The 229,384-nt window shown below is 55.1% G+C and carries 208 protein-coding genes, 2 tRNA genes, 1 other RNA gene, 8 pseudogenes and 1 riboswitch (2 of these 220 only partly in view); of the genes and pseudogenes, 109 read left to right on the top strand and 110 right to left on the bottom strand.

Features of this window, described 5'->3' with window-relative positions:
- The 6 genes from KOSB73_RS26880 to KOSB73_RS26855 form a co-directional block, all read right to left on the bottom strand.
- Nucleotides 1-288 carry the 5' portion of an ElaB/YgaM/YqjD family protein gene (locus tag KOSB73_RS26880; RefSeq protein WP_004125506.1) on the bottom strand. It extends 18 nt beyond the left edge of the window, so only the first 288 of its 306 coding nucleotides appear in the window; its start codon is at nt 286-288; its stop codon lies off the left edge, out of view.
- Between the two features lie 46 nt (nt 289-334).
- Nucleotides 335-703 (bottom strand): DUF1090 domain-containing protein, encoded by a 369-nt coding sequence (locus tag KOSB73_RS26875; RefSeq protein WP_004125504.1) that lies wholly within the window; start codon nt 701-703, stop codon nt 335-337.
- A 150-nt stretch (nt 704-853) separates the two neighbouring features.
- Nucleotides 854-1,231 (bottom strand): EnvZ/OmpR regulon moderator MzrA, encoded by a 378-nt coding sequence (gene mzrA, locus KOSB73_RS26870; RefSeq protein ID WP_162626098.1) that lies wholly within the window; start codon nt 1,229-1,231, stop codon nt 854-856.
- Between the two features lie 8 nt (nt 1,232-1,239).
- Nucleotides 1,240-1,902: a DedA family general envelope maintenance protein YqjA gene (gene yqjA, locus KOSB73_RS26865; RefSeq protein ID WP_004125499.1), complete on the bottom strand. Its 663-nt coding sequence runs from the start codon at nt 1,900-1,902 to the stop codon at nt 1,240-1,242.
- Nucleotides 1,903-2,240: 338 nt separating this feature from the next.
- A complete protein-coding gene (exuR, locus tag KOSB73_RS26860; protein WP_004135908.1) occupies nt 2,241-3,017 on the bottom strand; it encodes a transcriptional regulator ExuR in 777 nt (258 codons plus the stop codon).
- Nucleotides 3,018-3,144: 127 nt separating this feature from the next.
- The gene (locus KOSB73_RS26855; RefSeq protein ID WP_004135911.1) at nt 3,145-4,446 is read right to left on the bottom strand and encodes an MFS transporter; all 1,302 of its coding nucleotides are present in this window, start codon (nt 4,444-4,446) and stop codon (nt 3,145-3,147) included.
- Between the two features lie 482 nt (nt 4,447-4,928).
- Here KOSB73_RS26855 and uxaC point away from each other — a divergent pair, with 482 nt between their 5' ends.
- The 3 genes from uxaC (at nt 4,929) to KOSB73_RS26840 (ending at nt 8,496) form a co-directional block, all read left to right on the top strand.
- Entirely contained in the window at nt 4,929-6,341 is a 1,413-nt protein-coding gene (gene uxaC, locus KOSB73_RS26850) for a glucuronate isomerase (protein WP_004135913.1), read from the top strand.
- 18 nt (nt 6,342-6,359) lie between these two features.
- Nucleotides 6,360-7,847, top strand: a complete 1,488-nt coding sequence (locus KOSB73_RS26845) for a UxaA family hydrolase (protein WP_098141281.1) — start codon at nt 6,360-6,362, stop codon at nt 7,845-7,847.
- A 94-nt stretch (nt 7,848-7,941) separates the two neighbouring features.
- Nucleotides 7,942-8,496: a YgjV family protein gene (locus tag KOSB73_RS26840; RefSeq protein WP_004135916.1), complete on the top strand. Its 555-nt coding sequence runs from the start codon at nt 7,942-7,944 to the stop codon at nt 8,494-8,496.
- Nucleotides 8,497-8,511: 15 nt separating this feature from the next.
- Here the strand turns inward: KOSB73_RS26840 and sstT are convergent, their stop codons facing one another.
- The 6 genes from sstT to KOSB73_RS26810 all read right to left on the bottom strand — a co-directional run bounded on the left by sstT (nt 8,512) and on the right by KOSB73_RS26810 (nt 15,511).
- Nucleotides 8,512-9,759, bottom strand: a complete 1,248-nt coding sequence (gene sstT / locus KOSB73_RS26835; protein WP_098141279.1) for a serine/threonine transporter SstT — start codon at nt 9,757-9,759, stop codon at nt 8,512-8,514.
- Between the two features lie 254 nt (nt 9,760-10,013).
- Nucleotides 10,014-10,982 (bottom strand): TerC family protein, encoded by a 969-nt coding sequence (locus KOSB73_RS26830; RefSeq protein ID WP_024358714.1) that lies wholly within the window; start codon nt 10,980-10,982, stop codon nt 10,014-10,016.
- A 250-nt stretch (nt 10,983-11,232) separates the two neighbouring features.
- The gene (locus tag KOSB73_RS26825) at nt 11,233-12,222 is read right to left on the bottom strand and encodes a Gfo/Idh/MocA family protein (protein ID WP_024358713.1); all 990 of its coding nucleotides are present in this window, start codon (nt 12,220-12,222) and stop codon (nt 11,233-11,235) included.
- Between the two features lie 69 nt (nt 12,223-12,291).
- Nucleotides 12,292-12,795, bottom strand: a complete 504-nt coding sequence (locus KOSB73_RS26820; RefSeq protein ID WP_004135921.1) for a M48 metallopeptidase family protein — start codon at nt 12,793-12,795, stop codon at nt 12,292-12,294.
- A gap of 77 nt (nt 12,796-12,872) precedes the next feature.
- Nucleotides 12,873-14,516, bottom strand: a complete 1,644-nt coding sequence (locus KOSB73_RS26815) for a glycoside hydrolase family 43 protein (protein ID WP_098141277.1) — start codon at nt 14,514-14,516, stop codon at nt 12,873-12,875.
- A gap of 128 nt (nt 14,517-14,644) precedes the next feature.
- A complete protein-coding gene (locus tag KOSB73_RS26810) occupies nt 14,645-15,511 on the bottom strand; it encodes an AraC family transcriptional regulator (protein ID WP_049100223.1) in 867 nt (288 codons plus the stop codon).
- Nucleotides 15,512-15,617: 106 nt separating this feature from the next.
- Between KOSB73_RS26810 and KOSB73_RS26805 the strand changes: the two genes are divergently transcribed.
- Both KOSB73_RS26805 and rlmG read left to right on the top strand, forming a co-directional pair.
- On the top strand, nt 15,618-16,961 hold the full coding sequence (locus KOSB73_RS26805) for a glycoside-pentoside-hexuronide (GPH):cation symporter (protein ID WP_064343247.1): 1,344 nt from the start codon (nt 15,618-15,620) through the stop codon (nt 16,959-16,961).
- Between the two features lie 104 nt (nt 16,962-17,065).
- Nucleotides 17,066-18,196 (top strand): 23S rRNA (guanine(1835)-N(2))-methyltransferase RlmG, encoded by a 1,131-nt coding sequence (gene rlmG, locus KOSB73_RS26800; protein WP_004135930.1) that lies wholly within the window; start codon nt 17,066-17,068, stop codon nt 18,194-18,196.
- A gap of 74 nt (nt 18,197-18,270) precedes the next feature.
- Here rlmG and KOSB73_RS26795 read toward each other — a convergent pair whose 3' ends face one another.
- From KOSB73_RS26795 to lsrR, 3 genes are all read right to left on the bottom strand, one after another.
- Complete coding sequence (locus tag KOSB73_RS26795; protein WP_064343246.1) at nt 18,271-20,292, bottom strand: NADPH-dependent 2,4-dienoyl-CoA reductase; 2,022 nt, start codon at nt 20,290-20,292, stop codon at nt 18,271-18,273.
- Nucleotides 20,293-20,511: 219 nt separating this feature from the next.
- Nucleotides 20,512-22,104, bottom strand: a complete 1,593-nt coding sequence (gene lsrK, locus KOSB73_RS26790; RefSeq protein ID WP_098141275.1) for an autoinducer-2 kinase — start codon at nt 22,102-22,104, stop codon at nt 20,512-20,514.
- A 37-nt stretch (nt 22,105-22,141) separates the two neighbouring features.
- Nucleotides 22,142-23,113 carry a transcriptional regulator LsrR gene (gene lsrR / locus KOSB73_RS26785; protein WP_024358708.1) on the bottom strand — a complete coding sequence of 324 codons (972 nt, stop codon included), beginning with the start codon at nt 23,111-23,113 and terminating at the stop codon, nt 22,142-22,144.
- Nucleotides 23,114-23,332: 219 nt separating this feature from the next.
- Between lsrR and lsrA the strand changes: the two genes are divergently transcribed.
- The 6 genes from lsrA to lsrG are packed head-to-tail and all read left to right on the top strand — an operon-like array spanning nt 23,333 to nt 29,039.
- Entirely contained in the window at nt 23,333-24,820 is a 1,488-nt protein-coding gene (gene lsrA, locus KOSB73_RS26780) for an autoinducer 2 ABC transporter ATP-binding protein LsrA (RefSeq protein WP_098141273.1), read from the top strand.
- The gene (gene lsrC / locus KOSB73_RS26775; RefSeq protein ID WP_098141271.1) at nt 24,817-25,851 is read left to right on the top strand and encodes an autoinducer 2 ABC transporter permease LsrC; all 1,035 of its coding nucleotides are present in this window, start codon (nt 24,817-24,819) and stop codon (nt 25,849-25,851) included. Before lsrA ends, lsrC begins: the two co-directional genes overlap by 4 nt.
- Nucleotides 25,852-26,844 carry an autoinducer 2 ABC transporter permease LsrD gene (gene lsrD, locus KOSB73_RS26770; protein ID WP_014226923.1) on the top strand — a complete coding sequence of 331 codons (993 nt, stop codon included), beginning with the start codon at nt 25,852-25,854 and terminating at the stop codon, nt 26,842-26,844.
- 1 nt (nt 26,845) lies between these two features.
- Nucleotides 26,846-27,847, top strand: a complete 1,002-nt coding sequence (lsrB, locus tag KOSB73_RS26765; RefSeq protein WP_098141269.1) for an autoinducer 2 ABC transporter substrate-binding protein LsrB — start codon at nt 26,846-26,848, stop codon at nt 27,845-27,847.
- A gap of 11 nt (nt 27,848-27,858) precedes the next feature.
- Entirely contained in the window at nt 27,859-28,746 is an 888-nt protein-coding gene (gene lsrF, locus KOSB73_RS26760) for a 3-hydroxy-5-phosphonooxypentane-2,4-dione thiolase (protein WP_098141267.1), read from the top strand.
- Complete coding sequence (gene lsrG / locus KOSB73_RS26755) at nt 28,743-29,039, top strand: (4S)-4-hydroxy-5-phosphonooxypentane-2,3-dione isomerase (protein ID WP_004135945.1); 297 nt, start codon at nt 28,743-28,745, stop codon at nt 29,037-29,039. Before lsrF ends, lsrG begins: the two co-directional genes overlap by 4 nt.
- Nucleotides 29,040-29,113: 74 nt before the next feature.
- Here lsrG and ygjG read toward each other — a convergent pair whose 3' ends face one another.
- Together ygjG and KOSB73_RS26740 are read right to left on the bottom strand one after the other, a co-directional pair.
- Nucleotides 29,114-30,493, bottom strand: a complete 1,380-nt coding sequence (gene ygjG, locus KOSB73_RS26750; protein ID WP_049089047.1) for a putrescine aminotransferase — start codon at nt 30,491-30,493, stop codon at nt 29,114-29,116.
- A gap of 240 nt (nt 30,494-30,733) precedes the next feature.
- Complete coding sequence (locus tag KOSB73_RS26740) at nt 30,734-31,288, bottom strand: PadR family transcriptional regulator (protein ID WP_049100228.1); 555 nt, start codon at nt 31,286-31,288, stop codon at nt 30,734-30,736.
- A 235-nt stretch (nt 31,289-31,523) separates the two neighbouring features.
- Between KOSB73_RS26740 and KOSB73_RS26735 the strand changes: the two genes are divergently transcribed.
- Entirely contained in the window at nt 31,524-32,297 is a 774-nt protein-coding gene (locus KOSB73_RS26735; protein WP_004135955.1) for a siderophore-interacting protein, read from the top strand.
- Nucleotides 32,298-32,457: 160 nt separating this feature from the next.
- Here KOSB73_RS26735 and KOSB73_RS26730 read toward each other — a convergent pair whose 3' ends face one another.
- The 4 genes from KOSB73_RS26730 to dhaK form a co-directional block, all read right to left on the bottom strand.
- Nucleotides 32,458-34,107, bottom strand: a complete 1,650-nt coding sequence (locus KOSB73_RS26730) for a glycerone kinase (RefSeq protein WP_098141265.1) — start codon at nt 34,105-34,107, stop codon at nt 32,458-32,460.
- Nucleotides 34,108-34,173: 66 nt separating this feature from the next.
- Complete coding sequence (gene dhaM / locus KOSB73_RS26725; protein ID WP_098141263.1) at nt 34,174-35,589, bottom strand: dihydroxyacetone kinase phosphoryl donor subunit DhaM; 1,416 nt, start codon at nt 35,587-35,589, stop codon at nt 34,174-34,176.
- A 10-nt stretch (nt 35,590-35,599) separates the two neighbouring features.
- Nucleotides 35,600-36,232 carry a dihydroxyacetone kinase subunit DhaL gene (gene dhaL / locus KOSB73_RS26720; protein WP_024358699.1) on the bottom strand — a complete coding sequence of 211 codons (633 nt, stop codon included), beginning with the start codon at nt 36,230-36,232 and terminating at the stop codon, nt 35,600-35,602.
- A gap of 10 nt (nt 36,233-36,242) precedes the next feature.
- Nucleotides 36,243-37,313 carry a dihydroxyacetone kinase subunit DhaK gene (gene dhaK / locus KOSB73_RS26715; RefSeq protein ID WP_049089049.1) on the bottom strand — a complete coding sequence of 357 codons (1,071 nt, stop codon included), beginning with the start codon at nt 37,311-37,313 and terminating at the stop codon, nt 36,243-36,245.
- 596 nt (nt 37,314-37,909) lie between these two features.
- On the opposite strand from dhaK, the gene KOSB73_RS26705 reads away from it, so the two are divergent.
- From KOSB73_RS26705 to KOSB73_RS26695, 3 genes are all read left to right on the top strand, one after another.
- A complete protein-coding gene (locus KOSB73_RS26705; protein ID WP_024358697.1) occupies nt 37,910-39,007 on the top strand; it encodes a glycerol dehydrogenase in 1,098 nt (365 codons plus the stop codon).
- A 105-nt stretch (nt 39,008-39,112) separates the two neighbouring features.
- Complete coding sequence (gene dhaR, locus KOSB73_RS26700) at nt 39,113-41,026, top strand: dihydroxyacetone kinase operon transcriptional regulator DhaR (RefSeq protein WP_024358696.1); 1,914 nt, start codon at nt 39,113-39,115, stop codon at nt 41,024-41,026.
- A 137-nt stretch (nt 41,027-41,163) separates the two neighbouring features.
- Complete coding sequence (locus tag KOSB73_RS26695) at nt 41,164-41,487, top strand: DUF1889 family protein (protein ID WP_071830695.1); 324 nt, start codon at nt 41,164-41,166, stop codon at nt 41,485-41,487.
- Between the two features lie 85 nt (nt 41,488-41,572).
- Here the strand turns inward: KOSB73_RS26695 and KOSB73_RS26690 are convergent.
- A tRNA-Ile gene (locus KOSB73_RS26690) sits at nt 41,573-41,648 on the bottom strand.
- 124 nt (nt 41,649-41,772) lie between these two features.
- Here KOSB73_RS26690 and mug point away from each other — a divergent pair.
- Complete coding sequence (mug, locus tag KOSB73_RS26685; RefSeq protein ID WP_098141261.1) at nt 41,773-42,279, top strand: G/U mismatch-specific DNA glycosylase; 507 nt, start codon at nt 41,773-41,775, stop codon at nt 42,277-42,279.
- 40 nt (nt 42,280-42,319) lie between these two features.
- On the opposite strand, the gene KOSB73_RS26680 is transcribed toward mug, so the two are convergent.
- From KOSB73_RS26680 to rpsU, 4 genes are all read right to left on the bottom strand, one after another.
- Entirely contained in the window at nt 42,320-42,982 is a 663-nt protein-coding gene (locus KOSB73_RS26680; RefSeq protein WP_024358694.1) for a TetR/AcrR family transcriptional regulator, read from the bottom strand.
- A 242-nt stretch (nt 42,983-43,224) separates the two neighbouring features.
- Nucleotides 43,225-45,069: an RNA polymerase sigma factor RpoD gene (rpoD, locus tag KOSB73_RS26675; RefSeq protein ID WP_004125383.1), complete on the bottom strand. Its 1,845-nt coding sequence runs from the start codon at nt 45,067-45,069 to the stop codon at nt 43,225-43,227.
- Between the two features lie 273 nt (nt 45,070-45,342).
- Nucleotides 45,343-47,088, bottom strand: coding sequence for a DNA primase (gene dnaG / locus KOSB73_RS26670; protein WP_004872393.1), 1,746 nt, complete (start codon nt 47,086-47,088; stop codon nt 45,343-45,345).
- Nucleotides 47,089-47,321: 233 nt separating this feature from the next.
- On the bottom strand, nt 47,322-47,537 hold the full coding sequence (gene rpsU / locus KOSB73_RS26665; RefSeq protein ID WP_001144069.1) for a 30S ribosomal protein S21: 216 nt from the start codon (nt 47,535-47,537) through the stop codon (nt 47,322-47,324).
- Nucleotides 47,538-47,774: 237 nt separating this feature from the next.
- Between rpsU and tsaD the strand changes: the two genes are divergently transcribed.
- The gene (tsaD, locus tag KOSB73_RS26655; RefSeq protein ID WP_004872392.1) at nt 47,775-48,788 is read left to right on the top strand and encodes a tRNA (adenosine(37)-N6)-threonylcarbamoyltransferase complex transferase subunit TsaD; all 1,014 of its coding nucleotides are present in this window, start codon (nt 47,775-47,777) and stop codon (nt 48,786-48,788) included.
- 46 nt (nt 48,789-48,834) lie between these two features.
- Here tsaD and KOSB73_RS26650 read toward each other — a convergent pair whose 3' ends face one another.
- The 8 genes from KOSB73_RS26650 to KOSB73_RS26615 all read right to left on the bottom strand — a co-directional run bounded on the left by KOSB73_RS26650 (nt 48,835) and on the right by KOSB73_RS26615 (nt 55,537).
- Entirely contained in the window at nt 48,835-50,442 is a 1,608-nt protein-coding gene (locus KOSB73_RS26650) for a purine-cytosine permease family protein (RefSeq protein WP_024358693.1), read from the bottom strand.
- Nucleotides 50,443-50,593: 151 nt separating this feature from the next.
- Nucleotides 50,594-51,211: an urease accessory protein UreG gene (ureG, locus tag KOSB73_RS26645; protein ID WP_004105899.1), complete on the bottom strand. Its 618-nt coding sequence runs from the start codon at nt 51,209-51,211 to the stop codon at nt 50,594-50,596.
- 8 nt (nt 51,212-51,219) lie between these two features.
- On the bottom strand, nt 51,220-51,894 hold the full coding sequence (locus KOSB73_RS26640) for an urease accessory protein UreF (protein WP_024358692.1): 675 nt from the start codon (nt 51,892-51,894) through the stop codon (nt 51,220-51,222).
- Entirely contained in the window at nt 51,895-52,365 is a 471-nt protein-coding gene (ureE, locus tag KOSB73_RS26635; RefSeq protein WP_049089051.1) for an urease accessory protein UreE, read from the bottom strand.
- A gap of 9 nt (nt 52,366-52,374) precedes the next feature.
- A complete protein-coding gene (gene ureC / locus KOSB73_RS26630) occupies nt 52,375-54,078 on the bottom strand; it encodes an urease subunit alpha (protein ID WP_024358691.1) in 1,704 nt (567 codons plus the stop codon).
- Nucleotides 54,071-54,391, bottom strand: a complete 321-nt coding sequence (locus KOSB73_RS26625; protein WP_004135711.1) for an urease subunit beta — start codon at nt 54,389-54,391, stop codon at nt 54,071-54,073. The genes ureC and KOSB73_RS26625 overlap by 8 nt, the downstream gene beginning before the upstream one ends.
- Before the next feature lie 9 nt (nt 54,392-54,400).
- Nucleotides 54,401-54,703: an urease subunit gamma gene (locus tag KOSB73_RS26620; RefSeq protein WP_004125356.1), complete on the bottom strand. Its 303-nt coding sequence runs from the start codon at nt 54,701-54,703 to the stop codon at nt 54,401-54,403.
- A 9-nt stretch (nt 54,704-54,712) separates the two neighbouring features.
- The gene (locus KOSB73_RS26615; protein ID WP_024358690.1) at nt 54,713-55,537 is read right to left on the bottom strand and encodes an urease accessory protein UreD; all 825 of its coding nucleotides are present in this window, start codon (nt 55,535-55,537) and stop codon (nt 54,713-54,715) included.
- Between KOSB73_RS26615 and KOSB73_RS31260 the strand changes: the two are divergent.
- Nucleotides 55,527-55,610, top strand: a pseudogene (locus tag KOSB73_RS31260) (short-chain dehydrogenase); the annotation flags it as partial. The gene KOSB73_RS26615 and the pseudogene KOSB73_RS31260 overlap by 11 nt on opposite strands.
- Nucleotides 55,611-55,795: 185 nt before the next feature.
- Here KOSB73_RS31260 and plsY read toward each other — a convergent pair.
- Complete coding sequence (gene plsY / locus KOSB73_RS26605; protein WP_004125351.1) at nt 55,796-56,416, bottom strand: glycerol-3-phosphate 1-O-acyltransferase PlsY; 621 nt, start codon at nt 56,414-56,416, stop codon at nt 55,796-55,798.
- Nucleotides 56,417-56,628: 212 nt separating this feature from the next.
- Here plsY and folB point away from each other — a divergent pair, with 212 nt between their 5' ends.
- Both folB and bacA read left to right on the top strand, forming a co-directional pair.
- Nucleotides 56,629-57,012 (top strand): bifunctional dihydroneopterin aldolase/7,8-dihydroneopterin epimerase, encoded by a 384-nt coding sequence (gene folB / locus KOSB73_RS26600; RefSeq protein ID WP_004135716.1) that lies wholly within the window; start codon nt 56,629-56,631, stop codon nt 57,010-57,012.
- Between the two features lie 203 nt (nt 57,013-57,215).
- Nucleotides 57,216-58,037, top strand: a complete 822-nt coding sequence (gene bacA, locus KOSB73_RS26595; protein WP_004135718.1) for an undecaprenyl-diphosphate phosphatase — start codon at nt 57,216-57,218, stop codon at nt 58,035-58,037.
- A 10-nt stretch (nt 58,038-58,047) separates the two neighbouring features.
- Here the strand turns inward: bacA and KOSB73_RS26590 are convergent, their stop codons facing one another.
- Nucleotides 58,048-59,289: a multifunctional CCA addition/repair protein gene (locus tag KOSB73_RS26590; RefSeq protein WP_024358688.1), complete on the bottom strand. Its 1,242-nt coding sequence runs from the start codon at nt 59,287-59,289 to the stop codon at nt 58,048-58,050.
- A gap of 60 nt (nt 59,290-59,349) precedes the next feature.
- Nucleotides 59,350-59,970 (bottom strand): TIGR04211 family SH3 domain-containing protein, encoded by a 621-nt coding sequence (locus KOSB73_RS26585; protein WP_004125329.1) that lies wholly within the window; start codon nt 59,968-59,970, stop codon nt 59,350-59,352.
- 214 nt (nt 59,971-60,184) lie between these two features.
- Here KOSB73_RS26585 and KOSB73_RS26580 point away from each other — a divergent pair, with 214 nt between their 5' ends.
- Genes KOSB73_RS26580 through hldE form a run of 3 tightly spaced genes read left to right on the top strand, consistent with a single transcriptional unit; the run spans nt 60,185 to nt 65,833 of the window.
- Nucleotides 60,185-61,483 (top strand): CYTH domain-containing protein, encoded by a 1,299-nt coding sequence (locus KOSB73_RS26580; RefSeq protein WP_049087450.1) that lies wholly within the window; start codon nt 60,185-60,187, stop codon nt 61,481-61,483.
- 23 nt (nt 61,484-61,506) lie between these two features.
- Nucleotides 61,507-64,341 carry a bifunctional [glutamate--ammonia ligase]-adenylyl-L-tyrosine phosphorylase/[glutamate--ammonia-ligase] adenylyltransferase gene (gene glnE, locus KOSB73_RS26575; protein WP_098141259.1) on the top strand — a complete coding sequence of 945 codons (2,835 nt, stop codon included), beginning with the start codon at nt 61,507-61,509 and terminating at the stop codon, nt 64,339-64,341.
- A 58-nt stretch (nt 64,342-64,399) separates the two neighbouring features.
- Nucleotides 64,400-65,833 carry a bifunctional D-glycero-beta-D-manno-heptose-7-phosphate kinase/D-glycero-beta-D-manno-heptose 1-phosphate adenylyltransferase HldE gene (gene hldE, locus KOSB73_RS26570; protein WP_004125323.1) on the top strand — a complete coding sequence of 478 codons (1,434 nt, stop codon included), beginning with the start codon at nt 64,400-64,402 and terminating at the stop codon, nt 65,831-65,833.
- 141 nt (nt 65,834-65,974) lie between these two features.
- On the opposite strand, the pseudogene KOSB73_RS30975 reads toward hldE, so the two are convergent.
- Nucleotides 65,975-66,115, bottom strand: a pseudogene (locus tag KOSB73_RS30975) (hypothetical protein); the annotation flags it as partial.
- On the opposite strand from KOSB73_RS30975, the gene glgS reads away from it, so the two are divergent.
- A complete protein-coding gene (gene glgS / locus KOSB73_RS26565) occupies nt 66,107-66,316 on the top strand; it encodes a cell surface composition regulator GlgS (protein WP_004135725.1) in 210 nt (69 codons plus the stop codon). The pseudogene KOSB73_RS30975 and the gene glgS sit on opposite strands and share 9 nt — an antisense overlap.
- A 54-nt stretch (nt 66,317-66,370) precedes the next feature.
- Here the strand turns inward: glgS and ubiK are convergent, their stop codons facing one another.
- Nucleotides 66,371-66,652 carry a ubiquinone biosynthesis accessory factor UbiK gene (ubiK, locus tag KOSB73_RS26560; protein ID WP_049089054.1) on the bottom strand — a complete coding sequence of 94 codons (282 nt, stop codon included), beginning with the start codon at nt 66,650-66,652 and terminating at the stop codon, nt 66,371-66,373.
- A gap of 120 nt (nt 66,653-66,772) precedes the next feature.
- Nucleotides 66,773-66,924: riboswitch (FMN riboswitch) on the top strand.
- Between the two features lie 106 nt (nt 66,925-67,030).
- On the opposite strand from ubiK, the gene ribB reads away from it, so the two are divergent.
- Entirely contained in the window at nt 67,031-67,684 is a 654-nt protein-coding gene (gene ribB / locus KOSB73_RS26555; protein ID WP_004125315.1) for a 3,4-dihydroxy-2-butanone-4-phosphate synthase, read from the top strand.
- A gap of 74 nt (nt 67,685-67,758) precedes the next feature.
- On the opposite strand, the gene KOSB73_RS26550 is transcribed toward ribB, so the two are convergent.
- The 4 genes from KOSB73_RS26550 to KOSB73_RS26535 form a co-directional block, all read right to left on the bottom strand.
- Complete coding sequence (locus KOSB73_RS26550; RefSeq protein WP_049089055.1) at nt 67,759-68,811, bottom strand: pilus assembly protein; 1,053 nt, start codon at nt 68,809-68,811, stop codon at nt 67,759-67,761.
- 2 nt (nt 68,812-68,813) lie between these two features.
- Complete coding sequence (locus KOSB73_RS26545) at nt 68,814-69,548, bottom strand: fimbrial biogenesis chaperone (RefSeq protein WP_098141257.1); 735 nt, start codon at nt 69,546-69,548, stop codon at nt 68,814-68,816.
- A 15-nt stretch (nt 69,549-69,563) separates the two neighbouring features.
- On the bottom strand, nt 69,564-72,092 hold the full coding sequence (locus KOSB73_RS26540; RefSeq protein WP_077265774.1) for a fimbria/pilus outer membrane usher protein: 2,529 nt from the start codon (nt 72,090-72,092) through the stop codon (nt 69,564-69,566).
- A gap of 87 nt (nt 72,093-72,179) precedes the next feature.
- Nucleotides 72,180-72,752: a fimbrial-like protein gene (locus tag KOSB73_RS26535; protein WP_004135738.1), complete on the bottom strand. Its 573-nt coding sequence runs from the start codon at nt 72,750-72,752 to the stop codon at nt 72,180-72,182.
- Nucleotides 72,753-73,899: 1,147 nt separating this feature from the next.
- Here KOSB73_RS26535 and ygiD point away from each other — a divergent pair.
- Nucleotides 73,900-74,691, top strand: coding sequence for a 4,5-DOPA-extradiol-dioxygenase (ygiD, locus tag KOSB73_RS26530; protein ID WP_098141255.1), 792 nt, complete (start codon nt 73,900-73,902; stop codon nt 74,689-74,691).
- A 46-nt stretch (nt 74,692-74,737) separates the two neighbouring features.
- Here the strand turns inward: ygiD and KOSB73_RS26525 are convergent, their stop codons facing one another.
- The 3 genes from KOSB73_RS26525 to tolC form a co-directional block, all read right to left on the bottom strand.
- A complete protein-coding gene (locus tag KOSB73_RS26525) occupies nt 74,738-75,898 on the bottom strand; it encodes a glutathionylspermidine synthase family protein (protein WP_098141253.1) in 1,161 nt (386 codons plus the stop codon).
- Nucleotides 75,899-75,903: 5 nt separating this feature from the next.
- Nucleotides 75,904-76,572, bottom strand: a complete 669-nt coding sequence (locus KOSB73_RS26520) for a DUF1190 family protein (protein WP_004135743.1) — start codon at nt 76,570-76,572, stop codon at nt 75,904-75,906.
- Nucleotides 76,573-76,741: 169 nt separating this feature from the next.
- On the bottom strand, nt 76,742-78,190 hold the full coding sequence (tolC, locus tag KOSB73_RS26515; RefSeq protein ID WP_024358679.1) for an outer membrane channel protein TolC: 1,449 nt from the start codon (nt 78,188-78,190) through the stop codon (nt 76,742-76,744).
- 195 nt (nt 78,191-78,385) lie between these two features.
- On the opposite strand from tolC, the gene nudF reads away from it, so the two are divergent.
- Genes nudF through parE form a run of 5 tightly spaced genes read left to right on the top strand, consistent with a single transcriptional unit; the run spans nt 78,386 to nt 82,790 of the window.
- Entirely contained in the window at nt 78,386-79,018 is a 633-nt protein-coding gene (gene nudF / locus KOSB73_RS26510; RefSeq protein WP_098141251.1) for an ADP-ribose diphosphatase, read from the top strand.
- Nucleotides 79,015-79,437: a DUF1249 family protein gene (locus tag KOSB73_RS26505; protein ID WP_004125296.1), complete on the top strand. Its 423-nt coding sequence runs from the start codon at nt 79,015-79,017 to the stop codon at nt 79,435-79,437. Before nudF ends, KOSB73_RS26505 begins: the two co-directional genes overlap by 4 nt.
- Before the next feature lie 24 nt (nt 79,438-79,461).
- Nucleotides 79,462-80,289, top strand: a complete 828-nt coding sequence (gene cpdA, locus KOSB73_RS26500; RefSeq protein ID WP_004135749.1) for a 3',5'-cyclic-AMP phosphodiesterase — start codon at nt 79,462-79,464, stop codon at nt 80,287-80,289.
- The gene (gene yqiA / locus KOSB73_RS26495; RefSeq protein ID WP_024358677.1) at nt 80,289-80,864 is read left to right on the top strand and encodes an esterase YqiA; all 576 of its coding nucleotides are present in this window, start codon (nt 80,289-80,291) and stop codon (nt 80,862-80,864) included. Before cpdA ends, yqiA begins: the two co-directional genes overlap by 1 nt.
- Nucleotides 80,865-80,894: 30 nt before the next feature.
- Nucleotides 80,895-82,790, top strand: coding sequence for a DNA topoisomerase IV subunit B (gene parE, locus KOSB73_RS26490; protein WP_024358676.1), 1,896 nt, complete (start codon nt 80,895-80,897; stop codon nt 82,788-82,790).
- Nucleotides 82,791-82,840: 50 nt separating this feature from the next.
- On the opposite strand, the gene KOSB73_RS26485 is transcribed toward parE, so the two are convergent.
- The gene (locus KOSB73_RS26485; RefSeq protein WP_024358675.1) at nt 82,841-83,692 is read right to left on the bottom strand and encodes a helix-turn-helix transcriptional regulator; all 852 of its coding nucleotides are present in this window, start codon (nt 83,690-83,692) and stop codon (nt 82,841-82,843) included.
- A gap of 162 nt (nt 83,693-83,854) precedes the next feature.
- Here KOSB73_RS26485 and KOSB73_RS26480 point away from each other — a divergent pair, with 162 nt between their 5' ends.
- The 3 genes from KOSB73_RS26480 to KOSB73_RS26470 all read left to right on the top strand — a co-directional run bounded on the left by KOSB73_RS26480 (nt 83,855) and on the right by KOSB73_RS26470 (nt 88,226).
- A complete protein-coding gene (locus KOSB73_RS26480; protein WP_098066875.1) occupies nt 83,855-85,678 on the top strand; it encodes a DUF2264 domain-containing protein in 1,824 nt (607 codons plus the stop codon).
- 65 nt (nt 85,679-85,743) lie between these two features.
- Complete coding sequence (locus tag KOSB73_RS26475; RefSeq protein ID WP_049132077.1) at nt 85,744-87,012, top strand: oligosaccharide MFS transporter; 1,269 nt, start codon at nt 85,744-85,746, stop codon at nt 87,010-87,012.
- Between the two features lie 23 nt (nt 87,013-87,035).
- Nucleotides 87,036-88,226, top strand: coding sequence for a glycoside hydrolase family 88 protein (locus KOSB73_RS26470; protein WP_004135758.1), 1,191 nt, complete (start codon nt 87,036-87,038; stop codon nt 88,224-88,226).
- Nucleotides 88,227-88,270: 44 nt separating this feature from the next.
- Here KOSB73_RS26470 and KOSB73_RS26465 read toward each other — a convergent pair whose 3' ends face one another.
- The 4 genes from KOSB73_RS26465 to qseB all read right to left on the bottom strand — a co-directional run bounded on the left by KOSB73_RS26465 (nt 88,271) and on the right by qseB (nt 91,369).
- Complete coding sequence (locus KOSB73_RS26465; RefSeq protein WP_004135759.1) at nt 88,271-88,585, bottom strand: putative quinol monooxygenase; 315 nt, start codon at nt 88,583-88,585, stop codon at nt 88,271-88,273.
- Between the two features lie 90 nt (nt 88,586-88,675).
- Nucleotides 88,676-89,257, bottom strand: a complete 582-nt coding sequence (locus KOSB73_RS26460; protein WP_004125278.1) for an NAD(P)H-dependent oxidoreductase — start codon at nt 89,255-89,257, stop codon at nt 88,676-88,678.
- A 106-nt stretch (nt 89,258-89,363) separates the two neighbouring features.
- Nucleotides 89,364-90,713 (bottom strand): quorum sensing histidine kinase QseC, encoded by a 1,350-nt coding sequence (qseC, locus tag KOSB73_RS26455; protein ID WP_049087439.1) that lies wholly within the window; start codon nt 90,711-90,713, stop codon nt 89,364-89,366.
- On the bottom strand, nt 90,710-91,369 hold the full coding sequence (qseB, locus tag KOSB73_RS26450) for a quorum sensing response regulator transcription factor QseB (protein ID WP_004135762.1): 660 nt from the start codon (nt 91,367-91,369) through the stop codon (nt 90,710-90,712). Before qseB ends, qseC begins: the two co-directional genes overlap by 4 nt.
- A gap of 151 nt (nt 91,370-91,520) precedes the next feature.
- Between qseB and KOSB73_RS26445 the strand changes: the two genes are divergently transcribed.
- The 5 genes and pseudogenes from KOSB73_RS26445 to KOSB73_RS26425 form a co-directional block, all read left to right on the top strand.
- Nucleotides 91,521-91,928: a YgiW/YdeI family stress tolerance OB fold protein gene (locus KOSB73_RS26445; RefSeq protein WP_004135770.1), complete on the top strand. Its 408-nt coding sequence runs from the start codon at nt 91,521-91,523 to the stop codon at nt 91,926-91,928.
- 152 nt (nt 91,929-92,080) lie between these two features.
- Entirely contained in the window at nt 92,081-94,339 is a 2,259-nt protein-coding gene (parC, locus tag KOSB73_RS26440; protein ID WP_004135773.1) for a DNA topoisomerase IV subunit A, read from the top strand.
- A 191-nt stretch (nt 94,340-94,530) separates the two neighbouring features.
- On the top strand, nt 94,531-95,268 hold the full coding sequence (plsC, locus tag KOSB73_RS26435) for a 1-acylglycerol-3-phosphate O-acyltransferase (protein WP_004125254.1): 738 nt from the start codon (nt 94,531-94,533) through the stop codon (nt 95,266-95,268).
- 84 nt (nt 95,269-95,352) lie between these two features.
- Entirely contained in the window at nt 95,353-96,765 is a 1,413-nt protein-coding gene (gene ftsP, locus KOSB73_RS26430; protein WP_004125252.1) for a cell division protein FtsP, read from the top strand.
- Nucleotides 96,766-96,795: 30 nt separating this feature from the next.
- Nucleotides 96,796-99,036 (top strand): annotated as a pseudogene (locus KOSB73_RS26425) (YgiQ family radical SAM protein); the annotation flags it as partial.
- A 127-nt stretch (nt 99,037-99,163) separates the two neighbouring features.
- On the opposite strand, the gene dkgA reads toward KOSB73_RS26425, so the two are convergent.
- Nucleotides 99,164-99,991: a 2,5-didehydrogluconate reductase DkgA gene (dkgA, locus tag KOSB73_RS26420; RefSeq protein WP_098141249.1), complete on the bottom strand. Its 828-nt coding sequence runs from the start codon at nt 99,989-99,991 to the stop codon at nt 99,164-99,166.
- Between the two features lie 132 nt (nt 99,992-100,123).
- Complete coding sequence (yqhD, locus tag KOSB73_RS26415) at nt 100,124-101,287, bottom strand: alcohol dehydrogenase (protein WP_024358672.1); 1,164 nt, start codon at nt 101,285-101,287, stop codon at nt 100,124-100,126.
- A 196-nt stretch (nt 101,288-101,483) separates the two neighbouring features.
- Between yqhD and KOSB73_RS26405 the strand changes: the two genes are divergently transcribed.
- The gene (locus KOSB73_RS26405) at nt 101,484-102,383 is read left to right on the top strand and encodes an AraC family transcriptional regulator (protein WP_004115613.1); all 900 of its coding nucleotides are present in this window, start codon (nt 101,484-101,486) and stop codon (nt 102,381-102,383) included.
- 31 nt (nt 102,384-102,414) lie between these two features.
- Here the strand turns inward: KOSB73_RS26405 and yghB are convergent, their stop codons facing one another.
- Both yghB and metC read right to left on the bottom strand, forming a co-directional pair.
- On the bottom strand, nt 102,415-103,074 hold the full coding sequence (gene yghB / locus KOSB73_RS26400; protein ID WP_004125241.1) for a DedA family general envelope maintenance protein YghB: 660 nt from the start codon (nt 103,072-103,074) through the stop codon (nt 102,415-102,417).
- Nucleotides 103,075-103,206: 132 nt separating this feature from the next.
- On the bottom strand, nt 103,207-104,394 hold the full coding sequence (gene metC / locus KOSB73_RS26395) for a cystathionine beta-lyase (protein WP_004125240.1): 1,188 nt from the start codon (nt 104,392-104,394) through the stop codon (nt 103,207-103,209).
- Nucleotides 104,395-104,645: 251 nt separating this feature from the next.
- Between metC and exbB the strand changes: the two genes are divergently transcribed.
- The 5 genes from exbB to KOSB73_RS26365 all read left to right on the top strand — a co-directional run bounded on the left by exbB (nt 104,646) and on the right by KOSB73_RS26365 (nt 107,828).
- A complete protein-coding gene (gene exbB, locus KOSB73_RS26385; protein ID WP_004125237.1) occupies nt 104,646-105,377 on the top strand; it encodes a tol-pal system-associated acyl-CoA thioesterase in 732 nt (243 codons plus the stop codon).
- A 6-nt stretch (nt 105,378-105,383) separates the two neighbouring features.
- Nucleotides 105,384-105,809: a TonB system transport protein ExbD gene (gene exbD / locus KOSB73_RS26380; protein WP_004135785.1), complete on the top strand. Its 426-nt coding sequence runs from the start codon at nt 105,384-105,386 to the stop codon at nt 105,807-105,809.
- A 144-nt stretch (nt 105,810-105,953) separates the two neighbouring features.
- On the top strand, nt 105,954-106,448 hold the full coding sequence (locus KOSB73_RS26375; RefSeq protein ID WP_004105804.1) for a TIGR00645 family protein: 495 nt from the start codon (nt 105,954-105,956) through the stop codon (nt 106,446-106,448).
- A gap of 121 nt (nt 106,449-106,569) precedes the next feature.
- Nucleotides 106,570-107,457, top strand: coding sequence for a YghX family hydrolase (gene yghX, locus KOSB73_RS26370; RefSeq protein ID WP_064411354.1), 888 nt, complete (start codon nt 106,570-106,572; stop codon nt 107,455-107,457).
- 83 nt (nt 107,458-107,540) lie between these two features.
- Nucleotides 107,541-107,828 carry a DUF2623 family protein gene (locus tag KOSB73_RS26365; protein WP_098141247.1) on the top strand — a complete coding sequence of 96 codons (288 nt, stop codon included), beginning with the start codon at nt 107,541-107,543 and terminating at the stop codon, nt 107,826-107,828.
- 35 nt (nt 107,829-107,863) lie between these two features.
- Here KOSB73_RS26365 and yghU read toward each other — a convergent pair whose 3' ends face one another.
- Nucleotides 107,864-108,730 carry a glutathione-dependent disulfide-bond oxidoreductase gene (gene yghU, locus KOSB73_RS26360; protein WP_098141245.1) on the bottom strand — a complete coding sequence of 289 codons (867 nt, stop codon included), beginning with the start codon at nt 108,728-108,730 and terminating at the stop codon, nt 107,864-107,866.
- Between the two features lie 60 nt (nt 108,731-108,790).
- The gene (locus tag KOSB73_RS26355) at nt 108,791-109,351 is read right to left on the bottom strand and encodes a DsbA family protein (protein WP_004135790.1); all 561 of its coding nucleotides are present in this window, start codon (nt 109,349-109,351) and stop codon (nt 108,791-108,793) included.
- Between KOSB73_RS26355 and KOSB73_RS31430 the strand changes: the two genes are divergently transcribed.
- From KOSB73_RS31430 to KOSB73_RS26340, 3 genes are all read left to right on the top strand, one after another.
- The gene (locus KOSB73_RS31430; protein ID WP_305955183.1) at nt 109,334-109,480 is read left to right on the top strand and encodes a hypothetical protein; all 147 of its coding nucleotides are present in this window, start codon (nt 109,334-109,336) and stop codon (nt 109,478-109,480) included. The two genes, KOSB73_RS26355 and KOSB73_RS31430, sit on opposite strands and share 18 nt — an antisense overlap.
- Before the next feature lie 76 nt (nt 109,481-109,556).
- Nucleotides 109,557-111,428, top strand: coding sequence for a bifunctional glutathionylspermidine amidase/synthase (gene gss / locus KOSB73_RS26350; protein WP_004135792.1), 1,872 nt, complete (start codon nt 109,557-109,559; stop codon nt 111,426-111,428).
- 265 nt (nt 111,429-111,693) lie between these two features.
- The gene (locus tag KOSB73_RS26340; protein WP_004135794.1) at nt 111,694-112,875 is read left to right on the top strand and encodes an aminotransferase-like domain-containing protein; all 1,182 of its coding nucleotides are present in this window, start codon (nt 111,694-111,696) and stop codon (nt 112,873-112,875) included.
- A gap of 334 nt (nt 112,876-113,209) precedes the next feature.
- Here KOSB73_RS26340 and KOSB73_RS26335 read toward each other — a convergent pair whose 3' ends face one another.
- The 3 genes from KOSB73_RS26335 to KOSB73_RS26325 form a co-directional block, all read right to left on the bottom strand.
- Nucleotides 113,210-113,398, bottom strand: coding sequence for a hypothetical protein (locus tag KOSB73_RS26335; protein WP_004135795.1), 189 nt, complete (start codon nt 113,396-113,398; stop codon nt 113,210-113,212).
- A 181-nt stretch (nt 113,399-113,579) separates the two neighbouring features.
- Entirely contained in the window at nt 113,580-113,918 is a 339-nt protein-coding gene (locus KOSB73_RS26330) for a hypothetical protein (RefSeq protein WP_004135798.1), read from the bottom strand.
- Between the two features lie 104 nt (nt 113,919-114,022).
- Nucleotides 114,023-114,625, bottom strand: a complete 603-nt coding sequence (locus tag KOSB73_RS26325) for a short chain dehydrogenase (protein ID WP_004135806.1) — start codon at nt 114,623-114,625, stop codon at nt 114,023-114,025.
- A gap of 98 nt (nt 114,626-114,723) precedes the next feature.
- On the opposite strand from KOSB73_RS26325, the gene KOSB73_RS26320 reads away from it, so the two are divergent.
- On the top strand, nt 114,724-115,623 hold the full coding sequence (locus tag KOSB73_RS26320; protein ID WP_004135809.1) for a LysR family transcriptional regulator: 900 nt from the start codon (nt 114,724-114,726) through the stop codon (nt 115,621-115,623).
- Nucleotides 115,624-115,702: 79 nt separating this feature from the next.
- Here the strand turns inward: KOSB73_RS26320 and KOSB73_RS26315 are convergent, their stop codons facing one another.
- Both KOSB73_RS26315 and KOSB73_RS26310 read right to left on the bottom strand, forming a co-directional pair.
- Entirely contained in the window at nt 115,703-116,848 is a 1,146-nt protein-coding gene (locus KOSB73_RS26315; RefSeq protein ID WP_004135810.1) for a trans-sulfuration enzyme family protein, read from the bottom strand.
- A 10-nt stretch (nt 116,849-116,858) separates the two neighbouring features.
- A complete protein-coding gene (locus KOSB73_RS26310; protein WP_004135812.1) occupies nt 116,859-118,229 on the bottom strand; it encodes a pyridoxal-phosphate dependent enzyme in 1,371 nt (456 codons plus the stop codon).
- 545 nt (nt 118,230-118,774) lie between these two features.
- Here KOSB73_RS26310 and KOSB73_RS26300 point away from each other — a divergent pair.
- From KOSB73_RS26300 to KOSB73_RS30970, 15 genes and pseudogenes are all read left to right on the top strand, one after another.
- The gene (locus KOSB73_RS26300; RefSeq protein ID WP_049085001.1) at nt 118,775-120,163 is read left to right on the top strand and encodes an SLC13 family permease; all 1,389 of its coding nucleotides are present in this window, start codon (nt 118,775-118,777) and stop codon (nt 120,161-120,163) included.
- Between the two features lie 642 nt (nt 120,164-120,805).
- Nucleotides 120,806-122,302 (top strand): DUF3375 domain-containing protein, encoded by a 1,497-nt coding sequence (locus tag KOSB73_RS26295; protein ID WP_098141243.1) that lies wholly within the window; start codon nt 120,806-120,808, stop codon nt 122,300-122,302.
- 5 nt (nt 122,303-122,307) lie between these two features.
- Nucleotides 122,308-123,057 (top strand): DUF4194 domain-containing protein, encoded by a 750-nt coding sequence (locus KOSB73_RS26290; RefSeq protein ID WP_207762618.1) that lies wholly within the window; start codon nt 122,308-122,310, stop codon nt 123,055-123,057.
- A pseudogene (locus KOSB73_RS31425) lies at nt 123,054-123,257 on the top strand (ATP-binding protein); the annotation flags it as partial. The gene KOSB73_RS26290 and the pseudogene KOSB73_RS31425, both read left to right, overlap by 4 nt.
- A gap of 1,740 nt (nt 123,258-124,997) precedes the next feature.
- A complete protein-coding gene (locus tag KOSB73_RS31420) occupies nt 124,998-126,344 on the top strand; it encodes an SbcC/MukB-like Walker B domain-containing protein (RefSeq protein ID WP_322597319.1) in 1,347 nt (448 codons plus the stop codon).
- Between the two features lies 1 nt (nt 126,345).
- A complete protein-coding gene (locus KOSB73_RS26280; protein WP_098141239.1) occupies nt 126,346-127,494 on the top strand; it encodes a DUF3322 domain-containing protein in 1,149 nt (382 codons plus the stop codon).
- A 153-nt stretch (nt 127,495-127,647) separates the two neighbouring features.
- A pseudogene (locus KOSB73_RS26275) lies at nt 127,648-127,926 on the top strand (transposase); the annotation flags it as partial.
- A gap of 527 nt (nt 127,927-128,453) precedes the next feature.
- On the top strand, nt 128,454-128,663 hold the full coding sequence (locus KOSB73_RS26265) for a hypothetical protein (protein ID WP_415824416.1): 210 nt from the start codon (nt 128,454-128,456) through the stop codon (nt 128,661-128,663).
- 886 nt (nt 128,664-129,549) lie between these two features.
- Complete coding sequence (locus tag KOSB73_RS26260; RefSeq protein ID WP_098141235.1) at nt 129,550-130,155, top strand: hypothetical protein; 606 nt, start codon at nt 129,550-129,552, stop codon at nt 130,153-130,155.
- A gap of 147 nt (nt 130,156-130,302) precedes the next feature.
- The gene (locus KOSB73_RS26255; protein ID WP_098141234.1) at nt 130,303-131,010 is read left to right on the top strand and encodes a fimbria/pilus periplasmic chaperone; all 708 of its coding nucleotides are present in this window, start codon (nt 130,303-130,305) and stop codon (nt 131,008-131,010) included.
- A 128-nt stretch (nt 131,011-131,138) separates the two neighbouring features.
- On the top strand, nt 131,139-133,886 hold the full coding sequence (locus KOSB73_RS26250) for a fimbria/pilus outer membrane usher protein (RefSeq protein ID WP_241185105.1): 2,748 nt from the start codon (nt 131,139-131,141) through the stop codon (nt 133,884-133,886).
- A gap of 106 nt (nt 133,887-133,992) precedes the next feature.
- A complete protein-coding gene (locus tag KOSB73_RS26245) occupies nt 133,993-134,559 on the top strand; it encodes a fimbrial protein (protein ID WP_165775036.1) in 567 nt (188 codons plus the stop codon).
- Nucleotides 134,560-134,819: 260 nt separating this feature from the next.
- A complete protein-coding gene (locus KOSB73_RS30745; protein ID WP_133116584.1) occupies nt 134,820-135,755 on the top strand; it encodes a hypothetical protein in 936 nt (311 codons plus the stop codon).
- 265 nt (nt 135,756-136,020) lie between these two features.
- On the top strand, nt 136,021-136,407 hold the full coding sequence (locus KOSB73_RS26240) for a PerC family transcriptional regulator (RefSeq protein WP_098141230.1): 387 nt from the start codon (nt 136,021-136,023) through the stop codon (nt 136,405-136,407).
- Between the two features lie 99 nt (nt 136,408-136,506).
- A pseudogene (locus KOSB73_RS30970) lies at nt 136,507-136,708 on the top strand (hypothetical protein); the annotation flags it as partial.
- Nucleotides 136,709-136,772: 64 nt separating this feature from the next.
- Here the strand turns inward: KOSB73_RS30970 and KOSB73_RS26235 are convergent.
- The 3 genes and pseudogenes from KOSB73_RS26235 to tnpB all read right to left on the bottom strand — a co-directional run.
- Nucleotides 136,773-136,967, bottom strand: coding sequence for a hypothetical protein (locus KOSB73_RS26235; RefSeq protein ID WP_098141228.1), 195 nt, complete (start codon nt 136,965-136,967; stop codon nt 136,773-136,775).
- 15 nt (nt 136,968-136,982) lie between these two features.
- Nucleotides 136,983-137,291, bottom strand: a pseudogene (locus KOSB73_RS31255) (IS66 family transposase); the annotation flags it as partial.
- Between the two features lie 284 nt (nt 137,292-137,575).
- Nucleotides 137,576-137,752: pseudogene (tnpB, locus tag KOSB73_RS31250) on the bottom strand (IS66 family insertion sequence element accessory protein TnpB); the annotation flags it as partial.
- Nucleotides 137,753-138,307: 555 nt separating this feature from the next.
- Between tnpB and KOSB73_RS26220 the strand changes: the two are divergent.
- From KOSB73_RS26220 to KOSB73_RS26190, 7 genes are all read left to right on the top strand, one after another.
- Nucleotides 138,308-138,940 carry a hypothetical protein gene (locus KOSB73_RS26220; RefSeq protein WP_098141222.1) on the top strand — a complete coding sequence of 211 codons (633 nt, stop codon included), beginning with the start codon at nt 138,308-138,310 and terminating at the stop codon, nt 138,938-138,940.
- A 141-nt stretch (nt 138,941-139,081) separates the two neighbouring features.
- Nucleotides 139,082-139,657 (top strand): fimbrial protein, encoded by a 576-nt coding sequence (locus KOSB73_RS26215; RefSeq protein WP_098141220.1) that lies wholly within the window; start codon nt 139,082-139,084, stop codon nt 139,655-139,657.
- A gap of 230 nt (nt 139,658-139,887) precedes the next feature.
- Nucleotides 139,888-142,398: a fimbria/pilus outer membrane usher protein gene (locus tag KOSB73_RS26210; RefSeq protein WP_165775034.1), complete on the top strand. Its 2,511-nt coding sequence runs from the start codon at nt 139,888-139,890 to the stop codon at nt 142,396-142,398.
- Between the two features lie 98 nt (nt 142,399-142,496).
- A complete protein-coding gene (locus tag KOSB73_RS26205; RefSeq protein WP_098141216.1) occupies nt 142,497-143,240 on the top strand; it encodes a fimbrial biogenesis chaperone in 744 nt (247 codons plus the stop codon).
- Nucleotides 143,237-144,499 (top strand): fimbrial protein, encoded by a 1,263-nt coding sequence (locus tag KOSB73_RS26200; RefSeq protein ID WP_098141214.1) that lies wholly within the window; start codon nt 143,237-143,239, stop codon nt 144,497-144,499. The genes KOSB73_RS26205 and KOSB73_RS26200 overlap by 4 nt, the downstream gene beginning before the upstream one ends.
- A 243-nt stretch (nt 144,500-144,742) precedes the next feature.
- A complete protein-coding gene (locus KOSB73_RS26195) occupies nt 144,743-145,987 on the top strand; it encodes a fimbrial protein (protein ID WP_098141212.1) in 1,245 nt (414 codons plus the stop codon).
- Nucleotides 145,988-146,033: 46 nt separating this feature from the next.
- On the top strand, nt 146,034-146,657 hold the full coding sequence (locus KOSB73_RS26190) for a hypothetical protein (protein ID WP_098141210.1): 624 nt from the start codon (nt 146,034-146,036) through the stop codon (nt 146,655-146,657).
- Between the two features lie 362 nt (nt 146,658-147,019).
- Here KOSB73_RS26190 and KOSB73_RS26185 read toward each other — a convergent pair whose 3' ends face one another.
- Both KOSB73_RS26185 and KOSB73_RS26180 read right to left on the bottom strand, forming a co-directional pair.
- Nucleotides 147,020-148,432, bottom strand: a complete 1,413-nt coding sequence (locus KOSB73_RS26185) for a GGDEF domain-containing protein (RefSeq protein ID WP_133116582.1) — start codon at nt 148,430-148,432, stop codon at nt 147,020-147,022.
- A 632-nt stretch (nt 148,433-149,064) separates the two neighbouring features.
- Entirely contained in the window at nt 149,065-149,655 is a 591-nt protein-coding gene (locus tag KOSB73_RS26180) for a hypothetical protein (protein ID WP_098141207.1), read from the bottom strand.
- A 539-nt stretch (nt 149,656-150,194) separates the two neighbouring features.
- Here KOSB73_RS26180 and KOSB73_RS26175 point away from each other — a divergent pair.
- Together KOSB73_RS26175 and KOSB73_RS26170 are read left to right on the top strand one after the other, a co-directional pair.
- Nucleotides 150,195-151,418 carry a phosphoadenosine phosphosulfate reductase gene (locus KOSB73_RS26175; protein ID WP_098141205.1) on the top strand — a complete coding sequence of 408 codons (1,224 nt, stop codon included), beginning with the start codon at nt 150,195-150,197 and terminating at the stop codon, nt 151,416-151,418.
- Between the two features lie 2 nt (nt 151,419-151,420).
- Nucleotides 151,421-152,044, top strand: a complete 624-nt coding sequence (locus tag KOSB73_RS26170; RefSeq protein WP_098141203.1) for an IbrB-like domain-containing protein — start codon at nt 151,421-151,423, stop codon at nt 152,042-152,044.
- Between the two features lie 132 nt (nt 152,045-152,176).
- On the opposite strand, the gene KOSB73_RS26165 is transcribed toward KOSB73_RS26170, so the two are convergent.
- Together KOSB73_RS26165 and KOSB73_RS26160 are read right to left on the bottom strand one after the other, a co-directional pair.
- Nucleotides 152,177-152,650: a hypothetical protein gene (locus tag KOSB73_RS26165; protein WP_098141201.1), complete on the bottom strand. Its 474-nt coding sequence runs from the start codon at nt 152,648-152,650 to the stop codon at nt 152,177-152,179.
- Nucleotides 152,650-153,441 (bottom strand): winged helix-turn-helix domain-containing protein, encoded by a 792-nt coding sequence (locus KOSB73_RS26160; RefSeq protein WP_098141199.1) that lies wholly within the window; start codon nt 153,439-153,441, stop codon nt 152,650-152,652. The genes KOSB73_RS26165 and KOSB73_RS26160 overlap by 1 nt, the downstream gene beginning before the upstream one ends.
- 467 nt (nt 153,442-153,908) lie before the next feature.
- On the opposite strand from KOSB73_RS26160, the gene KOSB73_RS26155 reads away from it, so the two are divergent.
- From KOSB73_RS26155 to KOSB73_RS26140, 4 genes are all read left to right on the top strand, one after another.
- Nucleotides 153,909-154,571, top strand: a complete 663-nt coding sequence (locus KOSB73_RS26155; RefSeq protein WP_098141198.1) for a response regulator transcription factor — start codon at nt 153,909-153,911, stop codon at nt 154,569-154,571.
- A 642-nt stretch (nt 154,572-155,213) separates the two neighbouring features.
- Nucleotides 155,214-156,698, top strand: coding sequence for a UvrD-helicase domain-containing protein (locus tag KOSB73_RS26150; protein WP_098141197.1), 1,485 nt, complete (start codon nt 155,214-155,216; stop codon nt 156,696-156,698).
- A complete protein-coding gene (locus tag KOSB73_RS26145; protein WP_098141195.1) occupies nt 156,692-158,275 on the top strand; it encodes a TraI domain-containing protein in 1,584 nt (527 codons plus the stop codon). Before KOSB73_RS26150 ends, KOSB73_RS26145 begins: the two co-directional genes overlap by 7 nt.
- A 60-nt stretch (nt 158,276-158,335) precedes the next feature.
- Nucleotides 158,336-159,346, top strand: coding sequence for a tyrosine-type recombinase/integrase (locus KOSB73_RS26140; RefSeq protein ID WP_098141283.1), 1,011 nt, complete (start codon nt 158,336-158,338; stop codon nt 159,344-159,346).
- A 196-nt stretch (nt 159,347-159,542) separates the two neighbouring features.
- Here the strand turns inward: KOSB73_RS26140 and KOSB73_RS26135 are convergent.
- A tRNA-Phe gene (locus tag KOSB73_RS26135) sits at nt 159,543-159,618 on the bottom strand.
- Between the two features lie 105 nt (nt 159,619-159,723).
- On the bottom strand, nt 159,724-160,440 hold the full coding sequence (locus tag KOSB73_RS26130; RefSeq protein WP_004135818.1) for a DUF554 domain-containing protein: 717 nt from the start codon (nt 160,438-160,440) through the stop codon (nt 159,724-159,726).
- A gap of 437 nt (nt 160,441-160,877) precedes the next feature.
- Between KOSB73_RS26130 and KOSB73_RS26120 the strand changes: the two genes are divergently transcribed.
- Nucleotides 160,878-163,016: an ornithine decarboxylase gene (locus KOSB73_RS26120; RefSeq protein ID WP_098141193.1), complete on the top strand. Its 2,139-nt coding sequence runs from the start codon at nt 160,878-160,880 to the stop codon at nt 163,014-163,016.
- Between the two features lie 67 nt (nt 163,017-163,083).
- Here KOSB73_RS26120 and KOSB73_RS26115 read toward each other — a convergent pair whose 3' ends face one another.
- The 4 genes from KOSB73_RS26115 to mutY form a co-directional block, all read right to left on the bottom strand.
- Nucleotides 163,084-164,340, bottom strand: coding sequence for a nucleoside permease (locus KOSB73_RS26115; protein ID WP_004135823.1), 1,257 nt, complete (start codon nt 164,338-164,340; stop codon nt 163,084-163,086).
- A gap of 193 nt (nt 164,341-164,533) precedes the next feature.
- Nucleotides 164,534-165,616, bottom strand: a complete 1,083-nt coding sequence (gene mltC / locus KOSB73_RS26110; RefSeq protein WP_004135825.1) for a membrane-bound lytic murein transglycosylase MltC — start codon at nt 165,614-165,616, stop codon at nt 164,534-164,536.
- A gap of 50 nt (nt 165,617-165,666) precedes the next feature.
- Complete coding sequence (locus KOSB73_RS26105; protein WP_004105744.1) at nt 165,667-165,942, bottom strand: oxidative damage protection protein; 276 nt, start codon at nt 165,940-165,942, stop codon at nt 165,667-165,669.
- Nucleotides 165,943-165,969: 27 nt separating this feature from the next.
- Nucleotides 165,970-167,028, bottom strand: a complete 1,059-nt coding sequence (gene mutY / locus KOSB73_RS26100) for an A/G-specific adenine glycosylase (RefSeq protein ID WP_024358655.1) — start codon at nt 167,026-167,028, stop codon at nt 165,970-165,972.
- Between the two features lie 137 nt (nt 167,029-167,165).
- Here mutY and trmB point away from each other — a divergent pair, with 137 nt between their 5' ends.
- The 3 genes from trmB to KOSB73_RS26085 are packed head-to-tail and all read left to right on the top strand — an operon-like array spanning nt 167,166 to nt 168,981.
- Nucleotides 167,166-167,885 carry a tRNA (guanosine(46)-N7)-methyltransferase TrmB gene (gene trmB / locus KOSB73_RS26095; protein ID WP_004125186.1) on the top strand — a complete coding sequence of 240 codons (720 nt, stop codon included), beginning with the start codon at nt 167,166-167,168 and terminating at the stop codon, nt 167,883-167,885.
- Nucleotides 167,885-168,211, top strand: a complete 327-nt coding sequence (locus KOSB73_RS26090) for a YggL family protein (RefSeq protein ID WP_024358654.1) — start codon at nt 167,885-167,887, stop codon at nt 168,209-168,211. Before trmB ends, KOSB73_RS26090 begins: the two co-directional genes overlap by 1 nt.
- 50 nt (nt 168,212-168,261) lie before the next feature.
- Nucleotides 168,262-168,981: a YggN family protein gene (locus KOSB73_RS26085; RefSeq protein ID WP_024358653.1), complete on the top strand. Its 720-nt coding sequence runs from the start codon at nt 168,262-168,264 to the stop codon at nt 168,979-168,981.
- 48 nt (nt 168,982-169,029) lie between these two features.
- On the opposite strand, the gene KOSB73_RS26080 is transcribed toward KOSB73_RS26085, so the two are convergent.
- The 8 genes from KOSB73_RS26080 to KOSB73_RS26045 form a co-directional block, all read right to left on the bottom strand.
- Entirely contained in the window at nt 169,030-170,331 is a 1,302-nt protein-coding gene (locus tag KOSB73_RS26080; protein ID WP_004135833.1) for a TRAP transporter large permease, read from the bottom strand.
- Nucleotides 170,331-170,834, bottom strand: a complete 504-nt coding sequence (locus KOSB73_RS26075) for a TRAP transporter small permease (RefSeq protein WP_004135834.1) — start codon at nt 170,832-170,834, stop codon at nt 170,331-170,333. Before KOSB73_RS26075 ends, KOSB73_RS26080 begins: the two co-directional genes overlap by 1 nt.
- A gap of 46 nt (nt 170,835-170,880) precedes the next feature.
- Nucleotides 170,881-171,867 (bottom strand): TRAP transporter substrate-binding protein, encoded by a 987-nt coding sequence (locus KOSB73_RS26070; RefSeq protein ID WP_049099832.1) that lies wholly within the window; start codon nt 171,865-171,867, stop codon nt 170,881-170,883.
- Between the two features lie 304 nt (nt 171,868-172,171).
- Complete coding sequence (hemW, locus tag KOSB73_RS26065; RefSeq protein ID WP_004135839.1) at nt 172,172-173,308, bottom strand: radical SAM family heme chaperone HemW; 1,137 nt, start codon at nt 173,306-173,308, stop codon at nt 172,172-172,174.
- Nucleotides 173,301-173,894, bottom strand: coding sequence for an XTP/dITP diphosphatase (locus tag KOSB73_RS26060; RefSeq protein ID WP_024358651.1), 594 nt, complete (start codon nt 173,892-173,894; stop codon nt 173,301-173,303). Before KOSB73_RS26060 ends, hemW begins: the two co-directional genes overlap by 8 nt.
- 12 nt (nt 173,895-173,906) lie before the next feature.
- Nucleotides 173,907-174,197 carry a DUF167 family protein YggU gene (gene yggU, locus KOSB73_RS26055; protein WP_004125173.1) on the bottom strand — a complete coding sequence of 97 codons (291 nt, stop codon included), beginning with the start codon at nt 174,195-174,197 and terminating at the stop codon, nt 173,907-173,909.
- Nucleotides 174,194-174,760 (bottom strand): YggT family protein, encoded by a 567-nt coding sequence (locus tag KOSB73_RS26050; RefSeq protein WP_004135843.1) that lies wholly within the window; start codon nt 174,758-174,760, stop codon nt 174,194-174,196. The genes yggU and KOSB73_RS26050 overlap by 4 nt, the downstream gene beginning before the upstream one ends.
- A gap of 8 nt (nt 174,761-174,768) precedes the next feature.
- The gene (locus tag KOSB73_RS26045; RefSeq protein WP_004125172.1) at nt 174,769-175,482 is read right to left on the bottom strand and encodes a YggS family pyridoxal phosphate-dependent enzyme; all 714 of its coding nucleotides are present in this window, start codon (nt 175,480-175,482) and stop codon (nt 174,769-174,771) included.
- 16 nt (nt 175,483-175,498) lie between these two features.
- On the opposite strand from KOSB73_RS26045, the gene KOSB73_RS26040 reads away from it, so the two are divergent.
- Both KOSB73_RS26040 and KOSB73_RS26035 read left to right on the top strand, forming a co-directional pair.
- Nucleotides 175,499-176,479 carry a type IV pilus twitching motility protein PilT gene (locus KOSB73_RS26040; RefSeq protein ID WP_004135845.1) on the top strand — a complete coding sequence of 327 codons (981 nt, stop codon included), beginning with the start codon at nt 175,499-175,501 and terminating at the stop codon, nt 176,477-176,479.
- A gap of 347 nt (nt 176,480-176,826) precedes the next feature.
- Nucleotides 176,827-177,480 carry a LuxR C-terminal-related transcriptional regulator gene (locus tag KOSB73_RS26035; protein WP_004135847.1) on the top strand — a complete coding sequence of 218 codons (654 nt, stop codon included), beginning with the start codon at nt 176,827-176,829 and terminating at the stop codon, nt 177,478-177,480.
- Between the two features lie 55 nt (nt 177,481-177,535).
- Here the strand turns inward: KOSB73_RS26035 and ruvX are convergent, their stop codons facing one another.
- The 9 genes from ruvX to KOSB73_RS30965 all read right to left on the bottom strand — a co-directional run bounded on the left by ruvX (nt 177,536) and on the right by KOSB73_RS30965 (nt 185,265).
- A complete protein-coding gene (gene ruvX, locus KOSB73_RS26030; RefSeq protein WP_024358650.1) occupies nt 177,536-177,952 on the bottom strand; it encodes a Holliday junction resolvase RuvX in 417 nt (138 codons plus the stop codon).
- Entirely contained in the window at nt 177,952-178,515 is a 564-nt protein-coding gene (locus KOSB73_RS26025) for a YqgE/AlgH family protein (protein ID WP_004135851.1), read from the bottom strand. Before KOSB73_RS26025 ends, ruvX begins: the two co-directional genes overlap by 1 nt.
- Nucleotides 178,516-178,691: 176 nt before the next feature.
- A complete protein-coding gene (gene gshB / locus KOSB73_RS26020; RefSeq protein WP_004135852.1) occupies nt 178,692-179,639 on the bottom strand; it encodes a glutathione synthase in 948 nt (315 codons plus the stop codon).
- A gap of 20 nt (nt 179,640-179,659) precedes the next feature.
- On the bottom strand, nt 179,660-180,391 hold the full coding sequence (gene rsmE / locus KOSB73_RS26015; protein WP_024358647.1) for a 16S rRNA (uracil(1498)-N(3))-methyltransferase: 732 nt from the start codon (nt 180,389-180,391) through the stop codon (nt 179,660-179,662).
- Between the two features lie 90 nt (nt 180,392-180,481).
- Nucleotides 180,482-181,189 (bottom strand): deoxyribonuclease I, encoded by a 708-nt coding sequence (gene endA, locus KOSB73_RS26010; RefSeq protein WP_024358646.1) that lies wholly within the window; start codon nt 181,187-181,189, stop codon nt 180,482-180,484.
- Between the two features lie 94 nt (nt 181,190-181,283).
- The gene (locus tag KOSB73_RS26005; RefSeq protein WP_004135858.1) at nt 181,284-181,784 is read right to left on the bottom strand and encodes a SprT family zinc-dependent metalloprotease; all 501 of its coding nucleotides are present in this window, start codon (nt 181,782-181,784) and stop codon (nt 181,284-181,286) included.
- A 75-nt stretch (nt 181,785-181,859) separates the two neighbouring features.
- Entirely contained in the window at nt 181,860-183,254 is a 1,395-nt protein-coding gene (locus tag KOSB73_RS26000) for a sugar porter family MFS transporter (RefSeq protein WP_098141191.1), read from the bottom strand.
- A gap of 379 nt (nt 183,255-183,633) precedes the next feature.
- On the bottom strand, nt 183,634-184,788 hold the full coding sequence (gene metK / locus KOSB73_RS25995; RefSeq protein ID WP_004125136.1) for a methionine adenosyltransferase: 1,155 nt from the start codon (nt 184,786-184,788) through the stop codon (nt 183,634-183,636).
- A gap of 141 nt (nt 184,789-184,929) precedes the next feature.
- Nucleotides 184,930-185,265 carry a hypothetical protein gene (locus KOSB73_RS30965; RefSeq protein ID WP_138110033.1) on the bottom strand — a complete coding sequence of 112 codons (336 nt, stop codon included), beginning with the start codon at nt 185,263-185,265 and terminating at the stop codon, nt 184,930-184,932.
- Here KOSB73_RS30965 and KOSB73_RS31555 point away from each other — a divergent pair.
- The 4 genes from KOSB73_RS31555 (at nt 185,256) to speB (ending at nt 188,739) form a co-directional block, all read left to right on the top strand.
- The gene (locus tag KOSB73_RS31555) at nt 185,256-185,405 is read left to right on the top strand and encodes a hypothetical protein (protein WP_227637570.1); all 150 of its coding nucleotides are present in this window, start codon (nt 185,256-185,258) and stop codon (nt 185,403-185,405) included. The genes KOSB73_RS30965 and KOSB73_RS31555 overlap by 10 nt on opposite strands.
- An 85-nt stretch (nt 185,406-185,490) precedes the next feature.
- Complete coding sequence (gene yqgB, locus KOSB73_RS25980) at nt 185,491-185,622, top strand: acid stress response protein YqgB (RefSeq protein WP_075210876.1); 132 nt, start codon at nt 185,491-185,493, stop codon at nt 185,620-185,622.
- Nucleotides 185,623-185,630: 8 nt separating this feature from the next.
- Nucleotides 185,631-187,607 (top strand): biosynthetic arginine decarboxylase, encoded by a 1,977-nt coding sequence (speA, locus tag KOSB73_RS25975; RefSeq protein WP_024358645.1) that lies wholly within the window; start codon nt 185,631-185,633, stop codon nt 187,605-187,607.
- Nucleotides 187,608-187,818: 211 nt separating this feature from the next.
- Nucleotides 187,819-188,739 carry an agmatinase gene (speB, locus tag KOSB73_RS25970; protein WP_004105690.1) on the top strand — a complete coding sequence of 307 codons (921 nt, stop codon included), beginning with the start codon at nt 187,819-187,821 and terminating at the stop codon, nt 188,737-188,739.
- A gap of 133 nt (nt 188,740-188,872) precedes the next feature.
- Here speB and loiP read toward each other — a convergent pair whose 3' ends face one another.
- On the bottom strand, nt 188,873-189,631 hold the full coding sequence (gene loiP, locus KOSB73_RS25965) for a metalloprotease LoiP (protein WP_004133548.1): 759 nt from the start codon (nt 189,629-189,631) through the stop codon (nt 188,873-188,875).
- Between the two features lie 278 nt (nt 189,632-189,909).
- On the opposite strand from loiP, the gene tkt reads away from it, so the two are divergent.
- Nucleotides 189,910-191,901, top strand: coding sequence for a transketolase (gene tkt, locus KOSB73_RS25960; protein WP_049099827.1), 1,992 nt, complete (start codon nt 189,910-189,912; stop codon nt 191,899-191,901).
- A gap of 154 nt (nt 191,902-192,055) precedes the next feature.
- On the opposite strand, the gene KOSB73_RS25955 is transcribed toward tkt, so the two are convergent.
- Genes KOSB73_RS25955 through KOSB73_RS25935 form a run of 5 tightly spaced genes read right to left on the bottom strand, consistent with a single transcriptional unit; the run spans nt 192,056 to nt 195,107 of the window.
- A complete protein-coding gene (locus KOSB73_RS25955; protein ID WP_049090232.1) occupies nt 192,056-192,712 on the bottom strand; it encodes an ABC transporter ATP-binding protein in 657 nt (218 codons plus the stop codon).
- The gene (locus KOSB73_RS25950; RefSeq protein WP_098141189.1) at nt 192,706-193,383 is read right to left on the bottom strand and encodes an ABC transporter ATP-binding protein; all 678 of its coding nucleotides are present in this window, start codon (nt 193,381-193,383) and stop codon (nt 192,706-192,708) included. The genes KOSB73_RS25955 and KOSB73_RS25950 overlap by 7 nt, the downstream gene beginning before the upstream one ends.
- Nucleotides 193,371-194,078, bottom strand: a complete 708-nt coding sequence (locus KOSB73_RS25945; protein ID WP_004133554.1) for an energy-coupling factor transporter transmembrane component T — start codon at nt 194,076-194,078, stop codon at nt 193,371-193,373. The genes KOSB73_RS25950 and KOSB73_RS25945 overlap by 13 nt, the downstream gene beginning before the upstream one ends.
- Nucleotides 194,079-194,657: an ECF transporter S component gene (locus tag KOSB73_RS25940; protein WP_004133556.1), complete on the bottom strand. Its 579-nt coding sequence runs from the start codon at nt 194,655-194,657 to the stop codon at nt 194,079-194,081.
- A gap of 24 nt (nt 194,658-194,681) precedes the next feature.
- Nucleotides 194,682-195,107 carry a PPC domain-containing DNA-binding protein gene (locus KOSB73_RS25935; protein WP_024358639.1) on the bottom strand — a complete coding sequence of 142 codons (426 nt, stop codon included), beginning with the start codon at nt 195,105-195,107 and terminating at the stop codon, nt 194,682-194,684.
- Between the two features lie 377 nt (nt 195,108-195,484).
- On the opposite strand from KOSB73_RS25935, the gene epd reads away from it, so the two are divergent.
- The 7 genes from epd to srsR all read left to right on the top strand — a co-directional run bounded on the left by epd (nt 195,485) and on the right by srsR (nt 202,603).
- Entirely contained in the window at nt 195,485-196,504 is a 1,020-nt protein-coding gene (gene epd, locus KOSB73_RS25930) for an erythrose-4-phosphate dehydrogenase (protein ID WP_098141187.1), read from the top strand.
- A 51-nt stretch (nt 196,505-196,555) separates the two neighbouring features.
- Nucleotides 196,556-197,719 carry a phosphoglycerate kinase gene (pgk, locus tag KOSB73_RS25925; RefSeq protein ID WP_004125049.1) on the top strand — a complete coding sequence of 388 codons (1,164 nt, stop codon included), beginning with the start codon at nt 196,556-196,558 and terminating at the stop codon, nt 197,717-197,719.
- A gap of 97 nt (nt 197,720-197,816) precedes the next feature.
- Nucleotides 197,817-198,896, top strand: a complete 1,080-nt coding sequence (gene fbaA, locus KOSB73_RS25920; RefSeq protein ID WP_004125043.1) for a class II fructose-bisphosphate aldolase — start codon at nt 197,817-197,819, stop codon at nt 198,894-198,896.
- A 188-nt stretch (nt 198,897-199,084) separates the two neighbouring features.
- A complete protein-coding gene (locus KOSB73_RS25915) occupies nt 199,085-199,942 on the top strand; it encodes a small-conductance mechanosensitive channel MscS (protein ID WP_024358637.1) in 858 nt (285 codons plus the stop codon).
- 149 nt (nt 199,943-200,091) lie between these two features.
- Nucleotides 200,092-200,727 carry an arginine exporter ArgO gene (gene argO, locus KOSB73_RS25910; RefSeq protein WP_098141185.1) on the top strand — a complete coding sequence of 212 codons (636 nt, stop codon included), beginning with the start codon at nt 200,092-200,094 and terminating at the stop codon, nt 200,725-200,727.
- Between the two features lie 90 nt (nt 200,728-200,817).
- Nucleotides 200,818-201,585, top strand: a complete 768-nt coding sequence (locus tag KOSB73_RS25905) for an oxidative stress defense protein (protein ID WP_004133562.1) — start codon at nt 200,818-200,820, stop codon at nt 201,583-201,585.
- Nucleotides 201,586-201,706: 121 nt separating this feature from the next.
- Nucleotides 201,707-202,603 (top strand): LysR family transcriptional regulator SrsR, encoded by an 897-nt coding sequence (gene srsR / locus KOSB73_RS25900; RefSeq protein ID WP_004133564.1) that lies wholly within the window; start codon nt 201,707-201,709, stop codon nt 202,601-202,603.
- Here srsR and KOSB73_RS25895 read toward each other — a convergent pair.
- The 5 genes from KOSB73_RS25895 to argP all read right to left on the bottom strand — a co-directional run bounded on the left by KOSB73_RS25895 (nt 202,600) and on the right by argP (nt 209,111).
- A complete protein-coding gene (locus KOSB73_RS25895; protein ID WP_004133565.1) occupies nt 202,600-204,066 on the bottom strand; it encodes an acetyl-CoA hydrolase/transferase family protein in 1,467 nt (488 codons plus the stop codon). The genes srsR and KOSB73_RS25895 overlap by 4 nt on opposite strands.
- A gap of 24 nt (nt 204,067-204,090) precedes the next feature.
- A complete protein-coding gene (scpB, locus tag KOSB73_RS25890; protein WP_004133567.1) occupies nt 204,091-204,876 on the bottom strand; it encodes a methylmalonyl-CoA decarboxylase in 786 nt (261 codons plus the stop codon).
- A gap of 10 nt (nt 204,877-204,886) precedes the next feature.
- Nucleotides 204,887-205,882, bottom strand: coding sequence for a methylmalonyl Co-A mutase-associated GTPase MeaB (gene meaB / locus KOSB73_RS25885; RefSeq protein ID WP_049087332.1), 996 nt, complete (start codon nt 205,880-205,882; stop codon nt 204,887-204,889).
- Entirely contained in the window at nt 205,875-208,019 is a 2,145-nt protein-coding gene (gene scpA / locus KOSB73_RS25880; RefSeq protein WP_004133570.1) for a methylmalonyl-CoA mutase, read from the bottom strand. The genes meaB and scpA overlap by 8 nt, the downstream gene beginning before the upstream one ends.
- Before the next feature lie 198 nt (nt 208,020-208,217).
- Entirely contained in the window at nt 208,218-209,111 is an 894-nt protein-coding gene (gene argP, locus KOSB73_RS25875; RefSeq protein ID WP_004105608.1) for a DNA-binding transcriptional regulator ArgP, read from the bottom strand.
- A 169-nt stretch (nt 209,112-209,280) separates the two neighbouring features.
- Here argP and rpiA point away from each other — a divergent pair, with 169 nt between their 5' ends.
- Both rpiA and serA read left to right on the top strand, forming a co-directional pair.
- Complete coding sequence (rpiA, locus tag KOSB73_RS25870) at nt 209,281-209,940, top strand: ribose-5-phosphate isomerase RpiA (protein ID WP_004125006.1); 660 nt, start codon at nt 209,281-209,283, stop codon at nt 209,938-209,940.
- A gap of 269 nt (nt 209,941-210,209) precedes the next feature.
- Nucleotides 210,210-211,442, top strand: coding sequence for a phosphoglycerate dehydrogenase (serA, locus tag KOSB73_RS25865; protein ID WP_004133574.1), 1,233 nt, complete (start codon nt 210,210-210,212; stop codon nt 211,440-211,442).
- A 376-nt stretch (nt 211,443-211,818) separates the two neighbouring features.
- Here serA and KOSB73_RS25860 read toward each other — a convergent pair whose 3' ends face one another.
- The 3 genes from KOSB73_RS25860 to zapA all read right to left on the bottom strand — a co-directional run bounded on the left by KOSB73_RS25860 (nt 211,819) and on the right by zapA (nt 213,072).
- Entirely contained in the window at nt 211,819-212,415 is a 597-nt protein-coding gene (locus KOSB73_RS25860; protein ID WP_049131292.1) for a 5-formyltetrahydrofolate cyclo-ligase, read from the bottom strand.
- A 102-nt stretch (nt 212,416-212,517) separates the two neighbouring features.
- Nucleotides 212,518-212,701: non-coding RNA, 6S RNA (ssrS, locus tag KOSB73_RS25855), on the bottom strand.
- A 41-nt stretch (nt 212,702-212,742) separates the two neighbouring features.
- Nucleotides 212,743-213,072 carry a cell division protein ZapA gene (gene zapA / locus KOSB73_RS25850; protein WP_004105598.1) on the bottom strand — a complete coding sequence of 110 codons (330 nt, stop codon included), beginning with the start codon at nt 213,070-213,072 and terminating at the stop codon, nt 212,743-212,745.
- A gap of 165 nt (nt 213,073-213,237) precedes the next feature.
- Between zapA and KOSB73_RS25845 the strand changes: the two genes are divergently transcribed.
- From KOSB73_RS25845 to KOSB73_RS25810, 8 genes are all read left to right on the top strand, one after another.
- Complete coding sequence (locus tag KOSB73_RS25845; protein ID WP_004133578.1) at nt 213,238-213,816, top strand: YecA/YgfB family protein; 579 nt, start codon at nt 213,238-213,240, stop codon at nt 213,814-213,816.
- A gap of 28 nt (nt 213,817-213,844) precedes the next feature.
- Nucleotides 213,845-215,161 carry a Xaa-Pro aminopeptidase gene (gene pepP, locus KOSB73_RS25840; protein ID WP_049087333.1) on the top strand — a complete coding sequence of 439 codons (1,317 nt, stop codon included), beginning with the start codon at nt 213,845-213,847 and terminating at the stop codon, nt 215,159-215,161.
- Nucleotides 215,158-216,336: a 2-octaprenyl-6-methoxyphenyl hydroxylase gene (gene ubiH, locus KOSB73_RS25835; RefSeq protein WP_049087334.1), complete on the top strand. Its 1,179-nt coding sequence runs from the start codon at nt 215,158-215,160 to the stop codon at nt 216,334-216,336. Before pepP ends, ubiH begins: the two co-directional genes overlap by 4 nt.
- A 10-nt stretch (nt 216,337-216,346) precedes the next feature.
- Nucleotides 216,347-217,549, top strand: coding sequence for an FAD-dependent 2-octaprenylphenol hydroxylase (gene ubiI, locus KOSB73_RS25830; protein WP_004133582.1), 1,203 nt, complete (start codon nt 216,347-216,349; stop codon nt 217,547-217,549).
- A gap of 420 nt (nt 217,550-217,969) precedes the next feature.
- Nucleotides 217,970-219,064, top strand: a complete 1,095-nt coding sequence (gene gcvT, locus KOSB73_RS25825) for a glycine cleavage system aminomethyltransferase GcvT (RefSeq protein WP_049087335.1) — start codon at nt 217,970-217,972, stop codon at nt 219,062-219,064.
- 22 nt (nt 219,065-219,086) lie between these two features.
- A complete protein-coding gene (gcvH, locus tag KOSB73_RS25820; RefSeq protein WP_024358626.1) occupies nt 219,087-219,476 on the top strand; it encodes a glycine cleavage system protein GcvH in 390 nt (129 codons plus the stop codon).
- A gap of 144 nt (nt 219,477-219,620) precedes the next feature.
- Entirely contained in the window at nt 219,621-222,494 is a 2,874-nt protein-coding gene (gene gcvP / locus KOSB73_RS25815) for an aminomethyl-transferring glycine dehydrogenase (protein ID WP_004133588.1), read from the top strand.
- Between the two features lie 60 nt (nt 222,495-222,554).
- Nucleotides 222,555-223,298 carry an SDR family oxidoreductase gene (locus tag KOSB73_RS25810; protein WP_004133590.1) on the top strand — a complete coding sequence of 248 codons (744 nt, stop codon included), beginning with the start codon at nt 222,555-222,557 and terminating at the stop codon, nt 223,296-223,298.
- Between the two features lie 186 nt (nt 223,299-223,484).
- Here the strand turns inward: KOSB73_RS25810 and KOSB73_RS25805 are convergent, their stop codons facing one another.
- From KOSB73_RS25805 to KOSB73_RS25795, 3 genes are all read right to left on the bottom strand, one after another.
- Nucleotides 223,485-223,976, bottom strand: coding sequence for a protein disulfide oxidoreductase (locus tag KOSB73_RS25805; RefSeq protein WP_049087336.1), 492 nt, complete (start codon nt 223,974-223,976; stop codon nt 223,485-223,487).
- A gap of 190 nt (nt 223,977-224,166) precedes the next feature.
- The gene (locus KOSB73_RS25800; RefSeq protein WP_004133593.1) at nt 224,167-225,600 is read right to left on the bottom strand and encodes a 6-phospho-beta-glucosidase; all 1,434 of its coding nucleotides are present in this window, start codon (nt 225,598-225,600) and stop codon (nt 224,167-224,169) included.
- Between the two features lie 121 nt (nt 225,601-225,721).
- Nucleotides 225,722-226,450 (bottom strand): MurR/RpiR family transcriptional regulator, encoded by a 729-nt coding sequence (locus KOSB73_RS25795; protein ID WP_024358621.1) that lies wholly within the window; start codon nt 226,448-226,450, stop codon nt 225,722-225,724.
- 50 nt (nt 226,451-226,500) lie between these two features.
- Here KOSB73_RS25795 and yqfB point away from each other — a divergent pair, with 50 nt between their 5' ends.
- The gene (gene yqfB / locus KOSB73_RS25790; protein ID WP_004133599.1) at nt 226,501-226,812 is read left to right on the top strand and encodes a N(4)-acetylcytidine aminohydrolase; all 312 of its coding nucleotides are present in this window, start codon (nt 226,501-226,503) and stop codon (nt 226,810-226,812) included.
- Nucleotides 226,813-226,974: 162 nt separating this feature from the next.
- Entirely contained in the window at nt 226,975-227,634 is a 660-nt protein-coding gene (gene trhA / locus KOSB73_RS25785) for a PAQR family membrane homeostasis protein TrhA (RefSeq protein WP_004124978.1), read from the top strand.
- 126 nt (nt 227,635-227,760) lie between these two features.
- Here trhA and ygfZ read toward each other — a convergent pair whose 3' ends face one another.
- Entirely contained in the window at nt 227,761-228,744 is a 984-nt protein-coding gene (gene ygfZ, locus KOSB73_RS25780; protein WP_049087337.1) for a tRNA-modifying protein YgfZ, read from the bottom strand.
- 243 nt (nt 228,745-228,987) lie between these two features.
- Here ygfZ and sdhE point away from each other — a divergent pair, with 243 nt between their 5' ends.
- Together sdhE and KOSB73_RS25770 are read left to right on the top strand one after the other, a co-directional pair.
- Complete coding sequence (sdhE, locus tag KOSB73_RS25775; RefSeq protein ID WP_004105561.1) at nt 228,988-229,254, top strand: FAD assembly factor SdhE; 267 nt, start codon at nt 228,988-228,990, stop codon at nt 229,252-229,254.
- A protein-coding gene (locus tag KOSB73_RS25770) for a protein YgfX (protein ID WP_004134421.1) crosses the window boundary here: on the top strand, nt 229,235-229,384 show its start. 261 nt of this gene lie beyond the right edge of the window; only the first 150 of its 411 coding nucleotides appear in the window; its start codon is at nt 229,235-229,237; the stop codon falls past the right edge of the window. The genes sdhE and KOSB73_RS25770 overlap by 20 nt, the downstream gene beginning before the upstream one ends.

Raw genomic sequence — 229,384 nt, 5'->3', positions numbered from 1 at the left:
GACACCCAGCACCAGCCCGACGGCAGCACCAATTCCTACGCCGGTCCACGGGTTTTCACGGACGTATTCATCCGCACGCGCAGCGGTTTCGCGCGTTTGCTTCACAATGGCGTCGCTGGTTTCACCCAGGCGAACGCGGCTCTCTTTCAGCGCGCTTTCGGCTTTACTACGCAGTTTACCAATCTCTTCTTTCGACTTATCCGTGGAGGAGTTCAGCACTTCTTCCAGGGTATCAGCCAGCGTTTTCAGTTCCGCACGCAGGTCTTCTGCAACGTTATCTTTAGCCATGTTTTATCTCCTGTGAAAGTGGTCCATATTGGTCTTGCTTAATCGATTAGTACTCGCGAGACTGTAGCGCTTTCAGCTCTTGCTGCGCTTCATCAAGTTTACGTTGACGCTTGCTGATTTTATCAGCATCGCCTTTCTGTTCGGCTTCGCGCAGGTCATTCTGGCGTTCGCTTATTTCTGCCTGCTGTTTGGCGATTTTTTTCTGGTGATCGGCTTTGAGCTGGCTGTCGCTACAGTTTGCCTGCACTTCGCTAAGCGCCCGTTTCAGACCATCAATACGGTGCTGGTTATGATGTTTTTCGGCGTAGCTTATCTCCCGCTGAATATCTTGTTCTTTTTCCTGACAAGGGGAGATGGCAAAGGCGCTGGCGCTCAGTGAAGACAGAACCAGGATCAAAGCAATGCGGTGTTTCATGGATACGACCTTCCATTGTGTGAGGGAATATCTGAAGGATATACCCTATCCAGTTGATTAACGTGAGCCTGGTGACTCCCGCAGACTTAATGATAGTAAGTAAAACGGGAAATCACCAAACAGGGTGAAAATATTCGGAATTTTCGTGCATTATCCGAATCTGTGCGGGGTATCGCGCAGGCGCGAAATCCAGGCGGTAGGCGAATCATCATCTTCCAGTAAAGCGATAATATAGCCATGCGGCAGGGCGCGGCCCAAAACTTCTTTTGCCGCGGCGCCCTGAGCGCTGGAGTCAAACTTGATGATCAAGCCGTCATTCTGCGGCGTAATGCTTTTAAAGCGGATGCCGTTAGCGTCGAGATGATGCCAGACGGAAAACCCGTCCGGCATGCTGATACCCTGGCTGACGGGACGAATAGCCAGGGTCGACTCCTGCTGTTGCACGGTGAGCCAGAGCCAGAACAGGCCGCACAGGAGTAGCGAACCGCCCAGCACCCAGCTTATCTGACGCAGAGAGGATCGTTGCATCGCCATTGTTAGCCCCGGCTTCTGTATTTTTTCTTCCACAGGACAATCAGCGAACCAATCAGGCCAAATACCAGCAGCGCGACGGGCAGCAGCATCAGGCAGGACATCAGCTGATCTTCATACTTCAGGAATACCGGTGTTTTTCCCAGCAGGTACCCCAGGGAGGTCAGAATCAGGACCCACAGCAGACCGCTCATCCAGTTAAAAAACTGGAAGCGTGCGCTGCTCAGGCCGGATAGCCCGGCGATGGTCGGCAGCAGCGTACGAACGAAGGCGATAAAGCGGCCAATCAGCAGCGCGGAAAGCCCGTGCTTATGGAACAGATGATGCGCGCGCTGGTGGTAGTGTGAGGGAAGGTGCGATAGCCAGTTTTGTACGATTCGCGTATTACCCAGCCAGCGGCCCTGAATATAGCTTAGCCAGCAGCCGAGACTTGCCGCAGCGGTAAGCAGCAGCAGCGTTTCCGGAAAGCCCATCGCGCCTTTAGCAATCAGGACGCCGACCAGCACCAGCAGGCTATCGCCGGGCAAAAAGGCGGCAGGCAGTAAACCGTTCTCAAGGAACAAAATCATAAATAAGACAAAGTACAACATGCCAATCATGGATGGATTAGCGAGAGTTTCGTAATCCTGAGCCCACAAGGCATTCAATAATTGGGTTAATAGTTCCATTCACGATTCCTGGTACATCGGTTAACGGCACGTCTGAACGCGGTATATGCACGGCGACATAGCTTTTTATTAGATTAGGGTCGCTGCTGCGCTCTGAACGGTTCCCTGTTTAAAAGTGAAGTAAGCCAAAGCTAACTCTCAGAACGACAAAATGCATCTAATTGTAACAAACCCGCTGACTTTACGTCAGAGAAATTGCAGTTTGTTGCATTCTGATTTTGCTGATTGCGAAGGAGGGTGGCGAGTGTATTTACACAGGCTGACACTATATATGCTTTGCTTACCCTGAGGGCGTTGCGGGCAGTGAAGGAATCGCTGCCCGGTATGGGGATAAGCGTCTATTTTACGCCGTTGGCGGCCGTATCGAGGTGAACCACCGGATTATCGGCAAACAGGTAGCGATCGGCGTTAAATTCAAAGTCATCGCTGGTTTCGTTGAACAACATCAGCTTGGTATTTTCCAGATGCTGCCACATGGCCAGCTTCGCCGCATGCGGATCTTTGCGAATCAGCGCCTTAAGAATTTGGTCATGATCGTCGCACCAGTTATCGACGGTACGCGAGTCGATATGGTCGTGCAGTTTTTTCCAGTACGGGTTATGCACGCGCTGGGTCCACATTTTTTCTACGATGGCGGCTAACGCGGTGTTTTGCGTCGCCAGCGCCACCTGGACATGGAACTGAAGATCCCATTCGGAATCGCGAAAGCACTTCTCTTTACGCGCATTTTCCTGGATCTCCATCAGCTTCATGATGTCCTGCTTGGTCACCTGAGTCGCCGCGAATTCGGCAATATTGCTTTCTATCAGCTGGCGGGCCTGCAACAGCTCAAAAGGACCATAATTGGCGAATTCCAGCGATTCATCGGCAATTTGCTGATGTTTTGGATGATTGGAGATGACGTGGATGCCGGAGCCTTTGCGAACCTCAACGTAGCCTTCAACTTCCAGCATAATGATGGCTTCGCGAACCACGGTACGACTCACGCTTTTTTCGTCAGCGATAAACCGCTCTGCGGGTAGCTTATCGCCCACAAGGTAGACGCCTTGTTCAATGCGCGACTTAAGCTCAGCGGCAAGCTGCTGATACAGACGACGCGATTCAGTGATTTCCATATTCGCTCCCGGGAGATGGCGACAATATTGGATTTGTTATACCACTTTTACGCGCTTCTCACCATAAAAACAGACGAAAAAGCCGCCTGTATCAAGGCGGCTTCGGATGGGGGCAACTCGCCTGCGTTTAGCTTTGCGTGGCGGGTTTACTCGTTTCCAGCGGCGTACTGTCGTCATCCGCTGATTTATTTTTCAGCACCGTCCAGATAACTACGGCGCCCAGCACATCGAAAACCGCCAGCACGGCGAACAGCGGGCTAAAGCCGATTGTATCCGCCAGCGCGCCGACCACCAGGGCGAACATAGTGCTCGCCAGCCATGCGGCCATGCCGGTCATGCCGTTCGCCGTCGCCACTTCGTTACGCCCAAATACGTCGGAAGAGAGGGTAATTAACGCGCCGGACAGCGCCTGGTGAGCAAAGCCGCCGACGCACAGCAGGGCGATGGCGACAAACGGGCTGGTGAACAGACCGATCATCCCTGGGCCAATCATCAGCAGCGCGCCCATGGTCACCACCATTTTACGCGAAACGATCAGGTTAACGCCAAACCAGCGCTGGAACAGCGGCGGCAGATAGCCCCCAACGATGCAGCCGAGGTCGGCAAACAGCATCGGCATCCACGCAAACATCGCAATCTCTTTCAGGTTAAAGCCGTAGACTTTAAACATGAATAGCGGGATCCAGGCGTTGAAGGTCCCCCACGCCGGCTCGGCAAGGAAACGCGGCAGGGCGATACCCCAGAACTGACGGTTGCGCAGAATCTGCCACGGAGACATTTTCTTACCGTTGTTGGTCTGATGATGGGATTCCTGGCCACCGATAATATAGTTGCGTTCTTCTTCCGTTAATTTTTTCTGATCGCGCGGGTGTTTGTAGAAAACCAGCCACGCCATCGCCCAGGCAAAGCTCAGAACGCCGGAGATGATAAACGCCATCTGCCAGCTGTGCATCACGATAGCCCAAACCACCAGCGGCGGGGCAATCATGGCGCCGATGGAGGAGCCGACGTTGAAGTAACCCACGGCGATAGAACGCTCTTTTGCCGGGAACCATTCGGAGCTGGCTTTCAGACCCGCAGGGATCATGGCCGCTTCGGCGGCACCCACCGCGCCGCGCGCCAGCGCCAGTCCGCCCCAGCTTCCCGCCAGCGCCGTAGAGCCGCAGAACACCGCCCAGGCGATAGCAAAGAAGGCATAGCCGATTTTAGTGCCTAACACGTCCAGCACGTAGCCGGCGACGGGCTGCATAACGGTATAGGCAGCGGAATAGGCCGCGATGATATAGGAATACTGTTGGGTGGAGATGTGTAACTCTTCCATCAGAGTCGGCGCAGCTGCCGCCACAGTGTTACGCGTCAGGTACCCCAGCACGGTGCCTAACGTCACCAGCGCGATCATGTACCAACGTAACCCTTTAATTTTACGCATGTAAACCTCATCGTTTGTTATATATCCGCAGCGGGTGCGGCTATCTTCCAGCCCAGTCACTGAGGCGAAGAAGGTGAAACGGAGGGTTCAGGAGAGGAAACCTCGTATGGCCCGAACCTTGCCATCAACTGTTGTGTCTAAATTCGGTGTCCATACCGGTAAATCCGACGTGATTGTTCGTCGGTAATGCATTCCGTCGGTTTATATGTTTCGACGGCAGCAAGATAACTTGTCATACAACTTCAAAAGTTGAGTGACGTCACAAAAGTGGGAAAGTTTGTGTGGGCATTCATTCTTGCGACAAAGGCCAGAGCTGGCGCGCTTTAGCGGGGATTTTACTCCTTTGATGGTACTTTTTTTGTCGTCGTTTATTGATCTAACTCACGAAAAATACTTCGGTCTGTAGAAATTGGTGTGATAACTTTGTCAGCATTATAGTCAATCATCTGATGGGCTCCTCCGGGGGCGAAGAGGACACGAAAATGACACCGTTTATGACCGAAGATTTCCTGCTTGATACTGAGTTTGCCCGCCGCCTGTACCACGATTACGCGAAAGACCAGCCGATTTTCGACTATCACTGCCACCTGCCGCCGCAGCAGATTGCCGAGAATTATCGCTTCAAAAATCTGTATGACATCTGGCTGAAAGGCGATCACTACAAGTGGCGCGCGATGCGCACCAACGGCGTAGCCGAGCGTCTGTGTACCGGCGACGCCTCCGATCGCGAGAAATTTGACGCCTGGGCGGCCACCGTACCGCATACCATCGGCAACCCGTTATACCACTGGACCCATCTTGAGCTGCGCCGCCCTTTTGGTATTACAGGTAAGGTGCTCTCGCCGGCAACGGCGGATGAAATCTGGAATCAGTGCAACGATCTGCTGGCGCAGGAGAGCTTCTCCGCTCGCGGCATCATGCAGCAGATGAACGTGAAAATGGTCGGCACCACCGACGATCCGGTCGATTCGCTGGAGCATCACGCCTCCGTCGCGAAAGACAGCTCATTCTCCGTCAAGGTGCTGCCGAGCTGGCGCCCGGACAAAGCGTTCAACATTGAGCAGGCAACTTTCAACGACTACATGGCGAAGCTGGGCGACGTGTCTGACACCGATATCCGCCGCTTTGCCGATCTCCAGTCCGCGCTGACCAAACGTCTGGATCACTTTGCCGCTCACGGCTGTAAAGTTTCTGACCACGCGCTGGACGTGGTGCTGTTCGCGGAAGCCAACGAAAGCGAACTGGATAGCATCCTGGCGCGCCGTCTGGCCGGTGAAGCTCTCAGCGAGCATGAAGTCGCGCAGTTCAAAACCGCGGTTCTGGTGTTCCTCGGCGCGGAATATGCCCGCCGCGGATGGGTACAGCAGTATCACATCGGCGCGCTGCGCAATAACAACCTGCGTCAGTTCAAGCTGTTAGGGCCGGATGTGGGTTTTGACTCCATCAACGACCGTCCGATGGCGGAAGAGCTGTCCAAACTGCTCAGCAAGCAGAACGAAGAAAACCTGCTGCCAAAAACCATCCTCTACTGCCTGAATCCGCGCGATAACGAAGTGCTGGGCACCATGATCGGCAACTTCCAGGGCGAAGGCATGCCGGGCAAGATGCAGTTCGGTTCCGGCTGGTGGTTTAACGATCAGAAAGACGGTATGGAACGTCAGATGACCCAACTGGCGCAGCTTGGCCTGCTGAGCCGCTTTGTCGGCATGCTGACCGATAGCCGCAGCTTCCTCTCCTACACCCGTCATGAATACTTCCGCCGCATCCTGTGCCAGATGATTGGCCGCTGGGTTGAAGCGGGAGAAGCCCCGGCGGACATTCAGCTGCTGGGCGAGATGGTGAAAAACATTTGCTTTAACAATGCGCGTGACTACTTCGCCATTGAACTGAACTAAGACCAGAGGTCGGTTGATATGCAATACATTAAAATCCATTCGCACGATAACGTCGCGGTAGCGTTGGCGGATATGGCGGCAGGCACGGTAGTCACCATTGACGGCGATACGGTCACGTTGGCTCAGGATATTGCGCGCGGGCATAAGTTTACGCTGCGCGGGATTGCGAAAGGAGACAACGTCATTAAGTATGGTCTGCCGATAGGACATGCGCTGGCGGATATTGCGCCGGGGGAACATATTCACTCCCACAATACGCGTACTAACCTGAGCGATTTCGACGCGTATAGCTATCAACCGGATCTTAGCGAGCCCGCCGTACAGCCGGCGGATCGCGACATCCAGATTTATCGTCGCGCTAACGGCGAAGTCGGGGTGCGCAACGAGCTGTGGATCCTGCCGACCGTCGGCTGCGTCAACGCCATGGCGCGCCAGATGCAGAACCGTTTTCTGAAGGAAACCAACGACGCGGAAGGTATCGACGGCGTTCACCTTTTCAGCCACACCTACGGCTGCTCGCAGCTCGGGGACGATCACATTAACACCCGCACTATGCTGCAAAACATGGTGCGTCACCCGAACGCCGGGGCGGTACTGGTGGTCGGTCTGGGCTGCGAAAACAATCAGGTCGACGCCTTCCGCGAAACGCTGGGTGAATTCGACCCTGAGCGCGTTCACTTTATGATCTGTCAGCACCAGGATGATGAAGTAGAAGCCGGGCTGGAGCATCTACGTCAGCTATATGACGTGATGCGCCATGACAAGCGCGAGCCGGGTAAGCTGAGCGAACTGAAGTTTGGTCTCGAGTGCGGCGGTTCAGACGGTCTGTCCGGCATCACCGCTAACCCGATGCTGGGCCGTTTCTCGGACTACCTGATTGCTAACGGCGGTACTACCGTGCTGACCGAAGTACCGGAAATGTTCGGCGCCGAACAGCTGCTGATGAGCCACTGTCGCGATGAAGAGACGTTTGGCAAGCTGGTGACGATGGTTAATGATTTCAAACAGTACTTTATCGCTCATGACCAGCCGATTTATGAGAACCCATCGCCGGGCAACAAAGCGGGCGGCATCACTACGCTTGAGGATAAGTCGCTGGGCTGTACGCAGAAAGCGGGCTCCAGCCAGGTGGTTGACGTCCTGCGCTACGGCGAGCGGCTGAAAGTGCACGGCCTTAACCTGCTGAGCGCGCCGGGCAACGATGCGGTAGCGACCAGCGCCCTAGCCGGCGCGGGCTGCCATATGGTGCTCTTCAGCACCGGACGCGGCACGCCATACGGCGGTTTCGTTCCGACGGTGAAAATTGCCACCAACAGCGAACTGGCGGCGAAGAAAAAGCACTGGATCGACTTCGATGCCGGTCAGCTGATTCACGGTAAAGCGATGCCGCAGCTGCTGGAGGAGTTCGTCGATACCATTGTGGACTTCGCTAACGGTAAGCAGACCTGTAATGAGCGGAATGATTTCCGCGAGCTGGCGATATTTAAAAGCGGCGTGACGTTGTAGACCTGATAAACAGGCACAGGTAATAGCGTGACACTCGTTTTTAAAAGCGGCGTTTCAGATAATGATGCGCCGTTTTGTTTTATAAGGACTTTTCATGACCGCGTATTGGCTTGCCCAGGGCGTCGGCGTTATCGCCTTTCTGATCGGGATTACGACTTTTTTCAACCGCGATGAGCGCCGCTTTAAGCTGCAGCTGGCTGTCTATAGCGCCACCATTGGCGTGCATTTCTTTTTAATGGGCGCGTGGCCGGCGGGAATGAGCGCCGAGCTGAATACCGTCCGCACCCTGGTCTCCATGCGTACCCGCAGGATGTGGGTGATGGCCCTGTTTATCGTACTCACGCTGGTACTGGGGCTGGCGAAGCTGCAGCATGCTATGGAGCTGCTGCCGATTATTGGCACGCTGGCCAGCACCTGGGCGCTCTTTCGCTGCTCGGGGTTAACCGTCCGCTGCGTCATGTGGTGCGCGACCGCCTGCTGGGTAATCCACAACTTCTGGCTGGGCTCGATCGGCGGCACCCTGATTGAAGGCAGCTTCCTGTTGATGAACGGTATGAACATCATCCGTTTCCGGCGGATGCAAAAGCGGGGAATCGACCCGTTTAAAGTCGAAAAGGCGGTACAGGGAGAGACCCCCTCCGCGCGTTAGCGGAGGGGGAAGGAATCAGTTGCTCAGGGCGTTTTTGGCAATCTGTTCGTCTTCGGCGATACAGGCGGCGGCGGTAAACAGAACGTCGGTGGAGGAGTTCAGCGCGGTTTCGCAGGAGTCCTGCAATACGCCGATAATAAAGCCCACGGCGACCACCTGCATGGCCACATCGTTCGGAATGCCGAACATGTTACAGGCCAGCGGGATCAGCAGCAGCGAACCGCCCGCCACGCCGGAAGCGCCGCAGGCGCACAGCGAAGCGACGACGCTCAACAGCAGCGCGGTCGGCAGATCTACCGGAACATTCAGCGTATGCACGGCCGCCAGGGTGAGTACCGTAATGGTAATCGCCGCGCCGGCCATGTTGATGGTGGCGCCCAGCGGAATGGAAACCGAGTAGGTATCGCGGTCCAGGTTCAGCTTTTCACTCAGCGCCATATTCACCGGGATATTGGCGGCGGAGCTACGGGTGAAGAAGGCGTAAACGCCGCTTTCCCGCAGGCAGAGCAGCACCAGCGGGTAGGGGTTACGGCGGATTTTCCAGAACACCAGCAGCGGGTTAATCACCAGCGCCACCAGCAGCATGCAGCCAACCAGTACCAGCAGCAGTTGGGCATAACCCCAGAGGGTCTCAAAACCGGTGGTCGCCAGCGTCGAGGCGACGAGGCCGAAGATGCCCAGCGGCGCGAAGCGAATCACCACTTTAACGATAAAGGTCACCGCGTGAGAAACGTCATTAATCAGGTTTTTGGTGGTTTCATTACCGTGGCGCAGCGCGAATCCTAAACCGACGGCCCACACCAGAATCCCGATATAGTTGGCGTTCAGCAGCGCGTCTATCGGGTTGGAAACCATGCTCATCAGCAGCCCGCGCAGGACTTCGACGATACCCGATGGCGGAGTGATGCTCTCTGCCGCGGCGTTCAGGTGCAGCGTAGACGGGAAGATAAAGCTAAACACTACCGCGGTTAACGCGGCGGCGAATGTCCCCAGCAGATAGAGGAACAGGATCGGGCGAATACTGGTTTTTTGCCCCTGCTGGTGGTTGGCGATGGAGGCCATGACCAGCATCAGCACCAGCACCGGCGCTACCGCTTTCAGCGCGCCGACAAACAGCGTGCCCAGCAGCCCAACCGCCACGGCGGCCGGTTTTGAGACCGTCGCCAGCAGTACGCCGAGCACCAGACCGATTAAAATTTGTTTGACTAGGCTACCCTGAGCCAGCCGCCGCAGCAGGGTCGAGCGGGGTGATTGTGTTGCCATGCTTCATTCCTTCCAGTGATGTTGCTGTCCGTCCCGGCGACGTATTATTGGTCACGTTTATGTCCGGATGTAAATAAATGTTTGCCTGGTTGAGTATACGGAAAGAACGCTATTGGGGAAGGGTAAAATGCTGTTACCTGCGCTGAGATCTTATTTTTTAACTGTATATTAACTATTTTGTGACATGAGTAAGAATAATACGCGGAGAAAGTTGCTGGCCGGATGAAAAGGGTCTTCACCCGGCCGTTCAGGCCTTACTGCAGCTGCTTTTTCTTATCGTGCTGCTTATTAACCCAGGCATTGATAAGCAGCGTCAACGTCAGAATTCCGCCAACCACGCCCAGCGAAATGCCGATGGGAATATGGTAAAAATCGACGATCAGCATTTTGATGCCGATAAATACCAGAATCACCGACAGGCCATACTTCAGCATTGAGAAGCGCTCCGCGACGCCCGCCAGCAGGAAATACATGGCGCGCAGGCCGAGAATCGCGAACAGGTTCGAGGTCAGCACGATAAACGGATCGGTGGTCACGGCGAAGATGGCGGGAATACTGTCCACGGCAAAGATAACGTCGCTCAGCTCAACCAGGATCAGCACCAGCAGCAGCGGCGTCGCGTAGAGCACGCCGTTTTGGCGGGTAAAGAAGCGCTCACCCTCGATTTTATCCGTCATGCGCAGATGATTACGGATCCAGCGCACCAGCGGTTTGTCGCCGATGCCGGAATCATCCTCTTTCGCCAGCGCCATCTTCACGCCGGTAAACAGCAGGAACGCGCCGAAGACGTAGAGCAGCCACTCGAACTGGGAAATCAGCCAACTGCCGGCGAAGATCATGATCGTTCGCAGTACGATCGCGCCCAGTACGCCGTAAACCAGCACTCTGCGCTGTAGCGCAGGCGGAACGGCAAAGTAGCTGAACAGCATCAGCCAGACGAAGACGTTATCCACCGCCAGCGCTTTCTCGATCAGATAGCCGGTGAGGAACGCCAGCGCTTGCGGGTCGGCCACGGCGCGACCTTCGGTCTGCACCAGATACCACCAGAAAGCGGCGTTAAACAACAGCGAGAGGGTAACCCAGAGAATGGACCAGCCAGCGGCCTGCCTCATGGTCATGCTATGCGCACCACGCCGTCCCTGCAGCAGCAGATCGATAGCCAACATGATGACCACGACCACTGCGAATCCGCCCCATAACAACGGTGTGCCGACAGTATTCATTACGATATTCCTTACATAAAAACAAAACGGCTGACGTCGGAAGACGGCAGCCGCTGCGCTTTTATGCATAGACCTCGCCTTCCGGCAAGGTCTCACTTACAACAAGAATCTGTTGCCCGGCGACCGGATGCGGTTTTTCACGCATCGTAATGACGATCGGCCGGCAAGGAAGTTACTCCCCTTTGCGCGTAACAAAGTATTACAGGTTATAAATGGCGTCAATGGAGGCCGACGGACCATTTACACAGCTTTACGCCACGGGTTGACTATCCGCCGGGAAGACCACGCCGGTCTGGCGACGAATTTCGCTCAGCAGCTTCGCCGTGATGCGGCTCACTTCCAGACCCGGATGAGCCACCTCGTTGGCTTCGACCAGACGAGCGAACTCCTCCGCTTCATACAGCATAGTATTGATATGCTGCGGCTGGGTGAGATCCTGAGATTTGCCGCCGCGCGGCACGAAGCAGACTTTCTGGCATTCGGAGATTTTTTCGATCACCAGCGCGCCGGCTTCACCCTGGATTTCGCTCGGGATGGCGGAATCGCTTACCTTCGAGTGGTGCAGGGTGACATCAAAATCACCGTAGCTCAGAACGACCGTGCCCTGACCATCGACGCCGCTTTCCAGCAGGCTGGCGCTGGCGTGCACCGCGCGAGGCTCGCCCCACAGAGCCACCGCGGAGGCCAGGCAGTAAAAGCCGATGTCCATGATCGAGCCGTTAGAGAAGGCCGGATTGAAAGTATTGGGATTTTCGCCATCGAGATAGCGCTGATAGCGGGAAGAGTACTGGCAGTAGTTAATAAAGGCTTTGCGCAGCTTGCCGATCTTGTCAAACGACTGTTTAAGCAGCAGGAAGTTTGGCAGGCTGGCGGTTTTGAACGCTTCGAAGAGGACCACGTTATTTTCCCGCGCCGTTTTCATCGCGGCTTCGACTTCCTGCAGGTTCGAGGCCAGCGGTTTTTCGCAAATGACGTGCTTTTTATGGCGTAGAAACAGGCGGGTTTGCGGAAAGTGCAGCGAGTTAGGGCTGGCGATATAGACCGCGTCAACGTCAGGGCTCTGCGCTAAATCTTCCAGCGAAGTAAACAGGTGTTCGACGGGATAATCGCTGGCGAAGGCCTGAGCTTGCTCAAGGCTGCGGGAGTAGATGGCGGTGAGTTTATATTTGCCGGTTTCATGGGCGGCATCGACAAACTGCTTGGTTATCCAGTTTGTGCCAACAACTGCGAAACGTATCATAAACGTTGACGAACTCCGTAAAAGGGACCTTTCGTCACTGTAGCACGCCATCATGACAAAACCAGTGCGCTATGGCGCAGAACGCTCTAACGAAAGCTGGGTCAGCCACAGGCGGGTATCAAACTCCAGCTGATGGTACTGCGGCTCCATATGGCAGCACAGCTGATAGAACGCCTTGTTGTGCTCTTTTTCCTTCAGGTGCGCCAGCTCGTGCACCACGATCATCCGCAGAAAATCCTCCGGCGCATCGCGAAAGACGGTGGCGACGCGAATTTCGGCTTTAGCCTTCAGCTTGCCACCCTGAACGCGGGAGATGGCGGTATGCAGGCCGAGCGCGTTGTTGAGCACGTGGATCTTGTTGTCGTACATCACCTTGTTGATCGGCGCCGCGCCGCGCAGATAGCGTGACTTCAGATCCTGGGTGTACTGATACAGCGCTTTATCGTTGTTGATATCGTGACCCTGCGGATAGCGCTTTTTCAGCACTTCGCCGAGACGGTTCTGTTTGATTAACGCGGTGACCTGCGCCAGCAGGGATTCAGGGTAGCCCTGGAGATAGGTTAAAGTGCTCATGCGGCCTGTTTGGGTCATTCAGCGACAACAGCCGGGGATTCTAGCACCCCGCGCGGGCAGGATGCCAGAAGGCAGCGTTACTCGATTATCGCGTCTTCTACCGCCCGGTAGCTAAAGAAGTCAAACAGCGCCTCTTTACGATGCAGCATGCTATCCACGCAGGCCATGCCGACAAACGCGCCGGTAAACTCGCCGTAGCGGCTATATTCATCGGAAAAACGTGAGGTGTCGTAGACCGCGCCGATGTGTTGGTATTTTTCGCCATCGACGGACCACGAGCACCGTATCTCCCGGCCGTTAATAGCCATCGCCAGATAGACTTCCCCCGTCGCAAGGAGGATTTTCTGCGGGTCGTCGTGACGCTCGCCGTTATCCATATAAATGATGGCCAGCTGCGCTGCGCCGGAAGCTTCATCCCAGGTTTTATGCAAAAACAGATAGTTCATGTTGTCGTAGTAGAGCACCAGGCCAGCGCTGTGCTGATAAATCTCCGGGCTGAAATCCATCTTCGTGACGATAGTGGCGTATACCGAGGTGAGCTTTTTCGCCAGCAGGCTAACTTTATTCAGCGAGCTCAGCGACTCCTGACCGCGTAAGGCAAGGTAGCCCGCTTTACGTTCAAGGCTGGTAAAGCGCTGAAAGCGGATCCGCGGCGCATAGAAGGCGTTATCCAGCGTTTGCCCATCAAAATCATCCCTGTCTGGTTTAGCCGGAAACGGCTGAGAAGGCAGATTCGACTCTTCCACCTGGTGCTGAGCGAGGTTTCCCCCGGCCGCCAGCCGCAGCCAGCCATCATCGCTCCATATCATCTTTTGTATCGCCGTCTCGCGGCCTAGCGGGCAGCGCAGCTCCTGGCGGAAGGGTCTGCTGCAAAGGTGGGTTAACCAGACTTCGCCCGTCGGGGTCTCGACGTAGCTGCCGTGCCCGGCTTTTTGCAGATAGGTTTGCGGATTGAAGTAGTGTGGTTTGAGATGGCCTGCGTCGTGGCGCTCGTTAAAATTCTCCGGCCAGGCGGTGACGATGGGGTTTTGCGGATCGCCTTCATAGGGGCCGGCGACCTGCATTGCGCGCGCCATGGTGACCGCATGGCCGTAGCCGGTGCCGCCTTCGGCGACCATCAGGTAGTAATAATCGCCGCGGCGCGTCAAATGCGGTGCTTCAATACAGCCGCGATCGGTACCGCCGCGCCAGATTCGCTGCGGATAGCCGACAACGCGTTGCCTTTGCGGCGAATACTCCACCAGGCAAATGGCGCCCGGTTTTTCGTAACCTTCGCGGGTTTCCCACTCCAGTGAAACGATCCATTTTTTACCGTCGCTGTCGTGCAGGATAGAAGCATCGAACCCGGCAGAGTGGAGATAAACCGGCTCACTCCACGGGCCGGTGATTTCACTGGCGGTAATAAGATAGTTATCTACATCGAAATATCGCGAATTCATGGAATTCATCACGCCATAAATAACGTAGAATAAATTTTCCTCTTCACACCAGGTCAGGCTCGGTGCCCAAATACCTTTGGCGGAGGGCAGCTTTTTTAAATCCGGATTATTATCATCGGTAAGAACGTGGGTGAGTAATTGCCAATGTTTAAGATCTCTCGAATGGTAAATCGGCAGGCCGGGAAACCATTCAAAGGAAGAGACCGCTACATAATAATCATCGCCGCGCCGACATATACTGGGGTCAGGATTAAAACCTCTAAACACAGGATTCTGAATCATCGTATTTACCCTTAATGCGCAAAATATAGCGATAATTGTAAATAGACGACAGCCCAGGAGATATATAGATTGTTTCTGTTTATATAATAAACGTCTACTTATCCGGTGATGTTGCTCACAAAAAAGAGTTATTTGTCCGCCCGACTGCCCACGGCAGCAGTACTTCTGACTTTGTGCCGGAAAGATTGCGGGGTATCGTTCATCATCTCTTTAAACTTGAGGCAGAAGTAGGCGCTGTCGGTGAAGCCGGCGCTTTGCGAGATATCGCTGATCTTCAGGTCGGTATTGGTCAGCAGGTTGATAGCGATATTGAGTTTGCGCAGCAGCATAAATTTCTTGAAGCTGATTCCAAAGGCGGATTTAAAGGTGCGGGAAAACCAGGATTTTGACCACCGGCAGCGGCAGGCGGCTTCTTCGGTCGTCATTTCAAAATTTTCATTTTCATCAATGGATTGAAGCAGTTCAATAAGCTCGCTGAGGTAGCGATGGTTGGTTCGTTCGGTAATGGGGACAGAATCTTTAAGGCTATTAAAAGCATGCAGCAGCACGCTTTGCATCAGGGAGCGAAACAGCGAATCGGAGAAGTCGCTGAACTCACCGCACCAGCTTAGCAGCAGCTCCAGGCGCTCGGCTTCCTCGCCGGAAAGGTAAGCGACCGCGCCGCAGTGGGCGGCGGGGAGCGACAGGTCGTATCCCTCGAGCCACTCTTTTTCGAATTGCATAAGATAACGCTTGTGGCTGGCGGCGGCCGGGAGCGTCATTTCATGGATCACTAAGGCGGGGACGAAAATCAGGGTATTGTTTTTTACCGTAAATTTCTCATCACCAATCGAATAGCTGCCCTCTGACTCTCTGAACCACATCAGCTCGTCCATCATATGAAAATGAGGGACTACGTTTATGCCGTTGAAATCATTTATGTTATCTACCCGCAGGGTAAATAGCTCACCGGCGCCCACGGGGATCTTTTCGAAAACGGGAGATTCGTCACTCATCGAGTACACTCTTCTTATATTTAACAGGATGATTTATACATAATCGGTAAGCCCTAAGCAATAACGTACAGAGGACAAATATTAACGATCTTCTGGCGGAGGCGCGATGAACACTGTCCGTATCAGTATTAAAGAAAAATTTAGCTATGGGTTAGGGGATACCGGCTGTAATTTAGTCTGGCAAACGGTCATGCTGTTTATGGCTTGGTTTTATACCGACGTATTTGGTTTAAGTCCGGCGCATATGGGGACCATGTTTCTGGCGGTAAGGGTATTAGACGCGGTGACCGATGTATTAATGGGGGCGGTGGCGGATCGTACCCGGACTAAATATGGGCAATTCCGTCCCTATATTTTATGGTTCGCGATTCCTTTTGGCGTACTTTGCTGCTTAACGTTTTATACGCCGGATTTTGGCTATACCGGCAAGCTAATTTATGCCTATGTTTCTTATACCTTATTATCACTGGTCTATACGGCGATTAACGTTCCGTATTGCGCGATGATCAATAATATCTCTAACGATTCCCGCGAGCGCGTTTCGCTTCAGTCCTGGCGCTTTGCGCTCAGTACGCTTGGCGGTCTGATTGTCTCGCTCACCGCGCTGCCGCTGGTGGCCTGGCTGGGCCAGGGTAACGTGCAAAACGGCTATTTTTACACCATGATTGTGATGGGGTGCCTAAGCATCATCCTGTTCTTTATCTGCTTCGGCCTGACGAAAGAGCGCTACACCACGGATATCGCGGTCAATAACCAAAGCAGCATTCTTGATGATCTGAAAACCCTGATCGCCAACAAGGACTGGCGCATTCTGTTCGCGCTCAACGTCGTTAACCTGATTGCGGTGCTGTTTAAAGGCGGGACCACGCTCTATTACGTCAATAACATTATGGGGCGGGCGGATCTGGGCAGCCTGCTGCTGACCACCACCCTGGCTTCCGGCGTGCTGGGGGCGATGCTCTCTCCGTTTATCTTTAAAAATATTGATAAAGTGAGAGGGTTTAAAATCTCGATGGCCATCGAGGCGGCGCTGCTGATAGGCATGTACTTCGTCCCGGCGGGGAACGTGGCCGCTATCTTTGCGCTGGTGATTATCATCAATATTATTCAGCTGGCCGCTACGCCGCTGCAGTGGAGCATGCTGTCCGATATTATCGATGCGGAAGAAAAACGCAGCGGTAAAAAGCTCAGCGGGATCGTTTTTTCAACAAACCTGTTTGCCATCAAGCTGGGGATCGCCATCGGCGGCGCGCTGGTGGGCTATATGCTGGCATGGGGCGATTACGTTGGCGGCGCAGCGCAGCAAACCGACTCCGCGCTGCAGATGATCAAGCTGCTGTTCACCGTCTTCCCCGGCGTGCTGGTGGCGCTGCTGGTGGTCATCATGAGCAAGTACAGCCTGGACGATAAGCGCCTGTCACGCCTGGCGCAGGACGACCTCCCGGCGTGACGGACTGTGGCCCGGAAGAAGGAGATAATCGGCGCATCTCTATTCTACTGGGCGAAGTTTGCGTATAAACTCGCGGGTTTTAGTGTTCCGGAGGCACAGAGGCGATGAGCCAGGTAGAGTTAAACGGTGAGTTATTCACATTAGAGCGGTTCCCGCCAAATGCTGAAGAGGAAGCGCTTCAGGCGTGGGAAGCGGCGGATGAATATCTGCTGCAACAGGTGAATGACGTCGACGGCCTGACGCTCATTTTCAATGACAGCTTCGGCGCGCTGGGCTGTGCGCTCGCGGAACGCAACCCGGTCAGCATCAACGATTCCTACATATCTGAGCTGGCGACCCGCTACAACCTGCGGATGAACGGTATTGATGAAGAGAGCGTACGTTTTCAGGATCCCCTGAGCGAACTGCCTGCGGCACCGGCGCTGGTGCTCATTAAGGTGCCGAAACAGCTGGCGCTGCTGGAGCAGCAGCTGCGCGCTCTGCGCGAAGTTGTCACGCCGGAAACCCGCATTGTTGCCGCCGCGAAAGCGCGGGATGTCCACAATTCCACCCTGGCGCTGTTTGAGAAGATCCTCGGCACCACCACCACATCGCTGGCATGGAAAAAGGCGCGGCTGATTTTCTGTACCTTTACCGCGCCTGAGGTGGCCGATGCGCCGCAGACCTATAGCTGGCAACTGGACGGTACGCCGTGGACGATCCACAACCACGCCAACGTGTTCGCCCGCAGCGGCCTGGATATTGGCGCGCGCTTCTTCCTGGAACATCTGCCGGCAAATATTGAAGGCGAGATCGCCGATCTCGGCTGCGGCAACGGCGTGATTGGCCTGAAAGCGCTGGCCTTAAACCCGGACGCCCGGGTGATGTTCACCGATGAGTCCTATATGGCGGTGGCCTCCAGCCGGCTGAACGTTGAAACCAACCTGCCGGATGACATCGAGCGCTGCGAGTTTGTGGTGAATAACGCGTTGTCCGATATTGAGCCGGACCGTTTCGCCGCGATCCTCTGTAACCCGCCGTTCCACCAGCAGCATGCGATCACCGATCATATTGCCTGGCAGATGTTTAACGACGCCCGCCGCAGCCTGAAGTACGGCGGCGAATTGTACGTTGTCGGCAACCGCCACCTCGATTATTTCCGCAAGCTGAAGCGCGCGTTCGGTAACTGCACGACGATCGCCACCAATAATAAATTTGTGGTGTTGAAAGCGACAAAGGTGCGCAAGCAGCGCTAAGCCTTATCGGCTTCCCCGGTTTCCCCGGCTTGCGGCTGACGCCTTAGCCGGGCTACCGGTCGGGTTTTCTTTCCCTAAATTGATAGCGCCAGCCGGGTGCCCTGGGCGATTGCCCGTCGGGCGTCCAGCTCCATCGCCACGTCGCAGCCGCCAATCAAATGCACCGTTTTACCTGCCGCCTGTAGCGGATCGGCCAGCTCGCGGCGGGGATCCTGACCGGCGCAGATAATCACATGATCAACGTTAAGCACCTGAGATTCGCCGCCGATCGTCACATGTAAGCCGGCATCATCGATCCCTTGATAGCTGACGCCGGGGATCATTTTGACGCCGCGGGCCAGCAGGGTGGCGCGGTGGATCCAGCCGGTGGTTTTCCCCAGCCCGTCGCCGGGCTTGCTGGCTTTGCGCTGGAGCATCACTATCTGGCGCGGACTTTTCGCTAATTGTATCCCTTCCGGGCGCAGCCCGCCCGCGGTCTGCAGGGTGGTATCAATCCCCCATTCGGCGCAGAACTCGCCGATATTCTGGCTGGTGGCGATACCAGACTGGCTGAGGTACATGGCGGTATCAAAGCCGATCCCGCCGCAGCCGATAATCGCCACCTTCTCGCCGACCGGCGCTTTATCGCGCAGGACATCGAGATAGCTCAGCACCTTAGGATGTTCGATTCCCTCGATATTCGGCATCCGCGGGGCGATCCCGGTGGCGAGGATGACCTCATCAAATGCCAGCAGATCGTCCGCGGTCGCCAGAGTTTCCAGCCGCAGCGCGACGCCGGTAAGATCCAGCATTCGGCGGTAATAGCGCAGGGTTTCGTAGAACTCCTCTTTGCCGGGGATCTGTTTGGCGATATTAAACTGGCCGCCAATCTCGCGGTGACCATCAAACAGGGTAACCTGATGCCCGCGCGAGGCGGCGTTAACGGCAAAGGCCAGCCCGGCAGGACCGGCGCCGACTACCGCCAACCGCTTCGGTGTGGTCGCAGGCGCTATCGGCATCAGGGTTTCATGGCAGGCGCGCGGATTGACCAGGCACGAAGTGACTTTACCGGCGAAGATCCGATCAAGACAGGCCTGATTACAGCCGATGCAGGTATTGATCTCATCCGCCCGTCCGCTCTGCGCTTTAGAGAGAAATTCGCTATCGGCGAGAAAAGGGCGGGCCATCGAGACCATGTCGGCGTCTCCGCGGGCCAGGATCGCTTCCGCCACGGCGGGATCGTTAATCCGGTTGGTGGTGACCAGCGGGATCGACACCGCGCCCTTCAGCTTGCGGGTGACCCAGCTAAACGCGCCGCGCGGTACCGGGGTGGCGATGGTGGGAATGCGCGCCTCGTGCCAGCCGATACCGGTATTGATAATCGTTGCCCCGGCGGCCTCAATGGCTTTTGCCAGCTCGGTGACTTCCGCCAGGGTGCTGCCGCCGCTGACCAGATCGAGCATCGACAAGCGGTAGATAATAATAAAGTCGCTGCCTGCGCGTTCCCGCACGGCTCTGACCACCTCGATGGCAAAACGCATGCGTCGGGCGTAGTCGCCACCCCACCGGTCGTCGCGCAGGTTGGTGCGCGCGGCAAGGAATTCGTTAATCAGATAGCCTTCCGAACCCATTACTTCGACGCCGTCGTACCCGGCTTCCCGTGCCAGTTGGGCGCAGCGGGCAAAATCATCGATCAGTTGCAGGATCTCTTCGTGGCTCAGCGCGTGAGGCGTAAAGGGGTTGATCGGCGCCTGCAGCGCGGAAGGAGCCACCAGCTTCGGCTGGTAGCTGTAGCGCCCGGTATGCAGGATCTGCAGCGCAATCTTACCGCCCTCCTCGTGTACCGCATCGGTAATATGGCGATGGTGGGAGAGATGGCTGGCGTCGTTCAGCACCGCGCCGCCCGCCATGGTGACGCCGGAAGGGGCGGGGGCAATTCCGCCGGTGACGATCAGCGCCACCCCGTGGCGGGCGCGCTCGGCGTAAAAAGCCGCCAGCCGCTGCGCGCCGTCCGGGAGCTCCTCCAGGCCAGTATGCATCGAGCCCATCAACACGCGGTTTTTGAGCGTTGTGAACCCCAGGTCAAGCGGGGCGAAAAGCGACGGGTAGCGGCTCATAATTTCTTCCAGTGTAAAATTATTGTTATGTGGTCGGATGAGTTACTAATTTAGCCGTCGCGGGCAAAAAGGGAAAAGGGGAGTGCGGCGATTGTGATGGGATTCAAAGAACGGCGAAAGGTTCCCCTTCCTCCTCTCCCACAGGAAGAGGAGGAAGGGCGGAATGGCGCCGGTGGCCAGATAAGTCCGGACTGTTCTCCTCTTCTTTTGGGGAGAGGGTTAGGGCGAGGGGACAACAGGAGCACGGCGCGCCAGCCCCGGCGCCTGCCACATTGAGGTCGTTAATCCGCTATCCACCAGACCGAGCTGCTCGGCGTACACCGACTGCCATTTGGCCATCATCTCCTGATACAGCTCGCGGTGCGCCGGATTGGGCGTAAATTCCCGATGCCAGTTCACCAGCTTCTCGCCGGTCGCCGCCATATCGCTGTACAACCCGGCGCCAGCCCCGGCAGCGATCGCGCAGCCCAGCGCCGTCGCCTCGCGCACCTCCGGCACCCGTACCGGCAGGCCGGTGACGTCGCTGAGGATCTGGCTCCACAGCGCCCCTTTCGAGCCGCCGCCGGCGAAAACCAGGCCGTCAAACTGCACGCCGGAAAACTGCGAAATCTGCGCCAGATTACAGGCGGAGACAATCGCCGCGTTCTCTTCCAGCGCCCGGAATAGCGTGGCCTTATTGCATTTTTCCGGGTCGATGGAGAGGTTAATAAACGACGGCGCGGCGTGGTACCACTGCTTAAAGTGCATGGCGTCAGAGAAGATCGGCATCACCCCGTGGGAACCCGCCGGCACGCGGCTGGCCATCTCTTCCAGCAGGCTGTAGGCGTCGACGCCGAGGCGTTCGGCAATCAGCTTCTCCTCCGCGCAGAAGGCATCGCGGAACCAGCGCATGGTCAGGCCGGTGAAGAAGCTGATGGACTCCGCCTGCGCCATACCGGGAATGACGTGCGGGTTAACGCGAATATTCATCTCCGGATCGGTGCGCACTTCCGGCAGGTTGACCACCTGCTGCCAGAAGGTGCCGCCGAGCACCGCCGTCTGCCCGGCGCGCACCACGCCGAGTCCCAGGCAGCCGAGCTGGACGTCGCCGCCGCCCATCACCACCGGCGTTCCCGCCCGCAAACCGCTCTGCGCCGCCGCCGCGTCGGTGACTGCGCCGAGTACGGTGCCGGTCTCTTTTACCGGCGAGAGAATATCGGCCCGCAGTCCGGCCATATCCAGCAGCGCCGGACGCCAGTCGCGGCTGAACAGGTCGAGCATGCCGGTGGTCCCGGCGTTAGAGGGGTCGACCGCCAGCTCGCCGGAAAGCTTCGCCGCCAGCCAGTCGCTGATCATGGTGATGGTCGCCGCGCTGCGGTAAATATCCGGGCGATGATGGGCCAGCCACAGCAGGCGCGGCATGGCGCTTAGCGCCAGGGTCTGCCCCGACACGCCGTACACTTCCGATTCAAAACGGTCGTCGTGGATCTCTTTGAGCTCTGCCACCTCGCGGCTGGCGCGGGCGTCAACGTTGGCGCAGGCCCAGATGGCCTCGCCGTTGCGGTCGTAAAGCACGATGCCTTCGCGCATGGAGCAGCAGGCGACGGACTGAATATCCGCCGCAGAGAGATGGGCGGCGGCCAGCGCCTGACGGATACACTGGCAGGCCAGCTGCCAGTTGGTGGTGAGATCGAATTCCATCGAGCCGGGGACATTGTCCACGCTCAGGTGTTTCCATTCGGCCTGGCCGACCGCAATCTGGCGGCCGTTGAGATCGAAAATCACCGCCCGGATGCTGCCGGTCCCGGCATCTAACGCTAACAGGTAACTCATGACATGCGCCTCGCTCGTGTTGCGCGGCGCAAGGCCGTTATGAGGCCAGCGTAAGCACCGCGCGTGCTGTTGTCTCTTCCGTTACCAGGCCATTAATCCGCTTGCCGATCAGGGCCGCGTAAATCGCCTGCGCTTTTTCTTCTCCCCCGGCGACGCCAACGATGGTTGGCAGCTGCGCCAGTTCATCAAGGGTGACGCCGAGCAGTTCCCGATGGATCTCCAGCCCTTCGACCGGTTTGCCGTCGGCCTGCAGGAAATAACCTAAAATGTCGCCTACCGCGCCTTTGCGGGCGTACATCAGTTGTTCACCCTCGCTGATATAGCCGGAGCGCAGGATGGTGGCGTCGCGGCGCTGATCGATGGCGCCGATGCCCACCACCGCCGCATCCGCCGCCGTGGCGGCGAGGATCACGTCGCGTACGCTCGCTTCCCGGCGCAGTATCTCCGCCACATCTGCCGATGAGACCCTGAGCGGCGCGGGGATCATGCTGACGCTACAGGCGGCATCCAGCTGGCCAATGCCGGTCATATACGGGCCCACGCCGCCGGAAAGCGTCACCAGCCGAACCTGCTGGGAGCCGATAAACCCGCTCAGGTGCTGCAGGCAGCTCATGGTCGCCTCGCCAAAGCCCACCGCCAGCAGCTGTCCCGGCTCCAGCACGCCCATTAACGATTGCGCCGCGCCAATCCCCAGGCGGGTGTTCATCGGGGGCGTATTCAGCGCCGGCAGCACGCGGGCGATTTTCAGGCCGAAGCGCTGCTGAAGTTCGGTTTCCAGCGCCAGGCAGCCTTCATAGCGCGAGTTAATCTGGACGCGGATCACCCCCGACTGGCGGCCCTTCTCCAGCAGGCGGGAGATCTTTAACCGCGGCAGTCCTAAACGCTCGCCGATGTCGTTCTGCGTCAGGCCGTCGTGGTAGTAACACCACGCCACCCGCGCCACCAGCTCCTCCTCGGCTAACGCCAGCCCGGCGTAGCGGCTCTCTTCCGTAATGCGTTTTTCGCTCATAAAGTGAACTCTTATAAAAATTTAGATCATATGTTCGTTGTTGCGCGGTCGGAAAATGTGAGCCGACTGGCAAAACCGATCTTTCGTTGTTCGCTGGTTTTATTCAAACGATCGAAAGCATAAAACTGTGATCGCTGCACGGTTGTAAATATAGTTCACCGTCTACGCTTTTGAACATTATTAATTTAAAAAATCTTTTGTTCAAAACGAGGCGCGATGATGAAGCCACTGCTTGAAGCTCGCCAAATCTGCAAACAGTTCTCCGGCGTCACCGTGCTGAAGCAGATTGATTTCACGCTGCTTTCCGGCCAGGTACACGCGCTGATGGGCGGCAACGGCGCCGGGAAATCGACGCTGATGAAGATTATCGCCGGCGTGGAAACGCCCGACAGCGGTGAGCTTGTCTTCGGCGAACGCGCGTTTGCGCGCCTCACTCCCGCCCAGGCCCATCAGCAGGGCGTGTATCTGGTGCCGCAGGAACCGATGTTATTCCCCAATCTGACGGTGCGGGAAAATATTCTTTTTCGTCTGCCGAAGCGGGCGGATAACGAGACCCGCCTGCGGGAAAAGCTTCAACAGCTTAACTGCCAGCTCAACCTTGAGGTGGCGGCCAGCACTCTGGAAGTGGCCGATCAGCAAATGGTGGAGATCCTGCGCGGGCTGATGCGCGACGCGCAGATCCTGATCCTCGATGAGCCCACCGCCTCATTAACGCCGGGGGAAACCGAACGCCTGTTCCGTCAGATCCGCTCTTTACAGGCCCTCGGCGTCGGGATCGTGTTTATCTCGCACAAACTGCCGGAGATCCGCCAGGTCGCCAGCCACGTTTCGGTGATGCGCGACGGCGCGGTGGTGCTGAGCGGGGAAACCGCGCAGTACGGCGACAATCAGCTGATCGGCGCGATGACGCCCGTCAGTCGCGATCGAGCCCTGAGCGACACGCAAAAGCTGTGGCTGGCGCTGCCGGGCAATCGCCGCACCCAGGCGCAGGATTTCCCGGTGCTGCGGGTAGAAGATTTGACCGGGGAAGGTTTTATCGATCTCAACCTCGAGATCCGCGCCGGGGAGATCGTCGGCCTCGCCGGGCTGGTGGGATCCGGGCGTACCGAATTCGCCGAAACGCTCTACGGTCTGCGCCCGGTCCGCGCCGGGCGGGTGTGGCTGGAGAACCGCGATATCAGCCGCGATAGCACGCGCGCCAGGCTGGCCAGCGGGCTGGTCTATTTGCCGGAGGACAGGCAGGTTTCCGGATTGTTTCTCGATGCGCCGGTGCGCTGGAACACGGTGATGTTTAACCAGCCGTCGCTGTGGCAGCAGAACCGGCGCGAAGCGGCGGTGGTGGAGCGCTATCACCGGGCGCTGGGGATCAAAATGGCCGATGGCGATCGCCCGGTGCGTACGCTCTCCGGCGGCAATCAGCAGAAGGTGCTGTTGGCGCGTTGCCTGGAGGCTAACCCGCTGCTGCTGATCGTTGATGAGCCCACGCGCGGCGTGGACGTTTCCGCCCGCGCCGATATCTATCAGCTGCTGAAAAGCGTCGCCGCGCAGAACGTGGCGGTGCTGATGATCTCCAGCGATCTCGATGAGTTCGTCGGCCTGGCCGACCGGGTACTGGTGATGCATCAGGGCAGGCAGAGCGGCGAGCTGGCGCAGCAGGCGGTCAGCGTTGACCGGATGATGACCCTGGCCTTCGGAGGGCAGGCATGAAAACGTTACTGAAAAATCGCGAACTGAGCGCCTTTCTCGCCATCGTGGTGCTGTTTGCCGGGCTGGTGGCGCTCAACCCGGCCTATTTCAGCTTACAAACCCTGGGCATGATTTTCGCCAGCTCGCAAATCCTTTGCCTGCTGGCGCTGGGGGCGACCCTGGTGATGCTGACCCGCAATATCGACGTTTCGGTGGGTTCCACCGTCGGCCTGAGCGCTATCGCGGTGGGCGTGGCGCTCAATAGCGGCTATGGCCTGATGACCGCCATCGCCTTCGCGCTGGCGATCGGCGCGCTGGCCGGCGCCTTTAACGGCCTGCTGGTGGTGGGGCTACGTATCCCGGCGATTGTCGCCACCCTCGGCACTCTCGGGCTTTATCGCGGAGTGATGCTGCTGTGGACCGGCGGTAAGTGGATTGAAGGCTTGCCGAACAGCCTGAAAGCGCTGTCGGAACCGGCGTTCATCGGCATTTCGCCGCTGGGCTGGCTGGTGCTGGCGCTGCTGCTGGCGGGCGGCGGGATACTGTCGCGCACCGCCTTTGGCCGCGATTTTTACGCCGTCGGCGATAACCTCGCCGCTGCCCGCAAGCTTGGGGTGGCGGTGAACCGCACGCGGATGCTGGCATTCACCCTTAACGGCATGCTGGCCGCCTGCGCCGGCATTGTGTTCGCCGCGCAGATCGGCTTTGTGCCCAATCAGACCGGCAGCGGCCTGGAGATGAAGGCCATCGCCGCCTGCGTGCTCGGCGGGATCTCGCTGCTGGGCGGTACCGGCACGCTGCTCGGCGCTTTTCTCGGTGCTTTCTTTCTCACCCAAATCGACACCGTGCTGGTGCTGTTCCGCCTCCCGGCGTGGTGGAACGACTTTATCGCCGGCCTGGTGCTGCTCGGCGTGCTGGTGCTCGACGGGCGGCTGCGCCAGGCGCTGGCCCGCCATCAGCGGGCGCTGAAGTACAGCCGCTTTCAGCCCGGCAACAAAGGGGGCAAGCGCGTGGCCCCGTTTCCCGAACGCAAAAACAAAGAGGTGGCGTAAATGAAGCTCAACTGGGAAAGCGCGCTGCTGGCGTTGCTGGTGCTGGAGATCCTGCTGTTTGGCGCCCTCAATCCGCGCATGCTGGATCTCAATATGCTGCTGTTCAGCACCAGCGACTTTATCTGCATTGGCATCGTGGCGCTGCCGCTGACGCTGGTGATCATCAGCGGCGGGATTGATATTTCGCTCGGTTCGACCATCGGCCTGTGCGCTATCGCGCTGGGGGTGATGATGCAGGCGGGCTGGCCGATGAGCCTCGCGATCCCCCTGACGCTGCTGCTCGGCCTGCTGTGCGGGCTGCTGAACGCGGCGCTGATTCACTACACCGGCATTAGCCCGCTGGTGATAACCCTCGGCACCCTGTACCTCTACGGCGGCGGCGCGCTGCTGCTTTCGGGCATGGCCGGGGCCACCGGCTACGAAGGCATCGGCGGATTCCCGGACAGCTTTACCGCCTTCGCCAACCTGACCCTGTTCGGCCTGCCGATCCCGCTGGTGCTGTTCGCCGTTATCACCTTTTTCTTCTGGCTGCTGGCCCACCGCGGGCGCTTTGGCCGCCACCTTTTTCTGCTCGGGCAGAACCCGCGCGCCGCGCGCTACGCCGCGCTTTCCGTTAACGGGATGCCCTACGCGCTGTATGGCCTGGTGGGCGTGGCGTCGGCGGTGGCGGCGCTGGTGATGGTCTCCTATTTCGGCTCGGCGCGCTCGGACTTAGGCCGCGACCTGCTGATGCCGGCGCTGACCGCCGCGGTGCTCGGCGGGGCCAATATCTACGGCGGTTCCGGCTCGATCGTCGGTACGGCGCTGGCCGCGCTGCTGGTGGGCTATTTACAACAAGGTTTGCAAATGGTCGGCATCCCCAACCAGGTGTCGAGCGCGCTGTCAGGGGCGCTGTTGGTTGTGGTGGTGATGGGGCGTTCGCTGAGCCTGCACCGTGAATGGGTGCGGATGAGCTGGCGGCGTCTTTTCTCGCGTAAAACAATCGGAGCATAAAATGAAAACAAAATTGATCGTGCTGGCGTTGGCGCTGGGTATGGCATCGGCCCAGGCGGCGGACCGCATCGTCTTTATTCCAAAACTGGTCGGTGTCGGTTTCTTTACCAGCGGCGGCAACGGCGCGAAAGAGGCGGGCAAAGCGCTCGGCGTGGACGTCACCTACGACGGCCCGACTGAACCGAGCGTCTCCGGCCAGGTACAGCTGATCAACAACTTTGTCAACCAGGGCTACAACGCGATTATCGTCTCCGCCGTATCGCCGGACGGCCTGTGCCCGGCGCTGAAGCGGGCGATGCAGCGCGGGGTCAAGGTCCTGACCTGGGACTCCGATACCAAACCGGAGTGCCGGAGCATCTATATCAACCAGGGGACGCCGCAGCAGCTCGGCGGCCTGCTGGTGGAGATGGCGGAAAAACAGGTGACGAAACCCACCGCCAAAGTGGCGTTTTTCTACTCCAGCCCGACGGTGACCGACCAGAACCAGTGGGTAAAAGAGGCGAAGGCCAAAATTGAAAAAGAACATCCGCAGTGGGAAGTGGTGACCACCCAGTTTGGCTATAACGACGCCACTAAATCGCTGCAAACCGCCGAGGGGATCTTAAAAGCGTACCCGGATCTCGACGCTATTATCGCTCCTGACGCCAACGCGCTCCCGGCGGCCGCCCAGGCGGCGGAAAACCTCAAGCGCCAGGGCGTGGCGATCGTTGGTTTTAGCACGCCGAACGTGATGCGCCCCTACGTGGATCGCGGCACGGTAAAAGCCTTCGGCCTGTGGGACGTGGTGCAGCAGGGCAAGATCGCGGTTAACGTCGCCGATCGTCTGCTGAAAAAGGGCGATCTTAACGTTGGCGACAGCGTCGATGTGAAAGATCTCGGCGCCCTGAAAGTCGAGCCGAACAGCGTGCAGGGCTACCAGTATGAAGCGAAAGGCAACGGCATCGTGCTGCTGCCGGAGCGGGTGGTGTTCACCAAAGAGAATATCAATAACTACGATTTCTGATGGAGGATGAGATGGCTGATTTAGACGATATCAAAGAGGGAAAAAACTTCGGCTTAGACCGTCCGCAGCAGAACACCCTCTATACGCTGAAGGGCTGCGGGTCGCTGGAGTGGGGGATGCAGTCGCGGCTGGCGCGTATCTTCAATCCGCAGAGCAACCGTACGGTGATGCTGGCGTTCGACCACGGCTATTTTCAGGGGCCGACCACCGGGCTGGAGCGGATCGATCTCTCTATCGCGCCGCTGTTCGAAGAGACCGACGTGCTGATGTGTACCCGCGGCGTGCTGCGCAGTCAGGTGCCGGCGGCGACCAACAAACCGGTGGTGCTGCGTGCTTCCGGCGGCAACTCGATCCTCAGCGAACTTTCCAACGAGTGCGTGGCGGTGGCGATGGAGGACGCGTTGCGCCTGAACGTCTGCGCGGTGGCGGCGCAGGTCTATATCGGCAGCGAGCACGAGCATCAGTCGATCAACAACATCATCAAGCTGGTGGACGCCGGCAACCGCTACGGTATGCCGGTGCTGGCGGTAACCGGCGTGGGCAAAGAGATGACCCGCGACGCCCGCTACTTCTCGCTGGCCAGCCGCATTGTCGCCGAAATGGGGGCGCAGTTCGTGAAAACCTATTTTGTTGAGGAAGGCTTTGAGAAAGTCACCGCCAGCTGCCCGGTGCCGATCGTCATCGCCGGGGGCAAAAAGCTGCCGGAGCAGGAGGCGCTGGAGATGTGCTGGCGGGCGATCGACCAGGGCGCATCCGGCGTGGATATGGGGCGGAATATCTTCCAGTCCAGCGCGCCGCGCGCGATGCTGAAGGCGGTGAAAAAAGTGGTGCATGAGAACCTGAGCGCCCGCGAGGCGTATCAGTTCTGGCAGGAGGAAAAACAGGGAGAGCTGCAATGAACGTAACGCTGGTGGAAATCAATATCAAACCGGAACGGGTCGACGAGTTTCTTGAGGTGTTCCGTGCCAACCACGAAGGGGCGCTGCAGGAGCCGGGCAATCTGCGCTTTGACGTGCTGCAGGACCCGGAGGTGAAGACGCGCTTTTTTATCTATGAAGCCTATATCGACGATGAGGCGGTGCTGGCGCACAAGAAAACCCCGCACTATCTGGCCTGCGTAGAGAAGCTGGAGGCGCTGATGTCGAAGCCGCGGCAGAAGCGCAGCTTTATCGGCCTGCTGCCGGAGGTGTAAGACTGTCCCCTCACGCTAACCTTTGCTATGGGATAGCGTGAGGGGACATATATTGCGGACATAGGGGCAAGCCACTACGCCTCTTCTACCGAAACCCGTAGCGCCGCCAGGGCCAGGCGAGCCGCTTTTAGCACCTGTTCACACTGCTCCAGCGTCAGCGTCAGCGGCGGCTCAACGCGGATCGTCCTGGCGTTGTTCAGCGTTCCGGCCACCAGTACCCGCTGGCGGAACATCTCGCTGGCAAAGTCATAGCCGATTTCGTTATCGACAAACTCAATCGCCATCAGCATGCCTTTGCCGCGAACTTCATTCACCAGATCCGGATATTCGCGGGCCAACTGACGGAAGCCATCCAGCAGCATGTCGCCTTTCTGCTCCGCCTGCGCGGGCAGGTTTTGCGTCAGCAGCACGTTGATGGTCGCCAGCGCCGCCGCGCAGGCCAGCGGATTGCCGCCGAACGTGGTGGTATGCAGGAACGGGTTGTCGAACAGCACCGAGAACACCTCTTCGGTGGCGATCGTGGCGCCAATCGGCATCACCCCGCCGCCCAGCGCTTTGGCAAGGCACAGAATATCCGGCTGGACGTTTTCATGCTCGCAGGCAAACATCTTGCCGGTGCGCCCCATGCCGGTTTGTACTTCATCGAGGATCAGCAGCGCGCCAAACTCGTCGCACAGCTTGCGCACCGCGGGCAGATAGCCCGGCGGCGGCAGAATCACCCCGCCTTCGCCCTGAATGGGCTCAAGGATCACCGCCGCGACGTCATCGCCGGTCTTTTTGCACTCGCTCAGCAACGTGCGCATGGCGTTAATATCGCCGAACGGTACGTGCCGGAATCCCGGCAGCAGCGGCATAAAAGGCTTACGGAAAGTGGATTTCGCGGTGGCGGAAAGCGCGCCCAACGACTTACCGTGAAACGCGCCGCTGGTGGCGACGAAGGTAAATTTGCCGCGCGGAGACTGGTAAGCTTTCGCCAGCTTTAACGCCGCTTCGACCGATTCGGTGCCGCTATTGCTAAAGAAGCTGTATTTCAGTTTGCCGGGCGTTAAGGCCGCGAGGGTTTTTGCCAGCATGGCCCGCAGCGGGTCCAGCAGTTCCTGACTATGAAGAGGTTGTTTAGCGAGTTGATTTTCGACGGCGGAAACGACAACTGGATTACGGTGCCCTACATTAAAAATCCCAAACCCACCCAGGCAGTCGATAAACTCCTGTCCCTGAGTGTCGACAAGCGTATTTAACCCTCCCGCTTGCCACTCTACGGCTCCGTAATCCCCGCCAGCAGTGACCGATTTTCGATACGCTAAAAATCCTGGGTTCACATGCTCTTTAAAGTATTCTCTGACCTCCTGGTTAAGTGATTTCATCTCCTCATGATCGAGCGTTCGCTTCTCAATGAGATTCAATGCGTGTGCGCTGCAGGCCAGAGCCGATGCGCTGGAAGGTAACCTGTTCAAAATATGCTCCTGGGCGGGGCGTATCACATGATACTGAATTAAGTATTGCAGGGATTACGCCACTTCGGCGCGGGCCAGGAAAATCGGGATAAACGCAACGTGAAATTGCGATTGAGCAAAATTTAATCTTACGGCGCTATTATTGGCATGTTTTACTCCTGAAGGCGTAAAACCCCATGAATAAGGGCTTCCGCCGCGCGCGTCGCGGCGGTGCAGGCTGCCCAGCGATGGGGCAGAGGGTTAGTCGAGCTGGGAAATCTCCATTGCCGCGCGGTCAATCACGCCGACGATCTGCTTTAGCTGAGCTTCAGTAATGGCCTGCTGGTTAACTTTTAAATCCAGTACCGCCTTAAAATTCTCCAGCGCGCGCTTCATCTGCGGATTTTTACGCAGTTCACAACCCACCATACGCGCCTGCAGTTTGGCCTGAATCTGCTCCAGCTGTTGCTGGTTTTCCGCGTGCAGCTGGCTGCCGTCGGCGGTAATGGCGATTTTTTTACGACCGTTTTCGTCAGCCACGCTGATTAAGCCCTGATCCTGGAGCAAGTCGAGCGTCGGGTAGATGACGCCGGGGCTCGGGCTGTAGTTGCCCTGGGTCATGGTTTCGATCTCTTTGATAAGCTCGTAGCCGTGGCTGGCGTTACGGGTGAGGATATCCAGAATCACCAGGCGCAGCTCGCCGTGGCCAAAGAAGCGCTGCCGACGTCCGCCGCCCCTGCGGCCATGCTCGCCATGTTCGCCATGCTCATCGTGGCGTCCGCGTGGCCCACGCCCTTCTTCGTGATGATGTCTCATGTTTTGCTCCTCTATTTTTGATATATCTAATTTATATCTAAAAAATAAAAAGTAGCAATGAAGGATTTTTTTATTTTTTAACTTAATGATTTTAAATGATTTATTTTTTATTTTTGACTTTTGTGTCGTTTTGATTTGGCTATATCAAAAAAGACTTGCATTCTTTTTTAATGGCAATCATTATCATTTGCAAGATTTTTAGATATATCTATTCAGTTCACGAAGGCGATGAAAAATGACAAAGGCAAATAACCCCAAATACCCGCAGCGCGTGCGTAACGAGCTGCGTTTTCGCGAGTTGACCGTGCAGCGCGTCGAGCGTATCGGTCACGCTTTCCAGCGTATTGTGCTGGGCGGAGAGGCGCTGGACGGTTTTGTTTCTCAGGGTTTTGACGACCACACCAAGCTCTTTTTCCCCGAAGCGGGCGCCGCATTCACGCCGCCGGTGGTGACGGATGAAGGCATTAACTGGGGCGAAGGCGTGCGTCCGGCGACTCGCGACTATACGCCGCTGTACGACGCCGGGCGTCATGAGCTGGCGTACGACTTTTTTATTCACGACGGCGGCATTGCCAGCCGCTGGGCGCTGACGGCGCAAGCGGGCGATAAGCTGGTGATCGGCGGCCCGCGCGGTTCGCTGGTGGTGCCGGAAGATTACGCCTGGCAGCTGTACGTGACCGATGAGTCCGGAATGCCCGCGCTGCGCCGCCGTTTGCTCGGGTTGCAGCAGCTTCCGACGCCGCCGCAGGTGACGGCGATTGTGACTATTGGCGATGCGTCTTATCAAGATTACCTGGCCGATCTTGATGGCTTTAATATCGAGTGGGTGGTAGGGCATAACCCAGCCGCCGTGGCCGAACGTCTGGCGCAGGTGGTGATTCCGGCGGACGATTATTTTATCTGGCTGACCGGTGAAGGCGCGGCGGTGAAGTCGCTGCTGGCGCGCTTTGAAGGCGAAGAGATTGACCCGCAGCTGGTGCGTTCGCAGGCCTACTGGCACAGCAAGTAAGCGCGGAGAAAACCCGGGTTGCGGCTGACGCCTTACCCGGGCTACGAAAGAGAACTGCGCGGTGATTTTCCCGCAGGCGATGCTGCGCATCTGTCCGGGCTACCGCTCCACAGACGGCGGTGCGCCCGTAGCCCTGCTAAGCGCAGCGCGAGCAGGGGAATTATTTCTGCGCCAGCGCCTTAAACACCATCGCCACCGCATGGGCGCCGGGGTCCATATTGCCGCGCAGGCTATCGCTGTTGAGATACGACGCGCGCCCGGCGTTGGCTTTGCTGGCGTGAAGCGTACGATCCGCGCCCGCCTGTGCCGCCGCGAAAGCGGCCTGCAGATTTTCCGGCTCGGCCGCCAGCGCCGCCAGTGCCGGCTGCAGGGCATCAATCATGGTCCGATCGCCTTCATCGGCGCCGCCGTAAAACTTCATCTGCGCCAGCCCGGCGTTTAGCGCTTCGGCGACGCTTGCCCCCTGTTCCAGCTTCTGCCCGGCGGCGGTAAAGAAAATTGACATCAGCACGCCGCTGGAGCCGCCCATCACCACCGTCAGACGCTCGCCAATCAGCGCCAATAGCGTAGCGAGGTTAGCCAACGGCAGCTGGCGACGCTGTAGCAAGTCGGCGATGTCGCGCGCGCCGGCGGCGAAGGTGGAGCCGGTATCGCCGTCGCCGACTTTGGCATCCAGCGCGTTGAGATCTGCTTCAAGATCGGACAGCGTGCCGGTCACCCGCTCGACGTAGTCCGCAACCACGCTATTCTCCGAGGGCTCAAACTCTACCCGGGTGCTGCGCAGCGACGACGGCATCACGCTGATTTCGCGCGGCTGCACCGGCGTCTGCCAGCCGGCGGTTTCTACTGCGGAAAGCAGCGCCTTCTCAATACTCTCTTCCAGCACGATGGCGGTGAGGGAGAAACCTTTCATATCCAGCGCGGTCACTAGCGAAGCCGGGCCAATCAGCCAGTCGATACGCTGATGCAGCGGCGTATGCGCCAGCTCGCGGGTCAAAATCGCCATTTCGGCAATCGATACGCCGCCGAGATTATTGATCATCACCGCCAGACGACCGGTTTCCGGCAGGGCGGCGCTGAGCTTCTCCGCCATCAGCGTAACGATTTCCGCGCTGTTCTGGGTCGCGATGACCGATGCGCCCGGTTCGCCGTGGATCCCCATGCCCAGCTCGGCCTGGTCCGCGTGATGGCGCGGGGCCGTTTCCGCATCCTGCGGCAGATGACAGCTGGCAAGGGCCAGCCCGAGGCTGAAGGTATGTCCGGCGGCATACTGCGCTTCGCGCAGCACGGTCGCCAGATTGTGTCCGCGTTCGGCGAAGTAGCCTGCCACTTTATGCACCAGAATCGTCCCGGCGATGCCGCGCGGATGTTTGTTGTCCGGCAGCGAAATATCATCGCCAACGATCAGCATTTCAACGTTATAGCCCATGCGGCGCGCCTTCTCCGCCGCGAGGCCGAAGTTCAGGCGATCGCCGGTATAGTTCTTGACGATCAGCAGACAGCCCGCGTCGCCGGTTACCGCCTGGATGGCGGTCAGCACCGCATCGACGCTCGGCGAGGCAAACAGGTCGCCGCAGACGGCGGCGGTCAGCATGCCTTTACCGACAAAGCCCGCGTGGGCCGGCTCGTGACCGGAACCGCCGCCGGAGATCACCGCCACGTTGTTTTTGTCGAGATCGCGACGCACCACCACGCGAATGGCGGGATCGCTCTCCAGCCGCGCCAGGTTATTCCACGGGCTGGCGATAATGGTTCCTTCAATCACGTCGTTGACGAGGTTGGCGCGTTGATTAAAAAAGAATTGAGACATAACGGATCCTGAAAGTTAAGCGAGTTCCCGGAGGGGACAGCCTCCGGGGTGGAAAGATGGGGCAGGTTAGCCGCGAATCACGCGTTTGCCGGGAATATCAAGGGTGACGGTCTCGCCGTTTTGCAGCGTCGTCAGCACATCGCGCTGCTGGCAAAGCATCGCAATGCCCGCCTGGCGGGCGATAATCGCGCCGTGAGCGTGCTCGCTGCTCTCCTGCAGACAGATTCCCTTCACCTGACGGGCGTCGAGCTGCACGACGGTAGAAGGAAAGATATCGTCGGCTACGAGGATCGAAGGCGCGCTAAACTGCGGCAGCGCTTCGCTGCTCTCGTTAAGGTGACGCAGCGTGCGGTGCAAAATATCTTCAATATCAATATAGCGTGCCTGAAGGTAGGCATCGTCGAGATGGCGATATTGTTGGCTTAAATCGCTCAGCACCTGATGCCACGCCCACTCCGCGCTGCACTGCTCGTCGCGCACGATATCGCACGCTGCCGTATATAAATCAGGATCATCAAGCAGAGTATGATGCCCGGAGAAGATCGCCGCGATGTCGGCGGAATACTTCTCCTCCGCCAGGGCCGTCAGCGCGCTAAGATCGTCCAGCGTCCGATCAATAGCCCGTTTCAGGCGCAGCTGCTGCTGACCGATGGCGGCGCTCTTTTCCCGCGTAACGCTGTTCTGAGGCCGAGGGTAGAGCACGACCTGGCCCTGAATGCGGGCGGCATGGGTGGGCTGCAAAGCGGGGGTCGCCTCCGTTTGCTCGCCAAAGTTCTCCGTCGCCAGCGCCTGGAACGCCGCCAGCGCGGCGTCGGCGTCCGGGCCGCGGGCCAGCAGCCTTAAGGTATCGTTCCGGCGCACCTGAAGCAGGGCGATTTGGTTGAGGCTATCCGGCGTGACGCACTTTCCCTCTTTCTCCAGCACCAGGTCGGCGTTGAATCCCGCCAGAGCGGCGACCAGCTTTGACGCCGGGCGAACGTGCAGGCCGTTAGGATTTTGAATCACTACGGAAACCGAGCGCGCGTCGCGGTCATCGGCCAGCGCGGCGGTAAGCGAAGGGGGTTGCGATGGTAACCCGAGCTGTACGCGCTTTGCCTCCAGCGCATTCATGGCGTCTTCAATCACCTTGTCGATGTCGGCCCCGGCGGCGGCGCTCACCGTCGCCGCCAGCGTCCCTTCAACCAGCGGCGCCGCGCACAGCCGGACCTTCGCCGCAATCGCCGGATCGAGCAGATCCAGCGCGGTTTCGGCGCTCAGCAAGGCGCTGCCAATATCCATCATTACAAGCACATGATCGGCGTCGGCGACGGATTCAATGGCCTCCATCACCTTAATCGGATCGGTGCCGATCGGGCTGGCGGGATCGTCAATGCCGGCGGCGATCGCCAGCTTACAGCCATCGTTCATTAACATCTGCCGGGCCAGTTCTCCGACACCTTCGCCCAGACGGGCGCTATGAGAAACAATAACCAGGTTTACCATCGCATTTTCCTTACTCTTTAGCTGCTGCGGCCAGCATCTGAACCATAAACATCACCGAGGTTGCGCCAGGATCCTGATGCCCGATGCTGCGTTCGCCCAGATAGCTAGCCCGCCCTTTACGGGCCTGCATGGCGATGGTGGCGTTGACGGCGGCTTGCGCCTGTTCGCAGGCAGCATCAAGGGCGCTTGGTATCGACAGGTGCTGTTCGCTGGACTGGCGCAGCGATTCCACCACCGGCAGCCAGACGTCGCACATGGTTTTATCCCCGGGCTCGGCTTTGCCGCGATTCACCACCCCTTCCGCGCCTTCGCGGAAGGTCTGATAAAGCTCTTCCAGCGTCAGGCTCTGATGGGCCTGGGTCACCTGGGCGGCGCGAATAAAGAAGGTGCCGAACAGCGGGCCGCTGGCCCCGCCGACGTTGGAGAGCAGCGTCATACCGGTATTTTTAAGAATGAAACCAATGTCTTTATCGGCAATTGACGGCAGTTTTTCCACTACCTTGCTGAAACCACGATGCATATTCAAGCCGTGGTCGGCATCGCCGATTTCCCGGTCCAGACCGGTCAAAAAATCGCTCTCTTTCGTGAAGATATCGCCGCAGCGATAGAGCCAGTCTACGATTTGCGTTCTGCTTAATGACATGTCGTGCTCCTTATTTTCCCCAGTTCAGCGCCGGGGTGTGAACCGGGGCGTCCCATAATGCCAGCGTCTCGTCATCGGCTTTTAACAGGGTGATGGAAAAACCCACCATATCCAGAGAGGTACAGTAGCTGCCGATAAGATTGCGCTCGATAACGATGCCGGTTTCCTCGCAGCGCTGCGTCAGACGGTTATAGACGCCGTAGAGTTCGGACAGCGGCGTGGCGCCGAGGTTGTTGACCAGCGCGATAACCCGATCGCCTTTTTGCAGCGCCTGCTTGGTCTGCGCTACCTCCTGCCACGCGCCTTTCACGTTGTCCCAGTGGCGCAGCGTGCGGCTATAGGCGCCGTTTTCCAGCAGGGTATCGAACATTTCGTCAACGGTGCGATCGAGGGAGGTGAAGCGGCGGCGGTCGATGCCCGGTTCGCCGTGAATGCCGACGCCGAACTCCATCTCATCGTCCTGCAGTTCGAATGAGGGCTGCCCGGCGGCCGGCACGGTGCAGGCGCCGAGCGCGATGCCGATAGAGTGGCCGAGGTTGTTGAGCTTGCGCCCCAGTTCGGCGCAGGATTCCAGCGAGTCGCCGCGTTCGGCAGCCGCGCCTACCAGTTTTTCAATCAGCACGGTATTGGCCACTCCGCGCCGTCCGGCGGTGTAGAGGCTATCTTTCACCGCCACGTCGTCATCGACCACCACGGTGGTGACCTTAACGCCGCTTTCGTGCAGCAGCTCGGTGGCGGTTTCGAAGTTAAGAATATCGCCGGTGTAGTTTTTGATAATCAGCAGCACGCCTTCGCCGCCGTCGATGTTCATGGCGCACTCAAACATTTTATCCGGCGTCGGGGAGGTGAAAATTTCCCCCGGACATGCCCCGGAAAGCATGCCCTGGCCAATATATCCGCAGTGCATCGGCTCGTGACCGCTGCCGCCGCCGGAGAGCAGCGCCACTTTTCCGGCCACCGGCGCATCGGCGCGGGTCACGTAGACCGGGTCCTGGTGCAGCCTCAGTTCAGGATGCGCTTTTGCCAGACCCGCCAGTTGTTCACTCAGGACATCTTCGACACGGTTAATCAGTTTTTTCATTGTTTATTCTCCGTCGGAGTTTCGATGCGGCCTCTCTGCTGATGGAGGCGGTCATCGTGTAGGGGTACCGCCTGACGAGGTGCGATATCGGGCGATGTAATGATTCTGGCTGAGTTAGCGGGAAAAAAAATTGTGATAAAAGGAGTTTCATTACGAAACGTAATTATTCATTTTTGTTCCGAAATGAAACGCTTTTGCGCGAGGAAATGAAAAAATGCGAGCTAAAGCGACTATTTCATCTCGCTTCACCTGGCTGCAAGGTCTGCGTAAAGAAATAAATTTGCCCGTTCTTGCCGCCCATGACGCTGAAAAAGGCCGACGATCGTCCGGTTAGTGGCCTTCTTTTGCGTCGAAGGGGCGGATCGAGATCGCAATCCCACCGTTTCATGTGAATTCATGTTCCAATATGGAACAATAAAATTTATGTGCTGTTTCATATTGGGACAAAAACCGGAAAGATTTTTTTGCCCGCGGCTCGCCCTACAGTGATGGCATCGCTCAGGTAGCGCTTTCGTTCCCGCCTTGAATACATGGCCGGACGAGGAAATACCGGGGCCCATCATGTCAAAACATGCACTTATTTGAGGGTGAACGGAATGCTAAAAGTTATTCAATCTCCAGCCAAATATCTCCAGGGACCAGATGCATCCACGCTGTTTGGGCAATACGCCAAAAACCTGGCGGACAGCTTTTTCGTGATTGCCGATGACTTCGTAATGAAGCTGGCGGGAGAGAAAGTGCTGGAAGGTTTGCACAGCCACAACATTAGCTGCCATGCGGAGCGTTTCAACGGCGAGTGCAGCCACGTTGAGATCAATCGCCTGATCGCCATTCTGAAGCAGCACGGCTGCCGCGGCGTGGTGGGTATCGGCGGCGGTAAGACGCTCGATACGGCGAAAGCCATCGGCTACTACCAGAAGCTGCCGGTGGTGGTGATCCCGACGATCGCCTCCACCGATGCGCCAACCAGCGCGCTGTCGGTTATCTACACCGAAGCCGGTGAGTTTGAAGAGTATCTGATCTACCCGAAAAACCCGGATATGGTGGTGATGGATACGGCGATTATCGCCAAAGCGCCGGTGCGCCTGCTGGTGGCCGGGATGGGGGATGCGCTGTCAACCTGGTTTGAAGCCAAGGCCTGCTACGACGCCAGAGCCACCAGCATGGCGGGCGGCCAGTCGACGGCGGCGGCGCTGAGCCTGGCGCGCCTGTGCTATGATACGCTGCTGGCGGAAGGTGAAAAAGCCCGCCTCGCCGCCCAGGCCGGGGTGGTGACCGATGCGCTGGAACGCATCGTTGAAGCGAATACCTACCTCAGCGGTATCGGCTTTGAAAGTAGCGGTCTGGCCGCCGCGCACGCCATTCACAACGGTTTCACCATCCTCGAAGAGTGTCACCATCTGTACCATGGCGAGAAAGTGGCCTTTGGTACCCTGGCGCAGCTGGTGCTGCAAAATAGCCCGATGGAAGAGATCGAAACGGTGCTGAACTTCTGCCATACCGTCGGCCTGCCGGTCACGCTGGCGCAAATGGGCGTTAAAGAGGGCATCGATGAGAAAATTCAGGCAGTCGCTAAAGCGACCTGCGCGGAAGGTGAAACCATTCATAATATGCCCTTCCCGGTCAGCGCGCAGAGCGTGCATGCGGCGATTCTGACCGCTGACCTGCTCGGACAGCAGTGGCTGGCGCGCTAATTTATCGTGGTCCAGCCCCGTCTCATTTAAACGATGGGGCGTTTTCTCCCCCCTCTTGCGGTAGCCGCCGGAGGGGTTGTCGTTTATGAAACAGCGGAAATGGATATGACTGCGCAGACTCAGAGCTTTCCTTTGGTGATAACCCAGTCATGGCATCGCTGCAGCAAGTTTATGCAGCGGGAAACCTGGCAGACGCCGCATCAGGCGCAGGGGCTGACCTTTGAATCGATTTGCCGGCGCAAGACCGCGCTGTTGACGATTGGTCAGGCGGCGCTGGAAGATGCCTGGGAGTTTATGGATAACCGCCCCTGCGCGCTGTTTATCCTTGATGAGTCCGCCTGTATTCTCAGCCGCTGCGGCGATCCGCAGACCCTCGACCAGCTGGCGGCGCTGGGATTTCGTGACGGCAGCTACTGCGCGGAAAGCATTATCGGCAGCTGCGCGCTCTCGCTGGCCTCAATGCTCGGGCAGCCGGTCAAAACGACGGGCGAGCAGCATTTTAAACATGCGCTGCACGGATGGTCGTTTAGCTCCACGCCGGTGTTTGATAACCACGGGCGCCTGTTCGGTTCCATTTCCCTGTGCTGCCTGACCGAAGAGCAGGCTTCGCCGGATCTCTCCCTGACCCTGGCTATCGCGCGGGAAGTCGGTAACTCGCTGCTGACCGACAGCCTGTTGTCAGAGTCGAATCGCCATCTTAATCAGATGTACGGTCTGCTGGAGAGTATGGATGACGGGGTGATGGCGTGGAATGAGCAGGGAGTTTTGCAGTTTCTTAACGTGCAGGCCGCGAGGCTGCTGCATCTTGATGCCCAGGCCAGCCAGGGGAAAAACATCAATGAACTGGTGACGCTCCCGGCCCTGCTGCGCCGGGCCATTAAGCACGCGCGCGGGCTGAACCATGTCGAAGTGACCTTTGAGAGCCAGCATCAGTTTGTCGACGCCGTGATTACGCTCAAGCCGATCGTCGAAGAGCAGGGCAACAGCTTTATTCTGCTGCTGCATCCGGTCGAGCAGATGCGCCAGCTGATGACCAGCCAGCTTGGCAAAGTGAGCCATACCTTTGAGCAGATGTCGGCGGACGACCCGGAAACCCGGCGGCTGATTCACTTTGGCCGCCAGGCGGCGCGCGGCGCTTTCCCGGTGCTGCTGTGCGGTGAAGAAGGGGTGGGTAAAGAGCTGCTCAGCCAGGCGATTCACAATGAGAGCGAGCGGGGCGGCGGGCCGTATATCGCGGTCAACTGCCAGCTGTATGCCGACAGCGTCCTGGGCCAGGATTTTATGGGCAGCGCGCCGACGGACGATGAAAACGGTCGCCTTAGCCGTCTTGAGCTGGCCAACGGCGGGACGCTGTTTCTGGAAAAAATTGAATATCTGGCGCCGGAGCTGCAGTCCGCGCTGCTGCAGGTGATCAAGCAGGGGGTATTAACCCGTCTGGACGCCCGTCGCTTGATCCCGGTGGACGTCAAAGTGATCGCCACCACTACCGTCGATCTTGCCAATCTGGTGGAGCAAAACCGCTTTAGCCGCCAGCTTTACTACGCGCTGCACTCTTTTGAAATCGTTATTCCCCCGCTGCGGGCGCGGCGCAACAGTATCCCCTCGCTGGTGCACAATCGCCTTAAGAGCCTGGAAAAACGCTTTTCCTCGCGGCTGAAGATGGATGACGATGCGCTGGCGCAGCTGGTGGCCTACTCCTGGCCGGGCAATGATTTTGAGCTGAATAGCGTTATCGAGAATATCGCCATTAGCAGCGATAACGGCCATATCCGTCTGAGTAATTTGCCGGAATATCTGTTTGCCGAGCGGCCGGGCGCCGACGCGGGGTCATCGCTGCTGCCCGCCAGCCTGACCTTTAGCGCCATTGAGAAAGAGGCGATTATCCACGCCGCCCGGGTGACCAGCGGTCGGGTACAGGAGATGGCGCAGCTGCTGAATATTGGCCGTACCACGCTGTGGCGAAAAATGAAGCACTACGATATCGATGCCGGTCAGTTTAAGCGCGGACGTATGGAGTAGTTTCCTGGTGACTGGTGCGGAATAGTCGAGTAGAAAAGCAGCACGCAAGCGTTTAGCTGCGGTCTGAATCAAAGAAAGGCAACGATCTCTTTGATATCCCGGCAAAGATGGGTCCATAGTGTAAGCATGTTCATTACGTGGTTAATTTTAAGGATAAGAGCATGCCAACAGCAATCGATAAAGCCCTGGATTTTATTGGTGGTATGAACACCTCGTTGTCGGTGCCGAATACTATGGATGAAAGTACCGCGAAGGGAATTTTGAAGTATTTGCATGAATTAGGCGTACCGGCGAACCCTGCCGACGTCACGGCCCGGGGTGAAAAGGAGGGATGGGATGCCGGGTTCACGGAAAAAGTCGCCGGATGGGCGGACAAAATTGCCTCCGGTAAGCGGATCGTCATTAAAAACCCGGAATTCTTCACCGTCTATATGCGCGAACAGCTGCAGGCGCTGGTGTAACCTGACCTCATTTTAAGCGGCGGCGCCGGATGGGGCTGCATAATGCAAAAAGGGCTGACGATTTCTCGTCAGCCCTTGCTGTATCTGGTGGCCCCTGCTGGACTTGAACCAGCGACCAAGCGATTATGAGTCGCCTGCTCTAACCACTGAGCTAAGGGGCCGTGGCGAAGGATTATAAAGTAACTGTTCCCCGCAATCCAGCCTAAAACGCACGCCTGCTGTTTTTATAAACAACGCATTTTCAATCCTTTATAATGACCTTTTAGGTATTGAGCTGGGGAAAATATGATTAACGATATTCTGGCGCCGAACCTGAGGGTCGTCTTTTGCGGTATCAATCCGGGGAAGTCTTCCGCCCATACCGGTTTTCATTTCGCCCATCCGGGAAATCGCTTCTGGAAGGTGATTCACCAGGCCGGGTTTACCGACCGTCTGCTGAAGCCCGAGGAGGAACTTCAGCTGCTGGATACTCGCTGCGGGATCACCATGCTCGTCGAGCGCCCAACGGTGCAGGCCAGCGAGGTCGAGCTGCTGGAGCTCCGTGACGGTGGCCGGGAGCTGGTCAGAAAAATGGAAGAGTATCAGCCGTATGCGCTGGCGACCCTCGGTAAACAGGCCTTCGAGAAAGCGTTTCAGGTACGCGGCGTAAAATGGGGCAAACAGCAGGTGACCATAGGCGCGACGGAAGTATGGGTGTTGCCAAATCCCAGCGGGCTCAACCGGGCGACGCTGGATAAGCTGGTGGAGGCCTACCGGGAGCTTGACGAGGCGCTGGCAACGCGAGGGCTTTAAGGCACTGCGGACGACTCTGCGCTGGCTAAAGCCTGAGGCTTTAGCCAGCTTTTGCGTTATCGCTAATATTCCCTTTTTCTATCATTAATAGTACTGAGTTAAAAGCGAAGTCGAGAAAGGATTTACGGTCTTTTTCAAGGTGACGTAAAAGATAGGATTCTCTATGTGAGGATTTTTCTACGAGTCCGGTCAGGCAGAGCCAGAACAGCATCGTGACGTCCGCGGCGGGAGCATTCAGCGCGATCTCTTTTTTTTCGGCGGCGTCGGTAATTTGCGCGGCGATAATATGGTTTATCTGTTCACCAATCATAGAGATACTTTTCAACGCTTTATTGTTTTTAGTGATTTTTTCAGAACTCGCGATTTTGCCTGTAATAGCGGGAAAATAGGCAATGCTCGCTTCGTGGAGAGCGATCAGCGCATGGCATAGCTCGCGATAAAAGTCGCGAAATGAATTTTGCCGATTGGCTATTTTTAGCACCTCCTGATGGAAATGCTCCATTCCCTGAAGGATAAGATGATCCAGAATATCTTTTTTATTTTCAAAATAGGTATAAAGCGTTGTTTTGCTAAAACCCGTTTCATGGGCGATCACATCCATGGTGGTATTTTCTATTCCGCGACTGAGAAATAAGGTATTAGATGTGGTTAAAATAACCGTTCTATTAAAATCAGCCAGCTGAATTTTACGCTTGCTATTCATTCCATTTCCCTATGATTTATCTTCCGTTTTAGGCCCTATGGGCTATCCATAAACCCATAGTACAAACGTAAAACGGTGAGTCCAGTTGTTTATCTGCCTATAAAGAAGTAATTAAGAATATGGCCTGAATATATTTTTAAGGGTTTTATATTTTGGTTTTAATATTTCTTAAATAAATGATTACCGTTCAGGCATAAAAAAAGCCAGTCATTTGACTGGCTTTTTGCGGTACGCGGCGATAATTAATCGTCGAGGAAGCTACGCAGCACTTCAGAGCGGCTCGGATGACGCAGTTTACGCAGCGCCTTCGCTTCGATCTGACGGATACGTTCGCGGGTAACGTCGAACTGTTTACCCACTTCTTCCAGCGTGTGATCGGTATTCATGTCGATACCGAAGCGCATACGCAGGACTTTCGCTTCTCGGGCGGTCAGGCCAGCCAGAACGTCATGGGTGGCGGCGCGCAGGCTCTCGGTGGTGGCAGAGTCCAGCGGCAGCTCGAGGGTGTTATCCTCGATGAAATCTCCCAGATGCGAATCTTCATCGTCGCCAATCGGCGTTTCCATGGAGATCGGCTCTTTGGCGATTTTCAGCACCTTACGAATTTTATCTTCCGGCATCAGCATACGCTCGGCCAGCTCTTCCGGCGTCGGCTCGCGGCCCATCTCCTGCAGCATCTGGCGGGAAATACGGTTGAGCTTGTTGATCGTCTCAATCATATGCACCGGAATACGGATGGTGCGCGCCTGGTCGGCGATAGAGCGGGTGATCGCCTGACGGATCCACCAGGTTGCGTAGGTGGAAAACTTATAGCCGCGGCGGTATTCAAACTTATCAACCGCTTTCATCAGACCGATGTTGCCTTCCTGGATCAGGTCTAGGAACTGCAGACCGCGGTTGGTGTATTTCTTGGCGATCGAGATAACCAGACGCAGGTTCGCTTCAACCATCTCTTTCTTCGCACGGCGGGCTTTCGCTTCACCGATGGACATGCGACGGTTGATATCTTTTACCTGCTCAATGGTCAGGCCGGTCTCTTGCTCAATCTGCTGCAGCTTCATCAGGCCGCGCTGGACGTCTTCTTTTACGTCAAGCAGCTTCTCTGACCACGGCTTGTTCATGGCGATGGCCGCGTTGAACCAGGTTTCGCTGGTTTCGTTGCCAGTGAACAGAGTGATGAAGTTTTTCTTCGGCATTTTGCACTGTTCAACGCACAGCTTCATGATAATACGTTCTTGAGTACGAACGCGATCCATCATGACACGCATGCTGTTAACCAGGTAATCAAACTGCTTCGGCACCAGACGGAACTGTTTGAACACTTCAGACAGCTTGAGGATCTCTTCCTGCGCTGCGGCGTGGCTACGACCTTTCGCTTTGATGGTGTCGCGGGTCAGTTCGTACTGCGTACGCAGTTCGGCGAATTTCTCGCGCGCCAGCTCAGGGTCGATGCTGTTGTCGTCATCGCTGCTGTCGTCGTCTTCTTCTTCATCTTCGTCTTCGTCGTCATCCATCTCTTCCTGAGAGAGTTCAGAACCGACGTGAGTGGCGGTTGGCGCCAGATCTTCTTCAGCGTTCGGGTCGACAAAGCCGGTGATCAGATCGGACAGGCGCGCTTCTTCCGCTTCAACGCGATCGTACTGCTCCAGCAGATAGGTGATCGCTTCCGGGTATTCCGCAACCGAGCACTGGACCTGGTTAATCCCGTCTTCGATGCGTTTAGCGATGTCAATTTCGCCTTCGCGCGTCAGCAGTTCGACGGTACCCATTTCGCGCATGTACATACGCACCGGGTCGGTTGTGCGTCCGATTTCAGACTCAACGCTGGAGAGAACCTGCGCGGCAGCTTCTTCCGCATCTTCGTCGGTATTGTTGTTCGTTTCAGCAAGCAAGAGATCATCGGCATCCGGTGCTTCTTCCATCACCTGAATGCCCATGTCGTTGATCATTTGGATGATGTCTTCGATCTGGTCGGAGTCGACGATATCTTCCGGCAGATGGTCATTGACCTCGGCATAGGTCAGATAGCCTTGCTCCTTACCACGTTGGACAAGAAGCTTCAGCTGTGACTGCGGGTTTTGCTCCATAAGACGGTATCCACACTTAATTCGTTTGATTGGTGTAAGCAGGCGAACTGCCAACATTTAAAGCGAGGGCGTACTTATATTATTGCCGCTGCGCCTCGAGCGGCTGTCGGGGTCTTCCCGAACGATATTCGGCAGTTAAGCCGTTAAATACGTCATCCTTCAAGTTGTCTTAGCGTTAGCTGCGTTCCTTCATCCTGGTCATGGATTTATGTTTCCTTCCAGGAGTTCGTTCTCTTGCTGCCTTGATACAACTTGAATGATTTAATCTTTCGCTTATTTTTTGGCCAGTTCCTGGCTGATAGTCCAGAGCTCCCGGCGTTCTTCACTGCTTAAACCGTGCGTGCGGTCGCGAGCTATCAACTCTTCTTGCCGCAGTTCCAGCAGTGAATCAAACATATGGTTGAGCGAGTCGGTGAAGGTTTTTTCAGCAATATCCTTATCTGCTATATCGTCCCACATCGACAGTTTTTCAAGGGTTGCGGCTTCATTTGTGCCGCGATACTGCTCTAAAAGCAGTCCGGTAGTCAGGCCCGGCTGTGCTAAACAGGTTTTAACCAGTTCGTTGAACAAACCAAGCCCGGGCATTTTACGCGGGTCCAGCCCTTCGAGAGGCGGTACCAGCGGGGCCAGGTCCGGGTTTTGTACCAGTAGTCCTATCAGTATACGCATGGTCGTGCGTTTTAGCTGCGGAGCAGGGCGCTGGATGCCATTTTCAGACTGTTTTGGCATTAAACGTTCAAGCTGCGCATCGTCTAAAATCCCCAGCTTATTGCCTAACTCCTGACGCAGATAAATGCGCAGCGTTTCGCCCGGTACCTGAGTTATTAGCGGCAAGGCTAACGTACTCAGCTGCGCGCGTCCGTCCGGGGTGCTCAAATCCACCTGCGGTAGCAGGCTGTTGAACAAAAACGTGGAGAGCGGCTGAGCCTGCTCCATCCGCGCTTCAAATGCGGCTTTCCCCTCTTTGCGCACCAGCGTATCCGGATCTTCGCCATCCGGCAGAAACATAAAGCGTAGCTGACGCCCGTCGGTCATATACGGCAGCGCCGTTTCCAGCGCGCGCCAGGCGGCATCGCGGCCAGCCCGGTCGCCGTCGTAGCAGCAAACCACCTGATTGGTGACCCGGAACAACAGCTGAATATGGTCAGCGGTCGTCGACGTTCCTAACGACGCAACGGCATAGTTGATGCCGAATTGCGCCAGCGCCACCACGTCCATATAGCCTTCGACCACCAGCAGGCGGGACGGTTCAGCGTTGTCCTGCTGCGCTTCATAAAGACCGTACAGCTGGCGGCCTTTATGGAAAATATCGGTCTCCGGGGAGTTCAGGTACTTCGGCAGGGCATCACCCAGCACGCGACCACCAAAACCAATCACCCGGCCTCGCTTATCGCGGATGGGGAACATCACCCGTTCGCGGAAGCGGTCGTAACTGCGCCCCTGATCGTTCGTGACCAGCATGCCTGCATCAATCAGCGACTGGCGATTTTCTTGATTACCGCCAAAACGTTTTAAAACGTTGTCCCAGCCGGGAGGGGCGTAGCCAATCGCAAAGCGCGTAATGACCTCACTGCTTAAGCCGCGTTTTTCCAGATACTGGCGCGCGGGGTCGGCGGCGGGTTGCATCAGAGACTGTTGATAAAACGTGTTCAGACCATCCATCAGCTGATAAAGATTTTGCCGCTGATGGCGCTCAATCTGGCTGGGCCCGCTACCTGCTTCATACGGCACGTCAAGATTATGCATGGCGGCCAGCTCTTCGACGGTTTCCACGAACTCGAGCTTGTCGTAGTTCATCAGGAAGTCGATAGCGTTGCCGTGCGCACCGCAGCCAAAGCAGTGGTAAAACTGTTTTTCACCATTGACGGTGAAAGAGGGGGTTTTTTCGTTATGGAACGGACAGCACGCGTGATAATTCTTGCCCTGCTTTTTCAGCTTTACCCGGGCATCGATCAGATCGACGATGTCGGTGCGCGCCAGCAGGTCATTGATAAATACTCGTGGGATTCGTCCAGCCATATGCCCCGTTTTATACACTTGAGCCTTCAGATTGCCTCTGCGTTGGCTAAGTTCGTTCACCCCTGCCACTTACTTGAGTAAGCGCCGGGACTCACTCCCTTGCTGCCAGAGTGCATCCTGAATGATGTCGTGTATATGCTAATGCATAAACGAAAATAAGCCGCGCATTCCTTTCGGAAGCACGGCCTTACAACTACAACTCGGTCTGAATTGAGAGCTATGCTCCCAACAGATTAGTACAGACGAGTGCGGCGTGCGTTTTCGCGAGCCAGTTTCTTCGCGTGACGTTTCACTGCTGAAGCTTTAGCGCGTTTACGTTCGGTAGTCGGTTTTTCATAGAACTCACGACGACGAACTTCCGCCAGAACACCTGCTTTTTCGCATGAACGTTTGAAGCGACGCAGCGCTACGTCGAACGGCTCGTTTTCACGTACTTTAATTACCGGCATGTAACTCTCACCTTTGATAAATTCGGTTTGCCGCTGGCATCAGCGCCAGCTTATTTCAAAATGGTGCGGAATTTTACTGCAATTGCTGCTGCTTTGTAAAGCACCGACGCGATTTTTGAAAGGGACTTTTATAAGGACAGGGAGTATACACGAAGTGAACGCCAGGGGTGAGGAAAGTTTTACATCAACCCGCATTGGTCCTACACTGCGCGGTATTGAAACGAGGTAAAACTAGCCATGCGTGTACTGGGAATTGAAACATCCTGCGATGAAACCGGCATCGCCATTTATGACGACGAAAAAGGTCTGTTAGCCAACCAGCTGTATAGTCAGGTGAAATTGCACGCTGACTACGGCGGCGTGGTGCCTGAGCTGGCCTCGCGCGACCACGTGCGTAAAACTGTCCCCCTGATTCAGGCGGCGCTCAAGGAAGCCGGGCTGACGGCAAAGGATATTGATGCCGTTGCGTATACGGCGGGCCCGGGTCTGGTTGGCGCGCTGCTGGTCGGCGCCACGGTTGGCCGATCGCTGGCGTTCGCCTGGAACGTTCCGGCGATCCCGGTACACCATATGGAAGGGCACCTGCTGGCGCCGATGCTGGAAGATAATCCGCCGCAGTATCCTTTTGTCGCGCTGCTGGTTTCCGGCGGTCATACCCAGCTGATCAGCGTCACCGGCATTGGCCAGTACGAGCTGTTAGGCGAGTCTATTGACGACGCGGCGGGCGAAGCCTTCGATAAGACGGCTAAACTGCTGGGGCTGGATTATCCCGGCGGCCCGATGCTGTCGAAGATGGCTTCTCAGGGCACCGAAGGGCGCTTTGTCTTCCCGCGACCGATGACCGACCGCCCCGGCCTGGATTTCAGCTTCTCTGGTCTGAAAACCTTTGCCGCGAACACCATCCGCAACAACGGCGATGACGACCAGACCCGCGCCGATATCGCCCGCGCGTTTGAAGACGCGGTCGTGGATACGCTGATGATTAAGTGCCGCCGCGCACTGGAGCAAACCGGCTTTAAACGGCTGGTGATGGCGGGGGGCGTCAGCGCTAACCGTACGCTGCGCGCGAAGCTGGCGGAAATGATGCAAAAGCGCGGCGGGGAAGTCTTCTATGCCCGTCCTGAATTTTGCACCGATAACGGCGCGATGATTGCCTATGCCGGGATGGTTCGTCTGCGCTCCGGGGCGAAAGCGGAGCTCGGCGTGACCGTTCGTCCGCGCTGGCCGCTGGCTGAACTCCCGGCGGCATAACGTCTTCTGTTTCACAGGCCGACGTCCTGTCGGCCTGCCTTCCTACTTATTCCATACTCTTACACAGCGAGCAAATCGCGCCCTGATGCTTGTGCGAATGCATTACGTCCGGACGTTCGTACTCCTCCCGGCAGCTCAGGCAGCGGTAAACGGTGGTCGACGCGTTGCCCTGCGCATCGTAGCGCGGCTCGGGGATCCCGTCATCGCGCTGTTTAATGTAATAGCGCCCGCGGGTGGTGATCCCCATGACCGGCGTCATTACGAAAGCCACCGCCAGCGCGATCAGCGGCGAGAACGGCGCCAGCGTTTCGCCCAACAGGCCGAAGAAGGCGCTAATCGACAGGCCTGCTGCGAGGGCAAAAGCCACCACGCCCACCGGGTTGACGTTATAGATCATCCCGCGACGATACTCCGGCTGCGCCGGGGCCAGCTTCAGCAGGCCTTTGTTGACGGTGATATCGGTGGCGACTACCACCACCCAGGCGATGGCAAAGTTGGAATAGAAGCCGAGGATCCACGCCAGAGCGCTGAACATGTCGCCTTCCATCAGGGCAAGGGCAATGGTCAGGTTGACGATGACGAAAATAATCCGCCCCGGGTAGCGCTTGGTGGTGCGCGTCCAGGCGCTGGTCCACGCCAGCGAGCCGGAATAGGCGTTGGTGACGTTAATTTTAATCTGCGAGATAACCACCAGTACCACCGCGAGGGTAAGCGCCAGCCAGCCGGGGACCAGGTTATCGAAGACGCTGACGAACTGCTGTACCGGCTCGGTGTTATGCACTGCCGGGAAGCGGGTCAGCAGATAGAAGCCGAGGAAAGCGCCGATAATCTGTTTAATCGCGCCTAACACGACCCAGCCCGGACCAGCGGAGAACACCGCCAGCCACCAGCTTTTGCTGTTTTCCGCGGTCTTCGGCGGCATAAAGCGCAGGTAGTCGATCTGCTCGCCAATCTGCATGATCAGCGACAGGCATACCCCCGCGCCGAGCATAATGGCGGTCAAGTCTACCGTTGCGGCGTTGTTTTTACCGGCGAAGTTCATAAACCCATCCACCAGATCCGGGTCTTTGGCGATAAGCCAGGCCACCGGAACCACCATCAGGACCAGCCACAGCGGCGTTGTCCAGACCTGAAGGCGAGTCAGCGCCTTCATGCCGTAGACCACCAGCGGCAATACCATCAGCGTGGCGATGAGGTAGCCCATCCACAGCGGGATCCCCAGGCCCACCAGCAGCCCCTGCGCCATGATCGAGCCTTCAAGCGCGAAGAAGATAAAGGTAAATCCGGCGAAGATAATGCTAGTGATCACCGAGCCAAAGTAGCCGAAACCGGCGCTGCGGGTGATCAGGTCGAGGTCGATGTTATAGCGCGCGGCGGTAATCGCCAGCGGGATACCGGTAAGAAAAATAACCAGCGCCGCCAGCAGGATCGCGTAAATCGCATTGGTGGTGCCCCACGCCATGCCGATGCTGGCACCGATAGAAAAGTCAGCCAGATAGGCGATGCCGCCTAAGGCGGTCACCGCCACAACCCCCGGTCCCCAGCGGCGAAAGCTCAGCGGAGCATAGCGAAGGGTATAATCTTCCAGCGTTTCTTTTGAGCCGGAGGCACTGGTTTGCGCAGGTAAATCAGTTTTTATATCCAGTGATGACATAGTCATTCCTTAATGGTTAGGCATGACTGGAATTAGCAAACCTTATGCCACATCGCAGGGCAGGCGCTATCAGGGCTTTATGAAGGGGATGGCTAAAGAGAGGGCGGGGCATGCACCATCCCGACACCTCTGCGCCGGGATGGTGCAGGGGTTACTTGCCGAGCATGCCTTTGTCTTCGATAAAGGCGATGATATTTTGCAGGCCGTCGCCGCTTTTCAGGTTGGTGAAGCTCCACGGGCGTTCGCCGCGCATGCGCAGGGTATCGCGCTCCATCACTTCCAGAGACGCGCCCACGTACGGTGCAAGATCGGTTTTATTGATCACCAGGAAGTCGGATTTGGTGATCCCCGGTCCGCCTTTGCGCGGGATCTTTTCCCCTTCCGCCACGTCGATGACGTAGATGGTGAGATCCGCCAGCTCCGGGCTGAAGGTGGCGCTCAGGTTATCGCCGCCGCTTTCCACAAAGATGAGATCGAGATTGCCGAATTTCTCGCTCAGCGCCTCCACCGCGGCAAGGTTCATTGACGCGTCTTCCCGAATGGCGGTATGCGGGCAGCCGCCGGTTTCGACGCCGACAATTCGTTCAGGCTCCAGGGCGCCAGCCTCGGTGAGAATGCGCTGATCTTCTTTGGTATAGATATCGTTGGTCACCACCGCCAGCTGCCAGGTGTCGCGCATGGCTTTGCAGAGGGCTTCCAGCAGCGCCGTTTTTCCGGAGCCGACCGGGCCGCCGACGCCGACGCGCAGCGGTTGCTTAATCATGTTCATACCTTCTCCTAAGAACGGAATAGTCGGGAATACTGGGTTTCGTGCCGGGCGGAAGCGATAGCCGCCAGCGGCGTCGCCGAACCGAGGGCGTCGTCCGGGGCGGCGAGGGCGCTGTCCATGTCCGCCGCGTAGCGGTCGCACAGGCGTAGAATCAACTGCTGGGCCGCCTGCTGGCCAAAGGGCACCAGCTTGACGCCCGCCATCACCGCGCTTTCAATCCAGCTATAGCCAAGGCTCAGGGCCAGGTCAGGAATGGCGATTTGCCAGCGTACGCCGAGCCACGCCATGCCAGTTAGCTGACTTTGCTGGCACAGCTTGCGCCACTCGGGCGGGCAGTCCGGCTGCCAGTCGGCCAGCAGCCGGGTGAAGGCCGCGCCGCGGTTGCGCTCTTCATCGCGCAGCTCGCGGGTTTCCCGGCAGGCGAGCAGGTAAGCGGTCCAGCGCCGGGCGCAGGCCAGATCGCCCGCTTCGCAGGCCCGGTAAAGCCGGGCGAACAGCGGCAGATCGACGGTAAAAAAGCTCTGCTCCATCTGCCGCAGCTGCCAGCGCTCAAAGGCGGCGGTATCCGCTACCCAGCCCGCTTCCACCGCCCACTCCAGCCCCTGGGACCAGCTGTAGCCGCCAACCGGGAGGCTGCTGCTGGCAAGCTGCATTAAGCGCAGACGTTTTTCCGGCGTCGGCATTTAGTGGCTGTGCTCATGATGGTGATGATGGTGATGCCCGTGCGATTCGCTGGCGTAGGCGCCGGCTTCCGGTTCAAACGGCAGATGCGCGAAATCCACGGCCAGACCAAACTGGCGCAGCATATCGTCCAGGACGTGATCGTGATGATAGCGCAGCTCGCCGGGCATAATTTGCAGCGGCACGTGGCGATTGCCAAGGTGATAGCAGGCCTTCGCCAGCACAAAGGGGTCATCGCAGCGTACGACCGAAACGGCTTCATCGGCGGCGATCACTTCGATGAACTCGCAGCCGTTTTCGTTGCTGAGAATATCGCCGCCGCGCAGCAGCAGGCCGCGCGGCAGCAGCAGGCCCGCCTGACGACCATCGTTAAGCGTGACTTTTATGCGGCTTTTTACCCGCACGTCAATCGGCAGGGTAACGCTGGCCGTGGCCTGCGCCGGGGTCTCCACCCGTTGGGTTAAATAAAGCATGTGCGCTCCTTAAAACAGGAAATAACGTTGCGCCATCGGTAGCACGTCCGCCGGTTCGCTGGTAATCAGTTCGCCGTCGATGCGCACCTCGTAGGTTTGCGAATCCACGGTAATATTGGGCAGCAGGCCGTTGTGGTGCATATCGGCTTTTTGTACCTCGCGGCAGCCTTTCACCACCGCCGTCGCGCTGTGCAGGTTCAGCCGTTCAGCGACGCCGTTTTCCGCCGCCGCCTGCGACAGGAAGGTCAAACGGCAGCGGTGACGGGCGCTGCCCAGCGCGCCGAACATCGGGCGATAGTGCACCGGCTGCGGCGTTGGGATAGAGGCGTTGATGTCGCCCATCGGCGCCATGGCGATCATGCCGCCTTTAACGATTGTCGCCGGTTTCACGCCGAAGAACGCCGGGGACCACAGCACCAGATCCGCCAGTTTACCGGCTTCAATCGAGCCGACTTCGTGGGCGATACCGTGGGTCAACGCCGGATTAATCGTGTATTTGGCGATATAGCGCTTTACGCGGAAGTTGTCGTTATCGCCGCTCTCTTCCGCCAGCGGGCCGCGCTGAACTTTCATCCGGTGCGCTACCTGCCAGGTACGTAACACCACTTCGCCGACGCGCCCCATCGCCTGCGAATCAGACGAGGTAAGGGAGAAGGCGCCGAGGTCGTGCAGGACGTCTTCCGCGGCGATGGTTTCCCGCCGAATGCGCGATTCGGCAAACGCCACGTCCTCGGCGATATCCGGATCGAGGTGATGGCAAACCATCAGCATATCCAGATGTTCGTCAATGGTGTTGACGGTATAGGGCAGCGTCGGGTTGGTCGACGACGGTAAAATATTGGGGTGCGCGCAGGCGGTAATAATATCCGGCGCATGGCCGCCGCCCGCGCCTTCGGTATGGAAAGTATGGATAGTGCGCCCGCCGATGGCCGCCAGGGTATCCTCAACGAATCCGGACTCATTGAGGGTGTCGCTGTGCAGCGCGACCTGCACGTCCATTTCGTCGGCCACGGTCAGCGCGCAGTCGATTGCCGCCGGGGTCGCGCCCCAGTCTTCGTGAATTTTCAGGCCGATAACCCCGGCCGCGACCTGCTCACGCAGCGCGTCGGGATTCGAGCCGTTGCCTTTACCCAGTAGGCCGATATTGACCGGCAGGCTGTCGGCGGCCTGCAGCATCCGCGAGATATACCACGGCCCTGGCGTACAGGTCGTGGCGTTGGTGCCCGCCGCCGGGCCGGTCCCGCCGCCGATCATGGTGGTGACGCCGGAGACCAGCGCCTCTTCCGCCTGCTGCGGGCAGATCCAGTGAATATGCGTATCGACGCCGCCGGCGGTGACGATCTTACCTTCCGCCGCAATAATTTCCGTGGCCGCGCCGATCGGGATCGTGACGTTGGGCTGAATATCCGGATTGCCGGCTTTGCCGATCGCGAAGATCCGTCCGTCTTTGACGCCAATATCGGCTTTGACGATCCCCCAGTAATCGACGATCAGGGCGTTGGTCAGCACCAGATCCACGCACCCGGCGGAAAGCATCTGTCCCTGCCCCATTCCGTCGCGGATCACTTTACCGCCGCCAAATTTGACCTCTTCGCCGTAGGTGGTCAAATCATCTTCGACCTCGATCCACAGCTCGGTGTCCGCCAGGCGAACTTTATCGCCGGTGGTAGGGCCGAACATGTCGGCATAGGCCTGACGTGAAATTTCACTCATCGTTTGCCTCCAGCGCGCCCATCACCTCGCCGCGAAAACCGTACACCGCACGGGTTCCGGCCAGCGCCACCAGCTCCACCTCGCGTTTTTGACCCGGCTCGAAGCGCACTGCGGTGCCGGCAGCGATATTCAGCCGATAGCCGGTCGCCTGCTGGCGATCGAACTTCAGCGCCGGGTTGACCTCGGCGAAGTGGTAATGCGAGCCGACCTGAATCGGCCGGTCGCCGTGATTTTCAACAATAATGCTGCAGGTTGCGCGGCCAGCGTTGAGGGCTATCTGTCCGGGCTTTATCTGATATTCTCCAGGGATCATCACGCTACCTCAGATTATCGGATTATGAACGGTGACCAGCTTCGAGCCGTCCGGGAAGGTGGCTTCGACCTGGATATCGGGGATCATTTCCGGCACGCCTTCCATGACCTGGTCACGGCTCAGGACGTGGCGTCCCTCTTCCATCAGCTCGGCGACGCTTTTGCCATCGCGCGCGCCTTCCATAATAAAGGCGCTAATCAGGGCCACGGATTCGGGATAGTTGAGCTTCAGGCCGCGGGCCAGGCGACGCTCCGCCACCAGTGCGGCGGTAAACAGCAACAGCTTGTCTTTTTCTCTGGGTGTCAGTTCCATAGCGTTCTCTTAAGTCAGCCAGATTCGGGGAAGTACCGGAGATTTGCCGGTCAGATGCGGGCGCATGAATTGCCAGATATCGCGCATCGCCCGCTGGCAAAGCAGATTATCATCGCTTAAAAAACGTACCGCTAGCAGGCCGTCGGTGAGCGTAGCGCCGGCGTAATTTGCCAGCGGCGTAAGCTTTTCGCGTACGCCTTCCAGCAGCGTTTCGTTCGCCGGGTAGAACAGCATCGTTCCCACCCACGGCTGCTGCGCGACGCAGGCCAGCTGTCCATCGGCCAGGCTCAGGCGCTCAATCAGCAGCGGAGAGCCGTCGACCCACACTTCCAGCCGATTGGCGAGCGCGCCGTGGCTAAAAGCTTCGCCGATAACCGGTCGGCCAAGGCACAGCAGGTCCCAGGCCAGCAGTGTGCTGGAGGCGGCGAGATGAAAGGCGGTAGACAAAGCGGCGTTGGCGCCGGGAAAGAAGATCGCGTCCTGCGGCAGCCACTCGAGCGTCGAGTTTTCGGCCAGCGTCAGGGTTTGCTGAAGCCGCGCCTGCGCGCCGCTGCTGCGATAAAACTTGCTGGCGCCGGGCATGGTGATCAGGGTATGGCAATCGGCATCAATGGTCGCGCTAATGGTGAGCTCATCGCCGCCGACGATGCCGCCGGGCGGATGAAGCAGATAGAGGTGGCAGGTCTCTGCTTCGGGATAAAACGGGCGCTGAACGGTGAGGGGACCGACATGGCGACGGGAGGCGAGCGTGGTTTTCCCGCCGAGAAATTGAAACTGGAGGTCCAGCGTGGCCTGCCAGCCTTTTTTATTCTGTGCTAACACGGTGCCGTGCAATGTCGCGCCCCTGCAAAATCAAGATAAAACAGCAGCGAAGAGTATTGATCGGGGGGCAATCATCCCGATCATATGAAAAGCTTATGCCCGTCATACTTCGAGCCGCAGCGGCGTTGGCTACGGGCTACTCGGCCCATCCATGGGCCTCGCCCTGGCGGGCCGTCGCAAGCGACGTTCAAATCTGCTCCCGGCAGATTTGTCGCTCGCCCGAATCACTGACTGGAGTAAGCTCATTGCCGCCTTGCGGCGAAGCAAAGGTTATTTCTGCTCCGGCGCTTTTTTCTTCTTTTTGAAACGAGACCAGATTCGGGTTTCCTGACGACGCCACAAACGCTGAATGTTGTCATGATGGCGCAGCAGGATCAGGCACGACAGCATCGAAACGGGGAAAGTGTACTGCGGTTTGAACCACCAGACATAGAAGGGCGCAATCAGCGCGCTCACGATGGCCCCAAGAGAGGAGTAGCCGCTGAGCAGAATCGTCAGCAGCCAGGTTCCGGCCATTACGCCGGTAAGATCCCAGCCGATTGGGGCAATGGCGCCGAAGGCGGTCGCCACGCCTTTACCACCGCGGAAGTTAAAAAATACCGGCCAGATATGGCCCACGCAGGCGGCAATCGCCACCAGACCGAGCCAGAACGGGGTCAGGCCTAGCGCCCACGCGCCCCAGACCGGCAGCATGCCTTTCAGCACATCAAAAATCAGTACCGCTACGGCTGCGCCTTTGCCGCCAATTCGCAGGACGTTCGTCGCCCCAGGATTGCCGGAGCCGCTGTCGCGAGGGTCAGGAAGGCCAGCGAGGCGGCAAACGAGAATGGCGCTGGAGATTGAGCCGCAGAGGTAGGCGAGGATAACCAGTCCAGGCGCGATTGCACTCATCAGCTGTTCCATTTAGAAAGAGTTGGTTTATCCCCAGCGCTGTCGGCGCGTTGGCCCGCCCGGACGCATCGCAACGCCGTGCGCCTGGAGCCTTGCCGCGTCGCGGTCTTACTGCAACGCAAATTATTTAGGGGATGTCTTTGCATCTGTGGATAATACGCATAATTGGTCAGAAGTGGTATCCGGTTTAGTCAAAAAGCAGGCGGGTCGTGATGGATATTGTATTTATAGAGCAACTTTCGGTAATCACCACAATTGGTGTTTACGACTGGGAACAAACCATCGAACAGAAGCTGGTGTTCGATATCGAAATGGCGTGGGATAACCGCAAAGCGGCGGCCAGCGATGATGTCAGCGATTGCCTCAGCTATGCTGATATCAGCGAGCTGGTGATCAACCACGTTGAGGGAGCGCGCTTTGCGCTGGTGGAGCGCGTGGCGGAAGAGATCGCCGACCTGCTGCTGGAAAAGTTTCAATCGCCATGGGTACGTATTAAAGTCAGCAAGCCCGGCGCGGTAGCGCGAGCGGCCAACGTTGGCGTCATTATTGAACGTGGCCTTAATCTGAAACAAAACTTTTCAGGTCATACTCGTTAAACAAAGCGTGTTTATACCGGTCATAGAATCCGGCTATAAGGCTATGCTATTTGCCGTTTTGTTCCTGAACAGCGCTCGAAATCCTTGCGTACAACCTGTACGCTCAGTTTTCTGCGCGCTGTCTGTGGCCAAATAAGCACGCCTGATAGCTCGGTTCTTCGTTCCTGGTTTTTTTCATTTTACTTTTTAAAGGGTTTAATTGGATGAGCGATATACACTCGCTGCTGATAGCGGCAATATTGGGTGTGGTTGAGGGTTTGACAGAGTTTTTACCTGTCTCCAGTACTGGTCATATGATTATTGTCGGTCATCTGCTGGGTTTTGAAGGCGATACCGCAAATACTTTTGAAGTAGTGATTCAGCTTGGTTCCATTCTGGCCGTTGTGGTGATGTTCTGGCGCCGTCTGTTTGGCCTTATCGGCATTCATTTTGGTAAAAAGCCCGAACATGAAGGCCAGGGCAGCGGTCGCCTGTCGCTTATTCATATTCTCTTGGGGATGGTCCCGGCGGTGGTGCTGGGGCTAATTTTCCACGATACCATCAAGTCGCTGTTTAACCCGATTAACGTGATGTATGCGCTGATTGTGGGCGGCGTGCTGCTGATCGCGGCGGAAGTGCTGAAGCCAAAACAGCCGCGCGCGGTGGGCATTGATGATATGACCTATCGTCAGGCGTTCGTCATCGGCTGCTTCCAGTGTCTGGCGCTATGGCCGGGCTTCTCGCGTTCCGGAGCGACGATTTCCGGCGGGATGCTGATGGGTGTAAGCCGCTATGCGGCCTCTGAGTTCTCGTTCCTGCTGGCGGTGCCGATGATGATGGGCGCAACCGTACTGGATATGTACAAGAGCATTGGGTTCCTCAACGCCAGCGATATTCCGATGTTTGCCGTCGGTTTTGTCACGGCGTTTATCGTTGCGCTGATTGCGATTAAAACCTTCCTGCAGCTGATTAAACGTATTTCGTTTATCCCGTTCGCCATTTACCGCTTTATCGTCGCGGCAGCGGTCTACGTGGTCTTCTTCTAAGCGCCCGCCCTCAGTCGCGCGGCTGAGGGCAACGCTTTTCTTTCCAGCGGGCGACGGCCTGAATTCGCCGACGCGTTAGCTCTTCACGAATCTCAACGCCCTGAAAACCTTCCGCCAACACCTCTTTTGTTGAAACCGACCGGGCAACTTCCCAGGCTTCCAGCAGCAGGCGTCCCTGCGGATAATCGCAGGCTTCAAAGCCGGTGCGCCCGCGCACGTCGGCCTCGCTGGTTAAGGCGATTTGCCTGACACGATGCGGCTTGCGCCAGGCGTCGATATTATCGAACAGCTTGACCAGCGTTTTCGGCTGCAGGATGGGGAGCGTATGAATCAGATCGTGAAATTCGGCGACCAGCTTAGCCAGGTCGCGAATGTCGTTCGGTACTCGCAGACGGGCGCAGAGCTGCTCGACCAGCTTAACCCCCGCCGGGCCGTGACCATGATGGCGGGGCCAGAGCGCTTTCGGCGTTAGCCCTTTCCCCAGGTCGTGGCATAGCGTGGCAAAACGGACATCCACTTCCGGAGAGAGCATCGCCGCCATGGTGACGGTCATCAGCGTGTGCAGACCAGTGTCGATTTCCGGGTGCCATTTCGCCGGAGCCGGTACGCCATAAAGGGCGTCGACTTCCGGGAACAGCACCTTGAGCGCCCGGCAGTCGCGTAGTGTCTGGAAGAAGACCTGCGGGTTGCGGGTGGCAAGGGCGCTTTCCGTCTCTTTCCACACCCGCTCAGGCGTGAGGTGCGCCAGCTCGCCGGCATCGGCCATCGCGCGCATCAGCGCCATGGTTTCATCGGCGATGCGGAACCCCAGGTGCGCGTAGCGGGCGGCAAAGCGCGCCACGCGCAGGACGCGTAGCGGATCCTCGCTAAAAGCGGGCGAGACGTGGCGCAACAGGCGCTGGCGTAAGTCAGTCTGGCCGCCGTAGGGATCGATAATCTGGCCGTCGGCGTCCTGGGCCAGCGCATTGATCGTCAGATCGCGGCGCAGCAGATCTTGTTCAAGGGTAACGTCGGCTGCGGCATAGCAGGTAAAGCCGGTGTAACCGGAACCTGACTTGCGCTCGGTACGCGCCAGGGCATACTCTTCGCGGCTTTGCGGATGAAGGAACACGGGAAAATCACGGCCTACCTGCTGGTAGCCCGCGTCGAGAAGTTGCTGAGGCGTGGCGCCAACCACGACCCAATCTTTGTCTTTAACCGGTAGCCTTAATAACGCATCTCGTACTGCACCACCGACCAGATAAACCTTCACGCCTTACTCTCCCGTCTTCATTTTCTTACGATGATACGTAAGTCTGGCAGAGAAGACGAATTAGTTCATCCAACGGTCTTTGCGTTTGCGGCTCGGTACCAGGTGCGGCAACACCAGTCCGAGGATCAGGCCGACGCCCAGCACGCCGCCGCCGTACATAAACCACTGCATGATAATGGTGCGCTGTTTGTCATCAAGCTGCAGATTCGCGGCGTTTACCTTTTTCTGCGCGACAACCAGCTCATTTTTCAGCTTTTGGTTCTCTTCTTTCAGGCCGTTGATAACGGCGTCGCTACCGGCGACTTTCTTCTGCATGTCCGCCGTGCGCTGGTTCCAGGTGGTGTCGATATTGTTCAGTTTGTCGGTCAGGGTTTTGACCTGGTTTTCCAGATCCGGCACGCGGGTGCGCAGGCTGGGCTCGTTGCTCAGCTCTTTCAGGGGGATCCAGGCTGTACGGCCGCTGCCGTCGCGTACCTGAGCATAGTTCGTGCTGTCGTTGGTTTGCAGCACCGCGACTTCCTCACCGGCGTTGATGGTGCCCACGAGACGATAGTTATCGCCCGGACCGCTGCGCACCCAGGTATTCAGTTCATCTGAAACGTAACGTTTTTCTTCCGCGTGAACCGCCGTGGCGGCGCTCAGCGCCAGCAAAGTCAATGTAATAAGGCGTAATTTAGGCATCAGGTCATCGTTTGGTCATAAAAAGTTGAACGATAGTAGTGGCATCGCCGAAGCGACGCAAAGTTTTCCGCCACAATCGGAATCATCCAGGAGGTGGCCCGGCAAAATGCGCATTGCATGGCGATTCGCCGCAAAATACTATTTACTGACAAGAAATATCGTTGTTAGTTCGCCGCAATTTCCCGGCACAGCATATAAGCGGAAGAATTCAGTCATGGCTCAAGAAATCGAATTAAAGTTTATCGTCGCTCAGGATGGCGTTGACGCGCTGCGTCAGCACCTCAACACGCTGGAGGCAAAGCATACGCCCGCGGGTCAATTGCTGAATATTTACTATGAAACGGCGGATAACTGGCTGCGCCGCCACGACATGGGGCTGCGCATTCGCGGCGACCAGGGACGCTATGAAATGACGCTGAAAATCGCCGGGCGCGTCGTCGGCGGCCTGCATCAGCGTCCGGAATACAACATTCCGCTGGACACGCCGGAGCTGGCGCTGGAGAAACTGCCGGCTGAGGTCTGGCCGCAGGGAGAACTGCCGGCGGAGCTCGCACAGAACGTACAGCCGCTTTTCAGCACTGATTTTGCGCGTGAAAGATGGGTTGTAAAGGAAGGCGATAGCGAAATTGAAATCGCGCTCGACCGCGGCGCAGTCAAAGCCGGTGAACACCAGGAGCCGATTTGTGAACTGGAGCTGGAACTGCTGTCCGGTAAAACGCAGGACATTCTGACCCTTGCCCGTCGCCTGCTAGATACCGGCGTACTGCGCCAGGGTAGCTTGAGCAAGGCGGCGCGCGGTTATCATCTGGCGCAGGGCAATGAAGAACGTCCGCTCACCGCGTTGTCTATCCTTCGCGTCGCGCCGAAGGCCAGCGTCGAACAGGCACTGGAAGCGGCGCTGGAAAGCGCGCTCGCGCACTGGCTGTATCATGATGAACTCCTCAATCGCGGCAATGCGAAAGCGAAAGCGGAGATTCTGCACGCCATCGCCCGCGTGCGGCATGCGCTGGTGCTGTTTGGCGGCATTGTTCCGCGCAAGGCCACCACGCTGCTGCGTGAGCGTCTGAACGAAGCCGAAACGGCGCTGGCGGAGGCCGAAACGGCCCAGGCGGCGCTTTTCAGCGTGGCGACCGTCAGAGCGAAACTGACGCTCACCGATCTGCTGGTAAACCGCGGCTGGCGTCCTTTCCTGAACGCTGCCGGGGAACAGAAGATTGCCGGATCGTTTAAACGCTTCGCGGATATTCAGCTCTCCAGAGCGGCGGCGGAGCTGAAAAACGCCTTCCGCCAGCCGTCCGCTGACGGTTATGTCGATCAGCTTCCGCGCCTGACCCGCGAAATTGACACCGTTCAACTGTTATCCGGAGCTTATCTCGACGTCGCCGGGCCGTGGCTGGAAAACTGGCAAGAGACCCGCCGGGCGATTGCGCATAACGACAGTAGCGTTATCGAATATTTTCGTCGCCAGGCGCTGGCAGCGGAGCCGTTCTGGCTGCATAGTGGAAAACGATAATTTCAGGCCAGGGAGCCCCTAAGATGCCGCTTTCTTCGCAGTTACAGCAGCACTGGCAGACGGTCATAGACCGACTGCCAGCGGATTTTCCCGTATCGACGTTGAGCGAACGGGCGCAATCGGTTATGGCCTTCAGCGATTTTGTCGCGCAGAGTCTGATCGCGCAGCCGCAGTGGCTGGCGGGGCTTGAAAGTGCGCCTCCCGAGGCGCTGGAGTGGCATCACTACGCCGAGTGGCTGCGGGTTCGCCTGGCCGAGGTCAATGATGAGGCCGCGCTGATGCGCGAGCTGCGCCAGTTTCGCCGCTGGATTATGGTGCGCATCGCCTGGGCCCAGGCGCTATCGCTGGTCAGCGAAGAGAGCAGTCTACAGCAGCTCAGCGCGCTGGCGGAGACCTTAATCGTCGCCGCGCGCGACTGGCTTTACGCCGCCTGCTGCCGCGAATGGGGGACGCCGTGTAATGCGGAAGGTTCAGCTCAGCCGCTGCTGATCCTCGGCATGGGCAAGCTCGGCGGCGGCGAGCTGAATTTCTCCTCCGACATCGATCTGATTTTCGCCTGGCCGGAGCACGGCTCCACCCGCGGCGGCCGTCGCGAGCTGGATAACGCGCAGTTTTTTACCCGTCTCGGACAGCGCCTGATTAAGGTGCTGGATCAGCCCACCCAGGATGGCTTTGTCTACCGCGTGGATATGCGCCTGCGCCCGTTTGGCGACAGCGGCCCGCTGGTGCTGAGCTTTGCCGCGCTGGAAGATTATTACCAGGAGCAGGGGCGCGACTGGGAGCGCTATGCGATGGTGAAAGCGCGCATCATGGGCGAGAACGATGGTGTTTATGCCGGCGAGCTGCGCGCTATGCTGCGGCCATTTGTCTTCCGCCGTTATATTGATTTCAGCGTGATTCAGTCCCTGCGTAATATGAAGGGAATGATTGCCCGCGAGGTGCGCCGCCGGGGTCTGAAGGATAATATCAAGCTCGGCGCGGGCGGTATCCGCGAAGTGGAGTTTATCGTCCAGGTCTTTCAACTGATTCGCGGCGGTCGCGAGCCGATGCTGCAACAGCGGGCCCTGCTGCCGACGCTGGCCGCCATCGAGGAGCTGCACCTGCTGCCGGAAGGCGATGCGCAGAGGCTGCGCGAAGCCTATCTGTTTTTGCGACGCCTCGAAAACCTGCTGCAGAGTATCAACGATGAGCAGACGCAAACTCTGCCGCAGGATGAGCTTAATCGCGCCCGGCTGGCTTGGGGGATGGGCGCTGCCGACTGGGAGACGCTCAGCGCGCGGCTGGCGGAGCAGATGGCCAACGTGCGGCGCGTGTTTAATGAACTGATCGGCGACGATGAAACGCAGTCGCCGGATGAACAGCTTGAAGAGTACTGGCGCGAACTGTGGCAGGACGCGCTGCAGGAGGACGATACCAGCCCGGCGCTGGCGCATCTTGCTGATAACGATCGCCGCAGCGTGCTGGCGCTGATCGCCGATTTTCGTAAAGAGCTGGATCGGCGGACGATTGGTCCGCGCGGCCGTCAGGTGCTCGATCAGCTCATGCCGCATCTGCTTAGCGAAATCTGTTCGCGCGCCGATGCCCCGGTGCCGCTGGCGCGCATCACGCCGCTGCTGACCGGAATTGTCACCCGTACAACCTACCTGGAGCTGCTGAGCGAGTTCCCCGGCGCGCTAAAGCACCTGATTAGCCTGTGCGCCGCATCGCCGATGGTCGCCAGCCAGCTGGCCCGTCACCCGCTGCTGCTGGACGAGCTGCTGGACCCGAATACGCTTTATCAGCCGACGGCCACCGATGCCTATCGCGACGAGCTTCGGCAGTATCTGCTGCGCGTACCGGAAGAGGATGAAGAGCAGCAGCTGGAGGCGCTTCGCCAGTTTAAGCAGGCGCAGCTGCTGCATATTGCCGCGGCGGATATCGCCGGAACCCTGCCGGTGATGAAAGTGAGCGATCACTTGACCTGGCTGGCGGAGGCGATGATTGATGCGGTCGTCCAGCAGGCCTGGCTGCAGATGGTGGCCCGCTACGGGAAGCCGACGCACCTTCACGAGCGCCAGGGGCGCGGTTTTGCGGTGGTCGGCTACGGCAAGTTGGGAGGCTGGGAGCTGGGCTACAGTTCCGATCTCGACCTGGTATTCCTCCACGATTGTCCGATGGAGGTGATGACCGACGGCGAGCGCGAAATCGACGGTCGGCAGTTTTATCTGCGCCTGGCGCAGCGCATCATGCATCTTTTCAGCACCCGCACCTCGTCGGGCATTCTGTACGAAGTGGACGCTCGCTTACGTCCTTCTGGCGCGGCGGGCATGCTGGTGACTACCGCCGATTCCTTTGCTGATTATCAACAAAACGAGGCATGGACCTGGGAGCATCAGGCGCTGGTTCGCGCCCGCGTGGTGTACGGCGATCCTGAGCTACAGGCGCGCTTTGACGCGATTCGTCGGGATATTCTCACCGCCCCGCGGGAGGGCGAAAAACTGCAAACCGAAGTGCGGGAAATGCGTGAAAAAATGCGCGCTCATCTGGGGAATAAGCATCCCGATCGCTTTGATATTAAAGCCGATGCCGGGGGGATCACGGATATTGAATTTATTACCCAGTATCTGGTCCTACGCTATGCCAGTGATAAACCGAAGCTCACGCGCTGGTCCGATAACGTCCGTATTCTGGAACTGCTGGCGCAGAATGACATTATGGACGAGGGAGAGGCGAGGGCGTTAACTCACGCTTACACTACGCTGCGCGATGCGCTACATCACCTGGCGCTGCAGGAACAGCCGGGGCACGTGGCGCCAGAGGCGTTTAGCGAGGAGCGTGAACAGGTCAGCGCCAGCTGGCAGAAGTGGTTGATGGCTTAACTAAAAAACCGGGTGTGCTATTATCGCGCGCAAAGTTTGCGTCTCGCAGGAGAGAGGAATGAAAGTAACGCTGCCAGAGTTTGAACGTGCAGGAGTGTTGGTGGTTGGCGATGTGATGCTGGACCGCTATTGGTATGGACCCACCAGCCGCATTTCGCCGGAAGCGCCGGTGCCGGTGGTGAAGGTGGAAAATATCGAAGAACGTCCTGGCGGCGCGGCAAACGTGGCGATGAACATTGCGTCCCTCGGCGCGACCTCTCGCCTCGTTGGCCTGACCGGGATTGACGATGCCGCCCGCGCGTTGAGTAAGGCGCTGGCCGACGTTAACGTGAAGTGCGATTTTGTCTCCGTCCCGACGCACCCGACGATTACCAAACTGCGCGTGCTGTCGCGTAACCAGCAGCTGATTCGTCTCGATTTTGAAGAAGGGTTCTCCGGCGTCGACCCGCAGCCGATGCACGAACGTATTCAGCAGGCGCTGGGCTCCATTGGCGCACTGGTACTCTCTGATTACGCCAAAGGCGCGCTGACCAGCGTTCAGACCATGATTAAGCTGGCTCGCGACGCGGGCGTTCCGGTGCTCATTGACCCGAAAGGCACGGATTTTGAACGCTATCGTGGCGCCACCCTGCTGACGCCTAACCTCTCAGAGTTTGAAGCGGTAGCGGGTAAATGTAAGGATGAAGAAGAGATCGTTGAGCGCGGGATGAAAATCATTGCCGATTTCGATCTCTCCGCGCTGCTGGTGACCCGTTCCGAGCAGGGGATGACGCTGCTGCAGCCTGGGCGGCCGCCGCTGCATATGCCTACTCAGGCGCAGGAAGTTTATGATGTTACCGGCGCGGGCGACACGGTCATCGGCGTGCTGGCGGCGACGCTGGCTTCCGGCAACACGCTGGAAGAGGCCTGCTATTTTGCCAACGCGGCGGCGGGCGTCGTGGTGGGTAAACTCGGTACCTCTACCGTTTCGCCTATCGAACTGGAGAACGCGGTGCGCGGGCGCTCAGAGACCGGTTTTGGCGTGATGGGCGAAGAGGAGCTGAAGCTGGCGGTCGCCGCGGCGCGCAAGCGCGGCGAGAAAGTGGTGATGACCAACGGCGTGTTCGACATTTTACACGCGGGCCACGTTTCCTACCTGGCGAACGCTCGCAAGCTGGGCGACAGGCTGATTGTGGCGGTGAACAGCGACGCATCAACGAAGCGTCTGAAAGGCGAGTCTCGTCCGGTCAACCCGCTGGATCAGCGTATGATCGTGCTGGGCGCGCTGGAAGCCGTCGACTGGGTGGTCTCTTTTGAAGAGGACACACCGCAGCGGCTGATTGCCGGCATTCTGCCGGATCTGCTGGTGAAAGGCGGCGACTATAAGCCGGAACAGATTGCCGGTAGTGAAGAGGTATGGGCAAACGGCGGCGAGGTGCTGGTGCTCAACTTCGAAGACGGCTGTTCGACGACCAACATCATTAAGAAGATCCAGAAAGATAACAAACAGTAATGTTTTCTCTCCCCACCGTAGCGGCGGTATATCCGGGATTATCGCGCTAAACGCCGCGTAACCGACGATTCCGCTACAAAGTAGTGCAAAAGAGGCCCGCGATCGCCTAATCGCGGGCCTCTTTTTATTTAATGACGGCATAAATGATTTGGCGCAATAAATCACCATGTTGGGCGCATTTTTCGTACAAAAAACGTTAAGGTAAGGATAAATACTGAAGTAAGTAAAAAGCATATGACCAATCAGAACACCAACGGCTGAAGGAGTATGCGTATGAAGAATAACGATATGTATTTAATGAAGAATTTTGATTTCCTGGCCCAGAGTTTCGCCAGAATGAACGCACAAGGTCAGCCCGTCGATCTTCAGGCCATTGTTGGCAATATGGATGAAGCGCATCGTGAATGGTTCTGTCAACGCTATGAGCTGTACTGCCGGCAGGCGAACAGCGCGATGACGCCAGAAGCGGAGCTGGAGCACTAATCAACTTTCCACCTTACCGATATGACAACGGGCCTTGCGGCCCGTTGCTTGTTTTTACTGCTTCTCTTCTGCGTCAGGCGTCGCCGGCGCGCTCAGCGAACGGCTTTCCAGATCGTTAAGACGCTGCTCCAGCAGCGCCAGCTTTTCACGCGTGCGCAGCAGCACCTGCGTCTGCACGTCGAACTCTTCGCGGCTTACCAGGTCCAGGCGAGTTAACTGCGACTGGAGCACCTGACGAATTTTTTTCTCCACGTCTTCCCCCAGATCGCGGAGCCCTTTCGGCATCGATTCATGAACCTGACGGGCGATTTGTTCAATTTTTTTCGGGTCAATCATGGTGGTATCCTGCTCTGGTCGGTTATGGGCTCATTGTAGTGCGATCGTCGGTGCCTATAAACCATAAATGTTTGAAGCTTATGCATTGCCGACGATAGTCAATAGCGTTATAGTGACTTTGCTTATTCTCAGGGCGGGGCGAAATTCCCCACCGGCGGTAAATCAACCATAGCGTTGAAAGCCCGCGAGCGCTTTCTGTGAATGCAGAAAGGTCAGCAGATCCGGTGTAATTCCGGGGCCGACGGTTAGAGTCCGGATGGGAGAGAGTAACGGCTCAGTCGGGTTTCTGCCCGCTTGCGTTGACTTTTGCCGCTAAACCGGCGCTCCTAAGACTGCCCTGATTCTGGTAACCATACAATTAATGAGGTTTTTTTTACCATGAATCAGACGCTACTTTCCTCTTTTGGTACCGCTTTTGAACGTGTGGAACACGCTTTAGATGCACTGCGCGAAGGCCGCGGTGTGATGGTACTTGACGATGAAGATCGTGAAAACGAAGGCGATATGATTTTCGCCGCTGAAACCATGACCGTTGAGCAAATGGCCCTGACTATTCGTCACGGCAGCGGTATTGTTTGCCTGTGCCTGACGGAAGATCGCCGTAAACAGCTCGACCTGCCAATGATGGTTGAGAACAACACCAGCGCCTACGGTACCGGTTTTACCGTGACCATCGAAGCCGCTGAAGGCGTGACCACCGGCGTTTCCGCCGCTGACCGCGTGACCACCGTGCGTGCGGCGATTGCCGATGGCGCGAAGCCGTCCGACCTGAACCGTCCTGGCCACGTTTTCCCGCTGCGCGCGCAGCCGGGCGGCGTGTTGACCCGCGGCGGCCATACCGAAGCGACTATCGACCTGGTGACGTTAGCAGGTTTCAAACCGGCTGGCGTACTGTGCGAACTGACCAACGATGATGGCTCTATGGCCCGCGCGCCGCAGTGCATCGAGTTTGCTCAGCAGCATAATATGGCTGTGGTCACTATCGAAGATTTAGCGGCTTACCGTCGTGAGCACGAACGTAAAGCCAGCTGATCGCTGACATTGCGCCAAATAATAAAGCCGGGTTATCCCGGCTTTATTATTGTCAGTCATGAAATTTTTAATGACTATTGATAATTTATCTTGATGATGACATCTTTACTGAATGGCCCATCGGCCACAGATTCAGACGGTTTTTTAGTGAGTTCGGCGGTATAGTTATGCGTTACTGTTGAAGGTTCACCGGGTATATATGTTGTAAAAGGCATATATTGGTTGAAAAGAACATCAGTATTAGCCGTGTCATCTACGATATTTAATAATAGCCCGTTCCCTATATCCAGATGTGTGGAATCGTAGAGATTTTCATTAATATAGAAACTGGTAGTAATATCAAATCGTTCAGTGCAGCCTGCAGTTTGATCTCGAATAGTTGAAAGACTAAAGTTTTTTTTCAGGACCGGCATGTTTTTTTCGTAGTTATAAATAGCTCCGAAATCAACAGTTTGATTTTCAGGATACAGCTTAACTGATGCTGTGCAGGTCAGAATATGGATATTATCCAGCCCTGAAATATAGTAACGTAAATTTTTAGCGTTGCTAAGCAGGTTCGCTCCCCCTTCACCATCAAACTGCAGTACGTTAATATCGCCAAAATTATAGACCGTTGAGCTATCAGGAGGAATCGCTGCTATTTTAACGTACAGGCGGAAGCGGGCGTTAAAGGTTATATTTTTTTGCAATGACGAACCATTACATACAGGATCATGAAAGATACTTGGGATTAGATAGTGATCCTGTCTATCAAGACAGGCGCCGGTGTTGATCCCTTGATTAATGCCTTCATAATCGACACCGGCATATGTTACGCCAAAAGTAAAATAGGGATTGTTGAGCACATCGCCGCTATTAAAAGCTGATAACTTTATCCACGCATAGATATTTTCTGTGGGTTTCGATGGAGACCATTCGCTCGCGTTATCGCAGTAAACCGTAATGTTAATGTCCGAGCTTTCCCATATCTTTTTCCCTAGCTGGATGTCGTTAGGGATGGTGAATGGGGGGAGAGTTAGCGTTGCGCTCACCGGGCCGCCATAGGTATTTTGATAGCAGTCAACCGCCCACGCAGGGAATGAAAACAGGCAGGCTAATAATGCTAAAAAACTGATTACTTTTTTCATTATTATTCCTTTTTCACCGGTTCGGACTGGCATGTTGCCTGAACAGAGTTGCAGCTGATCTTAAACATATGCAGGCCACCGTAATCGCCAATATAGCCGACCTGGAAATTCGCCGGTAAATTTTTAATTTCCTGGACCGCCTGGCCAAAGGGTTCCGCCATCATGCTGGCGGTTTTCGGTAGCAATGTTTTGCCGTTAACGCCGATATAACCGACAGTAATAAAGTAGGGAGACTTGTTCTTCAGCGTCAATCCACTGGCGGTTCGGCTAATGTCGACTTTGCCGACCAGATTTACCTGTCCATCAGGTATTTCGATAGCCTTTGGTCGCCAGAAAAGTTTAATCCGGCTCTGCATGGCAATCTGCATAACGTTTTTCTGTTCTGAACGCGGCGGAATTTCCCGAATATTGTAATAAAATAGCGATTCTCTGTCGGCAGGAAGCTGCGCCAGCGTTGCTTGCCCCATCAGGCGCACCTGCGCCTGCTCGCCGGCTTCAAGGCGCAACATTGGCGGTATTGCAGTGATATAAGTACGAGATTTTTTATTATCCTTGTCCTCTATCCATGATTGGGCAAGGAAAGGCGTGTCGGGACTCTGGTTGGTCAGACGCACCGAGACGCTTTTATCCGATTGGTTATAAATGATGCGTGTTCTGTCAGGAGATACGGCGGCATTGGCCGCAAAACTGGCGCCCGCCAGGCATAAAATTCCTTTTTTCATTACGTTTATCTTCATTGTCTTCATCCTGAATTAATGTTGAGACTTACACGGTAAAATAACGGCCTGACCATCAGCATTACTGTGGTTAGGTGGTGTAATGTCGCAGGCTTTATCGTTCCATTTGAGCGTCAGGATACTATTTTCCTGCACGCCGCTGAGGTACACGAAGCCATCATCGGCCACCAGTCCGATATCACGACCGGTCGATTTATCTGTCACGGTAACGCCCAACGGCGGATAGCGTCCATCTTCCAGGCGGATGACGCCAATAATTTGATAGCCTTTGGTCGCGCTGAGCGGCATATAACCAATGGCTCCCTCGGTTAGCGTGGTGCGAATAACCGAGTTAGTGACATCGACACCTTCGGGTAGGTTGTTATTATTTACCATTACCGTGGCGGTAGTATAGTTACCCACCGATGGGACCACGGAAATACCAAATATATTAGTCTTACTGCGATTGTTATTCACTTCAACGCCAGAGATGCTATCCGCATCCACCATGACGCGGGAACTATTACCGGGGCTATAATCATGGAATGCCGCCCCATAACGCGTTGCCGTAAACGAACCGTTCCAGCCCGCGCTTAATGTGCGATAGTTGCTGGGCTGCACGCTGCCGTTAACATTTAGCCGGCCCCAGGGAGAGTAGTGTTGGTAATAACCGCGCAAGGCCGCTTCGCCATCGCTATAGTCTTTATCGCTGCCAGATACGGATAAATTCCAGGTATTGTTGCGGTCCGAACTGTCATAGTATGTTGCAGTTTGTGTAGCGGCGTCGTCGCCGTAGCGTTGTAAACTGTAGGTAACATTGCGGTTGTTTTCAAATGGTACTGAAATAGAGAAATAGTATTGATTTTCTTCATCATCGCCCCAGCTCACGCGGCTCATTGCCAGAGAGGCGGACATATTCTTGAAATCGCCAATATCAAAGTTGCGGCTAACGGAGAATGAATAGTTGGTATTGGTATCACTATTCCAGTAGGTATTGCGCGTAATGCTCAGATAGCTGTTTAGCGCCAACGGTTCGATATATTGGTTAAATGAGAGGACATAGCTCTCTTTTTCATTATTGTTGGTATTGTTACCATCACGCGAATTGATATATTCACTCATCGTGACATATTCTTTATCCGAAAAACGATAACCCGCGAAGGTTATCTGACTGCCCGTTTCCTCGAAGCGCTTAGAATAGTTTGCGCGATAGCTGAAGCCGCGCTGCTTGCCTTCATTGTCATCGCGTAAATTGGCCTCTGCCCGCGTGACATCAAAGGAGAGGGAGCCAAAGCTATTCAGGTTAAAGCCGATTCCGCTGGTCGCCGCCTGGTAGTCGTCGGCGGTAACGATCGCGCCGCCGTATAAAGAGATATCGCTCAGCCAGCCCCATGAAATCTCTCCCGTCCAGAAGAGTGGGTTGTTAATGTCGTTGTGGGTGGTTGATGTAGGCTTGCCCACGGAGCTTTTATAACGTATCTGGCCCTGACGCGTCAGAAACGGGATAGAGGCTGAACCGACCTGAAACGTGCTTTTACGCCCATCTTCTTCTTCAATGGTGACATCCAGTTGCCCCTGCAACGTGGTCCCCAGATCGGTAATTGTAAACGGTCCGGGGGAAACGGAAGTTTGATACAAAGTACGGCCGTTCTGTGAAACGGTGACCCTGGCGTTTGTTTGAGCGATGCCGCTTATTTGCGGCGCGTATCCGCGCAGGTCCGGCGGTAGCATCTGTTCGTCGCTCTCCAGTGAAGCGCCGGTAAAATGGAACGTATCGTAGAGATCGGAACTGAGATCATACTGCCCCATGGTGAGTTTCGACGCCAGGGATGGAATAGGGCGGAACAGATAGGTTCGCGGCAGACTGCTGTTGCTGCCGTTGGAGTTATTTTCAGTAAACGACTGATCGTACTGATAATCGCTGCGTAGACGCCATGCGCCTAAGTTGAAACCCAGCGTGCCGTAGGTATTTACGTTTTGGTTGCTGTCGCCATGGCTGGGAACATACTGGCTGGCGTAGAGGTTATAATCCATGATAAAACCAGTAACCCCCACGTCCCAGAACTCCGGCGGGGTCCAGTTTTTGGCCCGATACTTCATCCACGCTTGGGGAACCGTTAAGGTCAGTATCATATTCGCTTTGTCCAGGCGAGTGACCAGGTCCGATTTATGGCTCAGATCGAGGCAACCTTGCGGGTTCAGCGGCTGTAGAGACAAGATAAACGCATCCGCAAAACCAAATTCTGTTAGATGTTCTTGAGTCAGGCAAAGCAGAGACCCATTTTCATTATCCGATTTTATCCATTCGAGATTATAGGCGCGCGGAAGCGTATTTTTGTTTATTTGTACGCGTACTAAATAGGTACCAACAGGGATGTAGCCTTTCTTTTCAAATTGCGAGAGATCGACGTTTTCCCGATCTTCGGCATCGATCATATCTGTATTAAATTCAATGGCATAAATCGACGTTGATAAAGAAAATACCATACATACAGAATAGAGGGCCCGCTTTATTAAAAGAGATAATCCTTTGGGCGTTAAATCGGAATAAATGAGATTACGCATAAAATCCGTTTCTTTTAATAAAGTAGGCCAACAAAGCCGGTGAGTTTTCACCGGCCTGGATTAATCAAGCAAGACAACAAATAGTGATTATTGATAAGCCAGGACGTAGTTTGCCTGAGCGTAAACATCACCTTCGGTAGCTTTTTTGGTCGGAGATTCCATACGTGCGTGGAAGTTCAGATCCTGAGTCGGGTTGGTATCGGTAAACATGACCGGAACTGCGGTGCCCAGAGTAACGGTGTTGTAACCTGCATCCAGGATACGCACGCCAACGTTAGTTGCGCCGCCGTAGTTGTTTTCTTTGGTGTTGGACATCAGGCTAGTGTCGGAAACATCAACGTTAGCAGAGGTAAAAGTCACATTAACTTTGTTAATAGTAGTGGTTTTGCCTTCAGTATCAGTGCTGGTCAGTACGCAATCACGCAGTTGAATAGTGAAGTCAGCAGACTGAGAATACTGGCCGCCATTCAGCACGGTGTCAGCAACCTGACCCAGATTTACGTCAATCTGAGAGCTTTCCGGAGCAACAGAGCAAGGTGCAGTAATTACTGTGCCGGAAAAATTAACGATACCGTGACCCTGATCGATTGCGCTTGCATTAAAAGCAGCTGTAGATAAAAGGGTAGTGGTGGCAACAGCGAGCAGTGTTTTCTTTAACATGGAATATAATCCTTTATAGATTAATCATATCTAGCGAATATAAACAAAATCCTGAAAGTTAAATATTAGAACCTGGGGGTTAATATTAACTTACGGCGCGAAATTATCATGTCACCATCTGTTACACTCGTTATTTATAGTTAACATTTATCTTTAGTTTAAGTTAATATATATGTTATTATTGCGTTTCTTAGACTATAGTCTGAATTGCTAAGCATGTTTAGCGCGATTTTTAACTTTTAATATATTTTATGTGAATGTAACTTCTTCTTTTTGCTATCGGATTTTTATCACCATAATAGCTGTTAACTTAAAATTGTCCTTTACTATAGAATATGCGGCTGACTATTTTTATTACTTAATGTTAAATTGGATAATTTGAACTTATTTCTTATTTGTTATGGATTCACGAGATGAATTGACTATGCCGATCCTGACATAAAATGATTTTATCTGCCAATCAACCATAGACTATGTCTTATGGCGACACGGTTCTTAATATGTAGGTCTTTTAACCCATTAATCTCATAAAGTAGTATGGTCTGGACTACGTTATTGGAGAGCATGACTTTATTCAGTTGGCTGCTAACACCAATTTATTAGTATAATCTATGTATATGGAAAACTCGATACTCATTGTCAGAGTATATAGTTGGTTATTCTCTTTTAATGAATGGTTATGAATAAAATATCCTGCAGAAATATAGCGTTAGTAAGCTTTTCCTGATAGGTAATGATTACGAGCTGGTTAAAAATAGAGCGGGTGCGCTATGCAGAGTTGATCTTGTCATCTACATGCGAATACGCGATATAGAGTGTCTACAAGATGTTCCCTCTTTGTCGACAAATAACAGAGAATGCTTATCGGCTCAGTCAGTATTGAAAGTTTTTGCCAGTAAGCCTCTTTCTGTGACTCACGTTGCCCGTGGACTGATTTTGCAAAACGTTTAAGATGCGGAAAATAAACAGCGTGTAATCATGGTAATTTGTTGAATTTAAATAAAAATTTTAATTTCTATTCTGGTTGCAAACCAATTTTATTGATATTCAAATTTTCTGACGATCATCATCATGCTTATCTGAGTTTATCCTGAATAAAAAGCGCGTAAGGTAAATGCATCCACTATTCTCAACCAAGGATATTACTATGTCACGTATCCGCATGCCGGCACTGTTTTTAGGCCACGGTAGTCCGATGAACGTGCTGGAAGATAACATCTATACCCGCGCCTGGCGGCATCTGGGCGAGACGCTGCCGCGGCCTAAAGCTATTGTGGTGATATCCGCGCACTGGTTTACACGCGGTACGGGAGTGACCGCGATGGAGGCGCCGAAAACAATCCATGATTTTGGCGGTTTTCCACAGGCGCTTTACGATACGTATTATCCGGCGCCGGGTTCACCTGAGCTGGCCCAACGCCTGGTTGAGCTGCTGGCGCCGGTGCCGGTGACGCTGGATAAAGAAGCCTGGGGCTTTGACCACGGTTCATGGGGCGTGTTGATTAAAATGTATCCCGATGCCGATATTCCGATGGTGCAGCTGAGTATTGATAGTACGAAACCCGCCGCATGGCATTTAGAAATGGGGCGTAAGCTGGCTCAGTTGCGTGATGAAGGCATTATGCTGGTGGCCAGCGGCAATGTGGTGCATAACCTGCGTACCGCGCGCTGGCACGGCGAGAATACGCCCTATCCTTGGGCGGAGTCGTTTAATGACTACGTGAAGGCGAACCTCGCCTGGCAAGGGCCCGTGGCCGAGCATCCGCTGGTGAATTACCTGGCGCATGAAGGCGGATCGTTATCTAACCCGACGGCCGAGCACTTTCTGCCGCTGCTGTATGTTCTTGGCGCCTGGGACGGCGAGGAGCCGATCACTATTCCGGTTGAAGGAATAGAAATGGGGTCGTTGAGTATGCTGTCAGTAGTGATTGGCGCTTGAGAAAAAACAAAACCCCGGCAGTAAGCGGTGCTGCCGGGGTTCAATGTTACTCGACGAAAATATGCGGATAAAAGCGCGACAGGTCCTGCGTGATCAGCGCCCGGTCTTCGCGAATGCCAATCCCCGCAGGCTGATCGTTAATTAGCCAGCTGCCGATGAGCGTGTAGCTATCGCCAAACTTCGGCAAAGGATAGAACTCCTGGACGATGGTGCCTTCTTCGCCGTACGGCCCTTCTACCGCTTCCAGCACCTTACCGTTCTCCACGATAGAGACGTTAGCGCCTTCGCGGGAGAAGATAGGCTTGATAACGTACTTGTCCATCTCCGGATGCGCATCTTCGCTGAAATAAGCGGCCAGCAGGTTCGGATGGTTGGGGAACATCTCCCACAGCAGCGGCAGCAGCGCTTTATTGGAGATAATGCTCTTCCATGCCGGCTCCAGCCAGCGCACGCCGGCATCTTCCAGCTTGGTGGAGAACACCTCGCGCAGCATGTACTCCCACGGATAGAGCTTGAACAGATTACCAATCACCTGGTCCTGCAGGTCGGTAAACTGACCTTTTTCGCCAAGACCGATATCTTCGATGTAAAGGAATTCGGTCGCCACGCCCGCTTCTACGGCGCAGTCCTGCAAGTATTGCACGGTACCGCGGTCTTCAATGGTATCGCGGCAGCAGGCCATATGTAGCAGCTGAAAACCGAACTGCTCGCGCAGTTCGCCGAAGCGATCGATCAGCTTCTCCTGAAGGCTGTTGAACTGATCGCTGCCCGCCGGAAGTTGACCGGCGTTGAGCTGATCTTCCATCCAGATCCACTGGAAGAATGCCGCTTCATACAGAGACGTCGGCGTATCGGCGTTGTTCTCCAGCAGCTTCGGCTCACCCACGCCGTCCCACGCGAGATCGAGACGCGAATACAGCGAAGGCTGATGGGTTTTCCACGACTGGCGCACGAAACCCCATGTATGTTTGGGGATGCGAAATTTGGCCATTAATTCATCGCTGGCGACGACTTTCTCTACCGCCTGCAGACACATCTGATGCAGCTCAGCGGTGACGTCTTCGAGCTTCTCAACCTGCGCCAGCGTCAGCTTATAATAGGCTTCTTCACTCCAGTACGGCTCACCGTACATGGTGTGAAAGTTAAAACCATATTCTGTCGCTTTTTCACGCCAGTCCGGGCGCTCGGTAATGCTGATTCTTTCCATGTCGCTTAGCCGCCCATCGAGCGTGAAGAAGAGGAGCTTGCTGAGCTACGCTGCATAGTTGATTGCTTAGCGACCGAGTCGCCAAACCCGCCGCGCGTCACGGTGCTGGTGGTGGCCGGTTTCGGCGCCATCGCGGTTTTCGGCACGTTCATGGTACGGCCCGGCTGCGCTGCGCCGTAGCTCTTACCGCCTGCGTCGGTATATTTACCATACGCCGGGCTGGCCGGATTTTTTGAGCTGAACAGCGGCTGCTGAGCGCCCATTCCGCCGCCCATCATCCGACCCATCATGTAGCCAGCCATCAGCGGCATCCAGAAGCTGCCGCTGCTTTGCGCCTGGGCCTGGTTTTCCGGAGCCATGCCAGCCTGAGCCGGCGCCTGCTGGCACTGACCTTCACCGAATTCGGCGACGCAATCTTCACGAGAGGCGTATTTCGGCGCGGTACGTTCCGCTTCTTTAAGCGCGTTATTGTAAGCGGTGGTGCACTCTGCGGATTTGCTCGGGTTAGCGGCAGAGCAGTCATCGGCGTTTTGATACAGAGAAACCGTTTCATCGCTTTGTTCACAACCGGCGAGCATAAATACCGCCGTCACGGCAAGCGCGACGGGAGTTAAGTGTCGAGCGCTCCAGCTTTTGCGGAAGGAGGCGTGTTTAATATTTTTTGTCCGTTTCATATTTGTCTTCCTGGACCCAGTGGTATGCGTTTTGTTAACGCTCAGGATAGAGGATGAGTGGTGGAAAATGAAGCGAATAGGGGCGGAAAGCGGGGGATCTTTACGTTGCCTTACGTTTAACGCTTCGCTTACCCGGCGGGTAAGCGAAGCGCGGACTGCGCAAACTTGATTACTGGCGGAACGGATTGCTGCCGCTGGTGCTGCGCGCTGATGCCGGTTTTGCCGCGGCGGTGTTGCTGTAGCCGTCAGCGCTGGCATCCTGCTGCGGGTTCTCCGGCGCGACGCTGTCCGGTGAGGTCGGAATCGCTTTACCCAGCGTATTGTTCAGCGCAACCAGGTCCTGCTCGTTCAGCGTACCGAGCGCAGACTTGATATTCAGCTCGTTAATCAGGTAGTTATAACGGGCGTTGGACAATTGCTGTTTGGCGTTATACAGGGTGGTCGTCGCGTCCAGGACATCGACGATGGTACGCGTACCCACCGAATAACCGGCTTCCATGGCATCCAGAGAGCTCTGGGCAGAGACCACGGCCTGTTTGTAGGCATTAATGCTGCTGATGGACGCGTTCACGTTGTTAAACGAGGAACGAACGGTCTGCACCACGCTACGGTGCGCGCTTTCCAGCTGCTCGCTGGCGCCGACAAAGTTGTACTGCGCCTGTTTAACCTGGGAGTTCACCATCCCGCCCTGATACAGCGGCAGGGAGAAGTTCAGGCCGATTTGGTTCTGCCCGATATCTCTGTCCGGCGTTGTGCTTTTGGAACCGCTGTAGCTGCTATTAGATACGTTACTGGACGCGTTTAAATTCAGGGTCGGCAGATGCCCGTCCTGCGCCTGGCGAATTTGCTCGCGCGCCAGATCCTGGCTCAGGCGAGCCTGCAGCAGCGACAGGTTGCGGTTTTCCGCTTCTTTCAGCAGCGCGTTAACCGCTGACGGCTTAGTCGTTTTAAAACCATCGACGTTCAGCGAGGCCAGCTCCGGATAGTAGTTACCGGTCACCTGGCGCAGCTCTTCAACCGCGTTATCGAGGTCGTTGCGCGCGGTCACTTCATTCGCCAGTACGGCATCGTACTGTGAACGGGCGTTCTGCACGTCGGTGATGGCCACCAGGCCAACGTTAAAGCGCTGGGTGGTCTGATCTAACTGGCGATAAATAGCCTGTTTCTGCGCTTCGGTATAGGAGAGCGTATCGATAGCGGCCAGCACTTTAAAATAGGCGGTCGCAGTGTTCAGGATCAGCGTTTGCTGGTCCGTCTGATAAGTGACGTCCTGAATGCCGGCGTTCTTTTCCTGCAGCGTCAGCGCGCGCCATTTCGACATATCGAACAGAACCTGCGTGAGCTGCAGCGAGCCGCTGGTGACGTCGGAATTCTGGTCTTTAGCATCACGGAAGCCGCTGGTATAGGTATAATCAGCACCCAGACCGAGCTGTGGTAGTAATGGGCTACGCGCTTCGTTGATCTTCTCGAATGCGGCATCACGATCGGCTGCTGACTTACGCAGATCAGGGTTGCTGATACGCGCCTGCTGATAAACCTGCAGCAGGTTTTCTGCCTGGCTCATGGCGCTGAAGCCAGTCAGGCCCAGGCCGATAAGGATGGGAAAGAGTTTCTTCATTTGCATTCCTTGTTGTGAAGCATTTAGCGCTACTCAAATTCTAAAAATAATCACTGATTGTATAGAGTCTGTTACCGTAAAAAGTTGGCGTAATGTGCCATGGGGCGGTAATTTGCACCAATCTAACATACGAACCGTAAAACGGTAGCCACACCGCCTATAAATTCATAACTTCATGTTCTACAGGATATCGAAATGAGCGACGTCAATCAGCAGGGGATTACCTTCTCTAAAAACGATGTAGAAATTATTGCACGCGAAACGCTTTATCGCGGTTTTTTTTCGCTCGATTTATATCGTTTTCGCCATCGCCTGTTTAACGGCGGCATGAGTGATGAAGTGACGCGTGAAATTTTTGAGCGCGGGCACGCCGCAGTCTTGCTACCCTTTGACCCGGTGCGCGATGAAGTTGTGCTCGTCGAACAGATCCGTATTGCGGCGTACGATACCAGCGCGAGCCCGTGGCTGCTTGAAATGGTCGCCGGTATGATAGAAGAAGGCGAATCTTCTGAAGATGTCGCCCGTCGTGAAGCGGTGGAAGAAGCCGGGCTTAATGTTGGCCGGATTAAACCGGTCCTGAGCTACCTGGCCAGCCCCGGCGGCACCAGCGAAAGATTGTCTATTATGGTGGGGGAAGTCGATGCCACGACGGCAAAAGGGATTCATGGATTGGCCGACGAAAATGAGGATATTCGTGTCCACGTGGTGAGCCGGGAACAGGCTTACAGATGGGTGGAAGAGGGGAAAATCGACAACGCAGCCTCTGTCATCGCGCTGCAATGGCTGCAACTGCATTATCACAATTTACGCAACGAGTGGACAAAATGAAGCGTTATACGCCTGACTTTCCTGAAATGATGCGCCTGTGTGAAACCAACTTTGCCCAGCTGCGCCGCCTGTTGCCGCGAACGGATGCAGCGGGAGAAAAGGTGAGTTACCAGGTGGGCAACGCGCAATACCGATTAACCATCGTCGAATCGACCCGCTACACTACGTTAGTGGCGATTGAGCAGACGGCTCCGTCGGTGAGCTACTGGAGTCTGCCGTCAATGACGGTACGGCTCTATCACGATGCAATGGTCGCTGAAGTGTGTTCAAGCCAGCAGATCTTTCGCTTCAAAGCGCGGTATGATTATCCTAATAAAAAGTTGCATCAACGCGACGAAAAGCATCAAATTAATCAGTTTTTGGCCGATTGGCTGCGATACTGTTTAGCACATGGAGCGATGGCGATTCCGGTTTGTTAGCGTCGTGAAACCTAAGGACACCATTTGGAAAGCCTGTTAAACCTACCTTTGGCTGGTGAGGCCAGAGTCAGGATATTACAAATTACCGATACTCACCTGTTTGCTGAAAAACACGAAACGCTGTTAGGTATCAATACCTGGGAAAGCTATCAGGCCGTACTGGATGCTATCCACGCCTCACAGCGAGAATGCGACCTGATTGTTGCTACAGGCGATCTGGCGCAAGATCACTCTGCCGCGGCCTATCAGCATTTTGCTGAGGGCATCGCGAGTTTTGCTGCACCTTGCGTCTGGCTGCCGGGTAATCATGATTTTCAACCGGCGATGTATAGCACGCTGCAGGAATCAGGCATCTCCCCCGCTAAACGCGTATTGCTGGGCGACCATTGGCAAATATTGCTCATGGATAGCCAGGTGTTCGGCGTGCCGCACGGCGAGCTGAGCGATTTCCAGCTTGAATGGCTTGAGCAGAAGCTGGCGGAAGTCCCGGAGCGGTATACGCTGCTGCTGTTGCACCACCATCCTATGCCGTCAGGCTGCAGCTGGCTGGATCAGCATAGCCTGCGCAATGCCGGGGCGCTTGATTGCGCGCTGGCCGCGTTTCCTCGCGTTAAGCATCTGCTGTGCGGCCATATTCATCAGGAACTGGATCTTGACTGGAACGGTCGGCGCATGATGGCCACGCCATCCACCTGCGTGCAGTTTAAGCCGCACTGCGCTAACTTCACGCTGGATACCGTCTCTCCGGGCTGGCGCTGGCTGGATCTGCATCCTGATGGCACGTTGACCACTGAAGTTTGCCGCCTTGAAGGCGTGAAATTTCACCCGGATATCGCTTCAGAAGGATACTGATGTCTACGCTTCTCTATCTGCATGGTTTTAACAGCTCGCCGCGCTCGGCAAAAGCGACTGCGCTGAAAGAGTGGCTGGCGCGGACCTATCCTGACATCTCAATGGTGATACCGGAGCTCCCGGTTTACCCCGCGCAAGCGGCGGAATATCTGGAGGCCATCGTGCTGGAGCACGGCGGCGAACCGCTAGGCGTTGTCGGTTCCTCGCTGGGGGGATATTACGCGACCTGGCTATCGCAGTGCTTTATGCTGCCGGCGGTGGTCGTGAACCCTGCGGTGCGCCCGTTTGAGCTATTGAACAATTTCCTTGGCCCCAATGAGAATCCATACACGGGGCAGCAATATGTGCTAGAGTCTCGCCATATTTACGATCTCAAAGTCATGCAAATTGACCCGCTGGAAGCGCCGGATTTAATCTGGTTATTGCAGCAAACGGGCGATGAAGTGCTTGATTACCGCCAGGCCGTTGATTATTTCGCCTCCTGCCGACAGACGGTAGAGGAGGGCGGTAATCACGCATTTGTTGGCTTTGAAGATCATTTCACTCAGATTATCGATTTTCTGGGCCTGCGCTGAGCGGTTCGGAACGACCTACGAATACACACCATGACGCAATCTTCATATAACGCTGATGCCATTGAGGTACTCACCGGGCTAGAGCCGGTTCGCCGCCGTCCGGGAATGTACACTGATACCACACGTCCAAATCATCTTGGTCAGGAAGTTATTGATAACAGCGTGGATGAGGCCCTGGCCGGTCACGCGAAACGCGTGGAGGTCATTCTCCATGCCGACCAGTCGCTGGAAGTTATCGATGATGGCCGCGGAATGCCGGTGGATATCCATCCTGAAGAAGGGGTTCCGGCAGTTGAACTGATTCTTTGCCGCCTGCACGCGGGGGGGAAATTCTCCAATAAGAACTACCAGTTCTCCGGCGGCCTGCACGGCGTAGGGATTTCAGTGGTCAACGCCCTATCGAAACGCGTTGAAGTGAACGTGCGCCGCGACGGTCAGATCTACAGCATCGCCTTTGAAAATGGCGATAAAGTAGAAGATCTCCATGTGACCGGCACCTGCGGTAAGCGCAATACCGGTACCAGCGTGCACTTCTGGCCGGATGAAAGCTTTTTTGACAGCCCGCGTTTTTCCGTCTCACGCCTCTCGCATTTGTTAAAAGCCAAGGCCGTTCTTTGCCCGGGCGTAGAGATTGTTTTCCGCGATCTGGTCAACGACAGTGAACAACGCTGGTGCTACGCCGATGGACTGACCGACTATCTTAGCGAAGCGGTTAACGGCCTGCCTCTGCTGCCGGAAAAACCGTTCGTCGGCACCTTCTCTGGCGATACCGAAGCGGTCGACTGGGCGTTGCTGTGGCTGCCGGAAGGCGGCGAGCTGCTGACCGAAAGCTACGTCAACCTGATCCCTACCATGCAGGGCGGCACCCACGTTAACGGTCTGCGTCAGGGTTTACTGGACGCTATGCGCGAGTTCTGCGAATACCGGAACATCCTGCCGCGCGGCGTGAAGCTATCGGCGGAAGATATCTGGGAGCGCTGCGCTTACGTGCTTTCCGTGAAGATGCAGGATCCGCAGTTTGCCGGGCAAACCAAAGAGCGCCTCTCTTCACGTCAGTGCGCCGCGTTTGTTTCCGGCGTCGTTAAGGACGCGTTCAGCCTGTGGCTAAACCAGAACGTCCAGTCGGCGGAGCTGCTGGCGGAAATGGCGATTTCCAGCGCCCAGCGTCGTCTGCGCGCGGCGAAAAAAGTGGTGCGTAAAAAGCTCACTAGCGGTCCTGCCCTTCCCGGCAAGCTGGCAGATTGCACCGCTCAGGATTTGAATCGGACCGAACTGTTTCTTGTGGAAGGAGATTCCGCCGGCGGCTCTGCCAAGCAGGCGCGCGACCGCGAATACCAGGCGATCATGCCGCTGAAAGGTAAAATCCTTAACACCTGGGAAGTCTCTTCCGATGAAGTGCTCGCTTCCCAGGAAGTGCATGATATTTCCGTCGCGATTGGTATCGATCCGGATAGCGATGACCTGAGCCAGCTGCGTTACGGCAAGATTTGTATTCTGGCTGACGCCGACTCCGATGGTCTGCACATCGCGACGCTGCTGTGCGCGCTGTTCGTCAGGCACTTCCGCACTTTGGTTAAACACGGCCACGTTTACGTGGCGCTGCCGCCTTTGTACCGTATCGACCTCGGCAAAGAGGTTTACTACGCGCTGACGGAAGAAGAAAAAGCGGGCGTGCTCGAGCAGCTCAAGCGTAAGAAAGGCAAACCGAACGTACAGCGCTTTAAAGGGCTGGGCGAGATGAACCCGTTGCAGCTGCGTGAAACTACCCTGGATCCGAATACCCGCCGTCTGGTACAGCTGATTATCAACGATGAAGATGAACAGCAGACAACCGCTATGATGGATATGCTGTTAGCGAAGAAGCGCTCTGAAGATCGGCGTAACTGGCTGCAGGAGAAGGGCGATCTGGCGGATATCGAAGGGTAACGCAGGCGAATGCCGGACGGCGGCTCGCGTGCCCCGTCCGGGATACAGTTTTAAATTTTATGTCTTTTCCGGTACTGCAGCGGCGTTTCGCCAATGCCCTTGCCGAACGCGCTGATAAAATAGGTGACATCTGAAAACCCGACCATTCGGGCGATCTCGCGCACGCTCTGCTGGCTATGCAATAGCGCCTCGCACGCTTTTCTTAGGCGTATCGTATTGAGATAATTGACAATACTTTCGCCCGTTTCCTGATGAAAGCGGCGCGAAATATAGCTCTTCGATTTACCCAACTCTTCCGCCAGCCTGCTCAGGCTAAATTTTCGCATGTAATTCTCGTCAAGCCAGAACATCACCTGGCTTGCGGTACCATCGGTTATTCCCGACATGCTGGGATGATCTTCGCTCAGCATGCTGAGTAAAGAGAGCAGCAGACAGGAAACCTGCTCGCTATTTAGCGGCGAGTCTCCGGCCAGCTTTTCATAGCGGCTGAATAAAAAATCGATGTGGGGGTGAATATCGGCGATGTCCACTACCCAGGATTGGCCCGCTCGCTGGGTCAGATTATGGAGCCGCTGGCGGGAGTAGGGGAAATCACGTAATCCTTTCAGCAGGGCATACTGGTCGAGATGAATGATGGTTCGCCGGTAACGATCCTGCGCCTGCTCATCCACGATGATTTTATGCAGCGTAAAGGGAGGGAAGAAAAACATCCTCCCCGGGCGCATGGTGTATTGCTTATGATCGACAATCACCACGCCGAACCCCTCCTCTACGTACAGTACTTCAAGACACTGATGCCAGTGATGATAGCGGACCGTATTGGCGAATAACCGGCTAAACGACGCCGTTGCGTCATTGAGGGTTATCAGTTCCAGACGTTCTTCATTTAAGGTCTGCGCCATAGTGCAATAAATTTAAACTTTTGCAGGGATTATTCGTTTTATAAACTACCTTTTTAAATTTTATCAATTGCTGTTTTATTTTTATCCTGCCGGTGTGACTGAGGTAACATTTCTCATCCCCGGCGATTCACTATGCTTTGCCCATTAAATCAGGGGGGAGCTATGTGGTCGGCAACGAAAGAAAAATCAAATCCATTGTCATCGCGTGACGACGTTATTCGCGCTGTTACAACGATGCTGAGCGCGCTCGACGCCCAATTTCCGGCCGGTCAGGCGCAGTTCACGCTCGGCGATACCTGCGCGCATTATGATACGAATATTGCCGGTATGGAGGGGTTATCCAGAGCGCTATGGGGGCTATTTCCGCTGTGGGCGGGCGGTGAAGAGACGCCTTTTGCTGAGAAATATATCCAGGCGATTAAGCTAGGTACCGATCCCGATAGCCCACAGTATTGGGGCGATACGGGGCCATACGATCAGCGGCTGGTGGAGATGGCGGCCTACGGTCTGGGCCTGGCGTTACTGCAGACGCGCCTGACGGATGTATTCAGCGAAAAGGAACTGGCGAATTTCCACCGCTGGCTGAATCAAATCACCGATGCGCAGATGCCCGACAGCAACTGGAACTATTTCGCTATTATCGTTCAGCTTGGGTTTAAGCGCGCGGGATTAGCCTTCGATCAGGCCGCCATCGATCGCCGGTTTGCGATGATGGAAGCCTACTATTTGGGCGAAGGATGGTACTCCGATGGGCCGGGGCGGCCAAAAGATTACTACATCTCTATGGCTTTTCATTTTTACGGCCTACTGTACGCCACCCTGAGTCCGGATGATGCAGAGCGGGCCGCCACGTTACGCGAACGCTCCCGTTTGTTTGCCCGGGATTTTATCTATATGTCGGCGGCGGATGGTTCATCCGTACCCTTTGGGCGCAGTCTGACCTATCGTTTCGCCATGATTGCCTTCTGGAGCGCGGTGGCGTTTTCCGGGGTGGACGAATTTTCTCCTGGCGTGGTGAAAGGACTGATCCTACGCCATTTACGCTGGTGGCAGCAGCAGCCGATTTTCGATCGCGACGGTATTCTGACGCTGGGTTTTGCCTATCCCAATCTGGCGATGTGCGAGGACTATAATTCGCCCGGGTCCCCTTACTGGGCGCTGAAGGTTTTCCTGATTCTGGCGTTACCGGCAGATCATGATTTTTGGCTAGCGGAAGAGTTACCGCTGCCGCCGCTGGCTAAGGTGCGCGTGATACCCCAAGCGGCGCAAATTTTGCAGCACGATCGCCATTCTCGCCATGTAACGATGCTGACGTCGGGCCAGCTGGAGTTAAATAATTACGTCAATACCGAAGCCAAATATACCCGGTTTGCCTACTCCAGCCGCTTTGGTTTTACCCTTGAGCGGGGGCGGTATGGCCTTAAGCATGCCGCCTGCGACTCGATGCTCCTGCTATCTGACAACGATAATTACTGGCGCGGACGGCGCGAATGCGAGGAAGTGACGGTAGCGGAGAACGCGATTTTCTGCCGCTGGTCGCCGTGGTCAGACGTACATATCCGCACCTGGCTTATCCCCTGCGGCGACTGGCACGTTCGGGTACACCACATTGCCAGCGCTCGACGGCTACAGTCCGTGGAGGGGGGCTTTGCGGTACTGAAGGCGGAGCCCTGCCTGGAGGCCGGCAGCAGCCTGATTCTGGCCAGCAATGGGAGCAGCATGATAGCCAATCTTGCTCCCGGCATCGCCAGGCAGGGCGAGGCCGTTATCACGCCGCCCAATAGCAGTATTATGTTTGCGCCCTGCGCGGCCATTCCCACTTTATCCACCGAGCTGGCTCCTGGCGAACATTGGTTGGCCTGTGCGGTTATCGCCAGCGCTGAGATAAATAAAGTTTTTGCCGATATGCCGTTACTCATTCGACAAGATCGCCGCTTTATTATTATGGATAGCCAAAAAGAAACCCAGCAAACTATTTATTTTTAAACGCGGTCGGGCTAACGCCCGGCAACTCATTATTCGATTTTTTACATGCTTTCGCTGAGGATAGTATGGAAAGTACCTATACGAATAACAAAGTTGAGTATTACAAAATAAGCGCCTTCATTTTTCTGTATTTTTTCACCTGGTCTGCCAGTATTGGCCTGCTCGCCATATGGTTAGGGCAAAAAGCGAATCTAAGCGGCGCGGTTATTGGCACCGTCTTTGCCGTAAATGGCGTATTTTCAGTTGTTCTTAAACCCATTTATGGCTATATACTTGATAAAATAGGGATGAGTAAATATCTGCTCTATTTTGTGGTGCTGATGTCGGCATTAATGGCGCCTTTTTTTATTTATGTTTATCAGCCGCTACTGTTAACCAAGACGATGCTGGGTATTATTGTCGGTGCGATCTATTTAAGCTTCGCCTGGTATGCGGGCGTCGCGGCCTGTGAATCCTATACCGACCGTTACAGCCGTCTGAACAATATGGAGTTTGGGCAAATTCGCATGTGGGGATCGCTCGGATGGGCGGTAGCGTCTTCTTTCTCTGGCCTGCTGTTTAACCTCTCGCCAGCGTATAACTTTATCCTGGGAAGCGTCACGTCGATAGTGATGCTGGCCGTTTTATTAAGCCTGAAAGTCAACGAAAATGCGGAGAACGCCGCGCAGGTGCTGGTCAAAGATAAAATTTCTCCGGCGGATGTTTATACCCTTCTGCGTAACCGTAAATTCTGGGCATTCTGCCTGTACGTGGCCGGGGTGGCGTGGATGATGTTTATCGCGGAGCAGCAGTTTTCGCGCTATTTTGTCACGTTCTTTGCCGATGTCCATAAAGGCAACGCCATTTTTGGTTATCTGGGAACGGTACAGTCCGGGATGGAATTTATTATGTATATGGTCATTCCATTCTTTGTTAACTACATTGGCGCAAAACGTGGATTATTAATTGTTGGCCTGCTGGTAGGCGCCAGGTTGGTGATTTCTGGCCTGTGTGATTCCCATCTGTTGATTTCGCTATTAAAACCATTGTATGGCCTGGAAATATGCCTGCTGTTGGTTTCAGTATTTAAGTATATCGCCGAGCACTTTGACAAACGCGTTAATGCAACGATGTATTTGTTAGGTTATCAGGCGATGTTATATGTTGGTAATGTGGTCGTCTCGTCACCTGCCGGGTTTATGTACGATCGTATCGGGTTTGAGAAAACGTATATTATTATGGGCATGATTGCGCTGGTTTTTACCGTGATATCGGCATTTACCTTATCGTCATGCCAGAGTAAACGGCGCAGCTCTGCCACCCTCAATGTTTCAGAAAATAACGCATCAAAATAAGCTAAGCGATAAGGAACCGAAATATGTTAAATAATATCGTAGAGGAACCATTGCGCGATTTCCCCGGCGAGCCGATCTCAATGGATTGCTTCCGGGAAGAAATGAAGCGGGCGCGTGAAGATGTCCTTGAACTGATTGGCCGTCATTTAACGGAATTCGGTGAACAATTTCCCGCTGAGACCTGCGTCGAAGGTTATTATCCGTTGACTGAAAACGTCGAGTGGACGACCAGTTTTTGGACCGGACAGCTATGGCTGGCGTGGGAGATGAGCGGTGAAGATAAGTTTCGCCAGATGGCGGAGAAAAACGTGCGGACTTTCGGTCTGCGTATTGCAGGGCGTCACGACACCAATACGCATGATTTGGGCTTTCTCTACACGCTTTCCTGCGTGGCGGCCTGGCGTTTAACCGGTAATCGCGACGCGCGCGGGTTCTCCCTGATGGCGGCGGAGGCTCTGTTGGAGCGCTTTCACGCGAAGGCGCAGATTATTCAGGCCTGGGGCGATCTCAACGATCCCGCCCAGGCCGGGCGGATGATTATTGACTGCACGATGAATCTGCCGCTGCTTTATTGGGCAAGCGAGCAAACGGGCGACCCGCGCTTCAGGGATGCGGCTCTGGCGCACGTCAGGCAATCGGCGGCTTTTCTGGTACGTGAAGATGCTTCGACCTGGCACACCTATTATATGGATGTTGTCAGCGGGAAGCCGCGCTATGGGAATACTCAGCAGGGTTATGCCGATGATTCCTGCTGGTCCCGCGGCCAGGCGTGGGGAATTTATGGTTTTCTGCTCAGCTATATCTATACCGGCGACAGGGCGCTGGTCGGCCTGGCAAAAAAACTGGCCAACTATTTCCTCAACCGCCTGCCAGAGGACTATGTCTGTCATTGGGATCTGGCGCTGATAAACACCGATGCGCTGCGAGACTCTTCTTCGGCTGCTATCGCCGTATGCGGTCTGCTGGAGTTGGTTAAGCAGTTGCCAACGACCGACCCGGATCGCGAACGCTATCAACAGTGGGCGATGGCGATAATGGCCTCGCTGACGAAGGGCTATCTGATGGCAAAAAGTGACAAGGGTAATGGTTTACTCAAGCACTCGGTCTACCATCTGGCGAGTAATAAAGGCGTCGATGAGTGCTGTAGCTGGGGGGACTATTTTTACGTTGAAGCGCTGATGCGCATGACGCAGAGCTGGAAACTGTACTGGTAACGCTATTGCCCGGTAGCGTGCGCTTACCGGGCGGCCAGCGTTGCTTAAATGCCCGCTTCCAGAATACGAATGCTCATCTCCAGCACGTCGCCTTTCACGGCTTCGCTGTAGGCTTTCATGTGCGGGGTCTGCAGGTGCGCTTCAAGATGCGCGACGCTTTCCCACTGCTCGACCATCACAATTGAGTCCGGCGAGGTGGTCTGAAAACTGACGCCAGCGGCGTGATCCACCAGCGGCGCATAGCCGTGGCAGCCCTCTTCCTGGAGAACGGTCGGGGTAATTTTTGCGAACTGATCCAGCACCGCCTGGCGGTGGTGTTGGCCCGGACGAGTGCGAATTTCAGCGATCACTGTCAACATGGTTAACTCAACTCCTTCTGTCTATTCTCATCATACTTCAAGCCGCCGCTCGGTTAGCCGCGCTTGTCGTCTTTTCATAACTCATTACAGTTAACCAAAAATTTCAGCCAGATGCTTGCGATATTCTGCCGTATAACGCGGAACATCGGGCATTTTGATCACATCGTTGGCGATGAAGGTCGGCAGGGCGCTCATCCCGAGGAACTGGTTGGCCTTATGGAACGGCAGGTAAACGCCATCGACGCCAACGCCGTGGAAGAACTGATCTTTCTCGGTGAAGGCTTCCATCGGCGCGTTCCAGGTCAGGGACAGCATATATTTTTTGCCCTGAATCAGGCCGCCGGAGCCATATTTCTTACTGGCATCGGAGCGGGTGCGGCCATCGCTGGCATACAGCGCGCCGTGACCTTCGGTAAAGACGTCATCGATGTACTTTTTCACCGTCCACGGCGCGCCCATCCACCAGCCCGGCATTTGCCAGATAACGGAATCGGCCCACAGGAAGTTTTGCACTTCGGTTTTCACGTCGTAGTCGCTATCGGCGCGGACCACTTTAACATCATGCCCGAGGTCGCGCAGATAGGTTTCCGCGACTTCAGTCAGGGTGTCGTTCAGCTGGCCGTTAGAGTGGCCGAACTTTTTTGCGCCATTAATAATCAGGATGTTGCTCATTTTTTATCCTCAACTTTTCAATTTTGTGGTTAATTTTACCCCGTCGGGCAGAGCGGTAAAATGAGCAAAATGTGCAAAGTCTTTTGCTTTTATAGCAATAATGCCGCTACCAGCGAATGCGCGCCTCGAATCCGCCGTCCCGGGCGTTGCCGAAACTTGCTGTCATCCCGTGCAGCGCGGCGATACGTTTGACGATGGAGAGCCCGAGGCCGCTGCCGGGCTGCTCCTGGCCAGGAGGACGATAAAAGCGCTCGCCGACGCGCGTCAGGGCCTCGGCGCTGATGCCCGGGCCGTTGTCGCGTACGCGGAATTCACCGGCATCCAGGGTGATGTCGACCTGGCTTCCGGCGGGGCTGTAGCGCACGGCATTATCTAAAAGATTGCGCACCAGCAGGCTTAGCAGCAGCGGCTGCCCGGTGCGCATGATGCTCTTTGCGTTCAGGTGCAGGCGCAGCTCAACTCCGGCCAGCTGCGCCGGGTGGTACATCTCCATGACCGCCGACTGGAGCAGTTCATCAAGAGCGATCGTTTGAACATCATCCAGCTGCGCCAGCGAATCCAGGCGCGATAGAGTCAGTAGCTGGTCGACCAGGCGGGTTGCGCGATCGATACCCTGATGGAGCTGCTCCAGCGCTTTATCCAGCCCTTGCGGATCGTCCAGCGAGAGCTGGGCCACTTCGGTCTGCACCTTCAGCGCCGCCAGCGGGCTGCGCAGTTCGTGGGCGGCATCGGAGGTGAAGCGACGCTCGCGGATCATGGTGTCGTGCGTCCGGGTAAAGAGCTGATTTAGCGCGTCGACCAGCGGACGGACCTCATTAGGCACGTTGTCGCTATTTAGCGTTTCGGCGGAATCCGGCGCCCGGGTGCGCAGCGTGGTGGCCAGCTTTTTCAGCGGCGCCAGTTCCCGGCTTAACAGCACGATGAGCAGTAAAAACATCAGCGGCAGCGCCACCAGCCAGGGCGTAAGCTGTGAGGTGACGATATCCAGCGCCATCTCGCGGCGGTAATCCCACTCCTGGCCGACGACGATACGATGGCGCCCGTCGCGGGTGGTGAGCCACAGAAAGCGCCACTCGTCATCGTCGCCGCGCAGATAGCCGTCGCTGAACCCCTCCCGGTCGTTACCCCACAGGATATCCTGGCCATTTTCGCCATCGTTAAGCACCATTTTGCCGTCGGTGGTAAAGATAGCGAAAGCCAGCGCATCGTCGTCGAGATGGCCGTGCTTGACCTTTTTCTTCGTCCGCACCTGCGGCGCGAGAGTATGCAGCTCGTCGAAATTCATCGCGCTTAGGCGGCGGGCGAAAAGCAGCTGCTGCGTATCGAACAGCTTATCCAGCTTGTCGGTGGTCTGTTGCCAGGCCACAAAGCTGGCCATGCCCCAGGCGGCGCTGGTCAGCAGCAAAAAAAGCAGCGTCAGGCGGACCCGCAGGCTCAGTTTTCCCAGCCGCTTCATGCGTCCCCCAGGGTATAGCCGATGCCGTGTACGGTACGAATGAAAGCGCTGCCGAGCTTACGGCGCAGATGATGGACGTGCACTTCTATGGCGTTGCTGGAGACGTCGTCATCCCAGCTATAGAGCTTTTCTTCAATAAGCTTACGCGGCAGCACGCGTCCGGCATTGCGCATCAGCAGCTCCAGCAGAGCAAACTCCTTTGGCTTGAGCGCCAGGCTCTCGCCGTTCAGGGTGGTTGTGAGTCGGCCTGGATCGAGGACCACATTGCCGTGCCGCAGTTCGCTGCTGCTTTGGCCGTGGGCGCGGCGCATCAGCGCTTCCAGGCGCGCGGCAACTTCAACCAGCGCGAAAGGTTTGCAAAGATAGTCATCGGCGCCGAGCCGAAGCCCTTCGACACGCTGGCTGAGCGCGTCGCGGGCGGTCAGGATCAGTACCGGTTCGTGGCGGCCTTTGTCGCGCCATTCGCGCAGAATATCCAGCCCATCGATACCGGGGAGCGTCAGGTCCAGGACAATGGCGTCGTACGGGGCGTTGTACAGCGCGGCTTTGCCTTCCTCGCCGCGGGTAAACCAGTCGACGCTGAAGCCCAGTTTGGCCAGTCCGGTTTTGAGGCCGTCACCGATCAGTTTGTCGTCTTCCACCAGTAAAATGCGCATTCTCCTGCTCCTGTGTCCCTCGGCTATTCCAGCAGTAAAGCGCGTCGCGGCGCGCGCTGTACAGGAAAAAAAATTATTTTTTCCGCTTAAGAAGTTGTTAAGTTTTGCCCGGTGTAATAGTGACGATATAAACACAAAGGGAGAACACATCATGAAGAAAATCGCCGCAATGACCGCTATCATCGCCTTAGTTTCCATGCCGGTACTGGCCGCTGAGCAGGGCGGATTTTCCGGACCTGGATCCGCGCCAACCAGCCAGACGACCACGCAAAACGGCGGGTTCATTGGCCCGAACGGGAGCGTAACAACGGTCGCCAATGCGAAAACCCTGCGTGACGATACCTGGGTGACCCTGCGCGGTAAAATCGTGGAGCGTATTTCCGACGACCTGTATAAATTCCAGGACAGCTCCGGCATCGTGAACGTCGATATCGATCATAAGCGCTGGAACGGCGTGACCGTAACCCCGCAGGACACGGTAGAGATTCAGGGTGAAGTCGATAAAGACTGGAACTCTGTGGAAATCGACGTAAAGCAGATTCGTAAAATCGCGCAATAATATTTGGCCCCGATCTCATGTCGGGGCATAACCCGTGAATCAGGGATCCTCAACCGGCCTAACGCCCTGTGACTCAGGGCGTTAGATAGGGTATTATCGCCGGTAGTTTTGCCGTCCGAACGGCCGGTACGCAGATTGAGGATTCACGATTAATGAGCGATATGGCAGAGCGCCTCGCGCTGCATGAATTTACGGAAAACGCCTACCTTAACTACTCCATGTACGTCATCATGGACAGGGCGCTGCCGTTTATTGGCGATGGCCTGAAGCCGGTCCAGCGTCGCATCGTCTATGCGATGTCTGAACTGGGTCTGAACGCCAGCGCTAAATTCAAAAAGTCCGCCCGCACCGTCGGCGACGTTCTGGGTAAATACCATCCGCACGGCGATAGCGCGTGTTATGAAGCCATGGTGCTGATGGCGCAACCCTTCTCTTACCGCTATCCGCTGGTCGACGGTCAGGGGAACTGGGGGGCGCCGGACGATCCTAAATCCTTCGCCGCGATGCGTTATACCGAATCCCGTTTGTCGAAGTATGCTGAACTGCTGCTGAGCGAACTGGGGCAGGGCACCGTTGACTGGGTACCGAACTTTGACGGCACCCTGCAGGAGCCGAAAATGCTGCCTGCGCGCCTGCCCAATATTCTGCTCAACGGCACTACCGGCATCGCCGTCGGCATGGCGACGGATATTCCGCCGCACAACCTGCGTGAAGTCGCTCAGGCGGCCATTACCCTGATTGAAAAACCGCAAACGTCGCTCGACGATCTGCTGGATATCGTACAGGGGCCGGATTATCCGACCGAAGCGGAAATCATTACCCCCCGCGCCGAGATCCGTAAAATCTACCAGAATGGCCGCGGTTCGGTGCGTATGCGCGCGGTGTGGACGAAAGAAGACGGCGCGGTGGTGATCAGCGCCCTGCCGCATCAGGTTTCCGGCGCCCGCGTGCTGGAGCAGATCGCCGCCCAGATGCGCAATAAAAAGCTGCCGATGGTGGATGACCTGCGCGACGAATCGGATCACGAAAACCCGACTCGCCTGGTGATTGTCCCGCGTTCTAACCGCGTGGATATGGAGCAGGTGATGAACCACCTGTTCGCGACGACCGATCTGGAAAAGAGCTACCGTATCAACCTGAATATGATCGGTCTCGATAACCGTCCGGCGGTAAAAAACCTGCTGGAAATCCTCTCGGAATGGCTGACTTTCCGTCGCGATACCGTACGCCGTCGTCTCAGCTACCGTCTGGAAAAAGTCCTCAAGCGCCTGCATATCCTGGAAGGTTTGCTGGTGGCGTTTCTGAATATCGATGAAGTTATCGAAATTATCCGCCACGAAGATGAGCCGAAACCGGCCCTGATGTCGCGCTTCGGCATCAGCGAAACCCAGGCGGAAGCGATTCTGGAGTTAAAACTGCGCCATCTCGCCCGACTGGAAGAGATGAAGATCCGCGGTGAACAAAGCGAGCTGGAAAAAGAACGCGACCATCTGCAGGCCATTCTGGCTTCAGAACGCAAGATGAATAACCTGCTGAAGAAAGAGCTGCAGGCCGACGCTGACGCCTACGGCGACGATCGCCGTTCGCCGCTGCGCGAGCGTGAAGAAGCGAAAGCGATGAGCGAGCACGATATGCTGCCGTCCGAGCCGGTCACTATCGTTCTGTCGCAGAGCGGCTGGGTTCGTAGCGCCAAAGGTCATGATATCGACGCGCCGGGGCTGAACTATAAAGCGGGCGACAGTTTTAAAGCCGCAGTGAAAGGGAAGAGCAATCAGCCGGTGGTCTTCATTGACACCACCGGGCGCAGCTACGCGATTGACCCGATCACCCTGCCGTCCGCACGCGGGCAGGGCGAGCCGCTCACCGGTAAGCTGACGCTGCCGCCGGGGGCGACGGTGGAACATATGCTGATGGAGGCCGATGATCAAAAACTGCTGCTGGCTTCCGACGCAGGCTACGGGTTTATTTGTACTTTCAACGATCTGGTTGCGCGCAATCGCGCCGGTAAGACGTTGATTAGCCTTCCGGATAACGCCCACGTGATGCCGCCGCTGGTGATTGAGGACGAGTCCGATATGCTGCTGGCCATTACCGCCGCCGGCCGCATGCTGATGTTCCCGGTCAGCGACCTGCCGCAGCTGTCGAAAGGCAAAGGCAACAAGATTATCAACATCCCGTCGGCGGAAGCGGCTGCGGGCCAGGATGGCCTGGCGCATCTGTTTGTCCTGCCGCCGCAAAGTACGCTGACGATTCACGTCGGCAAACGGAAAATCAAACTCCGTCCGGAAGAGCTGCAAAAAGTCACCGGCGAGCGCGGCCGCCGCGGCTCTCTGATGCGCGGACTGCAGAAGATCGACCGGGTGGAGATTGATTCACCGCGTCGCGCCTCCGCGGGCGATAGCGAAGAGTAGGATGACCCTCCCTCGCAGTTCGGCGGGGGAGGTTAATATTTACCGCAAAATCGTTGTTTATTCAGGCATTGCGATTAACAATATCCGCCAGCATCGTTCGGGTGCTTAACGCGCTTTGCAATGATGCCCGATGCCTGCAATCTGCGAAACAGCGAGTATAATTCTAAGCGGTTTGGGTTTTAGAGGTAGCTATGCTATTTATTTTTCGACTAATTATCGTTGTCATCTATTGTATTCTGGTCTGCATCTTCGGCTGTATTTATTGTCTGTTCAGTCCGCGTAATCCTAAGCACGTCGCCACCTTCGGTCACCTGTTTGGCAAACTGTCGCCGGTTTTCGGCCTGAAAGTCGAGCTGCGCAAGCCGGCCGATGCGGAAAGCTACGGCAACGCCATCTATATCGCTAACCACCAGAATAACTATGATATGGTGACGGCATCAAATATCGTGCAGCCGCCGACCGTTACCGTGGGTAAAAAGAGCCTGGCGTGGATCCCATTTTTCGGCCAGCTCTACTGGCTCACGGGGAACCTGCTGATTGACCGCAATAACCGGGCAAAAGCGCACGGCACTATTGCCGAAGTCGTGAACGCGTTTAAAAAGCGCAATATCTCTTTTTGGATGTTTCCGGAAGGGACCCGCAGTCGCGGTCGCGGTCTGCTGCCTTTTAAAACCGGCGCTTTTCATGCGGCTGTCGCTGCTGGCGTGCCCATTATTCCGGTGTGCGTGTCTAATACATCGAATAAAATTAATCTCAATCGCCTGAATAACGGTCTGGTGATTGTAGAAATGCTGCCGCCGGTAGACACCAGCCAGTATGGAAAAGAGGGCGTTCGCGCGCTGGCGACACACTGTCGCGAGCTGATGTCCGCTAAAATCGCTGAGCTGGATAAAGAAGTTGCCGAACGCGAAGCGGCCGCAAAGAAATAACACAGGAAACGCCGCGAACCGCGCGCGTATTGCTGGCGGGAAACGAATTCCCTTGTTAATTAGTCAGTATTTCATGGAGTAAATATGTCACTCAGTCGGCGTCAGTTCATTAAGGCTTCAGGCGTAGCGCTGTGCGCAGGCGCCGCGCCGCTGAAGGCACAGGCCGCTGGTCAGCAGCCTGCGCTGCCGATCCCTCCTCTGCTGGAGTCCCGCCGCGGGCAGCCGCTATTTTTGACGCTACAGCGAGCGCACTGGTCGTTTACGCCCGGAACCCGCGCATCGGTGTGGGGGATTAACGGCCGCTATATGGGGCCAACTATTCGTGTCTGGAACGGCGACGATGTGAAGCTGATTTACAGCAACCGCCTGACGGAAAACGTCGCGATGACCATCCGCGGTCTGCAGGTCCCCGGTCCGCTGATTGGCGGCGCCGCGCGCATGATGTCCGCCAACGCCGACTGGGCTCCGGTACTACCAATCCGCCAAAGCGCGGCGACGCTGTGGTATCAGGCCAACACGCCAAACCATATGGCAAAACAGGTCTATAACGGCCTGGCCGGGATGTGGCTGGTGGAAGATGATGTCAGTAAAAATCTGCCGATCCCCAATCACTACGGCGTGGATGATTTCCCGGTGATTATTCAGGACAAGCGTCTGGATAACTTCGGTACGCCTGAGTATAGCGAGCCCGGTAGCGGAGGGTTCGTTGGCGATACGCTGCTGGTGAACGGCGTTCAGGGGCCTTTCGTGGAAGTGTCGCGCGGCTGGGTGCGCCTGCGCCTGCTGAATGCGTCCAACTCCCGTCGCTATCAACTGCAGATGAGCGATGGTCGATTGCTGCACGTGATTTCCGGCGATCAGGGGCTGCTGCCGGCGCCGGTTTCGCTGAAGCAGCTGTCGCTGGCGCCGGGCGAGCGTCGTGAAATTCTGGTCGATATGACCAACGGCGATGAAGTGTCGATCACCTGCGGGGAAGCGGCCAGCATCGTCGATCGTATTCGCGGCTTTTTCGAACCGTCGAGCATCCTGATTTCCACGCTGATTCTGACGCTGCGCCCGACGGGCCTGCTGCCGCTGGTGACCGATAGCCTGCCCGTGCGTTTGCTGCCGACGGAAATTCTGGCCGGCGCGGCGATTCGCAGCCGCGATATCACGCTTGGCGACGATCCGGGTATTAACGGTCAGCTGTGGGATCCGCAGCGTATCGATATTACGGCGCAGCAGGGAACCTGGGAGCGCTGGACGGTGCGCGCCGACCGGCCGCAGTCGTTCCATATTGAAGGCGTCATGTTCCAGGTGCGTAACGTCAACGGCTCCGCGCCGTTCCCGGAAGATCGCGGCTGGAAGGATACCGTCTGGATCGATGGCCAGGTTGAGCTGCTGGTCTATTACAATCAGCCCTCCTGGCCGCACTTCCCGTTCCAGTACTTAAGTCAGACGCTGGAGCTTGCCGACCGGGGCTCTATTGGCCAGATTCTGGTGAATCCGGCGCCGTAATGTGTTCTGTCCCGGTCCCTGCTGGCCGGGATCGGAAAAACCTCCTTCATTTCTTCCATCGTTCCGGCTTATAATCGCCGCCCTTTTTGATTATTTTTTTATCATTTCCCCGGAAGCAATATGAGCGCAATATCCCTGATCCAACCGGATCGTGACCTTTTCTCCTGGCCGCAGTACTGGGCCGCCTGCTTTGGCCCCGCGCCGTTCTTGCCGATGTCGCGAGAAGAGATGGATCAACTTGGCTGGGATAGCTGCGACATTATTCTGGTTACCGGCGATGCCTATGTCGATCACCCGAGCTTCGGCATGGCGATCTGCGGACGCATGCTGGAAGCGCAGGGGTTCCGCGTGGGGATTATTTCCCAGCCGGACTGGAATAATAAAAACGACTTTATGCGCCTGGGTAAACCGAACCTGTTCTTCGGCGTGACCGCCGGTAACATGGACTCGATGATCAACCGCTATACCGCTGACCGTAAACTGCGTCACGACGATGCCTACACGGCGGGTAACGTGGCCGGCAAGCGCCCGGATCGCGCTACGCTGGTCTACACTCAGCGCTGCAAAGAGGCGTGGAAAGATGTGCCGGTGATCCTCGGGGGCATCGAAGCCAGCCTGCGCCGTACCGCGCACTATGACTACTGGTCCGATACCGTGCGCCGCTCGGTACTGGTGGACTCTAAGGCCGATATGCTGATGTTCGGCAACGGCGAGCGTCCGCTGGTGGAAGTGGCGCACCGTCTGGCCGCCGGCGAGCCTATCGGGCAAATTCGCGACGTTCGCAACACCGCCATCATGGTGAAAGAGGCGCTGCCGGGCTGGAGCGGAGTCGATTCCACGCGTCTGGATACGCCGGGGAAAATCGACCCAATCCCGCATCCGTACGGTGAAGATCTGCCGTGCGCGGATAACAAAACCGTCGCACCGCCAAAACAGGAAGCGAAGCGCGTCACCGTGCAGCCGCCGCGTCCGAAGCCGTGGGAGAAAACCTACGTCCTGCTGCCTTCCTTTGAAAAGGTGAAGGGCGACAAGGTGCTCTACGCCCATGCGTCGCGGATCCTGCACCATGAAACCAACCCCGGCTGCGCCCGCGCGCTGATGCAGAAACACGGCGAGCGCTATATCTGGGTTAACCCGCCCGCTATTCCGCTTTCCACCGAAGAGATGGATAGCGTGTTTGCCCTGCCGTATAAGCGCGTTCCGCATCCCTCATACGGCGATGCCCGCATTCCGGCCTACGAGATGATCCGCTTCTCGATTAACATTATGCGCGGCTGTTTTGGCGGCTGTTCCTTCTGCTCAATTACCGAGCATGAGGGCCGTATCATTCAGAGCCGCTCCGAAGATTCGATCATCAATGAAATCGAAGCGATTCGCGACACGGTCCCCGGCTTTACCGGCATTATTTCCGATCTTGGCGGTCCGACGGCTAACATGTATATGCTGCGCTGCAAGTCGCCGCGCGCCGAGCAGACCTGCCGCCGCCTGTCATGCGTTTACCCGGATATCTGTCCGCATATGGACACTAACCATGAACCGACGATTAATCTTTATCGCCGCGCCCGTGACCTGAAAGGCATCAAAAAGATCCTTATCGCGTCCGGCGTGCGTTACGACATCGCCGTTGAAGACCCGCGCTATATCAAAGAGCTGGCCACCCATCACGTCGGCGGCTATCTGAAGATTGCCCCGGAGCATACGGAAGAGGGGCCGCTGTCGAAGATGATGAAGCCGGGAATGGGCAGCTACGATCGTTTTAAAGAGCTGTTTGATACCTATTCGAAACAGGCCGGTAAAGAGCAGTATCTGATCCCTTACTTTATCTCCGCACACCCGGGGACGCGCGATGAAGATATGGTGAACCTGGCGCTGTGGCTGAAGCAGCATCGTTTCCGTCTGGATCAGGTGCAGAACTTCTATCCGTCGCCGCTGGCGAACTCAACCACCATGTATTACACCGGTAAGAACCCGCTGGGTAAGATTGGCTATAAGAGTGAAGATGTGGTGGTGCCGAAGGGCGACAAACAGCGCCGCCTGCACAAGGCGCTGCTGCGCTACCACGATCCGGCTAACTGGCCGCTGATCCGCCAGGCGCTGGAAACCATGGGTAAAAAGCACCTGATTGGCAGCCGTCGCGATTGTCTGGTACCGGCGCCGACGATCGACGAAATGCGCGAAGCGCGTCGCCAGAACCGCCATACCCGTCCGGCGCTGACCAAGCATACGCCGATTGTGCACCAGCGCTCGAACGGCGGGGCGACGGCGAAGAAGCCCGTAAAACGCGGTAAGGTCGCCGGTCGTTAATTCGGCTGCATTGCCCGGCGGCGTTAGCGTCTGCCGGGCTTACAAAACATCTCCAGGCCGGATAAGCGCCAGCGCTATCCGGCTTTTTTACGGTTTAGCCGCCAAACTGATCCGGGTCTGGCCCCAGGCGTTTGTTCTGGTCCAGTTTAGTGATTTCACTTAATTCATCTTTATCAAGACGGAAGTCCCAGACGTTAAAATTCTCGGCAATGCGCGATGGCGTCACCGATTTCGGGATCACCACCAGGCCGCTGTCCAGATGCCAGCGAATAACGATCTGCGCCGGGGTTTTACCGTATTTATCCGCCAGTTGACGAATAACTTTCTGATCGAATACCCCTTCGCCGCCCTGCGCCAGCGGGCTCCAGGACTCGGTCTGAATTTTATGCGTCGCATTCCAGGCGTGAAGCTGACGCTGCTGCATCAGCGGGTGAAGTTCAATCTGGTTTATCACCGGCGCGACGCCGGTTTCATCGATGATTTTTTGCAGATGATGAACCTGGAAATTACACACGCCGATGCTTTTTGCCAGCCCCTGCTGCTGCAGCTCAATTAAGCTTTTCCAGGCGTCGACGAAGTGGTTCGTTGCCGGAACCGGCCAGTGAATTAAATATAAATCGACATAGTCGAGCTTCAGTTTTTTCAGGCTTTCCTGCAGCGCTTCTTTGGGCTGCTTTTGATCGTCATTCCACAGTTTCGTGGTGACGAACAGCTCATCGCGGGGGACGCCTGCGCTGCTCAATGCGTTGCCGACGCCGGTTTCATTCTGGTACACGGCGGCGGTGTCAAACGAGCGATAACCGACTTCCAGCGCCTTATGAATGGCGGAGACGACTTCCTCGTTGCCTGCTTTCCACACGCCGAGCCCCAGCTGCGGCATCAGGTTGCCGTCGTGTAGTTTTATAACGGTTGGATGTGTCATGCCTTCCTCCTGTTAATGAACTCAGCGGAATAAAATCCGCCGAGGGGTAGCATTAAGTCTGGACGAAATAGCTAAAAACGGTAGTTAAACTCCTCTCCTTTGCGCGAGTTTACGCGTCGGAGAGGAGGTTGATTAGCGCGCAGCCTCGTAAATACGGCGGCTGACGTCCAGCGTAATATCCTGGTTTTCGCCCAGTTGGGTCATGCCGTGCTCTTCCAGCTTCGCCAGTAGCGCCGGGATAGAGCTGCCATCCAGACCGTAGGCGGAAAGGCGCGTCGGGACGCCCATCTGTTCGAAGAAATCACGCGTTGCGGCGATGGCGGCATCGATACGCTGTTCTTCAGAACCTTCGGTGATGTTCCAGACGCGAGCGGCGTACTGCAGCAGCTTGGCGCGTTTAACGTCGCGTTTTTCATTCCACAGCGCAGGCAGGACGATAGCCAGGGTCTGGGCGTGATCGAGACCGTGCATGGCGGTCAGCTCGTGGCCGAGCATATGGGTCGCCCAGTCCTGCGGCACGCCTGCGCCAATCAGGCCGTTCAGCGCCTGGGTGGCCGCCCACATAATATTGGCGCGTACGTCGTAGTTTTCTGGCTCTTTCAGCGCTTTCGGGCCATCTTCCACCAGGGTCAGCAGAATGCCTTCGGCGAAGCGGTCCTGAATTTTGCCGTCGACCGGATAGGTGATGTACTGCTCAACGGTATGGACAAATGCGTCGACTACGCCGTTAGCCACCTGGCGCGGCGGCAGGGTGTAGGTGTAAACCGGATCCAGGATAGCGAACACCGGCTGGACGTGGCTGGACATAAACGCGCGTTTGTCGCCGGTGGTTTTGCGCGAGATGACCGCGCCTTTATTGGATTCGGAACCGGTCGCCGGCAGCGTCAACACGGAGCCCATCGGGATGGCGCTGGCCACTTTGCTACCGTAAGTTTCGAGGATTTCCCACGGATCGCTGTCGGCATTGTAGTGGGCCGCTGCGGCGATAAATTTGGTGCCGTCGAGAACGGAACCGCCGCCCACCGCCAGCAGGAACGTGATCTTTTCATCACGGGCGATTTTCACCGCGTTCATCAGCGTTTCGTAGGATGGGTTGGGCTCGATGCCGCCAAATTCCCGGACGTCAATGCCGTTCAGCGCGCTAAGAACCTGATCAAGCACGCCGGTTTTCTTCACGCTACCGCCGCCGTAGGTGACAAGCACGCGAGCATCCGCCGGGATTTGATCGCGCAGATTTTCAATCGCGCCTTTACCGAACAGAATGCGGGTTGGGGTATGTAGGTCGAAATTATTCATGGCTGGTGCCCTCAAATAGATAAAACCGCCAACAGAGACAATCCCTCTGTCAGATGACGGACATTGTGTTCCCGTCGCCCGTTCCCCTCAATGCACATTCCTGCCGTTGTCTTGCCCATTTCTCCTTGGGGCTGGAGAAATGCGCCGCAAGTGCGCACAATACGGAGGTATAAAAACGTTCGCAGAGGCCCGAAAAATGAACCGCGCTGAGATATGCCAGCTATTAACGCATAAAGTTAATCAGCTGAAAGATAAAGAAGAAATGCTTAATGGTCTGCTGCCGGATATTCGCCTGCTGTACGGTACCCAGCCGGGGACGCGGACGCCGGTCATGTATCAGCCGGGGATCGTTTTTCTCTTTTCCGGGCATAAAATTGGCTACATTAACGAGCGTACCTTTCGCTATGACACCAATGAGTATCTGCTGCTGACGGTACCGCTACCGTTTGAATGCGAAACCTTCGCCACCCCGGAAGTGCCGCTGGCGGGGATTCGGCTGAACGTCGATATTCTGCAGCTGCAAGAGCTGCTGATGGATATCGGTGAAGATGAGCAGTTTCAGCCGTCCATGGCGTCGAGCGGGATCAACTCCGCGGTGCTGTCCGAAGAGATTCTGTGCGCGGCGGAGCGCCTGCTGGACGTGATGGAGCGCCCGCTGGACGCGCGCATTCTGGGCAAACAGATTATCCGCGAAATTCTTTATCACGTGCTGACCGGGCCGTGCGGCGGGGCGCTGCTGGCGCTGGTCAGCCGGCAGACCCACTTCAGCCTGATCAGCCGCGTGCTGAAGCGTATTGAAAGCCAGTACACGGAAAACCTCAGCGTCGATCAGCTGGCGGCGGAAGCCAATATGAGCGTCTCGGCGTTCCATCATAACTTTAAATCGGTCACCAGCACCTCCCCGCTGCAGTATCTGAAAACCTACCGTCTGCACAAAGCGCGCATGCTGATGATCCACGATGGTATGAAGGCCAGCGCGGCGGCGATGCGGGTAGGGTATGAAAGCGCGTCGCAGTTCAGCCGCGAGTTTAAGCGTTATTTCGGCATGACGCCGGGGGAAGATGCGGCGCGAATCAGAACGATTCAGGGGATGTGAGGGCGGCGAATCCGCGCCGCCCTGGAAACGCTCAGGCGTTACAGTATTTCTTTTTAATCACCACGATAACCGTACCGAGCAGCCCGGCGATCAGCAGCGCGATAGGCAAAATCATCAGGCAGGTCATGACCTGATCTTCATGACGCTTAACGAAGGGAATCATGCTCAGCGCATAGCCCAGGCCGGTAACCACGCCAACCCACAGCAGCGCGCTCAGCCAGTTGAAGAACTGGAAGCGGCGGTTTGGCAGCCCGGAAATGCCCGCCATGGTGGGCAGCAGGGTGCGAACAAACGCCAGAAAACGCCCGGCCAGCAGCGCCAGCAGGCCGTGTTTGTCAAACATGCAGGTTGCCCGCTGATGGTACTTATGCGGCAGATGCCCAAGCCAGCGCTTAACCGTGACGGTGTTACCCAGCCAGCGCCCCTGGATATAGCTCAGCCAGCAGCCGAGGCTGGCCGCGGCGGTTAAAATGGCGACCGTGGGTACAAAGTCCATTACGCCTTTGGCGATCAGCGCCCCGGCGAGTAGCAGCAGGCTATCGCCCGGTAAAAATGAGGCGGGCAGCAGACCGTTTTCCAGAAACAGGGTTGCGAACATGACCAGATATACAACGCCCACAACGTGGGGGTTTGCCAACGCGGCAAAATCATGCTGCCACAGCGCGGCGACAATTTCTTGAATGACAACCATGGACTTTCCTAAGTGGTACCGTGTTTTTTGTCTAGTGTACTCCTGAAGAGGCTCGGGCACCTTGATCCCGGGCGCAACTAAAGCGGCCGTTTTTCTAAAAAACGTCCGCTATTGTTGCCACTGAGTGTCACTTTACACGATACGCGCGAAGCCCGCCGCTAAATCATCCTGCAGATCGGTAACATTTTCTAACCCGATATGCAGGCGGATCAGCGTGCCGCTGAAATCAACTTCAGCATCAGGTCGGATTGCGGCAATGTGTTCCGGCTGGTTGGCTAAAATCAGCGATTCAAAGCCGCCCCAGGAGTAGGCCATGCTGAACAAGCTGAAGTGGTCCAGATAAGCGGACAATTCGGCGTCGGTCAGGCGTTTATTGAGCACGAAAGAGAACAGGCCGCTGCTGCCGGTGAAGTCGCGCTGCCAGAACTCATGGCCTTTGCTGCCGGGCAGAGCGGGGTGGTTCACGCGGGCCACCTGCGGATGCTGCGCCAGCCATTCGGCAATCTGCAGGCTGCTTTCATGGTGCTGACGCAGGCGCACCGCCAGGGTGCGCAGACCGCGGCTGGTCATATAGGCGGTATCGGCATCCACCATTTGCCCCATCAGATAGGCGTTTTCGCGCAGCTGCGCCCAGCAGCGCTCATTGGACACGGCGGTACCGACCATGGCGTCGGAATGGCCGATCAGGTATTTGGTGCCGGCCTGAATGGAGATATCGATACCAAACTCCAGCGCTTTGAACAGCACCCCCGCCGCCCAGGTGTTGTCGATCATAATGATGGCTTCTGGAGCGACGCGGCGCACCGCTGCAACGATCGCCGGAACATCATGAACTTCCATGGTGATGGAACCGGGGGATTCGAGGAACACCACGCGGGTGTTCGGCTGTACCAGACGGGCGATATCGCCGCCGATGAGCGGGTCGAACCAGCCGGTGGTGACGCCGAGTTTGGCGAGGATTTTGGTGCAGAAATCCTGGGTAGGTTCATAGGCGGTGTTGGTCACCAGAATATGGTCGCCCTGCTCGACAAACGCCAGAATGGTATTGGCGACCGCCGCCGCGCCGCAGGGAAAGAGCGCGCAGCCGGCGCCGCCTTCCAGCTCGCACATCGCTTCCTGGAGAGAAAAGTGGGTCAGCGTCCCGCGACGCCCGTAGAACAGCTCGCCTTTGGCGCGGTTGCGGGTGGCGTGTTTTTTCGCTTCGACGGTGTCGAAAACCAGCGATGAGGCGCGCTGAATGACGCTGTTTACCGAGCCCTGGGTGTATTTTTTGCTGCGCCCGGCATGAACCAGCGCAGTATCAAGATGTTTATCAGCCATGTTCAGATAACCTGTTTTTATACGTCTGGACGTCTAAACTAACATGAATACCCGTTGATGTACCGGGTCGCGGCGGATACAGGTAAAAATTTTACCAACGGCGGGGTCAGCAACTTTTTTACTGCGTAAGCGCAAGGAAAATAATCGTGATTTACTGCACAGTGTAAATACTAATGAGAACCACTATCAATTCGATGCCGTTTTGATATTATTGTGCGCAGTTTTTGTGATTTACGTCCTGGAGATACAGTGTGGGTAATAATTTGATGCAGGCGGATCTCTCCGTTTGGGGTATGTATCATCATGCCGATATTGTCGTTAAGGTAGTGATGATCGGCCTGATTCTGGCGTCGGTGGTCACATGGGCTATCTTTTTCGGCAAAGGCGCAGAGATCCTGGCCAGCAAGCGTCGCCTCAAGCGTGAACAGCAGCTGGTTGCCGAAGCACGCTCTCTCGACCAGGCCAGCGATATCGCTAACGCGTTCGAGGCGAAAAGCCTGACTTCCCAACTGATCAACGAAGCGCAGAACGAGCTGGAGCTGTCCGCAGGTTCTGAAGATAACGAAGGCATTAAAGAGCGTACCGGTTTTCGACTGGAGCGTCGCGTGGCGGCGGTGGGTCGTTACATGGGGCGCGGCAACGGTTATCTGGCGACCATCGGCGCGATTTCCCCGTTCGTCGGTTTGTTTGGTACCGTCTGGGGCATCATGAACAGCTTTATCGGTATTGCCCAGACCCAGACCACCAACCTGGCGGTCGTGGCGCCAGGCATCGCGGAAGCGCTGCTGGCTACGGCAATTGGCCTGTTCGCTGCGATTCCGGCGGTGGTCATCTACAACATTTTCGCCCGTATGATTGCCAGCTACAAAGCTTCACTTGGCGATGTCGCCGCCCAGGTTCTGCTGCTGCAAAGCCGTGACCTGGACCTGAGCGCCAGCGGCGTTAAGCCAGTGCGTACCGCCCAGAAACTCCGCGTAGGTTGATGCTTTATGGCCATGCATTTTAACGAAAACCTCGATGATAACGGTGAAATGCACGACATCAACGTGACGCCGTTTATCGACGTCATGCTGGTGCTGCTGATCATCTTTATGGTGGCGGCGCCGCTGGCCACCGTAGACGTGAAGGTGAATCTTCCGGCTTCTTCCAGCCAGCCGCAGCCGCGCCCGGAAAAACCGATCTACCTGTCGGTGAAGGCGGACAAAACCATGTTCCTCGGTAATGACCCCATCACCGAAGAGAGCATGATTGCGTCCCTGGATGCCCTGACCGAAGGCAAGAAAGATACCACCGTCTTCTTCCGCGCGGATAAAACCGTGGACTACGAGACGATGATGAAGGTCATGGATACCCTGCACCAGGCGGGCTATCTGAAGATTGGCCTGGTGGGCGAAGAGACCGTCAAAGCCAAGTAACCCCTTATACCGACTCATCTCCCAGGCTGGCCTTGCGCCAGCCTTTTTTATCTCCTCGAATCGCTCTCATGTTGGACGACTGTTGCTATAACGTTACCCTGTTGCGGTATAATGGCGGTCGTTTATGTTAACTGACAGGATCTTATGGAACGCTTTCTGGAAAATGCTATGTACGCCTCGCGCTGGCTGCTGGCGCCGGTTTATTTTGGCCTTTCGCTCGGTTTGATTGCGCTGACGATCAAATTTTTTCAGGAGATCTTCCACATACTGCCGCATATTTTCAGCGTCAGTGAGTCGGATATGATTCTGACCCTGCTGTCGCTGGTGGATATGACCCTGGTGGGCGGTCTGCTGGTGATGGTGATGTTCTCCGGCTATGAAAATTTTGTCTCGCAGCTGGATATCAACGAAGGTAAGGAGAAGCTCAGCTGGCTGGGCAAAATGGACGCCACTTCGCTGAAAAATAAGGTGGCCGCCTCCATCGTGGCGATCTCCTCTATTCACCTGCTGCGGGTGTTTATGGACGCGAAAAACGTCCCGGACAATAAGCTGATGTGGTACGTCATCATCCACCTGACCTTTGTGCTGTCAGCCTTTGTGATGGGCTACCTCGATCGTCTGACCAAAGTGAAACACTGATCCCTTCTCTCCCGGCGGCGTTGGCCGCTGGGCTTTTTACTCCCCGTTTCTGCTTTTCTGCGCTGGCGTATGTCCGGGCTTCTGCTTTGCTTAAAGGGCGCTTAACAACGGAGGCAGGGTGATGACGCGATTAACGGCCAAAGATTTCCCGCAGCAGCTGCTCGAATACTATGACTACTACGCCCACGGCAAAATCAGCAAACGCGAGTTTCTCCAGCTGGCGGGGAAATATACCGTCGGCGGGATGACCGCGCTGGCGCTGTTTAATCTGCTGAAGCCCGACTATGCTCTGGCAGAGCAGGTACCGTTCACCGACCCGGATATCCGCCCGGAGTATATTCATTATCCCTCTCCTGACGGCCACGGCGAAGTGCGGGCTTATCAGGTGATGCCGGCGAAAATAGCCGACAAAGCGCCTGCCGTGGTGGTGGTTCATGAGAACCGCGGCCTGAATCCCTATATTGAAGACGTTGCCCGGCGGGTGGCGAAAGCGGGCTATATCGCGCTGGCGCCGGATGGCCTGAGCTCCGTCGGCGGCTATCCGGGGAATGATGATGAAGGCCGCGCGCTGCAGCAGAAAGTCGATCCCGTGAAGCTGATGAATGATTTCTTTGCGGCGGTCGCGTTTATGGCGAAGCATCCGCAGGCGACGGGGAAGGTCGGTATCACCGGTTTTTGCTACGGCGGCGGCGTCAGCAACGCGGCGGCGGTGGCTATCCCGGAGCTGGCCTGCGCGGTGCCGTTTTACGGCCGCCAGCCGCCATTGAAGGAGGTCGATAAAATTAAAGCGCCGCTGCTGCTGCACTATGCCGGCCTCGATAGCGGCATTAATGAAGGCTGGCCCGCCTATGAACAGGCGCTGAAGGCGCATAATAAAGTTTACGAGGCCTATCTCTATCAGGGCGTGAATCACGGCTTTCATAATGATTCCACGCCGCGATACGATCGGGCTGCGGCTGACCTGGCCTGGCAACGCACGCTGGCATGGTTTGAACGGTATTTACGTTAGCGAACTCGTCAGAAATAGCGCTACCGCTCGCTTAAAAAAACGCTATATAATTTAATATATAGCGATTGGGTGGGGAGGGCGCGATGGAAAATCATTTTGGTAAAGGCTTAATGGCGGGGCTACAGGCATCCTATGCTGATACCGCTACGCATGCGGCGAACTTTTGCGCCGACTATGAACGCGGGTTTGTGCTTGGCTACTCGCACCGCATGTTTGAAAAAACCGGCGATCGCCAGCTTAGCGCCTGGGAAGCGGGGATCCTCACCCGTCGCTACGGTCTGGAAAGAGATTGGGTGATGGACTTCTTTAAAGAGGGAAATTCGTCTACCGCGCAGCGCTACTTTATGGCGGGCTATCGGCTGGAAAGCTAAAAACCGGAGGTGGGCGCCTCCGGTGGGCCAGAGCGTTACGCCTGGCGCTTATCTTCGGTTTGCGTGTCGAAGTCGCTGGCGTCATGGCGCTCGTGAAGCTGCTCGTTGAGCGGGCCAGAGGTGCGGTTAACCATACGTCCGCGCTGAACGGCCGGACGGTTGCCGACGTCCTGCGCCCAGCGCAGCACGTTTTTATAGCTACCGGCATCAAGGAACTCGGCGGCGTTGTAAACGCTCCCCAGCACCACGTTGCCGTACCACGGCCAGATAGCCATGTCGGCGATGGTGTACTCCTCTCCTGCCACAAAACGGCCGCGGGCAAGCTGCTTGTCGAGCACGTCAAGCTGGCGTTTGGCTTCCATCGTAAAGCGGTCGATCGCGTATTCGATTTTCACCGGCGCATAGCTGAAGAAATGGCCAAAACCGCCGCCGAGGAACGGGGCCGAGCCCTGCAGCCAGAACAGCCAGTTGAGAGTTTCAGTGCGGCCTGCCGGATCTTTGGGCAGGAAGAAGCCGAACTTTTCCGCCAGATAGAGCAGGATGCTGCCGGATTCAAAAACGCGGGTCGGCGGCGTGGTGGAGTGGTCGCGGAGCGCGGGGATTTTCGAGTTCGGGTTAACCTCGACAAAGCCGCTGGAGAACTGGTCGCCTTCGCCGATGCGAATCAGCCAGGCGTCGTATTCCGCGCCGCTGACGCCTAATGCCAGCAGTTCTTCCAGCATAATGGTCACCTTCTGCCCGTTAGGCGTCCCCAGCGAATAGAGCTGAAGCGGGTGCGCGCCCACCGGCAGCACCCGATCGTGCGTTGCGCCGGAAACGGGACGGTTGATATTGGCGAATGCGCCGCCGTTGTTTTGCTTCCATTCCCACACTTTAGGTGGCTGGTAGTTATTCTCTGACATGCTGATCTGCCTTTTTAGTGAGGTGTTGAAGTCGTGGCGCTAAACTTTCGGTGCGCCGGTCTAAGCCAGAATCCGCGCGGCCCATACGCTGACGTCGTCGCCGCTGCCGAGATCCGCCTGCACCAGGCCGTTAACCATAAAGGTCGGCGACACGTGGATGCCGTTCTGGCGGGCATACTTGCTGTGCCATTTGATCTCGTTTTGCAGCTCCGGGCGGGCAAACGCCGCAGCCAGCGAAACGTGGCTATAGCGTTCGATACGCTCGATAATCTGCTGCGGCGTGGCGTCCATGTTTGGCCCGCTGCAGTGGTCGGTAAACTCAAACTCTTCGCGGTGGTCGGCGACGGCTTTAAGCACCTTATGCGCCTGCTCCCGGCCGTGCGGCAAGGTGGAAGCGGCGAGAATGCAGCGCACGATGACGCCGGAAAACAGATGCCAGGGCTGGGACTGGAGACGAATTTTGATCGTCACGTTATCCGCGCCAACTTCATCCAGCAGATCATCCAGCTTATTAAAGGCGCGCACGGAGAAAGGGCAGGTGGGTTCGAGGAACACCTCAAAGGTGCGTGGGCCATGCCCCCAGACCAGCGGTTGGGCAGTCAGATGCGAAGGTGTGCTCATTGTCGACTCCTGTTTTTTTTTATCTCAAATAACGATATCACTTTTGCCCGGCGGCGCAGGCTTATTTTCCTTAAGGGCACGATTAGCGAATCGAATGAGTGGTATCATCACTCCACCTCTGTCTGGTAAGTGCCTGCGGCAGGATAAGAAGAGGGAGTTTTGTTTCGCCAACTGCCCGGGCTGCATTAATTTGAGGTCAGGCTAAATGAGCAAAGGTTCGACAAGCAGTGACGCCCCGTTTGGTACACTCTTAGGCTACGCACCGGGCGGCGTGGCGATTTATTCTTCGAATTACAGTAGCTTAAATCCGCAAGATTACCCGGATGACGCCACGTTCCGCAGCTATATCGGTAATGAGTATATGGGGCACAAATGGCAGTGCGTGGAGTTCGCGCGCCGTTTTCTGTTCCTCACCTACGGTTTTGTTTTCACCGATGTCGGCATGGCCTACGAAATCTTCTCCCTGCGTTTTTTACGCGAGGTGGTCAACGACAATATTCTGCCGCTGCAGGCGTTCGCCAACGGCTCCCGCCGTCCGCCGATCGCCGGCTCGCTGCTGATCTGGCAGAAAGGCGGCGAGTTTAAGCACACTGGCCACGTGGCGGTGATTACGCAACTGGTAGGCAATAAGGTCAGGATTGCCGAGCAGAACGTGATTCACTCGCCGCTGCCGCAGGGCCAGCAGTGGACCCGAGAGCTGACGCTGGAAGTGAAAAACGGCATCTACACGATTAAAGACACCTTTGCCGATACCGAAATCCTCGGCTGGATGATCCAAACCGCCGATACCGAGCACAGCCTGCCGCAGCCGGTGCTGCCGGGTGAGGCGATGGCCATCAAAGGCGCGCGGCTGCCGAATAAAGGCCAATACCGCGGCAACTGGCTCAACGAGAAAGATTCGCTGCAAAAAGCCTACGTGGAAGCCAACGGCCACGTCATCAATAAAGACCCTTACCAGTATTTCACCATCACCGAAAGCGCCGAGCAGGAGCTTATCAAGGCCACCAACGAGCTGCATCTGATGTACCTGCACGCCACCGACAAGGTGATGAAGGATGACAGCCTGCTGGCGCTGTTCGATATTCCGAAAATTCTCTGGCCGCGCCTGCGCCTCTCGTGGCAGCGGCGTCGCCATCATATGATTACCGGCCGCATGGATTTCTGTATGGATGAGCGCGGGCTGAAGGTATATGAGTACAACGCCGACTCCGCGTCCTGCCATACCGAAGGCGGGCTGATCCTCGAACAGTGGCTGAAACAGGGCTACTACGGCACCGGCCACAACCCGGCGGAAAACCTGCTGGATGAGCTGGCTGGGGCGTGGAAGCACAGCCGGGCGCGTCCTTTCGTGCACATCATGCAGGATAAGGATCTGGAGGAGAACTACCACGCGCAGTTTATCCAGCGTTCGCTGACCCAGGCCGGTTTCGAGAGCAAAATTCTGTTTGGCCTTGATGAGCTGCGCTGGGATGCCGCCGGGCAGCTGATCGACGCCGACGGTCGTCTGGTTAACTGCGTCTGGAAAACCTGGGCATGGGAAACCGCCATTGAGCAGGTGCGGGAAGTCAGCGCCGATGAGTACGCGGCGGTGCCGATCCGTACCGGACACCCGAATAATGAAGTTCGCCTGATAGACGTTCTGCTGCGCCCGGAAGTATTAGTCTTCGAGCCGCTGTGGACGGTCATCCCCGGCAATAAGGCGATTTTGCCGGTGCTGTGGTCGCTGTTCCCCAACCATCGCTATCTTCTGGATACCGATTTTGTGGTCAACGAGCAGCTGGCGGAAAGCGGCTATGCGGTTAAGCCTATCTCAGGCCGCTGCGGCAACAATATCGACCTGATTGGCCCGCAGGACGAAGTGCTGGATAAAACCAGCGGCCAGTTTTTCGACCGCAAAAATATCTACCAGCAGCTGTGGTGCCTGCCAAAAGTGGATGGCAAATACATCCAGGTTTGCACCTTCACCGTCGGCGGTAACTACGGCGGGACCTGCCTGCGCGGAGATGATTCTCTGGTGGTTAAAAAAGAGAGCGATATTGAGCCGTTAATCGTGCTAAAAGACACAGATAGCCGTTAAGTTTGGCCCGGATTGCGGCGATGAGCGCCTTATTCGGGCTGCGGTTCTCGTCACCTGCGGCATTTGTAGCCCGGGCAAGGCGCATCGCGCCGCCCCCGGGGGAAGGCCGCAGGATGCTGAAGAATATCCCGGAGGCGATGCTGCGCATCTGTCCGGGCTACCGAACATACGAACCCGTAGCCCCAGTGAGCATAGTGCGACCGGGAGAATTATCGGTAAAAAATAGATAAAACATCACAACAACAAGACAGAAAAGGAAAATAGTATGCACGATCGGCGACTCGCCGCCCGCGCGGGTGAACTTAAGCCCTCCGCCGTCCGCGAACTCCTCAAGCACAGTAAACTGCCCGGCGTGATCTCCCTGGGCGGCGGCATTCCGGCTCCGGAGCTTTTTGATACCGAAGGCCTGAACCTGGCGGTGCAGCAGGTGATGAACGGGCGTTTTAACGATGCGTTTCAGTACGGGTTGACCGAAGGTTATCCGCCGCTGCGTCAGGCCGTTAGCGAACTGTGTCAGGCGCGCGGCGTTGCCTGCCCGGCAAGCCATGTCTATATCACCTCCGGTTCGCAGCAGTCGTTGGATATCGTCGCCCGCACGCTGCTCGATCCGGGCGATGCCATCGTCGTTGAGCGCCCGACCTATCTGGCGGCGCTGCAGGTCTTCCAACTGGCGCAGGCGAACATTCTCAGCGTCGATACCGATGATGACGGTATGCTGGTGGAGCAACTGGCCGACCTGCTGGAAACCACCCGGGTGAAAGCCGTTTACCTGGTGCCGACGTTTGGCAACCCCGGCGGGAAAACCCTGAGCGAAGCGCGCCGTCGCCGCCTGGTAGAGCTGGCGAAAAAGCACGACTTCGTCATCATTGAAGACGATCCGTACGGTGAAATCAGCTTCACTGACGAAGTGCGCCGCCCGCTGTATCAGTACGCGGTTGAGTTGGGCTGTGAAGATCAGGTGGTTTATACCTCCACCTTCTCCAAGATCCTCGCGCCGGGGATGCGTATTGGCTGGATCGTCATGCCGGACTGGCTGGCGCAGCAGACGGTGATCGTCAAACAGGCGGCGGATCTGCACACTAACATGCTCTCGCAGGTGATCACCGCGGAATACCTGAGCATGAACCGTCTGGAAAGCCAGATTGCCCTGATTCGCGAAGATTATCGTAAGAAGTGCGTGGCGCTGGCCGACGCGCTGGAATCGCAGCTTGGCGAGCATCTGGAGTTTAGCCGTCCTAAAGGCGGTATGTTCCTGTGGGCTCGCTTCCGTTATCCGTTCGATACCATGGAATGGATGAAGAAAACGCTGGAAAACGGCGTAGTCTACGTGCCTGGGGAAGCGTTCTATAACGATAACCCGGATACCCGCACGCTGCGTCTCTCCTACTCTACGGTGTCGGCAGACGGTCTGATGACCGCCGTCGAGCGTCTGGCGAAGTCGCTGTAATCGCCCTGCTCTGCGCCGTTGGCGGCGCGGGGCTTCCTTGCCGTTCTCTTCTCTAAGCCCCCCATCTTCATGCGAATGCATGGTCTGCCCGTTGAGCGAAAAACAGCAATGAGTAACGTGAAAATGGCCTGGGCGGGGTTTTTGAATCGCCCGTAGCCTTTGGCTACGGGCGAGAGAAACACAGAGGCGGGCCTTCTGCGACTTATCGTCGGCCCGGGTCGTTAATCCTGGTCGGCAATGCGATCGTCAAGCCAGATCAGCATCAATGCGGAAAGAAAAGCAACAGCGACGGTACCAATAGCTAACAGCATAAGAAGAGCCTCAGGGGTTTTTATTATTTTTCTGCGTTGACCGATGAGCGATTATTTCTGTCTGTGATGGTGACTTTGGTTGCTGACTGGGATGTGGCGAGGGTGAAAAAATCGTCAGCATCGATATCGAAATTGAGGACGATTTCTTTGTACTTCCCGCAATTCATTAACTCTTTTGCTTCTTTCATACTACTGGCTGTAATAGTAGGCATCAGTTTCATCTCGTTGAAAAACTGAGAAGCAAAATAAGAGCTTGTCGATACCAGATCAACTACTTTTTATGATAAGGGCAATCCGGCGTCAGATTGATGATTGCCGCCGCCAATAGCCAATTGAAACATAATTTCTGTTTAACCTTTCCTGCCAGCGTTTCGTTTTGCTCAGCGCGAATTCTTAGCGCGAACGCTGTTTTTCGCTCATCAGCTGGCGACAGCGCTGCTGGTCCTTGCTGATACTTTTCTGTTCTTCCGGCGTGAGCTGCTGCCAGGTGTCCAGCATCCGTTGGCCCAGGGCGGGCACGTAATGGGTCTTATGTAGCGCATAGTCCGAATTGCCGCCTTCAATCATATTTTCCATATCGCGGAGAAACGCGCGGCTGTCCTGATGGTCGATCGCGCAGAAGACGGAGCGGTAGTACGCGACATCCTCTTCGGCGTAGCGGGGCGTGAACCACCAGATAAGCAGGGCGATAAGCGCCAAAAGCGGGGCAATAAAAGCGAGTTTTTTCAACATGAGTGGTTCAAAAAGGCAAATTGAAGGGCCAGTGTAACTGTTGATGGAACAGGATGTAAGCGCCGTCGCGGGCCGGAAGGGGGATTCCAGCCCGCAGCGGCCGGTTAGTAGCCGACCTTATAGATCCGTCCGTTCTGGATGCCTTCTACGCTGCGGCGGTAGGCCTGAGCCACGCTGGCGGCGGGGACGCTGGCAAAACCGGGGAAGAAACCGTCGTAGGCTGCCGCCGATTCCGTTAATACGGTCGGGCTAATCAGGTTAATGCGTATTCCGCGCGGCAGTTCGCAGGCGGCGGCGCGAACGAATCCTTCCAGCCCGGCGTTGACGGTGGTGGCATTGACGCCCTGAGCGATGGGCTCATGGGCGACGATCCCGCTAATCAGCGTAATAGATCCGCCATCGTTCAGATAATGCTGGCCGGTCAACGCCAGGCGAATCTGCCCCAATAGCTTATCCTGTAAGCCCTGGTTGAAATCGCCGTCGGTCATGGTTGCCAGTGGGCCAAAGAACAGATTACCGGTGGCGGAAACAATCGCGTCTACCCGGCCGGTTTTCTCAAACAGGCTCTCTACGCTTTGCTGTGAGGTGATATCCACTTGATAGTCGCCCTGAGTGCGGCCGACGTGAATAACCTCATGACGCTGACTTAACTCTTGCGCAACCGCGCGGCCAACGGTACCGCTGGCGCCAATAACGATGATTTTCATAGCAGGTTCCTCTCTCGGGTGAGAGGCTATTCTTTAATAAAACAGATATCGGATAAACTGGCTAAAAGTTAAATGATTACTAACCTGAGGTTTGCAATATGGATAAGCTGCGGGCGATGGAGACCTTTATTGCGGTGGTGGAATGCGGAAGCTTTACCGAAGCCGCATCGCGGCTCGATATGTCGGCGGTGATGGTCGGGAAATATATCGCGCTGATCGAGCGGCAGCTTAATACCCGTCTTCTTGAGCGCAATACCCGCCGCCAGAGCCTCACCGACGCCGGGCGGGTCTATTTTGACGAGGCGAAACGCGTCCTTGAGCAGGTTTCCATCGCCGAAAGCGCGGTGGAGAGGCTGCGGATCGCGCCCGCGGGGACGCTGCGGGTAAGCGCGCCGACGTCGTTTGGCGCCTGCGTGATCGCACCGCTGGCCGCCACTTTTCTCCAGGCCTGGCCCGACGTGCGCGTGGAGCTGGATCTGACCAACCGGATGGTCGATCTGGTGGATGAAGGTATCGATCTGGCGATCCGTATCGGCGAGATCCGCAATAACGATCTGGTGGCAAAGTATCTCGCGCCCTACCGGATGACGATCTGCGCCGCGCCCGGGTATTTAGCCCGCCACGGTACGCCGACAACGCCTGCGGACCTGGCCGATCACCTCTGTTTGTCGCATACGGTGTGGACCGCGCGCAATGAGTGGAAGCTGCCGGGCGCGGAGGAGGGCGTCCGCTGGAAGCGCGATGCTGTTCTGCGCTGTAATGATGGCTACGCGCTGCGAACGGCGGCGATCGCCGGCGCCGGACTGCTGCTGCAGCCGGAAGTGCTGCTGGCAGATGCGCTCGAGTGCGGCCAACTGGTGCGCGTGCTGGAGGCTTATACTCCACAGCCGAGGCCGGTTCATCTACTCTGGCGGCAGGACCTGCGCCCGCTGCCGAAGCTGACGCGGTTTGTTGAGCATCTTTTGCAGGGGCAGCGCCAGAACGGGCTGACCGCTTAATTCTCTGCCGGGCGGCGGGCCTGATGTGATGGGGGGCTTGTCGGCCCGGCAAAGCGTTAGCTGCTGCCGGGCAATCTGCTTAGTCGCGCAGCGCATGGCGCCAGTCGGCGATCAGATCCTGCGGATCTTCAATCCCTACCGACAGACGAATCAGCTGCGGAGTAATCCCGTTGGCTAACCGCTGCTCCAGCGGGATCGACGCGTGGGTCATGCTAAACGGCTGGCTCACCAGGCTTTCCACGCCGCCGAGGCTCTCCGCGAGGGTAAACAGCTTCAGTTTACGAATGATCCGCTCGGCGTAGCTATCGTCGCCTTTGACCACCACGGAGATCATCCCGCCGGGAAGCGCCATCTGCCTGCGCGCCAGCTGATGATGCGGATGCGAGGCCAGCCACGGGAACCAGACCTTTTCGACCTGCGGCTGCTGCTCCAGCCACTCGGCGAGCAGCAGCGCATTGCTGCTGTGGCGCTCCATACGCAGCGCCAGGGTACGAATACCGCGCAGCGTCAGGAAGCTGCTGAACGGATCGAGAACGCCGCCAACCGCGTTTTGCAGATAGCCCAGCTTTTCCGCCAGCGCGGCGTTGTCGCCGACCACCGCCAGCCCGGCGACCACATCGGAGTGGCCGTTGAGGTATTTGGTCGCCGAGTGCACCACGATATCGAAGCCCAGCTCCAGCGGACGATGGATAGCCGGCGAGGCGAAGGTGTTGTCGGTGACGCTGATAATATTGTGCCGCCGGGCAATGGCGGCGATAGCGCTGAGGTCGGCCAGCTTAAGCAGCGGGTTGGTCGGCGTTTCGACCCAGATCATGCGCGTATCGGGCCGAATGGCCGCTTCGATGGCCGCCAGATCGTCGGGCTTCACCCAGCTCACCCGCAGGCCGGCGCTGCGGCGGCGAACGTTTTCAATCAGCCGGTATGTGCCGCCGTAGACATCGTCGACGGCGACCAGGTGGCTATCTTTATCCAGCAGCTCCAGCACGGTTGAGATGGCCGCCAGACCGGAAGCAAAGGCGTAGCCGCGCGTGCCGCTTTCCAGGTCGGCAATTGCCGTTTCCAGCGCGTGGCGGGTCGGGTTGCCGCTGCGCGAATATTCGTACCCGGTATGCTGGCCCGGCGCGGGCTGGGCAAAGGTAGAGGTGGCATAAATAGGCGGCATCACCGCGCCGTGTTCATCGGTAAATGTGCCGCTATGTACGCTCAGAGTATGCAAATTTGTCATTGAAAAGTCCTTACTGTTCGAGTCGGTTACGCCAGGTGGTCAGCACATCGCTGCGGGTAATGAGGCCAAGAAAACGATCGTTGTCGGCGATAACGGCTACCAGGCCGCGATCGAAAATGGCTTTCAGCGCGCTTTCCGGCGCGTGCTTATCCAGGGTTTCCACGTTACGGGTCATCGCTTCCCTGACCGGCAGAGCAAAGCGCTGGCTGTCGCCCTGGACATGGCTAATCAGATCCCATTCGTCGACGATGCCGACGACGCGGCCGTTTTCCAGCACCGGCAGCTGCGAGATGTCGTAGAGGCGCATACGCGCGAGGATGGCCGCCAGGGTATCGTCCGGCGCGGCGGTGACGGTTGCCCCTTCGTCGTGGCGCAGAGCGATAAAATCGCTGAGATCGCCGCGCGATGGGCGGCTTAAAAAGCCCTGCTGGCGCATCCAGTCATCGTTAAACATCTTTGATAAATATTTATTGCCGCTGTCGCAGGCGAAGGTCACCACGCGTTTAGGGGATGTCTGCGACCGGCAGTAGCGCAGGGCGGCGGTGAGCAATGTTCCGGTAGAGGAGCCTGCCAGAATACCTTCAACCTGCAGCAGCTGGCGGGCGGTGGCGAAAGCTTCGCTATCGGTGACGCGGTAAGCGCTGCGGACGCCTTCAAGATGGGCCAGCGGCGGAATAAAGTCTTCGCCGATCCCTTCAACCAGCCAGGAGCCGGTTTCACCGTAGCGCCCGGTTTCGACCTGGTCCGCCAGAATGGAGCCCGCCGGATCGGCAAGGATAAATTCCGTTTTAGGGGAGTGTTCAGCAAACCAGGCCTGTAGCCCGCCGAGCGTTCCGCCGGAGCCGACGCCGACGACGATCGCGTCGATATCGCCTTCCAGCTGCTGGAAGATTTCCGGGGCAGTGGTGGTGGCATGCGCCAGCGGATTGGCCTCGTTATTAAACTGGTCGATATAAAAGGCGCCTGGCGTTTCGTCGGCAAGACGCCGGGCGTAGTCCTGATAGTAGGCGGGATGGCCTTTGTTAACGTCCGAGCGGGTAAGCTGCACCTGCGCTCCCAGCGCGCGCAGATGGAAAATCTTCTCGCGGCTCATTTTGTCCGGCACCACCAGGATCAGGCGATAATTTTTCTGCGCGGCGATCAGCGCCAGCCCGAGGCCGGTATTGCCGGCGGTGGCTTCGATAATCGTGCCCCCGGGCTTTAATTTTCCTTCGCGCTCTGCCTGGGTAATCATGGATAGCGCGACGCGGTCTTTTATCGAGCCGCCGGGATTTTGATTTTCCAGTTTTAGAAACAGGTTGCAGGGGCCGGTATCCAGCTTATGCAGCTGCAGCAGGGGAGTATGACCAATCAGGTCGCTAACGGAATGAAAAACTGACATAACATTTTGCCCATTCGTATCGAGATGATTTGAATGGTAGGGCTGCAAAATTGGCATTTTAAAGAACTTTTGTCTGCCGTTAAGAGCAAAAAGGAATATAAGATGCTTTTTAGCCATCCGGAGGGAAAGGTTGTTAGCCGCCTGGGCGTGTCGATTTCCAGAAAATAGCTTTTTTGCCGGGTTTTTCACCGAATTATCCGTTTTTACGCGCTGCTTTATCTCTATTTCAGAAAAGGATTGCTGAAAATAATCGATAGTTCCCAGCGGCAACTTTCAGGTGCCAGCGAAAATATCAGTACCCGGTATACCGGGGCATTGTTCAACGACGGAAATTCAGGTGAGTGAATTAATCCTGATAAGATGTTCCTGCTCGCTTCAATAAATAACCTATATCAGGAACCCTATTTCCAAAAATATCCTGCCCAGTAGTTAATCAGTCGGAAAATTGTCTGGTACGATCCAGTTAACAGAACAGGAACATAATTTATACCTGCAAGACATATACATGTAATGATTCAGTCGTAACCAGTTACAAGGAAGCTACTATGAATAAAAACGACATGAGTCCTTTACCCACCAATACCCACGAGTGGTTTTTTAATCGTAACAGCATCATCATTTTGCTCGATATTGTTCTGTTTATCGTTCTCTACAACACGCTACCCTATGAGCCGAAGGTGGTCATGGGACTGAGTATGCTCGCTTTTATCGCCGTATTATGGTTAACGGAAGCGCTGCATGTGACCGTTACGGCAATAATGGTTCCCGTCATGGCCGTGCTGCTGGGGGTATTTAATACCCAGGCGGCGCTAAACAGTTTTGCCAACTCTACGATATTTCTTTTCCTCGGCGGCTTTGCTCTGGCGGCGGCGATGCATGTGCAGGGGCTGGATAAAGTCATTGCTGATAAGGTATTAGCGATGGCGAGGGGTAAAATGAGCCTCGCGGTCTTTATGCTGTTTGGCGTGACGGCGCTGCTGTCAATGTGGATCAGTAATACGGCGACGGCCGCAATGATGATGCCGCTGGTATTGGGGATCCTGAGCAAAGTCGATAGCAAAAACAGCCATTCGACCTATGTGTTTGTGCTCCTGGGGATTGCCTATAGCGCCAGCATTGGCGGGATGGCGACTATCGTCGGCAGTCCACCGAATGCGATTGCCGCCGCCGAGGTGGGGCTCTCCTTCTTTGACTGGATGAAGTTCGGTTTCCCGGCAATGATCGTCTTACTGCCTGTCGCTATTGCGATTCTTTACCTCGTGTTCAGGCCGGAACTTAAGGGGACCTTCGAAACGAATAGTGAACGGGTCGATTGGGATAAAGGCAAAATAGTCACCCTGGCTATTTTTGCGCTTACCGTATTCTTCTGGATTTTCAGCGGACCCATTAACGATCTGCTGGGCGGTTTTAAATCCTTCGATACCATCGTGGCTTTAGGCGCCATTATATTGGTCAATTTCGCCCGGGTGGTTCACTGGAAGGATATAGAGAAAACGGCTGACTGGGGCGTGCTGCTATTATTCGGCGGTGGTATTTGCTTAAGTAATGTGTTGAAAGAGACGGGCACCAGCTTGTTCCTGGCAAACCAGATTAGCGGGATGGTGGCTCATATGGGGATATTTATTATTATCCTGGTGATTGCAACATTCGTGGTGTTTCTGACCGAGTTTGCCAGTAATACGGCCAGTGCTGCGTTGCTCATTCCCGTATTTGCCTCGGTGGCCGAAGCGTTCGGCATGTCTCCTGTGATTCTGTCGGTATTGATTGCCATTGCGGCTTCATGCGCTTTTATGCTGCCCGTGGCGACGCCGCCAAACGCTATCGTTTTCGCCACCGGCCATATCAAGCAGCAGGAGATGATGCGCGCCGGCCTGTTTTTGAATATCGCCTGTATTATCGTTTTGACCGGATTTAGCATGTTGTTTTGGGTATAACTTTTAATAAGCGAGTTTCCACCCAATATCATTGCAAATGAAGACTACCTTGCGGCGAATAATCGAATGCAGTTCGATGGAGAGTCCGGTCGCAGAAAAGCAAAAACCCGCCTTGTGGGCGGGTTCTTTAAATAGTGGTGCCCGGACTCGGAATCATATTCACGATTAACGTGCTGTTTGTTATTGGTTTTTTTTGGGTATGTATCTCAATCGGCGCCCCCACGAAAGCCCCCATAAAAAATCGCTTTGGTTTTGTGATGGCTATCACGAAGAATCGTTGTTTAATTGACTCACTATCCCACTCTTACGACACGCAATTTGTTCCATATCATAAATCTCACCATTGTTATGGGGCAGAGTTATTATTTTTTTATCATAGGGAGTTAACACAATTTCCGCATTTTTCCACCACGCATTCCTGCATTCTGCCTTGTAAAGTTGTTCTGGACGTTATCAGTTCATACTTTAGCCTGAACTTGTAGAACACCGATTCCGGTATTTTTTCCTGATAATAGAGAAAAGTCACTGGAGAAAATATTGTGATAAAAATCACAAAGTAAGGCAGGCTACTGGAGAAAAAGTCCGCAACGGCGAATTATCGTAGTCTGTGTACCTCAACCAGCATTTTGAAGGCTCTGCTACATGGAAGAAAACATAAGGCAGCGTACAGAAAATTATATTTCAGCAAAAAATCAGCATCCAGCCTGGATACTTCTTGCCACCCGCCGCGCCCCGCTGGTATTGGGCTGCCTGAAAACGCTGTTTGAAAAATCACATGATGGTATCCCCCTTGAGGAAGCGATTCAGTCTCTTACTGGCATTCTTGTCGCGCACGTGAGTCAGGAACAGTATGACATTAATCAGGACAACCCCTCTCTTCAGGCCAGCCGTGAACTGCGGGAATGGATTAAACGCCGTTTAATTGTCGAACGGGATGGACGTGTCTTTGCTACTGATGCGCTTGAGGTCGCGATTACGTTTGTTGAGTCGCTGGATAATCGTTTCATGACCTCTACGGCTTCCCGTTTGTCCACCGTACAGCGAGAAATTGAAAACCTGGAAACCCGGCTTAATCCTAATCCGGCAAACAGGGTTGCAACCTTACGTCGTCGTATCGCCGAGTTGGAACGTGAATTACAGGAGGCGGAAGCCGGGCATATTGAGGTGCTGGAAACGCATCAGGCGGTTGAACATATTCGAGAGGTCTTCAACTTAGCTTCCAGCCTGCGGGCTGACTTTCGCCGTGTTGAAGACTCCTGGCGCGAGGCCGACCGCGCGCTTCGGCAATCCATTATTGGTGAGCAATATCATCGCGGCGATATAGTAGAACGTCTGCTCAACGATCAGGACGCGCTGCTTAATACGCCGGAAGGAAGAGTTTTCGACAGTTTTCAGCAACAGCTACGCCAGTCAGCTGAATTGACTGCAATGAGCGAGCGGCTGCGCGTAATCCTTAGCCATCCTTCCGCTTCAGATGCGCTTAACCGCCTACAGCGCCACGATTTGCGCTGGCTGGTTAAACGCCTGGTCGATGAATCGCAGACCGTACTCCAGGCTCGCGCCCGTAGCGAGCGCGATGTCTGCGGTTTTATGAAAACCGGTCTTGCAGCTGAACACCACCGCGTTGGTCATCTGCTTAACGAATTTCTGAATCAGGCGTTAAAACTCGACTGGCAGCGCCAGATGATTCGCAAACAAGAGGTTCCGCTTCCTGCCATTGGCGTAGCGGTAACGGGCGTCCCTGCGATTGAACGTTTACGTTTTAAAGAAGTGGATGATGAAGCGGAACAAACGTTGGATCTCAGTAATCATGCGGCGGATTTGACGCAGATTGGTGATGATTTCTGGGATGCTTTCAATGGCCTCGATCGTGAGGCGTTGATTCAGCAGACGTTGCAGCTTCTGGTAAAAGAAAATCGCCCCGTTGGTCTGGCTGAACTGGCGGCGTTGTTGCCCCCGGCTCACGATCTCGAAACGTTCGCCGTATGGATTGGCATGGCGAGAGAAGTGGGCATTGAGGTTATTGATTCACAGCGTGAATTTGCTGAACTTAGTGATGGGGAAGGTCGCCGCTGGCGATTTAATCTGCCCACTACCGGTCTGGAAAGTCAGGCATTAATGGATATCGATTGGGAGTAACAGGTATGGCGGGCTTTTTTGACAGGCTGATTAACCGGGGCGTTGCTGCAAATGCAGGCAGTGAACCAGAAACATCGGACGAAGCGGTTGCCGATGAGTCGGTTGAGGAAACTGCAACTAATAATGAAACGCGAACGCTGAAAAAAATACGCGAAGCGACTCAGGAATTGCTCAAATACGGCCTTCTGGAAGAAACCAGTAAACCCAATCTGTACCGCGTCGTACTGACCCATCCTGAAGAGGTGACTCGCATTCTGGAACCTCTCGATCTGGATATCGGCATTGATGAGATCCGCGGCCTGCTGTATGTCAAAGTCAGGCTTGATGAAACGCCAGAACAGGATGAGTGGTCTCACCCTCTGGTGAGACGGCAACGGCTTAATCTGGAACAATCATTATTAGTTGCCATACTGCGCCAGCATTTTGTTGCTTGGGAGCAAGAAAGTGGAACGGGCGCCAGCCAGGCGCAGATCGTTATCGACGATCTCCTCCCTCAGCTCCAGATTTACCTTGGTGATCCAGGGAGTGAATCAAAAGAGCGTACCCGGTTGCTTACCCTGCTGGATCAATTAAAGGGACATGGGCTGGTCACGTCGCCGGATGCGCATGAGCGGATCGTGGTTCGTCCGATTATTGCTCATCTTGCCGACCCGATGAATCTTCAGGCATTACTGGCATGGCTACGGGAACAAATTACGCAACAAACTTCCCCTAATGATTCGTTAGAAAAAGAAAATAGTGAGGAGGACGCATGAATCAAATAGCGCGTCTGGCTGGAAAGGAATCTTTTATTCTCACTCGTATTGAGTTGTTCAACTGGGGCGGTTTTCATGGATTGCATCAGGCAGCCATCCATCAGGAAGGTACCGCCGTTATTGGTCCAACCGGGAGCGGAAAAACGACGCTGGTCGATGCCTTGATGACGCTACTCTGTGCCAATCCCCGCTACAACCTGGCCTCAACCGGGGGACATGAAAGCGACAGGGATCTTATCTCCTACGTGCGTGGTGTATCCGGACCCGGCGATGGCGGTGAGGGGCAATCGCATATTGCCAGACCGGGTAAAACCGTGACCGGTATTGCCGCGACGCTGGAACGCGAAGGGCAGCAGGTACGTCTGGGAGCGCTGCTGTGGTTTGATTCCACCAGTTCCAGCGTGACGGATATGAAAAGGCTTTGGCTTTTCAGCGATAACTCCGGGCAGACGCTGGAACACTGGTTGAATATCTGGCATGACGGTGGCGCACGGTCGTTGAAGCAAATGGAAAAAGAGACGACCGGGATCTGGATTTGGCTGAACAATAAAAAGCAGTATCTGGCGCGCTTGCGGGATTTCTTCGAAGTGGGGGAAAACGCATTTACGCTGTTAAACCGGGCGGCAGGGTTAAAACAGTTAAACAGCATTGATGAGATTTTCCGCGAGCTGGTGCTGGACGACCATTCTGCCTTCGATCGCGCGACGGAAGTAGCCAATAGTTTTGATGGTCTGACAGAAATTCATCAGGAGCTGGAAACGGCGCGCAAACAGCAGCAGTCCTTGCAACCTGTCGCCCTGAGTTGGGATAAGTACCAGAAGCAAGAGCGACAACTTGCTGACAGGAAGGCGCTGGAATTGCTGTTGCCCATCTGGTTTGCACAACAGGCAAGCCAGCTCTGGCAAGAAAAGATTAGCCTCCTTAACGCTGAGCTTGGTGAGGCACAAACCAGCGAAGAACAGATCCAGTCACGGCTTGAGTTGCAAAAAAAGGTGGTTAGCGACTGTATGCAGCGCTATCTCCAGGTCGGCGGCGCCAATATTGATGAACTGAACGAGCGTATCAAGGACTGGCAAAAAACGCTCGGCAGCCGAGAGACTCTGGCGCGCCAGTATCAACAGTTGACCCGCAATCTTGGCTTGCCGCCTGACCTGAGCCAACTACAGCTGGAGGCGAATCAGCATGAAGCCGGGGCCCGATGTGAGCAGCTTGCTGATGATATAAAGCTGAAGCAGGAAGAGGCGTATCAAAAAGGCGCGCTCAGCCATAGCATTACCGTAGAACTGCGCGAACGGGAAACTGAACGCGCCGAGATCGCGCGTCGTCCGGATTCTAACCTTCCCGCCCATTATCAGGCATTTCGCAGCGAGCTGGCAAAAGCGCTGAACGTTGATGAGTCTGAACTGCCTTTCGTCGCTGAACTGATTCAGGTTAAACCGGAAGAGGCGCAATGGCGCGGTGCGATTGAGCGTGCAGTTGGCAGTAATAGACTGCGTATTCTTGTTTCGCCAGAATCAGCGCCGGAAGCGCTGCGCTGGGTAAACCAGCGCAACAACCGTCTGCATGTGCGGCTACTGGAGGTCAAATTACCGCACTCTCCCGTCCGGTTTTTCGATGATGGCTTTACCCGCAAGCTGTTGTGGAAAGATCATCCGTGGCGAGAAGCTGTCAAAGCATTACTGGCAGAAAGCGACAGGCATTGTGTTGACAGTCCTGAACAACTGCGTGATACACCCCATGCTATGACGGTTCAGGGGTTAATGTCTGGTAAACAGCGTTTTTATGACAAGCAGGATCAGAAACGCCTTGATGAAGACTGGCTAACGGGATTTGATAACCGCGATCGTCTGAACTTCCTTGCCAAAGAAATTGCCGTGCTTCAGGAGCAGGTTAAAACCGCAAACAAGGCACTTGAGTTTGCGAAAGGCGAGGTGGGGCTTTTGCAAAATCAGGCCATTTCATTCCAGAAAATACAACAAATTGATTTCGATAACATCGATGTTCCCGGCGCAAAGAGCCAACTGGAAGCGCTCAAGGAGCGGCTGGAGAATCTGATCCGCCCGGATTCTGACGCCAGCGTAGCGAAAGCAAAACTTGATGAGGCTCAAACGGTTGAATTTGAACTTGATAAGCAGCTCAAAGCCGCCAATAAAGTCACTAACGGGCTGGATACAGAACTCACCTCAGCCCGGGCCACAGAACGTAAGGCCCAGCAAACCGCGCAACAAGGTATGCAGGATGAAGAGCGAGAGTTGTGCGCCTCACATTTTCCGGCGGTGACTCTGGAGCAACTGCCTGACATTCGCGATCTGGAACGTCAACATGAGCGGGGAATTCAGCAAGAAATTGAGGGCGTTAAAGGTGAACTGCATCGACTGAACATTGAGTTGACCAAACGTATGTCTGAAGCCAAACGTGTGGATACCGGGGCGCTCGTTGAGGCAGGGGCTGATTTGGACGATGTTCCTATCTATTTACAGCGTTTGCAGAAGCTGACGGAAGAAGCCCTGCCTGAAAAGCTCAACCGTTTCCTTGACTATCTGAATCGTTCGTCTGACGACGGCGTAACGCAACTGCTCAGCCATATCGATCATGAGGTGTTGGTGATTGAAGCACGACTCAGCGAACTCAATGAAACCATGTTCAGGGTCGATTTTCAGCCGGGTCGCTACCTGCGTCTGGATACCAAAAAAGTTGTCCATGAAAGCCTGCGCACGCTTGAAAAAGCACAGCGTCAGCTAAATGCTGCCCGGTTTGTTGATGATAACGGCGAGAGCCATTATAAGGCCTTACAGGTGCTGGTGGCGCAACTGCGGGATGCCTGCGAACGAAACCGTACCCTGGGGGCGAAGGCGCTGCTGGATCCCCGTTTTCGTCTGGAGTTCGCCGTATCGGTGATGGATCGTCAGAGCGGAAATGTGATTGAGTCACGTACTGGCTCGCAGGGCGGTAGCGGCGGAGAAAAAGAGATTATCGCGTCTTACGTGTTGACTGCATCACTTAGCTATGCGCTTTGTCCTGCGGGGAGCCGTTATCCGCTTTTCGGCACCATTATCCTTGATGAAGCCTTCTCCCGCAGCTCTCATGCCGTGGCGGGCAGGATCATTGCCGCGCTTAGAGAATTTGGCTTACATGCAGTATTTATCACCCCTAATAAGGAAATGCGCCTGCTGCGTGACCATACCCGGTCGGCGATTGTCGTCCATCGGCGCGGTCAGGATTCAAATATGGCATCGCTGAGCTGGGAAGAGCTTGAACAACACTACCAGCGACGGGAGAACGCGTAGAATGTATTCTCCTGATGAACTGCGTGAAAAGCTTGCCCGGCAGTGGGATAACGCCAAACTTCGGGCTGAGCGCTTACTTCCACCCGGTAACTGGCCGCTCTGTCTGCCCATTGGCAAACCTTCCGCGAAAATATTCGCAGAGCAGGCTCAGCGCGTTTTACAACACGTGCAGTTATGGCGGCAAGTCGCAGTTGGGCGTGTGGAATGGGAAGAGGTGAGTTATCGGGCGAGCGACGGGCCGGTATCAATGCCGTTACGCTGGATCATGAATGGCCCTTCTGACTGGATCAACGCAGCGGCAGATGCGACGGTGAGTCGGGAATTTCGCTTGCTGGAGAGAATTATTGAGCAGGTTGACCCTATTTTTCATCTGCTGTTGGTCAGTCATCGTTCACTCTGGCGGCACAAAAGCCCGCAGGATATCATCAGCGCCGCCAGGCTGGCCTGCCGATTAGAGCCCGGTTGCGCAAAAGGGCTGCCGTTAAGGCTGCTTTCCGGGCAAGGGGTGGATACCAAATTTATCGAGAATAATATTTCATTATTAACCCGACTGCTGGACGTGCGTTTTTCCGGCGAAGCCAGTGAGCAGGGGTTAACCACCTTTCTTGATGCTTTTGATGAGTCCAGCCACTGGGTTTTGCTTGTGCCATTATCGCCCGGATTGCTCCCTTTTAAAAAATGCCGGATAACGACGGCGGAACTGGCGGAAACGGCATTGCCCGTGTCGCGTGTTCTGGTGATTGAAAATGAGCAGTGTCTGCATCAACTTCCAGCGTTATCTGACACTATCGCGATTTTAGGGTGCGGCCTTGACGTGCAGTGGTTATCCAGCGCTGTTCTGGATGAAAAACGCGTTGCCTATTGGGGGGACATGGATAGCTGGGGGCTACTGATGCTGGCGAGAGCCAGGCGCTGTCGTCCGACGCTTGATGTTCTGCTTATGAACCGTGAGTTGTTTGAGCAATATGCCAGCCATAGCGCCGTTCCTGAGCCGGTAAAGGCACAGCAAGCAATACTCGATGGCTTGCTTGATGAAGAGTTCGATTTTTATCGCTACTTGACCCACTTGCCGCATGGTCGTCTGGAGCAGGAATTTTTGCCTGCGGGGGTGGTTGAAGAGGCGCTGGTCAGGTGGGGAAACGAGAGTTAAGTGGAGCATGCTGGCTACGGGTGGGTTGCCACGGAAAGCCGGAGTTGAAATGGCCTATGGTTTCGTTATTTGTGGAGTCAGGTCCACACATTGAATCGACACAGGTTTAACAGACACCTCAGAGTCATTTAAATAGCTTAAAGAGAGGTGCACATGAGCAGTAAGCGTTATCCTGAAGAGTTTAAAACTGAAGCAGTCAAACAGGTTGTTGATCGTGGCCATTCTGTTTCCAGTGTCGCAAAACGTCTCGATATCACTACCCACAGTCTTTATGCCTGGATAAAGAAATACGGGCCGGACTCTTCCATCAACAAAGAGTAGCTGACAGGACAAATCAAACAGTTCTGGCTGGAGTCCGGTTGCGTTTATGGCTATCGCAAGATCCATCTCGACTTGCGAGACAGCGGGAAACAATGTGGGATTAGTCGGTTAAGAATGAAGTACAGATATCTGTTTTATGGTGTTAAACATTCGGTATTTCAAATGAGTCTCTCAACCATCAAACGGCTTACTGCCTGGAGAACGCTATGATAATGCTTCAAGGATGCTTCGATGTCAGGGGGAAAAGGTAAAAGAAGAAAGTGGTCTTTTCGAGACAATTATTGACAGGGCAGATTCATTTTCAATCAAATGGGGAAGATATTCGCAATCCGGAATTCTCACCTTCGGTACTGCGGGCATGGATTTTAAGTCTCCATCATGTGTTTGGGAAGCACTCATAAAAATGCAGAGAGTGGCCTTTATGCGTACGAATACAAATTTGATGATTATGACCATGTGATAACGGACTGGTTCCCTGCACGTTACTACTGGCATGTTGAGAAGAGCTGGTTGGCCAACAGCCCGGCATGTGGGCTATGTTTTCTCTGTGTTTGCGCACCTATGCGGCTGGGTCGGGGCGATAGTCTTGAGGTCAGTTCATCACCCCCTGTGAATCAGCATACGGTGCGGGTTGCACGGTGTTGGCTTTTGCCGATGTTTTGGATCAGGCAGATTATGTATCACGCTGCCGGGATGGCCTATATCAAGCCGTTGCTCTGCGGTTGGCCGATGAGCTCGTTATTGGCGATGCATTGTCTGATGAACGGCGTCGCGTCTTGCTGACGCCAGGCCATTATCTCGGTAACTGGTCGCTTCGTCTGCATTCACTGCGAAAAAAGGTCGCATAATTACACCACAGCGCTCCCGCCCGGGGGCGTTTTATTGACATCTCTGCCCTCCTATAACAGCGCCTGATAGCGCAACATTTTCACAGGTCCTTGTTTTCCTTCAGGGCAGGTTGTGCCGAATAAATTCGTTTTAAGTATTCAACAGTGAAACTATTAGCATGATACGCGTAGGTGGGCCTTCGTAAGGCCTGGTGCTGCGAAGCTGATTCACTCCTCACAAAAGTCGATAACGGTGCTTTCAACATCATTCATTATGGACGTTCACATACTCAGCAAAATCGCATGACAATGAAAGTTCTGATCAAAAGTGGCACTGGACAGCCCATGATGTAGTGCCCTTTTAGTAAATAATCATCTGATTTCTGTTGTTTTCTGGTGTTTATCGCATTTCAATAATTGATCTAAATCATATTTTTTTGCTTTTTTTCAGTCAGAAAATGAATGGAGTGGGCCAGGTAACCAAAAAAAGCCATTTTTGTATTAAGAATTTTCCTTCAGAATTAACCACAGTCGATTTACCTGTACTGACATATTTTTTTAATAAAAAATAGCGTGCACGCTGAATGCCATTTCAGATGTTTCGCATTATACCTGACATGCATTAATTCTCTCTTCCAGAAGTGTTGCTGTTAGGATGTTTCGCGATTCTAAGATATATTTACACAAGAAAACTAATGTTTTCTGTTTTCCTTTTAATTTACATCTCTTCATTTTTATTATTAATAGCCATTTGCTATCAATGCATTCCTTTTAATCGTTTAAAACGATTGCCAATAACTATTACATTCGATAAGAATAGAGACACGAAATCATGAACGGGATTATTTAATATTTAAATTTCATTTATCTGTGGTGGTTTAGATAGCTGAAGCATGGAGAGCGATAAATGAATATTTTTCTTGTGTCTGATGATACCTATTTTTTACTGGGTATGCAGAATTTTACTGCGAACTTACCATCTGTCGGGGCTGTGACATTTTTTAATGTCAGCAAATGGGATGAAAAGCGAAATCAGCTAAATCCTGCGCCAGGAGATGTAGTATTGTTGAATGTTAGTAATATCAATTTACGCCGCAGGCTTATTCGCTTGCCTGTCATGTCGGCCTGCCGATTGGTGATAATGGTCAGACTTAACGGGATGAAACCCTTTGTTTGTAATGCTATGTTCCCTCAAATCATTGCCTGGAACACGCAGCCTAAGGAATTGATTAGCTTGTTAAAACGGATTTTGAGGCATGCATTCAACAGACATGAGATCCCTTGGCAGACCAGGGAAATATTTGATTTGCTAGCCAAGGAGTATTCTCTTCCTGATATCTCGGACAGAATGCAGATGAGTGAAAAATACATTTATGCCGTTAAGCGACGTTTGCTACATCAATTTGGATTAGGGAAATGCAATTCATCTGTTGCATCTATATTTTGCCATGAGATTCTTCATATGGATAAAAGTACTGACAAATTAAGTACCAGAATAAGGCTAGAGATTTAGCCTCATACTTCATTAACTGTTCTGGCTATCGGGCATTAGCCGTTTGCTAAGGTTAAATAATACTGTTCATGATTACCGTGCGGATAATTGTCACCGACATTTATCGCAGCCAGAGTCTGGAATGTGTTTTTTACATGGAAATATGAAATGACATTATTAAAACTTCATAAAGTGTTCTCCTCTGGATTTGTGGCAGCATCATTATGCCTGTGTTCAATTTCAGCATTTGCCGAGGGCGGTATATCCATCCAGGGGACGCGTATTGTATATCCGCAGGGAGCAAAGCAGGTCAACGTGCTGCTGAGTAATAACTCCCGAACGGACACCTTTCTGGTGCAGTCATGGGTGGATGCGGCGTCTGGCGGCAAAACAAAAGACTTTGTGGTGACACCACCGCTTTATGTCAGCAAGCCTGAGGACGGTAATAACCTGCGGGTGATGTATACCGGCGGTGAACTGCCAAAGGACAGGGAAACGCTTTATTACTTTATCGTCAAGGCCATTCCCTCTGTAGACAAAAAAGACACGGAAGGTAAGAACTCGCTGATTCTGGCTGCCGCCAACCGTATCAAGCTGTTTGTTCGCCCGGCAGGTCTGAAGCCTGAACTCCGTGAGGCACCGGCGCAGCTGACTTTTCGCCGGTCCGGAAAGACGCTGGAAATCAATAACCCCGGCCCCTATTACCTGACGCTGACGGAGATCAAGGCCGGCAGCCACAAACTGGAAAACGTCATGGTTTCGCCAAAAGGGAAAGCCAGCATACCGCTGCCGGCTGGCAGTGGCAGCAGCGTCACTTTCCGGACCATTAATGACCACGGCGCCCTGACGCCGGCACTGACAAAAAGTATTCAGTAGCGCGCAGTAAAAGCTACGCGCTGGCTGGCATGCAAATGCCGCGGAGCGCCTTTGGGGGAATGCCGGAACACGGCCGGACATGCCATAAAAACAACAAAAAGCAGACTACAGACAGCAGGGGCAGGGAAATGAAGGATATGAGGGAAGCGAAAATAAACCACGGTGCCAGCCGAACACGCCATCGCGATAAAGGGCATTTGTCTCTTTCGCATGGGCTGCGGCCGCTGGCTGTCATGGTGATGCTGGCACTGCCGGCGCTGTTACAGGCCGAAGAGTACTTTCCCGTGGGGTTAATTTCCGGGGCGGAGGACGGCGTGGCAGACCTGTCGTACCTGACGCCGGCAGGGACGCAAATGCCGGGAACCTATGAGGTGGAGATGTACCTTAACGGCACCTGGCTGGCTTCCCGCAATGTCCGGTTTGTCGCTGCCGATTCCGTACCTGCTGCAAAAACGCCGATGGCAGGCAGTATCGCTAAGGCAGATGAGCCGTCTTCGGTTGTGTCTTCAGATTTGGTTTCAGGCCAGGACATTCGGGACAAAACGGGTTTGATGGCCTGCCTGACCCCCGATGACTGGCGTGACGCAGGACTGAAGATAGATGCTATTCCTGCCCTGGCAAATGCGCCAGATGACCTGTGCATTTCTCCGGGACGTTATATTCCGCAGGCCTATACGGCATTTGACTTCACCGCAATGCGTCTTGATATCAGTATCCCTCAGGCGATGCTGAAGAACCGGCCACAGGGGTGGATACCCCCGGAACGCTGGGATGACGGTATTAATGCCCTGCTGTTGGGTTACAACCTGAACGGCAGCCACAGCAACGGAGATTACGGCAACAGCAATAACCTGTACCTGAATCTCGATAATGGTCTCAACCTCGGCCCCTGGCGCCTGCGGGACAACCGCACATGGAGTCGCTACGCCACCAGTGGCGGCGAAACCTGGAGTAAATGGGAGCGACTGAACACCTATGCAGAGCGGGCGATTATTCCTCTGCGCAGCAGATTGTTACTTGGTGAAGCTTCTACTGACGGTGACATGTTTGATGCGTTTGCCTTCCGTGGGGTGAAGCTGACCACCGATGACAGCATGTATCCGGACACGATACGCGGTTTTGCTCCTCTAGTGAAAGGTGCAGCCTTCAGCAACGCCCGGGTGACTATCCGTCAGAACGGTAACCTGGTTTACCAGACCTACGTTCCGCCAGGCGCCTTTGTTATTGATGACCTTTATCCGGTCTCCAGCGGGGGGGACCTGGATGTGACGGTGACGGAAGCGGATGGCACGGCCAGAACGTTTACGGTGCCGTACTCCTCTGTCCCGCTGCTCCAGCGTGAAGGCCGGATGCGTTACAGCGTGGCGGCAGGGCGTTTTCGCAGCAACAGCGACCAGTACGATAATCCGGCCTTTGCGGAGGGAACCCTGCAGTGGGGCCTGCCTTATAACACCACGGTCTATGGCGGCCTTCAGGGGGCAGAGAAATACCGTGCAGGAATGCTGGGTGCAGGGGTGAACCTGGGGCGCTGGGGAGCATTATCGGCGGACCTGACTCATGCCAACAGCGAACTGGCTGATGGTACTCATCATTCGGGACAGTCGTTGCGTTTTCTGTACGCCCGCTCAATGAGTTCACTGGGCACCACCTTCCGCCTGGCGGGTTACCGCTACTCGACGAAGGGGTTCCACACGCTGGATGAGACCGCGCTGAAGGGGATGTCCGGCTGGCTGTATGACTACGACACCCTGGATGCGGATGGTCGCCCGGAGCAGCGTCCGTACACGGACTACTACAACCTGTACAACAGCAAGCGCACCCGGATACAGAGCAATATTTCCCAGCGTTTCGGGTCATGGGGCTCGATGTATATCACCGGCAGCCGGCAGACTTACTGGAACAGCAGCCATTCAACGGATTCCCTGACGGCGGGATACAGCACCTCGCTGGGGCAGGCAAACCTGAACCTGTCATGGGGTTACAGCAAGGCCAGCACCCAGCCGCATTCGGACCGGATGGTTTACCTGTCCTTCTCTCTGCCGTTCAGCGCCCTGTTGCCGGGCAGTCAGAACGCGCAGGCGAGCAGAACCCGACTTTCCGGAAATATGAGTCACAGCAGCGGTGGGCGGAGCAGCTACATGGCCGGTATGAGCGGCTCTGTATTTGACGATGCCCGACTCAGCTGGAACGTCCAGGAAGGTTATGCCCGGCAGGGCGATGGTGGAAATCACGGCGGCAGCGGTAATGCCAGCGTGGATTACCGCGGTACTTACGGCAGCACGTCCCTGGGGTACAGCCACAGTCCGGGCTACCGCCAGCTGAGTTACGGTCTGAGCGGGGGCGCGGTATTGCACCGTAACGGCCTGACGCTGGGCCAGACACCGGGCACGACCAGCGTTCTGGTTGCGGTTCCCGGGGCCGCCGGCGTACCGGTCCGAAACGGTACGGGGGTACGTACCGACTGGCGGGGATATGCGTTACTGCCTTACAGCACGGAATACCGGGAGAACACCATTTCGCTGGACGCGGACAACCTGAGCGAAAACACGGAGCTGGATGCCACCACCACGCGTGTCATCCCCACACGCGGCGCGCTGGTCCGGGCGGAGTTTAAAGCCCATACGGGTGTCAGGACTCTGATGACCCTCACACATAACGGTAAACCGCTGCCGTTCGGCACGACGGTGACGGTCGGGACCAGCAGCGGCATTGTCGGTGATGAAGGTCTGGTGTACCTGTCCGGCCTCGCTCCGGAGGGAGAGCTGAAAGCGCAGTGGGGGGCGGGAGCGAACCAGCAGTGCACGGTGCGTTATCGGTTCACGGAGGCGCAGATGCAGCAGTCGCCTGTACAGATATCTGAAGTCTGCGCGCGGTAATTATGCGCGGAGGTTTCTGTTAACCGGCAGTCCTGAACGGACGGCCATCAGCAAGCAAAGTAAAGCAAAAGCAAGTCACTAATAAACAACAATGGAGAATTTTAATATGAAAGCATCATTCAACAGGAAACTGATGGCAGGACTGGTTGCGGCATCAATGGCAGCGGCTTCATGGGGCGTACTGGCGGCATCTGTCGCTACTCCGCTTTCGGTGACCTTCACGGGCGATATCAAAGATAATACCTGCGACACCGCCACTGTCTCAGGCGGTGGTACCGTGGCGTTCGGTAATATCTCGGCTTCTGACTTTGGGGCAGGGTCAGCTGCGGGTACATCTGCGATGTCAAAGGATTTCAAAATCTCTTTTGCAAACTGCGGGACACAGGCTTCAGCGGTGAAGGTGTGGTTTAGCGGTACGACCACCAATACCGTTAATGCGCTGGATAACGTGGCTGGTGCAGGTAATGCAACCGGTGTGGGTGTTCAGGTCTGGAAGGGCTCTACACATCTTAAGAGTGACGATACCTCCGCCGTCACCACGTTCACACTGACGCCGTCTGCACCAGCGGCTCAGGACCTGACACTGCAGGCCCGTGTGGTGAAAACAACGGCAGCAGCTCCGGGTCTGGGTTCACTGAACACCACCGGCACTCTGTTCGTGTCCTATCAGTAACGGGTGAGTCTGTCGGCAACAGGGGCTGAAGGAAACTGCATGGCCCTGTTGCCGGCAACTGCCACAGTAAAAACAAAATGGCCGACGCCTGTAACGCATCAGGCGGCCAGTCAGAGAAAGACTCTGGCTGTCTGAGGTTGCGTCAGGTGTGAAGGATAAAGTCGGCCTTTAACTTTAAGAACCATCAGTACAGTGTCTACGGTTTCAGGCTGCAGATATTTCGATGGAAATGGACATAAATTTAATGCCTTGAGGGGCCTATGCGATTATTGCAACATAGCGTACGCAATGCCTTGATTATCTGTATGTTACTGGTCTCTGCTTCCGCAGTAGCGGCCTCTCCCATATTGTATGTATCATATCTTTCCTACTCAAATGGAAATAGTTCGCTGAAGGGTCTCAATGTTGGGGATACAATGTCATCTGATATGACGCTAGCAGGAGTACGTTGCGGAACTTACACACCTGGAGCATCATCTTTCAAAATAACTGCCTGTACCGCAGAGCACCTTGCCGGTCTCAATGCTGTTTGTACGATTAAAGATGAACCCTATATTCCTGGTGGTATGAATGTGGATGGGTATTTTTTTGAGATTAAACACCGCCTTGTTTCCGGCGGTGAATCCGTTGACATCACTGAAGTATTAAGTCCTAGCGGTTCACTATCTCAAATACGCCCCCAAATATTTGCTAAAGAAAGCTATATTACCACCAATCTAAGTGATGACGGCCGTGATGTCATCGACGTTAAGTGTAGATACTCGGGAACATCATCTGTTCCTATGTATTATTCACTGAGCGGTGCTCAGGCAGGTGAACAGGTTACTAGTGAATTTACTGCTAAATATGTAGACGTTGCATCGTTGAACATTTCAATAGAACAACCGTCTCCGATAGTAGGGAAACTAATGACTACATTTGAGTCCCCTTTCAAAATGACAACCTATTATCCTAGCGGTCGGAAATTTCAGCTCGCCCCTAAAATAACCTGGGATGTTTCGGCTCCTTGTGACAGTTGGTCACCTACATTGCAGTTAACTGATGGAACTATACTGGGTATTCACCATGCTGACACCGGGAATTTACTCAGAAACAGTGGTGGGAAAAGTTTAACAAATATAATGACTGCCAGATTTACGCCTACTACTCTGGGAGCATTCAGTTGTACAGGCACGTTGATTGTATCCTTCGATTAATTAAAACACGGCCTCGTTTTAATACAGATATGGGATATCTGATCTGAACCGAGGCTGCTACGGGGAATCGTATCCGGCACAAAATAACTTATGGCAACAGTTATATCTTCGTTAGATATCAGGGTATTTTTATTTCAGGGTAAACGTTAACTGAATGCTGTCCTGCGCTGGTCAGGTAGAAAAAATGTCACCGACGCAGAAGGCGTTGTCCCTTGTCCGGGAGTGAGTGGGGAAGCGGCAGGTTTATTTGTAAGGAAGGGAGAAAATGTCAGCGGCGGTTAAAGATGTGCTGGCGCGGGAGCTTGAGGCGTCAGGCCTGTGGCGCCGGGCGGCAGACAGGTGGCTGGAGGTGATGTTGTCGTATGGTCTGTCAGATGCCCAGCGTGAGTGGGTCAGGCGGCGGCGGAGGCGTTGTCTGTCGGCAACGCAGCCTGTTGTAAAGGACAGGCTGAACGTGAGGGAAATCCTCAATGCGGCAAAGGCGGCGCAAACAAGGATGGGGCTGAGTCAACAGGGTGGTGCGGCATTCAGATTCAAAGGCCAGAAACGCAGGGAAAAAGTGGTCATCAATGATAGCTGCCTGGCGGAAGAAACGGACGCAGAACTTCTCATCAGCGAATATTTTCAGCAGCGGCAGGAGGCGGGGCTTTAAATGAAATGTCCAGCGGCACAGAGTGTTGAAAGTCTGTACATACTTGTGTAGTTGTCTGGTCTTGATATGTTCAATCCAATATCAAAGGCAGGTTATTTTATGGACGAGAAACAGTTGCAGGCACTGGCTAACGAACGGGTAAAACATAATAGCTTATTAAATATCAATTTGTTAATCGCTAGTTGGTCTGGTGCTGAAGCTGCGCTCAATGCTGAACTGACTCATCATCTCGGCTATAAGGAGTAACCGCCAAAACCGGGCATGGGCTCCTCCCACCACCGGCGGTGGCTCTCCGGAGCTGTGAACTCCGCGCGACCGTGACGGCACCTTTGAGCCGTAGCGGGCGAGATAAAAGGTCGTGTAATTTACAGACTACGGTGCGTCAGGAGAAAATAATAGGGTAGCAGTTTGCCAACCCGGTTGGCCGGCCAGTCGGCTACATAGCGAAGGTAGCCTTCTGGATCCTCGCTGTTCAGTTTGCGCGTCCCGATCAGGCTATACAGCAGTGCTTCCCGCTCACCACCATGTTCAGAATCGAAGAACAGGAAGTTACTGACCATCCGCAGGGCATTTTCAGCGATATTATTGGTTGTTTCGGCCCAGTCATCGTCTGCATAGTATGTCAGCGCCGGCCACGGGTTCCGGGCCTACGAGACGCCTTCGCCAGCTCAGCGTACCACGGCAGCGTTTTCATCGTTTCACGCAACCCGCTTTCCAGGGATTTCAGCAGCGGTTTCGTTTTCCGCTCGCGTTCTCGCCGATATTCCCCTTATTTCCGCCTCGATGGCGTATAGCTCGCCGATCCGTTTCAGCGCTTTCCTCATCAGCGATGACGGGATGCGGACGTGCACATTGCGGATGTTGCGGCGGGCGTGGGCCCGCATTATCCGGCCATTGCGGTACAGCTCGTTGAACCCGATATAAGCATCCACCCAGCCTGATAGCAGTGAGCGACTCAGCTCCATACCCTGGCGGGCCTATACTTCAGGCCGGTGGTACAGCGGAGTGTGCTCTGCGTAGTTTGAGGCCAGCACGTGGGGGTATCGCAGCCCTAGTCCTGTAATACCCCGCTCGATGGGCGCGAAGGTACGGAGGTCTGCATGTTGGCATTGCACTGAGCACAGGCACGCTTTTCACGTACGTCCGGATAACCCGGAAGGCGCTGACAGTCGCCAGTAGACCACAGCGGTTTTACCTGGCTGCCGCTGCGATCCCGGAAGATGAAGACATGGACGGACATCGGAGCATCTTTCAGCGCCGTCTGTATTTTGGCGGCCAGGCCGTTGAAGCCATTTCTTATATCAGTGATACCGGTACAGATTGTAACCGGGAATTCGTTCGACAAAACGCGTTGCCGTCTAATATCAGCCCTCTAAAAATAGCAGAGCGCAAATTATTGCGGGTGTCTCGCCTACAATCCCAAAATATTCCAGTAGGCCTGTTAGGAATTTGGCATCGTCAGTGTCTGAATATTGCTTGCGTAAATTGATTCTCCAGTTCTCCCCTTTATTTTTTAGTCATTTTCTTCCAGGAATTTTATATCAGAATTTTACGTTTTTATATTAATAATACTTAACTGTTTTTATCCTTATTTTATGTCAGGTAAGGTTATTGTTGACATTTATTGACAATGTTATCAGCTCGTCATTTCACAAAAGAACGGATATTCCGGCACAAAGATAATGGATATGTCGTTTTTGATAGTGTTTTGTCATGCCTGAGGGGAATTGCAAAGATGTCTCTCTTTGTTTGTGGGAAACGTAAATAAACGTCATCCTGTACAATCGGTTATAACGATCGATAACACATCAGATGATAGCTGTAATCTATTGCAGTGACTGTATCGATCGTTTTAACCAATTAAAGGATTTGAACTTTCTGTGCTAAAAATAAATTCAGTTTGCAACAGGAACGTTCGCAGGAGTTATTCCAGAAACAGGATAAACAAAGGACTGCTGTATCGATGAGATATCATATTGTATCGGATAATACATATTTCCTTATGGGCGTAAGCCATGCCGAAGAAATAAGAAAAGGTGATGTCAGTATAATAAAAATACCGCGGGATATCAGCAGGGTATCACCCTCGCCCGGCGATGTTTTTGTGCTCTATATTCCGGAATCCGGTCGAAGAAGTGAATTTATTCGCCGTTTTTCCCTGCATTTACTTCGGGTGGTTATTCTGGTCGACTCTCCTGTTTTTCGGCCAGTTAAAAAGTATTTTCCGTGGGTAATGAGTGCGGCGATTTCATTGCGGGAATTATTTTCCGTCATTCGCCTGGCTGAAATGGCCCCCGCCCGTTACCGGAAGGTGTCAGACCGGGTTACCCGGATTATCAGCCTGCTGACAGGGGGTGTGTCAGTGAGGGATGCAGCAGAAAAACTTAATGTTACCCGGGATTATGTCTACCGGGTGAGCCGGGAAGAGGTGATGCATTACGGCATACCTGACTGCAACCGGGTGTCCCTGCTTATCTGCCGGGATATAAACGAAATTTGCCGGGCAGGTGAAAGCGCCTGCAGTGAATCATAGCCAGGCCGGCGTTTATCCCCGGCGGCAACATATTATTGCCACCAGGTGCAGATGATACCGGTGGCATTAATCGCCCGACCACACAAGGCAGTGGTGGGTAGTAAGGGTTATTCAAACAACACTAAATAATGGAGTATTACAATGAAATTAAATCGTATCCTGGCTTCCCTGGTAGTGGCTTCCACTTTACTGTCTGCCGGCGCGATGGCGGCTGACGGCACCATCACCTTTAACGGCACCGTTACTGCCAGCGCCTGTACTGCGCTGACCGGAGTGTCTGTCGGTGGTGGTGCGCCGGCGGTTAACCAGACCATCAACCTGCCGTCTGTGCCGGCACCGGCACTGAATGCCGGTGCCGGTACCTATCTGGGTCATACCGCGTTCAAAATCTCCCTGACCGGCTGTGCCGCAGCAGGCTCCCTGTCCAACGTCCGTGCCATCTTCGACACGCCGTTTGCCCCGGCTACTGATGCGTATGTTGCCGGCAACACCGCGCCGTCAGCCACCGCTGCAGACGATGTGGCCGTGGCTATCCTGACGCCGGCCGGTGTGCAGATTGACATGAACGGCGGTACCGCTGTGGCGCCGGGTTACACCCTGCCGTCCACTGCCGGCGCTATCAACATGGACTTTGTCGCGGCCTATAAATCCCTCAGCACCAGTGTGACCGCGGGTACGGTTACCGGCACCGCAAACTACACCATCTCTTATTTCTGATGCATCACTGCCCCGCCCGGTTTCCGGGAGGGGCTTTTTTTTACGCACAGGATGTGCGGACAGACGCGCGTCTGTCCGGATAACAATAAAATAATATGACTGAGGCTAAAGGCATGCGCAAAACGAATCCGCCTTCACTCACCCCTGACACACAAAATTTCCGGAGAACGGCAGGTGGATGGCACCGTCCGGGGATTTTTTGTGTTTTAGGTTGCTGTCTGGCCGGGAGCGTGCCGGCCAGCTCCGATTTTGATGAGGTATTCCTGCGCCGGGATAAAGGCGGGGCCACGCCGGATGTGTTTGTCTGGCAGGACGCGGTCACGCCGGGGATGAAGCTGGTCGACATTCGCGTCAATGACAATCTGGCGGAACACACCGAAGTGCGTTTCGTGGATAACGGAAAACAGCGGGTGGCCCCGTGCCTGACCCGGGAGCAGCTGATAAGTCTCGGTATAAAAATAGCCCTGTACGATGACCGTGCCACAGCCCCGGATAAAACGTCCGCCGCAACAGACGGCGAGGCCACCTGTGAGCCGCTTGAGCAGAAAATCCCCTCATCCGCCATCGCCTATGACGCCACCCACCAGGTGCTGAGCATCACCGTGCCTCAGGAGGCCGTTGACCGGCAGCGCTTTACCATGATTTCCCCGGACGAGTGGGACCACGGCGTCCCGAGCCTGCGCACCAGTTACAACGGCTATTTTTACACCACAAAAACCAAAGGCCGGTCCGGTGACGGCTGGCGCACGGATGACACCACCGCCCGCAGCGCCTATCTCAACCTGAACACCGTGGGCTCTCTCGGGGCATGGCGTTTCTTCAGCATTGATTCGTTCTACCGCAATCCGGGTAAGGGCTGGCAGTCAAACCACGACCGTTCTTATCTGAGCCGGGATATTGCCTTCCTGCGTAGTAACCTGCAGGCCGGTGAAATCTATACCAGTACCTCAGGATATATGGTCGGGGCCATTCCCCTGACCGGCGTGTCCCTGAGTACCAGCCAGAAAATGTTGCTGGACAATCAGTTCAGCTACTCCCCGGTGGTTCGCGGAGTGGCCCGGACCAACGCCCGCCTGGTTATCCGTCAGCGCGGCAATATCATCTACAGTACCACCCTGACGCCGGGACCGTTCGCCATCGATGACCTCTACAGCGCTCAGGTGGGCGCTGACCTGGAGGTGACGGTGGAGGAGTCTGACGGTCAGGTGCAGGTATTCCATGTTCCCTATACGGCCCTGCCGAACATGATACGCCCGGGCTCTACCCGCTACAGCCTGGCAGCCGGACGTTACCGTAATCAGGGCAGCCGGGCTGAGGAGCCCTGGGTGACCACGGGCAGCCTGGAGCGGGGGTTTGAGCATTTCACGCTGAACAGTTCGGCGGTGGCGTCAGAAGATTACCAGTCCCTCTCCGCCGGTGTGGCGTGGAACTTGGGCAGTATCGGGGCATTCTCCACCGAAGCGGCCTGGGCGCGTCACCAGGAGACCTGGAACGACGGTGAGGCCAGGAACGGCTCAGCCGTCCGTTTTCTCTATGCCCGCCATTTTGACATGACCGGGACCTCCCTGCAGATTCTGGGATACCAGTATCGCTCGAAAAACTTCCTTGAGTTTCCTGAGTTCCTGTCCCGCCAGAGCCGGGACAATATCAGCGGCTACAGCTGGGGAGATTCTGAGTGGCTGCAGCGTAAGCGCAGCCGGGTGGAAATGACGCTGAACCAGAGCCTGAACAACTACGGCAGCCTCTACATGGGGATGAGCCAGGACCGCTACTACGGGACCAGCCGCAAGACGACCTCCATTACCGGGGGGGCCGGTACCACCATCGGGCCGGCCAGCGTCTCCCTGTCCCTGACCCGCACGCATGACATTCATAATTCGGACACCCAGATAGGTCTGTCCGTCAGTCTGCCGCTGGGCCGTGCAGGCGGCCGCAGCCGCGATTACGGCTCCCTGAACTACAGCCTGAGCCGCAACAGTGACAACCAGTACAGCCAGTCCCTGGGATACACCGGCAGCGCGTGGGATAACCGGGTGAACTACTCCGCAAACATGATGCGGGACACGCAGGGAAAATACAGTCAGTCCGGCACGCTGGGCTATAACGGCAGCAAGGGCAACGTGTCAGCCGGCATGAGCCACAGCAGTGGCCATAACCAGTACTCCGCCGGGATGAGCGGAGGTATCACGCTGTATGGCGGCGGCCTGGTGCTGTCACCGACGCTGGGTAATACCGTGGCCATCGTAGAGACCCCGGGTGCCTCCGGTATCAGCGTGTCCGGTGCGGGTAACACGGAGACGGATTATTTCGGACACGCGATGGTGACCTGGCTGACGCCATACCGTTACAACAACATCAGTCTGGATACCAGTCGCAGCCAGTCTTCACAAAACGTTGAATTAAAGGATTCCGCCCGCAAGGTGGTGCCCAGCGACGGCGCCGCGGTGCTGCTGAAGTTCGCGACCCGGGTGGGACGCCGGGCCATGGTGGAGATACAGAGTCCGAAAAGAATTCCGCTGGGCGCCATGATTTACCTGGAAGGCGAGAAGGAAGAAGCCGGCATTGTGGGGAACCACGGTCAGGCTTACCTGAGCGGGCTGGACGCGCGCCGGGACCAGACGCTGAAAGTGGTCTGGGGCAAACGGCAGGCAGAGCAGTGTCAGTTCACCCTGCCGGCGCTGCCGGAAGGAAAACAGGCGCCGGAAGAGTGGTACAAAAAGGTGACCGTGAACTGCCGTTAACCTCATGCCCCGGCGCAGGCCGTAATGCGCCCGACACATGAACAAGAGAAGTATCAGCGAAGCACAAGAGAAGCACCACGCCATCAGGAGAGACAGCAATGAAGATATCAGTGAACACCAGAACGATAGCGGGCACGGTCCTGGCGGCCGGAATGCTGGCCGGCGCAACAGCCCCGGCGGAGTCGGCGGTCAGGCCGCAGCTGACGCGCATCGTGGCGTACGCTGAGGACAGGGAAACGCCGGCGGAGATTATCAATGAAAGTACGGAAACGTACATGGTGCAGTCCTGGCTGGAAGATACGGACGGGAAGGATAAAGATATACCGGTGGTACTGACGCCACCGGTGATGAAGCTGGAAGGAAAGAAGAGCGGGAAGCTGCGTCTGGTGGTGATGAAGGGAAATATCCCTCAGGACAGAGAGTCGGTGTACTGGCTGAACCTGCAGGAGATACCGCCTAAGGCGAAGGATGCGGAAAACAGTCTGGTGATAGCGATACGCAGCCGGCTGAAGGTGTTTGTGCGCCCGGCGGGGCTGGATGCGCAGGGTAACGCGGAGGCACCGTCGAAGCTGACGTGGAAAATGGAGTCGGCAGGCGGGAAGCGCTGGCTGCGGGCGACAAACCCGACGAAGTATCATGTGAGTTTTGGGGAGCTTGCGGTAGGTATGCCGGGTAAGAAGGGGCAGCGTCTGGAGGACAAGTACCGGATGGTACCGCCGGAGGGAAGTGAGCGATATGAAATTCCCGCCACGATAAAGAGCAACAGCGTGAGCGTGACGTGGAGCGGGATGAACGACTGGGGGGGCGCGGGCAAGGAGCAGACGGTGGAGGTGCATCAGTGAGAGGATTGGTAAAGGCCGTGGCGTGCGCTGGCGTGGCGGTGGCTGCCGGGGGCATTACGCCTCTGGCAGAAGCCACAACTTATAGTGCAGATGGTTTTTGGTCTAACGGACCCTCTGTCGGTCAGCCAGCCGGAAGCTGCAGTATAACCATTCCAGATGACAGGCCTTTAGCGGTACCACAAACTTTTGTGGTAGGTAGCGATGTTCCTGATGGAACAGAGATATTTTCGTGGGGATATGGCGAAGCATTTTCCGATATTGTTATGTCCTGCGTCTCCAGCGGCATTGGTGGTGCCAATGGGGATATTGATATATACGCAACCTCAAATGTTTATGTATCGGGTGACAGCAGAGGATATATACTGCTTAGTGATAGTGGATTTGCTCTAAAGTTATGGGGTCGGTTTAATACTGATCCTGGAACCAATTATTCTGTATGCGGCGGAGTGTCCACGAATTGTCAGTATTACACAACATCATATGCTAACCCATCTTTTGTAAATGATCCGGCAGCAAATACAGAGATTGACTTAACGCAGACAGGTGCCAGTTCGGCGTCTATGTCACAGACTATGCGTAAATACTGGATATCTGCGCCTCCCGGCCTTAATCAATTACTGCCAACCTATACGGGAAGCTTCTCGTTTAGAATGGCTTTAATTAAAGTTGGTACACCACAATATAATGGACCATTACATACATCATCTACGGCGAGTTTCTATGCTCGGGCAACCGTCAAAGGAACTTATAATGTTTATGGGCTTTTGGATGGTTCGGGCATAACAATAGCGCCCCCGGCCTGCCAGCTCAGAACCACCGATTACACCATTCCCATGGGACGCTGGGCTGCTGACGCCATAGCTTATATAGGGACGCCAGCTTATGGCCCTCAGGTTCCTGTTAATCTGTCTCTGGAGTGTTCCGGCGCTGTTGACCATGTTCGCTTCCGTTTTGAAGATACCGGCACCTCGCTTTCCGGCAATAATAATATCAGTCTCTACGACACTGCTGGCGGGAATAAAATTGATGGCCTGGAGATAGAGTTGCTCTATAACGGCACAAAAGTCAATGTCGATAACACCACCGTGACCGATACCGGCAGTCATGGTTCATTTGTCTCTGTTTCTGCCGCATTTGACTCCGTCAGTACGGCCGCATTCCAGGCCCGCTATGTGCAGAGTGCCCCGGTCACTCAAACCGGGACAAATTATACCGGTCCCGTGACCGGCAAAGTGAATATGTATGTGACTTATGACTAACGGAGTGTGGTCCGGGCTAAGGACAAACTTTGCCGGAAGGCCGATACAAAAACAATGTACGTGAACTGCCGCTGACATCGCCTCCTGCGTAGGCCGTCTGCACAAGAGAAACACCATGCTATCAGGAGAGACAGCAATGAACATATTACTGAGCACCAGAGCAATACCGGGAGCGGATCTGCCGGACGGAATAATAGTACAGGCGGAGTCGATGGGTCATGAGTCGACGGCAGAGGTGTGCCTGTGAAGGGATTGCTGAATGCGGTGGCGTATACGGGCGTGGTGGTGGCTGCCGGGTGTATTACGCCCCAGGCGGCAGCCGGAACGTTTGCAGAGAACATTTACTGGACCATGGGCGATGCGGCAGGCCAGCTGGCAGGGACCTGCTATACCTATTACCCGGATGAAAAACCGCTGGCGGTACCCCGGACACTGGTGGTGGACCAGAATACGCCTGATGGCACGGTTCTGTTCCAGTGGGGGTATGGCGAATTTATGTCGGACACCACGCTCTATTGCGTATCTTCCGGTATATCGAACAGTACCAGCAGCACTGGAGGAAGTCCGAATTTTGTGTATTTTTTGGCTAATTATACGCCCTATAGCGGAGTTCATGGGCTACTAACATCCGATACCGGAATACAGTTAAAAATACTGGCGCGATATAATGCGGCATGTGCGTATTCCGGTAGTTCCCCTTATTTTCAGCAGGCGTTTGGTAATACAATGTGCCTTGCTGCCGGCACAGAGGTTGATGCCCGAACATCGACACAAATAACCGGTTATCTGGCATATATTATGCAGGCATATAACTCCGGAGGAAGATATTATTTCCCGACTTATGCTGCAAGTATGTCTCTTCGTGCAGCACTGGTAAAGCAGGGGACCATTTCATATTCCAGCGCATTGAATGTATCTAATTCTACTAATTTCTATTTAAGAATGGGGGCAGGGACAAGCGGTTATACTGTCATTCCGAGTATATTGGCCACTTCAGCCACCCGGATAGTGCCACCGGCCTGCCAGCTCAGAACCACCGATTATACCATTCCCATGGGGCGCTGGGCTGCTGACGCCATCACTTATTTGGGTACGCCAGCCTACGGCTCTCAGGTGCCTGTTAACCTCTCACTTGAATGCTCTGGCAGGGTCAACCACGTCCGTTTCCGCTTTGAAGACACCGGCACCTCGCTTTCCGGCAACAAGAACATCAGTCTCTATGATACCGCCGGCGGGAATAAAATTGACGGTCTGGAGATAGAACTGTTCTACAACGGCACAAAGGTGAATGTCGATAACACCACGGTGACCGATACGGGTAGCCACGGGGCAACTAAAGCCTCACCGGCTTCACTTCCCCTGTATGACTCCGTCAGTACGGCTGCATTCCAGGCCCGCTATGTTCAGAATGCCGCGGTGACCCGGGCGGGGGTAAATTATACCGGTCCCGTGACCGGCAAGGTGAATATGTATGTGACTTATGATTAACACGAATACGAACGTTTAATTCGCACCACGTTCATGGAGGAAAAGGATGCCAGACAAAACTCATTCATATCACGTCATTACCGATAACCTTTATCTGGGGTACGGTATCCGGACGGTGCTGGAAAATATGACCGGAGGAAAAGAGGCGTGTTATCTCTCACTCCCGGATATCAGGATAACCCGGGAAGGTGTCCGGAGCCTGGTCTTGCGCCATAAGGTCACCCTGACGCTTCTGGCTGTCAGGTGCATCCGGCTTCGCCGTCTGATACTGCGTTTTCTGGGAGAAAGGCAGGAGAAGGTTCTGGTGATGTCCCCGCCGGCGTTATTCAGAAAAGAGCAGGAATGGCGACATGTCCGGAATATCGTGACCATCCCAATGGATGTCTCAGCAAATGCATTACGGCAGAGCGTCTTTTCAGCGGTCAGGGAGGAGCCGTTCATCCCCGTGACAGCCCGGGAACGCCATCTGATTGACGGGCTGTACCGTGGATGTTCGGATGAGACGTTATCACAGAAACTGGGCTGCTCTGTGCGAAATATCAGCCAGACCAGAAATCGAATGATGTCACGGATAGGCGGGCTGAAAGGTATCCATGGATTTTTGCTGTGCCGGGACATAGTCAGCATGTATGACCGTGAAGAGAATGGAGCAGACAGGGCTGACCTGTAGCCGCCCTGTTCCGGGTAATACGGGGTGCTGTGCCACTACAGATTCCGAAGCACAGCCCTCTGCCCGGCAGGAGTCGTGGTGGAGTCGCCGGCTTAGCACGTAAGGAAGGAAGAAGATGTCGGGTGCAGCTAACGATGTGCTGGCATAGGAGGTCCGGGCGGCTGGCCGGTGACTGGTGATGATGTTGTCGTATGGTCTGTCAGATGCCCAGCTACCGCGTTAAGTTCCGTGCCTGTCGCTGAACGTTGTGATTAATGTCCCCTGAGCGTTAGCGGCAAGCAACCGTCGCCAGGGCCCCGACAGGCAGTCAGGCTATATATGCCTGACTGCCTGTCGGGTATCTGACGCCATTCGGCCGTAAATTAGATGTCTGAATTATTTTTATTTAGATACATATTTTTGTCAGCATTTTTGAGCGTATCTTTTAATTGTCCTCTATGTTCTGCAATGCCAAAACTTACAGACAACAAGATAGATCCACCTTCCAGATATAACGGACTTTCGCTTAATGTGGTTTTTATCCTGTTAACTATTTCATATACATGAATTTGACTGGTTTTTTTAATGTAGATTAAAAACTCATCGCCACCAAGACGAATAGCTGTATCTGTTGATTTTATGTTGGTTTGTATGATTGATGCTATTTTTTGTAAAGCAATATCGCCAATAGCATGGCCCCAGGTATCATTTATTTGCTTGAATTTATTTACATCACAAAGTATAAAATAACTGCCGATATCCGGCTGAATGTGTTTTAAAGCCTTTCGCGTATACAGTTTAGTCAAGGGATCAACCATGTTTTTAATGTAATTTCGCGATGCCGCTTTTGCTGAACTTACAAAAATAACAAAACAGAGGAATATTAATACTATGACAGTAATTAATGTGATTTTATCCGATTTAAGTAAAGCGGGTATGTTTACACTAACAACGGACCGGTATTTATCTGAGTATTCAATTTCATATGAGATGTAAGAGTGAGAACACGAACCAAAAAAACACAAAGACAAACCACTGCTAATCGCAACAAGCTTTGCCGATAACCATTTGGATTCACTGCCACTAAAATGTTTTTCAAGAATGTTTTTGAGTTCGCTCGCCGTATGATCATAAAATAAATTGCCAATAAGTTGAGATTTATTTAAACTATACGCATGGCTCACGATGGTATAAGCTTTCTCATGAGTGATTTTATCAATATATATATCCGTTGCAGATAATCCTTTTCTTTTTATATTGTCAGATAAAATACGATCGTAATACTCAGGAATGTTTATCTTGTCACCTTCATCCAGAATAACTCGATTGAGATGAGAAATGTTTATGCTTTTGTCTATGTTGTCAGTGAAAAAATACAAATAATTAATTGATGGAGCATAAAAATAGCGCACGGCTGATGTTTTTTTAAAAGAAGAAGAGGCTTTTTTGTTTATAAACTCAAGCGCAGCCGTTAAGCAAGATGCATCAATGACACCAGAATGAATAATGTTGCTTTGATTCGAGACCATTCCCATAAGTTGAGTGTTGAGTATGTCCTCGGGGCAAGAGTTTTCACTCACTAGTTCATAATATCTACTGGATATGGAAAGAGCAATTCTTTCATTTTCATTAAAGATTCGTTGAAGATCGCCAATGAAACCTGTTGATATATATTCTACGTTAAGATATGCGCGATAGATATTTAATGAAACAGCAACGGACACGTTAAAAATAACGAGGGTTATTAATAGGGGTAATTTTTTGAAATATGCTTTCTTTTGTATTTTATTTTTCAATTTAACCTCTATTTTATGTTCGCAATAAAACAAGTGTCGGATGTTACCTGGAAAACTAAGATTAGCAAATCAAAAGCCTGGTTACCTGTTTTATCACAACCTTCTTTGCTGATATGCTCTGTTTCCGACAAGCATCCGGTAAACATTAAGATGCGTCATAGCAAATAATTCAGTAAGTTCATCGATTGATCAATTTCTGGTTTAATGCCCCTGTAACAACTCTTTCTTTTTGTTTATCAGTAAGTTTCGGTTATTTTACCCGCTTTCCGTACAAAAAGCCTGTCTCCCCGGGTATGTTAACATATCAGACTGACCCAGAACTCAGCAAACCAGAAAACGTCGCTTTTCCCATCGGATCCCCAAGCTTATTCCCGCCTCCAGCTTAACGGACTCAGGCCTGTAATACTTTGGTTATCTCATATGCGCCGGATACTGACCTGGAACTAATATGTGAATAAAACCCTGGTCTGTACCGGTTTGGCGCCTGACGCTGTCTTAACAAGGTAAATCTGCTTCTCTGTTTAGTTTTTATCCGCGAGGTTAGAGACGTAAATATGTTATACTGAAGAGCTTTTAGAAAAAATTGAATGGCCGCAAATGCGGCCTGGTTTCGCTTTGAAAATGTGATGCAATCAGGGGTTAGCTGACCAGCCATCATTGTATAAGAATAGGGTTATACTACCTTCCTGAGTTTCCTTTAAATTACTAACAATAAGAGGAAATGCCTTCTTTATGTCTTCGGATTTCGCCCAGGCTGGTACCTCAGAAGGGCTGTAGGTGTAATTAACTCTCGAGAGCATTCTCCCCAGTTTATCAGATGGAACAGTGAAATTGATAATTTTTTGAACTTTGTATTTACCAATGCAAAATATACCAGATGTTTTTTCCATTATATATCGTTCACCTTCCTTGGTCAGTTTGTATGTATGTCGCTTTGCCTTTTCCCTGTATTTAATAATATCCTCTTTCTCTGCGCTTAGTAGCCCTGCTTTTACTAAAGCATTCAGTTTGTCAAAGCGATTGTGATACTGTGATTCTGTACTAAACAAAATGTCAACAACAGGAAATGAATATCCAGTTCGCAATGGAATACAGTGGTTTTCAAGTTTCTCATTTATTGCTTTTTCAAAGTTCCCATTGCTTGCGTCATTTGTTGTATCGCATCCGGCAAGAGATGCAGCTGCGATTAATGCCAGCGAAATGTGTAATGAAGTCTTCTTCATCGATTTCCCTTTCTTTTAAAACTCATACGAATGCACAAGTTCAATGATTCTACATATATCCCATACCATTACCCTATTTATTATCAGATTTTTTATATTTTCGGAATTTTACATGACTAACTTTTGATATTGTTTACTTGTTTTAGACGCTCTCTAATGAATTTGCAATTGTATGCAATCAAGTTACCTTGTCTCTGTAATGTGATGATTATCATCATGGCTATTATTTAATGAGAAAGCAAAATTGTTATTATATGTTTGTTAAATTGCTGGGAGGTGTGAAAATCTGAAAAAAATTAACAAGCTGACTCTCTTTGGAGAAGTGTCTTAATGTTTTTTTGTATTATAATCAGATGGTTAGGTGGTTTTTTTATGGAGTTCTTTTTAAGGGTGGGTAAAGCAAGGCTCAATGTGATGAAAATAAATCCGAAAAAAACAAGAGGCCGTTTTTTAAGTGTGGAGATGATTTTTAATATTGGTACAATACTCTATTGTTAGTTTTAAAGTATAAATATTGAGGCCGTTCAAAGGCAAGAGAAATGGAGCGTAGATTAAAAAAAGAACTACTTGGCGAAAACGTTTATCATGCTAGTGGCTCACGTGTGGAATGGGCTTTTGATAATTTTGATACCATCTGTGTTTCATTCTCGGGAGGTAAGGATTCAACGGTCTTATTTCATCTAACGGCAGAAGTGGCCAGAAAGAAGAATAAAAAATTTTCCGTGCTTTTTATTGACTGGGAAGTTCAGTTTCATTGCACAATAGAGCATATATCCAAAATGAAGAAACTTTACGCTGATCTGATCAGTGAGTTTTTTTGGGTAGCGCTTCCTCTAACAACCGTAAATGGCGTGTCACAATTTGAAACGGAATGGGTATCATGGGGAAAAGATGAGCAGTGGGTGAGAAACCCACCTGGTGATGCAATTACCGACTATAAATATTTCCCTTTTTATGAATATGCAATGACGTTTGAAGCATTTATACCAGCGTTCTCAAAATGGCTTTCGAGGGATCAGACATTGGGGATGCTGGTTGGCGTTCGCGCTGATGAATCTTTGACTCGCTTTATGGCACTAGCATCAAAGCGGAAAACTCGATATTCCAGCGATTTACCCTGGACGACAGCTGGCAGTGATGCTTTATATTGTACTATTTATCCACTTTATGACTGGAAAGCTCGTGATATCTGGATTTTTAATGGCGTCAAACGCGCTGCATATAATCCTCTATACGATCTTATGTACAGGGCTGGAGTGACAATGAAAGCTATGCGAGTTTGCGAGCCTTTTGGCCCCGAGCAACGGCGCGGTTTATGGTTGTTTCATGTTCTCGAACCTGAGGTCTGGGCCCGCGTCTGTTCTCGTGTTGCTGGAGCGAACTGCGGCGCTATTTACGCAGAGCAGCATAAAGGATTTTATAATATCCGAAAGGATATGTCTAAACCTGCCCACCATACCTGGCGAAGTTACGCGCATTATCTCCTGGATTCAATGCCTCATCAGACCGCAGAACATTATAAAAATAAAATTGCAGTTTATTTGATGTGGTATAAAAATCATGGTTTCCCCATGGATATTCCGGACGAACAGGAAAATGATCTTGGTGGTAAAGATATCCCTTCATGGCGCAGAATTTGTAAGACTATAATGAAAAATGACTTTTGGTGTAGAACTCTTTCCTTCAGCCCAAACAAACCAAAAAATTATGGGCGCTACCTTGAACGTATGCGCAGAAAAAGAAGTGAGTGGAGGGTAATTTAGATATGAAAGATTTGCTTTTAATTATTAACACATATTTGGAAAATATGACAACGCCTCAGGAAAAAATTCAGGCTATTAACACATTGCGAGTATTTATCCATGAAAAAAGCCCGTTCAAAAATGAACCGGTAGACTGTGTTTTGTGGGTGAAAGTTACTGATATACAGGCTAATGATTACAATCCTAATGTTATGGCTCCAGCAGAGAAGAAATTGTTGAAGCGTTCACTTGATACAGATGGGTTTACACAACCGATCGTCGTTTTTGATAACATGTCTAAATATATAGTTGTTGATGGATTCCATCGGCACCTTGTCGGGAAAATTAAGTCGGGAATAGGAAAAAGACTGCACGGATACCTGCCAGTGACCAAAATAAAATCCGCAAACGGGAGCGAATCGGAGCGGGTCGCGGCAACTATCCGTCATAACAGGGCCCGGGGGAAGCATACTATTTCACCGATGTCAGACATTGTGCGTGAGTTATCCAGATTAGGTTGGGATGACAATCGCATTGGCATGGAACTAGGGATGGATCAAGATGAAATATTAAGGCTGAAACAGATCGGCGGCCTGGCTGATTTATTCGCTGGTGAAGAGTACAGTGAGGCCTGGACGGTGCGTTGAAAATGAGGATATGATAAAAGTTCATACTACGCGGGTTATCATTTATACAAATGGGAGTATCCTATTACTTTTATAGTTTTTAAAGTCAGCACCTTAGGGATTGCTTGTCACAATATCATGTTGCAATAGGCATCAGCTTTTATCATAACAGTAATATACAGGCATCCCCGAAAGATAAAGCATTCTATGCCCATTAAGTAGGGTTTTGACTCTCAACGATAGGCTTCTGTACCTTAAAAGGAAAAAGTCAGGCAATAAACCGCTGATCTCAGTATCACTGATTTCATCGTTTGTGTATTTTCTGACGGAAACAGAGGTGAGAGTATAATGTTCACCATGCCTTTCCTGATTAAACTGTATCATTCGATGAATCGCCAGAGTTGCAGAATTACCATTACGATAATAACCATTTATTTCTACCTGCCCTCTATTTTTTAGTGAGCTAAATACCAGCATCATTGTTAGCTTATGGTCGTCTTTTAAGACGGTAATATGGCTATAACATTCGATGTTATTCTGTTCTTTCCAGTATATAGTACTGAGCACAATGATAAAGAGTAAAGTCAGTGTCATAAATATAATTTTAGGGTGCTTTATTTTTTGCATTACAGCCCACCGGTTGGTGAAGGTTGGTACATAGGGAAATAATAGCTGACACAATGTTCATTGTGTGAAGTTGAAGGTAAATAGCATCGAATAGCACTTACGGTTTTTGCCGTTGCATAAGTTGTAATAAATAATTTTGTATTTTTCTCGCAAAGAAATTTGTTTTGGATAATAAATTTTTTGTGTTTTGAATGACTGCTTGTGTCTTTATTGAAATAATACATGCAGTGGTTTTCAGTTTTGCCGGCTAGTACATAGTTACTAAAAAAAGGATTTCTTCCACGGAAGAGCCGTTGTTGAATAAATAAATGAGGGTAAATTAAAAGAATGGCTAAAAATAGAAATATAACGCTAATAGTGAGTGTATTGAACATATAGGGATAGTAGTTCTTCTTATTTGTGCAAGGATGCTCAAGTTCATTTTTTACACTATTAACAATTTCGGTTGCTGATTTTTCTTTCTTGAAAGTAGAAGTGACAGCCAAAGCCAGGCCTTTTCTGGGGATTGTTTTAACCACTTCGTATTCAACCCCAATTTCGCGAATGCTATTACGCAACATTAATACTGTTTGATAGTAAGTGGCATATTGAACCTCCCGGTGTCTTTCGCCCCAAGCTTTTTGCATTATTTGTGGATGCGTCAATACAGCTTCATCATCATTGCATAATGCTAAGAGAATGTTACAACTTAACCGAGTTAGCGTTATCTCCCGGCCGTTGGCGCGGTTTTTTAGCTTCCGTTCTGAGTAGTGAAATTCAATCTCGTTTTCTAGTAGATAAAATGAAGTCATAGGTAATAGATGATTTGATTAGGAAAATTATAGCTTGCTTGAATTGTAAGCTAATGATATTAATTTTAAAAGCTCTAATAACATCAGTAATTTCAATGAGATATATCTAAAATTCATTTTTTAGAATATCAAATAGGTTATAAAAAAACTTAAATGATGTGATTTCTCTTAATCTCTGAAGATTTAAATAGTAACCTTGCGGTATCGATTTGAAACAGCTTTTCGGAGATTGAGGGTGAAGCCTTAAAATATATTTAGAACAATATATTAGCAACATGAAGCAATTATTTAACATTTTAAGGTTTCCTGCGAGAGGCCTGTTTACATGGGGGGAGATGTAAGGCTTGCATATGCCTGTAAGTGAGCTTGGAAATAAGCTATCCAATAGAGGAGGTTGCAAAAGTTGGTTGTAATTGTCTTTATCCAGGGGGCGTTTCTTTTATATGTTCTTTAAGTGGGCGTAATAAATGAATTTATATTTTGTGTCGGATGATAGTTACTTTATTTTAGGGGTTAATGGTATTTTTGATAAAATTAATTGTTTTGCCAGGAAAGTTAGTATTCACGTGGATGAAAACTTGAGGGAGTTTACGCCTTCGCCTGGTGATGTCGTGGTGTTTGCAATTTCTGATTATAAAATGCTACGAGTGATGATGAAATGGCATGGGCTGTCTGAATATCGTCTTATTATCATGTTGAAATTAAGGGTTAGTATCCAGTCATTAATGAGTACTACTCCCAAAATTATTTCATGGGATATATCAAGGCCTGGATTCATTCGTGCTTTACATGAGATGGCAAAGAAGGAATCTCGTTGGGTCTCAACATCTGATCGCATTGTGGATATTTGCCTTCAGCTTGGGTTAGGACGATCTTTATCTGATGTTGCTGCCCAGTTTTCATTATCTGAGAAACATGTGTATGCAATGAGAAGAAAAATGATTTCTAAACTTGGGTTGAATTATTGTAATAGTGCTATGGGCACCCTAATTTGCCGTGATATTCTGGAGGTAAGGCTGAGAAATAGCCATGAAGAATTTAAAAAAAAAGGGCGGGTTACCACGGTGCGATATTTGTCTGATTATGAGCGATTTGCAGATATTATTCATACTCGGGAGCTTTACAATTGATATGCCCCAGAAGGTATTGGGGGTAATCTATTAAAATACTTATTCACCTGAGTTGAGCAGCGGGCAAGGTACAGGGTTTGAATTTATGATGCATAATTTTATGGAGATAGGGTGCTACTTTTTTGATGTATTATTTATCTATGCTATTAAATAACTTCAGGTTACTTTCTTATTTGACGTAAAAACATCATATTCTCAGCGTTTCTGGCTTGGTTGCCATGAAAATTCGACTGGAACAGATAATTATATTCCTCCCATCAGCCTATGTATCTTACTGGTGACTGATGTAGCAGATTCACGAAATTTGGCCACTGCCTTTGGGTAACTGATACAGCAGGTTTATGAAGAAATTTCTGTCACCTGTTATGAACCTCCAGGAAGTGCTAATAGCGTGTTTGGGTTTAACAAAATGTAGAGAAAGAGATTGTTTACGTGTAGGTAAATCACTATCACACAAACTGTGTGAACGTCCTGTAAAAATGCTTCACGGACATCTACCGGGAATATTCATCTGAGTGTATAGCTTTCGATGTTCTCAGGGTGAATTTTTATTTCTTCAAATCAATATCTAGTTTTATATCACTCCTGGTATCCCGCAGATGACAGTGTAAGTTTTTTCACTGTCTCTCCCGGAGAATTTCAATGGCATGGATAACCACACCAGAGCAAAACGCCATCATCGAATGGCAGGGCAATCAGCTTGTGGTTAATGCGTTTGCAGGTACTGGTAAAACCACCACACTGGTACAATTCGCTCAGGCGAACCCGGACAGCAAAATGTTGTACCTTGCCTACAACAGAGCCATCCGCGACGAAGCCGAACAAAAGTTTCCCTTTAACGTTGAGTGCAAAACCTCCCACCAACTGGCCTGGTCGCATTTCGGCCGACATTTCAGGCACCGGTTGACGGCAAATCTGCGTATTACCGATGTGGCCCGGAAGCTAAACACTCGGCACTGGCCGCTGGCGCGCCTGGCGCTGACGGGGCTGAATGCGTTTCTTTGTAGTGCTGAACCGGAACCTGGTATTATCCATCTGCCAGCAGAGGAGGATCGTCATAGCCTCTCTGAAGATAAAATTCTGGGGGCCGTACAGGTTCTCTGGTATGAGGTGAGTCGTACCGAATCTGATTTCCCGATCACGCATGATGTTTATCTGAAGCTTTTTCAACTGTCCGGCCCCGATCTCGCCAGTAAGTGGGATACCATTCTCTTTGATGAAGCCCAGGATGCTAATCAGGTCACCAGTGCCTTTGTCCTGAGTCAGCCCTGTCGGATTGTGCTGGTTGGCGATCGCTACCAGCAGATATATCGCTTCCGGGGGGCTGATAATGCGCTCAGTTCTCCCCGGCTGGAACAGGCCGATCGGCTGTGGCTGACGACCAGCTTCCGGTTTGGCCCTGCGGTCGCAGAAATGGCGAACATGCTGCTGGTCATGTCCGGAGAGGAGATGAAAGTCACCGGCAGCGGTGGGGATGATGAAGTGGTTGCTCATCTGTCTGCTGACGTTCCTCATTACTCCGTTCTCAGCCGGACGGTATCCGGTGTCATTGGTGCCGCGCTCTCTGCCAGCCTGCAGGACAAAAAAGTCTTCTGGGTGGGCGGAATTGAAGGGTACAAAACGGAAGAGCTGGAAGACCTTTACTGGTTCTCTGCCGATATGCCTGAACGGATGCAGTCCCCCCGTCTCCGCCAGGATTATCGGGACTTTGAGGAATATTGCTCCATTGCGAAAGCGACACAGGATGTGGAGATGAGTCAGGCCATCCGGTTGCTTGATGAGTATTTTCCGTTGCCACAGAAGTTGGCCATCATGCGTCGGCAGGTTGTGACGCATGAAAAGGATGCGCAGGTCACCGTGTCTACTGCGCATCGTAGTAAGGGGCTGGAATGGGAAGTTGTCGTTCTGAATGAGGATTTTTGTGATATCACCGACCCGCTGCTCTCTGCCGAAGAACGACAGGACGAAACAAACCTGCTGTATGTGGCCGTGACCCGTGCCCGTAAGACCTTGGTGCTGAATGAGCTGATGCAGTGCCTGAAGGCTGGTGAAGAGCAGAAAGATTGCGAACAATCTGCAACGGATGATGTTCAGAAGGATGGGGGAGAAGCGATTGTCCCATGTTAAATAAAATCAAAACGTTTTTGTCCGGTACGCCGGCTATCACAGAGTCCTCCGGCAAACACCCTGTTTCGGCACCAATGGGGTATTTCTCTCCGGTTAAAGCTGAAGAGTTGACCATCAGCGCATTACGCCAGGATGCCCTGCAGAAAATCCGGGAAAATAATGCGCTGTCGGGCGAAGTATATGAGCGACTTTATCTGGCTCCTGTGCACCTCCTGCTTGAACGGGCCCAGAACGTGCCGGCGGCACCTGATGGCCGGTGGGCTTATGCCGGGGGATTTGGTGATTTAAGCCTGCGTTTTACCGCCTATGCTGTCAGGCTTGCCCGGGGGTATATGTTTCCGCCAGGCGCGGCACCGGAAGAACAGGCCGCTCAGGGCGTTATCTGGCAGGCTGTTATTTTCTGGGCTGCGTTGTGTTATCACCTGCCGTTACTGGCCTGTATTGAAGGCGAAACCACCGGCGGCGTTAACTGGCAACCGGGCATATCTGTGCCGGATGCGCCTTATCGCTTCCGATTTCGTTCTTCTCCCCTGAACGCTCATGATGCTTCTGCTCTGGCGGCGCTGGCCGCCGGTCAACTGATGCCCGCAGAAGCGATAAACTGGCTTTCAGGTAACTTCGGGGCGCTGCTAAGTCTTGCCTGTGCATTCCACAATGGTTCTCCAGATATGCCTCTTATCAGGATGTTGCTCGACCAGGCCGCTGAGAAGGTTGACTCACCGGCGCTCCGGAAGGAGACAGGTGAATCTTCTATGGTAAGTGCGCCGCCAGATTCGGTGACTCCGCCGGACGGCATGTTATCTGTTCAGACGGACGATAACTTAACTTCATCTACGTTGACACTCGTTGCTTCGGAACTGATGACGTCTCTGAACGATACCGGTGGCGGGGACTGTCAGCCACCGCTGAACGGAATGAGTAGAGTTGATCCGCCGGAAGAACAGGCTAACGGCAGCCCGAGCCAGGGGGATGCCGATATGCTGCTCAGTCTTTTTTCCGCAGTATCGGATGCTGAGGTTACGGATGACGCCGATGTGAATACGCCAGCCGCTATAGTGCCGGATGAAACCGTGGTGCCCGTCGGGAATGACGTACCTGATGAGCCTGTTGAGACGGAAGACATCTCCCGGTACATCAATACCGGTGCTGATTGTCTGTTATCTGGTACACCGGGAGAGCCGTGCCACCCGATTAATGCCGGTGCTGATGCCCCACGGTCGGGCGAGGATTTTCTCGCCTGGCTGTCTGACGGCATGGCATCCGGCAGGATCACCGTCAACCAGCCTGATTCACGGGTGCATTCCGTTGCCGGTTTTATTTACCTTCTGGTGCCGGATATTTTCTTTCTATTTCTGAAAGATACCGGAAGTGACAGTCACAGGGAGCAGATTCAGACGTCGTTTGAAAAACTCCAGCTACATCGTGTTCGCAAAGGAGAGCGTTTTACCCGGGCGAAACTGTACTGCTCAGAAGATAAACAGGGACGGTTCAGCAGGGTTAATGGTTATCTTATCAAAGCTGCCCGTCTGAAAGGAGTGAGACCTCCGGAGGACAGCAAGCTCCTTTTCTTTCCATAAGGAAGATACACACAGGGATCTCTACAGGGATCTGTTTTGGTTTTTTGGGAGAAGAATAAGATGCGTAATGAAATAACCTGGGATGAACTGCTTGAAGAATATTTTTTTGCTCACCGGCTGAGACCCGCTACCGAATGGAGTTATAACAAGGTTGTCAGAGGGTTCAGGCGTTATTCTGGTGATACCCTGCCTGCGCAAATTACGCACCGCCAGGTACTGCAGTGGCGGCGTTATCTCCTTCAGGAGAAACAACAATCGGCTCAGACATGGAACAACAAAATTGCACACTTGCGGGCGCTGTATAATTACGGGATGGAACATGAAATCCTTCCTTCGGGGAAAAATCCCTTCAATAAAAGCAATGTTCAGCGGGATACAAGGAAGAAAAAAACGCTGACACGATCGCAGCTGATTCGTGTTTATCTTGTCATGCAGCAATTTGAAGAGGCTGAACGGACAGGGCGCGGTATCAGGGGCGGACGTAATGCGCTCTGGCCAGCGTGGTACTGGCTGACGGTTCTGGATGCATTCAGATATACGGGAATGCGGCTAAATCAGCTGCTGCATATCCGGCTGGGAGACATCAATCTTAATGAAGGGTGTCTGGAACTCTGTCTGGAGGGCAGTAAGACACACCGTGAGTGGCGGGTTCCGATTGTCAGTGCGTTAAAGCCCCGGTTGCATCACCTGATAGAAAAATCAACGGAACTGGGGGCCGGAAACGGAGACTATCTGTTTGATGTGAACAGAATTCTTCTTAAGCGTCATGTGGAATGGGATGCTGCTAAGGTCCATCAGAAGATCCGATCTTTTTTCCGGCGTCTGTCGAAAGAGTGTGGTTTTACCGTGTCGCCACATCGTTTTCGCCATACGCTGGCGACGGAACTGATGAAATCACCAGAACGAAATCTTCAGCTGGTAAAGGACCTGCTGGGGCACCGGAGTGTCAGTACGACCATGGAATATGTGGAGCTGAAGATGGATATCGTTGGAAAAACGCTCGAAGCTGAGCTGTCACTTCACACAGACGTTACGGGCGAAAGAAACTTACACCTGTTGACACAAGCGTAGTTGACTGGGATGATTAACGGTGATCGAGAGAAGGGAACCTGCTCGAACAGGTTCCCCATCTTGAGGGACAAGTTCTGGATATCAACCAGTGCAAACGCTCTTGCAAACACCGGAGGACATTCCGTATGACAGGCCCCTGCATTTACCGCCCGTTAAGGATCTCATCTCTTAACCAGCGTGCTTTGATGCAAATTAGTGGTGCCCGGACTCGGAATCGAACCAAGGACACGGGGATTTTCAATCCCCTGCTCTACCGACTGAGCTATCCGGGCAACGGGGCGCATTAAACCTGATTCACCGCACCTCGTCAACGAAATTTATCTGTTTCGCAGCAGACTGAACAATCTATCACCAGATTGCGTCAAAAGCACGCATCTTCAGGCGAAAAACGCCGTCCAGGCCACTGAAATCGGCATCGCCAGCACCAGGGCCGGCAGCATATTCACCACTGCGAACATTTTAATTCCGCAAATGCGCAGACCAGTTGCGACCAGCAACATGCCGCCGACGGCGGTGAAATCCGCCATCATCATCGGCGTGGTTAACGGCATAATCAGCGACGCGCAGGCCGCCAGCGCCAGCTGGATGGCCAGCATCGGTACGCAAATGGCCGAGACCGCCAGCCCCAGGGTGCAGGCGAAGATGGTGGCGGTAAAGAAGTCGAGAAACGCTTTGGCGATAAGAATGCTGGCGTCGCCGGTCATCCCTTCGCGCATCGCGCCGAAAATCCCGGTTCCGCTGGCGCAGAACAGCACGATAATCGCGACGTAGCTTTGAATATAGGACTCATGCGCTGAGACCTTTTTCTGCCCCTTTTTGGGCGAAAGCAGCTGCTGGAGCTTACTGACCAGCGTATTAATGCCTTTCTCCATGTTGCACACTTCGCCGAGCAGCGCGCCCACCAGCGTTGAAAGCACCATCACCGGCAGGTTGGCGCATTTGATCACCAGCAGAATGCCGATGCCTAACGACGCCAGGCCAAAAATAGAGGTCATCGATGTCCGAATCCGTTCCGGCAATCTTTGACTTAAAAGCGCGCCGAGCACGCCGCCCAAAAGGACCGCGCCGGCGTTAATAAATGGCCCTGTAACCACAGCATGACTCCTGTTAATTATCCCTAATGACTGCATTATTATGACGCCAAACGGGCAAAAAGGCTTGCGCATCCGTGGTGTGGCTGCATACGTAATTCATCTTGCGCGGTAGATTTAAAGGTGACATGATTGCGCGAATTTTCTCCTCTCCTGAATGAGGCCGCCGTGATGACGACATCGCCGCTACATCGCCGTTGCCGCTGCGTACAGATGCGCAGGCAGCCTCGTCTTGCTACCCTTACTCTGCAACTTCTGCCCGCCATGCGGTGAGCGTAACGCAGGCTCACTGCAGGACAACAGTAAGATCGGACGCGGTCTGCTTTTACTGATGTCTGGCGGTCGGAGCTGGGATCCAGCCAGACCCTGACAGTTCGTTGGCCAGAGCACAGATGCCCTGGCCTAAGCCTTTTACTCTCCGGAAACGGGTATTCGCGCTCATGAAATCAATGCACATTGCCGCCAGCCGCGAGCTGGTATCCCGCCTGTCCACCCATCGTCGCGTGGTGGCCCTGGACAGTACCGATTTTACCGATGTGGCGGCAGTCGTCATTACCGTAGCGGACAGCCGCAGCGGCATCCTTGCGTTGCTGAAACGCACCGGGTTCAACCTGCCGGTTTATCTGTTCAGTGAAGCTGACCACGAAAAACCGCAGGGCGTCATGGCGATCGTTAGCGGCAAAGAGCAGGAGTGGCTCGAACTGGAAGCCGCCGCCTGCGGCTACGAAGAGAATCTGCTACCGCCGTTCTTCGATACGCTGACCCAATACGTTGAGATGGATAACAGCACCTTCGCGTGTCCGGGCCATCAGCACGGCGCCTTCTTTAAGAAGCATCCGGCGGGACGGCAGTTCTTTGACTTCTTTGGCGAAAACGTCTTTCGCGCCGACATGTGCAACGCCGACGTTAAGCTTGGCGATCTGCTGATTCATGAAGGGTCTGCCAAACACGCGCAAAAGTTCGCGGCGAAAGTGTTCAACGCCGATAAAACCTATTTTGTCCTTAACGGCACCTCGGCGGCGAACAAAGTCGTCACCAACGCGCTGCTGACGCGCGGCGATCTGGTGCTGTTTGATCGCAATAACCATAAATCCAATCATCATGGGGCGCTGATTCAGGCAGGCGCGACGCCGATCTATCTCGAAGCATCGCGCAACCCGTTCGGTTTTATCGGCGGGATTGACGATCGCTGCTTCGATGAAAAATACCTGCGCGATCTGATTCGCGAGACGGCGCCGGAAAAAGCTGATATGCCGCGCCCGTTCCGCCTCGCGGTGATCCAGCTCGGGACTTATGATGGGACGGTATACAACGCCCGCCAGGTGGTCGATAAAATCGGCAGCCTGTGCGACTACATCCTGTTTGACTCGGCCTGGGTCGGCTACGAGCAGTTTATCCCGATGATGGCCGACTGTTCGCCGCTGCTGCTGGACCTGACGCCGGATGACCCGGGCATTTTTGTTACGCAGTCGGTGCATAAACAGCAGGCCGGTTTTTCGCAAACGTCGCAGATCCACAAAAAAGACAATCATCTGCGCGGACAGGAACGTTTTTGCCCGCATAAGCGGCTGAACAACGCCTTTATGTTGCACGCCTCGACCAGCCCGTTTTATCCGCTGTTCGCCGCCCTGGACGTGAATGCCAAAATTCACGAAGGCGAGAGCGGGCGCCGCCTGTGGGCGGAGTGCGTGGCGCTGGGTATCGAAGCGCGCAAGGCGATTATCGCCAACTGCAAAATGATCCAGCCGTTTATTCCGCCGGTGGTGGCGGGGCGTCCGTGGCAGGATCATCCTACCGAAGCCATCGCCCGCGAACGGCGTTTCTTTAGCTTTGAGCCGGGCGCGCGCTGGCACGGCTTTGAAGGTTATGCCAGCGATCAGTACTTCGTTGACCCCTGCAAACTGCTGCTGACGACGCCGGGGATCGACGCCGAGAGCGGGAAATATACCGATTTTGGCATTCCGGCGACCATCCTCGCGCACTATCTGCGCGAAAACGGCATCGTGCCGGAGAAGTGCGATCTGAACTCCATTCTGTTCCTGCTGACGCCCGCAGAGAGCGCGGAGAAGCTGGCGCAGCTGGTGGCGATGCTCGCCCGGTTTGAGCAGCATATTGAATCCGATACCCCGCTGGCCGACGTTCTGCCGACCATCTTTAACAAATATCCGGTGCGCTATCGGGATTACACCATCCGCGAGCTGTGCCAGGAAATGCATAACCTGTACGTCAGCTTTGACGTGAAGGATTTGCAAAAAGAGATGTTTCGCAAGAAGAGCTTCCCGCGGGCGGTGATGAACCCGCAGGACGCCAACCGCGAGTTTATTCGCGGTAACGTTGAGCTGGTGCGCTTAAGCGCAGCCGAAGGGCGGATTGCGGCGGAAGGCGCGCTGCCGTATCCACCGGGCGTGCTGTGCGTCGTGCCCGGAGAGATCTGGGGCGGGGCGGTGCTGCGCTATTTCCTGGCGCTGGAGGAAGGCGTCAATATGCTGCCGGGCTTCTCGCCGGAGCTCCAGGGGGTCTACAGCGAAACGGACCCTGACGGCATTAAGCGGCTATATGGCTATGTGCTGAAAGCATAAAAAACGCGCCCCGTTGATAACACCGGGGCGCGTTTTTTTATTCGTAAATCTGGGGTAAGCCGTTTATTTAATGTGCGACGGTCTGCGCCCCGGTTGGTACGCGGACGTGCTTGTACTTAAACAGCGCCACAAAGGCAAACGCCAGCACCAGCGAATAGCCGGCGAAAATCAGCCACACGGTTTGCCAGTCGGTGATCCCTTCGACGGTAAAGTGCTCTACGACTTTGCCGCTCACCATCCCACCAAGTATGCAGCCAAACCCGTTGGTCATCATCAGGAACATCCCCTGCGCGCTGGCGCGGATTTCCGGGCGAACCTCTTTTTCCACAAACACCGAACCCGAGATGTTGAAAAAGTCGAAGGCGCAGCCATAAACGATCATCGACAGCACCAGCAGCACGGTGCCGAACGGGGTCGGATCGCCGTAAGCGAACAGGCCGAAGCGCAGCATCCACGCCACGATACTGATCAGCATCACGTTCTTGATGCCGTAGCGGCTGAGGAAGAACGGAATGGTCAGGATGAACAGGGTTTCCGAGATCTGCGAAATCGACATCATCACCGAGGCGTGCTGCACGATAAAGCTGCTGGCGAACAGCGGATCTTTATCAAAGCTGTGCAGGAAGGTGTTGCCGAACATATTGGTGATCTGCAGCTCGGCGCCCAGCATCATCGAGAAAATAAAGAAGATCGCCATGCGTTTGTTTTTAAACAGCGCGAAGGCATCGAGGCCCAGCATGGCGGTCCAGCTCTGGTTTTTCTGCTGATTAGCCACCGGAATATGTGGCAGCGTCAGGGTGAAGAGCACCAGCAGTAAGGAGAGCGCCGCGCCGATATAAAGCTGCATATGGCTCAGCTCAAAGCCGGAGAAGCTGACGGCCCACATGGCGAGGATAAAACCGATGGTGCCCCAGATACGAATCGGCGGGAAATCGGTCACGATATCCATATCCGCAGACTGCAGGCGGTAGTACGAAATGGTGTTAATCAGCCCCAGCGTTGGCATATAGGCCAGCGAGTTGAGCAGGATGACGAGGAACATCTCGCCCGGCGTGGTGACCTGGGCGGCGAGCCACAGCGTCAGCGCGCCGACCAGATGGCAAATGGCATAAACCCACTTGGCGCTGATCCATTTATCGGCAACGATACCGAGCAGCGTCGGCATAAACACCGCGGCGATACCGAGCGAGCTATACACCGCCCCGATGGCCGCGCCGTCGAACTTGAGGGTGACGAACATATACGAGCCGAGCGTGGTGAGCCAGCTTCCCCAGAGGCAGAACTGCAGGAACGACAGTACTTTGAGCTGCAGCTTAAGATTCATGTTTTGATCCTCACGGATATAGAATTGTTTTGTGTTTTAAATAACATTTATAGCGTTATTTTGGTTGGATTCTATCATTTATGCGGTGGATGCTTTTGTTAACTGCCGCAGAAAATCGTAAAAGAGTTGCGCAACTCTATTGGGTATAGCAGAAGGAATGCGCCCTTGAGGAAACAAGGGCGCTGGAGGGAGATTACCTGCGGCGGTAGCCTTTCTGCGCAGAGTTAACCTTGTACAGATACCGACGCGACTCGGCGGAGGGGTGACGGCTGGTGATGGTTTGATAAACATCGCCCGGCGTCATGTTGTTGATGATATTCGCCGCCTGAACCTTATCGCTGGAGAAGACCCGCAGTACGCTGCCCGCGCCGCCGTTATAGGCGGTGATAACCGCATAGCGACGCGAGGTAGGGTTGGTGATACCGGACAGATAGACGTTATTCAGCATCGCCAGATAGGCGGTACCGGTGTCGATGTTATTGACCGGGTCGAACAGGTAGCTGCGGCTCGGCAGGCCTGATTTCCCCTGTGAACGGAACACGTCCTTCCCGGCGCTGTGCTGCACCACCTGCATCAGCCCGAGGGCGTCGGCGTGGCTGACCGCATAGGGGTTAAAGGAGGATTCGGTTTGCATAATCGCCAGGATCAGCGATTCATCAACGCCGTATTTGCGCGACGCCTGACGGACCATGCCAATATACTTATGCGCGCGTTTGTCGAGGTGGTTCGGCACCAGGTTAATGGTGATGCTGTAGATCATGCGCGGGCCGTTGCTGCGGCTTTTCAGGCGGGTTTGCAGCAGATAGTCGGCGAAGCGCGAGGCGCGCCACTCCCAGCGAATCGCCTCGCCGGTGTTATCCACCACCTGGCCATACAGGAACGGCTCTTTTGAAATCTGAATATCATCGACGTCGGAATAGAGGTCGATGGAGTTAGGGTCGTCGCCCATTAGCAGGGTTTTTATAATCGCCTGGCGCAGGCGCCCGGCCGGGTCGGTGCCGGCGATGGTTTCAACGGTAATCGTCCCCGCATCAAAGTTGATGTGGCTGCGGGTTTGATACTGGTCGGTGTATTTGACGTAGTCCTTCGGCCCGGCGAGCAGAACTTCGTTATAACCCCAAATATTCTCGATGTTATGGGCGAACTGGCCCATCAGGATATCAAAGCCGTTGGTGTCCTTCACCCACGCCTCGTTATACTCGGCGCCTTTTTTGGTTGAGCTGGAACACGAAACGAGCAAAGGCGCAATCAGCGCTAGCGCTAAGTATTTTTTCATCATTCCGGGAGTGCGTGTTGTGTTTATTGTTGTAAAGGGCCGTCAGGCCCTTACTGTTTTTCTGGCGGCGTATAGCCTTCGATGTGCACGTCTTTGCCTTCAAACAGGAACTGAACCATCTCCTGCTCCAGCAGTTTGCGATGCTCAGGGTTCATCATGCTGAGTTTTTTCTCGTTGATCAGCATCGTCTGCTTATGCTGCCACTGGGCCCAGGCTTCTTTGGAGATTTCGTTATAGATGCGTTTGCCCAGCTCGCCCGGATATAGCTGAAAATCCTGGCCATCGGCTTCACGCTGCAGGAAAGTACAAAAAATCGTTCTGCTCATTCTTAATCCTCTTTAATCGCCAGAAAGCTAAACCGGTGCTCCGGCTTTTAACTGTTGCAACAAGCGCTCCACGGGGGCCGCCAGACCGACGGACGGCGGCTGCGCTAAGTTATACCAGAGTGCGCCCCCTTCATCCATGCATGCGCCGGATGAGTGCACTGTAAGCCACATCGGCACAATATCCAGATGGAAATGGCTGAAAGTGTGGCGGAACGCGGTTAATTGCGTCAGATTCTCGGCCCCGATCTGCCGCTGGGCCAACCACTCCCGCAGCGCATCTTCATCTTCAAACTGCGGGAAGCAGAACAATCCCCCCCATAATCCCACCGGCGGGCGCTGGGAGAGAAACACCTTGTCGCCGTGCTGCATCAGCAGGAAATAGCCGGTACGCTCGGGGATCGTCTGTTTCGGTTTTTTGCCTGGATATTGAGCCCATGAATGATTTGCGTAGGCCACGCAGCCGTTATTCAGCGGACAAAGCTCGCATTTCGGCTTTGAGCGGGTACATACCATCGCTCCAAGGTCCATCATGGCCTGGTTAAAACGCTCGACCCCATTGGCTGGCGTGACGTCTTCGCTGATATCCCACAGGCGTTTCTCAACCTCTTTTTTCCCCGGCCAACCGCTGACAGCATAGCAGCGCGCGAGCACGCGCTTCACGTTGCCGTCGAGAATCGGATAATGCTGACCGAGAGAAAGGGACAAAATCGCGCCGGCGGTGGAGCGGCCTACGCCCGGCAGCGCGGCGACTTCATCGAAGGTCTGCGGGAATTTTCCGTCGTGCAGGGTGGCCACCTGCTGCGCCGCTTTATGCAGATTGCGCGCGCGGGCGTAATAGCCGAGTCCGGTCCACAGATGCAGGACTTCATCGAGGGGCGCGTTCGCCAGATCGGTAATTGTTGGGAAACGCGCCATAAAGCGTTCAAAATAGGGGATAACCGTCGCCACTTGCGTTTGTTGCAACATCACCTCGGAGAGCCATACTTTGTAAGGCGTCTTGCCGATTTGCCAGGGCAGGGTTTTACGCCCGTATTTGTCGTACCAGTCCAGTACCTGGGCTGAAAATTGCGCGGCGAGAAAAGTCAAAGCTACGGCTCCGGGAAAGCGATTATAAGGTGGCAGATTGCAGCACAAGGGCGAGGGGCTGTAAACCCTTGCATCCGCCGGGTAACTTTGGATAATGCCCGTTTTCCGAACACATCTCACAAGCAGACTTAACTTTTATGAAAAACGACGTCATATCTCCGGAATTCGATGAAAACGGCCGCCCGCTGCGCCGTATTCGCAGCTTCGTCCGTCGTCAGGGCCGCCTGACCAAAGGTCAGCAGCACGCGCTGGACACTATTTGGCCGGTGATGGGCGTTGAATTCAACGAAGCGCCGCTCGATTTCGCCGCCCTGTTTGGCCGTGAAGCGCCGGTCACGCTGGAGATTGGTTTTGGTATGGGGGCGTCGCTGGTGGCGATGGCGAAAGAGAAGCCGCAGCAGAATTTCCTCGGCATTGAAGTGCATTCGCCGGGCGTCGGCGCCTGTCTGGCGTCCGCCGAAGAAGAGGGCGTGCAAAACCTGCGCGTCATGTGCCACGATGCGGTGGAAGTGCTGCATACCATGATTCCGGATAACTCCCTGAGCATGGTGCAGCTGTTTTTCCCTGACCCGTGGCACAAAGCGCGTCATAATAAGCGCCGTATCGTTCAGCCACCTTTTGCCGAACTGGTGAAAAGTAAACTGAAGCTGGGCGGCGTCTTCCATATGGCGACCGACTGGGAGCAATATGCCGAGCATATGCTGGAAGTGATGTCCTCGCTTGAAGGGTATCGTAACCGGTCAGAAAGCAACGACTATGTGCCGCGCCCGGAATCGCGCCCGGTAACCAAATTTGAACAGCGTGGTCATCGTCTTGGCCACGGCGTATGGGACTTAATGTTCGAGAGGGTGAAATAATGGCAACGAATCGTAGCCGTCGTCTGCGTAAAAAAATGCATATCGACGAGTTTCAGGAAGTAGGTTTCTCCGTCGCGTGGCGCTTCGCGGAAGGAACCAGCGAAGAGCAGATCGACCAGACCGTTAACGATCTGATTGAGGAAGTGATTGAGCCTAATAAGCTGGCCTTTGACGGCAGCGGCTATCTTTCCTGGGAAGGGCTGATCTGCCTGCAGGAAATCGGCAAATGCACCGAAGAACACCAGGCCATCGTGCGTAAGTGGCTGGAAGATCGCGGGCTTGCCGATGTGCGCACCAGCGAACTTTTTGATATCTGGTGGGACTAAGTTTGACAAGGGTCGGCAGCTGCCGGCCCGTTTTGTCTGAAGGGAGTTAAATGATGCGCAAAACGCTGTTGGCAGTGGCGCTTTCCGTCACCGCTTTGTCCGCGCATGCGGACTACCAGTGTAGCGTCACGCCGCGTGACGATGTCATCCTCAGCCCGCAGCAGGTGCAGGTGAAAGGCGAAAACGGCGATCTGGTGATTAAGCCGGACGGCAATCTGACCTTTAACGGGAAAGCCTATGCGCTGAACGCCGCTCAGCGCGAGCAGGCGCAGGACTATCAGGCTGGCCTTCGCAGCAGCCTGCCGTGGATTGATGAAGGCGCCCGCACGCGGGTAGAAAAAGGCCGCGCCGCGCTGGATAAAATCATTACCGAACAGGTGGGGGCCAGCAGCAGCATGCATAGCCGCCTGACCAAGCTTGATGCGCAGCTGAAAGCGCAAATGGGCCGCATTATTGAACATCGCAACGATGGGCTGACCTTCCACTATAAAGCCATCGATCAGGTGCGCGCCGACGGCCAGCAGCTGGTAAACCAGGCGATGGGCGGTATTCTGCAGGACAGCATCAACGAGATGGGCGCGAAGGCGGTTCTCAAAGGCGGCGGTAACCCGCTGCAGGGGATCCTCGGTAGCCTCGGCGGCCTGCAAACGGCCATTCAGGACGAATGGAAAAACCAGGAGGCTGATTTCCAGCAGTTTGGTAAGGACGTCTGCGGCCGCGTTGTCTCCCTTGAGGAGAGCCGCAAAGCGCTGGTGGGGTCGTTAAAGTAAGTTTTAATTCGCTACCTGCGGGCGCAGGTAGCGATTATGGTCAGTCGGTCACATCAGCCCCAGCAGCTGCGGAATAAACAGCGAGATCTGCGGGATATAGACAATCATCATCAGCGCGATCAGCAGGGCGGCGTAGAACGGCAGCAGCGGTTTGATGAGCTGCTGAATTTTAACGCCGGAAATAGAGCAGCCTACAAACAGCGCGCTGCCTACCGGCGGCGTCAGCAGACCGATGCACAGGTTAGCGACCATCATGATGCCGAAATGCACCGGATCCATCCCCAAATCCTGCGCGATGGGCAGGAATATCGGCGTGAAAATCAGTACCGCCGGGGTCATATCCATAAAGATCCCGACGATTAACAGCACGATATTAATCAGCAGCAGAATCACCACCGGGTTTTCAGAAATCCCCATTAGCGCATCGCTTATCATGTAGGGGATATCGGCATTGGTCATCGCCCACGACATGCCGACGGAAAAGCCGATCAGCAGTAGCACGATGGAGGTCATCACCACCGACTCAAGGATCAGCTTCGGCAGATCGCGCCACTTCACTTCCCGGTAAATCAGCACCGACAGAATAAAGGTGTAAACCACGGCGATAGCCGATGCTTCGGTCGCGGTGAAAATGCCGCCGAGGATCCCGCCCATCACAATGATCACCAGCAGCAGGCTGGGCAGGGCGTCGAAAAACGCTTTTGCCGCCTGGGCGCAGGTGGGACGTTCTGAAACCGGGTAGCCGCGACGCTTAGCGATGATGGCGCAGACCACCATAATGGCCAGGCCCATCAGAATGCCCGGCAGATAACCGGCCATAAACAGCGACGCGACGGAGACGCCCCCAGCCGTCAGAGAGAAGACGATCAGGACGTTTGACGGCGGGATGAGCAGGCCCGTGATGCACGACGAGACGTTAACCGCCGTGGAGAAAGCCGGATCGTAACCTTTCCGGGTCTGAATGGGGTTAAGCGTTCCCCCTACCGCCGCCGCCGCGGCGACCGCCGAACCTGAAATCGAGCCGAACATCATGTTCGCCAGCACGTTAACGTGGCCCAATGAGCCTGGTACGCGGCCAACCATCACCTGCGCCAGGTTGATTAAGCGGATGGCAATCCCGCCGCTGTTCATCAGGGTACCGGCGAAGATAAAGAATGGAATCGCCAGCAGGGCGAAGTTGTCGAGGCCGTTCGCCAGACGCTGAGAAACGGTAATCACGGCAATATCCCACGGGAACATCAACAGCATTGAACCGACGGTGGCGATGCCAATGGAGAAGGAGATGGGGACGCCAATAAAAACCAGAATAAAGAAAGAGCCAAATAGCATCAGTGCGATATAGCTGTCCATCAATTTGCCCCCGCTTCTTCGTTCTTCATATTTTTCAGCCCGTTGCTGATAAAACAGAGCGTGTAAAACATCATAATGATGCCGGTTAGCGGCAGGATCAGATACACATAGCCCATGGGGATCTGCATCGCGGCCGAGACCTGCGATGTCGATAGCGTTTTTTCAATCAGCTTCACGCCGCCGGTGACAATCACTGACCCGGCAAAAATAAAGATCAGCAGATTAATAATGACGCTGAGCAGTGCCTGCCTGCGGGGAGGAAGCGTCATGGCGAGTAAATCGATCGCCAGATGACGCTGGGCGCCGACGGTATATGCCGCACCCAGCAGCCCGACCCAGATCATCAAAAAGCGCGCCAGCTCGTCGGTCAGGGTGCTTGGCTGGTTTAGCACGTAGCGGCTGAACACCTGCCAGACGACGCAGACCACCAGCGCAATCATAACGGCGACGGAGAATGCGGCGATCGCGCGGTCCACCGCCAGCTTTATGCGGTTAAGTATCATCATTGTTTTCCCGGTGAAAGCGGGCCAGCGGCTGGCCCGCTAAGTGTTATTCAGCAGCGGCTTCAAATTTGGCCAGCAGGGCAGCCTGCTTCGGATCTTTTTTGAAGTCATCAAACAGCGGCTGCACGGCGGCGCGGAACGGCGCTTTATCCACTTTGACGATTTCGCCGCCCATGGCTTTGGCCTGCGCGCGGGTGTCGGCGTCGATCTTGTCCCACAGTTTTTGCTGATAAACTTCGGAAGCTTTCGCCGCCTTGATCAGGATTTGCTGCTGATCCGGCGTCAGTTTGTCCCAGGTTTTACTGGAGATAACGAGGAAATCCGGGATGGAGGCATGTTCATCTTCAGAGAACACTTTAGCGATTTCGATATGGCGCGTTTGCACCCAGGAAGGCACGTTATTTTCCGCGCCGTCCACCACGCCCTGCTGCATGGCGGTATAAACTTCACCAAAGGAAATGGGCGTTGGCGAACCGCCCATTAATTCGACCATTTTTAAGGTTGTCGGGCTGGCCTGGACGCGGATCTTCAATCCTTTTAAATCTTCCGGTTTAGTGATGGGCTTTTTGGCGTAAAAGCTGCGGGTTCCGGCAACATAAGCGGAAAGCGCAAAGAAGCCTTTATCTTTCGTGGACTCCATTATTTCTTTGCCTACTTCACCGAAAACGACTTTATTGAAGTGATTCTGGTCCTTAAAAAGGAACGGTAAATTATATATCGCGTAGACGTTATCGAATGACTCCAGATCGCTGGCGGAACCTTTGGTCATATCCAGCGCGCCATTTTGTAATAACTCCAGCGTTTCTCGCGCGCTGCCCATTTGGCTACTGGGATAAATACGGATCTTCATAGCCCCGTTGGAAAGTTGGTTAACCTCTTTGGACATCTCCTCAAAGGCCTGATGAACAACATGGCTGCGTTCAAGGTTATGTGCCAGTTTTAACGTGACTTTTTCAGCCGCGCTGGCGCCTGAAGAGAGCAGGGCAAGTAAAGATACACACACCAGAGAACGAGAAAAAGAGAGTTTTTTCATGAGTCGGCTCCATGCACTTGGGGTAATTGGTCAATATCTTAAGAGTCATTCTTTGTTTCTGTATGACATATTATCCTTGTTGTCTGACATCTTTAAGCCGTCTGACTCACACTTTTTCTCAATGAATCGATCAAATAGGTATTTTTGTGCGGTTGGTTATATTTATTTTCAATAAACTAATGTGAACATATTTTTATTATGAATGTTGAGTTGAAATAGTTCGGAAATAGCGCTATTGATATTTCGAGAATGTCGAGCAATTAATTATCCCGTTATTTTTATAACGGGATAGGCGGAGAGGGCGTTATTCGCTGAGAAAGAGTTCGAGAAGGGAATTCAAAAATAGCTTACCGTGCTCGGTAATTTGCCAGTAGCGCTCATCTTCCGTCAGGTAGCCTTCGGCGATGGCGGCATCGATTTGCGGACGGATCGTACGCTCATCAAGGCCGGTGTAGCGGCTGAATTCATCGCGCGGGGCGGCTTCCAGCAGGCGGAAACGGTTCATAAAGAACTCAAACGGTTTATCCGCATCTTCCACATCATGCTGGCGCTCCAGATAGCGGCCTTCCATGTAACCGCGTGGATGCCGGGTTTTCGCCGTCCGCAGTATGCGCCCGTCCGGGAACGTCACTTTGCCGTGCGCGCCGCAGCCAATCCCGAGGTAGTCGCCAAAGCGCCAGTAGTTCAGGTTATGCTGGCACTGATAGCCCGGCTTAGCGTAGGCGGAGGTTTCATATTGCTGATAGCCCGCCGCGCTGAGCAGGCTATGCCCCTGTTCATAAATGTCCCACAGCGCGTCGTCATCGGGCAGGGTCGGCGGCCGCGAACCAAACAGGGTGTTTGGCTCAATGGTCAGCTGATACCAGGAGAGATGCGGCGGATTGAGCGCAATCGCCTGGCGCAGGTCGTCCAGCGCCTCTTCCAGAGACTGGTCCGGCAGGCCATGCATTAAATCGAGGTTAAAACTGCGTAGCCCCAGGCCGCTTGCCAGGTTTGCCGCGCGTTTGGCTTCCTGTGGCCCATGGATGCGCCCGAGCCGCTGCAGCTTCTGTTCGCTAAAGCTCTGTACGCCGATGGAGATACGATTAATGCCCGCGCGCTGGTACTCGACAAAGCGATCCGCTTCCACGGTGCCGGGGTTGGCTTCCATGGTGATTTCCGCGTTGGACGCCAGCGGAAGAGACTCGCGCACGCCGTCGAGCAGGGTTTGCATCGCCGGGCCGGAGAGCAGGCTCGGCGTACCGCCGCCAATGAAAATAGTCCCGATTTCACGTCCCTGCGCATAGTGAGCGTCGGCTCGCAGATCGTTCAGCAGATGCTGAACGTAGTCGTCATGCGGCACCTCGCCTTTCAACGCATGCGAATTGAAATCGCAGTACGGGCATTTCTGCACGCACCACGGGATGTGAATATAGAGGCTCAGGGGCGGCAAATTAGCCATTACGTAAGGCTTCCAGTAACAGTTTAAGCGCGCGTCCGCGGTGGGAAATGGCGCTCTTTTCTTCACGGCTTAGCTCCGCTGCGGTTTTACCTTCCGTCGGAACAAAGAAAATCGGATCGTAACCAAAGCCGCCGCTGCCTGCGGCTTCGCGAGCGATGATGCCCGGCCAGCTGCCGTGGCAAACCAGCGGCGTCGGATCTTCCGCATGGCGCAGATAGACCAACACGCAGTGGAATTGCGCCTGACGCTTATCGTTCGGCACGTCGCGAAGCGCGTCGAGCAGCTTTTCCAGATTCCGCTGGTCGGTCGCACCTTCACCGGAATAACGGGCGGAGTAGATGCCCGGCGCGCCGCCTAACGCATCGACGGCCAGACCTGAGTCATCGGCGATGGCCGGGAGCCCGGTCAGTTGCGCGGCATGGCGCGCCTTCAGAATGGCGTTTTCGATAAACGTCAGGCCGGTTTCCTCTGCGGAATCCACGCCCAGCTCGGTTTGCGCAACGATATCAAGGCCAAAATCTGCCAGCAGCGAGGCCAGCTCGCGCACTTTTCCGGGGTTGCCGGTAGCGAGAACAACTTTTTGCATAAGAGATCCTGTTTATTCCGTCAGCGCGGCGACCCCGTCCGGGATCTGCTGCGGATGAATGATTTTTATCTGTTTGTGGCGACCCAGTTCGCCTTTCTCAATAAGCACCTGGCTTTTCGCTACGCGAAACTGTTTGGCGAGGAATTTTACCAGATGGGCGTTGGCCTGGCCGTCAACGGGTGGCGCGGTAATGGCGACTTTGAGCTCGTCGCCATGTAAACCAACGATGCTGTCGCGGCTGGCCTTGGGCTGAATATACAGCCGTAAGACCAACCCGTCAGCGCAGGCTTCGACGGCACTCATAGCGCCATCCACAGCCCCGGAAGCAGAACGTTGCCGGTAGCCTGCAACAGTTCGGCGATACCCATGTTGATCACGTACAGCAGCAGAACCAGCACCATCGGCGAGAAATCAATGCCGCCCATCGATGGCAGCAATCTGCGGATCGGGCGCAGCAGCGGATCGGCCAGCTGCATCAGAACAAATTCCACCGGACTGCGGCCCTGGCTTACCCAGCTCATAATCGCCATTAACAGAAGAACCCAGAAGATCAGCGAGCCGACGGTTTTAATGAGGATCAGCAGCGCGGAAATCCAGATAATCGGCTGGAAGGTCACGACCATAAACAGCACGATAGCTTTCACGACGCAGAGAATAAAGGCGACCAGCAGGGAAGCGCTATCGAGAGGCCCCATCGCCGGAATAATGCGGCGCAGCGGCCCAACGACAGGCTGCGTAGCCTTGACTACGAACTGCGAAAACGGGTTATAAAAGTCGCAGCGCGCCCACTGCATCCAGACGCGTAATAACACGACCATTGTGTAAAGCTCAATGACCGTTGAGAGCAGGAAAGTCAACGTCTTCATGGCGTTCCTCAGATTCCTTGTTTTTTGCTGTAGTCGCGCGCGCCGAAAATTGCGGTTCCGATGCGCACCATAGTGCTTCCCGCCGCGATGGCGGCTTCCATATCATCCGACATTCCCAGCGACAGCGTATCGACGGTAGGGTAGTGCGTTTTTAGCCGCGCAAATGCTACCGCCATTTGTTGGGCGACGGCAAACTGCCTTACATATTCTGACTCTGGCGCGGGAATGGCCATTAAACCGCGTAGCTGCAGATTAGGGAGTTTAGCGATTTCTGCCGCCAGCGCGTCCAGCTCTTCAGGCGGAATACCCGACTTGCTCTGCTCATCGCTAATATTGATTTGAATCAGCACGTTGAGCGGCGGCAGCTGAGCCGGGCGCTGTTCGCTCAGGCGGACGGCGATTTTGAGACGATCGACGGTATGGCACCAGTCAAAATGTTCGGCCACCAGACGGCTTTTATTGGACTGCAGCGGACCAATAAAGTGCCACTGTAGCCCGGTGGCGCCCGTTTCCTGAAAGTAGCGGATTTTATCCACGCCTTCCTGAACATAGTTTTCGCCAAACGCGAGCTGGCCGGCGGCCATCGCTTCTTCGATAGCGCTCGCAGGTTTCGTTTTACTGACTGCAAGCAACGTAACTTCTTCTGGAGCACGGCCGCAGCGTGCGGCAGCGGCTGAGATTTTGTCCCGGACCTGTGCCAGGTTATGCGCAATATCGTTCATATACCGAGGATGAGTTATGGAACTGGAAGAAATAGTGGCCCTTAGTGTAAAGCATAACGTCTCCGATCTACACCTGTGCAATGCTTCAGCGCCGCGCTGGCGTCGCCAGGGCAAGCTGGAGCCCGCGCCGTTTACCTCTCCCGATATTGGCAAGATACTCACTGATTGGCTCAACGCCGAGCAGCTCGCGCAGTGGCAGGCCTGCGGGCAGGTCGATTTCGCGCTGACTCCGGCGGACGGGCCGCGCCTGCGCGCCAGCGCATTTGCGCACAATCGCGGTCTGTCGCTGGCGCTGCGTCTGCTGGCGGAAACCTGCCCTCAGCTGGCGGATCTCGGCGCGCCGGCCGCCTTAACGGAGCTGCTCAATGAAGAGAGCGGGCTTATCCTGGTCACGGGGGCTACCGGTAGCGGAAAATCAACCACCCTGGCGGCGATGGTGGGCTATCTTAACCAGCGCCTCAGCGGCCATATCCTGACGCTGGAAGATCCGGTTGAGTTTATTCACCGCAGCGAGCGCTGTCTGATTCAGCAGCGGGAAATCGGCCGCCACTGCCCCTCATTTGCCGCTGCCCTTCGCGCCGCGCTGCGTCAGGACCCGGATGTCATTCTGTTAGGGGAGCTGCGTGATAGCGAAACGATCCGCCTGGCATTAACCGCGGCGGAGACCGGACATCTGGTGATGGCGACGCTGCATACCCGCGGCGCGGCGCAGGCGGTTGAGAGGCTGGTGGACGTCTTCCCGGCGCAGGAGAAAGAGCAGGTTCGCAGCCAGCTGGCGGGGAGCTTATGCGCGGTGCTGGCACAAAAACTGTTTCCAGATGCTGCTGGTGGCAGAGTTGCGTTATACGAGCTTTTGGTTAACACCCCGGCGGTGGCTAATTTGATCCGAGAGGGGAAAACGCATCAGTTGCCCGGCGTGATGCAAACCGGGCAGCAATCGGGCATGCAAACATTTACGCAAAGCTTTCAGCAACGTACGGCCGCCGGGCTTTTATAGCTGCGCTTTTTATATTCAGAGATCCTACCAATAGCTTGTTATAATAATGTTTTATTAATGTTTGGTACCTTATTTGATATTACAAATAAACACCTAAGATTAAGCCGAGTAATCTATTCCATGAAAAACGAATTGACATAAACCTCTCATAACCAGGAAAAAAGTTTGATAATCTTTTGACTCTCTTAAGGCATTCGATTTATGCTGTTTGCAGGGATAGGAAGATTCCCATGGAATATTGTTTCAATGTGTAAAAGTGGTTTGTATTTATAAATACACAGGCGATCGTATTCTTGTTAATTCATTTAACCGCCATGAAGGCGGAAATCAACTAAGGAGAGTTTTAAGTGATTAATTTATCTGAGAATTCGGCTTTTTCTCATCAGGTTACTTTTATTACTCACCCCTCCATTCAAAGCAAAGCATTTGCGACCTGGCTGGCCGAAAGGTTATCCGCATCGGTCATTCTGCAAAATATTAACAAACCCCTCGCGCAACGTCTTTTGAAAGATTCTGTAATATTATTTGATATTGCGGTTTCAAATAAAAAGTTGAATAGCGTATGGCGCGATATTATTCGCATGCAGGCAGATAACCCCCGTTTATTGATTATCAATAGCGCACAAAAGTATGAGCTCTACGAAATGGCGCAGTGGCCAGCGCTGTATGGTGTTTTCCGTCATGACGATGATGAATCGCGCTTAATTGAGGGCGTTAAGGCTGTGCTGAACGGCGAACAGACGGCTGAATTGAGCGTGATGCACCCGGCGATGTATGCGGCGGATCATGTATCGGCGCCTGCGGAAAATTCACCGCTGACCGAGCGTGAATGTGAAATCCTCAATGAACTGCGCTGCGGGGCGACCAATCTGGATATTGCCCGCGCGCTGTTTATCAGTGAAAACACGGTGCGTACCCATCTGTACAACGTGTTCCGTAAGCTTAGCGTGAAGAACCGCACTCAGGCGGTCAGCTGGGCGAATGAACATCTGCGCCACTAAACATGAAATCAGGATGATGGCGCCTGCCGCTTGTATGGGGCGCCATCATTCAGCTTCAGTAACCCTGCTCGAAGTAGCTTTCCAGAATAATAACGGCGGAAGCGGAATCCACGCTGCCTTTATTGAGCGCCCGGAATCCACCCTGTTCGAATAGCCCAGCTCTGGCTTCAACCGTGCTCAGACGTTCATCATGCAGGGTTATCTGCACACCGAAGCGGCCATGAATTTTATTCGCGAAGTTGCGCGCACGGGCGGTCAGGGGCTGTTCCGTGCCGTCCATATTCAGCGGCAGGCCGACAATCACGGCTTCAGGCTGCCACTCTTTCAGCAGTTTCTCAATAACGTTCCAGTCAGGCTTACCGTCCTGCGCTTTCAACGCGGGGAGAGGGCGGGCGGTGCCGGTGATGCGCTGCCCTACGGCGACGCCAATGCTTTTGGTACCAAAATCAAAGCCTAAAAACGTTTCGCTCATTACGCGTGCCCCGCATCGGCTGGCATGGTCACGATATCAATGCCAATCAGCTTCGCAGCCTCGCGCCAGCGGTCGGCTATCGGCGTGCTGAACAAAATATTCCGATCGGCCGGCGCGGTGAGCCAGGCGTTATCCAGTATCTCTTGCTCCAGCTGGCCTTTCTCCCAGGAAGCATAGCCCAGCGCAACCAGTACGTTCTCTGGCTGTTTATCCGTACCCAGCGTTTCGAGCACGTCGCGGGAGGTGGTAATCACCGTGTTATCGGAAATACGGATGCTGGAGGAAAAATCGGAGGGCGGCGAATGCAGTATAAAACCCCGATCCTCGGCCAGCGGACCGCCAACCATCACCGGTTTATCCAGGCGGATCTCGGGATTGCGCGGTTCAGGCGTGATTTTTAATTTCTCCAGGATCCCTTCAACCTGCAGATTTTCCATCGGCTTATTGATGATGATGCCCATGGCACCGTCATCGTTATACTCGCAGATATAGACTACGGAGCGACGGAACATCGGGTCCTGGAGAGCAGGCATGGCAATTAGAAAGTGATGCTGTAAATTCATTGTCAGAGGTTCTGTTCCTGGTTCAAAAAAGCAGCACCCAGTATGCGGGTAAAGCAAGGGAGTGTCGATTCACTTTATCTTTCAGGCTCAAGGCGCATTGCCTGCCTGAACCTGATAGCGAATCGTCTGCGCTGGCTCCAGGCTACAGGCGCAGGCCTGCAGCCGGAATAAGCGCTTTATTTATTGAGGCGCTGCTCAATGGCGTCCATCAGCATCCCGGTAATGGAAATCGGGAAGGCGGCTTCGATTTCACGAACGCAGGTGGGGCTGGTGACGTTAATTTCCGTCAGGCGATCGCCGATGATATCCAGGCCGACGAAGATTAAGCCTTTGGCCTTCAGCGTGGGGCCAACGCGGCGGGCGATGGCCCAGTCGCTTTCGGTCAGCGGGCGCGCTTCGCCACGACCGCCGGCCGCAAGGTTACCGCGGGTTTCGCCGCCCTGCGGGATACGGGCCAGGCAGTAAGGAACCGGCTCGCCGTCAACCACCAGCACGCGCTTATCGCCATCTTTAATGGCGGGTAGATAGTTCTGCGCCATGCAGTAGCGGTTGCCCAGCTCGGTCAGCGTCTCGGTGATGACGCCGAGGTTAGGGTCACCCTCTTTAACGCGGAAAATGGAGGTGCCGCCCATACCGTCCAGCGGTTTGAGGATGATATCGCCGTGTTTTTCCCAGAAGGCTTTCAGCTGCGCCTTATTACGGGTGACCAGCGTTTCCGGGGTCAGCTCGGAGAACCAGGCGGTAAACAGCTTTTCGTTACAGTCGCGCAAGCTCTGCGGCTTATTGACGATAAGCGTGCCTTGTTCTTCGGCGCGTTCGAGGATGTAGGTCGCGTAGATAAACTCGGTATCGAATGGCGGATCTTTACGCATCAGAATGACGTCAAGGTCCGCGAGAGGCAGATCCTGCTCGCCGTTGAACGCGTACCATTTGTCGTAGTTCTGCTCGACGCTCAGCTTGCGCGTACGGGCGCGGGCTTCGCCGTTGATTAAGTACAGATCGTTCATCTCCATATAATGGAGTTCATAGCCGCGACGCTGCGCTTCCAGCAACATGGCGAAGCTGGTGTCTTTCTTGATGTTGATGGTTGCGATGGGGTCCATCACGATGCCGAGCTTAATCATTGTTCTTCTCCGTTAACGCTTCAACCTAAGTCGCCAAAACGCACCTGCAGGGCGGTTATGGCAGTGAGCGCAGTTGTCTCTGTACGCAGAACGCGCGGTCCCAACAGGATATCAGTAAACTGGTAGCGAGCGGTCATCGCTATCTCTTCTGCCGACAGGCCGCCTTCCGGGCCAATCAGCAGCCGGATGCGTTCGACCGGCAGGGGCAGCGTGTTAATGCTGGCGCTGGCGCGAGGGTGCAAATTAAGCTTCAGACCTTCGTCCTGCTCCGCACACCAGGCTTCAAGCTGCATGGCCGGGCGGATCTCCGGCACCACGTTGCGGCCGCTTTGCTCGCAGGCGGCAATGGCGATTTTCTGCCACTGCTGGATCTTTTTCTGCAAACGTTCGGCGTCCAGTTTAACGCCACAACGCTCGGAAAACAGTGGCGTTATGAGGCTTACACCAAGTTCGATCGATTTCTGGATGGTGAATTCCATTTTTTCGCCGCGGGACATCACCTGGCCCAAATGGATATGCAGCGGGGATTCACGGTTATCAACTTTGCTGCTCTGTACTTCAACCAGAACATTTTTCTTACCGGCCTCGACAATGACCGCCTCGAAGATCTGATTGCTGCCGTCAAAAAGCTCTATTGCCTGGCCTTTACCCATCCGTAAAACGCGACCGACATGGTTGGCCGCGTCGTCGGAAAGCGCTATCTGGCTACCCGTGGTAATACGTTCCGGGTGATGGATGCGAGGAATGCGCATGCTTGATGTTCCGTTCTTAGCGCAGATATCTCTTCCCCCAGTCAAGGGGGAGGAGTGAAGCTGCAAATTAACAATTGCCGCTAGTGTAGGTTAGCTCTTTTGCGCCTGGCAAGCCTGCAGGACATAAGGATTATGGTTGCCCTGAACTTTGGCAATACGCGCGTCGCGTTCGCACTCCCAGGTCGTGACCGGGTACATCTTATCCCAGGCGGTAAACAGCTGGGTTTGCTGGCGGGAAAGATTGAGCTGGTAGCGGTCGCGCATATAGAAGTAGGTACGGGCGATGGCGCCACGCGCGCGCGCCGGCGGCTCGGCAACTTTATCTTTAAAATCAACCTTCATTGCGCACTGGCCGTACTGGCCTTCGCCGCCGTTCCACTGGCTGTACATAAAGTTGGCGCGGTCGCCGTTGACCTCGCCGACCGCCGGCTGCAGGTTATGCATGTCGCTTTCCATCTTGCGGTATTCCGGATCTTTGGCGCAGTTTTTGCGCCCGCCGTCCTGCCAGCACTGCCGCTGATGGCCAAACTGCCATGCGGGAACCACATGCTCCCACTCGACCCGGCTGGCGCGATTTTCATTTTTACGCACTTTATAGCCACAAGATTCCAGGTCGATAACCCCCTTTTTTCCCTGCCAGTTGATTTTACAGCCGCAGTAGAAATCGCCGGGGGCGTCGGCATTGACCTTGACCCCAGCGGTCTTGGCCTGAGAAAAACTGTTGATTCCTTCCGCTGCAAGCGGGGCGCATACTGCCGCGCTAAGAAACGCGGCAGCAAAAGTATGAATACGGGACATCGTTAACTCCGTGTCAAAACGAGCCCGCAACGTAACGAATGTGATTGCCAGACGCAATCAGTCAGATCAGAAAATTTCCAATTATTTCCGGAGATTACTTTTCCGCCACCAGAACATCTCCGCAGCGCACGCAGCGATAGGTGGCCTCCCCGCGCATCACGCGATTGTGGCGGCGGACGGTAAGCTGGTGCTGCTGGCATTGGCAGCGGTAGGGGAAGGTATTTTTACGGACTGAATCGAGTTCGAAACGATGGGTGCGCAGAGCCGGAACGCCCAGCACGCTTTCCATCATCCATTTCCATTCTTTACCGTGCGGCGCGACGCGGCCAAAGTGTTTCCACACCAGCAGGTGGGCCAGCTCGTGCGGCACGACTTCATCAATAAACGCCTGCTGGTTTTCCAGCAGCAGCACCGGGTTAAGGCGGATTTCGTTTTTCTCCAGCCAGGCGGTACCGGCGGAGGTTCCCCGCTGCTGATAAACCAGCGCCGGTTCAGGGTAATGGCGTCCCAGCTTGAGGTTCGCTTTGGCCAGATTCTCCCGCAGGCTGCGCATAACGGCCTGTTGAAGGGCAATGGGAATTCGGGGTGTTTTCATAGCGCCAGAGGATAGTGCGGCGGGGTGAGGAGAGCAAGAAGAAGCTTCCTCCCGGGCGGGAGGAAGCGTATCAGGCTAGTCGCGCGCGCCGATTTCGCGCAGCTTGCTGCCTTTCATCAGGTTACGTTCGATATGCTCCAGCGAAACGTTTTTGGTTTCCGGGATCAGCCACAGGGTCAGGAAGATGAACAGGATGTTCAGGCCGCCATAGACCCAGAAGGTGTTGGCGCTGCCCAGCGAGTTCAGCATGGTGAGGAACGTCGCGCCGACGATCATGTTGGCAATCCAGTTGGTGGCCGTCGAACAGGTGATACCGAAATCACGCCCTTTCAGCGGCTGGATTTCGGAACACAGCACCCAAATCAGCGGGCCGGCGCTCATGGCAAAGCCAACGATAAACATCAGCAGCATCAGGACGGCAAAGTACTGCGCCGTGGCGGAGTGGATGCCGATATGCATCATGCTGCCCAGAATGCCCATGCCGAGCGCCATGACGATAAAGCCGAGGATCAGCGTCGGCTTGCGACCCCAGCGGTCGACCAGCCCGATGGCGATAAAGGTCGCCAGCACGTTGGTCAGACCGACGATGACGGTGCCCCACATCTGTTCGGTGGTGTTGGCATAGCCTGCCAGTTCAAAAATCTTCGGCGCGTAGTACATGATGACGTTCATACCGGTGAACTGTTGCATCACCTGCAGCAGAACGCCGAGGAATACCGCGCGGCGGAAGTTGCTGTTTTCTTTAAACAGCGACCAGCCGGACTGTTTTACCTTCAGGCTTTCGCGGATCTCATCCAGCTCGCGTTTCGCTTCAGCGCTGGTGTCGCGCAGGCGCAGCAGAACGCGTTCAGCATCGACAAAGCGGCGCTTGGCGGCAAACCAGCGCGGGCTGTCCGGCAGGAAAACCACGCCAATCAGCAGCAGCACCGCCGGGATAATAATCACCCCGAGCATCCAGCGCCAGGCGCCGCTGTAGCTGAATGCCGTATCGGAAAGATAGGCGCCGAGAATACCAATGGTAATCATCAGCTGGTACATCGAAATCATGCTGCCGCGGATTTTTTCCGGTGCGATTTCAGACAGATACAGCGGGGCGGTATAGGAGGCGACGCCCACGGCCAGGCCGAGCAGCACGCGGGAGATCAGCAGCACTTCTACGTTCGGCGCGGCGGCGGAGAACAGCGAGCCGGCAACGAACAGGATGGCGCCAATCATCAGGCTTTTTTTACGCCCGAGTTTGAAGGAGAGCCAGCCGCTGCCCACCGCGCCGACGGCGGCGCCGAACATCATAGAGCTGACCACCCATTCCTGAGTGTGGGCGCTTATCTGGAACTCATTGGCAATAAAGGGTAAGGCACCCGCAATAACACCGATATCAAGGCCGAACAGCAGGCCAGCCAGTGCGGCGAGGAAGCAGACAAAGAACGTCATCGTCTTGTTCGAACGCCCTTGTTTTTTGTTGTCAGGCATAACGCCCTCCGGTTGAGTTATTGATCCTGTCGATGCGTAGGGTAGGTAAATACGTAGTAAAAAAATGTGATAGTAATCACGGCTGTGTAATCGGTTACACTAGAGTAAAGAAACGTAATTACTATAAACGTATTTAAATCAGTATATTAATTGAGTTTAGCTTAAGAAATTAAAAGCGCTAATCAGACTTTGCTGAAATATTGTGTAACAAAGTGAAGCGTTATTACATTTTGCACGTATTTAAGGGAAATATTTGCTCTGTATATGATGTAATCGCTTCCATTTTGAGCGGGCTAAGGCAGAATTCGGCGTCAGCGGAGGGGAGCTAAAGTAAAAAGGCCAGCGCGGGGCTGGCCTTGAAATCGGGGGAGTGCGGAGATTATTTCAGACCGGACGCTTCGCGCAGCTGGGCTGCCTTGTCGGTTTTTTCCCATGGGAAATGTTCGCGACCGAAGTGACCGTATGCCGCCGTCTCTTTGTAGATCGGGTGCAGCAGATCCAGCATCTGAATCAGGCCGTACGGACGCAGGTCAAAGAACTCACGCACCAGCAGGGTCAGCTGCTCAGAAGGCACTTTTTCGGTACCGAAGGTTTCAACCATGATTGAAGTCGGCTCTGCCACGCCGATGGCGTAGGAAACCTGAATTTCACAACGATCGGCCAGGCCAGCGGCAACGATATTTTTCGCTACATAGCGCGCCGCGTAGGCTGCGGAACGGTCCACTTTAGATGGATCTTTACCGGAGAACGCGCCGCCGCCGTGACGAGCCATGCCGCCGTAGGTGTCAACGATGATTTTACGCCCGGTCAGGCCACAGTCGCCCATTGGTCCGCCGATAACAAAACGGCCGGTTGGGTTGATAAAGAATTTTGTGGCGCTGTTCAGCCACTCGGTCGGCAGGACCGGTTTGATGATCTCTTCCATCACCGCTTCCTGCAGCGATTTCTGGTCGATATCTTCCGCGTGCTGGGTCGACAGGACTACCGCGTCAATCCCGACGATTTTACCGTCGTCGTACTGGAAGGTGACCTGGCTTTTCGCATCCGGGCGCAGCCACGGCAGGGTGCCGTTTTTGCGTACTTCGGCCTGACGCTGCACCAGACGGTGGGCATAGGTGATCGGCGCCGGCATCAGCACGTCGGTTTCGTTGGTGGCATAGCCAAACATCAGGCCCTGGTCGCCCGCGCCCTGTTCCAGCGGATCGGCGCGGTCAACGCCCTGGTTGATGTCCGGAGACTGTTTACCGATAGCGCTCAGGACCGCGCAGGAGTTGGCGTCAAAGCCCATGTCGGAATGCACGTAGCCAATTTCACGGACCGTGTTGCGGGTGATCTCTTCAATATCAACCCATGCGCTGGTGGTGATCTCGCCACCGACCAGAACCATGCCGGTTTTGACGTAGGTTTCACAAGCTACGCGCGCCTTCGGATCCTGTTCGAGGATCGCATCCAGCACGGCGTCGGAGATTTGGTCAGCAATTTTGTCGGGATGCCCTTCTGATACGGACTCTGACGTAAAGAGGTGTTTTGCCATGTTTTATTTCACCTGTGGACGATTCGGGTAGCTCATACTGTTGTGTAGAATGGCTTTGACGGATGACTCTACCAAAGCTTGCAGGTAGCGACACGAGCAGTCTGAGTGTTAATCAGTATAGATGGATTAACTTCTGGACGGCTATTTTAGGGCAGTTCTTGACCCCATTTCCAGCCTTTTTTGATATTCGTCGCATTTATAGAAAAAGGGCGGTGGCAATTTTTCCTGACAATCCCCGGCAACGCGCATATTTTTATTTTGCTTTTTACCCCGCTTCTCGGTATAAAACGCCGCGCGCGGCTCATTAAAACAGCGCACGAGCATTTGCTTCGTGACGCCACTTCCAGCCGGGTTAAGCAGTCTGTATTGACAGAGTCCCGCGGCGGCGTTTTCGCTGGCTGTCTGGAACGTATAGCTTTGGCTTGTCGCTGGCCCGTCTCGGGGCAGTGTGGAGGTGATACCAGATAATGAACCCACGTTTTTCGCCTGATTCGTCGCGTCGTTCCGTCGCGCGTCACTATCCCGCAACCCGCATCTCTCTCATGCAAACCAGCCGATGTTCTACCCATCTCGGCGCTTCTCAGGATTCCCGGGCCGGCAGGCTGCTGGAACACTGAACAAGGGCTCTCTTGCGATAGCAAGGGTTTTCTCGTGGTTTCTCCGGACTGTCATACTCCGTTCGGGTACGTGTTTTACGATGATATGAATAAGAAACCGGTCGCTCAGCCGCAAGACCAGCACTATCTACTGGGATTTCGGACTGTTTATGGGTTGTTATCGCTTCTTCGGATTGCGATAGTAGTCAACTGTTTTACACTTGTTACTAAAATTTGAGGTTCGCTATGTCTGACGACATGTCTTTATCTTCGCCTTCGTCAGCAGGCGATCACGGTGTACTACGTTCCATGCAGGAGGTTGCGATGAGCTCCCAGGAAGCCAGCAAGATGCTACGTACTTACAATATTGCCTGGTGGGGTAATAACTACTACGACGTTAACGAACTGGGCCATATTAGCGTCTGCCCGGATCCTGACGTCCCGGAAGCGCGCGTTGACCTTGCCGAGCTGGTGAAAGCGCGTGAAGCTCAGGGGCAGCGCCTGCCTGCACTGTTCTGCTTCCCGCAGATTTTGCAGCACCGCCTGCGTTCGATTAACGCCGCCTTTAAACGGGCGCGCGAATCTTATGGCTATAACGGCGACTACTTCCTGGTTTATCCGATCAAGGTTAACCAGCATCGCCGCGTGATTGAATCGCTGATCCACTCCGGCGAACCGCTGGGTCTGGAAGCCGGCTCGAAGGCCGAGCTGATGGCGGTACTGGCGCACGCCGGTATGACCCGCAGCGTGATTGTTTGTAACGGTTATAAAGACCGTGAATATATCCGCCTGGCGCTGGTGGGCGAAAAAATGGGCCACAAGGTCTATCTGGTCATCGAGAAGATGTCGGAAATCGCCATCGTGCTCGAAGAAGCCGAGCGGCTGAACGTGGTGCCGCGTCTTGGCGTGCGTGCGCGTCTGGCTTCGCAGGGCTCTGGCAAATGGCAGTCCTCCGGCGGCGAAAAATCCAAATTCGGTCTCGCGGCGACCCAGGTTCTGCAGCTGGTTGAAATTCTGCGCTCAGCCGGGCATCTGGACAGCCTGCAGCTGCTGCACTTCCACCTTGGCTCGCAGATGGCCAATATTCGCGATATCGCCACCGGCGTGCGTGAATCGTCGCGCTTCTACGTGGAGCTGCATAAGCTGGGCGTGAATATTCAGTGCTTCGACGTTGGCGGTGGTCTCGGCGTTGATTATGAAGGCACCCGCTCCCAGTCCGACTGTTCGGTGAACTACGGCCTGAACGAATATGCCAACAACATCATCTGGGCGATTGGCGATGCCTGCGAAGAGAACGGTCTGCCGCATCCGACGGTGATCACCGAATCCGGTCGTGCGGTCACGGCGCACCACACCGTGCTGGTATCGAACATTATCGGCGTTGAGCGTAACGAATATACCGAGGCGACTCCGCCTGCGGAAGACGCCGCGCGTCCGCTGCAAAGCATGTGGGAAACCTGGCTGGAGATGCAGGAAACCGGCAACCGCCGCTCGCTGCGCGAATGGCTGCACGACAGCCAGATGGATCTGCACGATATCCACATCGGCTACTCCTCCGGCACCTTTAATCTTCAGGAGCGCGCCTGGGCCGAGCAGCTGTATCTGAATATGTGCCATGAAGTGCAGAAACAGCTCGACCCCAGCAACCGCGCGCATCGTCCGATTATCGATGAGCTGCAGGAGCGCATGGCGGATAAGATTTACGTCAACTTTTCCCTGTTCCAGTCGATGCCGGATGCATGGGGTATCGATCAGCTGTTCCCGGTGATGCCGCTGGAAGGGCTGAACATGGTGCCGGAACGCCGCGCGGTGCTGCTGGATATCACCTGTGATTCCGATGGCGCGATTGACCACTATGTGGATGGCGACGGTATTGCGACCACCATGCCGATGCCGGAATACGATCCGGAGAATCCGCCTATGCTGGGCTTCTTTATGGTGGGCGCCTACCAGGAGATCCTCGGCAATATGCACAACCTGTTCGGCGATACGGAAGCCGTAGACGTGTTTGTCTTCCCTGACGGCAGCGTGGAAGTTGAGCTGTCTGATGAAGGGGATACCGTTGCGGACATGCTGCAGTACGTGCAGCTCGATCCGAACACGCTGTTGACCCAATTCCGCGATCAGGTGAAAAATACGGACCTGGACGCCGCCCTGCAGCAGCAGTTCCTTGAAGAGTTCGAAGCGGGTTTATACGGCTACACTTATCTGGAAGACGAGTGATATACGCCCTCTCCGTAATGGAGAGGGAAGAGGAAGGCGAAGCCGATTGCGCCATTCGCCAAACTTTCTTGAACGCGTAGAAATTTGCGGCGATAATTCGCCCAATTAAGCAGTAAACTCATTCAAAACCCTTCCTCGTCGGGCCTAACGACGCGGAGGGGTTTTTTTATATTTGTATTTCAATACAACGACGGTAAAAGAGGTCATATCCATGAGCACCTTAGGTCATCAATACGATAACTCCCTGGTATCCAACGCATTTGGTTTTCTGCGTCTACCGATGAATTTCATGCCGTATGACAGCGATGCGGACTGGGTCATCACCGGCGTACCGTTTGATATGGCGACCTCCGGACGCGCGGGCGGCCGTCATGGCCCGGCGGCGATCCGTCAGGTGTCGACGAACCTTGCGTGGGAGCATAACCGCTTCCCGTGGAATTTTGACATGCGCGAGCGCCTGAACGTCGTGGACTGCGGCGATCTGGTTTATGCCTTCGGCGACGCGCGTGAAATGAGTGAAAAGCTGCAGGCCCACGCGGAAAAACTGCTGGCGGCAGGTAAACGCATGCTCTCCTTCGGCGGCGACCATTTTGTGACGCTACCGCTGCTGCGCGCGCATGCTAAGCACTTCGGCAAAATGGCGCTGGTACATTTCGATGCCCACACCGATACCTACGCTAACGGCTGCGAATTTGACCATGGCACCATGTTCTACACCGCGCCGAACGAAGGCCTGATCGATCCGCATCATTCGGTGCAGATCGGTATCCGTACCGAGTTTGATAAGGACAACGGCTTCACGGTGCTGGATGCGGGCCAGGTCAACGATCGCAGCGTTGACGACGTGATCGCTCAGGTGAAACAGATCGTCGGCGATATGCCGGTGTATCTGACCTTTGATATTGACTGTCTGGATCCGGCGTTTGCCCCAGGTACCGGTACGCCGGTGATCGGCGGGCTGACCTCCGATCGGGCGATCAAGCTGGTGCGTGGCCTCAAGGATCTGAACATCGTCGGCATGGACGTGGTGGAAGTCGCTCCGGCCTACGACCAGTCTGAAATCACCGCCCTGGCGGCGGCGACCCTGGCGCTGGAAATGCTGTATATCCAGGCGGCGAAAAAAGGCGAGTAAGCGGACTATTTTACTCGCCATTTTGCAGCCGGGCAGCGCTCGCTATCCTCACGTACGACGTGTACGCTCCGGTGGCGGTGCGCTGTCCGGAGCCCGCCCATAACGTCCGATTTGTTACAAACCGGGGCGAGAATTATTTGATGCCGTCCGCCGCCATGCGATCGCGGATATGCTGAGCGCGTGCTTCCGATGCCGGATGATCGTCAAACATTGAGCTTTGGCGTCCGGCTTCCAGCTTCGCCAGTTTCTCGAAGCTGGTGGCGAGACCCGCCGGATTGATTCCGCGCTTGCGCAGCAGATCGTACGAGTAGTCGTCCGCTTCCGATTCCTGACGCTGGGAGAACTGCGAGTTCACCAGCTTCTCGCCCAGATCGCCCAGCTGCGATTGCGACAGACTGCCGACGATGCCGCCCGCGGAGGCCGCCGCCGCGCGTACCGCGTTAGTGCCCAGCGCTACCTGCATCCCTTTCTTCACGTGGCCCAGCGCGACGTGACCCATTTCGTGGCCGATGACCGCTTCAACTTCATTATCATTCATCAAATCCATCAGCCCGCTGTAAACGCGGATGCAGCCGTTAGCCATGGCGAAGGCGTTAACGTCTTTGGTCTGGTATACCTTATAGTTAACCGGCTGGCCGTTGATGTTGTCCCCCAGCGCGGCGGCGATTTTACCCAGACGTTTGCTGTATTCACTGCTGGCAGGCGCGATAGTCGCCTTCGCATCCATCTCCTGACAGGCTTTGTCGCTTAAGGCTTTCACCTGCTCATCGCTGAGCGAGTAAGCCTGGAAGGCCTCCGCGCCGGAGCTAAGCAGGCCGTTGGAATCCATGTTCTGGCATCCGGTTAGCGTTGCTGCGATCCCAAGGGCAAGAATAGCTGAACGAAATTTCATTTTTTATCTTCCACAATCTTATGGTTATTTATCCGAAAAAACGGCGATGGCTGCCTGCCGTATCCTGTGCAAATTATAAATACTATATGAGAATGCGGGCGAGAGGATTACGCCGTAGCACAACGTGTTCCAGAGATTTCTTAAACGGCAAAAGGATGCTCCATGTACATGCTTTGCCGCTTAGGTTACATTGTTCACACTTTTTTCCGGCGTAGCCCAAAACGCGCTGTCGTCAAGTCGTTGCGGGCATGGCCTTCATTATCCGATCTGGAGTCAAAATGTCCTCACGTAAAGAGCTTGCTAACGCTATTCGTGCGCTGAGCATGGACGCAGTACAGAAAGCCAAATCCGGCCACCCGGGTGCCCCGATGGGTATGGCTGACATTGCCGAAGTCCTGTGGCGTGATTTCCTGAATCATAACCCGCAGAACCCGTCCTGGGCCGACCGCGACCGCTTCGTGCTGTCCAACGGTCACGGCTCCATGCTGATTTACAGCCTGCTGCACCTCACCGGTTATGATCTGCCGATTGAAGAGCTGAAGAACTTCCGTCAACTGCACTCTAAAACGCCGGGTCACCCGGAAGTCGGCTACACCGCGGGCGTGGAAACCACCACCGGCCCGCTGGGTCAGGGTATTGCGAATGCGGTCGGTATGGCCATTGCGGAGAAAACTCTGGCGGCGCAGTTCAACCGTCCGGGCCACGACATTGTTGACCACTTCACCTACGCGTTCATGGGCGACGGCTGCATGATGGAAGGTATCTCCCACGAGGTATGCTCCCTGGCTGGTACCCTGAAGCTGGGCAAGCTTGTTGCGTTCTATGACGACAACGGCATCTCCATCGACGGTCATGTAGAAGGCTGGTTCACCGATGACACCGCGAAGCGCTTTGAAGCCTACGGCTGGCACGTGGTGCGCGGCGTTGACGGCCATGATGCTGACTCGATTAAACGCGCGGTAGAAGAAGCGCGTGCGGTCACCGACAAACCGTCCCTGCTGATGTGCAAAACCATTATCGGTTTCGGTTCGCCGAACAAAGCCGGTACCCACGACTCCCACGGCGCGCCGCTGGGCGACGCGGAAATCGCGCTGACCCGCGAAGCGCTCGGCTGGAAACATCCGGCGTTTGAAATCCCGTCTGAAATCTATGCCCAGTGGGATGCCAAAGAAGCCGGCCAGGCGAAAGAGTCTGCGTGGAACGAGAAATTTGCCGCCTACGCCAAAGCCTTCCCGCAGGAAGCCGCTGAGTTTACTCGTCGTATGAAAGGCGACATGCCGGCTGACTTCGACGCGAAAGCGAACGAGTTCATCGCTAAGCTGCAGGCTAACCCGGCGAAAATCGCCAGCCGTAAAGCGTCCCAGAACGCCATTGAAGCCTTCGGCCCGCTGCTGCCGGAATTCCTCGGCGGCTCTGCTGACCTGGCGCCAAGTAACCTGACCCTGTGGTCCGGTTCTAAAGCGATCAACGAAGACACTGCCGGTAACTACATTCACTACGGCGTGCGCGAATTCGGTATGACCGCGATTGCCAACGGTATCGCCCTGCACGGCGGTTTCCTGCCGTATACCTCCACCTTCCTGATGTTCGTCGAGTACGCGCGTAACGCGGTACGTATGGCGGCGCTGATGAAACAGCGTCAGGTGATGGTCTACACCCACGACTCCATCGGTCTGGGCGAAGACGGCCCGACTCACCAGCCGGTAGAGCAGGTGGCTTCCCTGCGCGTCACCCCGAACATGTCCACATGGCGCCCGTGCGACCAGGTGGAATCCGCCATCGCGTGGAAATACGGCGTAGAGCGTCAGGACGGCCCGACCGCGCTGATTCTGTCCCGTCAGAACCTGGCGCAGCAGGAGCGTACCGAAGAGCAGCTGGCGAACGTTGCCCGCGGCGGCTACGTGCTGAAGGATTGTGCCGGTCAGCCGGAACTGATCTTCATCGCCACCGGCTCTGAAGTTGAGCTGGCGGTCGCCGCTTACGAAAAACTGACAGCCGAAGGCGTGAAGGCGCGCGTGGTTTCCATGCCGTCCACCGACGCGTTCGACAAGCAGGATGCCGCTTACCGTGAAGCCGTGCTGCCGAAAGCCGTCTCTGCGCGCGTGGCTATCGAAGCGGGTATCGCTGACTACTGGTTCAAATATGTGGGCCTGAACGGCGCGATCGTCGGCATGACCACCTTCGGTGAGTCTGCGCCGGCGGAGCTGCTGTTTAAAGAGTTTGGCTTCACCGTGGACAACGTGGTCGCGAAAGCGAAAGCGCTGCTGTAGTCCTTTCACTCTTCCGGCGCGGTAAAGCCGCGCCTTGCCCGGGCTACGGGGCCAGTGCGGTCGGGTAGCCCGGACAGGTGCGCAGCACCGCCTCCGGGTAAAGACTTTAGTTGTCACCGTAAAAAACGGGTCGCTCAGGCGGCCCGTTTCTTTTTCAGGAAATACTCAGTAGCCTTCCCTTTTCCAGGCGCACCATGCGGGAAAAGTTGCGCTGTATAAAAGCCGGGTCATGGCTGATAGCCACTACGCTGGTCCCCCTTTTGCGGCAAACCGCAAGCCACTCCTCAAATATCGTCAGCCAGTGCTGGTCAAAATCGCGGCTGGGTTCGTCGAGCAGCAGAACTGCTGGCGCCATCGCTTCCAGACAGGCGACGGCCACCATGCGGCGCTGGGCGGTATGCAAATCCAGCGGATGCGCATCGGCGACGTCCTCTAACTGGCAAAGCTGCAGCGCTGCCGCGGTGCGTTGCGCAACCTCTGCGGCAGACCGTTTCTGTAGCCGCAGCCCGAAGGCGACTTCTTCAGCCACCTTGCTGTGAAAGATTTGATTTTCAGCTTCCTGAAACAGGACGCCGAGCATACCGGCGCGATGGCGATTTTTATAATGCGCCATCGGCTTATCCAGCAAATTGACGGTACCGGACGTGGCGGGTAGCAGTCCGGCCATCACCCGCAGCAGGGTGGATTTCCCCGCGCCGTTATCGCCGGTGAGCGCCAGCCATTCGTTTTCACCGAGGTTTAGCGAGATGTTTTGCAAACAGTCTGCCGCCGCGCCGGGCCAGCGATAAGTCACCTGATTCAACGTCAGCATAGCGGGGAAAGCGCTCCATCATGCAGTCGCCATCCCTGCTGACACCAGGCAAGAAAAGGCGAGGGAGTTCGTTCAAAAAGGATAATCAAGGAACGCTGCGCCTGCGCCCAGTGCCGCAAGCGCTCCAGAAGCATGGCGCTAGCCTGCGCCGTCAAACGGCTAAACGCTTCATCCAGTATCAATATCCTGGGCTGCATGGCAAGCGCGCTGGCAATGACTACCCGCTGGGTTTCTCCGCCGGAGAGAGTGGCCGGGTGGCGATGACGTAACGCCTGGCATGCCGTCAGCGTCAGCGCTTCATCAATACGACGCATAATCTCGTCTTCGCTGAGGCAGAGATTTTCAGGACCAAAAGCGACCTCTTCTTCGACGCTGAATGTACAGCCGGAAAGCTGGAGATAGGGGGATTGTTGAACCAGCTGGACGGTGCTCGCCTGTTCGACGAGCGACAACTGTCCGATAGGGTTCCCGAGTAACGTTCCTTTACCTTCAATTTCTCCGGGGAGGAAATCCGGATACCAGCCCGCCATCAACTGCGCAAGCGTACTTTTTCCGCTGCCGTTATCGCCAAAAATCGCCACCATACCGGGCTCGGCGTAGTGAAAATCGAAGCAGGCAGGTGGGCGCGCGGCATGGGTTGGAAGATAGCGAAACTGTTCTAATGTAACCATATCCAGACTCCGGTCTCGGTGACTATCAGCGCCACCATGGCGTAGCGTGCCCAACGCTGTAAGGTGCTGTCCGGTGGTGCCCACAGCGTGGTGCGTGTCCGATGCAGGCGAAATCCTCGCATATCCAACGCCGCACCGCGTACGGCTAAATCGTTGAGCGCATTATGGGTAAGCGGCACAATCAATGCAGGCATCGCGCGTAAACGATGATACCAGGCCTCATCCAGCGGGACGCCCCGTGCGCACTGGGCCTCATGAATAATCGCCAGCTGGCGTTTGAGCTGCTCGACAACCAGCAACGGGCCGGCAAACAGATAGGCGAGACCCGGCGGCAAGCGGGAGGCAAACAGGGCGCGCATAAACCGCGAAACCGGCACGTAGTGCATCCACAGCTGCGATGTTGATACGATGGCCAGGATCCGCAGCCAGAGCGTGACGGCATTGGCCCAACGTTCAGGTTCACGCGCTTGTCCAGCGATCCATTCGCTCAACCAGCCGCCGTGCACCAGCCACAGGCCTAACCCTAAAGGGATCATCAGCCAGAGTACGTATTTTGCCCGCGGTCGCGTGGCCTTGATTCCCAGTAAACAGATGAAAGTCAGCGCGCTGTAAAGGCTTAAGGGCGCACCCGCGGGTAGCAGGAGCGTGGAGCAGGCGGCGAGCGCCCACAGGCTTAATGAGGTAAAGGGATGCATTTAGCGTACAGCAGACATGGTTGGGAAATGGCGCGTTGTGCGTAGCGGAAGCTGGCGCAACAGGACCCAGACGATGGCCGCCGTCAGGATTTTATCGACCAGGTTCGCGCCCAGCACGGTGATCGCGACGGACTCCACCAGATTCTGGCCGACCGAGTGCATCCAGGCGACAAAGAGATCGGCACCGCTGCCGGTGACGCCGCCAAACAACGTAGTGCGAATAGGCACGGCGACAAGCGTGACGGCGAGAGTAATGATGACACCGCTGGCCACCACTTTCGGTAAGGTGCGAAACCATCCCGCCCGCGCCAGCCATCCAGCCACCAGCCCGATAACCATCGCCACCGGAGCGAAGGCGGCGGCGATAGGATCGGTCAATAACCCCCACAGCAGGTTAGTGAGTAGGCCAGTCAGCATTCCGACCACCGGGCCTAACAGCACCGCGCTGATTAAGGTGCCAATAGAGTCGAGAAAAATCGGTAATTTCAGCATGCTGATCAGCTGGCCGCCGACCATATTGATGGCGATAGCAATGACAATCAGGACCAGAGACTGGCTGGAAAATTGGCGACGCGCCATAGAAGACCTCGTTTAAGTGAAACGTTAGCGGGATGAAATGACCAGTTCGTCATAGCCGGACACCGCACACGGCTGACGGCTAAACGCCACGGAGGTCAGTTCGCCGATCACCAGCTCAAGGGTGGTGCGGACGGTACAGCCGGGCATCATATGGCCGCCGAGCATGGCGCCTTGCGGATCGGATAGGGATAAATGGAGATGTTCTCCGGCTAATTCCAGCGTGCCATTCAGAGAAATCACCTCATATATTCCGTTCAATAAGGCGGTTTGATCCTGACCGGCAAAGCGTAACGCTACGTTGCTTAGGCTGCCGGTGCAGCCAGCTATCCAGCCGGCCTGAATATGGTGTTGCTGCACAAACGCGCGCAGGCGGGAAAAAACCTCCTCGCCCGGAAGTAAGCGAAGCGCATAGTAACGTGCCGCAGAGGGCTGAATGTGGGGAATTGTCATGATTTTAGAGGGACTCCGAAACTCGGACGTAACGGTAATAATATCGCCGCTCTTCAGTATAGTTTCTGATATAAATCAGTATTAGCGGTCCGGCAACGAAAAGATATTGCTACGCTTATTCGTCATTCTGGAATATGGAATAAATTCCCCAGCAGATAGCGTGAAAGTGTGATGTAAGTCAGATAAATGCTTTCTCCAGCTGGACAATCATTCCTTTTATTACTTGTTTGGCTTATTCTAGCTGAAGCGTTTCAGTCGTCTAAATGTTCGACAATTAATCAATCAGTCGCAGTTTGCGACAGGTAAGGTTTCCCTTAGAGCGTTGCTGCATTACTCTGTCAGCCACCTCTTATCATGGACAGCCTTGCAGGAGACCTATGACCATACGCATTGCGATTAATGGCTTCGGTCGCATCGGGCGTAACGTGGTTCGTGCTTTGTATGAATCCGGGCGTCGTGCGGAAATTACCGTGGTGGCAATCAATGAACTGGCGGATGCTGCCGGCATCGCGCATTTATTGAAATATGACACCAGCCATGGGCGCTTTGCCTGGGATGTGCGTCAGGAGAGAGAGCAGCTGTTTGTTGGCGATGATGCCATCCGTCTGCTGTATGAACCTTCCCTTGAGGCGTTGCCCTGGCGGGAACTGGCGGTTGATGTGGTACTTGACTGTACCGGCGTTTACGGCAGCCGCGAACATGGCGAAGCCCATCTTCAGGCCGGCGCCAGGAAAGTGCTTTTTTCACATCCTGGCGGCAACGATCTCGACGCGACGATCGTGTTTGGCGTAAACCATGACGAATTAAGAACCGAGCACCGTATCGTCTCCAACGCCTCCTGCACCACCAACTGCATTATTCCGGTCATTAAGCTGTTAGATGATGCCTATGGCATTGAGTCGGGTACGGTAACGACGATCCACTCATCAATGAACGATCAGCAGGTCATTGATTCCTGGCATCCGGATTTACGTCGGACGCGAGCGGCCAGCCAGTCGATCATCCCGGTTGATACTAAGCTTGCTGCGGGGATCACGCGTATTTTCCCTCAGTTTAACGATCGTTTTGAAGCGATTGCGGTCCGGGTACCGACGATTAATGTGACGGCAATCGACCTTAGCGTCACGGTGAAAAAACCGGTAAAAGCAAGTGAAGTCAACCAGTTGCTGCAAAAAGCAGCGCAGGGTGTATTTCATGGTATAGTTGACTATACGGAATTGCCGTTAGTCTCGATAGATTTCAACCACGATCCACATAGCGCCATCGTCGATGGCACGCAAACGCGGGTAAGTGGCGCGCATTTGATCAAAACGCTGGTCTGGTGCGATAACGAATGGGGCTTTGCTAACCGGATGCTCGACACCACGTTAGCGATGGCCGCACAAGGTTTCAGGTAAGGCGCGCAGGCGCCTGCAAAACTTTATCAAGAATCAACGAGAGGATTCACCATGTCTGTAATTAAGATGACCGATCTGGATCTGGCTGGTAAACGCGTTTTTATCCGTGCGGATCTGAACGTACCGGTTAAAGAAGGGAAAGTAACCAGCGACGCGCGTATCCGCGCTTCTCTGCCGACCATCGAACTGGCCCTGAAGCAGGGTGCGAAAGTGATGGTCACTTCCCACCTGGGTCGTCCTACCGAAGGCGAGTACAACGAAGAATTCTCTCTGCTGCCGGTTGTTAACTACCTGAAAGACAAACTGTCTAACCCGGTACGTCTGGTTAAAGATTACCTGGACGGCGTAGAAGTCGCTGCCGGTGAGCTGGTGGTTCTGGAAAACGTTCGCTTTAACAAAGGCGAGAAGAAAGACGACGAAGCGCTGTCGAAAAAATACGCTGCGCTGTGCGATGTATTCGTCATGGACGCGTTCGGTACCGCTCACCGCGCGCAGGCTTCTACTCACGGTATCGGCAAATTCGCTGACGTCGCTTGCGCAGGTCCGCTGCTGGCCGCTGAGCTGGACGCCCTGGGTAAAGCGCTGAAAGAACCGGCCCGTCCGATGGTCGCTATCGTGGGCGGTTCTAAAGTTTCCACTAAGCTGACCGTTCTGGATTCTCTGTCTAAAATCGCTGACCAACTGATCGTCGGCGGCGGCATCGCCAACACCTTTGTTGCCGCTCAGGGCCACAACGTGGGTAAATCCCTGTACGAAGCCGATCTGGTTGACGAAGCGAAACGTCTGCTGACGACCTGCGATATCCCGGTTCCGACTGACGTTCGCGTGGCAACCGAGTTCTCTGAAACCGCAACCGCGACCCTGAAATCTGTTAACGACATCAAAGATGAAGAGCAGATTCTGGACCTGGGCGATGCTTCCGCAGAGAAACTGGCTGAAATCCTGAAAAATGCGAAAACCATCCTGTGGAACGGCCCGGTCGGCGTGTTCGAATTCCCGAACTTCCGCAAAGGGACTGAAATCGTGGCTAACGCCATCGCAGACAGCGAAGCGTTCTCTATCGCCGGCGGCGGCGACACTCTGGCAGCAATCGACCTGTTTGGCATTGCTGACAAAATCTCCTACATCTCCACCGGCGGCGGCGCATTCCTCGAATTCGTGGAAGGTAAAGTTCTGCCGGCAGTAGCTATGCTCGAAGAGCGCGCTAAGCAGTAATTCAGTTCAGGCGGGGAGACCCGCCTGTTTTTCAGCGCGCGTAAAAGCTCGCGAACCTTCTTCAACGGTCGAAGATACAGATACAGGACTACGTAACATGTCTAAAATTTTTGATTTCGTAAAACCGGGCGTCATCACTGGCGACGACGTTCAGAAAGTGTTCCAGGTCGCTAAAGAAAACCAATTTGCTCTGCCAGCGGTAAACTGCGTGGGTACTGATTCCATCAACGCCGTTCTGGAAGCAGCTGCAAAAGTTCGTTCTCCGGTTATCGTTCAGTTCTCTAACGGCGGCGCTGCGTTCATCGCGGGTAAAGGCGTGAAAACTGACGTTCCTCAGGGCGCAGCCATCCTGGGCGCTATCTCTGGCGCGCATCACGTTCATCAGATGGCTGAGCACTACGGTGTTCCGGTTATCCTGCACACCGACCACTGCGCGAAGAAACTGCTGCCGTGGATCGATGGTCTGCTGGACGCCGGTGAAAAACACTTCGCTGCAACCGGCAAACCGCTGTTCTCTTCTCACATGATCGACCTGTCTGAAGAGTCCCTGCACGAAAACATCGAGATCTGTTCTAAGTACCTGGCGCGTATGGCCAAAATGGACATGACTCTGGAAATCGAACTGGGCTGCACCGGCGGCGAAGAAGACGGCGTGGACAACAGCCACATGGACGCTTCAGCGCTGTACACCCAGCCGGAAGACGTTGATTACGCGTACACCGAGCTGAGCAAAATCAGCCCGCGTTTCACCATCGCTGCTTCCTTCGGTAACGTACACGGCGTTTACAAGCCGGGCAACGTAGTACTGACCCCGACTATCCTGCGCGACTCTCAGGAATACGTTTCTAAGAAACACAACCTGCCGCACAACAGCCTGAACTTCGTATTCCACGGTGGTTCCGGTTCTTCCGCTCAGGAAATCAAAGACTCCGTAAGCTACGGCGTGATCAAAATGAACATCGATACCGATACCCAATGGGCAACCTGGGACGGTATCCTGCAGTACTACAAAACTAACGAAGCTTACCTGCAGGGCCAGCTGGGCAACCCGAAAGGCGAAGACCAGCCGAACAAGAAATACTACGATCCGCGCGTATGGCTGCGCGCTGCACAGACTTCCATGGTGACGCGTCTGGAGCAGGCATTTAAAGAGCTGAACGCGATCGACGTTCTGTAAGAAAATTTCGTTTCTTACCCGGAAGCCCGCAGAAATGCGGGCTTTTTTATTATCTGAACAATATGAAATGTTGCTAAATAAATGTGATCAATTTGGCAAAACGCACTGTTATTGTTTACCCTTAACCAGGCTGACATTACAGGTTTGGTTATTTTATTTCCCGTCCGGGTATCCATAAGGAAAGTTGAATGGAAGATTTGAACGTTGTCGATAGCATAAATAACGCCGGTTCATGGCTGGTGCGCAATCAGGCATTACTGCTGAGCTATGCCGTCAACATCGTCGCGGCTCTCGCGATTATTATTGTCGGTTTGATCGTGGCGCGCATTGTTTCCAATACTGTGAATCGCCTGATGCGGGCGCGGCATATTGATGCCACCGTTGCCGATTTTCTTTCTGCGCTGGTGCGCTATGCCGTTATTGCTTTTACGCTGATAGCCGCTCTGGGCCGCGTGGGCGTGCAAACCGCCTCGGTCATTGCCGTCCTCGGCGCCGCGGGTTTAGCCGTTGGTCTGGCGCTGCAGGGCTCGCTGTCTAACCTTGCCGCTGGCGTTCTGCTGGTGGTCTTCCGCCCGTTCCGCGCCGGTGAATACGTTGACCTTGGCGGCATCGCGGGAACCGTGCTGAATGTGCAGATATTCTCCACGACCCTGCGCAGCGCGGATGGCAAAATCGTGGTGGTGCCGAACGGCAAAATCATCGCCGGGAATATCATCAACTTCTCCCGCGAGCCGGTGCGCCGCAACGAGTTTATCATCGGCGTGGCCTACGATGCTGATATCGATAAAGTGAAGCAGCTGCTCACCAATATTATCGAATCGGATGAACGTATCCTCAAAGATCGTGAAATGACCGTTCGTCTGAATGAACTGGGCGCGTCATCGGTGAACTACGTGGTACGCGTATGGAGTAAAAGCAGCGATCTGCAAAGCGTTTACTGGGACGTTCTGGAGCGCATTAAGCGCGACTTTGACGCCAACGGCATCGGCTTCCCGTATCCGCAGATGGATGTGCATGTGATTCGTCCGCAGGAAAAAGCAGAGTAGTTTCCCCTCTAAAAGGCCGGTACGCCCGGCCTTTTATTCGAATCTGATCATTAGATTGGCTTATTAATGATTAATATTTTAAATTTCCTCTAATGATATTTGCGAGCTATATTCCCCGGCATTGACTCTTTCAGTGGAAATCACTCCCCATGTTATCGTATTACTTTCAGGGCTTTGCTCTGGGAGCGGCCATGATTTTGCCGCTTGGCCCGCAAAACGCCTTTGTGATGAATCAGGGCATTCGCCGTCAGTACCATCTGATGATCGCGCTGCTGTGCGCCATCAGCGATCTGCTGCTGATCTGCGCCGGGATTTTTGGCGGCAGCGCGCTGCTGATGCAGTCGCCGTGGCTGCTGGCGCTGGTGACCTGGGGCGGCGTCGTTTTTTTATTGTGGTACGGTTTTGGCGCGCTGAAAACGGCTTTTAGCAGCAATCTGGAGCTGGCCAGCGCGGAAGTGATGAAGCAGGGGCGCTGGAAAATTATCGTCACCATGCTGGCGGTGACCTGGCTGAATCCCCACGTCTATCTGGATACGTTTGTGGTTCTTGGTAGTCTCGGCGGCCAGCTGGCGATGGAGCCAAAGCGCTGGTTTGCGTTAGGCACCATCAGCGCGTCGTTCTTATGGTTCTTTGGCCTGGCCCTGCTGGCCGCCTGGCTGGCCCCGCGCCTGCGTACGGCGAAGGCGCAGCGAATAATTAACATGCTGGTGGGTCTGGTGATGTGGATCATTGCTCTGCAACTGGCGAAAGATGGCCTGGCCCACGTGCAGGCGCTGCTTAACTAAGCCTTGTCCGATGGACTTTCTCCGCGTAAGCGCTAAGCTTGCTGGCATGCGTCTGTGTATAGACGACCAATGTAATATGGAGAAACGACAGTGAAGTTAAAAGTCATGGCCCTGGCGGCGGCACTCGGATTTAGCGCAATGGCAGCTCAGGCAAATGAGTTGCCGAACGGCCCACATATTGTCACTTCAGGAACCGCCAGCGTTGCGGCGGTTCCTGATATCGCTACGCTGGCGATTGAAGTTAACGTCTCCGCGAAAGACGCAGCATCCGCTAAAAAACAGGCCGATGAGCGCGTGGCCCAGTATCTCTCCTTCCTGGAGAAGAGCGGTATTGCGAAGAAAGACATTAACTCTGCCAACCTGCGTACCCAGCCTGATTACGACTATCAGAACGGCAAAAGCATTCTTAAGGGCTACCGCGCGGTGCGTAGCGTTGAAGTGACGCTGCGCCAGCTGGATAAGCTCAACGGTCTGTTAGATGGCGCGCTTAAAGCCGGTCTGAATGAGATCCGTTCCGTCTCACTGGGCGTGGCGCAGCCGGACGCTTATAAAGATAAAGCGCGTAAAGCGGCGATTGATGATGCCATTCACCAGGCTCAGGAGCTGGCTACCGGCTTCCACGGCAAACTGGGGCCCGTCTATAGCGTTCGCTATCATGTCTCCAACTACCAGCCAAGCCCGATGGTGCGGATGATGAAAGCCGATGCGGCGCCGGTTTCTGCCCAGGAAACCTACGAGCAGGCGACCATTCAGTTTGATGACCAGGTGGACGTGGTGTTTGAGCTGCAGTCGACCCAGCCTGCGCCAGCAGCTGCGGAGCCGGCGAAACCCGCCGAACAACCCAAAGCGGCGCAGTAATCCTATCGCCCGGCCTTCGCGCCGGGCTTTTTTCTGTGACTATCTGTAAAAGTGAGAGCGCGACACAAGTCTTTTCCCTGAATGAGGTAAGGATATATCCCTGTTCTACTATGAGGTGAGCATGGATATCTTTATTTCGAAAAAGATGCGCAATTTCATTTTGTTGGCGCAGACTAACAACATCGCCAGAGCGGCGGAAAAAATTCATATGACCGCGTCTCCCTTCGGCAAAAGCATTGCTGCGCTCGAGGATCGGATAGGCTATACGCTATTTACCCGCAAAGATAACAGCATCAGCCTCAATAAAGCGGGGCAGGAGCTCTATCAGAAGCTGTTTCCCATTTATCAGCGCTTATCGGCCATCGATAACGAAATTCACTTTTCCGCGCGCCGCTCGCGCAACGTTGTTATCGGCATCGACAATACCTATCCGACGATAATTTTCGATCAGCTCATCAGCCTGGGCGATAAATACGATGGGGTGACCACCCAGGCCGTGGAGTTCAGCGAGAACGGGGTGATTGATAATCTGTTCGACCGTCAGCTCGATTTTATTATCTCGCCGCAGCACGTTTCGGCCCGCGTGCAGGAGCTGGAAAATCTGACCATTAGCGAACTCGCGCCGCTGCGGCTTGGGTTTCTGGTTTCCCGCCGTTATGAAGATAGGCCGCCGCAGGAACTTTTACGTGAGCTGCCCTGGCTGCAGATGCGCTTCCAGAACCGGGCCAATTTTGAGGCGATGCTGGACGCGTATATGCGCCCCAGCGGGATCAACCCGACGATTATCTATCGTCCCTACAGCTTTATGGCCAAAATTAGCGCCGTAGAGCGGGGGCAGTTTTTGACGGTTATTCCCTACTTCGCCTGGCGTCTGGTCAACCCGGCGAAGCTGAAGTACTTCGATGCGCCCGGCAGCGCGATGTATATGCAGGAGTATCTCTATTCGCTGAAAAACCATCGCTATACCGCCACGATGCTTCAGCACATTACGGAAGATCGCGACGGTACGGAGGGCTAGCCGAGCATGGAGCCGTGCTCAAGCAGATTACGATGCAGGTCGAACGCGTGGGTGAGGTCGTGATGAATATGCCCGCCGGGCGCGTTATCCAGGTAGCGGTGTAAATAGTCCCGATAGAGCGGGTGCGCGCAGTTATCAATGATGACGCGGGCGCGTTGCAGCGGCGATAGCCCGCGCAGGTCGGCGATCCCCTGCTCGGTCACGATCACCTTCACGCTGTGCTCGCTGTGATCGACGTGGCTGCACATCGGCACGATGGTGGAGATTTTCCCCTCTTTGGCGATGGAGGGGGCCATAAAGATGGAGAGCCAGGCGTTGCGCTCAAAATCGCCGCTGCCGCCGATACCGTTCATCAGATTCACCCCGGCCACGTGGGTGGAATTGGCGTGGCCGTAGATATCAAACTCCAGCCCCACGTTGAGGGCGATAACCCCGAGGCGGCGGATAATTTCTGGATTATTGGAGATCTCCTGCGGGCGCAGGACAATACGGCTGGCGAAGAAATCCATATTGTCGTAAATCTTGCGCAAAGCATCGGCGGATACCGTCAGGCTGGAGGCGCTGACGCCGGTAATTTTCCCGCTTTCCAGCAGATGGACCACCGACTCCTGCAATACCTCCGAATACATCATAAAAGCGGGAATATCCGGATTCTCACCCAGCCGCGCCATGACCGCGTTATTGATATTGCCCACGCCGCTTTGCAGCGGCAGAAATTCAGGCGGGATGCGCCCGCGAGCCATCTCATCCAGCAGAAAGGTGACCACGTTATCGGCGATTTGCTGGCACACGGGATTGATTTTATCAAGCGCGTTGCCGGCGTCGGGCAGTTCGGTCTCCACGACCGCGACAATCTTTTGCGGATCGATTTGCACGTACCGGCTGCCCACGCGATCCATGGTATGAAAGATGGCGATGCTGTTGCGCCGCGGCGGCGCGCCGGGGATCACGATATCAGCCAGCTCGGCGACGCGCGGATTGTGGTAGTGATTCAGCTCGATGATCACTTTCTTCGCCCGCAGCAGCCAGGTTGGGGCGTTGCCGATGCCGCTGGTGAGCCAGACCCGTCCATCCGGCGCGAGCGCCGAGGCTTCGATCACCGCGACATCAATCTCGCCAAAGAAGCCGTAGTTGACCATTTGCGCCACTTCGCTCAGGTGCAGGTCGACAAAATTCACCTTCCCCTGGTTGATTTTTTGCCGCAGGCCGGAGGCGGTCTGATACGGCGCGCGCCACGAGACGGCATCGGCCGCCGAGAGCGCATCATCGGCGGCAGCGCTGATGGAGGCGCCGGTCAGCAGGCGGATCTGGAATGGCTGCTGCGCCTGATGTAATTCACCGGCGCGGCGAGCGATGGCCGCGGGCAGCGCTTTAGGCGAACCGGCGGGCGTGAACCCGCTGAACGCCACCATCTGGTCATGCTGGATAATCTCCGCCGCTTCATCGGCGCTCATCCGTTTCATTTTGCACTCCTTAACCCGGCGTGATTAATGGCCGACGAACTCCGGTTTACGTTTTTCCATAAACGCGCTCATGCCTTCCTGATAATCCTCGCTGTCGTAGACGGCGCGGCGCATCCCCTGAATACGTTCGAACTCATCGGAATTCATGGTGTGCGCTTCGCCAAGCACGCGCAGCTCTTCCTTAATGACCGCAATCGCCAGCGGCGCCTTCTCGGAGATGTGGTGCGCCATCTGTAAGGTAAAATCCTCCAGTTCGTCGGCGTCCACCACATGATTGAGAATACCGACCGCCAGCGCGCGCTGGGCGGTAATCGGCAGGGCGGTGAAAATCAGCTCTTTGACGATGTGAAAACCGGCGTCGCGGGTCAGGTTGTGAATGCCGACCAGATTGTAGGGCACGCCGAGATTCACCGGCGTCATGGAGAAAGTGGACGTGCTGGCGGCGATGATCAGATCGGAACTCATGATCATCTCAAACGCGCCGCCCCAAACGCTTCCTTCGACCATGGAGATCACCGGTTTCGGATATTTTTGGATCATGCGGGTGATCTGACGCAGCGGATCGTCATAGGAGAGCGGATCGCGGCGCCCACCGGGCAGTTCATGGATATCATGGCCGGCGGAGAAGACTTTTGCGCCCCCGGGCGCGCGTAAAATAACGCAGCGTATTTCCGGCCGGTTGAGGTCGCTCAGCGCCTGCATCAGATCGTCGATGAACACCTTGCTTAAGGCGTTGAGCTTGCGGCTATAGTTGAACTCAATGACCGCAACCTTCCGGATAATTTCGACATTAACATATTGATAAGACATAAATATCCTTTTACGCAAAGTAATGATTCTGAAGGAATTCGCTAATCTGCCGCAGGCCGGTGCGCGGCGAGAGGCCGTTGTTTTTCACCGCCTGTAGCGTTTGCTGGAAGTAGCGCTCGAAGTCGGTTCGGGCAAACAGCAGGTGCAGCGCCTCGGTTTCGGTCTGCTTTTGCAGCCACTCCAGCGCCTGGCGCTGGCGCAGTTTTTCAAGATCGCCGCTGTCAGTCAGGGTTGTTTTGAAATCCAGAACAGCGAGCCAGATGGCTTCGATGCCGCGCCGCTCCAGCGCGCTACAGCTCAAAACGCGCGGCTGCCACGCGGCGTGCTTGCGGCGCAGAATATGCAGGGCGGATTCATACATATGCCGGGTGATGGCGACGCTGGCGCGGTTCTCGCCATCATCCTTATTGATGACGACGATATCCGCCATCTCCATGATCCCTTTCTTGATGCCCTGCAGATCGTCACCGCCGCCGGCGATCTGCAGCGAGATAAAGCAGTCCACCAGGCGGGAGACCTCCGTTTCCGACTGGCCGACGCCGACGGTTTCGACAATCACCACGTCGTAGCCCGCCGCTTCGCACAGCAGTATCAGCTCCCGCGCGCGCAGGCTGGTGCCGCCGAGATGGCCGCTGGAGGGCACCGGGCGGATAAAGGCCGAATCCGATCGCGCCAGGTCGATCATGCGCGTTTTGTCGCCAAGGATGCTGCCGCCGCTGACCGGGCTGCTCGGATCGACCGCGATCACCGCAACCCGCAGGCCATGGCGAATCAGCAGCATGCCGAAGGCTTCCAGAAAGGTACTCTTTCCGGCTCCCGGCGTGCCGGTGACGCCGAGGCGCAGGGCGTTGCCGGTGAAGGGCATAATCGCATCCAGCAGCTGGGCGCTCAGCGCCTGGTGGCGAGGATGCTGACTCTCTACCAGCGTCATGGCCTGGGCGAGCGTGGCCCGCTCGCCCAAACGTAATCGCCGAACGGCGTCGCTCAGGGTGGATGAGTTAATCATGATGCTGGCTAATCCTCGTCAGGACGTCGCGCACGCTCTCCAGCATCGGCGTGCCGGGGCCGTAAATGGCGGCCACGCCGCGCGCCTGCAGAAAGGCGTAATCCTGCGGCGGGATGACGCCGCCGGCGATAACGCAGATATCTTCCCGCCCCCATTTTTTCAGCGCGGCGACCAGCTCGGGGATCAGGGTTTTGTGGCCTGCCGCCAGCGATGAGGCGCCAACCACGTGCACGTCGTTTTCTATCGCCAGACGAGCAATCTCTTCCGGCGTGGAAAACATCGGGCTCAGGTCAACGTCGAAGCCGAGATCGGAATAGGCGCTGGCGATCACCTTGGCGCCGCGATCGTGGCCATCCTGGCCCATTTTGGCGATCAGAATGCGCGGGCGGCGGCCGTTATCCATCAGGAACCGTTCGGTTTGCGCAACGATGGCGTCAAATTCGCCGGCGGCTGTGTCCGACTGATGGTAGCTTTGCGCAATCACGCCGGTGACGCACTGGCTGGGTACCAGATAGCGGTCAAACGCCGCCTCCAGCGCGTCGGAGATTTCCCCCAGGGTGGCGCGAACGCGAGCGGCGTTGATCGCGGCGGCCAGCAGATTTTCATGATGCTGCGCGGCGTGGGTGAGGGCGTTCAGCGCGGCTTTTACCGTCACATCGTCACGCTGAGCGCGGATTTTTTCCAGCGAGGCGATCTGCTCGTTGCGCACCTTGACGTTGTCGATCTCCAGCACCGCCGTTTCATCCTCTTTTTCCAGCTTGTACTTATTAACGCCGACGATGACGCGCTTGCCCTGATCGATCAGCGACTGTTCACGGGCGGAGGCCTCTTCGATCATCCGTTTCGGCAGCCCGGCCTCGATCGCCTTAGCCATTCCGCCCGCCTCGGCGATCTGTTGAATAATGGCCCGCGCCTGCTTGACGATTTGATCGGTCAGCGACTCCACATAATACGATCCGGCCAGCGGATCCACGGTGCGGCAGATCTCCGACTCCTCCTGAATGATGATCTGCGTATTACGCGCGATGCGGGCGGAAAAGTCGGTGGGCAGGCCGAGCGCCTCGTCAAAGGCGTTGGTGTGCAGCGACTGGGTGCCGCCAAGCGTGGCGCCGAGGGCTTCGATGGTGGTACGGATCACGTTGTTATACGGATCCTGCTCGGTGAGGCTCCAGCCGGAGGTCTGGCAGTGGGTGCGCAGGGCTAAGGATTTCGGATTGGTGGCGCCGAAGCCGCTCACCGCTTCGCTCCACAGGTAGCGTGCGGCGCGCAGCATCGCAACGTTCATAAACAGATCCATGCCGATGCCGAAGAAAAACGACAGGCGCGGAGCGAAGTCGTCAATTTTCAGCCCGGCGCAGAGCGCGGCCTTGATATATTCGATACCGTCCGCCAGCGTAAAGGCGACCTGCTGCACGCAGTTAGCCCCCGCCTCACCCATGTGGTAGCCGCTGATGCTGATGGTGTTAAAGCGCGGCATGTAGTCCGAACACCAGGCAATGATGTCGGCGATAATGCGCATGGAGGGCTTCGGCGGATAAATGTAGGTGTTACGGCACAGGTACTCTTTCAGAATATCGTTCTGGATTGTCCCGGTGAGCTGCTCCGACGCAACCCCTTGTTCTTCCGCCGCGACGATATAAAACGCCATCACCGGTAGCACCGCACCGTTCATGGTCATCGACACGGACATCTTATCCAGCGGGATCCGATCGAACAGAATTTTCATATCTTCGACGGTATCGATCGCCACGCCCGCTTTACCGACGTCGCCCGCCACGCGCGGGTTATCGGAGTCATAGCCCCGATGGGTCGCGAGGTCGAAGGCGACGGAAAGCCCTTTCTGCCCGGCGGCGAGGTTGCGGCGATAGAAGGCGTTGGACTCTTTGGCGGTAGAGAAACCGGCGTACTGGCGGATGGTCCACGGCTGTGCGGTGTACATGGTGGCGCGCGGGCCGCGAACGTAAGGCGGCAGGCCGGGCAGGGTGCCGGTCACTTCCAGATTATCAAGATCGGCTTCGGTATACAGCGGCTTAACGGCAATGCCCTCTGCCGTCTGTTTGACCAGGTCGTCGACGGTTTTTTCTCGCCGGCTAAGCTCTTTGTTGGCGAGCGTTTGCCACTCCTGCAACTCAGACATGTTGTGCTCCGTATTCGCAATAAAATGGGGTATTGCGAATACGGTGAGCTTTTTCATCGGCCCTGTCGCCAGCAAAAAACAGCCATCGATGCGTCGTTTTTTGCCGGATAGAATGTTTTATTTTGTGATGTATTTCAAAGATATGAGAAGAGGATAGTGGGTCACACGGGCCGGATGACTCCGGCCTGCTTGCGGGGGTTAATCTTGCCTCAACACCTTGTGGCCGTAATCGATCAGCGCATCGGTCACCCGGCGCATCATGCGGCTTTCCGGCGCAAAACGGTGCCAGTAGAGCATCCGGCGCTGGAACAGGCCCGGCGTGAGGTTGATAAGCTCGCCGCTGTTCAGCTCTCTTTCAATTTGCAGATGCGGGATCATACAGCAGGTCGTTCCCTGGCGGGCCAGCTGCACGAAGGCTTCAGACGAGTTGACGATATGGCAGGGCACGCTGCCCGGCGGCAAATCGAAGTTCTGCTGCAAAAAGGCCTGATGCATATCATCGAGATGATCGAATGCCACCACCGGCGCTTTCAACAGCGCCGAGCGGGTCACCCCATTAGGGAAATAGCGTTGGGCAAACTCCTTCGAGGCGACGAACAGATAGTCGAGGGCGCCGAGCTGATCGACCAGGCAGCTTGGCAATGCCTGCGGCTGGATACTGACCGCGCCGACCACTTCACCGCGGCGCAGGCGTTCCTGAGTCCGGGTCTCGTCTTCCACCTGCAGGTTCAGGCGAATCGGGGAGTCGGAAAGCACGCTTGAGAGCGCGGGCAGCAGCCAGGTGGCCAGACTGTCGGCGTTGACCGCCAGCGATAGCAGCAGCGGCGTGGAGCCGGTTTGCTCATCGCCCAGCCACTCCTCTTCCAGCAGCTCAACCTGACGCAGCAGGGCCAGCAGCTTTTGCCCCTGTTCGGTGGGACGCGGCGGTACGGTTCGCACCAGCAGCGGCTGTCCAAACATGTTTTCCAGCTGTTTGATGCGCTGAGAGACGGCGGACTGCGTAATACAAAGCTTCTGCGCGGCGCGCTCAAACCCTCGTTCCCTGATTACCGCGTCCAGCGCCTGTAGTGTTCTGTAGTCCGGTCGTTTCATTGCTCTGGCGTGCCCCCTAATACTTTTCGTTAACTCGCACTATGACATAAATTTGTTTTTGATGAAGATGAAAAATTGGCGACTGCGTTGTGTGATCGCCGTCGCAGGGACAATGGCACCCCGGATGTTCTATAATGCGCCACAGGAATTCACATCTCGGACCATAATCATGACGCAAGATGAACTGAAAAAAGCAGTAGGCTGGGCGGCATTGCAGTATGTACAACCGGGCACCATCGTTGGGGTCGGCACGGGCTCGACGGCGGCGCACTTTATTGATGCGCTGGGTACCATGAAAGGGCAGATTGAAGGAGCGGTTTCCAGCTCCGACGCCTCTACTGAAAAACTGAAAAGCCTCGGTATTACGGTTTTTGATCTGAACAGCGTTGACCGTCTTGGTATTTATGTGGACGGCGCTGATGAAATCAACGGCCATATGCAGATGATCAAGGGCGGCGGCGCCGCGCTGACGCGCGAGAAAATTATCGCCTCGGTCGCCGATAAATTTATCTGCATCGCCGATGCTTCCAAGCAGGTGGATATTTTAGGTAAATTCCCGCTGCCGGTAGAGGTGATTCCGATGGCGCGCAGCGCCGTAGCGCGTCAGCTGGTTAAGCTGGGCGGCCGTCCGGAGTATCGTCAGGGCGTCGTGACCGATAACGGTAACGTGATCCTCGATGTGTTTGGTCTGGAAATTCTGGACGCTATTGCGCTGGAAAATACCATTAACGGTATTCCGGGCGTCGTGACCGTCGGCCTGTTTGCGAATCGCGGTGCGGACGTCGCGCTGATTGGTACCGCTGATGGTGTAAAAACTATCACTAAATAGTCTGATCCGAGGGAGCGAATCGCTCCCTCGCAAATATTTTTTCTCCAGGCCTATTTTGGTGACTTCTGTCACATTTATGCGCCTTGTCTCAGTAACAATCTACCTTTCTTTTACTTTCTGGTGTTTTGTCCTGCTATTTCCCGCTGATTGATATTTCTTCAGGATGCCGACGCAAACGTTCATATTGCCGCAATAGTTTTTTTTGATATGTTGCTGAGAAGAACTTTCGTTCCGCACGACATCAGTTAAGACAAAAACAGGACGGGGAAATGGCTAAGGTATCACTGGAAAAAGACAAGATTAAATTTCTGCTGGTTGAAGGTGTGCACCAAAAAGCGGTGGACAGCCTCCGCGCAGCGGGCTACACCAATATCGAATTTCATAAAGGCGCGCTGGATAGCGAAGAGCTGAAAGCGTCCATCCGTGATGCCCATTTCATCGGCCTGCGTTCCCGTACTCATCTGACGGAAGAGATCTTCGCGGCGGCGGAGAAGCTGGTCGCGGTCGGCTGCTTCTGTATCGGCACCAACCAGGTTGATTTAAACGCGGCGGCAAAACGCGGTATCCCGGTGTTTAACGCCCCGTTCTCCAATACCCGTTCCGTTGCTGAACTGGTAATCGGCGAGCTGCTGCTTATGCTGCGCGGCGTACCGGCGGCAAACGCTAAAGCGCACCGCGGCGTATGGAACAAGCTGGCGGTCGGCAGCTTTGAAGCGCGCGGTAAAAAGCTGGGTATCATCGGCTATGGTCATATCGGCACGCAGCTGGGGATTCTGGCTGAATCGCTGGGGATGCACGTCTATTTCTACGATATTGAAAGCAAGCTACCGTTAGGTAACGCCACTCAGGTTCAGCATCTTTCTGATTTGTTGAACATGAGCGATGTGGTGAGTCTGCACGTGCCGGAAAACGCCTCGACGAAGAACATGATCGGCGCGGAAGAGCTGGCGCTGATGAAGCCCGGCGCTCTGCTGATCAACGCCTCTCGCGGCACCGTGGTGGATATCCCGGCGCTGTGCGATGCGCTGGCGAGCAAACACCTGGCGGGCGCGGCGATCGACGTATTCCCGACCGAGCCGGCCACCAACAGCGATCCGTTCAACTCTCCGCTGTGCGAGTTCGACAACGTTATCCTGACCCCGCACATTGGCGGCTCAACTCAGGAAGCGCAGGAGAACATCGGCCTGGAAGTGGCGGGCAAGCTGGCGAAATACTCGGATAACGGTTCAACGCTCTCCGCGGTTAACTTCCCGGAAGTGTCTCTGCCGCTGCACGGTGGGCGCCGTCTGCTGCATATCCATGAAAACCGTCCGGGCGTACTGACCGCGCTTAACCAGATTTTCGCGGCCCAGGGCATTAACATCGCGGCGCAGTATCTGCAGACCACTCCGCAGATGGGCTACGTGGTGATTGATATCGAAGCCGAAGAAGATGTGGCGCAGGCTGCGCTGCAGGCGATGAAGGCTATTCCTGGCACCATCCGCGCCCGTCTGCTGTTCTAACGCCTTTTTTGCCAGCGGGCAGGTCATCGACCTGCCCCTTTTCTCCTGACAGACCCTTCAGCAATTTCCCGTCGCCCTCCAAACGCTTTGCGAGGCTTGCCGCAAACGGCGATTAAAACCGTCAGATGTCGTTGTGCCTGAAAGAAAGGGATTTACGATAAGGGCTCAGCGCGGGGCTGAAACGAGAAAGCCCCTACCGAAGCAGGGGCTTTAAAAAGGAAAGGGACGATGATGAGACTCTTCATCATGCTGCTTATCCTGTTAATCATCGCCTACCCAGCATATTAACAGAGAGGAAGCAGGAGGGAGGTTCGCCTCCCTCACCCTTTACCCGAATTTAGGTGAAAAAAACAGCAATGTCAATTGTTCGCACATTCTACCAGAGCCAGGTTTTTGACGGCGTGATGACCGCAGGCAGCGGGATATCCCACTGCTCCGTCGGCAGCGCGTCGACCTGCTGGCAATCATGGGCGTAGCCGACCGGCTGCAGGCGATGCTGCCGCCAGTTTTGCAGCGTCCGGTCGTAAAATCCGCCGCCCATTCCCAGACGCTGTCCGGCGGCATCAAACGCGACCAGCGGCGTAACCAGTACATCCAGCTGGCTAAGCGGGAGAACATCGCGCACGTCGAGCTTCGGTTCGCGGATTTTCAGGCGATTCACCACCAGATCGCTGCTCGGGTGGTAGTGGAGAAACAGAAGATTGCCGGGGCTGAACGGATGCAGCACGGGGAGATACACCCGTTTGCCCGCCCGCCAGAGCTGATCAATCAGCGGCCGCGTATCCAGCTCGCCATCAAACGACAGAAATACCGCGACCGTATGCGCGAGCAGAACCGGCGGGTACGCCATCATTCTGTCCGCCGCCAGGAGGGCGAACTGCGTTTGCTGCTCCGGCGTTAACGCGCGTCGGCGCAGGCGGATCTGCTGGCGAATTTGCTGTCTGGTATAGGGGGGATCTGACAGTAGAGTCATACCTGAGTCTCATCGGTAAGCAAACGATACTAACAGGCGTAGTTTAATACACGACGGCAAAAGCCGAAAATTAACTTAGAGGGGATGAAACGAAAAAGGAAGGGAATCTCCGAGATGCCGCCGCAGGCTGTAACCCTTGAACCCTTGGTTCAAGGTGAATGTGTCGTCACAGTTTTAAGGCTTCTCGGACGGGCCGAGCATGCTCACCAACCGTGGAGCGCCACATTCTTGTGGTATGAAATATCGGCTCAGGGGACTGGCCCGCTTGCAAACATCTCAGAGAAATTTTGTTCTTGCGATTACTCTAACACAGTTAAATGCAAAGTGTTATTCAAACTTCTGCCCGGGTCTTTCGCTTATGCGACCTTGCTCAAGCAACGCTTGTTCGATGGTCTGCTGAAGCATCCGAATACGCTGCTCCATGCTGGCGGCGTAGTCGCGGGTTTTCGCTTTTTCCTGAGTCAACTCATAGCTGATGTTCAACGCGGCGATAAAGACCAGCTGCTCAGTATTTGTGACTCTAGTGCGTTCTTTTAAATCTTGCAACCGCTGATTCAGGTCGTCAGCTGCCTGGTTTAAGGCATCCCTTTGTTCAGGCGGGCAATTCACTCGTAGTGAACGGCCAAAAATTTGGAGATCTACGGGTTGTGCAGACATGCCACCTTCCTGCTGATTGACTGCGCGGCCTTCACGCCCTGGGAGGGTCTGCGAAGGGGCGACACTATAGCTACCCTGGTTTTAAGATACAAGCCCTATTCTGGTTCACCAGGGTCCAAAGTGGTAGCATATCATGAATATTCCTCCCAACGATGACGAATGCGCATGTCTATACAGAACGAAATGCCTGGCTACAACGCTGTAGACCAGTTACTGAACCAACAAGGGGTGGGATTAACCCCTGCCGAAATGCACGGTTTGATCAGCGGGATCCTGTGCGGCGGCAACAAAGACAGCAGCTGGCAGCCGTTGGTGCACGATCTGACCAACGAAGGTCTGGCCTTTGGTCACGAGCTGGCGCAGGCGCTGCGTAACATGCATTCCGCCACTAGCGATTCGCTGGAGGATGACGGTTTCTTATTCCAGCTCTACCTGCCGGATGGCGACGAGGTGAGCGTGTTCGATCGCGCCGATGCGCTGGCGGGTTGGGTAAACCATTTCCTGCTGGGGCTGGGCGTGACGCAGCCCAAGCTGGATAAAGTCAAAGACGAAACCGGCGAAGCTATCGACGACCTGCGCAATATTGCTCAGCTTGGGTATGACGAAGACGAGGATCAGGAAGAGCTCGAAATGTCTCTGGAGGAGATTATCGAATACGTACGCGTTGCCGCGCTACTGTGTCACGACACCTTCTCTCTTCAGAAACCCACTGCGCCGGAAGTGCAAAAGCCGACGCTACATTAATTATTCATTAAATCGTTCAGGGGGCGTCATGACTCAGCAGGAATTTCTCTCTCGTCGCCAGGCTCTACTGGCGCAGATGCAGCCGGGCAGCGCAGCGCTTATTTTCGCCGCGCCGGAAGCGGTACGCAGCGCAGATTCGGAATATCCCTACCGCCAGAGCAGCGACTTTTGGTACTTCACCGGCTTTAATGAGCCCGAAGCGCTGCTGGTATTGATTAAAAGCGATGAGACGCATAACCACAGCGTGTTGTTTAACCGCGTGCGCGATCTGACCGCTGAAATCTGGTTTGGCCGCCGCCTTGGGCAGGAAGCTGCCCCCGCGAAGCTGGGCGTCGATCGCGCGCTGGCGTTTAGTGAAATTAATCAGCAGCTGTTCCAGCTCCTTAACGGCCTCGACGCTATCTACTTTGCGCAAGGCGAATATGCCTACGCCGACGAAATTGTGTTTAACGCGCTGGAAAAACTGCGCAAAGGCGTGCGGCAGAATCTGCAGGCGCCGAACTCGGTCATTGACTGGCGGCCGATGGTGCATGAGATGCGCCTGTTTAAGTCGCCAGAAGAGCTGGCGGTGATGCGCCGCGCAGGTGAGATTTCCGCGCTGGCCCACACCCGCGCTATGGAAAAATGCCGTCCTGGAATGTTCGAATATCATCTGGAAGGCGAGATCCTCCATGAGTTCAACCGTCACGGCGCGCGCTTCCCTTCTTATAACACTATCGTGGGCGGCGGCGAAAATGGCTGCATCCTGCACTACACCGAAAACGAATGCGAGCTGCGCGACGGCGATCTGGTGTTGATTGACGCAGGCTGCGAATACCGCGGCTACGCGGGCGATATCACCCGAACCTTCCCGGTTAACGGCAAGTTCAGCCCGGCGCAGCGCGATATTTACGACATCGTCCTTGAATCTCTGGAAACCTCACTGAAGCTCTATCGCCCCGGAACCTCGATCAACGAGGTTAACCAGCAGGTGGTGCGGATTATGATTACCGGCCTCGTGCGCCTGGGGATCCTGAAAGGCGAAATTGATGAGCTGATTGCTAATAACGCCCATCGTCCTTTCTTTATGCATGGCCTGAGCCACTGGCTGGGGCTCGACGTGCATGATGTCGGCAGCTATGACGTTGAACGTTCGCGTATTCTCGAACCGGGAATGGTGCTGACCGTTGAGCCCGGGCTGTATATCGCCACGGATGCTGACGTTCCGGCCCAGTACCGCGGCATTGGCATTCGTATTGAAGACGACATTGTCATTACCGAGGACGGCAACGAGAACCTCACCGCCGGGGTAGTGAAAAAGGCTGATGATATTGAGGCGCTGATGGCGGCGGCGCGCCAGCTATGAGCGTCCTGATCGTTGGCGGCGGAATGACCGGCGCGACGCTGGCGTTAGCGATATCTCGCTTAACCGGCGGTAAGCTGCCGGTGCATCTGGTTGAAGCATCCGCGCCGGAGTCCGCGCAGCATCCGGGCTTCGACGCGCGCGCCATCGCCCTGGCCGCCGGTACCTGCCAGCAGCTGGCGCGCGTGGATATCTGGCAAGAGATAGCCGACTGCGCCACGGCCATTCGGCGCGTGCACGTTAGCGATCGCGGCCATGCGGGGTTTGTCACCCTCGAGGCTGAGGACTATGGGCTGGCGGCGCTGGGTCAGGTGGTTGAGCTGCACGATGTCGGCCAGCGCCTGTTTGCGCAACTGCGTAAAGCGCCGGGCGTGACGCTGCACTGCCCGGCTAGGGTAGAAAATGTCAGCCGCAGCGAAGAGAGCGTGAGCCTGCAGCTGGATAACGGCGAAACGCTCCGCGGTAAGCTGCTGGTTGCCGCCGACGGTTCGCGCTCCACTCTGGGAGCCCGCTGCGGTATCAGCTGGCAGCAGCAACCCTATGAACAGCTGGCGATTATCGCTAACGTTAGTACCGCTCAGCCGCATAACGGGCGCGCATTTGAACGCTTTACCCCACACGGCCCGCTGGCGATGCTGCCCATGTCGCAGGGCCGCTGCTCGCTGGTGTGGTGTCATTCGCAGTCGCGGCACGAAGAGGTTCTGAGCTGGTCGGATGAACGCTTCTGTCATGAACTTCAGCAGGCGTTTGGCTGGCGTCTTGGCCGGATCGTCCAGGCCGGAAAGCGCAGCGTCTATCCGCTGTCGCTGACCTCGGCTGCCCGCACGGTTGCGCATCGGCTGGCATTGGTCGGCAACGCGGCGCAAACGCTGCATCCTATCGCCGGACAGGGGTTTAACCTCGGTCTGCGGGACGTGATGAGCCTGGCGGAAATGCTGGCGCAGGCGCATGCTGACGAAGAGGATCCGGGTAGCTATTCGCTTTTAAGTCGCTATCAGGCCAGGCGCGCCGAAGATAAGGCCGCCACTATCGGCGTCACCGACGGGCTGGTGCATCTGTTTGCCAATCGCTGGGCGCCGCTGGTGGCGGGGCGCAACCTGGGCCTGATGGCGATGGAATTATTTACCCCGGCGCGCGATGCGCTGGCGCAGCGTACCCTCGGTTGGGTTCCCCGTTAAGGAGTGAAACGTGCAAAGTGTTGATGTCGCTATTGTTGGCGGTGGAATGGTGGGGCTGGCGGTTGCCTGCGGTTTACAGGGCAGCGGGCTGCGCGTTGCGGTGCTGGAACAGGCCGCGCCTCAGCCTTTGAGCGAGGATGCGCCGCCGGCGCTGCGGGTGTCGGCGATTAACGCCGCCAGCGAGAAGCTGCTGAACAAACTGGGCGTCTGGCAGGATATTATCGCCCAGCGCGCCAGCTGCTACCACGGTATGGAGGTGTGGGACAAAGACAGTTTTGGCCGCATCAGCTTTGATGACCAGAGCATGGGCTTTAGCCACCTTGGGCACATTATTGAAAACGCCGTGGTGCATCATGCTCTGTGGCAAAAAGCGCAGCGCTGCGCGGACGTCACCCTGCTGGCTCCGGCGCAGCTGCAGCAGGTCGCGTGGGGAGAGAATGAGGCCTTTCTTAGCCTGCAGGACGGCGGCATGTTAACCGCCCGGCTGGTGGTTGGCGCCGATGGGGCCAATTCGTGGCTGCGCAACAAAGCCGATATTCCGCTGACCTATTGGGATTATCACCATCATGCGCTGGTTGCCACTATTCGCACCGAAGAGCCGCACGAAGCGGTGGCGCGTCAGGCGTTCCACGGCGAAGGGATCCTCGCGTTCCTGCCGCTGAGCGATCCGCACCTTTGCTCTATCGTCTGGTCGCTCTCTCCTGAAGAGGCGGAGCGGATGCGGGCGGCGGACGATGCCGCTTTCAACCAGGCGCTGAATATTGCTTTCGATAACCGCCTGGGTTTGTGCGCCGTGGAGAGCGAGCGTCAGGTTTTCCCGCTGACTGGCCGCTACGCGCGGCAGTTTGCCGCCCATCGTCTGGCGCTGGTTGGCGATGCCGCCCATACCATTCATCCGCTGGCCGGGCAGGGCGTCAATCTTGGCTTTATGGATGCTGCTGAGCTGATCGAGGAGCTCAAACGCCTGCATGCGCAGGGCAAGGATATCGGTCAGCATCTGTATCTGCGTCGCTATGAGCGCAGCCGCAAGCATAGCGCCGCGGTGATGCTGGCGGGGATGCAGGGCTTTCGCGACATGTTCTCCGGCAGCCATCCTGCGAAAAAACTGCTGCGCGATATCGGCCTTAAGCTGGCGGATACATTGCCCGGCGTGAAGCCGCAGCTTATTCGTCAGGCGATGGGGTTCCACGACCTGCCTGCCTGGTTACGTTAAGTCCATCACACTTCTCTCACCCGGCCTCGCGCCGGGTTTTCTCCTCTCATTTGAAATAATCTAATTTCACCTCGTTTTTCGCATTAGTTTTATTAATGTTACCTTTTTTTTGTTATAGAAATTAGGCTCGTCATTTCGCATAAAATATCATCATGCGCTGCTTTTTTACCTTATTTGTTTAATTTTATGCGGCTTAACTCGCTTTATTGTAGCTAAAAACTCTATAGGCTCTTCGGCTGATTTTAGTCATAAGCTAATGTGATGTCCTGACCGGGCTTATGGTTTAGTGCGGATATCGGTGGTAAGTTCAGGCCAAAGAGAACGTTTGCGTCGGCGTCCGTTAGCGATGCCGGCGGCGTTTTTCGCGGCGCAAAAACGCCAAAAATAGTGGCTGGTTCCGTTTTATTCGATGAGGAAAAGATGGCTCAACAGACTCCGTTGTTTGAACAACACACGCTATGCGGCGCGCGCATGGTGGATTTCCATGGCTGGATGATGCCGCTGCATTACGGATCCCAGATTGATGAGCATCATGCGGTGCGCGGCGATGCCGGAATGTTCGATGTGTCGCACATGACCATCGTCGATTTCCACGGCAGCCGAATCCGCGAGTTTCTGCGCTATTTGCTGGCTAACGACGTAGCGAAGCTCACCGTGCCAGGCAAAGCGCTCTATAGCGGCATGCTGACCGCCTCCGGCGGCGTCATTGATGACCTGATTGTTTATTTCCTTTCTGAAGACTATTTCCGCCTCGTTGTTAACTCCGCCACCCGTGAAAAAGATCTCGCCTGGATCGCCCAGCAGTCTGAATCTTATGGTCTTGAAATAACCGTGCGCGACGATCTTTCCCTGATCGCAGTCCAGGGTCCCAGGGCGAAAGAGAAAGCGGCGACGCTGTTTACCGACGCGCAGCGTCAGGCCGTGGAAGGCATGAAGCCTTTCTTTGGCGTGCAGGCGGGCGATCTGTTTATTGCGACCACCGGCTATACCGGCGAAGCGGGTTATGAAATCGCGCTGCCGAACGAGCAGGCGGTAGATTTCTGGCGCGGCCTGCTCGATGCGGGCGTTAAGCCATGCGGCCTCGGCGCGCGCGATACGCTGCGCCTGGAAGCGGGCATGAACCTTTACGGCCAGGAGATGGACGAAGGCGTCTCTCCGCTGGCGGCTAATATGGGCTGGACCATTGCCTGGGAACCGACTGACCGTGACTTCATCGGGCGTGAAGCGCTGGAAATGCAGCGCGAAAAGGGCACCGAGCAGCTGGTGGGCCTGGTCATGACCGAGAAAGGCGTTCTGCGTGGCGGCCTGCCGGTGCGCTTTAGCGATGCCGACGGCAATCAGAAAGAAGGCATTATCACCAGCGGCACCTTCTCCCCGACGCTGGGCTACAGTATTGCGTTAGCGCGCGTACCGGAAGGCATCGGTGAAACCGCCGTAGTGCAGATTCGCAACCGCGAAATGCCGGTCAAAGTGACTAAACCTGTTTTTGTACGCAACGGCAAAGCCGTGGTGTGATTTCCCTTTTGGAGATGAATTGATGAGCAACGTACCAGCAGAACTGAAATACAGCAAAGAACACGAATGGCTGCGTAAAGAAGCGGACGGCACTTATACCGTTGGTATCACCGAGCACGCGCAAGAGCTGCTTGGCGATATGGTTTTCGTCGACCTGCCGGAAGTGGGCGCCGCCGTTGAAGCGGGCGCAGACTGCGCGGTTGCCGAATCCGTCAAAGCGGCTTCCGATATCTACGCGCCGATCAGCGGCGAAATCGTTGCCGTCAATGACGAGCTGAACGACTCCCCTGAGCTGGTCAACAGCGAGCCGTACGCCGGCGGCTGGATCTTTAAAATCAAAGCCAGCGACGAAGCTCAGGTTGACGCGCTGCTGGATGCGACCGCATATGAAGCTCTGTTAGAAGACGAATAAATACGCTTCATCCTTCACGCTGCAGGGGCGTTGGCTTCCTGCAACGCCAATGATTTTGCGTATTCTGGCCCGGCAAGCATCAGCGCTCGCCGGGCAAACCAGTCAGACAATCACGATTCACCGCACGTTCAGGAACCATCGCTCATGACCCAGACTTTAGGCCAGCTTGAAAACCGTGACGCCTTTATTGAACGTCACATCGGCCCGGACGCCCTGCAGCAGCAGGAGATGCTGAAAACCGTTGGCGCCGATTCGCTTAACGCCCTGATTGGCCAGATTGTGCCGCAGGATATCCAGCTGGCGACGCCGCCGCAGGTGGGCGAGGCAACCACGGAATTCGCCGCGCTGGCGGAACTGAAAGCGATCGCCGGTCGTAACAAGCGCTTCAAGTCGTACATTGGCATGGGCTACACCGCCGTGCAGCTGCCGCCGGTGATTCAGCGCAACATGCTGGAAAATCCGGGCTGGTATACCGCCTATACGCCTTATCAGCCGGAGGTTTCTCAGGGCCGTCTGGAATCGCTGCTGAACTTCCAGCAGGTGACCCTCGACCTGACCGGTCTCGATATCGCCTCAGCCTCGCTGCTGGACGAAGCTACCGCCGCCGCGGAAGCGATGGCGATGGCCAAACGCGTAAGCAAACTGAAAAACGCCAACCGTTTCTTCGTCGCCGCCGACGTTCACCCGCAGACCCTGGACGTAGTGCGCACTCGCGCGGAGACCTTCGGTTTCGATGTGATTGTCGATGATGCGGAAAAAGCGCTCGACCATCAGGACGTCTTCGGCGTACTGCTGCAGCAGGTGGGCACCACCGGCGAGGTTCATGATTACAGCAAACTGATTGCTGACCTGAAAGCGCGCAAAGTGATTGTCAGCGTCGCCGCCGATTTTATGGCGCTGGTTCTGCTGACCGCACCGGGTAAGCAGGGCGCGGACATCGTTTTTGGCTCCGCCCAGCGCTTTGGCGTACCGATGGGCTACGGCGGCCCGCACGCGGCTTTCTTTGCCGCCAAAGATGAATTCAAACGCTCCATGCCGGGCCGTATTATCGGCGTATCGAAAGATGCGGCGGGCAATACCGCGCTGCGCATGGCGATGCAGACGCGCGAGCAGCATATTCGCCGCGAGAAAGCGAACTCCAATATCTGTACTTCTCAGGTGCTGCTGGCCAACATTGCCAGCCTGTACGCGGTATTCCACGGTCCGGCTGGCCTGAAGCGTATCGCCAGCCGTATTCACCGTCTGACCGATATTCTGGCCGATGGTCTGCAGAAAAAAGGCCTTAAGCTCCGCCATGCGCACTACTTCGATACCCTGTGCGTTGAGGTTGCCGATAAAGCCGCTGTGCTGGCGCGGGCGGAAGCGCTGCGCATTAACCTGCGCAGCGATATTCATCATGCCGTCGGGATCACCCTTGACGAAGCCACCACGCGTGAAGACGTCCTGAACCTGTTCCGCGCCATCCTTGGCGACGATCATGGCCTGGATATCGACACCCTGGATAAAGACGTGGCCCTCGATAGCCGCTCGATCCCTGCCAGCATGCTGCGCGACGATGCGATCCTTACTCATCCGGTGTTTAACCGCTACCACAGCGAAACCGAGATGATGCGCTATATGCACGCGCTGGAGCGTAAGGATCTGGCGTTGAACCAGGCGATGATCCCGCTGGGCTCCTGCACCATGAAGCTGAATGCCGCCGCCGAGATGATCCCGATCACCTGGCCGGAATTCGCCGAACTGCATCCGTTCTGTCCGGTCGATCAGGCTGAAGGCTATCATCAGATGATCGCTCAGCTCTCCGACTGGCTGGTTAAGCTGACCGGCTACGATGCGGTCTGCATGCAGCCGAACTCCGGCGCGCAGGGCGAATACGCGGGCCTGCTGGCGATTCGTCATTACCACGAAAGCCGCAACGAGGGGCATCGCGATATCTGCCTGATCCCAAGCTCCGCTCACGGCACCAACCCGGCTTCCGCGCAGATGGCGGGAATGCAGGTGGTGGTGGTGGCCTGCGATAAAAACGGCAATATCGATCTTGCTGACCTGCGGGCGAAAGCCGAGCAGCATGCGGCGAACCTCTCCTGCATCATGGTGACCTATCCGTCCACCCACGGCGTTTACGAAGAGACCATTCGCGAAGTGTGCGAAGTGGTGCATCAGTTTGGCGGCCAGGTTTACCTCGATGGCGCGAACATGAACGCCCAGGTCGGCATTACCTCTCCGGGCTTTATCGGCGCGGACGTCTCGCACCTTAACCTGCATAAGACCTTCTGTATTCCGCACGGCGGCGGCGGCCCGGGTATGGGGCCGATTGGCGTGAAATCGCACCTGGCGCAGTTTGTGCCGGGCCACAGCGTGGTGCAAATTGAAGGCATGCTGACCCGCCAGGGCGCGGTTTCCGCCGCGCCGTTCGGCAGCGCCTCCATCCTGCCAATCAGCTGGATGTATATCCGAATGATGGGCGCAGAAGGGCTGAAACAGGCGAGCCAGATGGCGATTCTGAACGCCAACTACATCGCTACCCGTTTGAAAGACGCGTTTCCGGTGCTGTATACCGGCCGCGACGGTCGCGTGGCGCACGAATGCATTCTGGATATTCGTCCGCTGAAAGAAGAGACCGGCATCAGCGAGCTGGATATTGCTAAGCGACTGATTGATTTTGGTTTCCATGCTCCAACCATGTCCTTCCCGGTCGCCGGTACGCTGATGGTTGAACCGACCGAATCGGAAAGCAAAGTGGAGCTGGACCGCTTTATCGATGCGATGCTGGCGATTCGCGGCGAGATCGACCGCGTGAAAGCCGGCGAGTGGCCGCTGGAGGATAACCCGCTGGTGAACGCGCCGCATACCCAGGGTGAACTGGTGAGCGCGTGGAACCATCCGTACGCCCGCGAACTGGCGGTCTTCCCGGCAGGGCTGAACAACAAATACTGGCCGACCGTTAAGCGTCTGGACGATGTTTACGGCGACCGTAACCTGTTCTGCTCCTGCGTACCGATGAGCGAATACCAGTAATCTGCTGATTAGACTATCTTTTAAAGGCGCTGCGGCGCCTTTATATTTTGGGAGAATGGTATGACGATAGCATTGGTGACGGGCGGCAGCCGGGGAATAGGTAAAGCGACGGCGCTGCTGCTGGCGCAGGAAGGCTATACCGTGGCGGTGAATTACCACCAGAATAGCGCCGCGGCGACCGGCGTGGTGAACGAGATTATCGCCAGCGGCGGCAAAGCCGTTGCGTTACGGGCGGACGTCAGCGATGAAGCGCAGGTGATGGCGATGTTTGCCTCGATCGACCGTCTCGGCGAACCGCTCTCCGCGCTGGTCAATAACGCCGGGATTTTATTTACTCAGGGGACGATTGAAAGCCTTAGCGCCGACCGGATTAACCGGGTGCTGGCCACCAATGTGACCGGTTACTTCCTCTGCTGCCGGGAGGCGGTAAAGCGGATGTCGCACAAGCACGGCGGTAAGGGTGGGGCGATTGTGAATGTGTCGTCCGCGGCATCGCGCCTCGGGGCGCCGGGGGAGTATGTGGATTACGCCGCGTCGAAAGGCGCGGTTGATACCCTGACCACCGGCCTGTCGCTGGAAGTGGCGGCGCAGGGGATTCGGGTCAACGGCGTGCGCCCCGGCTTAATCTATACCGATATGCACGCCAGCGGCGGTGAGCCCGGGCGCGTGGATCGCGTCAAGTCGATGCTGCCGATGCGGCGCGGCGGGCAGCCGGAGGAGGTGGCTCAGGCCATCGTCTGGCTGCTAAGCGATAAGGCTTCCTACGTTACCGGCAGCTTCCTCGAGCTGGCGGGCGGGAAGTAATCCGTAAATCTTTCCCGGAGGCGGCGCTGCGCACCTGTCCGGGCTACCAGCCCGCAGACAACTGTGAACTTGTAGCCCGGTCAGCGCAGCGCCACCGGGAGTTTTGTGATCCATTACACTGTGGATTTCCGGGTTACCAGACCTTCAGACCGCATCGACCCGTAGCTCAGCAAGCAGGGAAATTCCCTACGACGCCATCCACAGCCGCAGGCGCATCCCCCAGCCGCTGGTCCAGCCGGTGGTGACTGACTTCACCTCGCCGCGTGAGATAACGATAAGGGTCGGCGTGACCTGTACCTCCCACCGTTGGGATAGCTGACCGCTGGCGTCATTAATCGTCGGCAGCGCCGTTTTTTTATGCGCCAGCCAGCGCGTCAGGGTGGCGTTATCGCCCGAACGTAACGCTACCGTCATAACATTACCGCCATCGTCAGCCAACGCGGCCACCGATGGCGTGGTGTAACGACATACGCTGCACCAGGTGGCCCAGACGTACAGCAGCAAGGGGCGTTCGTGGCTCATGGCCGCCAGATCGACCGTTCGGCCATCAAGCGTTTGCAGCGGCGTGCTGGAGAAATTCTGCGGCAGCGCCGGTTTGCGCAGATAATCCACCGCCAGGCTGACGGCGGCAACGATCAGCAGCCATGTCAGGATCAGTCTAAAGACGTTTAGCATCATTTTTCTACATGGTGATGCGCCGGAAAAGCCGGCAGCGTGCGGCGTTGATTCGCGGAGTAAGCGTCAGCGACTCAACGATTGATGGGGTTTATCTTATCGGCTGAGCGCGCGTTAGCAACGCTAACGCTGTAAAGAAGTGTCTGTTTTGTGGGAAGTTTTACCCCCTTCCGACTGGAAAGGGGCAAGATGCTTACAATTTCTCGCCGTTGCTGGCGATAACGTCTTTGTACCAGTTAAAGCTCTTCTTGCGCGAGCGGGACATATCGCCGGTACCATCGTCATGTTTGTTGACGTAGATAAAGCCGTAGCGCTTGCTGTATTGACCGGTGGTGAAGGAGACGCAGTCGATGCAGCCCCACGGGGTATAGCCCATTAGCTCAACGCCGTCGTAAGTCACCGCTTTGATCATCTCTTCGACGTGAGCGCGCAGATAGTCGATGCGGTAGTCGTCGTTGATGCTGCCGTCTTCTTCGACTTTATCGTACGCGCCGAAGCCGTTTTCGACGATAAACAGCGGTTTCTGATAGCGCTCATACAGTTCGCACAGCGCATAGCGCAGGCCCACCGAGTCAATCTGCCAACCCCAATCGGACGCTTTAACGTGCGGGTTGGGCACGCTGCCCTCGAAGCCGGAAATTGCGTCGCCGCTGCCGCCTTCCGCTTTCACCGCGTTGGTCATGTAGTAGCTGAAGCCGAGATACGCGCAGGTGCCTTCGCGCAGGATTTGCGCATCGCCATCCTCCATTTTGATACTGAAGCCGCGGCGCTCCCACTCGTTCAGGACGTAGCTCGGGTAGTAGCCGCGCAGCTGGACGTCGGTAAAGACGTAGCGTTCACGCATCGATTCCTGGGCAAACATCACGTCTTCCGGCTTACAGGAGTACGGATAGAGAGGGACCATTGCCAGCATGCAGCCAACCTGCATCTGCGGATTGATTTGACGTGCCGCCTTCACCGCCAGCGCGCTGGCGACAAACTGATGATGCAGCACCTGGTACATGGTCTCTTCCGGGTTTTCATGCTCGGTATAGACCACGCCGGAGCAGCAGTAGCCAAACAGCGGCGCGCGCCAGTTACGCTGGTTATTGATCTCGTTAAAGGTCATCCAGTATTTCACTTTGTGCTTATAGCGCTCGAAGACCACTTCGGCGAAGCGCACAAAGAAATCGACCACTTTGCGGTTGGTCCAGCCGCCGTACTGCTGAACCAGATGCAGCGGCATCTCAAAGTGGGAGAGGGTGATTACCGGCTCGATGTTGTACTTCAGCAGTTCATCGAACATATCATCGTAGAATTTCAGCCCCTCTTCATTCGGCTGGCTTTCGTCGCCCAGCGGGAAAATGCGCGTCCAGGCGATGGAGGTGCGAAAGCACTTGAAGCCCATCTCGGCGAACAGCTTGATGTCTTCTTTGTAGCGGCCATGAAAGTCGATGGCTTCGTGGTTTGGATAGTACTTGCCCGGCTCTACCTGCTGGGTTATCTCGCGCGGCACGCCGTGCGCGCCGCCGGTAAGCACGTCGCAGATGCTCGGACCTTTACCGTCTTTATTCCAGCCGCCTTCAACCTGGTGCGCGGCGACGGCGCCGCCCCATAAAAAGTCTTTTGGTAAAGGAATTTTCTTCATCTTTGCTCATCTCGTCATAATTACTTGTTGGTTTCGAGTCTAACAAAGGCGATATAAATGTCACGATATAACAATTTGTCCTGGATGGAATTTGTTACATCGAAAAAACATCCTGTTATTTTCAGCGGAGTTTGCGCGCTAATTTACGCCCCAGCGTTTCCAGAATATAAATGACCGGGATCTGAGTGGTAATGTCGTAGACGCCGCCGATACGCGTTTGCGGAACATGCCAGGAGAGATTAAAGTCGGCAAGCTTTGCCAGCCGCGAGTGCTCGTGGCTGGTAATGGACATCACTTTACAGCGATGCAGGCTGAACTGGCTGGCAAAGCGCAGGATCTCTTCCGTTTCTCCGGAGACCGACAGTACAATAGCCAGCGCATTACGCGCCATATCATTGGTCACCGGGAAATAAGGATCGTCGATATGGTTGCTGAATTTTCCGACGTTAGAAAAGAAGCGTGCGCCATATTTTGCCAGCGCGCCGGAGGTGCCGGCGCCGACGAAAATAATACGTTCTGACGACAGAATAATATCGACCGCCTGCTCGAGCAGTTGGTCAAATTCATCGTTATTAACGCTTTTAAAAAAGCTCATTATTTCGCTGGCGCCGATATTTGCCTGTTGAGGCTCATTCTGCTCCAGATATAATTTAAAGCGTACGCGAAACTCCGAGTAGCCTTCGCACTGCAGCTTGCGGCAGAAGCGCAGGACGGTGGTCGTGGAGACTCCGGCCGCTTCCGCCAGCTCGCGGATGGTCATGTACATCACTTTGTCGCGATTTTTAATGACATAGTGATAGACCATCATCTCAAGATTATTGAGACTGGCGATAGCGGCGTGGGAGAAGATACTCACAGTGGCAAACTCACAATTCATAATGACCAGGACGGAATGATATCATGCAGCCAAATAACATAACCTTTTTTCAGCGTTTTCAGGACGACATCCTCGCCGGACGCAAAACCATTACCATCCGCGATGCTGCGGAATCGCACTTTAAAGCCGGCGATGTACTGCGCGTTGGTCGCTATGAAGATGACGGCTATTTTTGCACCATTCGCGTAGTCGCAACCTCGACGGTGACGCTGGATACGCTGAACGAACGGCACGCGCAGCAGGAGAATATGACCCTGCCGCAGCTGCGCGAAGTGATAGCGGAAATCTACCCTGAAGAAAAGCTCTTTTATGTTATTGAATTCGAAAGGCTTTAATAAAATAATGAACGACTGTAAGTTGAAATTTTAATTTAACTTATTGATTTTATTATATTCATAAATATTCATCCTTTTATTTTAGCTAACATGTGTTCACTGGAATCATTCTCAGTTAACCTAAGTGTGCTATTGAAAGCGTACTTGTTTTCGGAGTCAAATATGGTTCGCAAATCGTTAATCACGCAGGGATATTCTCTGGCAGAGGAAATTGCCAACAGCATCAGCCACGGGATTGGGCTGGTGTTCGGTATTGTCGGTCTGGTGCTGTTGCTAGTACAGGCGGTGGATAGTAACGCCGGCGCAACGGCCATCACCAGCTACAGCCTGTACGGCGGGAGCATGATTCTGCTGTTCCTCGCCTCTACGCTCTATCACGCCATTCCGCATCAGCGGGCAAAGCTGTGGCTGAAAAAATTCGACCACTGCGCGATCTACCTGCTGATTGCCGGGACCTATACGCCGTTTCTGCTGGTAGGGCTAAATTCGCCGCTGTCGCGCGGGTTGATGATCGTCATCTGGAGCCTGGCGCTGCTGGGGATCCTGTTTAAGCTGACGATTGCGCATCGTTTTAAGATCCTCTCTTTAGTGACCTACTTGACGATGGGCTGGCTGTCGCTGATTGTGGTTTATCAACTGGCGATTAAGCTGGCGGTGGGCGGCGTAACGCTGTTAGCCGTTGGCGGGATTATTTATTCGCTGGGGGTTATTTTCTACGTCTGCAAACGTATTCCATACAACCACGCTATCTGGCACGGTTTTGTCCTGGGCGGCAGCGTGTGCCACTTCCTGGCCATTTATTTGTACGTCGGGCAGGTTTAAATTTTGAGAAATCTCCCGGCTCGCGCTACGCTTAGCCGGGCTACAGGTTCACCGTCGTCTGCGGGCTGGTAGCCCGGACAGGCGAGTCGCGCCGCCTCCGGGGAGAAGGCGGGCGGGAATATCGCTTTAACGCTCTTCCAGCGTATACGGCAGCGGCTCGATGCTCAGGCTACCGGCATCGTCGCGCACGCGGAACACGCTGTCCGGTTCCATATCATTATTCATCACCACCTGCACCAGCAGACGGCCGTCGTCCAGCTGTACGGCGGCTAAAACGGTGCCGGTACGGCGCCAGTTGTCACCCATCTTCATTTCCAGGTCTTCCCCGGCTTCAGGCACGCGGCTGGCGGTCCCGGCCAGATACCACAGGGCGCGCTTGTTGGCACCGCGGAATTTAGCGCGGGCAACCATCTCCTGACCGGTATAGCAGCCTTTTTTGAAGCTGATGCCGCCCAGCGCCTGCAGGTTGGTGGCCTGCGGAATAAACTGCGCGCTGTTGGCGCTGTCGATGACCGGCAGACCGGCTTCAATATTCAGCGCCAGCCACTGCTGGCTATTGTTTAGCTGTGCTTCGCCGCGCAGCGCGTCGGTGATGCGGGTGGCGGTTGCCACATCGGTCACCAGCAGGAAGCGCTCGGCGGGATGCTCAAACCACAGCACGCTGGTGGCACCTTCGCTGACAACCTGTTTATCGGCATTCGGCAGCTCGTTAAACAGCGGCGTCAGCGCAGCGCGTGCCTGGAACCCGGCAACGCCCAGCAGCACGGATTCATCGTCGGCGGCGATGGTCACTTTAGAGAACACCGCATACTTTTTCAGTTCAGTCAGCTGCGCATCGCGCAGGCTGCGGCGCTCAATCCACGCAAAACCCTCGTTGCGACGGAAAACGCGCAGATTGCTCCACATCTTGCCCTTGGCGTCACAGTGCGCGGCAAGCAGATGCTGCTCGTCGGTCAGGTGGCTGACGTCAGCGGTGATCTGCCCCTGCAGATATTTCTCGCCATCCGGCCCGGTAATCGTCGCCAGCGCCCAGTCATCCAGCGTCATCAGCGTTAACGGCAGACGAGCGGAAGAGGAGGGCTGACGCGGAGGAAAAGGTGTAAAAGCCATAGTCATATCCTGAATAGCTTAACGCAGAGTGTGTGACTAATGGTAAAAGAGCTATGGTGCAATGCAAGCGCTTTTGCCAGGCCATTCGTGCCCTCAAAACTGGGCGCTAACGCGAACGAAATTATCAATAACCTGATTATTTTAGAGATTTCATGGAATAGCGCTCGTGAATCTTGATATTCCAGTGAAGTCAGCGGCGAAAACGGGTTAAACTAAGCAATATTTATAAGCAGGAAGTAAAACATGGATATTAACAATAAAGCTCGCATCCACTGGGCATGCCGCCGGGGAATGCGTGAACTCGATATCTCCATCATGCCGTTTTTTGAGCATGAGTACGATACGCTCAGTGATGACGATAAGCGGTTGTTCATCCGCCTGCTGGAAAATGACGATCCGGACCTGTTCAACTGGTTGATGAACCATGGCGAACCGGCTGATGCAGAACTGCAGCGGATGGTAAAATTAATTCAGACACGGAATCGGGAACGTGGTCCTGTGGCAATCTGATTTACGCATCTCGTGGCGAGCGCAATGGTTCTCACTGTTGATGCACGGCGTGGTGGCGGCGCTGGTGCTGGTGTTGCCCTGGCCGCTGAGCTATACCCCGCTGTGGCTGATACTGTTGTCGCTGGTGGTG

The organism is Klebsiella grimontii (assembly GCF_900200035.1).
Lineage (GTDB): Bacteria > Pseudomonadota > Gammaproteobacteria > Enterobacterales > Enterobacteriaceae > Klebsiella > Klebsiella grimontii.
The sequence above is the reverse complement of the archived record's forward strand: the minus strand, read 5'-3'. Positions and strand labels throughout refer to the sequence as shown.

Excerpts from the sequence above, each read along its gene's own strand:
- KOSB73_RS26875 (WP_004125504.1), bottom strand. The coding sequence starts at position 703 with ATGAAACACCGCATTGCTTTGATCCTGGTTCTGTCTTCACTGAGCGCC.
- mzrA (WP_162626098.1), bottom strand. The coding sequence starts at position 1,231 with ATGCAACGATCCTCTCTGCGTCAGATAAGCTGGGTGCTGGGCGGTTCG.
- yqjA (WP_004125499.1), bottom strand. The coding sequence starts at position 1,902 with ATGGAACTATTAACCCAATTATTGAATGCCTTGTGGGCTCAGGATTAC.
- exuR (WP_004135908.1), bottom strand. The coding sequence starts at position 3,017 with ATGGAAATCACTGAATCGCGTCGTCTGTATCAGCAGCTTGCCGCTGAG.
- KOSB73_RS26855 (WP_004135911.1), bottom strand. The coding sequence starts at position 4,446 with ATGCGTAAAATTAAAGGGTTACGTTGGTACATGATCGCGCTGGTGACG.
- uxaC (WP_004135913.1), top strand. The coding sequence starts at position 4,929 with ATGACACCGTTTATGACCGAAGATTTCCTGCTTGATACTGAGTTTGCC.
- KOSB73_RS26845 (WP_098141281.1), top strand. The coding sequence starts at position 6,360 with ATGCAATACATTAAAATCCATTCGCACGATAACGTCGCGGTAGCGTTG.
- KOSB73_RS26840 (WP_004135916.1), top strand. The coding sequence starts at position 7,942 with ATGACCGCGTATTGGCTTGCCCAGGGCGTCGGCGTTATCGCCTTTCTG.
- sstT (WP_098141279.1), bottom strand. The coding sequence starts at position 9,759 with ATGGCAACACAATCACCCCGCTCGACCCTGCTGCGGCGGCTGGCTCAG.
- KOSB73_RS26830 (WP_024358714.1), bottom strand. The coding sequence starts at position 10,982 with ATGAATACTGTCGGCACACCGTTGTTATGGGGCGGATTCGCAGTGGTC.
- KOSB73_RS26825 (WP_024358713.1), bottom strand. The coding sequence starts at position 12,222 with ATGATACGTTTCGCAGTTGTTGGCACAAACTGGATAACCAAGCAGTTT.
- KOSB73_RS26820 (WP_004135921.1), bottom strand. The coding sequence starts at position 12,795 with ATGAGCACTTTAACCTATCTCCAGGGCTACCCTGAATCCCTGCTGGCG.
- KOSB73_RS26815 (WP_098141277.1), bottom strand. The coding sequence starts at position 14,516 with ATGATTCAGAATCCTGTGTTTAGAGGTTTTAATCCTGACCCCAGTATA.
- KOSB73_RS26810 (WP_049100223.1), bottom strand. The coding sequence starts at position 15,511 with ATGAGTGACGAATCTCCCGTTTTCGAAAAGATCCCCGTGGGCGCCGGT.
- KOSB73_RS26805 (WP_064343247.1), top strand. The coding sequence starts at position 15,618 with ATGAACACTGTCCGTATCAGTATTAAAGAAAAATTTAGCTATGGGTTA.
- rlmG (WP_004135930.1), top strand. The coding sequence starts at position 17,066 with ATGAGCCAGGTAGAGTTAAACGGTGAGTTATTCACATTAGAGCGGTTC.
- KOSB73_RS26795 (WP_064343246.1), bottom strand. The coding sequence starts at position 20,292 with ATGAGCCGCTACCCGTCGCTTTTCGCCCCGCTTGACCTGGGGTTCACA.
- lsrK (WP_098141275.1), bottom strand. The coding sequence starts at position 22,104 with ATGAGTTACCTGTTAGCGTTAGATGCCGGGACCGGCAGCATCCGGGCG.
- lsrR (WP_024358708.1), bottom strand. The coding sequence starts at position 23,113 with ATGAGCGAAAAACGCATTACGGAAGAGAGCCGCTACGCCGGGCTGGCG.
- lsrA (WP_098141273.1), top strand. The coding sequence starts at position 23,333 with ATGAAGCCACTGCTTGAAGCTCGCCAAATCTGCAAACAGTTCTCCGGC.
- lsrC (WP_098141271.1), top strand. The coding sequence starts at position 24,817 with ATGAAAACGTTACTGAAAAATCGCGAACTGAGCGCCTTTCTCGCCATC.
- lsrD (WP_014226923.1), top strand. The coding sequence starts at position 25,852 with ATGAAGCTCAACTGGGAAAGCGCGCTGCTGGCGTTGCTGGTGCTGGAG.
- lsrB (WP_098141269.1), top strand. The coding sequence starts at position 26,846 with ATGAAAACAAAATTGATCGTGCTGGCGTTGGCGCTGGGTATGGCATCG.
- lsrF (WP_098141267.1), top strand. The coding sequence starts at position 27,859 with ATGGCTGATTTAGACGATATCAAAGAGGGAAAAAACTTCGGCTTAGAC.
- lsrG (WP_004135945.1), top strand. The coding sequence starts at position 28,743 with ATGAACGTAACGCTGGTGGAAATCAATATCAAACCGGAACGGGTCGAC.
- KOSB73_RS26740 (WP_049100228.1), bottom strand. The coding sequence starts at position 31,288 with ATGAGACATCATCACGAAGAAGGGCGTGGGCCACGCGGACGCCACGAT.
- KOSB73_RS26735 (WP_004135955.1), top strand. The coding sequence starts at position 31,524 with ATGACAAAGGCAAATAACCCCAAATACCCGCAGCGCGTGCGTAACGAG.
- KOSB73_RS26730 (WP_098141265.1), bottom strand. The coding sequence starts at position 34,107 with ATGTCTCAATTCTTTTTTAATCAACGCGCCAACCTCGTCAACGACGTG.
- dhaM (WP_098141263.1), bottom strand. The coding sequence starts at position 35,589 with ATGGTAAACCTGGTTATTGTTTCTCATAGCGCCCGTCTGGGCGAAGGT.
- dhaL (WP_024358699.1), bottom strand. The coding sequence starts at position 36,232 with ATGTCATTAAGCAGAACGCAAATCGTAGACTGGCTCTATCGCTGCGGC.
- dhaK (WP_049089049.1), bottom strand. The coding sequence starts at position 37,313 with ATGAAAAAACTGATTAACCGTGTCGAAGATGTCCTGAGTGAACAACTG.
- KOSB73_RS26705 (WP_024358697.1), top strand. The coding sequence starts at position 37,910 with ATGCTAAAAGTTATTCAATCTCCAGCCAAATATCTCCAGGGACCAGAT.
- dhaR (WP_024358696.1), top strand. The coding sequence starts at position 39,113 with ATGACTGCGCAGACTCAGAGCTTTCCTTTGGTGATAACCCAGTCATGG.
- mug (WP_098141261.1), top strand. The coding sequence starts at position 41,773 with ATGATTAACGATATTCTGGCGCCGAACCTGAGGGTCGTCTTTTGCGGT.
- KOSB73_RS26680 (WP_024358694.1), bottom strand. The coding sequence starts at position 42,982 with ATGAATAGCAAGCGTAAAATTCAGCTGGCTGATTTTAATAGAACGGTT.
- rpoD (WP_004125383.1), bottom strand. The coding sequence starts at position 45,069 with ATGGAGCAAAACCCGCAGTCACAGCTGAAGCTTCTTGTCCAACGTGGT.
- dnaG (WP_004872393.1), bottom strand. The coding sequence starts at position 47,088 with ATGGCTGGACGAATCCCACGAGTATTTATCAATGACCTGCTGGCGCGC.
- rpsU (WP_001144069.1), bottom strand. The coding sequence starts at position 47,537 with ATGCCGGTAATTAAAGTACGTGAAAACGAGCCGTTCGACGTAGCGCTG.
- tsaD (WP_004872392.1), top strand. The coding sequence starts at position 47,775 with ATGCGTGTACTGGGAATTGAAACATCCTGCGATGAAACCGGCATCGCC.
- KOSB73_RS26650 (WP_024358693.1), bottom strand. The coding sequence starts at position 50,442 with ATGTCATCACTGGATATAAAAACTGATTTACCTGCGCAAACCAGTGCC.
- ureG (WP_004105899.1), bottom strand. The coding sequence starts at position 51,211 with ATGAACATGATTAAGCAACCGCTGCGCGTCGGCGTCGGCGGCCCGGTC.
- KOSB73_RS26640 (WP_024358692.1), bottom strand. The coding sequence starts at position 51,894 with ATGCCGACGCCGGAAAAACGTCTGCGCTTAATGCAGCTTGCCAGCAGC.
- ureE (WP_049089051.1), bottom strand. The coding sequence starts at position 52,365 with ATGCTTTATTTAACCCAACGGGTGGAGACCCCGGCGCAGGCCACGGCC.
- ureC (WP_024358691.1), bottom strand. The coding sequence starts at position 54,078 with ATGAGTGAAATTTCACGTCAGGCCTATGCCGACATGTTCGGCCCTACC.
- KOSB73_RS26625 (WP_004135711.1), bottom strand. The coding sequence starts at position 54,391 with ATGATCCCTGGAGAATATCAGATAAAGCCCGGACAGATAGCCCTCAAC.
- KOSB73_RS26620 (WP_004125356.1), bottom strand. The coding sequence starts at position 54,703 with ATGGAACTGACACCCAGAGAAAAAGACAAGCTGTTGCTGTTTACCGCC.
- plsY (WP_004125351.1), bottom strand. The coding sequence starts at position 56,416 with ATGAGTGCAATCGCGCCTGGACTGGTTATCCTCGCCTACCTCTGCGGC.
- folB (WP_004135716.1), top strand. The coding sequence starts at position 56,629 with ATGGATATTGTATTTATAGAGCAACTTTCGGTAATCACCACAATTGGT.
- bacA (WP_004135718.1), top strand. The coding sequence starts at position 57,216 with ATGAGCGATATACACTCGCTGCTGATAGCGGCAATATTGGGTGTGGTT.
- KOSB73_RS26585 (WP_004125329.1), bottom strand. The coding sequence starts at position 59,970 with ATGCCTAAATTACGCCTTATTACATTGACTTTGCTGGCGCTGAGCGCC.
- KOSB73_RS26580 (WP_049087450.1), top strand. The coding sequence starts at position 60,185 with ATGGCTCAAGAAATCGAATTAAAGTTTATCGTCGCTCAGGATGGCGTT.
- glnE (WP_098141259.1), top strand. The coding sequence starts at position 61,507 with ATGCCGCTTTCTTCGCAGTTACAGCAGCACTGGCAGACGGTCATAGAC.
- hldE (WP_004125323.1), top strand. The coding sequence starts at position 64,400 with ATGAAAGTAACGCTGCCAGAGTTTGAACGTGCAGGAGTGTTGGTGGTT.
- glgS (WP_004135725.1), top strand. The coding sequence starts at position 66,107 with ATGAAGAATAACGATATGTATTTAATGAAGAATTTTGATTTCCTGGCC.
- ubiK (WP_049089054.1), bottom strand. The coding sequence starts at position 66,652 with ATGATTGACCCGAAAAAAATTGAACAAATCGCCCGTCAGGTTCATGAA.
- ribB (WP_004125315.1), top strand. The coding sequence starts at position 67,031 with ATGAATCAGACGCTACTTTCCTCTTTTGGTACCGCTTTTGAACGTGTG.
- KOSB73_RS26550 (WP_049089055.1), bottom strand. The coding sequence starts at position 68,811 with ATGAAAAAAGTAATCAGTTTTTTAGCATTATTAGCCTGCCTGTTTTCA.
- KOSB73_RS26545 (WP_098141257.1), bottom strand. The coding sequence starts at position 69,548 with ATGAAGATAAACGTAATGAAAAAAGGAATTTTATGCCTGGCGGGCGCC.
- KOSB73_RS26540 (WP_077265774.1), bottom strand. The coding sequence starts at position 72,092 with ATGCGTAATCTCATTTATTCCGATTTAACGCCCAAAGGATTATCTCTT.
- KOSB73_RS26535 (WP_004135738.1), bottom strand. The coding sequence starts at position 72,752 with ATGTTAAAGAAAACACTGCTCGCTGTTGCCACCACTACCCTTTTATCT.
- ygiD (WP_098141255.1), top strand. The coding sequence starts at position 73,900 with ATGTCACGTATCCGCATGCCGGCACTGTTTTTAGGCCACGGTAGTCCG.
- KOSB73_RS26525 (WP_098141253.1), bottom strand. The coding sequence starts at position 75,898 with ATGGAAAGAATCAGCATTACCGAGCGCCCGGACTGGCGTGAAAAAGCG.
- KOSB73_RS26520 (WP_004135743.1), bottom strand. The coding sequence starts at position 76,572 with ATGAAACGGACAAAAAATATTAAACACGCCTCCTTCCGCAAAAGCTGG.
- tolC (WP_024358679.1), bottom strand. The coding sequence starts at position 78,190 with ATGAAGAAACTCTTTCCCATCCTTATCGGCCTGGGCCTGACTGGCTTC.
- nudF (WP_098141251.1), top strand. The coding sequence starts at position 78,386 with ATGAGCGACGTCAATCAGCAGGGGATTACCTTCTCTAAAAACGATGTA.
- KOSB73_RS26505 (WP_004125296.1), top strand. The coding sequence starts at position 79,015 with ATGAAGCGTTATACGCCTGACTTTCCTGAAATGATGCGCCTGTGTGAA.
- yqiA (WP_024358677.1), top strand. The coding sequence starts at position 80,289 with ATGTCTACGCTTCTCTATCTGCATGGTTTTAACAGCTCGCCGCGCTCG.
- parE (WP_024358676.1), top strand. The coding sequence starts at position 80,895 with ATGACGCAATCTTCATATAACGCTGATGCCATTGAGGTACTCACCGGG.
- KOSB73_RS26485 (WP_024358675.1), bottom strand. The coding sequence starts at position 83,692 with ATGGCGCAGACCTTAAATGAAGAACGTCTGGAACTGATAACCCTCAAT.
- KOSB73_RS26480 (WP_098066875.1), top strand. The coding sequence starts at position 83,855 with ATGTGGTCGGCAACGAAAGAAAAATCAAATCCATTGTCATCGCGTGAC.
- KOSB73_RS26475 (WP_049132077.1), top strand. The coding sequence starts at position 85,744 with ATGGAAAGTACCTATACGAATAACAAAGTTGAGTATTACAAAATAAGC.
- KOSB73_RS26470 (WP_004135758.1), top strand. The coding sequence starts at position 87,036 with ATGTTAAATAATATCGTAGAGGAACCATTGCGCGATTTCCCCGGCGAG.
- KOSB73_RS26465 (WP_004135759.1), bottom strand. The coding sequence starts at position 88,585 with ATGTTGACAGTGATCGCTGAAATTCGCACTCGTCCGGGCCAACACCAC.
- KOSB73_RS26460 (WP_004125278.1), bottom strand. The coding sequence starts at position 89,257 with ATGAGCAACATCCTGATTATTAATGGCGCAAAAAAGTTCGGCCACTCT.
- qseC (WP_049087439.1), bottom strand. The coding sequence starts at position 90,713 with ATGAAGCGGCTGGGAAAACTGAGCCTGCGGGTCCGCCTGACGCTGCTT.
- qseB (WP_004135762.1), bottom strand. The coding sequence starts at position 91,369 with ATGCGCATTTTACTGGTGGAAGACGACAAACTGATCGGTGACGGCCTC.
- KOSB73_RS26445 (WP_004135770.1), top strand. The coding sequence starts at position 91,521 with ATGAAGAAAATCGCCGCAATGACCGCTATCATCGCCTTAGTTTCCATG.
- parC (WP_004135773.1), top strand. The coding sequence starts at position 92,081 with ATGAGCGATATGGCAGAGCGCCTCGCGCTGCATGAATTTACGGAAAAC.
- plsC (WP_004125254.1), top strand. The coding sequence starts at position 94,531 with ATGCTATTTATTTTTCGACTAATTATCGTTGTCATCTATTGTATTCTG.
- ftsP (WP_004125252.1), top strand. The coding sequence starts at position 95,353 with ATGTCACTCAGTCGGCGTCAGTTCATTAAGGCTTCAGGCGTAGCGCTG.
- dkgA (WP_098141249.1), bottom strand. The coding sequence starts at position 99,991 with ATGACACATCCAACCGTTATAAAACTACACGACGGCAACCTGATGCCG.
- yqhD (WP_024358672.1), bottom strand. The coding sequence starts at position 101,287 with ATGAATAATTTCGACCTACATACCCCAACCCGCATTCTGTTCGGTAAA.
- KOSB73_RS26405 (WP_004115613.1), top strand. The coding sequence starts at position 101,484 with ATGAACCGCGCTGAGATATGCCAGCTATTAACGCATAAAGTTAATCAG.
- yghB (WP_004125241.1), bottom strand. The coding sequence starts at position 103,074 with ATGGTTGTCATTCAAGAAATTGTCGCCGCGCTGTGGCAGCATGATTTT.
- metC (WP_004125240.1), bottom strand. The coding sequence starts at position 104,394 with ATGGCTGATAAACATCTTGATACTGCGCTGGTTCATGCCGGGCGCAGC.
- exbD (WP_004135785.1), top strand. The coding sequence starts at position 105,384 with ATGGCCATGCATTTTAACGAAAACCTCGATGATAACGGTGAAATGCAC.
- KOSB73_RS26375 (WP_004105804.1), top strand. The coding sequence starts at position 105,954 with ATGGAACGCTTTCTGGAAAATGCTATGTACGCCTCGCGCTGGCTGCTG.
- yghX (WP_064411354.1), top strand. The coding sequence starts at position 106,570 with ATGACGCGATTAACGGCCAAAGATTTCCCGCAGCAGCTGCTCGAATAC.
- KOSB73_RS26365 (WP_098141247.1), top strand. The coding sequence starts at position 107,541 with ATGGAAAATCATTTTGGTAAAGGCTTAATGGCGGGGCTACAGGCATCC.
- yghU (WP_098141245.1), bottom strand. The coding sequence starts at position 108,730 with ATGTCAGAGAATAACTACCAGCCACCTAAAGTGTGGGAATGGAAGCAA.
- KOSB73_RS31430 (WP_305955183.1), top strand. The coding sequence starts at position 109,334 with ATGCGAAGGTGTGCTCATTGTCGACTCCTGTTTTTTTTTATCTCAAAT.
- KOSB73_RS26355 (WP_004135790.1), bottom strand. The coding sequence starts at position 109,351 with ATGAGCACACCTTCGCATCTGACTGCCCAACCGCTGGTCTGGGGGCAT.
- gss (WP_004135792.1), top strand. The coding sequence starts at position 109,557 with ATGAGCAAAGGTTCGACAAGCAGTGACGCCCCGTTTGGTACACTCTTA.
- KOSB73_RS26340 (WP_004135794.1), top strand. The coding sequence starts at position 111,694 with ATGCACGATCGGCGACTCGCCGCCCGCGCGGGTGAACTTAAGCCCTCC.
- KOSB73_RS26335 (WP_004135795.1), bottom strand. The coding sequence starts at position 113,398 with ATGCCTACTATTACAGCCAGTAGTATGAAAGAAGCAAAAGAGTTAATG.
- KOSB73_RS26330 (WP_004135798.1), bottom strand. The coding sequence starts at position 113,918 with ATGTTGAAAAAACTCGCTTTTATTGCCCCGCTTTTGGCGCTTATCGCC.
- KOSB73_RS26325 (WP_004135806.1), bottom strand. The coding sequence starts at position 114,625 with ATGAAAATCATCGTTATTGGCGCCAGCGGTACCGTTGGCCGCGCGGTT.
- KOSB73_RS26320 (WP_004135809.1), top strand. The coding sequence starts at position 114,724 with ATGGATAAGCTGCGGGCGATGGAGACCTTTATTGCGGTGGTGGAATGC.
- KOSB73_RS26315 (WP_004135810.1), bottom strand. The coding sequence starts at position 116,848 with ATGACAAATTTGCATACTCTGAGCGTACATAGCGGCACATTTACCGAT.
- KOSB73_RS26310 (WP_004135812.1), bottom strand. The coding sequence starts at position 118,229 with ATGTCAGTTTTTCATTCCGTTAGCGACCTGATTGGTCATACTCCCCTG.
- KOSB73_RS26300 (WP_049085001.1), top strand. The coding sequence starts at position 118,775 with ATGAATAAAAACGACATGAGTCCTTTACCCACCAATACCCACGAGTGG.
- KOSB73_RS26295 (WP_098141243.1), top strand. The coding sequence starts at position 120,806 with ATGGAAGAAAACATAAGGCAGCGTACAGAAAATTATATTTCAGCAAAA.
- KOSB73_RS26290 (WP_207762618.1), top strand. The coding sequence starts at position 122,308 with ATGGCGGGCTTTTTTGACAGGCTGATTAACCGGGGCGTTGCTGCAAAT.
- KOSB73_RS26280 (WP_098141239.1), top strand. The coding sequence starts at position 126,346 with ATGTATTCTCCTGATGAACTGCGTGAAAAGCTTGCCCGGCAGTGGGAT.
- KOSB73_RS26260 (WP_098141235.1), top strand. The coding sequence starts at position 129,550 with ATGAATATTTTTCTTGTGTCTGATGATACCTATTTTTTACTGGGTATG.
- KOSB73_RS26255 (WP_098141234.1), top strand. The coding sequence starts at position 130,303 with ATGACATTATTAAAACTTCATAAAGTGTTCTCCTCTGGATTTGTGGCA.
- KOSB73_RS26250 (WP_241185105.1), top strand. The coding sequence starts at position 131,139 with ATGAAGGATATGAGGGAAGCGAAAATAAACCACGGTGCCAGCCGAACA.
- KOSB73_RS26245 (WP_165775036.1), top strand. The coding sequence starts at position 133,993 with ATGAAAGCATCATTCAACAGGAAACTGATGGCAGGACTGGTTGCGGCA.
- KOSB73_RS30745 (WP_133116584.1), top strand. The coding sequence starts at position 134,820 with ATGCGATTATTGCAACATAGCGTACGCAATGCCTTGATTATCTGTATG.
- KOSB73_RS26240 (WP_098141230.1), top strand. The coding sequence starts at position 136,021 with ATGTCAGCGGCGGTTAAAGATGTGCTGGCGCGGGAGCTTGAGGCGTCA.
- KOSB73_RS26235 (WP_098141228.1), bottom strand. The coding sequence starts at position 136,967 with ATGGTCAGTAACTTCCTGTTCTTCGATTCTGAACATGGTGGTGAGCGG.
- KOSB73_RS26215 (WP_098141220.1), top strand. The coding sequence starts at position 139,082 with ATGAAATTAAATCGTATCCTGGCTTCCCTGGTAGTGGCTTCCACTTTA.
- KOSB73_RS26205 (WP_098141216.1), top strand. The coding sequence starts at position 142,497 with ATGAAGATATCAGTGAACACCAGAACGATAGCGGGCACGGTCCTGGCG.
- KOSB73_RS26190 (WP_098141210.1), top strand. The coding sequence starts at position 146,034 with ATGCCAGACAAAACTCATTCATATCACGTCATTACCGATAACCTTTAT.
- KOSB73_RS26180 (WP_098141207.1), bottom strand. The coding sequence starts at position 149,655 with ATGAAGAAGACTTCATTACACATTTCGCTGGCATTAATCGCAGCTGCA.
- KOSB73_RS26175 (WP_098141205.1), top strand. The coding sequence starts at position 150,195 with ATGGAGCGTAGATTAAAAAAAGAACTACTTGGCGAAAACGTTTATCAT.
- KOSB73_RS26170 (WP_098141203.1), top strand. The coding sequence starts at position 151,421 with ATGAAAGATTTGCTTTTAATTATTAACACATATTTGGAAAATATGACA.
- KOSB73_RS26165 (WP_098141201.1), bottom strand. The coding sequence starts at position 152,650 with ATGCAAAAAATAAAGCACCCTAAAATTATATTTATGACACTGACTTTA.
- KOSB73_RS26160 (WP_098141199.1), bottom strand. The coding sequence starts at position 153,441 with ATGACTTCATTTTATCTACTAGAAAACGAGATTGAATTTCACTACTCA.
- KOSB73_RS26155 (WP_098141198.1), top strand. The coding sequence starts at position 153,909 with ATGAATTTATATTTTGTGTCGGATGATAGTTACTTTATTTTAGGGGTT.
- KOSB73_RS26150 (WP_098141197.1), top strand. The coding sequence starts at position 155,214 with ATGGCATGGATAACCACACCAGAGCAAAACGCCATCATCGAATGGCAG.
- KOSB73_RS26145 (WP_098141195.1), top strand. The coding sequence starts at position 156,692 with ATGTTAAATAAAATCAAAACGTTTTTGTCCGGTACGCCGGCTATCACA.
- KOSB73_RS26140 (WP_098141283.1), top strand. The coding sequence starts at position 158,336 with ATGCGTAATGAAATAACCTGGGATGAACTGCTTGAAGAATATTTTTTT.
- KOSB73_RS26120 (WP_098141193.1), top strand. The coding sequence starts at position 160,878 with ATGAAATCAATGCACATTGCCGCCAGCCGCGAGCTGGTATCCCGCCTG.
- KOSB73_RS26115 (WP_004135823.1), bottom strand. The coding sequence starts at position 164,340 with ATGAATCTTAAGCTGCAGCTCAAAGTACTGTCGTTCCTGCAGTTCTGC.
- mltC (WP_004135825.1), bottom strand. The coding sequence starts at position 165,616 with ATGAAAAAATACTTAGCGCTAGCGCTGATTGCGCCTTTGCTCGTTTCG.
- KOSB73_RS26105 (WP_004105744.1), bottom strand. The coding sequence starts at position 165,942 with ATGAGCAGAACGATTTTTTGTACTTTCCTGCAGCGTGAAGCCGATGGC.
- trmB (WP_004125186.1), top strand. The coding sequence starts at position 167,166 with ATGAAAAACGACGTCATATCTCCGGAATTCGATGAAAACGGCCGCCCG.
- KOSB73_RS26090 (WP_024358654.1), top strand. The coding sequence starts at position 167,885 with ATGGCAACGAATCGTAGCCGTCGTCTGCGTAAAAAAATGCATATCGAC.
- KOSB73_RS26085 (WP_024358653.1), top strand. The coding sequence starts at position 168,262 with ATGATGCGCAAAACGCTGTTGGCAGTGGCGCTTTCCGTCACCGCTTTG.
- KOSB73_RS26080 (WP_004135833.1), bottom strand. The coding sequence starts at position 170,331 with ATGGACAGCTATATCGCACTGATGCTATTTGGCTCTTTCTTTATTCTG.
- KOSB73_RS26075 (WP_004135834.1), bottom strand. The coding sequence starts at position 170,834 with ATGATACTTAACCGCATAAAGCTGGCGGTGGACCGCGCGATCGCCGCA.
- KOSB73_RS26070 (WP_049099832.1), bottom strand. The coding sequence starts at position 171,867 with ATGAAAAAACTCTCTTTTTCTCGTTCTCTGGTGTGTGTATCTTTACTT.
- hemW (WP_004135839.1), bottom strand. The coding sequence starts at position 173,308 with ATGGCTAATTTGCCGCCCCTGAGCCTCTATATTCACATCCCGTGGTGC.
- KOSB73_RS26060 (WP_024358651.1), bottom strand. The coding sequence starts at position 173,894 with ATGCAAAAAGTTGTTCTCGCTACCGGCAACCCCGGAAAAGTGCGCGAG.
- yggU (WP_004125173.1), bottom strand. The coding sequence starts at position 174,197 with ATGAGTGCCGTCGAAGCCTGCGCTGACGGGTTGGTCTTACGGCTGTAT.
- KOSB73_RS26050 (WP_004135843.1), bottom strand. The coding sequence starts at position 174,760 with ATGAAGACGTTGACTTTCCTGCTCTCAACGGTCATTGAGCTTTACACA.
- KOSB73_RS26045 (WP_004125172.1), bottom strand. The coding sequence starts at position 175,482 with ATGAACGATATTGCGCATAACCTGGCACAGGTCCGGGACAAAATCTCA.
- KOSB73_RS26040 (WP_004135845.1), top strand. The coding sequence starts at position 175,499 with ATGGAACTGGAAGAAATAGTGGCCCTTAGTGTAAAGCATAACGTCTCC.
- ruvX (WP_024358650.1), bottom strand. The coding sequence starts at position 177,952 with ATGAGCGAAACGTTTTTAGGCTTTGATTTTGGTACCAAAAGCATTGGC.
- KOSB73_RS26025 (WP_004135851.1), bottom strand. The coding sequence starts at position 178,515 with ATGAATTTACAGCATCACTTTCTAATTGCCATGCCTGCTCTCCAGGAC.
- gshB (WP_004135852.1), bottom strand. The coding sequence starts at position 179,639 with ATGATTAAGCTCGGCATCGTGATGGACCCCATCGCAACCATCAACATC.
- rsmE (WP_024358647.1), bottom strand. The coding sequence starts at position 180,391 with ATGCGCATTCCTCGCATCCATCACCCGGAACGTATTACCACGGGTAGC.
- endA (WP_024358646.1), bottom strand. The coding sequence starts at position 181,189 with ATGTCCCGTATTCATACTTTTGCTGCCGCGTTTCTTAGCGCGGCAGTA.
- KOSB73_RS26005 (WP_004135858.1), bottom strand. The coding sequence starts at position 181,784 with ATGAAAACACCCCGAATTCCCATTGCCCTTCAACAGGCCGTTATGCGC.
- KOSB73_RS26000 (WP_098141191.1), bottom strand. The coding sequence starts at position 183,254 with ATGCCTGACAACAAAAAACAAGGGCGTTCGAACAAGACGATGACGTTC.
- metK (WP_004125136.1), bottom strand. The coding sequence starts at position 184,788 with ATGGCAAAACACCTCTTTACGTCAGAGTCCGTATCAGAAGGGCATCCC.
- KOSB73_RS31555 (WP_227637570.1), top strand. The coding sequence starts at position 185,256 with ATGAACCCACGTTTTTCGCCTGATTCGTCGCGTCGTTCCGTCGCGCGT.
- yqgB (WP_075210876.1), top strand. The coding sequence starts at position 185,491 with ATGAATAAGAAACCGGTCGCTCAGCCGCAAGACCAGCACTATCTACTG.
- speA (WP_024358645.1), top strand. The coding sequence starts at position 185,631 with ATGTCTGACGACATGTCTTTATCTTCGCCTTCGTCAGCAGGCGATCAC.
- speB (WP_004105690.1), top strand. The coding sequence starts at position 187,819 with ATGAGCACCTTAGGTCATCAATACGATAACTCCCTGGTATCCAACGCA.
- loiP (WP_004133548.1), bottom strand. The coding sequence starts at position 189,631 with ATGAAATTTCGTTCAGCTATTCTTGCCCTTGGGATCGCAGCAACGCTA.
- tkt (WP_049099827.1), top strand. The coding sequence starts at position 189,910 with ATGTCCTCACGTAAAGAGCTTGCTAACGCTATTCGTGCGCTGAGCATG.
- KOSB73_RS25955 (WP_049090232.1), bottom strand. The coding sequence starts at position 192,712 with ATGCTGACGTTGAATCAGGTGACTTATCGCTGGCCCGGCGCGGCGGCA.
- KOSB73_RS25950 (WP_098141189.1), bottom strand. The coding sequence starts at position 193,383 with ATGGTTACATTAGAACAGTTTCGCTATCTTCCAACCCATGCCGCGCGC.
- KOSB73_RS25945 (WP_004133554.1), bottom strand. The coding sequence starts at position 194,078 with ATGCATCCCTTTACCTCATTAAGCCTGTGGGCGCTCGCCGCCTGCTCC.
- KOSB73_RS25940 (WP_004133556.1), bottom strand. The coding sequence starts at position 194,657 with ATGGCGCGTCGCCAATTTTCCAGCCAGTCTCTGGTCCTGATTGTCATT.
- KOSB73_RS25935 (WP_024358639.1), bottom strand. The coding sequence starts at position 195,107 with ATGACAATTCCCCACATTCAGCCCTCTGCGGCACGTTACTATGCGCTT.
- epd (WP_098141187.1), top strand. The coding sequence starts at position 195,485 with ATGACCATACGCATTGCGATTAATGGCTTCGGTCGCATCGGGCGTAAC.
- pgk (WP_004125049.1), top strand. The coding sequence starts at position 196,556 with ATGTCTGTAATTAAGATGACCGATCTGGATCTGGCTGGTAAACGCGTT.
- fbaA (WP_004125043.1), top strand. The coding sequence starts at position 197,817 with ATGTCTAAAATTTTTGATTTCGTAAAACCGGGCGTCATCACTGGCGAC.
- KOSB73_RS25915 (WP_024358637.1), top strand. The coding sequence starts at position 199,085 with ATGGAAGATTTGAACGTTGTCGATAGCATAAATAACGCCGGTTCATGG.
- argO (WP_098141185.1), top strand. The coding sequence starts at position 200,092 with ATGTTATCGTATTACTTTCAGGGCTTTGCTCTGGGAGCGGCCATGATT.
- srsR (WP_004133564.1), top strand. The coding sequence starts at position 201,707 with ATGGATATCTTTATTTCGAAAAAGATGCGCAATTTCATTTTGTTGGCG.
- KOSB73_RS25895 (WP_004133565.1), bottom strand. The coding sequence starts at position 204,066 with ATGAAACGGATGAGCGCCGATGAAGCGGCGGAGATTATCCAGCATGAC.
- scpB (WP_004133567.1), bottom strand. The coding sequence starts at position 204,876 with ATGTCTTATCAATATGTTAATGTCGAAATTATCCGGAAGGTTGCGGTC.
- meaB (WP_049087332.1), bottom strand. The coding sequence starts at position 205,882 with ATGATTAACTCATCCACCCTGAGCGACGCCGTTCGGCGATTACGTTTG.
- scpA (WP_004133570.1), bottom strand. The coding sequence starts at position 208,019 with ATGTCTGAGTTGCAGGAGTGGCAAACGCTCGCCAACAAAGAGCTTAGC.
- argP (WP_004105608.1), bottom strand. The coding sequence starts at position 209,111 with ATGAAACGACCGGACTACAGAACACTACAGGCGCTGGACGCGGTAATC.
- rpiA (WP_004125006.1), top strand. The coding sequence starts at position 209,281 with ATGACGCAAGATGAACTGAAAAAAGCAGTAGGCTGGGCGGCATTGCAG.
- serA (WP_004133574.1), top strand. The coding sequence starts at position 210,210 with ATGGCTAAGGTATCACTGGAAAAAGACAAGATTAAATTTCTGCTGGTT.
- KOSB73_RS25860 (WP_049131292.1), bottom strand. The coding sequence starts at position 212,415 with ATGACTCTACTGTCAGATCCCCCCTATACCAGACAGCAAATTCGCCAG.
- zapA (WP_004105598.1), bottom strand. The coding sequence starts at position 213,072 with ATGTCTGCACAACCCGTAGATCTCCAAATTTTTGGCCGTTCACTACGA.
- KOSB73_RS25845 (WP_004133578.1), top strand. The coding sequence starts at position 213,238 with ATGTCTATACAGAACGAAATGCCTGGCTACAACGCTGTAGACCAGTTA.
- pepP (WP_049087333.1), top strand. The coding sequence starts at position 213,845 with ATGACTCAGCAGGAATTTCTCTCTCGTCGCCAGGCTCTACTGGCGCAG.
- ubiH (WP_049087334.1), top strand. The coding sequence starts at position 215,158 with ATGAGCGTCCTGATCGTTGGCGGCGGAATGACCGGCGCGACGCTGGCG.
- gcvT (WP_049087335.1), top strand. The coding sequence starts at position 217,970 with ATGGCTCAACAGACTCCGTTGTTTGAACAACACACGCTATGCGGCGCG.
- gcvH (WP_024358626.1), top strand. The coding sequence starts at position 219,087 with ATGAGCAACGTACCAGCAGAACTGAAATACAGCAAAGAACACGAATGG.
- gcvP (WP_004133588.1), top strand. The coding sequence starts at position 219,621 with ATGACCCAGACTTTAGGCCAGCTTGAAAACCGTGACGCCTTTATTGAA.
- KOSB73_RS25810 (WP_004133590.1), top strand. The coding sequence starts at position 222,555 with ATGACGATAGCATTGGTGACGGGCGGCAGCCGGGGAATAGGTAAAGCG.
- KOSB73_RS25805 (WP_049087336.1), bottom strand. The coding sequence starts at position 223,976 with ATGATGCTAAACGTCTTTAGACTGATCCTGACATGGCTGCTGATCGTT.
- KOSB73_RS25800 (WP_004133593.1), bottom strand. The coding sequence starts at position 225,600 with ATGAAGAAAATTCCTTTACCAAAAGACTTTTTATGGGGCGGCGCCGTC.
- yqfB (WP_004133599.1), top strand. The coding sequence starts at position 226,501 with ATGCAGCCAAATAACATAACCTTTTTTCAGCGTTTTCAGGACGACATC.
- trhA (WP_004124978.1), top strand. The coding sequence starts at position 226,975 with ATGGTTCGCAAATCGTTAATCACGCAGGGATATTCTCTGGCAGAGGAA.
- ygfZ (WP_049087337.1), bottom strand. The coding sequence starts at position 228,744 with ATGGCTTTTACACCTTTTCCTCCGCGTCAGCCCTCCTCTTCCGCTCGT.
- sdhE (WP_004105561.1), top strand. The coding sequence starts at position 228,988 with ATGGATATTAACAATAAAGCTCGCATCCACTGGGCATGCCGCCGGGGA.